The organism is Herbiconiux sp. FW305-C-125, assembly GCF_058783455.1.
On record NZ_JBYSYO010000006.1, the window covers coordinates 1 to 216,555 of the forward strand.

Here is a 216,555-nt window from a genome sequence, read left to right on the forward strand (position 1 = left end):
CGCGGGCCGAGTGGTCGGTGGTGAGCAGTTCGAGGGCGGAACTCAGGGACGCGTCGTTCTCGGCTGCCGAGGTCGACGCATCCGTTCCACCGGTCGCCCCGCCGGTGCTGCTGCCGCTGCCGAGCGACGAGCCGCCCGGAACGCTCGACAGGTCGGGCAGGCCCAGGTCGCTCTTCTGCTCGACGGTGCCGGAGAAGGACTGCACATCGGCCTGAGCGGCGAGCTCGAGCACGTCGTGCGGTGACTTCTCGGGGAGATCGGCCGAGGCGCCGGCGGCGAACGCGCCACCCGCCACGACGACGGCGACCACCGCGGGGGCCGCGATCGCGGGAACCCAGCGCTGCCACGTACGGGCCATGCTGATCAACTTCTTCCGGGCTGGCTGATGATGTGCATCGAGGCTACGCCGGTCAGCCGGGAGTTTGCTCCGATTGTCGCAACCCGGTCATCACCGATCTGTTCACCCGGCGGGATCCAAGGGGTCGACCGATCGCACTATGCTGTGGACACCGCAGGGGGCGGTGACGGACCGAGGGGACGGTGGAGCCGATGTCAGGCACCGGTGTCGGCACGAAGCGCTATTGGGTGCGCACCGCACTCGCGACCCTCGCCGTTCTCGGCGTCGTCGCGGTGGCGGCGGTGGCCGGAGCGTCGACGGGCGGGCCGGCCGCGGCGGCCGAGACCACCGGCTGCGCCGCCTTCAAGCAGCCGTACTCGGGCGACCCCGCCTACGCCAAGGGCGACAAGGTCACCTTCAACGGCAAGGCCTACGAGTCGACCTTCGCGCCGAACTGGTGGTCGCCCACCGCGGCGCCCCAGTACTGGAAAGAGACGACGTGCACCACGGCACCGGCCACGTCGGCGCCCGCGACGACGGCGCCGGCCTCGACGGCCCCCGCCACCACGCCGCCGGCCACGACGGCACCGCCCACCACCTGCCGACCGTTCGCGCAGCCCTACTCCGGCGACCCCGCCTACGCGAAGGGCGACAAGGTCACCTTCAACGGCAAGGCCTACGAATCCACCTTCGCGCCCAACTGGTGGTCGCCCGCCGCGGCGCCGCAGTACTGGAAGGAGACCAGCTGCGGCACCGACTCCACCACCCCGCCGACCTCACCACCCGCGACCACGCCACCCGCCACCACGCCACCCGCCACGACCGCGCCGCCGAGCACGACACCGCCCACCACCGGCACGCCCAGCGGCCTCGTGTTCACCCCCTATAAAGACATCGCGCAGGCCATGTTCTGGAGCACCGGCTACCGCATGGGCACCACCGCCGTCAACGGCTCCCCCGTACCGTTGGTGGGATCGGGTACCACTCTGAAGTCCACGCTGCCGCAGCTGAACGCGATCACCCTCGCCTTCGCGACCGGCACCTGCGGCACCGAGAACTGGGCCGGCGTGCCCGGAGCCGCGTTCGCCGCCGACAACATCGCCGCGCTGGATGCGGCCGGGTTCGACTACATCCTCGGCACCGGTGGCGCGGCGGGCAGCTTCAGCTGCTCGTCGGGCGCCGGACTGCGCACCTTCATCGACCGGTACGCGAGCGACAACCTCATCGGGGTCGACTTCGACATCGAGCGCGGGCAGTCGGGCGCCGACATCCGCGCCCTCGTCGGATCCGCGGCGGCGGTGCAGGACAGCTACCCGAACCTGCGCTTCTCGTTCACGATCGCGACGCTCGGAGCTTCGGACGGCAGCTGGGGCGGCGTGAACGCGACCGGCGACACCGTGATCGACGCAGTGCTCGCATCGGGCCTCCGCAACTACACGATCAACCTGATGGTGATGGACTACGGCCCCGCCTCCGCGTCGGTGTGCGTGCTCTCCGGCTCCACCTGCGACATGGGCAAGTCCGCCGTGCAGGCGGTGAAGAACCTGCGCCACAGCTACCCGGCCGTGCCGCTCGAGCGCATCGAGCTGACCCCGATGATCTCGGTGAACGACATCCGCGACGAGGTGTTCACGCTGCAGGACGTCGACGAGATGACGGCCTACGCCGTGCAGAACAAGCTCGCGGGCCTCCACTTCTGGTCGCTCGACCGCGACGTGCCATGCGGCTCGACCGCCCTCTCCGACATCTGCAACTCCGCCCCCAGCACGCCGGCCCTGGCGTACACGAAGCGCTTCCTCGCCGCCCTCGGCCGCCTCTGAGTCAGTCGGCCGACGCCGACGGGGTGTCGGTGGGGGCGGCTCGGTCGTCGACGGCGGCGAGCACGAGGTCGAGGCGGGCGAGGGCCGCGTCGAAGCGCTGCACATCCGCCCAGAGGGCGGGGTTCTGCCGGTGCACCTCCGGCAGCGACAGACCGGATGCGGTGAGCGAACCGAGATCGAAGCTCACGTTCGTGCGCGCCCCCGTGAGCGCCGCGCGCAACGCCCCGCCCGCCACCACGACGTCGGCGATGAGCGCGCGGTTGCCGTGCCGCGCCAGCCACTCGAGGTCGGCGACGGCAGCCACCGCACGGTCTCCCACCTCGGCCGACGTCGACGCCGCCTGCACCGACGCCGCGCGGATCGCCTCGTCGCGTCGCGGCCCGCGCTCCAGCCGGAACGCCGCCCCGAAGGCCGCCGACGCCGTCGAGTCGGCGTCGGCGAGGGCGAGCGCGTCCTCCCGGAGCGCCTGCGCACGGGCGGCGAGGGACTCGAGGGTCGGGCCCCGCGCATCCGTCGCATCGGTGTAGCCGGCCACCATCGACATGAGCGACGCCGCGATGGCGAGCATCACCCCCGCGCCGGCACCGCCGCCGGGCGAGCCCGTGGCCTCGGCGAGCGCCCGCGTCCACGCGTCGACGGTGGAGCCGTGAGTGTCTGTTTCGCGCGCATCCACCATCCGGTCAGTCTGCAACCCGGCGATGCCGGCGGCAAGCCGGCCGCGCCCGTCAGCCGCGGGGCGCCAGCACCGCGAGCAGCTGCAGCTTCTCGTACGAGGGCGAACCGGGCAGCGCGGTGTAGACCAGCAGGGCGTGCGACTGCACCGGATCGACGAGGGTCTGGCACGCGAGCTCGAGCTCGCCGAGTTCCGGATGCACGTAGTGCTTCGCCTCCCGCGGTCGCAGCCCGACCTCGTGCCGCTCCCAGAGCATCGCGAACTCCGCGCTGAGCTCGAGCAGCTCATCCCGCAGCCGCGCCGCCCGCGACTCGGGACCCCGGCGGGCCACGACCTCGCGCAGCCCGCTCGCCCACAACCGGGAGAGGTAGTCGTGGTCGTCGGCGGCATAGATCGCGCGGCTCGCCGGATCGGCGAACCAGCGGTAGCCGAGGCTGCGCCACGGCCCCGTGAACGCTGTGGTCTCACCCGTCAGCGCGACTCCCAGTGGGGTCTGCCGCAGCGTCTCCCCGAGTTCGGTGACGACCTCGGCGGGTGTGTCCTGCAACCGGTCGAGGATGCGCAGCATGCCGGGCGAAATGTGGTCGCTCGACGCCCCGCGTAGGGGCGGCTGATGCCCGGCGAGGCGGAACAGGTGGTCGCGCTCGTCGACCGACAGGTGCAGCCCCTGAGCGATCGACGCGAGCATCTGTTCGGAGGGCTGCGGCCCGGTTCCGCGCTCGAGTCGCGCGTAGTAGTCGGGCGACATGTGGCTGAGCACGGCCACCTCCTCGCGCCGCAATCCGCTGGTGCGGCGGCGCTGGCCGCGAGCGAGCCCCACGTCTTCGGGCTGCAACGACTCGCGGCGGCGCAGCAGGAACTCCCCGAGCCCCGTTCGGTCGATCTCCATGCGCATCCTTCCCGCCTCTTTCCTATCGTCACCCAGGGGCAGCGGAACAGTGACCTGACGAGTCCTGGTTCGCGGGGGGCGACCCGGCGAGAGTCGTAGGGCGCCACCCACCGCGGCGGGCGCCCAGCAGAGGAGTCATCGTGGCACACACCGACATCACCCTTCCCGACCTGAGCGGCCGGCGCGCCGTCGTCACCGGCGGCAGCGACGGCATCGGCCTGCAGATCGCCACGCGGCTCGCGGCGGCGGGCGCGGAGGTCGTGCTGCCGGTGCGCAACCCGCGGAAGGGGGCGGATGCGCTGGCGAGCATCCGCCGCGCGGCTCCCTCGGCCTCGGTGTCGGTGCGCGAGCTCGATCTCGCGTCGCTCGAATCGGTGGCACGACTCGGTGAGGTGCTGCAGGCGGAGGGCGACCCCATCCACCTGCTCGTGAACAACGCCGGCATGATGACACCGCCCGAGCGGCAGACCACCGTCGACGGGTTCGAGGCGCAGTTCGGGGTCAACCACCTCGGTCACGTCGCGCTCGTGTCGGCGCTGCTTCCGCTGCTGCGTGCCGGCGGCGGGCGGGTGACCTCGCAGCTGAGCGTGGCCGCGAACCAGGGCGCGATCAACTGGGACGACCTCAACTGGGAGCGCTCGTACAACGGCGGGCGCGCCTACAGCCAGTCGAAGATCGCGTTCGGGCTGTTCGCCCTCGAGCTCGACCGGCGCAGTCGCGCGCTCGGCTGGGGTGTCGAGAGCAACGTCTCGCACCCGGGGGTCGCGCCGACGAGCCTGCTCGCCGCGCGGCCGGAGCTCGGGCGGGCGACGGACACTCGGGCGGTGCGGATGATCCGGTGGTTGTCGGCGCGGGGAATCCTGCTCGGCACGCCGGAGACGGCCGCGCTGCCCGCGCTGTACGCGGCGGCCTCACCGGAGGCGCAGTCGGGGCGCTTCTACGGGCCGAGCGGGCCCGGCCACCTCGGCGGCGGCCCGGCGGAGCAGAAGCTGTACTCGCGGCTTCGGAACGAGACGGAGGGGCGGCGGGTCTGGGAGGTCTCGGAGGAGTTGACGCGGATCGCGTTCCCGGTGAGCTGAGGCGGCGCGCGCTCCCGGGGGGCATGCTCGAAGCATGAGCGACTCGAGCGACCGCAGCAGCACCAGCGCCACGACCCGCACCAGCGACAACACCCGCACCGGCGACGGCACCCGCACCGACGGCGGCGACCGCGAGAGGCCCGCGCCGGCGCACCGCCGCCCGGCGGGCGTCTCCGACGAGACGGTCGCCGCGCTGGGCAAGCTCTCCGAAGCCCTCGAGGTGGTGGAGCAGGCGCGCGGCATGCTCTACGGCTTCCACCGCTTGACGGGAAAGGCCGACCTGGCGCTCGGGGAGGCCGTCGAGGCGCTGCGCGATGCCGGGCACGCCCCGCTCGCCGACCGCATCGAGCGCGATCTGGTTGGCCGCAACGTGCTCGAGGGCCGGTGGACCTTCCAGCTCGTCGAGGAGTACGACGACGGCTACTACCGCGAGTTCCGCGAGACCGAGCGACAGGCCCGCGAGGAGCTGGCGGAGGGGCGGCGGCATCTCTTCGAAGCCGAACTGAAAGAGGAGCGGCGCAGCCACGGGCGCCGCCACCACGAGGCCACGCCCTGACCCGCGCGTTCTCGCGCCGGCAACCCCGTGCCGAAGTCGCCCGGTCGCAGTACGGTCGGTCGCATGACCGAGGACAACGACCCCATCAGCACTCTCGCCAAGCTCATCAAGGACTTCCGGTTCGCGATGCTCACCACCGTCGGCGACGACGGAAAACTCGTCGCGCATCCGCTCACCATTCAGGAGACGGAGTTCGACGGCGATCTCTGGTTCCTCGTCTCGAAGAGCGCCTCGTTCGTCGAGCACCTCGAGCGCAGCGACGTGGCAGGCGTGTCGCTCAGCTCGAACGACTCGTGGGTCTCGCTCGCCGGGACGGCCGGCCTCGTCGACGACCGCGCCAAGGTGCACGAGCTCTGGAACCCGATGGTGGAGGCCTGGTTCACGAACGGGCCCGACGACCCCGGGGTGGGTGTGCTGAAGTTCACGCCCGAATCGGCCGAGTACTGGGACAGCCCGGGTGGCATCGTCGCCTCCGCGGTGAGCGTCGTGAAGGCGAAGATCACGGGCGAGCCGTACGACGGGAAGAGCGCGAAGGTCGAGCTCTGACGCGTAACTACGCAAATGAAGAAGACCGACGCCGTATATGGGGTCGGTCCTCTTCATTTGCGTAGTTACGCGCCACGCCCCTCGGCGATGTACGCCAAGCGGCGCAGCGTCTCGACGTTGCGGATGTGCAGGGGCACGTCGAGCAGCGGCTTCGGCACGAGCGCGCCGGGGCCGGCGACAGCCTCCTCGTCGATGCGCACGACGCATCCGTCGCCGCGCGGCTTGACCTGCAGCGTCACCTTCGCCTCGCCGATCGGCCAGCCCGCGGGTTTGATCACCATGCGGCGCGGCGGGTCCCACTCGAGCACCGTGGTGGTGTCGTCGATGAGCGCGGGCCACACGCCGAAGGAGTGGTGCAGCTTGCTGCCCTCGGCGGGCCAGGATGCGTCGACGGCCCGCATGCGCGAGGCGCCGACCACCCAGGTCGGGAACACCCAGCCGTCGGCGAGCACGGCGAAGACCGCATCGGGCGAGCAGTGGAAGCGGCGGATGTTGGTGGACAGGTGAACTCCGATCGTGGCGGATGCGCGTGGTTGGGGAGTGCCGGGTCAGCCGATCTCGACGAGCACCCGCGGCAACTCGGCGAGGAGCTCCCGGGCGAGGAACCCGAGCGGACCGACGGAGACGGCGAGCCGATCCCCCGCCGCCGCGTGGGCGTGGGTCGCCCAGACGGCGGCCTGCTCGGGGCTGGTTCCGCGGGCGCACAGCCCCGCTATGGCTCCTGCGAGCACGTCGCCGGAGCCCGAGGTGCCGAGGCCGCCATGGCCGGTGCCGAGCAGCCAGAGCCGGCCGTCCGGATGCGCCACCCGGCCCTGGCACGAGACGACGGCACCGTAGGCGCTCGCCAGCCGGCGTGCCGCCTCGTCGAGTGCCGCGTCGTCATCGGGGTCGGTGCCGTCGTCGTCGCCGGCGCCGCTGTCGCCGTCACCGTCGAGGGCGGCGAGAAGCCGGTCCGCCTCGCCGATGTTCGGGGTGAGCACGAGGCGCCCCGCCAGCGCGTCACGGGCCGCCGACCGCGGCAGCACACCCAGGGCGTAGGCGTCGAGCACCACCACGGTGTCGTCGCCGACCAGCGACGGGAGCCGGTCGACGAGGCGCAGCGCCTGGTCGCCGTCATCGAGTCCGGGGCCCGCCAGCACCGCGTCGGCAGCACCGAGGTCGTCGGCCGCCGCCTCGATCGCGGCACCGTCGATCTGCTGCTCGTCGGTCTCACGCAGCGGCACCACTCCGCTCTCGGGCAACGCGACCGCGGCCGCGATGGCGACGCCTTCGGCCAGGGCGACCGTGAGCCGTCCGGCCCCCACGCGCAACGCCGCCTCCGCGGCAAGCAACGCAGCACCGGGCGAGCGGCGATCGCCGCCCACCACGACCACCTGCCCCCGGTCGTACTTCGAGGCGCCCGGCTCCGGCAGGGGCCACTCGCGCAGCAGCGCCGGGGTGATGGTCACGGCTTCGCCGGCGTCGGCGGGCACGGCCTGGTCAGTGGATTCGGTCATCGGTTCCTCCCGGAAGATCGCCGTCATGATGGCGCGGTGGCGTGCCGCCGGGGTGCTCGGCGGTGTCGCCGGAGTGCTCGGTGGGCGGAGCCCCGAGCCGGTCGAGGTGCTCGTGCTCGGCGAACGCCACGCGTTGCCAGCGCCCCACCCCGCTCGGCCGCACCAAGCGGGTCACCGAGGCGTTGGTGACGGTGTGGGTGTGCGTGAAGTCGAGCAACTCCTCCTCGCTCAGCTCGTTGCAGATGTAGAGGAAGAGCAGCACCACCGCGTCGTGCGCCACCACGAGCACGGTCCCGTTGTCGTCGTCGGCATCGACGTCCTGCAGGAACGAGCGGATGCGCAGCGCGACATCCGCCCACGACTCACCGCCCGGGGGCCGGTAGTAGAACTTGCCGAGCCAGCGGCGGCGCGCCGCTTCGCCGGGGAAGCGGTCCTCGACCCCGGCGGCGGTGAGCAGGTCGAGCACGCCGAGCTCGCGGTCACGCAGGCGTTCGTCGACGCGCGTCGGCATGTCGAGGCCGGCTTCGGCGAGCGCGATGGCGATGGTCTGGCGGGCGCGCAGGTACGACGAGCTCCAGACGGCGGCGGGCACCCCGTAGTGCGAGTGCTCGTCGATCCACCGGCCGAGCGCGGTGGCCTGCTGCTCGCCGACCGGGGAGAGCGGTACATCGGCGTCCCGGTGGTCCACGTCGATGGTGAGGGCGCCGGACTGCTGCGCGGCGGTCGCGATCACGTTCGCGACGCTCTCGCCGTGCCGCACCAACCAGATCTCAGTGGCTCCCATCTGCTCACCGTATGACGATCGGGCGGGCGCGCCACCCCCTCGCTCGCCCTAGCAGATCGTGACGCCGCTGACCAGTCTCTGGCCGAAATCCGTGCCGAGCGTAGCGTCGACGGCACCGGAACGCCGGCGTTCCGCACACGAAAGCGGCCTCATGCATCTCCCCACACCCCGCGGCGCAGTCAGCACCGCCCTCATCGACATCCTCCAGCACGGCGACGAGCCGGCCGAGCGCTTCGGCGCGCTGCGCGATCTGGTCGAGGCCAAGCTCGTCCTCATCGACGACCTCCTCACCGACGACGACGTGCAGATCACGTTGTTCACCCTGTACGAGCTGCACTACCTCGGCTTCGACGACGTCGACGACGCGCTCGAGTGGCATCCGGAGCTGCTCCGGGTGCGCGCGATGATCGAGCTGCGGCTCGAGGAGCAGTTGCGCGCGGCCGTGCCGGTCACCGAGCATCCGCTGCCCACGGTCGACGGTGTCGCGGGCGCCCTGTTCCGCATGACGGCACCGGGCGCCGGCCCGAGCCTGTCGCGCTACGTCGCCAAGAAGGCCACCGCCGAGCAAGTCGCCGAGTTGCTGATGCATCGCTCGTTGATGCAGCTGAAAGAGGCCGACCCGCACACCTGGGCGATCCCGCGGCTGCATGGTGTGCCCAAGTCGGCGCTCGTGGAGGTGCAGGCCGACGAGTACGGGAACGGGCGCCCCGCGCTCATGCACAGCGCCCTGTTCGCGCGCACCATGCGCGGCCTCGGCCTCGACGACTCCTACGGGTGCTACGTCGACCGGTTGCCGGCCGTCACGCTGGCCGGGCTCAACACGATGTCGATGTTCGGGCTGCACCGGCGGCTGCGGGGGGCGATCGTCGGCAACCTCGCCGCCATCGAGATGACGTCGTCCATCCCGAACCGGCTCTACGGCGACGGCTTCCGGCGGCTCGGGCACGACGCCGAGACCACGCTGTACTTCGACGAGCACGTCGAAGCGGATGCGGTGCACGAGCAGATCGCCGGACGCGACCTGTGCGGCGCCCTCGCCGAGGCGTCGCCCGAGTTGCTGGGTGACATCCTCTTCGGCGCGGCATCCTGTCTCTACCTCGACGATCTCGTCGCCGACCACCTGCTCGGTGCCTGGTCGCGCGGCGAGTCGTCGCTGCGCGAGGAGCGCGAGGCGGGTGCCGGCGAGGCGGTCAGAACGCGCGTGCCGGGGAACTTCTATGGCTGACGAGGCCGCCGGCTGGCCGGGCGAGCTCGTCGGCGTCGGGGAGACCGAGATCGTGCCCTGCCCCGACGGGCCCATCCTGGTGCGCGGGAGCTTCACCATCGTCGGGGCCACCGGACCGAGTGTCGACCGCGGTCGCCGCACCGTCGCCCTCTGCCGTTGCGGCCTGTCGCAACGCAAGCCCTTCTGCGACGGCACGCACCGCGCGACCGGCTTCCGCACCGACGACCCGCCCCCGCCCACCGCGGCCTGAGCCGGATGCGCAGCCACGTCGCCTGCGATCGTGGCGGGAGCGGCGGATGGCCGGGGTCAGCCCCCGAGCGTGCCCGATTCGTCGACCGTGGTCGGCACCGGGCTCGGTGTCGGAGTGTCCGACACCGAGGGTGAGGGCGTGGGGCTGGTCTGGTACGGCCCGTTCTGCGCGCCCCCGTTGCACGCGGCGAGACCGGTGGCGAGGGAGCCCGCGAGCAGCACTCCGCCGACGAGGGCGAGGATGCGGCGGGCCGGCTGACGATTGGTGAGAGTGTCCATCCCTCCATCCAGCCCCTCCTGCCGCCGATCGCGCCGGGCTGGACAGATCGGGCGGGGACGGGTAGTGCGGGCATCCGAATACCCTGTCAACCCCCGGCGACGGATGCGCGGCGGGCGTAGGCAGGGACGCATGAGAGCTCTCACCTGGCAGGGAACCATGAACGTGCGCGTCGACGAGGTCGCCGATCCGGTGATCGTCGACCCGACCGATGCGGTCATCCGCGTCACCTCGACCGCGATCTGCGGCTCCGACCTCCACCTCTACGACGTGCTCGGGCCGTTCCTGGACAAGGGCGACATCCTGGGGCACGAGCCGATGGGCATCGTCGAGCAGGTGGGCGCGGAGGTGACCGGGCTCGCGGTGGGCGACCGCGTGGTCATCCCGTTCGTGATCGCCTGCGGCCACTGCTTCATGTGCAGGCAGGGGTTGACCACCCAGTGCGAGACCACGCAGAACCGGGCCACCGACACCGGCGCCTCGCTCTACGGCTACACCGAGCTCTACGGTTCGGTGCCGGGCGGCCAGGCCGAGAAGCTGCGGGTTCCGTTCGCCGACTTCAACGCGATCAAGGTGGGCACCGAGCTGCCCGACGACCGCTACCTCTTCCTCAGCGACATCCTGCCCACCGCCTGGCAGGGCGTGCAGTACGCCGAGGTGCCGGAGGGTGGCACGCTCGGCGTGATCGGCCTGGGCCCGGTAGGGCAATTCGCCTCCCGCATCGGGCGGCACCTCGGCTACCGCGTGCTCGCCGTCGATCCGGTGCCGGAGCGCCGGGCGATGGCCGCGCGGCACGGGATCGAGGTGTTCGACCTCACCGACGACGTGCTTCAGGTGCTGCGCGACGCCACCGACGGGCGCGGACCCGATTCGGTGATCGACGCGGTCGGGATGGAGGCGCACGGCAACCCGGGCGTCGAGTTCGCACAGTACGCCGTGGGCAAGCTTCCCGAACCGCTGGCGAAGAAGGCCATGACCACCGTCGGCGTCGACCGCCTCGCCGCCCTGCACCTCTCGCTCGAACTCGTGCGCCGCGGCGGCACGGTGTCGCTCAGCGGGGTCTATGCGGGAGCGGCCGACCCCGTGCCCTTCATGAGCATGTTCGACAAGGGCATCACGCTCCGGATGGGCCAGTGCAACGTGCAACGGTGGATCGACACGCTCCTGCCGCTGGTCGAAGACCCCGCCGATCCGCTCGGCGTCGACGACCTCGTGACGCACCACGTGCCGCTCGAGGATGCACCGCGCATGTACGACGTGTTCAAGAAGAAGGAGGACGGCTGCATCAAGGTCGTCCTGAAGCCCTGACGGACGACAAGGAGCACACCATGGCACTCGAAGCCGACACCACGACCCTCTCGCACCGTGACTTCAGCTACCAGCTGTCCGGCAGCGCACCCGCGTGGGCGATCACCCGCGACGACACGCTCTTCGGCCACCTCGTGATCAAATCCCCCGCCGGCGAGGAAGGCGAGCCGGTGTACACCATCCGCACGCCCGACGGGGAAGAGGGGAATGTCGAGGGCACCGACTGGGAGCAGATCGTGAAGGCCTACCTCAACGACGTCGACCCCGGCATCGCCCCCGCCTCGAGCGGGTCGTCAGCGGCCACGCCGTGACCGTCGCGCAGGGTGGTGCACCCTGCGCACGGTAGATTGTCGAGCATGGGCAAGTTCATCTATGGCGTGAACGGGTACGAACTCGAACTCGACGACCGCGTGCTGGCCCACGTGAAGATCGCGATGTTCACGAAGCTCCGGCGCAACGAGTCCTTCTCGTTCTCCTGGCGCACCGAGTCCGAGAGCGGCGGACGGCACTCGGTCTGGGTCAGCCCCTCGTCGATGATCCACTTCGAGTTCGAGAGCAGCGACCGGCCCGCACTCAACCGGCACTGGGTGCGCGACATGATCAACTCCGCCAACAACGGCGACCTCATGCTGACGAGCGAGCCCCCCGAGGGCCGGACGCCCGACGATCCGACCCAGGGTCGGTGGTAGCCGGGGGCTCCCCCTCCACTTCCCAGGGCTCGATCGTGAACTCCCAGGAGGTCGCCCGGTCGATGGCCTGGATGGCGGCTTCGCGGCTCGCGAACACGCCCACGACATCACGCGCCCACTCGGTCTGATCCAGCACCACCCACACCCGCACACGTCACCGCCACATCGATCGCTGTTTCCGGTGCCCTCGAACCTACGCCCCCTGACCGAGATCCCGCACGCTGCCGGAGATTGCCGAATGGGCCCGATCGAGGGTGAATGGAATCATGGAACGGATTCACTACGCCGGTGATTCGGTGCTCACCGGCACAGCCATCGCCCGGGCACTCCTCGAGTATGCGAACGCCCTCGCGAGACACCAGCTGTCCGCCACGGTCGACATACCGGTGCTGCTGCCGGACGGGTCGGTCGGCCGCGCCAACTTCCTGGTCGGCCCGGCCAGCCAGCTGGTCTCCGAAGCGGAGGACTCCGGGTTCCCGGAACTGACCGATCCCGAGCTGATCGAGCAGCTGAGCGGTGAGGTACGCCGGCTGCAGCCGGCGCACCCGGTCGCCGAGGAGCGGTCGAACGGCGACGAAGACCTCCTCGACGATCTATGAGAACCGCTTGCTTCAGCCGCCCGGAAGCAGGACAGTGGGCCTACAACGAAAAGAGGACGTCGTGGGAAAGCTGACGTACGACTCCACGCTCACGGTCGATTTCGACGACCGCACTCTCGCGCACCTGCAACTCGTCATCGGCGCGAAGCTCCGCCGGGGAGAGGCGTTCTTCTTCGGTTGGAAGGACGACCCGGCCAGCGGCGACGGGCGCACGACGATCTGGATCCATCCTGAGATCCCGATCTCGTTCAAGTTCTACGGCGGCCGGCAGCCGGCCATCAACCGCGCCTGGGTCGACCAGCTGATGCTCACGGCGAACTCGCCGCAGGGGCTTCAGATGGTCCCCGAGCCCGAGGAGAGCGCGGAGCGGGCGCACGAGGTGGCCGAATGATCCGGGTGGACATCCTGTACGGCGGTCGACCGTATTCCATCGGTCATCGCTCGATGGCCGACGTTCAGGCCGAGATCGCGTCCGGCCTCGACGGCGACGGCCGCTGCTGGCTCACCGTGAACTACGGCGAGGGCAAGGCACAGGAGACGAAGCTCCTGATCACGCCGGGCGTCGACATCGCGCTGATGGAGGTGGACACCTCCGACGAGTGAGTTCTCACTCCGGCCTTTTCAGGGCATCATGATTATGGGTCCGGTACAGGAGTCGTACCGCCCGATGATGAGGAGGACACGGCGGTGGGCGTGCTGTATTACGACAACGAGGGCTTCCCGATGGATGACCGGTTGATGGCGCATGTTCAGATGATCGTGACGATGAAGCTCCGGCGGAGTGAGAACTTCTTCTTGAGCTGGAGCATCGATGCGGCTGCCGGCGGCGGGCGCGAATCGATCTGGATCGACAACGGCGTGCCGATCCGCTTCAAGTACAGCGGCAGCCGGCCGGCCCAGATCAACCGGGAGTGGGCCGAGAAACTCGCGCTCGCCGCGAACACCAGCATCGGTCTCGTCATCAACGAGGCGACCATCGAGCCTGACAACATTCCTGCCACGTAGCGCCACCGCCCTCACCCGCGCGATGTCGCGCGGGGTCAGAAGTCGAAATCGGTGAAACGCAGGTCGACGTTGAGGTCGTCGACGACCTCGCCGCCCTCACGCTCCTCGGCGAGCGGGAGTTCCTCGATGCGCATCGAGGTGGCCGCGGTGACCAAGACGCTCACCACGCGCCCGGTGACCGCACGGATGTCGACGAACGCCGCCACCGATCGCACCGCCTCCTCGGCGGCCGCACGAATCCGCTCGATCTGATCGTCGGCGACGACCATCGAGTGCCCGTCGATCAGCACAACGAATGGCATCTGGTCTCCACCTCACGTCTTCGAAGTCGACCGTACGCCTAGATGACAGTGAGGCAACCCCGTTGACACCAGGAATGTGCGGATTGTTATCCGCCATCGCATTGTCGACTTGTCGAACAATATGATGGGGGAAACGGAAGGACCGTCATGGCCGCAGCCAGCATCGCCGCTCGATTCCACCCCGAGGTCGCCGACCCGGCTCAGGTATCCACCCGAGCCATCGACCTCCACGCCAACGCGCACGACGCCTCGCACTTCCTGCTCATCCCGGAGGCGTTCGTGATCGCGAAGGATGCCGGCGAGGTCGGCCGACTGCTCGGCGCGGCCTCGCGCACGGGCACCCCGATCACCCTCCGCTCCGGTGGGACGAGCCTGAGCGGACAGGGCGTCACCGACGGCGTGCTGGTCGACGTGCGCCGCAACTTCCGCCGCATCGAGGTGCTCGACGACGGCTTGCGGGTGCGGGTGCAGCCCGGCGCCACCGTGCGCCAGGTGAACGCTCGGCTCGCGCGGCACGGCCGCAAGCTCGGCCCCGACCCGGCGAGCGAGTCGGCCTGCACCATCGGCGGGGTGGTGGCGAACAACTCCAGCGGTATGGCCTGCGGCATCACCGGCAACACCTACCGCACGCTCGAGTCGATGACCGTCGTGCTGCCGAGCGGCACCGTGGTCGACACCGGAGCCCCGGATGCGGATGCCCGGCTCGCGCACGACGAGCCCGCCCTGGTCGTGGGTCTGCTGCGGCTGCGCGACCGGGTTCGGGGCAATGCGGAGTCGGTGCGCATCCTGGAGCACCAGTTCTCGATGAAGAACACGATGGGCTACGGCCTCAACGCGTTCCTCGACCACGACACCCCCGCTGAGCTGCTCGCGCACCTCGTGATCGGCTCCGAGGGAACGCTCGGCTTCGTGGCCGAGGCCGTGTTCGGCACCCTGCCGTTGCTGTCGCAGGCGGCGACCGGGCTGCTCATCTTCGACGACCTGCTGGCCGCCAACGAGGCACTGCCGGGCATCGTCGCGACCGGCGCCTCCGCCGTGGAGCTGATGGATGCCCAGTCGCTGCGGGTCGGCAAGGCCGAGGCCGACGCGCATCCGCTCATCCGCGACCTCGTCGTCGAGGCGCAGGCCGCGCTGCTCGTGGAGTACCAGGCGGCCTCCGCCGCCGAGCTCGCCGACGCCGAGGCGCTCGGCCGGCGCACGCTCGACGGCTTGCGGCTGACCGCCCCGGCCGTGCTCTCGAGCGACGCCGCCACCCGTGCGTCGCTCTGGCACCTGCGCAAGGGTCTGTACGCGACGGTGGCGGGCGCTCGCCCGTCGGGAACGACGGCGTTGCTCGAGGACGTCGTGGTGCCGGTGGAGTCGCTGGCGCGCACCTGCGAGCAGCTGATCACGCTGTTCGCCCGCTACGAGTACGCCGACTCGGTGATCTTCGGGCACGCGAAGGACGGCAACATCCACTTCATGCTCACCGACCTGTTCGAGGGCGCGGGTCTCGACCGCTACGCCGCGTTCACCGAGGACATGGTCGACCTCGTGCTCGGCGAGGGCGGCTCGCTGAAGGCCGAGCACGGCACGGGCCGCGTGATGGCGCCGTACGTGCGCCGGCAGTACGGCGACGAGCTGTATGCGGTGATGCGCGAGCTGAAGGGGCTGGTCGACCCGAGCGGGATGCTCAACCCCGGCGTCATCATCACCGACGACCCGGCCGTGCACCTGAAGGACATCAAGCGCACCCCCACCATCGAGGTCGAGGCCGACCGGTGCGTCGAGTGCGGCTACTGCGAGCCGGTCTGCCCGAGCCGCGACCTCACCCTCACCCCGCGGCAGCGGATCGTGGTGAAGCGCGCCATCGCCTCCGCCGTCGAGGCGGGTGACGACGCACTTGCGGCGTCGCTCGAGCGCGACTACGACTACCAGGGCGTGCAGACCTGCGCGGTCGACGGCATGTGCCAGACCGCCTGCCCGGTGCTCATCAACACCGGTGACCTCGTGCGACGGTTGCGCAAGACCGAGCACACCGCGGTCGAGAAGAAGGTGTGGAAGACGGCCGCCCAGCACTGGGGCAGCACCACCCGCATCGCGAGCACGGCGCTCACCATCGCGGAGAAGGTGCCCGACCCGGTCGTCACCGTGCCGAACCGGCTGGGCCGGGCGGTCGTGGGCGACGACGTGCTGCCGCTCTGGTCGGGCGAGCTCCCCGCCGGCGGGGCGCCGCGATCCCGCCCGGCGTTGCCGCCCGCCGCAGCGGCAGCGGCCGAGGCGGTGTACGTGCCGGCCTGTGTGAACGCGATGTTCGGCCCGGCGTCCGACCCCTCGGGGGCGACCGGGCCGGGGGTGCAGCGGAGCTTCGAGGAGCTGTGCGAGCTGGCGGGGGTGCACGTTCTGATCCCGGCCGACATCGACTCGCTCTGCTGCGGCACCCCGTGGTCGTCGAAGGGGCTGCCCGACGGCGCGTCGATCATGCGGCAAAGGGTGCTGGCGTCGCTGCGCGCGGCGACGCGCGACGGCGAGCTGCCGATCGTCTGCGACGCCTCCTCCTGCACCGAAGGGCTCCTGCACACGATCGAGGCCGATCCGGCGGTCGCCGCGGGGGCGAAGCGGATGCGCGTGGTCGACGTGGTCGACTTCGTCGCGTCGCGCATCCTGCCCGCCCTGCCGGATCATGCGCGGATCGAGTCGCTGGCGTTGCACCCCACCTGCTCGTCGACGCGGCTCGGCATCAACCCGCAGCTCACGGCGGTGGCCGAGGCGGTCGCCGAGACGGTGATCGTGCCCGACGACTGGGACTGCTGCGCGTTCGCCGGCGACCGCGGCATGCTGCACCCCGAGCTCACCGCCTCGGCGACGCGGGGCCAGGCGGCGGAGGTTCGGGCATCCGGCGCCGCCGCCCACGCCAGCTGCAACCGCACCTGCGAGCTCGGCATGACCCGGGCGACGGGAGCGGAGTACCAGCACGTGCTCGAGCTGCTGGCGGCGGAAGTGCGGAGCGCCGCGGCGGGGTCAAGCCCTCGAACGGGGGCCGGGGCGGATCGGTAGCGGATCACTAGCATGGGTGGACGCATCGGTGCGTCTCGTTTGTGATCGTTGGGGGAATTCGTGTCATCTGCTTCGCCGTCTTCGTCGACCCTGTCGTCGGCCCGTCCGGCCACCGTCACCGCCGCCTTCTGGCTGTGGATCGTGGAGGCGGTGATCAGCATCGTGTTCGGCCTGATCGTGGTGACCGTCGCGGCCAACACCCCGGCCGTCACGTCGCTCTCCGGCGAGGACCGGGACCGCGCGGCGGCCGTGCTGGTGGGCGTCGGTGTGGTCTTCGTCGTCTTCGCGGTGGCGCGGGGACTCATCGCGTTCGCGATGCGGCGCGGCCACAACTGGGCGCGCATCGTGCTCACCGTGCTGGCGGTGCTCAGCATCGTCGCAACGATCCTGCAGGGCGGCGCATCGGGCTGGCTGGTGTGGGTGGCGAACGTCATCGCCGTACTGGCCGTCGTGCTCATGTTCGTGCCGGCGTCGAACCCGTGGTTCCGGCGCCGTTCGGCCGCCGGCGCCCCGGCCGTCGCGACCGCGCCGTGAGCGGCGCCGTCGAGGGCCTCGACCCCCGCGTCTCGGCGCCGGCCGCCGCCGGGGCCGGCGGGCCCGCGCCGTACCCGCGCTGGGGTCTGGGGGCGTTCTTCCTCGGGGTCGGGCTGTTCGTGGTGTCGGAGGTCGTCTCCGTCTTCATCGGGGGCGCGCTGAAAGACCTGCCGGAGGCAGCCGAACTGCTCGGGCTCGTGCTCGTCTGGGCGGCGTTCCTCGGGGCGATCGCGTTCGCGACGCTGCACGGCGGGCGACGGAGCGTCGTCGCCGACTTCGGGCTGCGCTTCCGCTGGTGGGACCTCTTGATCGGGATCGTGGCGGGCCTCGTGCTCACGGTGATCGCGGGTCAGCTCGAGCGACTCATCATCACCCTGGTGGGTGGTGCGGGATTCTCCAATCTCCCCAGCTCGAGCGAGCCGACCGCGTGGTTCGTCGTGAACGGCATCCTGGGTGCGGCCATCGTGGCGCCGTTCGTGGAGGAGCTGTTCTTCCGCGGACTGCTGCTGCGCGCGATCGGCAACCTCGTACGCGGCGGCCGGCACCGGCTGCGCGCCCGCGACTGGGATGCGTCGCTGCAGGAGGCGTCCCGCGGTCGCCGGGTCGCCGCAGCGGTGGTGTCGGTGGCGATCACCTCGATCGTGTTCACGATGTTCCACATGCTCGAGGCGAACAACGCCGCCGACCTGCTGCTGCTCGCGGCGGCCACGCTGCCGCTCGGCATCGTGAACGGCATCTTCGCCTACCGCACCGGGCGCCTCGGGCCGGGCATCGTCACCCACATCACCTTCAACGCGATGGCGCTGCTGCACTGAAGGGTGACCCTGCGCACGTCGACGACGCATCGATGGTCGCGCCTGCCCCGCCGAGAGAGCCCAACTGCCCGCGGTTCGCTGGGGCAGGCGCGAGTCGGAGCACCGGTCAGGCGCCGAGGTTGAGGTCGACGACCTTCGACGTGCCGCCGTTGTCGACGAGACCGGCGGTGCCGTTGCCGGTGAGCATGTTGCTCGTGATGATGTAGTCGTCCACCCCCGTGTCGATCAGCACGCCGACCCCCACGGGCTTCGCACTCGGGTACGCGCCGTTCTGCCGGATGGAGTTGCCGCTGATGACGCTCTGCGTCGCCTCGTCGGCCAGCACCACGCCGTACCCGCCGGCCGCACCCTGCCCGTTCAGGCTGATGTCGCACCCGGTGATCGTCCACGACCCCGACTCCGCGAACACGCCCGAGCCGTAGCCGTTGAACATCTTGCAGCCCGACATCGTGACGCTCGACGGATGCAGGATGGCACCAGGATGCACGCGTAGCAGACACCCGTCGGGGTGTCCGGTCTGGCCGTCGAACCCGGAGTTGCTGAACCAGGTGTTCTGGAAGGTGAGCACGTACACGGCGTTCGGCATGATCTCGACGTTGTGCCGGTACGAGCCGTCGAGCACGGCCTCGTTGAAGATGATCTCGCGGTTCGGCGACCCGCCGAGCGTGTCGTCGAGCAGCACGTTCGAGCCGTTGAGGTAGCAGAGGAACTCGTCGAAGTAGACCCCGCCGACCCCGCCGCCGATGTGCGCGCCGATCGGGGTGAACGAGCACAGGGTGCCGCCGGTGATCCAGATGTCGGCGCCGACCTCGTTGCCCCAGCACGTGATGCCCTTGTTCTGCGCCTGGATCTTGCAGCTCTCCATCACCACGATCGTGAAGTCGTGGAAGGTGAAGGAGTCCCAGAGGTTGTTGGGGTTCGAGTACACGCGCGAGACGGCGTGCACGTTCTCGATGCGCATGTCCTGCACGCCGTCCATGGCGAGCGCGGCCCCGCTCGTCTTCTGCACCGTGGACATGATGGCGAAGTCGCAGTAGAGCCCGTTGCTCACCAGCGCGGTGACGCCGGTGGCCCGGGCGACGCGGATGATGTCACCGGCCGCGAAGGAGCAGGCGATGATGGTCGACGCCCCTTCGCCCCGCACCGTGATGTTCGCGCCGGTGACCTGGAGGGTCGAGGTGGTCTTGTAGGTGCCCGCGCTGATGAGCACCGTGCCGCCGCCCGCTGCCTGGGCTGCGTCGATCGCATCCTGCAGTGCCGAGGTGTCGTCGTGCACACCGTCACCGACGGCCCCGTAACTCCCGGCGTCGAAGATGGCGAGGGCCTTGGGCTTCTTGCCGGGGGCGACCGGCACGCCCGGCGCTGCCTGGGCGGCCGAGCCGCCCGCCAAGGCCGGCACGGCGGCGGCCGCGGCGACGGCCGTCCCGACCGCAGCCCGCGCCAGGAAACCCCGCCGTCCGATCGGCCCCGCGGTGCGGTCGTGGTGCTCGAGGGTCTCGTTCTCGGTCGTGTTGCTCGGTCGTGCCATCGTTCCTCCTTGAATCGATCACTGACGTGCCCGGTGTCCGGCCCGGGGCCGGCCTACGCGGTGAGCACTCCGCGCAGGAAGTCGGTGCGGGCGGCGACCGCCCGCTGAGCGAGCCGCGTCGTCGCGAGCCCGTCGAAGCCGTGAAAGGCGCCCGGCCACAGGTGGGCCTCGACCGGCACGCCCGCCCGGCTCAGCCGCGCCACGAAGTCGAGCTCCTCGTCGCGGAACAGGTCGACCTGCCCGATCTCCACGAAGGTGGGCGGAAATCCGCTCAGGTCGGTCGCCCGCCCGGGCGCGGCATCGAACGGCACCTCGCCCTCGAGATCGCCGAGGTAGGCCGCCCAGCCCGTGGCGTTCGACTCGCGGTCCCAGAACCCCTCGTTCGAGAGCTCGAAGGTGGAGGGCAGTGCGTTGCGGTCGTCGAGCTGGGGCTGCACGAGCAGCAGGGCGCACGGCGTCGCACTCCCCCGGGCCACGATGCGCACCGTCAGTCCGGCGGCGAGCAGGCCGCCGGCGCTGCCCCCCATGACGACGAGCCGCGCCGGGTCGACGTCGAGCCCGAGTTCGGCGAGGCCGCCGCCCCGCATCCACTCCCAGACCGCGTCGACGTCGTCGAGCGGTGCGGGGTACGGATGCTCCGGTGCCAGCCGGTAATCCACGAGCACGATCACCGCGTCGAGCTCGAGGGCCAGCCGCACGTTGTACTCGAGGCCCGAGCGGTTGCCGCCCGCGACCATGCCGCCGCCGTGGATGGCGAGCAGCGCGCCGCGGCGGCCCGGCGCATCCGGTCGCGCGACGAGCACCGGCACACCCGCGACGTGCGTCTCCTCGATCACGGCGCCGGTGCGCTCGCGCACCACGTCGACGCTCTCGAACAGCGCGGCCATGGCCTCGCGCAACGCGGCGATGCCCTCGGCGCCCGCCATGAACGGATGCCCGGTCTCCTCCGCCGGCAGGAAGGCCAGCAACTCGGGGTCGATCGGCGGCCCCGACCTCACTTCAGCGCTCCCGCCACCATGCCCTGGGTGATCTGCCGGTTGAACAGCACGAACAGGAGGAACGGCAGCGCCGCCGACATCAAGAGGCCCGCCGCGATGATCGCATCCTGAACCAGGGTGGGGTTCTGCACGCTCTGCCGCAGCAGCGCGATCGCCACGGGGAGAGTGCGCTGCTCGGGCGAGGACATGATGAGCAGCGCGAACAGCAGCTCGTTCCAGAGGCCCAGGAAGGTGAAGGTACCGAGCGTGATGAAGGCGGGACGCGCGAGCGGCACCGCGATCTCGAAGAACACCCTGAACGGCCGGGCACCGTCGATGCGGGCCGACTCGATCAGCTCCTTCGGCACCGCCATGAAGAAGGTCGCCATCATGTACACACCCGCCGGGATGCTGATCGCGACGTACAAGAGGATGAGCCCCGGGTAGGTGTTCACCAGGCCGATGTCGAGGATGACCTTGAAGATGGGCGGGATCAGCACGGTGATCGGCAGCACCATGATGATCATGATGATTCGCAGCAGGGTGGCCCGGAACGGGAACCGGAGGAACGCGAAGGCGAACCCGGCCATGCAGCCGAGGATGACCGTGATGATGGTGCCGGCGCCGACGGTGATGACGCTGTTGACGAAGGAGACGCCGAGGGTGCCGGACAGGGCGGTCACGAAATTGTCGAGCGTGGGCGGGAGCGGCAGCCCGAGCTTGTTCGACGCGTAGTCGCCGGGTGTCTTCAGGGCCGTGAAGATCATGAAGACGAAGGGGTAGATCGTCGACGCGGCGATGGCCGCGCACACGATGATCACCACGAACTTCGCCGGGCTCATCCGCTTGTGTCCGCGGCGGCGGCGCGGGTTCGGGTTGTGCTCGATCTCGTCGGCGATGACGGGTTCGAGGGCGGAGAGGGTGGAGATGGTCATAGCGGAGTCCCGGAATCGTCGAACATCGACTCACCGCGCCGTCGCGAGAGCCGCAGGAAAACCAGCAGCAGGATGCCCAGCAGGAGGAACAGGGTGATGCCGACCGCGGTCGCGTACCCCGGAGCCCCGTACCGGAAGGCCTGGTTGTAGATGAAGAGGTCCACGGTGGTGGAGGCGTAGCCCGGGCCGCCCTGTGAGAACGCATAGCCCAGCACGATGGCCGACGAGAACGCCATGATCACCACCATGACCGTCCAGTACTCGGTGACCCCGCGCACCGACGGCAGGGTCACGTACCGGAATCGCTGACCCCAGTTGGCGCCGTCGATCCGCGCCGCCTCGTAGAGGCTCTCGTCGACCGAGGCGAGCGCCGCCGTGAACAACAGCACACCGAGGCCGAAGCTCGACCAGATGACCATGCCCGCCACGATCCACATCACGAGGTTCGTGTCGACCGTCCAGTTGTTGGCGAGGAACCCGAGACCGACACCCCGTAACGCGGTGTTCAGCGGACCCTCGGGGCCCAGGATGATGACGAACAGCACACCGATCACGACCGGCGACACGAGCACCGGCAGCACGTAGGCGATCTTGAAGAACGACGCCCCGGGAATCCGGTCCTGGATGACCGCGGCCAAGAGCAGCGGTCCCAGGATCCAGATCGGCGCGAGCACCAGGATCTTCGAGGTGTTGCCGAGTGCGGTGAGGAGCACGGGGTCGGAGAGCATCCGGGTGAAGTTGTCCAGCCCGTTGAAGACCGGGTCGCGGATGCCGTCCCAGCTCGTGAAGGCGATGAACACGCCCTGGAACACGGGCCACACCCGCAGCAGGACGATGACGAACAGCGCCGGGCCGAGGAACAACAGCAGTGTTCCGGGCGAGGAGTACTTCTTCGTGCGTCGCCTGTTCGTCATCGTCCCGCTCATTGCGTGGCTACTCCGTTCCCATCAGTACGGGGTACTGAGCTTTCCGGGAATCCTCGGCCTGCTGCAGCGCATCCTCGTATGTCGTCTGCCCCAGCATGGCGAGTTCGATCTGGCTCTGGAAGACGTCGTTCGTCTTGGAGTCCTGCATGTTGTGAGCGGGGAGGAAGGTAGGCTTCCCGGCCTTCAGCAGATCGACGAGCGAGGAGGCACCGGGGTTCTTCGCGAGGAAGGCGTCGAAGGACACGTCCTTGTTGTTCGGGAAGTAGCTGCCGGTGTCGAGGCGCTCCTGCTGGAACTGCGCCTGCTCCTGGAACAGGGCGAGTTCGGCGGCGAGCTTCTTGTGCTTGGAGAAGTCGGTGACGGCCCAGACGTTCATCGCGCCGGCCGGCAGGAACTCGGGCTCGACCGTGTTCTCGATCGACGGGATGAAGCGCACGTACTGCCCGATGGTCGGGTCCTGCATGTAGGCGAACTGGCTGTAGATCGTGAACTGCATCGCGGCTTCACCGGTCTGGAACTTCTCGAACCCGTCCGGGTACCAGGGCGTCGCGGGCATGTCGGGGTCGAAGCAGCCGGCGTCGACGAGCGACTGGATGCCCTCGACGGCCGTCGAGACCGGCGGCTCGTTCATCGGGCTGTCGTACGTGGCAAGCGCTGCGGCCTGGTCGGCCGTGGCCGAGCCGGCGAACAGGGTGGAGTAGGTCCAGCCGCTGAGGTAGCCCTCCTTGTTGCCGCCGCCGATCGGGGTGATACCGGCGTCGTTCAGCGCCTTGCACGCGCTGATCAGCTCGTCGACCGTCTGCGGCGGGTTGTCGGGGTCGAGCCCGGCCTTCTCGAACAGCTGCGAGTTGTACGAGATGCCGAGGCCCTGCAGACCGATCGGCACGCCGTAGGTCTGGTCGTCGAAGGTCACGCCTTCCCAGCCGCTCAGCTGGTTGCGCTGGTCGTCACTGATGTACTTGTCGATGGGTGCGAGGGAGGGCTTGAGCGACAGCACGTCACCCCACGCCCAGGTCATGATCAGGTCGGGGCCGCTCTTGGCCTGTGCCGCCGCCTGCATGAGCTGCTTGATGACGGCGGGGTCGGCGGGCTGCGCCACCCGCTCGATCGTGACGCCCGGATGATCGGCCTCGAACTGCTGGTCGACCTCATCCATCACGGCTTTCCAGTTCGGGTCGCTGCCCGAGAGCAGGTCCCAGACGACGAGGTTGCCGGTCTCGTCGCCGTCATCGGAACCCGAAGAGCTCGAGCTCGCACAGGAGGCGAGGCCGACTGCCAGTGCGGCGACGGATGCGACCCCGAGGAGTCGCTTGATGCTTCGTTGCATTTCCATCTTCTTTCTCTGTGCGCAGGCGCGCACGCTGCGGTGGGTGGTGCGGGGTCTAGTGCAGGGTGGAGGCCACGTCGAGGGCGGTGCCCTCCCGCTTCTCCCACCCCACGGCGAACAGGTTGAAGGTCGCGCCGTTGGAAGGATGCTCGGCCGCCCGCTCGCGGTCGAAACGGACGCCGAGACCGGGCCGCTCGGGCACCGGGAAGCCGCCGGTGCGAGGGTCGACCAGGTGGGGGTGGTCGACCAGGTCGAGCACCCAGGTGTCGGCGAAGTCGTTGAAGTGCTCGAGCACCTGGAAGTTCGGCGTCGCGACGCCCAGGTGCACGTTCGCGGCGGTGCTCACGGGGCCGCAGACGTTGTGCGGCGCGAGCGGCACGTTGTACGCCGCCGCCCAGCCGGCCAGCTTGTGCAGACCCGTGATGCCGCCGAAGTGCGTCACATCGACCTGCAGCGTGTCGACCAGGCCCTCCTCCAGGAGCGGCGCGGCGTCTTCGATGCCGTGGATGCGCTCGCCGGTGGCGATCGGCAGCCGGGTGCCGAGCCGCACGTTGCGGAGGCCGTGCACGTTCGCCGGGGGGACGGGCTCCTCGAGCCATTTGGGCGCCAGGTGCTCGAGCGCGCCGGCCACCCGCACGGCCGTCGCCGAGCGGAATCGGCCGTGCATCTCGATCATGATGTCGACGTCGGGCCCGACCGCGTCGCGCACCGCCTCGACGATCGAAACCGATCGGGTCAGTTCGGCCGTGGTGAGGTCGGCCGATGCCGCGCCGAACGGGTCGAGCTTCAGGCCGCGATAGCCCCGGGCGACGACGGTCTTCGCCAGCTCCCCGATCGCCTCGGGCTCCCGGTCGCCCTGGTACCAGCCGTTCGCGTAGGCCGGCACCACGGAGCGGAACCGGCCGCCGAGCAGCTTCCAGACGGGCTGACCGCAGGCCTGACCGATCAGGTCCCAGCAGGCGATGTCGATCGCGGCGAGCGCCGACTGCGCCACTTCGCCGGCCCGGCCGTATTCCGTCCAGAGCACGCCCCAGGCGATCCGCTCCACGTCGAAGGGGTCGGCACCGATCACGTAGCGGTTGCCGATCTCCTGGATGGCCGCGATCAGCGTCTCGGTCTTGTTGACCATCCGCACCTCGCCGACGCCGACCAGGCCCTCGTCGGTCTCGAGTTCGACGTAGGTCAGTTCCCGCCAGGGCGTGCCGACCACGGTCGTGACGATATTCGTAATCTTCATCGATTCACCTCGTGTCACCGAGCGCGGTGCCGTTATCGCCTCGGGTTCTCAGAAAGTATCAGATAGGTTCTCGCGAAGTCAACGATAGGTATTTGGCTCGGTGGCTCGAGGCGCGTCGCGTGGGCAGGGCTCCGCCCCCGGCCCGTGCAGGGCGCCGTCAGCGCAGTGCGGCCGCGAGGTCTTTCTCGGTGCTGCGGAGGTGCCGGCGCATCGCGGCGGCCGCTCCGGCCTCGTCGCGGCGCTCGACGCAGTCGAGGATGTCGGCGTGCTGCTCGAGCACCTCGTCGAAGCGCCGCCCCAGCCGCTCGTGCCCGGCGAAGCTCTGCGCGCGTGACGAGCGCTGCGAGTCGGACAACTCCTCGATCAGAATCGACAACATCTGGTTGCCGGTGGCGGCGGCGAGCAGTTCATGGAACTGGATGTCGGCCTCGTTGAAGTCCTCGGGAGCGGAGATGTTGCGACTCATGTTGTCGATCGCCGCCTGCATCGCCACGATGCTGGCCCGGCTGGCGTTGCGCGCCGCCAGCACGGCGATGTGCACCTCGAGCGCCTGGCGCACCTCGAGCAGATCGAGCAAGGACCGCGGGTCGCGCCGGATGGCGTTGCGGAAGAAGTCGCCGACCCCCTTGCCGTTCGGTGACGCCACCACCGGGCGCCGGCCGTTGTGCACCTCGATCAGGCCCCGCGCGCTCAGCTGCCGCATGCCTTCCCGCACCGTGAGACGACTCACCCCGAGATCCTGTGCCAGCTCGCCCTCCGACGGCAGTGCGTGCCCGGGCTCCAGCTCGTCGAAGACCAGCGCCTCGACCCGCTCGACGACGCGATGCATCGCGCTCTGTGGCGCGTCGTCCCGCGTCTCGGTGCTGTCCGTCATCTTGGCCCTCAATCGGTTTCCCCCACGGTACAGCGAGATGTCATCAAATGGACACACCGGTTTGCTGTTGACAGAGCAAACCTATCAGATAGAGTGCAATCGAATCCGTGAGCACCGCTGTGCCCACGACCACCGTTCTCGAGGAGGAGACCATGAGCGACCCACGACCCCTGACCGCTGCCGTGATCGGAGCCGGGGCGGGTGGCACACTCAGCATCGACGCGCTGCTCGCGTCAGACGACTTCACCCTGACGGCGGTGGCCGACATGAGCGAGGCCGCCCTCGAGCGGGTGCGCGAGAAGACCGGCGGCACGGTCGCCACGTACACCGATGCTCTGGAGATGTTCGCGCAGAGCCCCACCGAGGTCGTCTGCGTCTCGACCTACGCGCCCACCCATCTGCCGCTCACCCGGGCAGCGCTCGAGATCCCGGGCATCCGGGGCCTGCTGGTCGAGAAGCCCCTCGGCGACACCACGGCGGCCGGCCGGGAGATCCTCGACCTGATCAAGGCGCACGACCTCCCGGTCGTGGTGCCGCACGGCCTGATGGCGCAGGCCGGCGGGGCCGAGGTGGTGCGCCGCGTGCGTGCCGGCGAGATCGGCACCCTGCGCGTGGTGGAGATCGAGTGCACGAGCTGGGACATCATCAACGCGGGCATCCACTGGTTCCAGTTCTTCGTGGCGCTCACCGGCGGCGAGCCCGTCGACTTCGTGCTCGCCGCGGCCGACGTCTCGACCCGCACCTTCCGCGACGGCATGCAGGTGGAGACCGATGCGATCACGCTGGCACGCACCCGCTCCGGTGTCCGGGCGCTCATGCACACCGGTGACTTCGTGCCGCTGACCCGCAACGACATCGTCTGCCTCTTCCGCATCGTCGGCGACAACGGCTTCATCGAGTTCGGCGCCTACGAGGGCTACTTCACGATCGTGAATGCGGGCAACGACCGCGTGCGCGTCGACGTCGAGCCGTTCGAGGTGAGCGGTCACCAGCGCCACCTCGAGTTCCTCGCCTCGCAGATCCGCGACGGATCGCGCGACTACGCCATCCCGGACTCGTCGCTCCAGGCCCTCGAGATCGTGGAGGCCGCCTACGAGTCCGCCCGGGCGCACGGCACCGTCCTGCTGCCGATCGACGGCGAGCAGCCCGAGCGGCCCACCGACTGGAACGCCGGCGCGCCCTACTCGGGCACCGGCGGTGGCCGGAACGGTCGTGAGCTCTGATGGCGGCCCGCATCGGGATCGTCGGCGCGAGCTGGCGCGCGCAGTACTACCTGCGTGCCGCATCCGTACTCCCCGAGCACTTCGAGGTGGCCGCCGTGCACGTCGCCTCCGACGCCTCGGCCGAGCGGGTCACCCGCGACTGGCGGGTGCCCGCCACCACGTCGCGCGAGACCTTCCTCGCCGGCGACTACGACTACATCGTGGTCGCGACGCCGGCCGAGGTGGCGGCCGAACTCACGGTCGCCGCCGCGCGGGCCGGTCACGCCGTCCTCACCGAGACGCCGCCGGCACCGACGCGCGAGTTGCTGCTCGACTACTACGCGACGCTGCAGGGCCAGCGGGTGCAGGTGGCGGAGCAGTACCGCTTCCAGGCGCATCACGCGGCCCGGCTGGCGATCGCGGCATCCGGGCGCCTCGGCGCGGTGACCTGGGCGCGGCTCTCGGCTGCTCACGGCTACCACGGCGTCAGCCTCATCCGCGCGTTCCTCGGCAAGGGCTTCGACCCCGTCACCGTGACCGGGTGGTCGATCCCCGACCCCACCGTCGCCTCGCGCGGCCGCGACGACTGGCACGAGGAGCTGATCGAGTACACCTCCGCCAGGGCGTTCGCCCGGCTGGATTACGGCGCGCAGAACGGGCTGTACGAGTTCGACTTCGAGCAGTATTTCTCCCCCACCCGCCCCCGGCACGTCGAGGTCTATGGCCCCCGCGGCCAGATCAGCGACGACACCGTGTCGTACGTCGTGGGTGCACGGCACGCCACCACGGGCCGCCTCGCCCGCACGGCCACCGGCGCCGACGGCGACCTCGAGGGGTTCTTCGTCGACTCCATCGCGTGGGGCGACGACATCGTGTGGTCGAACCCCTACCGCGGCGCGCGGCTCAACGACGACGAACTCGCCGTGGCCGAGCTGATGGGGCGCATGGCGCGCTACGTCGACGGCGGCCCGGAGGCGTACTCGCTCGCCGACGGCTGCCACGACCAGTTGCTGAGCCTCGCCATCAACGAGGCCGTGGAGTCGGGTGCGCCCGTGCGCGTCGACGAGGTGCCGTGGGCCGGCGCCGCCAGCGTCTACGACGGCGAGGTTCACGGATGACCGTGCTCATCGACTGGGGCAACAGCACCGTGCGGCTCCGGCTCGCCGAACACGAGGGGCGGGCGGTCATCGTCGCGCTCGGCCCGGCCGACGCCGGTACCGACGACCTGCCGGCCGCCATCGCCCTGCCACCCGCAGAGGTGCTGGTCGCCGGCGGCCGGCTGCCCCAGGGGCAGCGCCATGTGGGCCTCGGCACCTCGGCCGAGTTGCGGTACCAGGAGCACCGGACGGAGAGCGACGGCGCCACATCGAGCCTCGTCGTCGTGCAGGCGACCGCCGCCGGCGTCGAGCTCACGAGCCGCTTCACCGTGTTCGGGGAGCTGCCGGTCATCCGGGTGCTGCAGACCGTCGCGAACCGCGGCGCGCAGCCGTTCGTGCTCGAGCACCTCTCGAGCCTCTCGCTGAACGGCTTCGCCCGCTTCCGCGACCCGGCCTGGCGCGACGACCTGCGCCTGCGCATCCCCCACAACACGCTGTTCGCCGAGTTCAACTGGACCGAGCACACCCTGCCCTCCCTCGGCATCGTCGACGTCGGCTTCACCGAGGAGGGGGTGCACTCCTCGAAGTCGCGCGTCTCGGTGTCGAGCATCGGCACGCAGTCGACCACGGAGTACCTGCCGATGGGGGCGCTCGAAGACCGCGGCCGCGACCTCGCCTGGGCCTGGCAGCTCGAGGCCAACGGCTCGTGGCAGTGGGAGGTGGCCGACCATCTGGCCGCCGTCTACCTCTCGGCGGGCGGCCCGAACGACCAGGAGCACCACTGGCACCGCCGGCTGGAGCCCGGCGAGTCGTTCACCGCCGTGCCGCTCGCGATCGCCACGACACGTGGCCGAGTCGAGGATGCGCTCGTTCCGCTCACCGAGTACCGCCGGCTCATCCGCCGGCCGAACGCCGACGACATCGACCTGCCGATCGTGTTCAACGACTTCATGAACGCGCTGATGGCCGACCCGACCGAGGAGAAGCTGCTGCCGGTCATCGCGTCGGCTGCCGCGGCGGGCAGCGAGTACTTCTGCGTCGACGCCGGCTGGTACTCGGACGAGCAGAGCTGGTGGAACACGGTCGGCGCCTGGACGGAGGCGTCCGACCGCTTCCCGAACGGCTTCGTGCGGGTGTTCGACGCCATTCGTGCCGCCGGCATGGTGCCGGGGCTCTGGCTCGAACCCGAGGTGGTCGGCGTGGAGAGTCCGCTCGCCGAGCAGTTGCCGGGCGACGCCTTCTTCCGGCGGCACGGTGCGCGCATCGACAGCCAGGGCCGGCATCAGCTCGACTTCCGCTCGGCGGCGGTGCGGGAGCGGATGGACGAAGTGGTCGACCGGCTGATCGCCGACTACGGCCTCGGCTATCTGAAGTTCGACTACAACATCAACGGCGGGATCGGCAGCGACGTCGACAGCGACAGCGCCGGCGACGCATTGCTCGAGCACCACCGCGCATTCCTCGACTGGATTCGCGGACTGTTCCGCCGGCACCCGGATCTCGTGATCGAGAACTGCTCGAGCGGTGGCGCACGGATCGACTACGCCTCGCTCGCCGAGTTCTCCATCCTCTCCACGAGCGACCAGGTCGATCACCTCAAGTACCCGCCGATCGCCGCGGGCGCGCCGAGCGGCGTCACGCCGGAGCAGGCGGCGGTCTGGGTGTACCCACAGCCCGAGTTCGGCACCGAGGAGCTGCGGCTGGCGATCGTGAACGGGCTGCTGGCACGGCCGCAGCTGAGCGGCGGGATGTGGAAGCTCGACGAGGCACAGCTCGGGACGGTTGCCACGGCGATGGAGGTGTACCGCGGGTACCGCCGGCGCATCCCCCACTCCTCACCGGTCTGGCCGATCGGGCTGCCCGGCTGGTACGACGACTGGATCGCCCAAGGGCTGGTCGATGACGAGGGGCTGCTCCTCGCGGTGTGGCGGCGCGGCGGCGCCGATTCGGTGCAGTTGCCGCTCGCGCCCTGGGCGGCGGGGTTCGGCCGGGCCGAGGTGCTCTTCCCGACGGATGTGCCGACCGGGCTCGAGTTCGAAGCCGAGTCGGCGCTGCTGACGGTGACGTTGGACGCCGCGCCGGCGGCGCGCCTGATCCGGGTGTTCTGAGTTCCGGTTCGGCTCCCGCTCGGTGGAACAGCATTCCGTTATGCTGAACGTCGAGCGGGAGCGAGGTCCCTCATGAGCGCGGACGGCGAAGCGGAGCGGCTCGTCGGCACCGATCGGGTGCTGGCGGTGCTGATCGAACTCGCCCAGCATCCGCTCGGCGTCAGCCTCGACGAGCTGGCGGGACGACTCGGCTACCCGAAGCCCACCATCCACCGAGCGCTCGCGGCGCTGCGGCGCGCCCGGCTGGCCGCGCAGACCGGTCGCGGGCGCTACGTGCTGGGGGACGAGTTCATCCGGCTCGCGCTCAAGAATCACCAGGCACGGCCGGAGGCGTTGCAGATCGGCCCGATCCTGCGCGCGCTGACCGAGCGCTTTGGCGAGACCGCCCACTACGCCGTGCTCGAGGGCGACGAGGTGGTCTACCGCGCCAAGGAAGACCCGGAGGGCGGCGCCATAAGGCTCACCTCGACCGTCGGCGGCCGCAACCCGGCGCACCGCACCGCCGTGGGCAAACTCCTGCTGGCCTACGCCGTCGACGACGAGTCGCAGTTGCAGGAGCGACTGGGCGGCTCTCGGATGCTCGCGGGCAGCACCCCGCACACGATCACGTCGATCGACGCCCTCTGGCGTGAGCTGCAGGAGACCCGTGCGCGCGGCTACGCCGTCGACGACCAGGAGAACGAGATGGGGGTCAACTGCGTGGCGGTGCCGGTGCGGCTCGGCGCCGACGCGACGATCTCGGGCGCCATCAGTGTGAGCGCACTCGCCTTCCGGCTGCCGCTGGCGGCACTGGAGGCACGTGTGCCCGAGATCGAACAGGTCGTCTCGGGCGGCCTCCCGCCTGCTCAGTAGGTGGCGCGCCCGCCACTGATGTCGTAGACGGCGCCGGTCGAGAAGCTCACGGCGTCGGAGCTCAGCCAGGCCACCAGCTCGGCCACCTCCTCGGCGCGGCCGACCCGCTTCATCGGGATGAGACTCGTGATGTGCGCCAGCACCTCGGGCGCGGTCGTGTCGTTCATCGGCGTTGCGATCACCGCGGGCGCGATGGCATTCACCAGCACGCCGGTAGTGGCGAGCTCCTTGCCGGCCGATTTCGTGAGCGCGATCACCGCCGCCTTCGACGCCGAGTAGATCGACAGGTTCGGGTTGCCGTCCTTGCCGGCCATGCTCGCGAAGTTGACCACGCGGCCCCAGCCCCGGTCCACCATCCCCGGCACGAAGGCCTGCATCATGCCGACCACGCCGAGCACGTTCACGTCGAGCACCGCGCGCCATTGCTCGGGCGGCGTGTCGATGAGCGGGGCGTTCGGGCCGACGATCCCGGCCGAGTTGATGAGGATGTCGATCGGCCCCACCTCGGCGGCGGCCGCGGCGATGGATGCCACATCCGACACGTCGAGCGTGACGTCGACGCCGGGAGCGATGTCGGCCGTCACCACCTCGACTCCGCCGGCGCGGAGGCGGGTGGCGGTGGCGGCGCCCAGGCCGCTCGCTGCGCCGGTGACCAGTGCTCGTCTCATGACCTGTCCTGTTCTTCGATGACGACATGGAATTTCGGGCCGGGGCCGGCGCCCTCGGGGCGTGTGCCGGCGAGAATGGCGGGCAGCTCGTCGAGTGCGACGGTGGCCGCCACGATCGGGCGCGGGTCGACCGCGCCGCTGCCGTAGGCCTGGATGGTGCCCTCGAGGCCGGGCGAACCGCCGAGGATGCCGACGGCCGTGACGTCGGCGAGCGCGATGTCTCGGGTGTCGACGAGGCTCGGGCTGCCGGCGAGGCCGACGAACACGACGCGTTTGCCGGGTTCGACGAGGCTCACCGCCTTGGCAGGCAGATCGGGTGCGTTCGAGGCCTCGATCACGGCGTCCCACGGGCGGTCGGGCAGGGCGGATTCGGTCCAGACGTTCTCGAAGCCGAGCGAGCGCGCGAAGGCGAGCGACCGCTCGCTGCGGCCCATCAGGTGCACCTCGGCGCCCTCGGCCCGGGCGAACATCGCCGCGAGCAGGCCGATGGTGCCGGCGCCCAGCACGAGCGCGCGGTTGCCAGGGCGCAGCCGCGCGGCCTCGACGGCGCGGAAGGCGTTGGCACCGGGCTCCACCAGGGCACCCGCAGCGTCGTCGACGGTGTCGGGAAGCCGGTGCAGCGCATCCGCCGGCACCGCGACCTGGCCGGCCAGCGCGCCCGGCCGGCCGCCGCGCACCCCGAGCTCGGTGCGGAAGGCGCACACCCGGTGGTAGCCGCTCCGGCAGCGCCGGCAGGTGCCGCAGCCGAGCATCGTGTCGCCGGTCACGCGTGCACCGAGCCACGCCGGGTCGACGCCCTCCCCCACCGCGGTGACGGTCCCCATCCATTCGTGACCGATGCGGATCGGGTAGCTCGCATTGCCGTCGTGCAGGTACTGCATCTCGCCGGTGAAGAACTCGACGTCGGTGCCGCAGATGCCGGCGCGCGCCACATCGACCACGACCTCGCCCGGGACGGCCTCGGGCGGCGCGATCTCCTGCACCTCGGCGGCGCCGGGGCCCGTGATGACGAGTGCCCTCATCGGGGACCGACCAGTGTCTGCGGCGAGTCGGGAACGGCATGGGCGCAGGAGAAGCTCATGGCGCCATGCTAGTGATGTTTCACTCCACGTGCTTGAGTTCCGTTATTCGGAATACCCCCAACCTGAGGGCCCGGTCACCGCCACGGATCGATGAGCACCTTCCCGTCGAGGCGACCCTGCGCCAGCCGCTCCAGCTGCGCGCCGAGCTCCTCGAGCGGCACGACGCTCTCCAGCAACTCGGGACCGACGACCCCTTCGGCGAGGATCTCGAGCGCGGGCCCGAGGTCGGCGTCGCAGACATGCGCGAGGCTGGAGTCGATGGTGATCTCCCGGAACACCACGGAGTGCACGTCGAGCTCGGGCTTCGCCTTCGGCAACCCGACCGCGAGCACCCGTCCGCCGTCGCGCACGAGGGAGACCGCGGTCGCGAGTTGCCCGGGAGCACCGCTGGCCTCGATCACGACGTCGGGCCGCGCTCCGCCGAAGGCGTCCGTCACCTCAGCCAGGAGCTCGGGCGACGGGCTCAGCACCGCGGATGCTCCGAACCGGAGCGCGCGCTCCTGCTTCGGGCCGGCGAACTCCACCACCACGATCTCCGCGTCGACGAGGTGCTTCAGTCCGGCCAGCACGAAGGACGCGATCGCCCCGGCTCCGATGATCACCACCCGGTCGCCGTCGACCGCGCCCGAGCGGCGGGCGGCATGGATGCCCACGGCGAGCGGCTGGGCGAGGGCGGCGTGGTCGTACGACAGCCCGTCCGGGATGCGCGCGAGCGTGCGCTCCGGAACCGACACGAAGCCGGCCATCCCGCCGTCCGTGGAGAGGCCGAAGGTGTAGTACCGGTCGCACATGTTCGTGCGGCCTTCCCGGCAGCGCGCGCACTCGCCGCACCACACGCCCGCACCGCTCGCGACCCGATCGCCGGGCCGGAAGGCGCTCGACGCATCCGCCTCCACCACCTCGCCCACGAACTCGTGACCGGGGACCATGGGGCCGATGTGCCCGGTCACCCGGTGTGCGGTGGTGACGGGAAAGATCTTCGGCCCCACGGCCCATTCCGTGGCGTCGGTGCCGCACAGACCCGAGCGCACCACCTTCAGCAGCACGTCGCCGGGGGCGCGGATCGGTTCCGGAACCGAGTCGATCCGGATGTCGTGGTCGGCGTGGTAGACGGCTGCGCGCATGCTCATACGAGGTCTCTCTGGTCAGTGCCGATCGATTCGTCAGCGAACAGATCGTTTAGTACAGCTTTACAGCAGGTCCCTGCTGTTCACAACTACTTGTTATCCTGAACAGGAAGAGAGAAAGGACGACGATGTCTGTGGACGAAGCACCGACGCGAGCCCTGGTCGTGGGATCGACGGGGATCGCGGGTCAAGCCCTCAGCCGGCAGCTCCTCGACGCCGGCTTCGAGACCTTCGGCCTCTCCCGCTCCCTCGCGACACCCGTCCCGGGAGTGCGTGCGATCGCCGCCGACCTGCTCGACGCCGGCGGGCTGATGGCCGCACTCGCGGAGGTGCGGCCGCATCTGGTGTTCATCACCGCTTGGATGCGGCAGCCGAGCGAGGCGCAGAACATCGAGGTCAACGGCGCCATCGTGCGTAACGCGATCGCGGCGGCCGCTGCGGGCGGTCGACTCCAGCACGTCGCGCTGCTCACCGGACTGAAGCACTACCTCGGCCCGTTCGACGACTACGCCACGGGCGTGATGGCCGACACGCCGTTCCGCGAAGACGAAGCGCGCCTGGACAGCCCGAACTTCTATTACGCGCAGGAGGACGAACTGTTCTCGGCCGCCGAGGAGTACGGCTTCACCTGGAGTGTGCACCGCGCCCACACGGTGTTCGGTTTCGCGGTGGGGAACGCGATGAACATGGCGCTCACGCTCTCGGTCTACGCCACCCTCTGCCGGCGCTCGGGCGAGCCGTTCCGCTTTCCGGGGTCGGAGACGCAGTGGAACGGCGTCACCGACGCGACCGACGCCGACCTCCTCGGCGAGCAGTTGCTCTGGGCGGCGACCCACGCCGAGGGGCGCAACCAGGCGTTCAACATCGCCAACGGCGACGTCTTCCGCTGGCGCTCGCTCTGGCCGCGCATCGCGGAGCACTTCGGCGTCGACTGGGTGGGCTTCGACGGCGCGCCCGCGCCGCTGGCCGAGCGGATGGGGAATGCGGCCGCCGACTGGGCCGCCCTGGCCGACGAGCACGGGTTGGTCGAGCGCGATGTGAACCGGCTCGCCAGCTGGTGGCACACCGACAGCGACCTGGGGCGCAACATCGAGTGCTTCACCAGCATGAACAAGAGCCGCGAGGCCGGATTCCTCGCCTTCCGCTCCACCCCCGAGAGCTTCTTCGACAAGGTCGCCCGCTACCGAGCCGCCCGCATCATCCCCTGAGCTCCCGGGATTCGAGGGCGCCTGCGGCGGCCGCTTCGGCGGCGCGTTGGCGGAGAACGTACTTCTGCACCTTGCCTGACACGGTGCGCGGCAGGTCCGACACGGTCCAGAGGAACTCGGGATACTTCTGGCGCGCGATCGCCTGCCGGTCGAGGTGCGCCGTGAGATCGGCCAGCCGAACGCGCTCACCGGAGCGGGCCACGACGACCTCGGCTATCGCGTCGAGGGTGATCAGGAGATCCTCCACCTCCTTCGCGCTGATGTTCTCGCCGCCGCGCACGATCAGGTCTTTGCGCCGGCCGGTGATGGTCACGGCACCGGATGCGGCGATCGCCGCCAGATCGCCGGTGCGGAACCAGCCGTCGGCGGTGAAGGCCGCCGTGTCGTCGCGCGGGTCGAGGTAGCCGAGGAACAGCTCCGGCCCTCGCACTTCGAGCTCGCCGTCGGCGGACAGCCGCGCCTCGGCCTCGCCGATCGGCCGGCCCTCCGAGTCGAGGTGGCCCTCCTCGGGGTCGTCGGGCCGCACGATGCACAACGTCGGCATCTCGGTCGAGCCGTAGGTGCGCGAGATGCGCAGCCCCATCGCGCGCTCGGCGTCCCGCACCAGCGCGGCCGGGATGTCCGCCCCGCCACAGACGAAACCACGCAGCGCCGACCGGATGCCCAGTTCGGCGTACCGGTCGGCGAGCCCGCGGAGGAACGGGGTCGCCGCGACCGTGAAGGCGCAGCCGTCCCGTTCGATCAGCTCGACCGCACGCTCCGGCTCCCATCGGTCCAGCAGCGACACGGCCCCGTTCGTGATGACCGGCGTCAGCACCCCGTAGAGCAGCCCGGTCACGTGCGCCAGCGGCGACGGCATGAACACCACGTCGCCGTCGAGCCCGAAGACCTCGGCGATCGACGCCGCCTCGTAGAGCAGCGTGCGGTGCGAGTGCAGCACTCCCTTCGGGGTGCCGGTGGTGCCCGAGGTGAACATGAGCAGCGCGATGTCGTCCGGGTCGGCCGGCTCGGCGGCGACCGGGGCGGGGGTGGCCGCCGGGCCGGCGCCCCGCGCATCCGCCAGCACCTCCTCGATGTCGAGCACGGCGGCGCCGAGTCCCGCGGCGGCGAGCGCCTGCCGGGCCTGCGCCGGGAAATCGGCACCGCGGCCGAGCGAGGAGACCACGACCGCCGCGGGGACGGCGCTGCGGAAGATGGTCTCGAGTTCCCGGCCGCGGTAGATCGTGGTGATCGGGTTGACGACGGCGCCCCGGGCCCATGCGCCGTGCAAGGCGGCGACGGTCGCCCAGGTGTTGCCGAGCTGCAGGCTCACGACGTCGCCGGGGCGCACACCGGCGGCGGCGAGTGAGCGCTGCACCGCTGCGGCGGCCCGGGCGAGCTCGTGCCGGGTCAGGCGCACCTCGCCATCGATCACGGCGATCCGCTGCGGGTCGGCGGCGGCCGCCTCCGCCACGACCGCACCGATCGGCCGGTCCCACGCATCGAGCGAGCGGTAGTGCCGGGCGGCGGACACCGCCCGGGTGAACTCACGCATCCGCACCCCGGCCGAGCAGGGCGCGCGAGCCCACCCCCGACAGGAAGATGGCGAAGAGCTGGTCGGAGACCTCCTCGTGCGTGAGCTTGCCGCCGGGCCGGTACCACTGGTAGGCCCAGTTGCACATGCCGAACAGCGCGAACGAGGCGGTACGGGGGTCCTGCCAGGCGATGACTCCGTCTTTCATGCCCTGCAGGATCGCGGCTTCCACGAGCCCTTCGTAGCGGTCACGCTTGACCTTCGCCGACTTCTGCAGCTCGGGCGGGAGCTCGCGGAAGTACTCGAAGAACACGCGCACGTGCCCCGGCTTCTCGTCGATCAGCGCCACGATGTCGTGGGCCACCGACCGCACGATCTGCACCGGGTCGTCGGTCGCCTCGGTGGTGGCGTCGAAGAGGGCGAGCAACCCGTCGATCCACTCGTCGTGGATGGCGTAGAGGATGTCGTGCTTGGCACGGAAGTAGTGGTACACCGTCGCCTTGGCCGTGCCCACGCGTTCCGCGATGGCCGCCGTGGTGGTGCGGTGGAACCCCAGCTCGTCGAACAGCGTGGCCGCCGCCTCGAGGATCTCGGCGCGCCGCATCTCCCCCGACGCGGTCAGCGGCGCCTGACGCGGGGCGGACGACGGGTCGGAGAGGGGTGCGGGAGCGGGAATGGTCACGAGAACGGCTCCAGGGTCGATCGGATGGCCCGCTCGATGTCGTCGTGCTGCGGCAGCCACGCGGCCTCGAGCGGTGGGGAATAGGGAGCGGGCGAGAAGGCTGCGCCCACTCGCCGGGGCGGGGCGTCGAGCACCCAGAACGCCTGGTCGACGACGGTGGAGACGATCTCGGCGCCGACCCCGAAGTCGGTCACGGCCTCGTGGGCCACGACGAGACGCGAGGTCTTCTGCACCGAGGCGAGCACGGTCTCCCGATCCCAGGGCGACACCGTGCGCAGGTCGATCACCTCGACGCTGATGCCCTCCGCCGCCAGACGCTCAGCGACCGCCAGGCAGTCCAGGAGCATCCGCGAGTAGCTCACCAACGTCACATCCGTTCCCGCTCGCGCGATTCGGGCACGGCCGATGGGCACGCGGTGCCCAGGCGGGGCCGCGGCGGACCGGGTGCCGTAGAGCGTGCGGTTCTCGATGTAGACGACCGGATTGGGATCGTCGATCGCCGAGCGCAGCAGTCCGTAGGCGTCGGCCGCGGTGCTCGGCATCACGACGGTGAGCCCGGGGATGTGGGCGAGCAGGGCTTCGAGACTCTGCGAGTGCTGACTGCCCGCCGACCGTCCCGCACCGAACTGCGTGCGCACGGTCATCGACATGGTCGCCCGTCCCGCCGTCATGAAGTGCAGCTTCGCCGCCTGGTTCAGCAGCTGGTCGAAGGCCACGCCGATGAAGTCGAGGTACATGATCTCGACCACCGGATGCAGCCCCGCCATGGCGCCGCCGACGCCGAGCCCCAGCACCGCGGCCTCCGAGATCGGGGTGTCGAGCACCCGGTCGGGATGCTTGGCGTACAGCCCTCGGCTGACGGCGAACACGCCACCGCCGGCGCCGACGTCGATGCCGGCGAGGAAGGCCTGCGGGTCGTCGTCGAGCGCGTCGGCAAGGGCGGAGCGGATGCCCTCGATGTACTTCACCGCGGGAGCGTCCGCAGCGATCGGGCCCTCCCCGAGGACAGGTCGAGGTGCCACGACGTAGCGGCCCGCGTCGGCGGCCAGTGGCTCGGGCGCCGCGGCGGCCCGCTCGGCCGCGGCGGCCACCGCGGCGAAGGCCTCCTGCCGGATCGAGGCGATCCGCTCGTCGGGGACTCCGAGCGATCGCAGCCGGTCCTCGGCCACCGCCAGGGGGTCGGTCGCCCGCGCCCGCCGCAGGTCGTCGGTGTCGCGGTACTGCTGCTGGTCGCCCTCGTAGTGGCCGTGCCAGCGGTCGGTCATCGCCTCGACGACGACGGAGCCGCCGCCGCGCCGCACGGCCTCGACGACCTGGCCCATCCGCTCGGCCACCTCCCACACGTCGGCACCGTCGACCTCGAGGTATCGCACCCCGTACCCGGCCGCCCGCTGCCGCAGCGTGGCCGGATGACCGTCGGCCGCAGCCGTGAACTCGGCGTACCCGTTGTTCTCGCAGAAGAACACGACGGGCAGGCCCCACAGCGCCGCGAGGTTCACCGACTCGTGGAAGAGCCCTTGCGCCACCGCGCCGTCGCCGAAGAACGCCACCACGACGTCGTCGCTGCGGGTTCGCGCGGCGTGCGCGGCCCCCACCGCGATCGGCAGGCCCGCGCCCACGATGCCATTGGCACCCAGGATGCCGAGTGCCGGATCGGCGATGTGCATCGAGCCGCCCCGCCCGGCCACGGCTCCGGCCGCCCGGCCGAACAGTTCGGCGAACATCGCCTCGGGTGCCATCCCCTTGGCGAGGCAGTGGCCGTGCCCGCGGTGGTTCGAGGTGATCATGTCGGTGACCCGCAACGGTCGGCAGGCACCCACCGCCGATCCCTCTTGACCGAGCGAGACGTGCACGAAGCCCGGGATCGCACCGTCGCGGTAGAGGTCGGAGGTGAGCAGCTCGAAGCTCCGCACCGTGCACACCCGGGCGTAGAGCTCCTCGAGCTCCGCCACCGTCGGAGGGGCCGGCGGGGGCAGCACGAGGTCACCGTCTCCGAGTGAGGTCACTGATCGCTCCCTTGCGTGATCACCAACCGGCCCGCTGGCCGGTCGTGTCGAGCATCAGCATAGCGATATCTCCCTGATTTGTGCATACTGGTTCTTGTTTCGACCGGCCCACCGGTCGGCTAAATGCGAAATGACGATCGAAGGAGATCCTGTGAGGCGCGACATCGAGTTCCTGAGCGAGGGCGACACCGTGCGCGGCTGGCTGTACACCCCCGACGAGGGCGAGGGTCCTTTCCCCACCGTCGTGATGGCGGGCGGCTGGTGCTACGTGAAGGAGATCGTGCAGCCGCACTACGCGGAGATGTTCGCACAGAACGGCATCGCGGCGGTGCTGTTCGACTACCGCAACTTCGGCGACAGCGACGGCGAGCGCCGCCAGCACATCGACCCCTGGATGCAGATCGCCGACTACCGGCACGCCATCGACTTCGCCGAGACGCTCCCGGAGGTCGACGCCGAGCGCATCGGCTCGTGGGGTCTGTCCTACAGCGGCGGACACTCGCTGATCCTCGCCGCCATCGATTCGCGCATCAAGACCGCGGTGTCGCAGATCCCCGTGGTCGAGGGCTACCTCAACATGCGGTTGGCCAACGGCACCGTCAACTTCCGCCGGCTCGAGAAGGCCATCCTCGAGGCTCGACGCAAGCGGTTCGCGGGCGGTGGCGACACCATGGTGCCGCACTTCACCCTCGACACCGGCGCCGAGATCTCGGCCTGGCCCTTCCCCGAGGGCTACGAGGTGTTCCACACCTTCCAGCAGAACGAGGCGCCGAACTACGACTTCGATGCGACGCTCGAGTCGGTCGACCTCCTCATGTCCTACGACATCCGACCCTTCCTGCACCGCATCGTCGACACGCCGACCCTCGTGATCGTGGCCGAGAACGACGACATCACGCTGTGGGACGAGGCGATCGGCGCCTACAACGCCATCCCCACCTCGAAGAAGCGGCTGAAGGTGATCGAGAAGTCCGATCACCTCGCGCTCTACAGCAACCAGTCCCTGCTCATCCAGGCCGCGACCGCCGCGACCGAGTGGTTCGTGGAGCGGCTGGTGCCGCTGGGCCAGGCGACGGACGCCGGATGAGCGGGCACGTCAGCGGCCCCTCGGGCGGACGTGCCGGCGGCCGCTTCGAGGGCCGGGTCGCCATCGTCACGGGTAGCAGCCGGGGCATCGGCCTCGCGGTCGCCGAGCGGCTCACCGCCGAGGGTGCACGGGTGTGCCTCACGGCGCGCCGGCAGGAAGCCCTCGACGAGGCGGTGGACGCGCTCCCCGAGGGCAGCGCGATCGCTGTCGCGGGCCGGGCCGAGGATGCGGAGCACCGCGCCGAGGTGCTCGCCCGCGCCGCCGAGGCCTTCGGCCGAGTGGATGCGCTGGTGAACGTCGTGGGCATGAACCCGGTCTTCGGCGACCTCGTCGGCGTCGACCTCGCTGCGGCGCGCAAGATCTTCGAGGTCAACGTCATCGCCCCGCTGGGCTGGGTGCAGGATCTGCTCGCCGATCCGTCCCTCGCCTTCGCGGAGCGCGGCGGGTCGATCGTCAACCTGTCCTCCGTGACCGGTACCACGCCCTCGCCCGGCATCGGGCTGTACGGCGTCTCGAAGGCGGCGGTCGCGCATCTCACCCGCACCCTGGCGGTGGAGCTGGGACCGTCGATCCGGGTGAACGCGGTCTCGCCGGCGGTGGTGCGCACCGAGTTCTCCCGGGCGCTCTACGAGGGCAAGGAAGAGGCGGTGACGGCCGGCTACCCACTCGGCCGGCTCGGCGAACCGGCGGATGTCGCATCCGCCGTCGCCTTCCTCCTCTCCGACGACGCGCAGTGGATCACCGGCGAGGTGCTGACGGTCGACGGCGGTCTGCTGGCCGCGGGGGGAGTGGCGTGAGCGCGACCGGAGACCCGCAGCAGGCCGACGACCTGCTGGAGCGCACCCGCGCATTCATCCGGGACACCGTCATCCCGGCCGAACCGGCACCGGGCACGACCCTGGCCCCTCAGGAGCTCGAACGACTGCGGGAACTGGCGCGGGCCGCCGGCGTCTACGCTCCGCACCTCCCGGTGGAGTACGGCGGAATCGGCCTGCCGATCACGGCGTGGTCGCCGATCTTCCAGGCCGCCGGGTACTCCCCCATCGGGCCGAGCGTGCTGGGCTGCATGGCGCCCGACGAGGGCAACGCGCACCTGCTCGAGAAGATCGGCACCCCCGGGCAGAAGCACGCCTACCTCGGGCCGCTCGCGCGCGGCGAGGTGCGCTCGGCCTTCGCCATGACCGAGCCGCATCCCGGCGCGGGCTCCGACCCGGAGGCACTCCGCACCACCGCCGCCGAGGTCGACGGGGGTTGGCGCATCGACGGCGAGAAACGCTACATCAGCGGCGCCGAAGGAGCCGGCTTCTTCATCGTCATGGCGCGCACCGAGCACGGGGCGACGATGTTCCTGGTCGACGCCGGCACTCCGGGGCTGCGGGTGGGCCGCGACATCCGCACCACCGAGCACGCCATCGCGGGCGGTCACTCGCACGTGCACTTCGACGACTGCCGCGTGGGTGCCGACGCGGTGCTGGGCGAACCGCACGAGGGCTTCCGCTACGCGCAGGTGCGACTGGGGCCGGCGCGGCTCACCCATTGCATGCGCTGGCTGGGGCTCGCCCGGCGGTCACTCGACATCGCGCTCGACCGCGCGGAGTCGCGGGAACTGTTCGGCTCACGGCTGCGCGACCTCGGCCTGGCCCAGGCCCTCATCGCCGACTCGGTCATCGACATCGAGGCGTCGGATGCGCTGATCGCGTCGTGCGCCACGGCTCTCGCCACCGACCCGCGCGAGGGCGCCCGGCTCTCCTCGATCGCCAAGGTGTTCTGCTCCGAGGCGATCGTGCGCGTGGTCGATCGGGCGATGCAGCTGTGCGGCGGCGACGGGGTGTCCGACGACCTGCCGCTGGCCTCCTACTGGGGTGAGGTGCGGCCGTTCCGCATCTACGACGGGGCGAACGAGACGCACCGCTGGGCCATCGCCCGGCGGGCGTCGTCGGCGCGCCGACGCGCGATGGCGGCGGATGCGGATGCGCCGGCGGCCGGGGGTGCCGCGTGACGCACCCGGCGAGCACCGAGGTGCCGGCGAACGCCGAGGCCGCGCCGGGCACCCCTCCACTGCCGCTGGACGTCGTGGCCGCCTTCCTCGACGCGCACGGCATCGGCGCCGGGCCGGTGACGGCCGAGCGCATCGGCGACGGGCAGTCGAATCTCACCTACGCCATCCGGCGGGGCGAGACCACGGCCGTGCTGCGCCGGGGTCCGCGCCCCCCGCTGCCCCGCTCCACGCACGACATGGTGCGGGAGGCGCGCGTGCAGCAGTTCGTGGCCGCGCACGGTGTACCGGTGCCGCGCATCCTCGCCGTCTGCGACGACGAATCGCTGCTCGGCGTGCCGTTCTACGTGATGGAACACCTCGACGGCCTCGTCATCACCGACACCGTGCCCGCGGCCCTGTCGGCCGCCGACGACCGGCGTCGCACCAGCGAAGAACTCGTCGACCTGCTCATCGCCCTGCACGCGGTGCCGGTCGACGGCGACGACGCGCGCGGCCTCGGCCGGCCGGACGGCTACCTCGAGCGCCAGGTGGCGCGGTTCGCGTCGCTCTGGGCCACCGTCTCCGACCGGGACCTCCCGCTCGTCGCGGAGCTGGCCGGCCGGCTCGGCGCGCGCATCCCGTCCCCCCAGCGGGCCTCGTTGCTGCACGGGGACTACCGGCTCGGCAACGTGATGTTCGTCGCCGACGCCCCGGCGCGGGTGCGGGCGCTGCTCGACTGGGAGATGTCGACGCTCGGCGATCCACTCGCCGACGTGGGCTACCTGATGGCGATGTACGCCGACCCGGATGCCCCGCCCTCGGTCATGCAGCTCACCCCGGTCACGCGCGAGCCCGGCTACCTCACCCGCCACGAGATCGCCGAGCGCTACGCCGCCGGATCGGGTGCCGACCTCGCGGAGCTCGGCTGGTACGAGGCGCTGGCCCTCTGGAAGTCGGCGGTGTTCTGCGAAGCCATCCACACCCGCTGGCGCCGCGGAGAGCGCCCGGGCGACCGCTTCGGTCCCCAGCTCACGGCGGGGGTGCCTGCACTGCTCGAGGCGGCGAGCGCCGCCCTCGGTCGATGACACGAGGGCCGCTCGCCCTCACGGAAGGAGACACCGATGTCTGAACACCCACGAGTCGCGGTCGTCACAGGGGCGGCCGGCGGCATCGGCCGCGCGATCGCGCACCGATTCGCGACAGCGGGCGTGCGCGTGGTGGTCGCCGACCTGCGGCAGGACGCCGCGGAGCGCACCGCCGAGGAGCTGACCGCCGCCACGGGCGGCGAGTCGCTCGGCGCCTCGGTCGACGTCACCGACTCCGCGAGCGTCGCCGCGCTGGCGCAATCGGCGGTGAGGCGGTTCGGCCGCGTCGACCACCTGGTGAACTGCGCCGGCATGTCGCTCGACTCGCCGTCGCTCGAGCATCCGGACGCCGACTGGCGTCGCGTGCTCGACCTGAACCTCAGCGGCACCTTCTACGCCTGCCGCGAGTTCGGCCCGCTTCTCATCGCCGCGCAGGGCACCGTCGTGAACATCTCGTCCATCGCCGCCTTCGCCGCGACCCGCCCCGAGGTGCACGTCGGCTACGACGCCACCAAGGCGGGCATCATCGGGCTCACCCGCACGCTCGGCGTCGAGTGGGCCGAGCACGGCGTGCGGGTGAACGCGGTGGCTCCCGGCTACACGAACACCGCGATGCTGAAGACCGTCGGTGCCGAGCAGCCCGAGACGATGGCGACGTGGCTCGCGCAGACGCCGCAGCACCGCCTGATGGAGCCGGAAGACATCGCCGAGGTGGTCTTCTTCCTCTCGTCACCGGCCTCCCGGGCCATCACGGCGCAGACCATCCTCGCCGACGGCGGGTACACCGCGGCGAAGTAGCGCTCCTCGCCTGTCCAGTAGAGATGGACGAATCATCGTAGAGTGTTAATCGGCAATGAACTCAATGGTGAGGAGACCCCGTGACGATCGACCTGCTCGCGACCTGCTGGACGTCGGCCGGAGATGCCGCACCGCAACGGGGTGACGAGCGCAGCCCGATCCCGCTGCGCACGCGCATCGAGGCCGTCGCCGCCGCGGGCTGGGCCGGCATCGGACTGGTGCACGCCGACGTCGTGGCGTTCCGGGAGCAGCATCCGCTCAGCGATCTGCGGCAGCTGCTGGCCGACAACGGCCTGAGGTACGTCGAACTCGAGTTCCTCGGCGATTGGTGGACGAGCGGACCCGAACGCGCCGCCTCCGACCGCATCCGCGCCGACCTGCTCGACGCCGCCGAGGAGCTGTCGGCCCTGACCGTGAAGGTCGCCGCCGGCATGGGCGACGTCGTGCCCGATCCCGAGGTCTTCCTGACCGAGCTCGACGCCCTGGCCACCCAGGCCGCCGAGCGGGGCACGCGGGTCGCCCTCGAACCCATGCCGTTCTCGAGCAACGTGCGCACGCTCGACGACGGCGTCGCGGTGCTGCAGGCGCTCGGCAACCCGGCCGCCGGACTCTGCGTCGACATCTGGCACGTGTTCCGCTCGGGCACGCCGTACGAGCGGGTCGCGGCCCTGCCGCGCGAACTCGTCTTCGTGGTCGAACTCGACGACGGCACGGCCCTGCCCGAAGGTTCGCTCTGGGACGACACCATCGACCGCCGGCTGTACCCGGGGCGGGGCGCTTTCGAGGTGCCGGCGTTCATCGACGCCGTCCGCGCCACGGGCTTCACCGGCCCCTGGGGCGTCGAGATCATCTCGGCCGAACACCGCGCCCTCCCCATCGCGGAGTCCCTGCCCCGGCTCGCCGCCGAGGTCAAGGCCTGCTTCCCGGCCGGCTGAGCAGCCGCATCCGTTCGTCTTCGCTGAAAGGAACCCCCGTGCACACCACCGCTCTCGGCTCGACCGGTGTCGAGCTCTCCGCCGTCTCGTTCGGCACCGCACCCCTCGGTCAGCTCTTCGGCCCGGTGCCGTACGAGACCGCCGCTGCAGCCGTCGACGAGGCCGTCGATCTCGGCATCACCTTCTTCGACACCTCGCCGTACTACGGCGACGCCGAGGAGCGCCTCGGACGGGCGCTCCGCGGCAAGCGCGACGACGTGCTCATCGGCACGAAGGCGGGCCGCAACCCCGGCGAGCGGTTCGACTTCACCCCGCGAGCCATCCGGGCGAGCGTCGAACGGAGTCTGCGCCTGCTGCAGACCGACCACGTCGACGTGCTGCAGCTGCACGACATCGAGTTCACCGATCTCGGGCCGGTGCTCACCGACGGCTACGAGACCCTGGTGCAGCTCCGTGACGAGGGCCTGTGCCGAGCCATCGGGATGACCGGATACTCGCTGCCCACCGCGCGTCGCGTGATCATCGAGACCGACTGCGACCTCGTGCTGAACTTCGCTCACGGAACGCTGCTCGACAACTCGCTCGCCGACGAGCTCGGCTCCGTGGCAGCCGCGAACGAGGTGGCGCTGGTGAACGCGGCGGCCGTCGCCCTGGGGCTCCTGACGCCGGCGGTGCGCCGGTACCGGGCGGAGGGCCACATGGCACCCGGCGCGGTCGTGACGGCGGCCGAACGGATGCTCGAGGTCTGCGAGGCGGCCGGCGCCTCCCTCTCGTTCCTGGCGAACCAGTACGCCATCCAGCGCAGCGGGTCGATCAGCACGGTGGTGGGCACCACGAACATCGGCCACCTGCGCGAGGCGGTCGCCGCCGCGGAGACGGCGATCGACGAGGAACTGCTGGCCGCCGTGCTGCAGCACCGCCCCGAGCCGTCGGCGAACCAGTGGGACATCGGGCTGCCCGAGAACGCCTGAGCGGCGGCGGCGCCGCCTCAGGGGCGACGCAGCACGAGCCAGATGCCGCGCGCCGGAGCGACGCCGTCGTTGCGGTACACATGCGGCCGCGAACCGTCCACGATGAGCGAGTCACCCGCCCGCAGACGATGCGACGCACCGTCGACCCGCACGGTGAGCTCCCCCGAGACGAGGTAGCCGTATTCCGCCCCGCCTTGGGCGAGCAGTCCGTCCTGAGCGGTGCTGAGCGCGCCCGGCTGGTAGGTGACGAGCAGCGGAGTGGCTGCGGCGCCACGGATGCTCGACAACCGCTCCACCCGCACACCGTTCCGGCTGCTGAGAACAGGATTGTGCCCCCGATGCTGCACCGCCGGTGTGCGCGGGGCCGGCCGCACGGGGCCGACGGGCTCGCCCAAGACGTCGTCGAAGGAGATGCCGAACAGGTTCACCAGGGCGGTGAGCGTGCCCATCGACGGCGTCGTGCGCCCGTTCTCGACCAGCGAGAGCAGACTCGCCGACACCCCGATGGCCGACGCCGCACCCCGGAGGCTCAGCCCTTGGGCGATCCGGGCCGTGCGGATGCGCGTGCCGATGTCGTCGTCGAAGGTCGGCTGCACGGTGTTCACGACCCGGTGTTCATGGTGTCGTGTAGCCGCCGTCGAGGACCAGTTCGCCTCCGGTCATGTAGCTCGACTCGTCGGAGGCCAGGAAGAGGGCCCCGTAGGCGATCTCGCGCGCGGTGCCGAGCCGGCCCATCGGCGTCTGGGCCACCACGCCCGCGGTGACCCCGGCATCCTGGGCCGCGATCAGCGGGGTGTCGATGATGCCAGGATGCAGCGAGTTCGCCCGGATGCCGTCGCCGACGTAGGAGAGCGCGAGATTCTTGGTGAGCAGCCGCACGGCGCCCTTCGACGCGGTGTAGGCGGCCACTCCGGCTGCCCCGGCGATGCCCCAGATCGACGACGTGTTGATGATCGATCCGCGGCCGGCGGCTTTCATCACCGGCACGACCGTGCGCGCACCGTAGAACACCCCGTTGAGATTGACGTCGATCACCCGATGCCAGTCCGCGAGCGGGATCGTGTCGACCGGTTCGTACGATCCCACCAGGCCGGCGTTGTTGAACAGCACATCGATGCGCCCCTCCGCCGCCACGATGCGATCGACCGTCTCCCGCCAGTCCGCCTCGTCGGTGACGTCCAGGCGAACGGCGGTGATCCCCGCGCTCTCGAACGGCGCACCCTCCGCCACGTCGGCCGCGTAGACGCGCGCGCCCTCCTCGGCGAACAGCTCCGCCGCAGCCCGCCCGATGCCACCCGCGGCGCCGGTGACGAGCGCGACCTTGCCCTCCAGTCTCGGCACCGCGATCAGCTCTCGGACTCGAGCTTGTCGGTGCCGTTCGGCACGAAGTGGGGCTCTCCGCCGGGCGGGTAGGCGGTGTATCCGGTCTTGTCCTTCGGCATGTAGCTGATGGCGAAGGCGAGCGCACGGAATCCCTCACCCTCCTGCGCCCGGATGCTGTGGATCTCGTTGCGCGGGATGCGGATGAGGTTGCCCGGCACCACCTCCTGCTCCTCGTCGCCGACGCGCATGACGGCGTTGCCCGACAGGAGGTAGTAGAACTCGTCGGTGTCGTGCGAGTGCGGCTCGAGCGCGGCGCCCGCCGCGAGCTCGAACTCGTCGATGAACTCGAGGTACCCGCCCTCGGTCTCGTCGCGCAGCTCCTCCTTGTGGAAGAAGAACCAGGAGCGGCAGGTGCCGCCGTGTTCGAGCATGGTGGGGACGTTGGTGTCTTTGACGATCATGATCGGCCTTTCGATGCCGGGCGAGTGGATGCGGGAGAGGAGACGGCTGCCGGTCAGAACGTCGCGCGGACGGTCCCGCCGTCGACGCCGAGCGTGCTGCCGGTGGTGAAGCCCGCCAGGTCGGAGGCCAGGAACAGGATCGCGTTGGCGACCTCTTCCGGCTCGCCCATCCGGCCGGCCGGGATGCCGCGATCCTCGATGAAGGCCTGCACGGCGGCCTCACCCTTGGCGCCGTAGGCGGCCTCGAGGTTCTTCAACCAGCCCGTGCTCTCATCGGTCCAGAACGGCGTCCAGATCGGCCCGGGGGCGACGTTGTTCACCCGCACCCGGGGCGCGTAGGCGCGGGCGAGCGACTTCGCCACGCTCGCCACCGCCGCCTTGGAGGCGGCGTAGTCGACGATGGTGTCCTCGGCCTGCCGGGAGAGATCGGAGGTCACGTTGATCACCGCGCCGCGGCCGGCCGCGTACATCTCGGGCACGATCGCGCGGCACATCCGCACCATCGAGAAGAAGTTGAGCTCGAAGGTGCGATGGAAATCGTCGTCGGTCAGCTCTTCGAAGGTCTTGAGCCGACCGGCGCCGACGTTGTTCACCAGCACATCGGGGGCGCCGCCGCTCAGCCGGATCGCCTCGGCGGCCGCTCCGGCGACTCCGTCGGCCGTCGAGAGGTCGGCGTGCACGGGCGTGATCAGGTGCTGCAGACCCGCCTCGGCGATGTGCTCGCTCAGCACGTCGAACTCGATGTCGACGGCAACCACCCGTGCGCCCTCGGCCGCGAACGCATCGATGGTCGCCCGACCGATGCCGGTCGCCGATCCGGTCACGACCACGGTCCGCTCCGACAGTCCGAAATCCGCCATTCGTCAGCCTCCTTGTTGACTCGGCGGGCGTTGCTTCGACCTCCATCGGTCGTTCACTGCAAATTAACGCCCCTGCCAACAATTACCATATCCGCTGGACATCGCCTAGGCCAGATTCGCGGGATTCCAGGGAATTATCACATTCTGGGTGTTGAACGGTTGTGAAGCGGCGCTAAATCTGTAAAGTGTGTCTCGACAAGCAGAGTGTCCTGTACGTCTCACGAAGGAGTGACATGAATCGCAGAGTGTGGAGCGCCGGGATCGCCGGCCTCGCCGTCATCAGTCTTCTCGGACTCGCCGGGTGTTCGTCGGGCGGGAGCGGAGGCGGAGGCAGCACGACCGCCGCGTCGGAGCTTCCCGACTCCGTCAACCTCAACGGCGAGACCGTGGTCTCGCTGTTCACCAGCATGAACAACGACTACTACGCCAGCTGGGCCCAGGGCGCGCAGCGCGCCGTCGAGGCCTTCAACGGCAAGTACGTCGGACTCACCAACGAGGGCGACCCGGCCACCGAGCTCGCCCAGTTCCAGCAGCAGGTCGACGCCGGCGCGAAGATCATCTTCATCACCGCCCCCGACCCCTCGAACGTGCCGGCGATGGCCGACATCGCCGAGCAGAACGGCGTCTGCTTCGTCAACACCTGGGAGCAGCCCACCTGGACCTCGCCCTTCGACAGCGGCGACCAGTACGTGTCGTACCTCACGCCGAACTCGGAGGAGGTCGCCTACACGGTCGCCAAGGCCCTGTTCGACGAGATCGGCGGCAAGGGCAACGTGGTGCACCTCACCGGCCACCCCGGCGCGACGCCCGACCAGCTCCGCAACGCCGGCTTCGACCGCGCCCTCAAGGAGTACCCCGACATCAAGGTCATCGCCGAGCAGCCCGGCGAGTGGGACCGCGACACCGCCCGCCAGGCGATGGCCGGCATCATCACCCAGTTCGGCGCCGACAAGATCGACGCCGTGTTCGGCCAGAACGACGACGTCGGAATCGGCGCGCTGAACGCCCTCACCGAGGCGGGTGTGGAGACGGCCGACCTGCCCCCCATCACCGGCATCGACGGCAACCTCAGCACCATGCAGCTGATCAAGGCCGGCCAGATGTTCGGCAGCTACTCGGGCATCCCCCAGTTCCAGGCGGGCTTCAGCTTCGTGCAGGCGCTGGACTACTGCAAGGGCGCCAAGGTCGACCCGCTGAACCGGATGCTCAACACGGGCGGCATCTTCGTCACCGCCGACAACGTCGACGACTACATCAACACCTACACGGGCGACAACGACCCGTACGACTGGGTGAAGATGAGCCGCGTCGCCTACCCGGACGACTGGGACCCGCAGAACGCGGTGAACACGATCGACATGGAGGCGATGTGGAGCATGCTCGAACCCAAGCCCGCGAACTTCACGCTGCCGCAGGCCTACGCCGACGCGCTGCCGAACCGGGCGACCGTCGACGCGGAGTGGGCCGACCACTGGAAGCTCCTGAAGAACTGACCCGCCACTGATCGACCCCACCCTGCCGGTCCGACTCCCGTCGGGCCGGCAGGGCCCCTCTTTCGTTCCGCACACAATGGAGTCCCAACGTGAATTCACTGGCCAGGCCGCTCAAGTGGGGTGGCGGAATCCTCCTCCCGATCGCGGCGATCATCGTGCTCGTGATCGTCTTCTCGATCCTCGCGCCGAGCTTCTTCCAATTCAGCACCCTGATCGGTGTGCTCCGTGAGTCGTCCGTGCTCCTGGTCGTCGCCATCGGCATGACCTTCGTGGTGTTGATGGGCAGCATCGACCTCTCCGTCGGCGCCACCGTGACCCTCTCCGCCCTGGTCGCCGCCACCATCGCCCAGAGCGGCAACTGGCCGCTGGCGATCCTCGGCGGGCTCGGCGTCGGCATCCTCGTCGGCCTCGTCAACGGCGTGCTGTTCGCCATCGTCAAGGTGCCGAGCTTCTTGACCACACTGGGTGTCAGTCTCGCCGTGACCGGCGTCGGCCTCTGGTTCGTCAACGGCCGGCCCGTGCAGATCTTCGAGCCGGGCTTCACCTGGATCTCCCAGGGCAAGCTGTTCGGCGAGTTCCCCTTCATCGCCGTCTGGGCGCTCATCCTCTGGGGCATCTTCTCGTTCATCGGTCAGAAGACCCGGTTCGGCCGCTACACCTTCGCCATCGGCGGCGCCGAGGCGGTGAGCGGCCTGGCGGGCATCCCCATCCGCCGCATGAAGCTCTGGGTGCTGGTGCTCTCGGGCGCCCTGGCCGCCGCCGCCGGCATCCTCCTCGCCTCCCGCGTGGGAGCCGCGACGCCCGGCATGGGCGACCGTCTCACCCTCGACTCGATCGCCGCCGTCGTCATGGGCGGTACCGCCCTGACCGGTGGTGTGGGCGGCGTCCACCGCACCATCCTCGGTGTGCTCGTGATCACCGTGCTCACCGTGGGGCTCAACACCCTGGGCGTGCAGCCGTACATGCAGCAGATCGTGCAGGGCGCGGTCGTGGTGCTCGCGGTGGCGCTCACCCTCGACCGCTCGAAGCTCAGCGTCATCAAGTAAGGGGCGGCAGTGACTGACACCACGACGCGCACCACACCTCTGTTCGAGGCGCGCAATCTCACGAAGAGCTTCGGGCCGGTGCACGCCGTCCGCTCCGTCTCGATCGAATCGCGGGTGGGTGAGGTGCTGGGCCTCGTCGGCGAGAACGGCGCCGGCAAGTCGACGCTGCTCAACATGATCAGCGGCACCCTCGAGCAAGACGAGGGTGAACTCCTGCTGGGGGGCGAGGAGGTGCACTTCCGCACCTACCAGGAGGCGACTCAGCGCGGCGTGTTCCGCATCTTCCAGCACCAGGCGCTGGTGCCGAACCTCTCGGTCGCTGCCAACGTGTTCCTCGCCCAGGAGGCGAAGTTCACCCGCTTCGGCTTCATCGACGCCAAGCGGATGGCCCGGCTCACCCAGGACATCTTCGACGAGCTCTCGATCGACCTGCGAACGGATGCGGAACTCGGCTCGCTGAAGTTCGCCGAGCGTCAGGTGGTGGAGATCGTGCGCTCGCTGGCACAGGCACGCCTGCTCGGCATCGAGCATCCGGTCATCCTCTACGACGAGCCGACCAGCGCCCTGTCGCGCGAGCAGATCGAGTTCTTCTTCGGCTTCGTGCGAAAGATCCAGCCGAACGCCGCCCAGGTCTTCGTCTCGCACCGCCTCGAGGAGATCATCGAGCTCTGCGACCGCATGGTGGTGCTGAAGGACGGCGAAGTGGTGAGCGTGCAGGACGACCCGCATGCGCTCTCGGAGACCCGCATCCACGAGCTGATGGTGGGCCGCAAGGCCGAGGCCTACAACCGGAGCCACCACGTCGACTACTCGCAGACCCCGCGGCTCGAGGTCGAGGGGTTCTCCGGCGAGGGCTTCGACGACGTCTCGCTCAGCGTGATGCCGGGCGAGGTGCTCGGCATCGCCGGGGTGGTCGGCTCGGGCAAGTCGGAGTTCGGCCGCGCCGTCTTCGAACTCGGCAAGGGCGCCGAAGGGCGCATCGCCGTCGACGGCAACGAGCCGGAGCGCAACGGCTCCCGCGCGGGCATCCGTGCACGTCTGGGCTACGTGCCGACGGAACGACACAAGGACGGCATCGTCCTCGGCATGTCGGTCGCGCACAACCTGTCGCTGCCCGAGGTGGGCGCCGCGATCGGCTCGCCGATTCTCAACGCCCGCCGCGAGGTCGCGAACACGAAGCAGGCCATCACCGATCTCGGCATCAAGACACCCGGTGTCGACGCCCCGATGAGCAGTCTGAGCGGCGGCAACCAGCAGAAGGTGCTGCTCGCCCGCTGGACGACCCTCGGCTCGCAACTGCTCGTGCTCGACAACCCCACCAACGGGGTCGACGTCGGCGCGAAGGCGGAGATCTACCGGCTGATCGAGAACCTGACCGAGCAGGGGGTGTCGGTGCTGCTGATCAGCGACGACCTGCCCGAGATCCTCGCGCTGGCCGACCGCATCGTGGTGATGAAGGACGGCCGGGTCCGCACGACCACCGACATCGACCCGGCGAACCCGCCCTCCGAGGTCGAGCTCGTCGCCGCCATGGTGTGACATGACGGAACCACTGCGGATCGGCGTGCTCGGCGCCGCACGCATCAACGAGATGACCCTGTTTCCGCCGGCTGCCGACATCGGTGCCCGCATCGTGGCGGTCGCCGCCCGGGACCGGGCGCGCGCCGAAGCCTACGCCGACGAACACGGCATCGAGCGGGTGGCCGACGACTACGCCGCGCTGATCGCCGACCCCGAGGTGGAGGCGGTGTACAACCCGCTGCCGAACAGCCTGCACACGGTCTGGAACCTCGCCGCGATCGACGCCGGCAAGCACGTGCTCGGCGAGAAGCCGTTCGTGAGCAACGCCCGTGAGGCGGTGCGGATGCACGAAGCCGCCCAGGCGCATCCGGAGCTCGTCGTGTTCGACGGTCTGCACTACCGCTACCACCCGGTGTTCCGCCGGCTGCAGGAGATCGTGCGCTCGGGCGAGATCGGCGAGGTGCAGCAGGTGCGCGCCGTCATGACCGTGCCGGTGCCCGACCTGTCGGACATCCGCTGGTCGTGGCCGCTCGCGGGCGGCTCGATGATGGACCTCGGCATCTACTGCATCGACGTCATCCACACCCTCGCCGCCGACCTCGGCGGAATGCCGACGTTGCGCACGGCGACGATGGGTCACCTCGACGGCACGCACGCCGACATCGATTCCTGGTCGGAGCTCACCTACGAGCTGCCGAACGGCGGCACCGCGATCGCCGAGATGAACCTGATCGGGCCGCAGCACTTCGTGATCACGGTCGTCGGCTCCCGGGGCACGGTGCACCAGGCGAACCTCAGCTACGTGCACACCGACGACCGCGTGCTCGTGTTCACCGAGGGCGCGAGCCGCGTGGAGGAGCTCGGCCGGACATCGAGCTTCATCTACCAGATGCGGGCGTTCGAGGACGCGATCCGGAACGGCACGCCCTACCCCACCGACACGGCGTCGGCGCTCGTGGACTTCCGCGCCGTCGACACCGCCTACGAGCTGGCCGGCCTGCCACCCCGCCCCTCGGCACCGTGAACCCCACCCCCTCTGAAGGAGAGACACCATGACAGAAACCACGACCCCTCGCACCGTGTTCATCACGGGCGCCGCGGGCGGCATCGGCAAGGTCGCCGCCGAACGCTTCGCCGCCGAAGGCGACCGCGTCGTGCTCGCCGACCTCGCCCTGGAGGCGGTCGAGAAGGTCGCCGACGACATCCGCTCCCGTCACCCCGAGGCGGAGCTGCTCCCGCTCGCGGTCGACCAGTCCTCCGAGGAGTCGTTGCGCGCCGCGCGCGCCGCGGTCGAGGAGTGGTCGGGCAGCCTCGACGTGCTCGCCCTGGTCGGCGGCACGGTGCAGGCCGTCGGCGCCTCGGTGCTCGAACTCACCACCGAGGAGTGGGACCGGGTGCACAACACGAACCTCCGCGGTGTCTTCCTCGCCAGCCGTGAACTCGTGCCGCTCTTGCCGAAGGACTCGGGAGCATCCGTCGTCGCCGTCGCCTCGTACTGGGGCCGGAGCGGTCACGCCTTCTACTCCTCGTACTGCACGTCGAAGGCGGGCGTGATCAGCTTCGTGCAGTGCCTCGCCGGCGAACTCGCCGACGCCGGCATCCGGGTGAACGCGGTCGCCCCCGGCAACATCAACACCGGCATGCACCAGGCCGCACTGGCGAGCGAGGCGGTGGAGCGCGGCATCAGCTTCGAGGAGATGCGCGACATCGAATGGGCCAAGATCCCGCTGAAGGTGGCCGGGCCGCCGAAGTCGATCTCCGACGCCATCTACTTCCTGGCCTCCGACAACGCCTCCTACATGACCGGCGCCACCGTCGACGTCAACGGGGGCGTGATCTTCGTATGAGGCTCGCCGGCAAGACCGCCATCGTCACCGGCGCCGGGAGCGGCATGGGCGAGGCCACGGCCAAGCTGTTCGCCCGGGAGGGCGCGGCCGTGGCGCTCGTCGACATGTCGGAGTCGGGCTCGCGGGTCGCCGAGGAGATCCGCGCGGCCGGCGGCGAGGCCGAGTTCTGGACGATGAACGTCACCGACGAGGAGCGCGTGCGCGAGGTCTTCGCCGCCGTGTTCGAGCGGTTCGGGGCGCTCAACATCCTGATCAACAACGCCGGCATCGCCGGCCCCGTCGAACCGACCGACGAGGTCGCGTGGGCCGACTGGGAGCGGGTGTACCGGGTGAACGCGGGCGGCCCGTTCCTCTGCACCAAGCACGCCATCCCCTACCTCCGGCAGACCCCGGGCCAGAAGAGCATCGTCAACATGTCGTCGATGTACGCCCTGATCGGCAACGCCGACGTGCCCGTGTACCACGCCACCAAGGCTGCGGTGCGCACGATGACGAAGGTCGATGCCATCACCTACGCCGCGGAGGGCATCCGCGTGAACGCCATCCTGCCGGGCACCATCATGACGCCGATGAACCTGGAGAAGGCTCGCCAGACGCCCGGGTACATCGAGCAGATGCAGGCCGAGCATCCGCTCGGCATCCTCGGCGAACCGGATGACGTCGCCTACGCCATGCTGTTCCTGGCCTCGGACGAGTCACGGTTCACGACCGGGAGCGAGCTCGTGATCGACGGCGGCTACACGGCGCAGTAACGCAGCGCAGGCGCCCGCCCGTCAGAACGGGTTGGCCACCACGAGGTCCTCGGCGGGGTACTTCGTGAGGATGACGGGTCCGTCGGCGGTGACGACGACCTCCTCCTCGATGCGCGCCGCCGAGTACCCGTCGGTGGCCGGGCAGTAGGTCTCCACGGCGAACACCATCCCCTCCTTCAACTCCACGGGCTCCCGGTAGCTGTTCAGGCGCGAGATGATCGGGCGCTCGTGGAGGCCGAGCCCCAGGCCGTGGCAGAACTGCAGGCCGAAGGCCGAGAGTTCGTTCTCGAAACCGAGCGACTCCGCGGTGGGGAACAGGCTCGCGATCTCGTCCGATCCGACGCCCGGCCGCACCCCGGCGATCGCCGTGTCCATCCACTCCCGCGCACGGCTGTAGGCCGCCTTCTGCGGGCCGGTGGCCCGGCCGACGCTGAACGTGCGGTAGTAGCAGGTGCGGTACCCGTTGAAGGAGTGGATGATGTCGAAAAACGCCTGGTCGCCGGGGCGGATGATGCGATCGGTGAAATTGTGCGGGTGCGGGTTGCAGCGCTCACCCGAGATGGCGTTCACGGCCTCGACCTGGTCGGAGCCGTACTCGTAGAGCTTCTTGGCGGCCAGCGCGACGATCTCGTTCTCCCGCACCCCGGGCTTCAGCGCCGCCACGATGTCCGTGTAGACCCCGTCGACCATCGCCGCCGCTTGGTTCAGCAGCATGATCTCGTCGGCGCTCTTGATCTCGCGGGCGTCGAGCATGTGCTGCTGGGCATCCACGACCCGGAGGCCCTGCCGTTCGAGCTCGAACAGGAACGGCGGCTCGACGATGTCGATGCCGATCGGTGCGTCGGCGAGGTTCAGGTCGCTCAGCAGTCCCTTGATCTCGGTGACGGCGTCGGCCATCAGTCCGGCGGTGGGGCTGACGGCCCCGCGGAAGCCGAGGAAGCCCGGATGGTTGTGGTCGTGGGCGAGCCACGGCGAGTAGAGCTGGTGGTGCTTGACCGCTGAACCGAAGTCCCAGAGGTGGGGTTCGCCGCCCCGCGTCAGCAGCGCGTAGCGGATCATCTTGTCGCCGAGCGCCCCGCCCACCCAGGTCTGCGTCGTGTACCGGATGTTGTAGAAGTCGAACAGCAGGAACGCGCCGCATTCGCTGGCTTCCAGCGCCGCCATGGCGCGGCTCAGCCGGTAGTCCCGCAGCCGGCCGAAGTCGACCCGCTGTTCGTAGTCGACGGCCATCTGGCCGGGCGTGAGCAGGGGGCGGGGTGGGGTGGGGGCATCCATAGTTCCGGCTCTCCATTGACGTAGGACTGAACACCATGACCGCAAATCGGCCGCGGAATCGAGTGTAATGGCAATTATGGTTGTCCCTGCTGAACAAATCTGTAAAGCTGGACTAAACGTGATCTCGATGGCGAATCGCGGGACAGGAGAATGCAGTGTCGACGGAGACGATCTCGGGCAATCGAGCGGTCATCATCACCGGTGCCAGCGGAGGGATGGGCCGCGAAGCCGCCCAGCGCTACCTCGGGCTCGGCGACCGGGTCGCTCTCCTCGACGTCGACGGAGGCGTGCTCGCCTCCGTCGCGGGCGACCTCAGGGCGCAGTTCCCGTCGGCGGACGTGCTCGAGGTGGCGTGCGACGTGTCCTCCCCGGAGTCGGTGGAGGCGGCGCGAGACGCCGTGGACGCGTGGTCGGGCCGGGTCGACGTGCTGCTCCTGATCGCCGGGGTGCTGCAGAAGGCCGGCCCCATCACCGAGCTCGCGATCGACGAGTGGGACCGCACGCAGAACATCAACCTGCGCGGCGTGTTCCTGATGGCCCGGTCGTTCATCCCCCTCATGCCGAGCCATGCCGGGGCGTCGATCGTCACCATCGGTTCGTGGTACGGCCGCTCCGGGCACGCCCTGTTCTCGGCCTACTGCGCCTCCAAGGCCGGCGTCATCAACCTCACGCAGTCCATCGCGGCCGAGCTGGCCGATCAGGGCATCCGCGCCAACGTGGTCTGCCCCGGCAACATCGACACCCAGATGCACCGCAAGGCCCTGGAGGAGGAGGCGGAGTCGCGCGGCATCACCTTCGAGCAGATGCGGGACATCGAGTGGGCGAAGATCCCGCTCGGCATCGCGGGGCCCGCGAGCACCATCATCGACGCGGTCGAGTTCCTCTCGTCGGCGAAGGCCTCCTACGTCACGGGCGCCTCGATCGACGTCAACGGCGGGGTGCTGTTCCACTGACGACCGCCGTCCGCATCCGTTCCCTCTCTGTTCCGCTTCCCGACGTAAGGAGTATCAGCACATGACCGCACGACTCACCGGCAAGACCATCATCGTCACGGGCGGAGGCTCGGGCATCGGCGCCGGCATCGGCCGGGGCCTGGCCGCGGAGGGGGCGAACGTCGTGCTCGCCGACCTCAACCTCGCAGCAGCCCAGTCGGTCGCCGACGAGATCGCGGGGGCGGGCGGCGTCGCCTCGGCCGTCGAGGTCGACATCACCGACCGGGCGGCCGTGGCCGCCGGCATCGCCCAGGCCGTCGAGGCCTACGGGCGACTGGACGCCTACTTCAACAACGCGGGCATGAACGCGCCGATGAAGTTCCTCGACATCACCGAGGACAACTTCCAGCTCGTGATGAAGGTGAACGCCCTCGGCGTGCTGATCGGCACGCAGGAGGCGGCGAAGCAGTTCATCGCGCAGGGCGGGGGCGGCAAGATCGTGAACACCGCCTCGATCGCCGGACGCACCGGGTTCGCCAGTTTCGCGCCTTACAGCGCCGCGAAGGCCGCCGTGATCTCGCTGACCCAGGCGGCCGCACGATCGCTGGCACCCGAGGGGATCACGGTGAACGCGTTCGCGCCGGGCGTCGTCGCGACGCCGCTGTGGAAGAAGCTCGACGCCGACCTCGAGAAGATGGGCGAGGGCGACGCCGGGTTCGACTCGATGGCCTCGGGCATCCTGCTCGGCCGTCCGGCTCAGCCGGAGGACATCGCGCCCACGGCGATCTTCCTCGCCGCGCCCGACTCCGACTACATCACCGGGCAGGTGCTCCCCATCGAGGGCGGCATGATCCTCGTCTGACCCACCCCGGACCACGAACGAGGCGGTGCCCCCAGGGGGCACCGCCTCGTTCGCGTTCGCGGGTACCGCTAGCCCAGCACGGGGGCGTCCAGCTCGATCTGGGCCTTGATGACGCCCTGCTGCGCGGCCGCGGTGGCCACCGCATCCGTCGCCTCCGCCACGCCGTACACGTGGGTGATCAGCGGGGAGAGGTCGATGCCGCTCGTCGCGAGGAAGCGCAGCGTCTGCGGCCACACCCCGGGCGACCCGATCGAGCCCGCGATGGTGAGCTCCTTCGACTGGATGAGGCCGAGCTGCGCGAGTGCCGAGCGCCCGACGTCGATGCCGATGTAGGCGATGCGCCCGCGGAACGCGGCCAGCTCGAGGGCCGTCGCCATCACCTCGGGGCGGCCGCTGCACTCCACCACCACGTCGGCACCACGACCGCCCGAGAGGCGCTCCAGCGCCTCCTGGACGGCGTCCGGATGCACGGCCTCCGCCGCGCCGAGCTGCACGGCCACCGCGCGCCGCTCCTCCGACGGCTCCACCACGATCGTCACCGCTCCGAGCGCGGCGGCCGCGGCCGTGACGGCCAGACCGATGGGACCGGCACCGAGAACCACGAGCACATCGCTGCCGTTGACGTTGCCCACCCGCATGAGCGCGTAGTAGGCCACGCTGAACGGCTCCACCAGGGCGCCGGCGGCCCAGTCGAGCTCGTCGGGGAGCCGGTGCAGCCACGCGGGCTTCGCCACGAAGTACTCGGCCGCGGCTCCCGAGATGGAAAAGCCGAAGTGGTCGTCACCGATGACGCACTCGCCCACCACCCGGTCGCCGACCGCGAATTCGGTCACGGCGGAACCGACGGCCGCGATCTCGCCCGACCACTCGTGGCCGGGAATGACGGGGTACTCGAAGGGGATGATGTACCTGCCCTCGAGCAGCTCGATGTCGGAGTGGCACACTCCGACCCGGCGCGAGGCGACCAGCACCTCGTCGGCCGCGATCTGCGGCACCTCGATGGTGCTGACCTCGGCGACGTCCTCGTCGACGAACTGCAATGCCTTCATGGGTCCTTCTTTCGTTCTGGAGTGGATCGGCGGATGCCTACTCGGCGTGGATGAGCACCTTGACCTGGTCGCCGCGCGGCGAGAGCAGCGTGTCGAAGCCGGCGACCACGTCGTTCATCGCGACCTGGGCGGTCACCACCTTCTCGACCGGATACCGTCCGCGGGCGACCAGGTCGATGATGCGCGGCCAGTCGGTCACGGGGTAGCACCAGGTGCCGGCGAGCGTGATGTCGTGCTCGGACAGCACCATCGGGTCGATCGACGCCGCCTTGGTGTGCAGGCCGGTCTGCGAGATCCGGCCGGCCGACCGCACCGAGGCGATCGCCGCCTGCAGGGCCCGCTCGTTGCCCGAACACTCGATCACCGCGTCCACACCGATGCCGCCCGTCGCGTCCTTGAGGAAGGCGGGAACGTCGATGCTGCTGGGGTCGAGCACCTCGCCCACGTCGAGGCCGCGAGCGAGCTCGGCGCGGAAGGGATTGACCTCGGAGAGGTAGACGTTCGCGCCGATGCTCGCCGAATAGAGTGCCGCCAGGGCACCGATCGGGCCGGCGCCCGTGATGAGCACCGTGTCTCCGGGCCGCACGTTCGCGGTGTCGACCCCGTAGGCGGCGACGGCGCCCGGCTCCACCAGGGCACCCTGGAGGTCGGAGACCGACTCGGGCAGCACGCTGACGTTCGTGGCCGGCACGATGGCGAGTTCGGCGATGCCGCCCCAGGCGAAGCTGAGACCGATGCAGCCCATCCGCTGGCAGAGGTGGTTCAGGGCGCGGCGGCAGTAGTAGCAGGTTCCGCACGACAGCAACGGCATCACCGAGACCCGGTCGCCGGCTTTCACGTCGGCGACGCCCGCGCCCACCTCGAGCACCTCGGCCGAGAACTCGTGGCCGAGGATCTGCGGTGCCTGCGCCCCGGTGAGCGCGTGCGGGGCATCGGGGATGACGATCGGCCCCATCGCGTACTCGTGCAGATCGGTGCCGCAGACGCCGCACCAGAACGGCTTCAGCAACACCTCACCGGGCCCGGGCGCCCCGGGGTCGGCGACCTGTTCGACTCGGATGTCGTGGGCCGCGTGGAAGACCGCTGCTCTCATCCTGTGCTCCTTCGCATGATCGATCGAGTGTTCATCGGTGACGTCTTCGGCTGACCCGGCGCTCAGCCTGCCCGCAGGGCCGCCCGGAGGCGGGGGAGGTTGTGCGGGCCAGGGGTCTCCGTGCCGAGCTCGATCTCCCGCGCGAGCGTGGCGACGGCCGCGTTCACCGGTGCCGCCAGGCCATGACGCTCGGCGATGCGCACGACGTGACCGTTCAGCTCCTGCACCTCGCTGCGGCGGCCCTTCCGCCAGTCCTGCAGCACGGTCGTGGTGGTGTGGGGGAGGATGAATCCGGCGTAGAGCGTGTCGAGCAGCGTGTCGACCACGCGCTCCGGGCGGCCCACGTCGGCGGCCGTGAGACCGAAGATCGGCACCACCGACGCCCCGTCGGCGAGCGCGGCGTCGAGCGCCTCCTGCCCTGAGGCCACCATGAGTTCCCGCATCCCGGGGGTCTGCTCGGCGTCGGCCATGGAGAGCCCGAGGCTCGCCGTGGTGACGAGCGTGGTGGCATTGCTGACGAGCTTCATCCACTTCGCCGAACGGATGTCGCCGACCACGTCGACCGAACCGCTGCGCCGCAGCACCTCGGCCACCTCATCGGCTCGCCCTGCCGTGCGCGGCGTCGTGCCGCCGACGGCGAACCAGCTGCGACTCGCATCCGAATGCCGCTCGACGATGCCCGGTTCGAACATCGTCGACGAGATCTCGATCACGCAGCCGACGGTGCGCTCCGGTCCGACGACGTCCGCGATCACGTCGAGGGTCATGCCGTTCTGCACTCCGACCAGCAGGCCGTCATCGGCCAACAGCGGTCGGATGAGGTGCGCCGCCCAGGTGGAGTCGTAGGCCTTCATGAGCATCAGCACGAGGTCGAACGGCCGGCGCAGTTCGGCGACCTGGCAGACGTTCACCACGTCGACCTCGGTGACCGTGCTGCCCGCCTCGGTGCGCACCTCCACGCCCCGCTCGCGCATGGCCGTCACGTGGTCGGGCCATTGCTCGATCAGCGTCACGTCGAGCCCGGCACGGGTGAGGTCGGCCCCGATGGCTGCGCCGTTGGCTCCGGCGCCGAGCACCGCGATCCTCACGGCAGCTCGTAGTCGACAATGGCGCGGTTCGCGACGTACTGACCGGCGACCGCGGCGGCGGCCCGGTGCTCCGGATGCGCCTGGTAGGCCTCCAGGTCGGCCCGCGTGCGGTGCTCCGAGACCAGCACGACGGGCCAATGCCCCGCGACGTCACCGAGGTCGGGGCGTACGGTGATCGACTCCACCACGTCGAGGGCGCGCAAGGCTTCGAGCACCTCGGTCATGTGGGCCACCTGCGGCGCCTGCTCCGCCGGGTCGGTGCTGATGAGGTCGAATGCGACGATGTGCCGGATCATGGCCGCTGCTCTCGCGGCGCGGCCGTGGCATCCGTCGATCCGGGCCGGACGCGCCGCCGTGTGACCTCGGCGATCGACGCCCAGTCGAGTTCGGCCTGCCCCTCGTCCAGCGCCGACTCGAACACGCCGCGGAGCGCACTCTCGGAGGGAAAGGACACCCCCGTCGCGCGGGCCGCGTCGAGGGCGAGCATGAGGTCTTTGAACCCGAGCTCGGTCGTGAACAGGGCGGGCTCGTAGCTGCGCCGTGCGATCGCGGCGCCGTAGCCCGAGTAGACGACCCCGGGGAAGAGGCTGTCGCCGAGCAGCTCGACGAACCGTTCGGTGTCGATGTCACGCTGCTCGAGCATGGTGATCGACTCGGTCAGACCTTGAAGGGCGTGGATGATGAGGAAGTTCACGCCGATCTTCACCGCGTTGGCGGCACTCGGATCGGAGCCGAAATCCCACACCCGCCGCCCGATCGTCTCCAGCACCGGCCGAACCCGGTCGACCACCTCGGGCGGTCCTGCGGCGAGCACGGTCAGCTGCCCGGCGGCGGCGACCGGGGGGCGGCCGAGCACCGGTGCCGCGACGTACGCCACGCCGTGCTCGGCGTGCAACCCCGTCAGGCGGGTCGCCGCTGCGGCGCCGATCGTGGCCATGTCGACGTGCACCGTTCCCTCGGGAGCGGCCGAGAGCGCATCCGCGTCGAAGAGGTCGAAGACGACGGATTCGTTCGAGAGCATCGAGAACACGGTGCCGGTGGCGAGGGTGTCGGCGATCGAGCCGGCGCGGGTGGCGCCGCGCGCGACCAGCTCCTCCACCGGGCCGGCGGAGCGGTTCCAGACGACGAGCTCGCGCCCCTCGTCGAGCAGATGCCCGGCGATCGCCGCCCCCATCGAGCCGAGCCCGACGAATCCGATCGGGCCGGTGGCCCCGCGGCCGGTCATGCGCCCGGTTCGCCGCGCCCGGCGGCGGTGTTGAGGTGCGACTGCGAGTCACGCAGCGTCGGGAGGCTGCCGCCGACCGTGAAGTACCGCTTGCCGGCCACCAGCAGGTCTTCGGCGGGGAACTTCGTGATCACCTGGCACCCGGTGGCGGTCACGATGACCTCCTCCTCGATGCGCGCGGCACCCCAGCCGTCGGCGGCCGGCCAGTACGTCTCGAGGGCGAAGACCATGCCCTCCTTCAGCTCCTCCGGGTGGTCGAGCGAGACCAGACGGGAGAAGATCGGCTTCTCCCAGATCGACAGGCCGACGCCGTGTCCGTACTGCAGGGCGAAGGCGGCCTCCTCGTCGGCGAAACCGAACTCCTGCGCCGTGGGCCAGACGCTTACGATGTCGGCCGTGGTGGCGCCGGGCCGCACCAGGGCGATCGCGCGGTCCATGTACTCGCGGGCGCGCTTGTAGGCATCCTGCTGCGCCGACGACGCCGACCCCACCGCGAAGGTCCGGTAGTAGCACGTGCGGTAGCCGTTGAATGAGTGCAGGATGTCGAAGAAGGCCGGGTCGCCCGGGCGGATCAACCGGTCGGAGAACACGTGCGGATGCGGTGAGCAGCGTTCGCCGGAGATGGCGTTCACGCCCTCCACGTACTCGGAGCCGAGGTCGTAGAGCTTCTTCGAGACGAGCCCCACGCACTCGTTCTCCTTCACACCCGGCCGGAGGAACTCGTAGAGGTCTTCGTAGGCGGCGTCCACCATCGAGGCCGCCTGGGTGAGCAGCGAGATCTCGTCGAGGGTCTTGATGCGGCGGGCCTCCATGAAGGTCTGCTGACCGTCGACCACCTCGATGCCGAGCTTCTGCAGCGCGAACAGCACGGGCAACTCGATCACGTCGACACCGAGCGGCTCGTTCGCGACCCCGAACTTCTCCAGTTCGCGCTTGATCTTCGCCGCCACCCGCTCCGCGATCTCCGCGTCGGGACTGAACGCTCCGCGCAAGGTCGAGATGCCGGCTCGTGAGCCGCCCTCGGTGCGCGGCCGCACCGCACCGTGGTGCGGGGCGTGCGGGTCGGCATCTGCCTCGGCCGTCGTGGTGTCGAGCCAGGGGTTGAAGAGTGCGTGGTGCTTGGCCGCCGAGCCGAAGTCCCACATGATCGGATCGCTGTTGCGGGTGAGCAGGCTGAAGCGGATCAGCTTGTCCATCGCCCAGGTGCCGATGTGGGTCGAGGTCATGTACCGGATGTTGGAGAAATCGAACGCCAGCACCGCGCCCAGCGACGAGCGGTTCAGCTCCGCTTTGAGCCGCTCGAGGCGTTCGCTGCGCAAACGGTCGAAGTCGACCCGCTGCTCCCAGTCGACCGCGTTGGTTCCGCGAGTCGCCGTCATCATGGTGGCGCTGCCACCCTGCTGCAGTGTCATCGGCCGACCACCTTCTGTTGCATACGATTCGCCATTGATTCGTCCCTTCCGGCGTGTTCAGTCTAGCTTGCCAGTGTGTTCAGCATAACAACACACTTTGCGTCAAATCGCGACAACAATCGACGTCCGTAGCCGACGCGGTCGTATACTCTTGCTGCACAAGTCGTTCGCTTCGGATCGTTCCTCTGAATGACCGCCCGCGGTGCGGACTCGACGCAAGGAGATGGATCATCACCGATGACATCGGACCCCGGCTGCGCGCGGCGCGGATAGCCAAGGGGATCAGCCTCAGAAGCGTGGCGACCGCACTCGGAGTGTCCGCCAGCCTCATCTCCCAGGTCGAGACGGGGAAGACCCAACCCTCCGTGAGCACGCTCTACGCCCTCGTCAACCACCTCGGCATCTCCTTCGACGACTTGATGGCCGGCAGCGCCCGCGGGTCGGTCGCGCCCGGAGCGTCGACCGCGCGCGGCGGCGGCGCCCCGGTCGCACGCGACGACAGCGCCTCCGGCCGGGCGACCCACGACGGCGGCGACGTCGCAGGCGGTGCCGTGCAGCGCGGTGCCGACAACCCGGTGCTCGAGATGGAGAACGGGGTGCGCTGGGAGCGACTGGCCGCGAGCCGGGACGGTTCCGTCGATCCGCTGCTCGTCACCTACGACCCGGGCGCATCCAGCTCCATCGAGGGCCGGATGATGCGGCACAGCGGCGTGGAGTACGCCTACCTGCTCTCAGGCGAGCTGACGGTGCGCCTGGACTTCGACACCTTCACCCTGCATCCGGGCGATTCGCTGAGCTTCGACTCGGTGCGCCCGCACCTCTACATCAACGAGGGCACCGAACCGGCCAAGGGGTTGTGGTTCGTGGTCGGCCGGCGGGAGTTCTCCAACGAGATGCCCGAGTCGGGTCACCCGGAGCGGGTGCCCAGCGGACTCTCCTCGGCGGTCGACGTGCTCCAGGCCATGGACCGCCTGGTCTGAAGCACACCACTCGTCAGAGCAGGATGCTCAGCGGGTTCTCGATGCGGCGCACGAACGCCGCGAGCCACTGCGCCGCGAGCGCACCGTCGACCGCGCGGTGGTCGACGGAGAGGGTGCACCGCATCACCGTGCCCACCGCGAGTTCGCCGTCCAAGACCACCGGCTGCTGTTTCGCAGCGCCCACGGCGAGGATGCCCGACTGCGGCGGGTTCAGGATGGCGGAGAACTCGACCGTGCCGTACATGCCGAGGTTCGACACCGAGAAGCTTCCGCCTTCGAGCTCGTCCTGCTTCAGGCGCTTGTCCTTCGCCTTGGCGACGAGCTCGGCGATGGTGGAGCTCACGGCCGTGAGGCTCTTCGCGTCGACACCACGCACCACCGGGGTCACCAGACCCCCGTCGGTGGCGACGGCGACCGCGATGTCGACGGCACGATGCTTGCGCATACCCTCGTCCGACCACGTGACGTTGGCCTCCGGCACGTCGGCGAACGCCGCCGCCACGGCCTTCACCACGAAGTCGTTCACCGAGACGCGCACCGAGGACTGGCTGTTCACCTCGGCGCGCAGGGCGAGCAGGGCGTCGACGCGCGGCTCCGCCGTGAGGTAGAAGTGCGGCACGGTCGACTTGCTCTCGGTGAGCCGGCGCGCGATCGCGCGGCGCATCCCGGTGTGCGGCACGAGCTCCCAGTCGCCCGCGGCGGCTGCGGCGTCGCCGGCCGCGGGGGTCGGCGTGCTCGACGCGGCTGCGGGCGTCGCTGCTGCGGCCGCACCGGCGGCCGCCACCGGGACGGTGCCGGCGGCCAGGGCGGCCTCGACGTCGCGACGCACGATGCGGCCGTCGGGCCCCGACCCGGCGATGGCCGAGGCGTCGAGGCCGTGCTCCCGCGCGAGCTTGCGCGCGATGGGGCTGACGAACAGCCGCTGCGGGGCACCCTCGCGCACGCCGGCTGATGGTTGCGCGGGCTCGGCGCCCGTGGTCGTCGCGGTGGCGGCGGACGGATCGGCCGGATCGACCGTGTCGGCGTCGCGGGCGGCGCGCTCGACGGAGTCGGCCTCCACCACCGGTGCGGCCGATTCCGGGTCCCGCGCCGGAGCGGCCTCCGCCGGGGCCGGGGCCGGTTCCGCGGCCGGTTCCGCAGCGGCGCCGCCGAGAGCGGCGTCGATGTCGGCGGCGGTCTCGCCCTCCGCGATGAGCACGGCGATCGGTGCGCCGATCTCGCCCGACTCACCCGCGGCGAGCACGACGCGGCCGACGATTCCGGCCTCCTCGGCGTTGTACTCCACGATCGCCTTCTCGGTCTCGATCTCCGCGAGCGGCTCCCCGACGGCGATGCTCTGCCCCTCGCTCACGAGCCAGTTGGCGATCGCGGCCTCTTCCGAGCCGGCGAGCACGCTGGGCATCCGGATGATGCTGGCCATCTCAGCTCTCCTTCCCGAACCCGGCGCGCACGCGCTCCAAGCCCGCCACGACTTCCTCGGACCGGGCGATCGCGGCCCGCTCCAGCACCTTCGAGATGCTCGGCGACGCCTCCGACCCGGTCACCCGCTGCACCGGCTGGTCGAGCCAGTCGAAGTAGCGGCGCTGGATCTCGTCGGCGAGCCAGGCCCCGTAGGACGTGCCCTGCGCGCCCTGCTCCACGATCAGCACGGCGTTGGTCTTCTGGATGCTCGCACCGATGGTCTCCCAGTCGATCGAGGCGCGGTCGAGGAAGCGCAGGTCGATGAGATCGGCGTCGATACCGGTCTCGTCGATCGCCTTCGCGCTCTCGCCCACCATGGACAGGTAGCTGATGACGGTCACCTCCGCACCCTCGCGACGCAGGGCGGCCTTGCCGAACGGGATCTGGTAGTCGAGGTCGGCCGGGATCTCGCCCGACTCGGCGTAGAGGTCGACGTGCTCGATCATCACCACGGGGTCGTCGATCGCGAGCGCCGCATTCATCAGCCCGATGTAGTCGTAGGGCGTGGAGGCGGCCATGATGCGCCAGCCCGGGCTGGTGGCGAAGATGCCCGCCGGGTCCATCAGGTGCTGCGAGCCGTAGCCCGAGCCCATGGCGACCTTGGTGCGCAGCACCAGCGGCACCGCGTTGTCGCCGCCGAACATGTGCCGGGCCTTGCCGATCTGGTTGAACACCTGGTCGGCCGCCACCCACAGGAAGTCGGGGTACATGAACTCCACCACCGGACGGAACCGGGTGTCGAGCGCGATGCCACCGCCGAGGCCGGCGAACGCGTTCTCGGAGATGGGAGTGCCGAGCACCCGCCCCGGGTACTTCTCGGCCAGCCCCTTGGTGGCACCATTGGTGCCGCCCTTCAGGCGGTGGATGTCCTCGCCCAGCACCACGATTCGCTCGTCCTCGCCCATGCGGCGGTCCATCACCGCCGCGACGGCGTCGACGAACTTGCCCGTGGCCGACTCGCCGGTGTAGTCGCTCTGCTCCTGCGTGCGCACATCCGTCAGCTCGCTGAGGTCGCCACGGATGCCGACGTCGACGAACCCGGGGTCTGGCCAGAGGTCGGGGCGGATGCGCCGCACGCCCGGCTTGCCCTCGGGGTCGGGTTCGGTGAGCTCCGCCGCCGCAGCGCGCACGGCGGCCTGCGCCTGGGCGCGCACGGAGGCGACACCCTCGTCGTCGATCAGGCCGAGCGCGGTCATCTCCGTCGCCATCCGCAGCAGCGGGTCGCGGGCGCGCCAGGCGGCCTCCTCCTCCTTGGAGCGGTAGCCGAACGCACTGCCCGGGTAGGGGCCGTTCTGGTGGAAGTAGCGGTAGACCTCGGCCTCGATGACGGCCGGGCCCTCGCCCGCGCGCATCCGCTCGGTCGCCTTCTCCATGGCCAGGTGCACGGCCAGCGGGTCCATGCCGTCGACACGCCAGGCCGGCATGTTGAAGCCGAGGGCGCGCGCCGACAGGCGCGGCTCGGCCGTGACCTCGTCGACCTTCGTCGAGACGGCGTAGAGGTTGTTCTCGATGAAGAAGCAGAACGGGAGCTTCCAGGCCGCTGCGAGGTTCATGCTCTCGAGCACCGAGCCGATGTTCGTGGCGCCGTCGCCGAAGTAGCTCACCGTGAGGTCGGTGGTGCCCGCGTGCTTCTGGGCCCAGGCGTTCCCCGCGCCGAGGGGCACGCCGCCGCCCACGATGGCATTGGTGCCGAGTGCTCCGGCCTCGAACCACTGCAGGTGCATCGACCCGCCGCGGCCCCGGCAGTAGCCCTGGGCGAGACCGAGGATCTCGGCGAGCGTGCGCTGCAGCACCGTCTGTACCGCCGGCGTCACGAGCGCCGTGAGGTCGAGACCGTCAGGGGCGACATGGGTGAGCGCCTTGGCGAGGAACTGGTGGTGGCCGCGGTGCGAGCCGTTCACACCGTCGCCCGAGCGCAACCCCACGATCGACCCGACGGCCCCGCCCTCCTGACCGATCGACGAGTGCGCGGGGCCGTGCACCAGTCCAGCGCCCGCGAGTTCGAGGACGGTCTCCTCGAAGGCGCGGATGAGGTGCAGCTGACCGAGCATGGTGGCGAGCAGCGCCGGGTCGGCGGCCTTCCAATCGGCGGGCGTCGTGCGCAGCTCGACCCAGGGCGATCCGGGCTGCAGGCGTTTCTCGCGGGGCATTCCACTTTCTCCTTTGCAAGTGAGAGATGCGCTCTCTGCGTCGAGGCTACGCGTTAAATGTATCCATTACAAGCGGCTTGATGCTCTTTTATTGGCTTCGCATCTGCTCTAACGTTATTCATGGATACATTTGACTGACCCGGAGGCCGACGATGACCCTTCCTGGACTGCGCGGAGCCGAGCACATCGGCTTCACCGTGCCCGACATCGAGGAGGCGCACCGCTTCTTCGTCGACGTGATCGGCTGCGACCACGTCTACTCGCTGCCGGCCATGCGGCGCGACGACGGCGACTGGATGCGCGAGCACCTGAACGTCGACCCGCGCGCGGTGGTGAACGAGATCCGCTTCTACCGCTGCGCATCGGGGCCGAACTTCGAGGTCTTCGAGTACGCCGCCACGCCGTCCCAGCGGTCCCAGCCGCTCAACAGCGACATCGGCGGCCACCACGTCGCGTTCTACGTCGACGACCTCGACGTGGCCGTGCAGCACCTCCGCGACGCCGGCATCGAGGTGCTCGGCGAGCCGACGGCGAGCCGCAACGCCTCGGCGGGTCAGCGCTGGGTGTACTTCCTCAGCCCGTGGGGCATGCAGTTCGAGCTGGTGAGCTACCCGCAGGGCAAGGCGTACGAGCAGGATGCGCCGATCCTGCTGTGGCACCCGGCCAGGCCCGGCGACTGACCGCCACGGGTAGGATTCGACGGATGACCGCCCCAGCCGACGCCCCGGAGACCCCCGGCACCGTGGCGAGCCACCGCATCGCCGACAGCCTGCGGCGCGAGATCCTCGGCGGCCGGCTGGCGCCGGGCACGCGCATCCGGCAGGAGGACCTGGCAGAGCGGTTCGGGGCGAGCCGCATCCCGGTGCGCGAGGCGATCCGCATGCTGCACGCCGACGGGCTCATCACCCTGGTGGCCAACTCCGGCGCCTGGGTCGCCCGGCTCACGCTCGAGGAGTGCGTCGAGCTGTACTCGATCCGCGAGCGCCTCGAGCCCCTCCTCCTTCGCCAGAGCATGCCGCAGCTCACCCCGGACACCATCGAGCGGCTCGACCAGCTCGCGTCGGGGATGGCCACGAACACCGACGTCGACTACTTCCTCGAGCACGACCGCGAGCTCCATCTGCTGAGCTACTCCGGCGCACCCCGCGGAACGCTGTGGGACTTCATCCACCGGCTCTGGAACACCACCCAGCACTACCGGCGCGCGTACGCCACCCTCGTCGGCGTCTCGGGCATCGGCGTGACGCACCAGGAGCACCATCTGCTGGTCGACTGCATCCGTCGGCAAGACCCCGACGACGCCGAGCGGATGCTCGTCACGCACATCCGCCGCACCCGCCTCGAATTGGAACGGCATCCGGAACTGTTCGCCTGAGCCGGCGCCTGCCCTGTCCGGCCCTCAGTCGAGCTGGCGGGTGCCGGCCAGCGCGATCGCCTCGCTGCGCCAGCGGTCGTAGAGCGCCCAGGGGTCGTCGACACCCGACGCGAGTGTGGCGATGTGCCGGGCCAGGTCGTCGTGCAGGGCGAACCACTCCCCACCCTGCCGATGGACGGCGAACTGGGCATGGCGGCGCTGCTCGAGCAGTCGCGTGCCCCGCTCGAGCGCGAGCAGCTCGTCCACGCGCAACTGGGCGAGCCGGGCACGCGGATTCGCCGACGTGCCGATCTTCACCCGGTCGCCGAAGCGGGCGTAGTACACGACGTCGACCCGCGCGGTGGCGGCATCGCGCGCGTCGAGGTCGTCGGCATCCGGCCACTCGCCGAGCCGCCACTCGCACACCGCGCAGAGCCACCCCGACGGGTAGCGCACACCCGACCTCGAGCCGCAGGCCAGGCACGGCGACGGCAGCACATCCGTCACCCCCACCTCCCCCACCATCCACTCGTGGGCCGCGAGGGCATGCTGCGTGCAGAGCGCGAGCGGGGCGGACGGCTCGACGGCGGCACCGCAGAGCGCGCAGAGTTCGCCGACCCGCGGCGGTTCGTGCACCATGCCGGAACCCTATCGGCGGCCGCCGACATCGGCCCGGTATCGCGCCGACGCCGGTGTCGGAGGTGCACGGTAGCGTCGCCGCAGGCGGCGACGGGAGAGAGGCTGGGCGGTGCCCGAGAACATCGAGGCGTGGTGGGAGCGGCGGCAGCGCTCGAAAGGGCGCGCCGTGCCGTACCCGGTGGGGTCGTACCGGGAGGAGTGGGCGATGTACCCGATGCTCGTGCGCCAGTACCATCCCGACCTCAACCGCATGATCACGTTGACGCAGATTCCGCCGGCGGCCGATGTCTACCTCACCTGGCAGTGCGACGCCGGGCACCTCTTCGTGGCGACACCCGAGGAGCAGCGGTCCCGCCCCGGGGGACGACGCCGGCGCTCGGCGTGGTGTCCCGTCTGCGCCGACCTCGCCGCCCCCCGGCGCATCCGCCCGGCCGAGCCACCGGCCTCGGCATCGGCCTCCGCAACGGGCCGACCGACCGCAGGCGGGCCCAGAGCAGCGACGCGATCGAGCGCGACCCTGCAGAGCGCGGCGCGGCCGAGCGCGACGCGGCCGAGCGCGGCGCACGCGCCGGGCGACGCGTTCCGGAGTGCGCACGCCCCGCCAGTCGCGTCGGCCGCCGAAGCACTCCTCCGTCAGAAGCTCAGCAGACGCCTCGAGTTCGACCCGTCGCCGAACGCGGTGGCCGTGGCCCGCCCGTTCCACGGCCGACTCGAGGTGTGGCCCGACATCGTGCTGACCGAACTCCGCGTCGCCCTCGAATACGACACGGTCGGCCGGTTCGGCCTCGAGCACGTCGGCCCGCGCGAGGCCTCCGACCGCAGCAAAGACCACGTGCTGCGGTCGGCGGGCTGGGAGGTGGTGCGCATCCGCTGCTCGCCGCTGCGCCCGCTCGGCCCGCACGACGTCCCGGCCGCCTCGACGGTCACCGACGCGGTGATCGACCGTGTGCTGGACGCCCTCGGGCGCATCCGGGGTGATCTCTTCGTCAGCGCCTACCTGCGCTGACCGCCGGCGGTCACACGCGGGCGGCGAGGATCAGATCGATGTTCTCCGGTGAGCGCTCGAGCTCGCCGGCCTCGATGCGTTGCGCCAGCTCCACCACGAGGCTGTTCGCCGGCGCTGAACCCCCGATCCGGTTCTGTTCGTCGACCACCAGGCCGTTGATCTCGTGCACCTCGTTGCGGCGCCCCTTGATCCAGTCCTGCAGCGAGGTGGTGCGGGTGTCCGGTGACGAGAAGCGGGTCAGCACCTGCTCGAACAGCTGCTCGGCGAACCGGTCGGGGTTCTCGAGGTCGGCCTCGGGCATTCCGAAGATGTGGCGCAGCGCGATGCCGGTGGCCACCGCGGTGCGCGCGGCCTCCTGCCCGCACCCGAGCATGAACTCGTACATGCCGGGCACCTCCACCGCCTTCGCGAGCTGCAGGTCGAGGATCGCGGAGGGCACGAGTTCGGCGGCGTTCACGATCAGCTTCATCCACTTCGACGAGCGGATGTCGTCGGAGATCTCCACGGTGCCGGCGTGCCGCAGCACGGCCGCCACCTCCTCCTCGCGCCCGATCACGGCAGGGTGGATGCCGCCGATGGCGAACCACGCCTCCTCCGGAGGGGTTTCCCGGTTCGTGACACCGGGCTCCCACATGTTCGACGCGACCTCGATGACCGCGCCGACCGTGCGTTCCGCGCCCATGATGTCGGCGATGTCGTCGAGCGACATGCCGTTCTGGAGGCCCACGACGAGCCCGTCGGCCTTCACGAGCGGCTTGATCAGCTCGCATGCCCAGCGCGTGTCGTAGGCCTTGACCACGATGAAGACGATGTCGAACTGCGCGCGGAGCGTCGCGACCTCGCACAGGTGGTAGGCGGTCACCGGCGTGTTCTCGGTGCGGTCGGGCATGACGACGGTGATGCCGTTCTCCCGCATCGCCTCGACGTGGGCGGGCCACTGCTCGATGAAGGTGACATCGAGTCCGGCGCGGGCGAGATCGGCCGCGATACCCGCTCCGTTTGCTCCGGTCCCGACGAAAGCGATCTTGGTGGAGGTCATCAGCGCTGACACCTGCTCTCTGCTCAAGTTCAGTAATGATGAACATACTAGCCAGCAGTTCATCGAAACTACACAACAGGGCTGCCCGAGGACCCTCCGGTCAGGCCGCGATGCGCAGCCGGGGCATCCGGAGCGCGAAGAGCGAGGCGGCAGCCATCAGAACCACGGCCGAGCCGAACGCGGCGGGAAAACCGAGGGCGTCGACGAGCAGCCCGGCGGCCAGCGGCCCGACGATCGCACCCACGTCGGCGACCGCCTGGAACACCGCCACCGGCTGGCCGCCCCGCGCCCCGGCCGCGTCGCCGACCGCAGCGGCGGGAGCCGTGCCCATGAAGGCGGCCGCGACGCCGTAGATGCAGAGCAGAACGATGAGGAGCCACAGTTCGGTGACGAACGGGATGGCGAGCATGACGGCCGCGCCGACGGCGAACGACCCGACGATGGCGGGCCGGCGCCCGACCGTGTCGACGAATCGCCCCGCGGGCAGCAGCGCCAGCGTCTGGGCGACGGCGGCGATGGCGAAGGCGATGCCCGTCCAGGCGGGCTGCCCGTGCAGCACCTCGACGACCAGCACGGGGATGAGCGCGCTCCGCACCCCCATCGCCGACCAGCCCTGGGCGAGGTTCGCGAGCAGCGCCGACTGGTAGCCCCGGTCGCGAAGCACCTCCCGGAACGGCCTCGCCGGTTCGGCGGCGGCCGTCGGGTCGCGGTGGTGGCGGCGCAGCAGCACGAGCCCGATCGTTCCCGCCATCGCGAGGGTGCCGGCGTAGAAGAAGAACGGGGCGTGCAAGGATATCCCGGAGAGCAGTCCCCCGACCGCCGGGCCCGCCATGCCGCCGATCAAGAAGCCCCCCTGGTAGAAGCCCACCGCTCGCCCGCGGAGCGCCGGATCGACCGCTGCGAGCAGCAGCGTCATGGCGGAGACCGAGAACATGGCCGACCCGATGCCGCCGGCCCCCCGCAGCACGAGCACCTGCCAGTACGTGTCCGCGAGCCCGACCAGGGCGCTGGAAAGCGCCACGATGCCGATGCCCGCGGCGAGGATGATCCGCTCGCCGCCGAGGTCGATCAGCTTTCCCACGAAGGGATTGGCCACGAGCCGCATCACGGCGAACGCCGACACCACGGCACCCACCTCGAAGTACCCCACGCCGAAACTCCGCACGTAGACGGGCAGCACGGGCACCACGACGCCGAAGCCGAGCATCACGAAGAACGCGACCACGCCGAGCACGACGACATCGCGCGGCAGCCCGGGCCCCCGCCCCCACCCCACCCGGCGAAGAACTCCGGATGCACGACTCACCGTTCCAGGGTACGTCGCCGCGCTCCCGCCGCCGACCGAATGGGCAGGTGGCGCCGTCAGACCCATCCCGTGCCGGGGCGTCACGCCTCGGCGCGCACCGGAGCGCGGGCCTCGAGTCCGGCCAGGAAGAGGTCGACGCCGACATCGAAGGTGAGCAGGGCCCGCGGGGCCGCCCCGTCGCCGGATGGCGAGCCGGGCCCGTCGACGGCTGCCGACGCCGCGTGCGGGGTGGCGACCACGCCCAGCGAGTCGGCCTGCAGGCGCTGCTGCTCGTGCCAGGTCTGGCCGATGACGAAGTGCAGCAGGGCCTCGGCGGAGGTCTCGGCGACGGCCGGATCGAATCCGCCTCGCCCGATCCCTGCCGCGAGCCGGCGGCCGGCTTCGGCGGCGCCGAGCCCCAGGGCCAGGGCGCTCGACACGACCTCTGCGCCGTCCTTGAAGGCGAGCAGGGCGTCCCGCAGGGCAGCGGCGTCGAACCGCACCTGCTCGCGCCAATCCAGGGCGGACCCGGGTGCGGTGCGCGTGCGGGCGACGATGTCGTCGGCGACGGCTGCGAGCAGCGTCTGCTTGTTCGGGAAATGCCAGTACAACGCGCTCGGCTGCAGCCCGAGACTCTCGGCGAGGTTGCGCATCGTGAGCTCGGAAAGCCCCTGACGGTCGAGGATGCCGAGCGCCGCCTCGATCACGTCGCGACCCGATCGGCGCGGAGCCCGGGATTCGGGTCTCCCTGATTTCGCCGTCACCGTGCCATCCTATAACCTGAACGCTGTTCAGGTGAACGCTGTTCAGGTGAGCGCCGAGCCACCGAGACCCAAGGAGCCCTTGTGAAATTCGACGTCCGTGACCTCGCACGCATCGCCGTCTTCGCCGCCATCATCGCCGTGCTGGGCATCCCCGGCGCCATCCCCATCTTCGGCAACGCGGTGCCCATCACGGCGCAGACGCTCGGCATCATGCTCGCCGGCGCCGTGCTCGGCGCCTGGCGGGGAGCGGCCGCGGTCGTCGTGTTCCTCCTCCTCGTGCTCGTCGGGCTGCCGCTGCTCTCGGGCGGGCACGGCGGAGCCGGGGTGTTCGTGGGGCCGACCGCCGGCTACCTCTTCGGCTGGATTCTCGGCGCCTTCGTCACCGGAGCCATCGTGCATGCCGGCCGCCGACTGACCTGGTGGCGCACCGCTCTCGGCTGCGTCGTCGGCGGCATCCTCGCCGTCTACGCCGTCGGTGTGCCGGTGCAAGCCCTCGTGACCCACCTCCCGCTCGGCGCGACCGCCCTGTCGAGCACGGTCTTCCTGCCGGGCGACGCGCTGAAGGCGGTCGTCGCCACCCTCGTCACCATGGCGCTGTGGCGTGCCTACCCCCGCGCCTTCGGCGACGCCCTGCGGGCACCGGCGAGGGCGTCGGCCGAACCGGCAGCGGCGACCGTCCCCGACGACAACCCGCTCCCCCTCCCGTGACGGAGCCCACCCCGGCAGCCGCTCACGACCTCGGTGGCGAGACCCCGGCCGACCGCACGCTCGCGTTCGACGGCGTGGGCGTCGAGCTCGCGGGCACGCGCATCCTCTCCGACGTCACCCTCAGCCTCGCCGAGCGGCGCATCGCCGTGATCGGCGAGAACGGATCGGGCAAGTCGACCTTCGCCCGCCTCCTCGGGGGACTCGTCGCCCCGACGCGAGGGCGGGTGAGCATCCACGGCCACGACCTGGTGGCCGGCCGCAAGCACGTGCGGCGGCTCGTCGGTTCGGTGTTCAGCAACCCCGACGCCCAGATCATCATGCCCACCGTGGCCGAAGACGTCGCGTTCTCGCTGCGCCGCCGCGGCCTCGGCAAGGCAGAGATCGCCGAACGCGTCGCCGCTACGCTCGAGCGGTACGGCCTGGCCGAGCGTGCCGACGCCCCCGCGCACAGCCTCTCCGGCGGCCAGAAGCAGTTGCTCGCCCTCTGCGCGGTGCTCATCGCCGAGCCGTCGGTCATCGTGGCCGACGAGCCGACGGCCCTGCTCGACGGCCGCAACAGCCGCCTGATCAGCGGGCTGCTGCTCGACGAACTCCCCCAGCAAGTGGTGCTCGTCACCCACGACCTCGAGCTCGCGGCCCGCTGCGACGTCGCCGTGCGCTTCGAGGGCGGCCGCCTGCTCGAGGTCGACGCGCCCGCCGGAGTGATCGCGCGCTATCGCCAGGACCTCGGATGATCGCCCTCTACCGCCCCGGCACCAGCATCGTGCACCGGCTGCCCGCCGGGCCCAAGCTCATCGCACTCATGCTGCTCGCCATCGCCATCACGGTGTTCGCCACCACGGCGTGGGCGATCGCGGGCATCGGCGCGCTGGTGGTGGCGGGATACCTCGCCGCGGGGCTCGGGCCGCTCGAGGTGCTGCGTCAGCTCGTCGCTCTGCGCTGGATCGTCGCCATCACGCTCGTGACACAGGTCATCTTCCTGCCTCTCCCCGTCGCCGCCACGAACACCGGCCGCGTGGTGACCGTCGTGCTGCTGGCCACCCTCGTCACCCTCACCACCCGCACGAGCGCACTGCTCGACGCCGTCGAACGCGGGCTGGGGCCGCTGCGCCGCATCGGTGTCGATCCGGCGCGGGTGGGACTGCTGCTCGCCATGACGATCACGGTGGTGCCGGTCATCGCGGGCTTCGCGGCGAACATCCGTGCGGCACAGCGCGCCCGCGGCGCCACGCCTCGACTACGCTTTCTCGCGATGCCCCTGCTCGTCATGTCGTTGAAGCACGCCGACGACCTCGCCGACGCCCTGATCGCGCGAGGTGCCGAGTGAGCGGCGGCCCCGGCGTGAGCGGTCCGGCGGTGCCCGGGCCGGTCGTGCACGGGCCTGTGGTCGACGACGAGACCCGGTGCATCCACTACCGCTCGGCGGTCGACGTGATCGCCATCAAGTTCGCCTGCTGCGGCGAGTACTACCCGTGTCACCTCTGCCACGCCGAGACGGCCGGGCATGCGGCGGCGCAGTGGCCGCGCGCCGAATGGGGCGAGCGGGCCATCCTCTGCGGCGTGTGCAAGCACGAACTCACCATCGCCGACTACCTCGAGGTGACCGCCTGCCCCGCCTGCGGCGCGGCCTTCAACGAGGGCTGCCGCCTGCACTCGCACCTCTACTTCGAGACCGCCGCCCCGCCCGACTGAGCCCACCGGCCGGGCGGCGGTGCGGGGGCAGGCCGCGGGGGCGCAGGCGGCCTCTTGAAGTGTCGCCGCGCGGCCGCTTGGCTGGGCGGATGCCCCACGCCGACGCCGCCCACTCCGCCCTGTCCACCGCCGCGCTCGCCGACGCGTCTCTCCGGGTCGGCGTCGCCGCGCGCACCGCGCCGCCGAACCTCCGGCCGCTCCTGCCCGGCCACTCGTTCTCGGGGCCGGCCGCGCCGGTGACGCACCTCGGGAGCGTCGACGTCATCCTCCAGACCATCGACGACGCCCCCACCGGCGCGGTCGTCGTGGTCGACAACGCGGCCCGCGACGACGAGGCCTGCGTCGGCGACCTCATGGTGCTCGAGGCCGAACGCGCCGGCATGGGCGGCATGGTCGTCTGGGGCCGGCACCGCGACACCGCTCAGCTGCGCGAGATCGGGCTGCCGCTGCACAGCCTCGGCGCCTTCCCCTTCGGCCCGCGCCGGGTGCCGCCGGCAGGCCCCGCGATGCCCTACGCCGTGCTCGGCGGAACCCCCGTCGCACCGGGCGACTACGTCTTCGGCGACGACGACGGCGTGCTCGTACTCGCGGCCGAGCACGTGGCTGCCGTGGTCGAGGCGGCCCGCGCCATCCAGGCCACCGAGTCGGCCCAGGCCGAGCGGATGCGCGGCGGCACCACCCTCCGCAGCCAACTCGACTTCGCCGCCTACCGCGCCGCGCAGGCCGCCGACCCGAGCCTGACCCTCCGCCGCCACCTCGCCACCCGCGGCGGCGCGATCGAGGTCTGACCGCAGGCGGCGCGACCACGGCCGGCACCACCGACGCCCGCACCACCGGCGCCCGGCTCAGCGGAACGCGAGCACCTCCGGGCCCCACGCCTCGCGGATCTCCGCATCCGGGTCGTCGACCACCGCGTCGTCGCGGTCGATGATGAGCGTGCTGCGCCGCTCGGCGTCGTAGGCCGGCCACGACACGGGTGTCAGCGCGGCATCCGCGTCGGGCGCCCGGCCGTTGGCGAACGCCAGCCAGCGGGCCTGCATCCGCTTCGACACCCGCAGCGCCTCGGGCCGGCCGCCGAGCCCGAACACGATGTCCTTGCCGCGCGGCGCGAACGAGCCGAACACGTAGGCGAGCTCCGCGGCGTGGGTAGCCCCGATGCCGGTGACCCGCAGCAGCGGTGTCGCGTGGTCGAAGCGGTACATCCAGGTGGGGGCGAAGCGGCTGTGTGCCTCCGCGAGCCAGATCGAGGGCATCCGGAACCCGGCGTCACGCGACACCTCGGCCGGCGTGCGTCGCCGCGGATAGGCGGGGTACGCCCCGGTGATGCGCGCCCCCACGCCCTCGAACTCCGGCCGGTCGACGGCGATCTCGGCGAACATCTGCTCCACCGCGTCCGTCGTGATGGGCAGGAGCGGCGAGCGCATCAGCTTGAAGAACGACGACTCGTCGTGGTTCGTGCCGATGATGAGCGGGATGCGCGCCGCCCGCCCCTCGGCGAACACCGTGAGCGGTGCATCCGGCAGCACGTCGTCGCCGTGCACCGGCGCCATCGCCAGCGTGCCCGGAACCCGCCCGGAGATCTCGTGGATGAGCTCCGCCCCCGCGTCGACGAGGTCGAGCGGGTCGAGTTGGCGCAGCCGCTGCGCGCGCTCGGGTTCGATGCCCACGATCTCGAGGAACCGCCGCGCCACGCTCGCCGCCCGCGCCTGCCCGTACACCGAGGTGACCGGCGCGCTCTGGGCGATGGCCCGGTGGAACAGCCCGGCCGCCGGCGGCGAGGCCATCAGAGCGATGACGGATGCCCCACCTGCCGACTCCCCGAACAGCGTCACGTCGCCCGGGTCGCCGCCGAAGCGCGCGATGTTCTCGCGCACCCACTCGAGCGCGAAGATCTGGTCGCGCAGGCCCACGTTCGAGTCGAAACCGTGCCCGAAGCTCGATTCGCCCGAGCTCGCCGACAGGCTCGAGAAGTCGACGAATCCGAGCACGCCGAGCCGGTAGTTCACGCTCACCACGACGACGTCGCCGTTCGCCGCGAGGTTCCGCCCGTCGTAGTAGCGCTGGCCGGTCGAGCCCTGGAAGTACCCGCCGCCGTGAATCCACACCATGACGGGCTTGCCGGCTCCGGCACCCGCCCCGGCCCCTCGCGGCGCCCACACGTTGAGGCTCAGGCAGTCCTCGCTGATCGGGATGGCCGGGTCGACCTCCATCGACCGCAGCACACGCTGGGGCGCCATCGGGCCGTACCGGGTGGCATCGCGCAGTTCGTGCCAGGGCTCCGGCGCGACCGGCCGCCGAAAGCGCCGCTCCCCCACGGGCGCCGCCGCGAACGGGATGCCCTTCCAGCTCAGCACGCCGCCCTCGCGCGCCCCGCGCACCGCCCCCGCACTCGTCTGCCGGATCAGCGACTCCTGCCCCACGAGCGTCATACGCCCGATGCTAGCGGGCCTTCCTGCGGGTTCGGCGCGGGAGGCGCTCGAGGTCGCTGAGTGCCGGACCCTCGAGGCGCGTGCCGTCGGCCGCGAACCGGGAGGCGTGCAACGGGCAGTCCCAGGAGCGCTCGGCGTCGTTCCAGTGCAGCACGCCGCCGAGGTGCGGGCACACGGCGCTGACGGCGCAGGTCGTTCCGCCGACCGTCGAGATGCCCACCGGGCGCCCCTTCGAGTTCGCCACCACACCCGTGCCCTCCGCGGGTCGCGGCACCGGGGTCGGCTCCTGCTCGGCGCCGAGCCAGCCGCTCACCGCGGCCACGCCCACCTCCGCGCCGGCGCGGGCGCCTCGGGCCAGATCGGCGGGTCTGGTCATCCGGGTGCCGAGCACCTGGTGCCAGTGCCGTCGGTCGCTCCAGCGGTCGCCGAAGATCTCCGACGAGATGCGGATGCCCGCCGCCACCGCGTTCGTCATGCCCCACTTCGCGTACCCGGTCGCCACGAAGACGCGCCCGCGCCCCCGCGGCAGCGCCCCCACGAACGGGATGAGGTTGTGCGACTCGTAGTCCTGTGCCGACCAGGCGTGGGTGAGCCGCGCGCCCGGGAAGTAGGTCTCGCCCCACTCCCGCAGGTCGTCGACCCGGCGGGCCTCCGACTCCTCCCCCGGCCGGCCGACCTCGTGGCCGTTGCCGCCGAGCACGAGCAGGTCGCGGCCGTTGCGCGGGGCGGTGCGCACCGAGCGGGAGTGCCCGCTGTCGCCGATGGAGAGGTACATGCCCTCCGGGAGGTCGCCGGGGCCGGCATCCGGCAGTTCCATCGCGATCGCGTAGGAGCGCTGGCCGTGCGTCTTGGCGAAGTACAGCCCCCGGTCGAGGATGGGCGTCGCGGTGGCCAGCACCACGTCGCCGCCCCGCACCTCGCCCGCCGTGGTCAGCACCCGCGCCGGCGCGCTCGCCCGCACCCCGGTGACGCGCACGTGGGTGTGGATGACGCCGCCGGCCGCCATGAACTGGTGCGCCAGCGCCTCGAGCAGGTCCATCGCGTCGAACTGGGCCTGGTCGGGCAGCGCCACGCCGAAGGCGAACGGGAACGGCACATCGGCCATCTCCACGAGACTCACCGGCAGGCCGGCCTCGCGGGCGGCGCGGTGCTCGGCCTCGACGTCGGCCGCAGCCGACGGATGCTGCGCGTAGCTGTAGGCGGTGCGGCGCTGCACCGGCACGCCGGCGCGCTCGCAGAAGTCGAGCAGCCACTCCTGACCCTCGCGGTTGGAGTCGACGTAGGCCTGCAGGATGCGCCGCGAATGGTGCGCGCGGATGGTCGACAGCCGGCTGCCCTGCAGCAGCGAGATCTTGCCGGTCGTGTTGCCGGTGGCGAGCGATCCGATCTCACGCGCCTCGAGCACCACCACCCGGCGGCCGGCCTCGGCGAGCATGAGCGCCGTGGCGAGCCCGGTGAGACCGGCACCCACCACGACGTCGTCGTACTCCTCGCCGGCGACGAACGGCTGCGTGAGGAGGGGCCGGCGGCCGGCGCGCCACAGGGACTGCATTGCTCCGAAGGACTGCATTGCTCCAGTAGACACCGGCGGCGCCCTCCACGCTCCGGCGCACGGCAAGCTCTGCGGTTTCGCGCACGGGTCGACAGCGGAGCCGTCTGGTGCCTACGGTGGGAATTGCGGATCGGCGCGACTCCGCACCACCCCATCCCGACGAGGAGCAGTGATGTCCGAGCTGAACGAACGGATCGACGAACCCGACGAGACGAAGGAGTTCTCCCTCTCCGACCAGGACCTCGAGGACGTCGATCTCGACGACACCGAAGAGCTCGATGACGTCGAAGACGCGGAGGCCGACGAGGTCGACCCGATCTTCGACGACGACGAGGAAGTGCTGAACGACAACCTCGGCTACGAGGAGTAGCGCGCAGTCGGCGAGCCGGTCGGTCACCGCAGCAGAAGCGCGCGACTGTCTGCGGCTGATCGACACGGATGCCCGGGCGCTCGCCCGGCTCTCCGCCGCCCTGCCCGTGGGGTACGACGGGCGGGCGCTGCTCCAGCAACGCTCCGACGGCGTGGTCGGCACGCCGGCGGAGCGTCGGCGCCTGCGCGCCCTGGAGCACGCCGTGTACCGCCCGGGTGCCGCCGCCGATGCGGCGACCGAGGCGGCGGAGGAGGAGTTGGCGCAGCTGCGCGAGCACCTGCGCGCGGAGCACGCGGCGCTCGACCGCGCGGTTGCGGCGTCGGGCCTGCTCACCGCGCAGCCCCTCACGGAACCCGCTGCCGCCACGGAGACGAGCAGATCCCCGGCACGGGCCCCGGCCCGCGCCCGCGCGCGGCGGCCGTGGTGGCGCGGCACGCGCATCCTGGTCGCCGTGGTCGCGGCGGTCGCGGCCGCCGCCATCGCCGGGAACGTGGTGCAGGCATCCGCACCCCGCTCCTCGCTCGAGGTGTTCACGGCGCCGGCCGACCCGCCCGACGAGGGGCGCTCCGACTTCGTGAACCAGGTGCTGCTGCAGGGCGTCATGAACGCGGGACCCGTGCGCTACCTCGGCGAGCAGCACGGCGTGCGGATGTTCGCCGCGCTCGTCGGGGACACGTACCACAACCCCATCGATCCGCAGGAAGGTGTGTGCCTCACCGGTTTCACCGGGAGCGACCGGCTCGACTCGTCGACCACGAACTGCGCCCTGCGCAGCGACTTCGAGCGCCTGGGCGTCGCCGTGTTCTTCACCGAGTCACCCTCGGGCGGCCTGCAGACGAGTCCTGCTGCCGACGCAACGGTCGCGTTGGTGTGGGGCCCGACCGGCGAGGGCGTGCGCGAGGTGCAGGGTGCGGAGCTGGGCTGGCTCGTCGCCTCGGGCTGCGGCGCCGACGCCCTGAGCTTCCGACTCGGCGAGGGCTGCGCGCGCTGAGCCTGGTCAGCTGAGGTCGAGGCGCATCAGCACGCGCGGAAAGCCGTTCAGCACCGAGGTGGTGTCGGCGGCCTTCGTGAAGCCGCCCTTCTCGAACAGGGCCCGGGTGCCCACGTAGGCCATCGTGAGGTCGACCTTCGCCCCGCCGTTGTCGACCGGGTACCCCTCAACCGCGGGTGCCCCGTTGGCGCGGGCGAACTCGACCGCTCCCGCCAGCAGGTCGTGCGAGATGCCCTTGCCACGGTGCCCTGGGCGCACCCGGATGCACCAGATCGACCAGACGTCGAGGTCGTCGACCTGCGGAATCCTCCGGTTGCGCGCGAAGCTCGTGTCGGCCCGCGGATGCACGGCCGCCCACCCCACCACCTCGTCGCCGTCGTAGGCGAGCACCCCCGGTGCCGGGTCCTGGCGCACCAGATCCTGCACGAGGGCGCCGCGCTCCGGCCCGTGCAGCTCGAGGTTCTGCTTCGACGGGATGCGGTAACTGAGGCACCAGCAGACGTTCGCGTCGGGCCGCTTCGGGCCGACCATCGTGCGCACGTCGTCGAACGACGTCGCCGCCCGCACCTCGATGCTCATGCGCGTCAGGATGCCAGACCCGCGGCCTCCCCGTCGAGCATCCGCTCGGAGAGCCGCCACAGCCGTGCCGCGTCGTCGGGGTCGACGGCGTGGGCCGCCACACCGCGCCGCAGCCCCTCGACGTACGGTTCGGCCTCCTGCGCGTCTTCGAAGTAGCGGCCGGTGACCCCCTCCACGAGCGGCGACGCGGCGAGCAGCACCGACGTCGCCGCGCCCTGCGGGATGTCCTTGACCGAGACGCCGTCGCTGTGTCCGGGCTCGAACGCGGCAGGGGGCGTCGACATGTGGCGCGACAAACCCGTGCTCCAGATGCGACCGGGGTTGAGTGCGTTCACGTCGATGCCGTCGCGCGCCCACCGCCGCGCCGCCTCCACCGCGAAGAGCACGTTGGCGGTCTTCGACTGACTGTAGGCCTGCCACGCGTCGTAGGGGTCGTGCTCGAAGTTGACGTCGTTCCACCGGATGCCGCCGTTCACGTGCCCGACCGAACTCACCACCACGACACGGGAGTGGGGTCGGCCGGCCGCACCCGCGGCGAGCGCGTCATGGAGGCCTCGGGTGAGGGCGAAATGCCCGAGGTGATTGGTGGCGAATTGGAGCTCCCAGCCCTCGGCGGTGCGGGTCTCGGGCGAGGCCATCCCGCCGGCGTTGTCGACGAGGATGTGCAGCGGCCCACGCCAGGAGTCGACGAATCCGGTGATCGATGCGCGATCGGCGAGGTCGAGCGGGGCGACACGAACGGCCCCGCCGGCCACGGCGGCGACGCGAGCGCCGGCCTCGACGTCGCGCACGGCGAGAGTGACCTCTGCTCCCGCGGCGGCGAGAGCCCGTGCCGTCTCCGCGCCGATGCCGGAGGAGGCGCCCGTCACGACGGCCCGGCGGCCGGCGAGGTCGATGCCGGCGATCACGTCCTCTGCGGTCGAGGTGGGCCCGAACGGGGTGGTGATGCGCGTTGCTGACATGGTGTCCTTCCCGAGAATGAGAGCGGGCTGGTAGATTGAATCGGAGCCGGCTCCGTTTAATGTAACCGGAGTCGGCTCCGTTTGCAATCGTCTCAGCGGGAGGTCAGCCATGGACGACGTTCCGGTCCGGTCGGGGCGCCGTGCCGACGCCGTGGCCAACCGGGAACGACTGCTCGAGGCTGCGGTGCGCGCCTTCGCCGCCGACGGACCAGCCGCGTCGTTGAAAGACATCGCGAAGTCCGCCGGGGTGGGCATCGGAACCCTCTACCGGCACTTCCCGACCCGCGAATCCCTGATCGAGGCCGCACACGAGAACGAGCTCAGCCGACTGTGCGCATCCGTCGAGCCCCTGCTGGCGTCCTCACCCTCGCCCGACGCGGCACTGCGTGCGTGGCTCGCCGAGTGGATCGAGTATCTGCGCGCCAAAGCCGGTCTCGCGCGGGCGCTGCGGGCGACCGAGCAGGCGGCTCCGGCCGAGGGCCGCAGCCCGCACGCCGGCGTGAGCTTTCCGGGCGCCCGCGCCCTCGCCCTCGACGCGGTCGGTCGCCTCCTTGCGGCGGGCGTCGACGCAGGAACGGTGCGCCCCGAGGTCGAGCCGCTCGACGTGCTGGTCGCCGGGAACGGCATCGCGCTGGCGGCGCTGTCGCCCGAGCAGGCCGACCGCTTGCTCTCTTACCTCCTCACCGCACTGCGGCCCTGAGGCCGCCCGCGCGGCCCTGGGCTCAGATGTAGATGGCGGGGTCGAGGTAGAAGGCGGGGTCGGTGAGCGGGGCGCGCGAGCCCGAACCCTCGGGGAGTCGGGTGAGGTCGCGCGCGGGGATGCCGACGAGAACCGCGCCGGCCGGGGCATCCTTCACCACCACCGCTCCCGCACCCACGCTGCTGTCGGCACCGATCGACACCGGTCCGAGGATGGTCGCGTTGGCGCCGACCACGACCCGGTCGCCGAGCGTCGGATGCCGCTTCTCCCGCCGCTCGCTCTTCCCACCCAGGGTGACGCCGTGGTACAGCATCACGTCGTCGCCGATCTCCGCGGTCTCACCGATCACCACGCCCATGCCGTGATCGATGAACAGCCGTCGACCGATGCGGGCCCCCGGGTGGATCTCCACCCCGGTCAGGAACCGCGCGAACTGCGACAGCAGTCGCGCCGGCAGCTTCAGCCCGGGGCTGCGCCACCACCGATGCGCGACCCGGTACACCCAGACCGCGTGCACCCCGGGGTACCCGAGCACCACCTCGAGGGCGCTGCGCGCCGCCGGGTCGTGCGTGCGCGCCGCCTCGACGTCTTCGCGCAGCCGCCCGACGAGCCCTGGGCGGCGCCTCCGACGCGATGCTGCCACGACCCGATCCGTCAGTCGACGAGGTCGGCGTAGAGGGGCGTCGAGATGTACCGCTCACCGAAGTCGCAGACCACCGCCACGACGGTCTTGCCCGCGTTCTCGGGCCGCTTCGCCACCTCGAGGGCCGCCCACATGATGGCGCCCGACGAGATTCCGGCGAGGATGCCCTCTTCGCTCGCGAGTTCGCGCGCCACGCGCAGCGCGTCGTCGAGCGCGACGTCGACGATCTCGTCGTAGACCGTGCGGTCGAGGATGTCGGGCACGATGTTCGCACCGATGCCCTGGATCTTGTGCGGCCCGGCTTTACCCTCGGTCAGCAGCGGCGAGTCGAGCGGCTCGACCCCGATCACCTGCACGCCGGGCTTCCGCTCCTTGAGCACCTGGCCGACACCCGTGATGGTGCCACCCGTGCCGATGCCCGCGACGAAGATGTCGACGGCGCCGTCGGTGTCGGCCCAGATCTCCTCGGCGGTGGTGGCGCGGTGGATGGCCGGGTTCGCCTCGTTCTCGAACTGCCGCGCGAGGATGGAGTTCGGCGTCGACGCCACGATCTCGTTCGCCTTCGCGAGCGCACCACGGATGCCCTCCGGCCCCGGCGTCAGCACGATCTCGGCCCCGTAGGCGCGCATCACGACGCGGCGCTCGGTCGACGCCGTCTCGGGCATGGTGAGGATGACCTTGTAGCCGCGCGCCGCACCCACGAGCGCGAGCGCGATGCCGGTGTTGCCGCTCGTGCCCTCGACGATGGTGCCCCCGGGCTTCAGCTCCCCCGACTTCTCGGCGGCGTCGACGATGGCGACGCCGATGCGGTCCTTCACGCTCGACGCGGGGTTGTAGAACTCGAGCTTGCCGAGCACGGTGGCGTCGATGCCCTCGGTGAGGCGGTTGATGCGAACGAGCGGGGTGTGTCCGACGAGCTCGGTGACGTCGTCGTAGATGCGAGCAGACATGGGTTCGGCTTTCTGGGAGCGGAGGGATTCGTCAGGGCAACTCTAGTTCGGCGGGGCCCCGGCCCGCCCGTGCGTTACGCGCCACCGGCCGCCGCCCGGCCGAGGCCGTCCACCACCTCGACGCCGGGCAGTGCGGCGAGCACCGCCCCGGGCATGAGGAGCTTCGACCGGCGGATTCCGCTGCCCACGATCACCGCCGGCTGGGTCACGACCCGCGCATCCACCAGCACCGGCCATTCGCCGGGCAAGCCGATCGGCGTGATGCCGCCGTACTCCATCCCCGTGAGACCCACCGCGCGGTCCATCGGCAGGAACGACGACTTGCGCACGTCGAGCCGGCGCCGCACCACGCCGTTCACGTCGGCGCGCGTGCTCGCGAGCACGACGCAGGCGGCGATGCGCTCCTCGCCCTCGCGTCTGCCGGCCACCACGACGCAGTTCGCGAGCGTGTCGACCTCGAGCCCGTAGGCGTCCTGGGTCGCGGCCGTGTCGGAGACCGCCGGGTCGATCTCGACCACGCCCACCGCATCCTGGAGCCCGGATGCGGCGAGCGCCGCCCAGACGGCGGGCGCGACGAGATCGGGTCGGCCGGCGACCGGGACGGTGGTCAGCGCACCGAGGGTGTAGACGCCCATGACGATATGATCGGCGGGTGGCTCAGGCGCCGGGCGAGCGAGCGTGCCGCTTCTGCAGCGGGGCGAGGGCGGAGCCGAGGGCCACGAGCTCGTCGGCCAGCGCCGCGAGGTTCTTCTCCTGCTGCTCGGTGGGCTGGAACCGGCCCTCGTCGTCGAGCTGGCGGGCGGCGAAGGTGATCTCCACGGCCGCCGCCGCGGGCACCAGGCCGAGGCCGGCCACCGCGGGCTTCAGCATGACCACGCCGCGGGTGCCCGACGAGACGCCGCCGTAGCTGACGAAGCCGACCGGCTTACGGAACCACTCGCTGCTGAGGTAGTCGAGCGCGTTCTTCAGCGCCGGCGAGAAGCTGTGGTTGTACTCGGGGGTGACGAACACGAATCCGTCGGCGGCGTCGACGCGCTCGCTCCAGTCTTTCGTGTGCTGGTGCAGGTAGTCGTGCAGGCGCGGGTGGTTCGGCTCGTCCATGAAGGGCAGCGCGAGCTCGGCCAGGTCGACGAAATCGACCTCGATGGCGCTGTCGGTGAGCAGCTCGTCGCGCACCCACTCGGCGATCGGCAGGCCGATCCGCCCCGGGCGCACACTCCCGACCACGACCATGATGCGTGTCATGCAAAAACTCCCGTCGTCTCCGGATGCCCGGCTCAAGTGATGTCGTTCGGTGTTGTGAACGATATCCGACGGGAAAAATTCCCGGAGCCGGTCGCCGGAGACGACGGGAGTTCAGTGGATGCGCGGGGCTCAGCTGCAGGTGTAGGTGACGCCGCCCACTTCGTGCACGCCGGGGCCAAGGTCGGCGCACTGCGAGATCAGAGCCGAGGCGCCGACGACGACCGCGATGATGACGATCGTGATCCAGATCACCGAGAGCACGATCCCGATGATCGAGATGATGACACCGGCCTTCGCGGGGCCGTTGGGCACGCCCGCGGCCTTCGACTGGCGGCCACCGATGACGCTGATGATGAGGCCCGCGATCGAACCGAGCAGCGGCAGGATGAAGAAGCCGGCGATCGAGACGATCAAGCCCACGATGCCGAGCGTCTTGCCGGGCACGGCGGCCGGAGCGGCACCGTAGCCGGGCTGGTAGCCGGGGGCACCCGCGGGCGGAGGCGGCGGCGCGGCCTGGTACTGCGGAGCGGCACCGGGTGCGGGCGGAACGGGCTGCTGCGGCGGAACCGAAGAGCCGGCGGGCGGCTGATTCTCGTCGGTCATGAGCGGAATTCCCTTCTGTTGACGGTCCTTCGATTCCTCGAAGGGTACCGCGACGCCGCTCGCGCGTCTCGGGTTTGTCGCGGTTCGGCGCGTTTCGCACGGGCGCGGCCGCGACGGCCGAGGCACTAGCGTTGAAGCACGTCCACCCCGAAGGAGAGTCACCCCGTGGCCGCAGTCCGCCCCCTGTCCGGCGCCCGCATCGACCTCGAAGCCGGTGAGTACCGGGCCTCGATCGCCTCGATCGGCGCCACGCTGCGCGTTCTGCAGCACCGCACCCGCAACCTCGTGGTGCCCTTCGGCGTCGACGAGCAGCGCCCCGCCTACCGTGGTGCCACGCTCGCGCCGTGGCCCAACCGGGTCGTCGACGGCCGGTACACCTTCGCGGGCGTCGAGCAGCAGCTGCCGCTCACCGAACCCTCCCGCTCACACGCGCTGCACGGCCTGGCGGCGTGGCTCGACTTCGCGGTGACCGAGCGCACCCCCGAGAGCGTCGTGCTCGAGGCGGTGATCGAGTCCCAGGCCGGCTACCCGCACCGCCTCGAGCTGCGGGTGGAGTACCGGCTCGACGAGGCGGGACTGCACCAGAGCGTCACCGCCCGCAACACGGGTGCCGACGCCGCGCCGTTCGGCACCGGACCGCATCCGTACCTGGTGGCGGGCCCCGGGCACGTCGACGACTGGACGCTGACGCTGCCGGCCGACGAGGTGCTGACGGTCACCCCGGAGCGGCTGATCCCGATCGGTCTCTCCCAGGTCGCCGTCGAAGACCAGGGCGCCTTCGACTTCCGTGAGCCACGCGGCATCGGCGACACCTTCATCGACCACGCCTTCACCTCGCTGCGGCGGGACGCGGCGGGCACCGCGACCGTGACGGTGACCGCGGCCGACGGCACGGGGGTCGCACTGAGCTTCGGCCGGGAGTGCGAGTGGGTGCAGGTGCACACCGCCGACCGGCCCGAGCCCGAGGTGAGCCGCATCGGCCTCGCGGTCGAGCCGATGACCTGCCCACCCGATGCCTTCAACTCCGGCCACGACCTGATCGTGCTCGAACCCGGCGAGAGCACGACTGCGGGCTGGCGGATCGCCGCGATCGGTTAGTCGTCCGCCGAGCTTGTCGGCGTTCTCAAATGGGCGCTCGATACCGTCGAGGGCATGACACGCACCGCCGACTCCGACGGCCATAGACCCAGCGCCCGGGTGACCCCGGGCGCGCCCCACATTCCGGCGAAGGCCGCCCGATGAGCGGCGATCTCGTCGTGACTATCGTGCTGGTCATCGTCTTCGTCCTCATCGGCGGCGTCTTCGCGGCGACCGAGATGGCACTCGTCACGCTGCGCGAGAGCCAGATCAACGCCCTCGCCCTCCGCGGCCGGCGCGGTGAGAAGGTCGCGAGCCTGGCCAGGAACCCCAACCGGTTCCTCTCGGCCGTGCAGATCGGCGTCACCGTCGCCGGATTCGCCTCCGCCGCCTACGGCGCATCCGCGATCTCGCCCTCGGTCGTACCCTTGCTCGTCAGCCTGGGCGTGCCGGTGGCTGCCGCCGGAACTCTGGCGACCGTCGTCCTCACCCTCATCATCGCGTACCTGTCACTGGTGCTCGGCGAGCTCGTGCCCAAGCGCCTGGCCATCCAGCGCAACGCGCAGTTCGCCTACGCGGTGGCTCCCGTCCTCGGCGGGTTCGCCACGCTGATGCGGCCCGTCATCTGGTTGCTGTCGGTCTCGACGAACGCGCTCGTCCGGCTGCTCGGCGGCGACCCTCACAAGACCGGTGAGGAGATGACCGAGGAGGAGTTGCGCGACATCGTGTCGAGCCACGAGGGCCTCCCGGAAGACGAACGCCGCATCCTGGACGACGTCCTCTCCCTCCGCGGCCGGCAGGTCACCGAGGTCATGCGTCCCCGGCCCGAGGTCGCCGCGCTCGACGCCCGGGACACGATCGGCGCTGCCGCGGCCGCGGTCGCCGACCGCCCCTACTCGCGCTATCCCGTGATCGACCGTTCCATCGACGACATCGTGGGCTTCGTGCACGTGCGCGACCTCTACGACGCGGCGAACGTCGACGGCGCCGCCGCGCTCGAGACCATCACCCGCCCGATCGCCTACCTGCCCTCGACGGCCAGGGTGCTGCCGACGCTGTCGGGCATGCGCGCTCGCGGCGAGCACATCGCCGTGGTCGTCGACGAGTACGGCGGCACCGACGGGATCGTGACGCTCGAGGACGTGATCGAGGAGGTCGTCGGCGAGATCTTCGACGAGTACGACACCGAGACCGCGACGGGCGAGGTGCCCGCCGCGGGCGGACTCGTCGACGGGCGACTCAACCGCCAGGACTTCGCCGAGGCCACCGGGCTCGCGCTGCCGCCGGGCGCGTCGGAGACCGTCGCCGGGTTCGTGACCGAGCGCCTCGGCCGACTCGCGACCGTGGGCGACGTCGTCACCGTGGAGGGCGGCGGCGTGCTGGAGGTCGCCGAGATCGAGCACCGGCGGATCACGCGTGTCCGCGTGGTGCCAGGGCGACCCGCTGGGCAGCCCGAGGGCGCGGTGGCGCACTCGGGCTGAGCGCCCTGCCCCGATCGCTCGGGCGCTGCTCGGTCAGGCCGCCTGCGCGGCCGGCCCCGCCTCGCCGGCGCGGTCGTCCGCATCCGGGATGCTGGCCTGGCGATAGGCCCGGTGGTGCCGCGGGATGAAGACGGTGAACAGCACGCCGACGCCCGCCGCGACCGCCGAGATGATGAAGGCGAGCTGGAATCCCGCGGCGCTCGGCGTCGTGACCTCCCCCACCGTCACGACGTTGCTCGAGAGCACCACGCCGAGCACGGCGCTCGCCACCGTCGACCCCAGCGTGCGCATCACCGAGTTCAGCCCGTTGGAGGCGGCGGTCTCGGTGGCGGGCACGGCACTCATGATGAGGTTCGGCATGGCGGCGTAGGCGAAGCCGACACCGAAGCCGACCGCGGTGGCGATGACGACGGTGTGCCACACCTCGCTCATCAGGAAGACGGCGAGCACGTAGCCCACCGCGATGATCGCGATGCCGAGCAGCAGGCTGGTGCGCGCACCGCGCGCCCGCGTGAGCCGCGCGGCGACCGGCGACATGGCCCACATGATGAGTCCGCTCGGCATGAGGCAGACACTCGCGATGAGCATGGTCTGACCGAGTCCGACGCCGGTCGCGGTCGGCGCTTCGAGCAGTTGCGGCAGCGCGACCGTGCTGGCGAAGAAGGCGAAGCCCACCGTCACGGAGGCGAGGTTGGTGAGGAGAACGGTGCGCCGCGCCGCCACCCGCAGGTCGATCAGCGGGCTCGGCGTGCGCAGCTCGAACAGCCCCCAGAGCACCAGCACCACGGCACCGCCGACGATGGTGCCGAGCGTGGCCGGGCTGCCCCACCCCCAGCTGCCGCCCTTCGAGACACCGAGCAGGATGCCCACGAGGCCGATCCCGAGACCGATGGCGCCGACGACGTCGAAGGTGCCTTCACTCCGCAGTGTGCTGACGGGGATGAACTTCCACACCAGCACGAAGCCGAGCGCGGCGAGCACTCCCGAGACGAGGAAGAGGAAGTGCCAATCGAGGTACTGCGAGATGACCGCCGAGATCGGCAGGCCGACGGCACCGCCCACACCGAGGGTCGCACTCACCAGGGCGACGGCGCCGCCGAGCCGGTCGCGGTGCAGCACGTCACGCAGGATGCTCACCCCGAGCGGGATCACACCGATGCCGGCGCCCTGCAGAGCACGCCCGACGATGAGCGGCACGAGGTTCGATGAGAGCCCGGCGATGACCGAACCGACGATCACGAGCACGAGCAGCACGAGCACCACGCGCCGCTTGCCGTAGAGGTCGCCGAGCCGCCCCGCGATCGGCGTCGACACCGCGGCCGCGAGCAGGGTCACGGTGACGGCCCACAGCGAGTCCTCGACCGAGACGTTCAGCAGTTCGGTCAGCTCGGGCACGAGGGGTGTGAGCAGCGTCATCATGAACGCGGTGACGAGACCGGTGAAGGCGAGGGTGAAGACCACCGCCCGCTGGTTGGTCGGTTGGCGCAGTCGCGCCCGCTCGGCTTCGCTCAGCCACTGGCCCTGGTCGTCGTCAGTCACGTAGTTATTTGTCCTCGATCAAGTAGTTCTCTCCACAACCCGAGCGGCGCCGGCAGTATTCCACAGCGCAGCCGGATGCCACCCGCGCATCCGGCCGATCAGCATAATGAAGGCATGCACACCGAACGCGGCTTCGACCGGCTGGTCAACTTCAGCGACGCGGTGGTCGCCATCGCGATCACGCTGCTCATTCTCCCGCTCGTCGACACCGCGACAGAACTGGGCGACAAGACGGTGACGCAATTGCTCGTCGACAACTGGCTGAAGCTGCTGGTGTTCGTGATCAGCTTCGCGGTGATCGGGCGGTTCTGGTACGCCCATCACCGCATCTACGAGAACATCGCCGGGTACAACAGAACCCTGATCTGGATCAACATGTTCTGGCTGCTCACCATCGTGTTCCTGCCCTTCCCCACCGAGCTCATCGCCTCGGGCGACGTCGAGAACTCGCCGGCCACCTCGGCGCTCTACGTGGGCACGATGGTGCTCTCGAGCTTCGCGGGCACGGCTCAGATGGTGCTCATCGTGCGCCACCCCGAACTCCAGGCGCCGGAGGCGCGCGGCACTCTCAGCCTGGTGCCGTCGCTGGTGGCGTCGACGTTGATGCTGCTCGTGTTCGTGGTGGTGGTGGTGGTGCCCCAGCTCGGGCTGTTCGCCCTGCTGGGCCTCCTCCTCACCGGCCCGGTGCAGGCGGTCATCGATCGGCTGCGGCGACGCCGCGTGACGCCGGCCGCCTGAGCTGCCGCGGCTGCGCCCGCGCCCGCTTCGCGGTCATCTCACACCGCGGCGGTGCGGCGGATGCCCGTGAGGGCCGTCGAGGGGAGCGGGCCGGCCTTGGCCTCGCCGAGCATCCGGTCGCCCTCCACGCGCACCGTGAAAGCGAGGTTCAGGCGGATCGGATGCCGGATCGACTGCTCCCAGCGCACCGCGTCGCCCTCGCGACGCAGGTCGCGCAGCTCCACGGTCTCGCGCGGACTGCTCGCGGTGCCGGTGATCGGCTCGCCTTGATCACCGCCCGCGGCGCGCGTGAACTCCAGCACGATCTGCTGCCGGCCGATCGGGGTCGCCAGCTCGACGTCCCAGGTACCGACGATCTCGTCCATGCGTTCCTGCCGTTCTCAGCTCGGCCTCGGGATCGGTGCCGACGGGCCGGCGGCCCGCCAGACCGTGCCGCGGCGTTCGGTCTCGAAGTAGTGCTCGGTGGCGGCCGCGACCTGCGGGCCGATCAGGCGCTCGATCACGTACAGCGCGCCGTCGAGCGACGAGGTCACGCCGCCCGTGGTGATGAGGTCGCCGTCGTCGACGACGCGAGCGCGCACCACCTCGACGCCGGTGGCCTCGAGCATCCCGTTGCCGAGCATGTGGGTGACGGCGTGCCGGCCCTCGAGCAGGCCGCCCATGGCGAGCGCCAACGAGCCGCCGCAGACCGCGAGCACCGTGACCTGCGGATGCGCCAGCGCCTGCGCCATGAGCGGTGTCACCTCGGTCTGCGCGACGGCGGCGAGCAGGATCGGGATGCCGGGCCGCTCGTCGTTCTCGCCCTCGTCGCCGACGGGGCCCGCGACGCCCGGCACCACGATCACGCCGGGCCGTGCCGGATCGAGGGCCGCGGTCGCCCGGAGCGAGACACCGGGCACGCCGCTCGACACCTCGCGGGGGCCCTCCGCGCTGACGAGCTCGGTGGTCACGACCCCGCCGGCGAACTCGCCCGCCGCGACGAAGGCCTCGAGCGGGCCGAGCGCATCCATCGGGTCGAACGCGTCGATGAGCAGGATCTGCACGTGCAGGGCGGCCGCATCCGATGGCGGTGGGAGGTGCGCCGGGTCGTGGGTGGTCACGAGGTCACTCCGTTCGAGGGATCGGGAGTCGGGGTCGGGCGGCTCGCGAGGGCGTCGTCGTCATCGGGCGTGGAGGCGACGACCGGGGCCGAGGCGGGGCGGTGGCGCAGGCGCCAGACGGCGAGCGCGCCGCCCACGACCGGCACGAAGCCGAGCGCGCGGTCGCGGCGGCGCAGGCCCGGCGCGAAGACGGCGATGGCGACCACCGCGAGGTACACCGCGCCGTGCACCGGCCCGATGGCCTGGGCGATCGGGCGGACGTGCAGCAGCGCGAGATTCACGAGCAGCAGGCCGAGCGTCGCGATCTCGGCGACCGAGAGCACGAGCAGCACCACGAACAGCGCGCGGCCTGCCGGCGGTGCGGGTGACGAGACCCCGGCCGGCGCGTCATGCCCCGGCTCGTCGTGGCTGCGCGCGGTCACGAGGTGTACGCCGATCCCGGTCGCACGATCATGAGCACCACCACGACGACCCACAGCAGGTTGAACACTCCGGCCAGCATGGCGAGACCCGCGAGGCGCCGCCGGGCGGGCGGATGCGCGATCGCCGCCGCCTGCGCGGGCACGATCCGGAAGGCCAGCAGCGCCCCCGCGACCGCCGTCAGCACCATGGCGATCGTGATCCAGATCTCACCGAACCGCTGCTGCACGAGGGCGAGCGCGATGCCGATCACGGGCACCGCGACCCCGAGCACTCCGTAGACGCGGGTGATCCGGTGCAGCGCGAGCGCCACCCGAGACGACCGTCCGTCGTCGCGGTCGTCGCCCGGCACCGGGTCGGCCACCGGCACGTAGCGCGGGAACACCGAGCACACCACGGCCACCGGGCCGACGAAGAGGATGCCCGCGAGAACGTGGGCGGCGAGCAGAAGTGCCTCCACGACCAACCTTCAGCTTGACTGATAGTGGTATCAGGCTAACTGAAGGTTGGTGCTCCGGCAAATCGTCGCGAGCGGGGGCGCCCTCATCGGGGCGGCGGCACGCCCATCCGTTCGTGCAGCACCGCTTCGAGCGCGGCGGCGAGGGAGTGGGTGCCGGGGGTGGCGAACAGGCGTCCGTCGAGGGCGACCACTTCCCGTTCGATGGCGACGAGCATCCGCTCCCCCCGGGTCGCGATCGTGAGCCGGGCGGCGAGGCCGGTGGCGTCGACCGCGGAATCGACGAGTTCCGCCTCGACGAGCGAGGCGATGAGGGCGTGCACGCTCTGCACGGTGATGCCCGACCGCCGCGCCAATTCGCTGTACGAGATGCCCGGCGTGCCCTTGATGTGGCCCAGCACGCCGTACTTGCGCACCGTCAGGCCGTGCGGCTTCAGCACCGCCGTCAGCTCCGCCTCGACCGAGCGGCTGAGCGTGAGCAACGCGATCGTCGGACTGAACTGCGGCCTGCCGCCACCCGCCACCTCGGACATTGCACCACCCTACCGAGCCCGCCTCCCCCCTCCCGGCCCGCAGCATCCGTCGTTCTGGTGTGCACCACCCGGCGCGCCGCCGTCAGAGGCGGTCGTGCTCGGCCGCGGCGCGCGGGATGAGGGGCAACGCCACCGCCGGGAAGAGCGCCACCGCCACGAACGCCAGCGGGAAGCCGACCAGGCCGATCAGCGCCCCGATGCCCGGCCCGACCGCCGACGCCCCGAGGAACTGGGCGGTGTTCTGCGCACCGAGCGCTCGGCCCGCCCACGCCGACCCGGCGACCTCGGCCACCGACGTGAACGCGAGGCCGTTGTCGGCCACGGTGATCGTGGTGGCCAGCACGAACATCACCGCCACCACCGCCCACGGCGCGGCGATCAGGTCGAGGCCGGCCAGCAGCAGCATCGCGATCGCCGCCGCCAGGGCCACGTAGGCGAGCGGGCGCACGCGGCTGCCCATCCGGTCGCTGAGCACCCCCACCCCGATGCGACCGATCGCACCCACGAATTGGGCGACACCCACCAGCACGCCGGCCGTGAGCGCGTCGACGCCGATCTCGGTGATGAGCCACACCAGTCCGAAGGTCGAGAGGGTGAACTGCGGCACCACGAGCAGCACCGAGACGGCATGGATGCGCCACAAGAACCCGCTCGCCCGGTAGGGGTTCGCGGCGCGGGGCGCGGGCGCATCCGTCGCTCGTGGGGCAGCGGGAGCGGCTGCGCGGGGCGGGTTCACCACGCCGATCGCGCAGGCGACCGCGAACACCGCGGTCAGCGCGAACGGCAACGCCAGCGCGGCCCCCACCCCGTCCGCGCTCGCGAGGCCGGGCACGAAGACGGCGGCGATGGTGACGCCGAGCGGCTGGGCCATCTGGCGCACGCCCATTGCGAGACCCCGGCGGTCTTTCGGGAACCAGCCGACGACCACTCGTCCGCTCGCCGCGTTCGTGCTGGCCGAGGCGGCACCGCCGAGAAAGAGGAAGAGGCCGAGCGCGACGTAGCCCTGCGCCTGCACCGCACCGAGCGCCGCGAGCGCGGTGAGGGCGAGGCCACCGGCGATCACCCACTTCTCGCCGATGCGGTCGGCGAGGGCGCCCCAGGCGATGAGGGTGAGCACCATGCCGATCGTGGGAGTGACGGCCAGGAAGCCGGCTTCGGCGAGGGTGAGCCCCCGCTCGGTGTGCAGCAGCGGGATGAGGAAGGCCGGAGCGCTGACGAAGACCGTGCCGGAGATCTGGGCGCCGAGGCCGAGGGCGAGGACGGTCCAGGCACGGGCGGCCTGCGGGAACGGCGTGCGGGATTGAGGTTGCGTTCTGGAGTGCACTATCCTGACGGTACACCATCTTGGTATCCCAAACTGGTCGACCACATTGGAGCCCCCGTGACACCGTCGATTCCGCAGGCCGCCGATACCTCGTCGCAGACGCAGGTGCTGTTCGAACGGCTGCGGTCGGCCGTGCTGAACCTCGACCTGATGCCCGGCCAGCGCCTCACCGAGCGCGGACTGGAGGCGAGCTACCACGCCTCCCGCACCCCGGTACGCGCGGCTTTGATGCGACTGGAGAGCGAGGGTCTCGCCCAGCGCGACGGGCGCGGCTGGATCGTGGCGCCGATCGACCTCGACGAGATCGGGGCGCTCGCGGAGTTGCGGGAGGCCGTCGAGACGGCGGCGGTGCGGTTGGCGGTGGTGCGGGCATCCGATGCCGACATCGAGGCGCTGGCCGAGTTGCTCGAGAGCACGCGACCGGTGGGCGACGAGGAGGAGGGGGTGCGGGCCGGCGGCGACTTCCACGGCGAGCTCGCCTCGCTCTCGGGCAACGCGCCGATGACCGACGCGGTACGCGGTGCCATGACCCGGCTCGCCCGCACCCGCTGGCTCGAGGTGCGCACGCCCGAGTCGCGCGAGCACGCCTGGGCCGAGCACCGCGCCGTGCTGGCGGCGCTGCGGGCGCGGGATGCCGATGAAGCGGCGCGGCTGCTCGGGGCGCACATCCGCTCCACGAACGAGCGACTCGTCGCGCACCTCGCCGCCGACCGCCGGCGCCTCCGCGCGCGCGGCCTCGCGGTGCTCCCGGCGGCGGCGCCCTGAGTCCACCGCGGCCCCGCGCCCCGGCCCTGAGCCCCGAGCCCGAGCCCCGAGCCGGGTCAGCGGTGGGCCGCGAAGAAGTCGACCGTGGCCGACTTGAACACCCGGGAGGTGATGGCATCGAGGTGGTTGCGCCCCGGCAGTTCGAGGTAGCTCGCGTTCGGCAGGGCCGCCGCCAACGCCGCCGACTCGGCCGCGATGTCGTCGTCCGCGCCGGCCACGACGAGCAGGTCCTGCCGAGGCACCCGGGTGCGCGGGCGGAAGCTCGACCGCCGCACCGCCTCCGCCAACCGCAGCAGTGCGTGCGGGTCGTTCGACGGGCTCGAGCGCATCATCGCGAGGTACCGGGCGGTGACAGCGTCGGTGGCGACGCCACCGCGTTCGACCGCGGCGCGGGCCTCGGCGACGTCGAAGCCGGCGAAGGAGCCGGCGACGGGCAGCCCGCCCAGCACGAGCGATCGCACGCGCTCCGGATGCCGCACCGCCAGCTCCCACGACAACCGCGCTCCGAGCGAGTACCCCAGCACCTGAACGCTCTCGATCCGGAGCTCGTCGAGCACGGCCACTAGATCGGCTCGGAGAGTGGCCGGCGGGTAAGCGCTGATGGCACGCGGACGGTCGCTCCGGCCGTGCCCGCGCAGGTCGACCGCCACCCCCGAGAACCCGGCCTCGCCGAGCGGACGCGCCCAGCCCGCGCGCAGCCAGTTGCCCGCCGCGCTCGATGCGAAGCCGTGCACGAGCAGCACGGGCGGATGCGCGGCCTCCCCGAACCGCTCGAACGCGACCCGCACGCCGCCCACGCGCACCTCGCCCATCTCACCCACCCGCACCTCGCCCACCATTCGAGCCTAGGCGTGCGGGCGAGGCGGGTCACCGATAATGAAGACGTGCCCACCGCATCCGCCGCAGCGTCGCCTCTCGACGAGTCGATGCGCTGCCCGTGCCTCAGCGGTGCGGTCTACGGCGAGTGCTGCGCGCCGTACCATCTCGGCGTCGCGCAGCCTCCGACGGCCGAGCGGCTCATGCGCTCGCGGTACGCGGCCTTCGCGGTCGGCGATGCGGAGTACCTGCTGGCGACGTGGCATCCGCAGACCCGGCCCGCCGCCCTCGAGCTCGACCCGGCGCTGCGCTGGTTCCGTCTCGACATCCTGGCGCGCACGGGCGGCGGCGTGCTCGACACGACCGGCACCGTCGAGTTCGAGGCCCGGTACCGGGTGCGGCCGGGTGCCGAGGCCACGGCCGCGCCGAGCGCCGGCGTGCAGCACGAGAACAGCCGCTTCGCCCGCGTCGACGGGCGGTGGGTCTATGTCGACGCCGCCTGAGCTCCCGCCGCCGGGCCGAGCTGACGACGCACGCGGACGCGGGCGGGGGCGCATCGTGGGGCGCGTATTCGCCGGCGTCGGCCTCGTGCTGGCGATCGCCGTCGGGCTCGGCATCGCGACCGGGTATTGGACCGCCGACCGCCGCCTCGCCGAACTGGCGCTCGACCAGCACGATCTGGCCCAGTTCTACCGCGTGCCCACCCCGGCGCCCGCTGCCCCGCCCGGCACCATCCTCCGTTCGGAACCCATTCCGGGCGGCCCGAACGGCGCGAAGGCCTGGCGCATCCTCTACCACTCGACCGATCTCAACGGCGGCGACATCGCGGTGTCGGGTGTCGTCGTCGCCCCTGACTCCCCGCCCCCGCCGGGCGGCCGCCCCGTCGTGTCGTGGGGGCACCCCACGACCGGTGCCGCCCAGAAGTGCGCGCCCTCGCTCGCCCTCGACCCGTTCGAACTGATCGAGGGTCTGCAGCAGTTGCTCGACGCCGGGTACGTGGTGGTCGCGTCCGACTACTCCGGCATGGGCGTGAGAGGTCCGGATTCCTACCTCATCGGCGCGACCGAGGGCAACAACGTGCTCGACGCCGCGCGCGCGGCGCACGCGCTCGAGGGCGCCGGCGCCGGCACCGACCTCGTGCTCTGGGGTCACTCGCAGGGCGGTCAGGCCGTGCTCTTCGCCGCGCAGGAGGCCCCGCACTACGCCCCCGACCTGCGGCTGCGGGCGGTCGCGGTCGCGGCTCCGGCCACCGACCTGGCCGAGTTGCTCAAGGCCGACGTGGGCGACGTCTCGGGGGTCACCATCGGCTCCTATGCCTTCGCGGCCTACGCCGGCGTCTACGGCCCCACGGTTCCGGGTGCGACCCTCGACAGCATCCTCACGCCGGAGGGCGCCGCGGTCACCGACCAGATGGCGGCCCTGTGCCTGTTCACCGAGAACAAGCAGCTGCACGAGATCGCCACACCCTTGATCGGCCACTACCTGACAGCAGACCCCGCCACCACCGAGCCCTGGGCCACCCTGCTCGCCGAGAACACGCCGGGCGGGGTGCGGCTCGCCGCCCCGCTCTTCGTGGCGCAAGGCGACACGGATGCGCTCGTGCGCCCCGAGATCACCGCCCAGTTCGTGCAGGCCCAGCACGACCTCGGCACCGACGTCACCTTCGAGACAATCGCCGACACCGGCCACGGCCTCGTCGCCCTGCGCGCCATGCCGAAGCTGCTCGAGTGGCTGAAGGCGACCTCGGGCTGAGCGGGCCGACCGCGGTCACCCGCGCCGGCCACGGCGCACTGCACGACCCCGCCCGCGCAGCGCGTTGAGGATGCAGACGAGGTCGACGACCTCCTGGATGCCCGCGCCGACCGCGGCCGGGATGACGCCGAACGCGGCGACCAGCATCAGCCCGACGCTCAAGACCACGCCGATCCAGATGCTCTGCAGCGCGATCCGCACGCTGTCCTGACCGATCTCGACGGCTCTTGCCGCGGCCGACAGGTCGTCCAGCAGGATGACCACGTCGGCGCTGTCGCTGGCCGCCGTCGCGCCGCGGGCCCCCATCGCCACGCCGATGTCGGCCGTCGCGAGCACCGGAGCGTCGTTCACGCCGTCCCCCACCATGACGACGGGGCGGTCGGGCAGGGCGGCCACCTCGGCCACCTTGTCGGCGGGCAGGCACCCGGAGCGCACCCGATCGATCCCGGCCTGGGCGGCGATCGAGTCGGCCGTGGCCGCGGCGTCACCGGTCAGCATGACGACGTCCCGGATGCCCAGACGTCCCAGCTCGGCGATGGTGGCCCGCGCCTCGGGCCGAAGCGGGTCCTCGGCGACGATGGCGCCGGCGAAGACGTCGTCGACCGCGACGTAGACGGCCAGCTCGCCGCCGCCCACGGGCACCTCCGCCGCCGACGGTGCCCGCGCGGCGACGAAGGCGAGCTTGCCCACGCGCACGTCGGCGCCGTCGATACGCGCTTCGACGCCCGCGGTCGCGACCTCGCGCGCCGAGTCCGCGTGCTCCAGCTCCACCCCGTCACCGCGCGCGCGATCGACGATGGATGCCGCCAGCACGTGGCTCGAGTACTGCTCGGCCGACGCCGCCAGCCGGAACAGGTCCTCGGCCGAGAATCCGTTGCGGGTCTCGATCCGGGTGATCGCCGGGCGGCCCTCGGTGAGGGTTCCGGTCTTGTCGAACACGACGCTGCGCGCTCGCGCCAGGCGCTCGAGCACCGCGGCGCCTTTGACGATGATCCCGCTCGCGGCGGCCCGGCTCATGCCCGCGAGGAATGCGATCGGCGCCGCGATGATGAGCGGGCAGGGCGTGGCGAGCACGAGCACCTCGGCGAAACGCACCGGGTCGCCCGACACCACCCAGGACGTCACCCCGATCAGCACCGCGGCAGCGGTGAACGGCAGCGCGAAGCGATCCGCGAGTCGCACCACGGGGGCCGGATGCGCGGCGGCCTCCTCCACCAGGGCGACGATGCTCTGGTACTGGCTGTGCCGCGCATCCGCCGTCGCGGTGATGGTGACCGCGGTCGCACCGTTGACCGACCCGCTCAGCACCGGGTCCCCCACGGAGTGCTCCACCGGGAGGCTCTCGCCGGTGATCGACGACTCGTCGAACTCCGCCGGGCCGCCGTCGACCACCACCCCGTCGACCGGCACGATCTCGGCCGGGCGCACCAGCAACCGGTCACCCACCGCCACCTCGCCGACGGGGATCTCCCCGATCTCGCCCGACCCGGCGGCGATGCGATGCGCGGTGCGAGGTGAGCGGTCGACCAGCCGGGCGAGTTCGCGTTCGGCGCGAGCGCTCGCCCAGTCTTCGAGCGCCTCGCCGCCGGTCAGCATCAGCACGATGATGAGCGCCGCGAGGAACTCCCCCACCAGCACGGTGGAGCAGATCGCCAGCACGGCGAGCACGTCGACGCCGACGACGCCCTGCCGGAGGCGGCGCACCATCCGCACGGTCTCCACCACGGCGATGGCCAGGGCGTAGCCGCCCACCAGCACGTCGCCCGCCACCGTCCACCCCGCGAACCACACGGCGATCGCGACGAGCCCGACCCCGACGGTCGCCGCCACCAGCGGGTAGCGGATGCGCCTCATCCCGGCTCCCTCCTCTGCGCCGGGCATGGCGTCGCCGGCGCCCGGGAGTGTGTCCCCCACCCTGCCGCCGGGAGCGTCCGTGCGGAAGGGCCGGAGGTCCCGCGGCGTGCTGGTCGGTGCTGCCATCTCGGTGGCCCGGGTTGCGGATGCGCGAAACGGGCGCACGATGGAGAGCAGCGAAGCGAGATCGGAGCCCCCATGACCACGGACGACCACGACACCTTCGGCGGCGTCACCGACCCCGATCCAGAGGGCTCGGCCGCGCCCGGCGGCACCGCCTCCGGGAGCGCGCCCGACGGAACCCCCTCGCCGGCCGCCGGTGCCGACGAGCACGCCGACAACCCGCATCCGGATGCCGACGGGGAGCAAGTCGGCACCGAGCAACCCAGCACCGAGCAGACCGGCAACGACCCCACCGGCACCATCACGGACCCCGACCGCCCCGACCCGGCGGCCCCCGACGACCCCACCGGGGTCATCGACCCCAAGGCCGATTGACCGCCACCACCACTATCGCCATCACCGCGTCCGACAGGAGAACGCCGATGACCGTCAAGCTGAACCGCGCCGCCGTGACGCACGCACGCGAGCTGATCGAAGCGGGAAAGGTCGTGCGCGACGAACGCGACGACTGGAGCGAGGCCGCGCCGAGCGCCGCCGACGAGAACGACTTCATCGAGAAGCACGGCTACGGGGAGTACGCGAAGTGGTTCCTGGGGGTCGACTCCGAGAAGTCGGAGGAGACGAAGGGGCGTTACAGCTTCCCGTACGGCGACTTCGCGAAGGTGCGGCGAGGTGGCGTGATCTCGCTGGAGAGCCGTGCCGCGCAGAACGACCACGACGACATCGCGAAAGCCGCGAAGCGCCTGCTGAACGAGATCGACGGCGTGTAACTCCGCGGGAAGTTTCGGCGGGGCGTCGCGGTTGCCTTGAGCACCCCCGCGACGAAGAGGTGCCGACCGCATGACCATCACGCCCGTCTCGATGACCCCCACCCCGACCGTGCGCGAGCAGGTCGACCGCCTGATCGACGCCGGCCTCGCGGCCGCCGCGGGCGTGAGCGCCGAGGAGTTGCGCAGCCTCGCGTCCGGCCTGCGGGGCGGCCCGGCGTCGATCCTCGCCGTCCATCCGCGGCTCGCGCCGGCGAGCGCGCTCGTGCCGTTGCTCAGCCGCAACGGCAAGCCGGGCTTCGTCGTGGGCGACCTGACCGACCTCGACGAGTTCACCGCGATCGACGGCGTCGGCCTCCCCGATCGGCCGCTCTACCTTCTCCATGACATCGACCGCGGCGACGACCTCGCGAATTGGAGCCCCGCGGAGGCGCTGCCCGAGCTCGCGGCGCGTGGCCGGCGCCCGCTGACCGTGCACGAGGGCATCAGCTGGCTGCTGCAGCAGCCCGAGCAGCTCCAGCCCGGCAAGTGCTTCATGACGATCGGTTCGCGCCTCGTCCGCGACGGCCGGTTGGATGCGCGCACTCCCGCCATCTGGATCTCGAGCGGCACGGGCCGAGACGGCCGCGCCCGCCGGGGCGCCCCGAAGCTCGGCTGGTGCTGGGCGCGAAACCGCCACACCTGGCTCGGCTTCGCCTCCACCCCGCGCATGTCGGAGCTGTCGGATACAATGCTCTGAGCAGGATGCTTTCGGGCCTCCCGCACCTAGCCAGGCCCCTCGAGCGCATGCCGCCGAGGGGTTCTGTGTTCTACGCGATCTTCCCGTCTGATTGATGAAGCGACCGCCGTCACGGCCGCCATATGTAGAAGAAGCGAGTGGCTTTCATGACGTCGAGCCAGATGTGCTCGACTGCCCGGGCAGACCGCGGGTCGCTCTCGACGACGGTCTCGTGTCGATTGACGAAGTAGGTCGCCACGTCGGATATCTGTAGGAGCCTGCTGGAGTGTGACGGGCCGAAGTAGATCGTGTCAGCGATGCGCTCGACGGGATTGCGGGTGTAACCAGAGGCACTGGCTGCTTTGAACTTGCGCAGGTTCCGCCGGCTGTCGGGAGCCGAATGACGCTCGTCAGCGACAACGAGCGCCATGACATCGGCGCCTCCGTCCTTGCGAACGACCTCATCGATCGATTCGAATGACTGAGCCGTGCACAACGCGTGAGGCGGATGCGCACGCGCACGGTAACGTCTTTCCAGCGCCCGGACGTCCACACCCCGGAGGACGAAGCGCGCGCCGGACCGGGCAAGCGTCCTCGCCACCAGCTTGCAGGCCTTCACACGCCAACCGAGCGGCACGTCGGCCCACGCGTTCTCGCCATGAAACATCTCGTAGCCGTGAAACTCGATCTCAGGATCGAACCCCGGGACATCGCCGCGATCATTCGTCCGATGTGGTCGAGACCAGCCTCGATCCTGACGATGGCAACTCCGTCGACGATCACCGAGCCCATGAAATAGAAGGCGGCATTGCGAGCCGACTCATCCAGGTATGCGACCAGCACCCAGCCTCCTCATTACATGAGGAATACTAGTCTTCCGCGACAGGGGAACGAGAAAGGCGGCCCGCTTTCGCGAGCCGCCTCGTACTGTCTCAACACAGTGTGCGCCCTAAGGGATTCGAACCCCTGGCCTTCTGATCCGTAGTCAGACGAAATAGTGCATTTCTGGCTTGCATTCGTTCATATCTGAGCACTAGAGTGTCATATGTGCCCGCACACGCCCGCCTGGGATTGTGACGGAGAATACACGGCGAGAATGCACCAAAAGAGGGCCGCAGCGCGGTAACGCTACGACCCTCGGATCGCCCCTGACAGAGACAGGAACGACCAGTGAAGAGTACCAAGCTCGACGGCAGAAGAACCCAGCACATCGGCGTCCTCAGTGACGCATTGGCGGCGCGCGACAGAAGAGTCGATGGGGACAACGGCGTCCCCGCCCCCGCTGAGCCCAGCTTCGATGAGCTCGTCACCGAGTACGAGCGCTCCAAGGCCGCATTCAAGGCGGCGCGAGCGTCTATGGAGGCAGCAGCGGCAGCCATGATCGCCGCCCAGTGCCGCACCCATTTCGCCACCACCGAGACGGAGTCCGGGTACGAGGCGTTGCAGCTCTGCACTCTCGAACGCGGACACGAGGGCGGACACGCGAACTCGACCATCCGTGGAGGAGAAGCAGCATGAACAAGAACGAACTGATCGAGGAAGCGCGAGCACACGCGGACTCTGAGCAGGTCATCTATGAGAGCGCCATGGTTGGCGAGAAGCCCGAGGAACGTGCCGGGTCGAATATGGAACTCTTCGGCGAACTCGCTGATGCTCTGGAAGATGCCAACTCGCCGCTGGCTACTATCGCGAACCCCGGTGAACTCGCGGATTTGATGGAGGACTGCTACGAGATGGTGGTCCGCACGAAGGATGGCGAGTTGCTGCTGATCGCTTCGGGCGAGGACTCGTATTTCTACCAAGGCGTGCCCACCGAGGCTGACGAAGACGGGGTGGAAATCGACCAGCGCAACAGCGACATCGAACTCCTCGACTCACGGCATTGGCCGCTTGAGTATGTGGGGTCTGCGCTTCCCGACGATCATGTGCGAGTGCGTGCAGCGCTGATTCGCAAGGCCTGCACTGAGGGGGTGTCTTCATGACCGAACAGACCGAGTACCGCGAGGGCGACGTCGTCGACTACGACACCCTGACCCGCCCCAACCGCTGGTGTCGCGAAGGAGTTGCCATCGCCGAGACACGCAGCGGCCGGCTGGTGTCTCTTGAAGCGGAAGGAAAGAAGCCGTGGTGACCGAACAGTCCGACGAGGAACGCATCACCGCCGCCCTACTCGCTGAACTGAACGACGCCGAAGCGGGCTGGGACCGCGAGGACTCCGACTGGACGGAAGACCTTTTCCACCGGTCACGCATTTACATCGAGTCGCTGATCGAGCGCCTACGCGCAACCGAAGCCGAACGAGACCACATCTCCGAACGGTACGACCAAGCGATCATCGACCTAGCGAATGCTTCTCTGGATGCGTACAAAGCCCGGCAAGAGGTGGCGGCACGAGACGCCGTGATATCCGAGGTTGAGCGCTGGCATCGTGGCGCGCAGGACACCTCGCTCGGCACCATCCTGTCTGCTGCTCCTGCTTCGGTTCTGCGGGAACACGACGCCGAGGTCCGAGAGCGAGCGTTGAAGAATGCCCTGGCCGAGATCGTCAAGGATGCACCGCCGGTCAACGCCGAACTGACACTAACCCCGGCGGGCGTGGTCGAAGACAAGGGCATGGCCGCGTACGTAGAGGGCATGCACGACGCCTGGGCTGCGGTGAACAGCATGATCATCACCGAATCCGCATACCGGGCAGGAGCCGACCAGTGAGCGCCGAGTACGCAGGAATGATGTTCGACGCCATGTCGCCGAGCCGAGACGAAAGGAATGAGCCCGTGATCGCACGACTGACCGTTCAACGCGGTGACCTGACCGAATACCCGCTGGCCGAGCGCACGAAGGGTGGATGGCAGAACGGAGTGACCTTCTACCCGGATGAGGAGGTGGTGAAGGTCATCGAAGGATGGGGGTACACCAAGGCGCTCAGCGCTTTACTCGACTGGCTTCCGTCTCACATCACCCACGTCGCTGTAGACGACGTTCGAGCGGCTCTCGCGGGTGAACAGCGCTGGATCAACCTGCTCGCAGCACAGGGTAAGGCGGCACAGCACGATGAGTGACACCGAGCGCGACGAACTGGCGCACCTGATCGACCCGAACGCGCTCGAACTCGACGCGTACCCGTGGCCGCGTGACGCCGCAGACCGGGTGCTCGGTTCTCGGTGGCTGCGGGAACACGATGCCGAGGTAGCGGCGAAAGCGTTGGAGTCTCACGCCAACACGTTCCGGGGTGAGTCGTACACGGGCGTGGAGGTCCAGAACCGGGGCCGTGCTCGTGCTGCCGAGTACCGGGCGAAGTACGCGCCCAATTGTTACCAAAACAATGGGACTCCACACGCCGACTTGGATCGAGAGCAGGCGAAGTGATGGCGGCCAAACGACGCGGCGCCGGCGAGGGTTCCATCTTCAAAGACGGCCGCGGTCTCTGGACCGCCGTCATCGAACTTCCCCGCTACGAGGACGGCAAACGCCGGAAGAAGATCGTCCGCTCGAAGGACAAGCGGGTCGTGCTGGCGAAACTTCGTGAGATGCAGGCCGAGAAGGCGAAGAGCGGCGACCTGCCCACGCGTGACATCACCGTTGCGGAGTGGATGGACTACTGGTTCACCAACGTGTGCATCCTCGAGACGGTGCCCAAGACGTCGAACAACTACAAGTCGCTGATCAAGAACTACATCATCCCCCAGTTGGGTGGCATCAAGCTAGGGAAGCTCACCACCGCCGACATCCGCGCGATGACGAACTCCATCACCGCCGCGGGCAAGTCGTCGACGACCGCGCTGCAGGTGTACCGCATCCTGTCCGGCGCCCTCACCGTGGCGATGCAGGACGGCAAGATTCCCCGCAACGTCGCGAAGGCGATGAAGCCACCGAGGAAGAACACGCCCGCGCTCGAAGCGCTCACCGTCGAGCAGTCGATCCAGGTCCTGCGCACGGCGGTGAATGACCCGTATGAGGCGCTGTGGTTCGCGATCTTCTTGACCGCCGCCCGGCAAGGCGAACTCTGCGGTCTCGAGATCGACCGTGTCACCGACAGCATCGAGGTGTCGTGGCAGCTACAACGCCTCACCTGGCAGCACGGGTGCGACCCACGCTGCGGATTCAAGTACGGGGCGCGGTGCCCGAACCGCAAGATCGACGCGCCCGCCGACTACGAACTCCGCCACGTCACCGGCGGACTATGGCTGACCCGTCCGAAGTCGAAAGCCGGATACCGGGTCATCCCCATGGCGGACATCCTCGCCGCCGCGATGCAGCGCCAACTCGAACGCGACGCCGACACCCCCAACCCTCACGGTCTCGTGTGGCGTAACCCTGACGGCAGCCCCCTCGAACCCCGCCTCGTGCAGGACATGTGGCACGCGTTGCTCAAGCGTGCTGGTGTGCCCGACATCCGTTTCCACGACGGCCGCCACACTGCCATCGATCTCCTCTACGAAGCGAACGTGTCCGAGGATCTCATCATCGAGATCGCGGGGCACTCCGCGAAAGGGCAGTCGCGAGGTTACAAGTCGAAGGGCAACAAGGCGCGTCTCTCCGGCGGCGTCGGGCAGGTCTCCGAACTGGTCAGCCGGCCAGCCGATGAACGTTCAGGAACGTCCTCATCACGCGCGTCGTGACCCCGAGCTCGAACGCGAGCCGGTGACAGTCGGGCGTCCACTTCATCAGTTCGATACACTCGTCCAGGTCGATCAGGTTGTCAGCTGCAACCCGGTCGGCCTGGATTTCGTATTTGGGGCGATCGTCGGGGTGACCGAGGAGAGCGTGCGCAAGACCGTGGGCCGCGGCGACTCGGCGCGACACGCCGCGCATGGTCGAGCGGATCACCAGGGTGTGGTGCTCGGGTAACCACTTCTCATTCTCGGTGCGAATGGGTGCGAAGAGGATCTGGATGCCGAGTTCTTCAGCGTGCTGGTACGGGTCGTAACCGCGACCGATCTCAGGGTAGGTCTGGTTCGTCGGAATCCAACTCTGCATCCCGGGTAGCTGCTCCGCGTACACCTTCAAGCTCCTCGACGCTCATGCGCGCCGCTTCCTCCTGCTTGCGACGCCGCTCTGCTAGGTCATCAGTTGTACTCGGTACCTCCGACACTGGCGCAGCGGCGATGGGTGTGATGCCGAACTCTTTCACGATAGCTTCCATGCCGCCGGCACGCTCGACAGCGGCCGCGGTCACATCGGAGACGGTGATCGGGGTGCGGCGGTACTTGGAGATGACACCGACGACAGCCGTGAGGTCAGCGATGTTGACGTCGAGCTGTCCGCGCAGGATTCGCCGGAGGGTGCCGTAAGAGATGCCCGATTCTTCGGCCAGTTTCTCGACGCTGAGCTTCCGGCCGTCGATCCGAATGCCGTTGCGTTCCATCTCCAGAACCTCCGCCATGGCGAGGTTGATGCTGCTCGTCTTGGTGTCCACGAGAGATCACTCTATGCCCTGATGTGAGCAGAAACGAAGCAGAAATCACCCGTACGGGCTTGTGTGCGCAGTTCTGCACTGCTAGTGTGCAGATGTGAGCAGAAGAACCAGCACCCCAACGGCGTCGATCGTGAGTCGCGCCATCACCGATGCAGGTGTCACTCCTGCCATCGTCGCATCAGCCACCGACATGGACGTGTCGGACCTCGAAGCACGCCTCTGCGGAGGCGTCGACTTCAAGGTCTCCGAGATCGTCCGTGTCGGTGGCTTTCTGCGTTTGTCCCCCGCATCTCTCCTGGAAGGAGCCGGCGCATGAAGGCCGATCAGGCAGTACCCCTCGACGACAAGTTCGTCATCACGTTCGACCGGGCAGCGTACTCCGTGCCCGAGTGGGCCAAGGCATGCGGGCGCGGCGAGACCGTCGTCTACAAGCACATCGAGGCCGGCAACCTCGTCCCGCAGTACCCCGACTCGAAAGCGATGATCACGCTCGAAGAGGGCCTGCGCTGGCTCAGATCCTTGCCTGACGAGCCCCCCGCGCCTCGGAGAGCAGCGTGACCATCGTCGTGGACGCATCCGCGATGACGCGCGAGGAAGCGGAGCGGATCTCCTCGCGGATCGGCCTGCGACTCGACACCATGGCTGACACGTGGGCAGGAGCCCTGCCGCTGATCCGTGAGGCCATCGAGCGCAACGCCTACGCGGCGCTCGGGTACGCATCCCACGGTGCCTACGTCAGCGACCGGTTCGGCGACTCTCTCTCCAAGCTGGGCGTCGAGCTGCGACGCGAGATCGTTCGTGAGCTCAGCGAAGCGGGTCTCAGCACTCGCGCTATTGCTCCTGTGGTTGGAGTGAGTCAGCGCACCGTCGTCAACGACGTGAGCAGCATTGCTCACCTGACCTCGGACGAAGAGTCGGAGTTCAACCCGACCCCAACTCTCCCGCCAAGGGATGACGACTGGTCGCCCATGGATGTTCCAGGCCTCGATCCGGTCACGGGCGAGGTCCACGAGGCCGGTGACAAAGTGACTGCCACCCCCGCGGCGCGGACGGTCACCGGCCTCGACGGCAAGAACTACACGCAAGCCCCGCGGGAGCCCCGCAGGGCGCCGCTCGTGGACGAGGCGCGAAATGCCGGCTGGCAATTGCGCAAGGCGCTCGAACGAGTGCAACGCATCAGCCAGGACGACCGCTTCGGAAAGAACAAAGCCGAGGTGATGGCTGCCCTACAGCCGCACCTCGACTTCGCCAACAAGGTCATCACGGACCTCTGAACACCGCCCCCACCTATTCGAAAGAGAGACGACGTATGTCCAGCAACAACGCTACCGCACTCAAGGCGATTCCCCTCGATCACCCGATCAACTCGAAGATTACCGAGGAATGGGTGAACGTAACACCCGATCTCGCAGAGAAGTTCCTCGGCCAGAACCTCGGCAACCGCAACCTCAGACCGCAGAAGGTCAAGCAGTACGCCCGTGACATGCGGAACGGCAGGTGGCTCACCTCCGGCGACGCGATCCGGTTCGACTGGAACGGTCGCCTCATCGACGGACAGCACCGATGCGAAGCTGTCATCGAGTCTGGCAGCACGGTGCGGATGCTCATCATCAAAGGGCTCGATCCGCACGCCCGCGAGGTCATCGACACCGGGGCCAAGCGCACGGGCGCAGACGCCCTCCGGTTCGCCGGCGTGGAACACAGCCCAGCTCTCCTCGCAGCGATCGCGCGCCTCTCCATCGCTCGCGAGAACGGCTATCTGCGGAACGCGCTCGCCTCTAACCCGCCCACCCTGACGAACTCGGAGGTCATCGACTGGGTGGAGTCACACCCGGAGGTGGCTCACGCTGCCGCGCTCGCGCAGCGCACGTTCAAGTCGATCCAGGTGCAGCCGTCCGTCTGGGCGTACTGCCTCTGGGAACTCATGCAGGTCGATGGACCCGCCGCAGTGGAGTTCGCGACCTCTACCGCGGAGATGCGGACCAACGGCAAGGGTGATCCCCGGTACGCCCTTCTGGATGTGTTCCGCCGTGCCGCTGCGGGAAGCCGTCGTAAGCCCGGCGCCGCCGAGACGATCTACATCACGTTCCGCGCATGGAACGCGTGGGGTCAGGATGCGCAGCTTTCCCAACTGATCCCGATGCGGGCCGATGGGCGCGGTTCGGAGATCCCGAAGCTGAAGGCTCCTGTTCGATCGGCGGTCGGCGCATGAACCAGCACCAGCGCGAAGCCCTCCGCACCGCACGCGGACTGCTCATCGCCGTCGCCGCCTGCATCCCCGTGTGGGCCGTGATCGTCGCCGCAGTGGTGAGTGTCCGATGATGCTCCGCCGCTCCACCTTCATCAGCTCGTCGAGCATCGTCTGCTTCTGCGGGCGCCTGCTCAACTTCGACGCCGCCGAACTCGCGCTCTTCTGCGACGCCGGCTGCCAACTGGAGGCATCAGCATGACCGACCACAAGGAGCAGGCGCTGAACCTGCTTGAATCCATCCACCTCGAGACCGCCGACGTCTACAGCCAAGGCAGCGTCGAGAGGGATCTGCGCATCCGCCTCGCCGCCGTGCACGCCACGCTCGAACTCGCCGAGCAGCAGCGCATCGCGAATCTCATCGAGGTCGCCAAGTGGAACGACAGCGCGCTCCGAAACGGCGGCGGACGGCGGGCGGGCGATCTTGAGATCGACTTTGCCGCTGAGCGCGCCAAGGTCGACGCGGTCTTCGATCTGGTGCGGAAAGGGCTGGGCCTCTCATGACCACATTCACCGACGGGCTACTCGCGATCGCCGACGGCCCCAACCCGTTCCGCGGCGACGACTTCATGTTGGCCTCGCTGAACAGGCTCGACATGGAGAACCCGGAGCGCCCGTTCAAGGTGCTGAAGGTCACGAAGGACCGCGACGGGCTGGAGACCGACGAGATCGTCGACTCGTTCGACGAAGAGGACGCCGCCCTGTGCGAGGCGGAGATCCTGAACGACTCCGACGCGTCCATGTCCCTCCTCGGTCACGGCGACTCCCTTCGGTACGTCGTCGTCGAAAGCCCGGCGGTCGAGTCGTGATCGACCGGCTGCTCGTGGGCGCCGTGATTCTGTTCGGCGCCCTCGCGGCCGCAACCTCGCCCCTGCCGCGAACTGGGCTCCCTGCAATCTTCCTCATCCTCACGCTCGGCGCAGCCATCACGCTCGCCGGCCACCGTCTCGAAAGGAGACACCCGTGACCACCGTCACAGCACCGGCCTTCGAGCCGCTGCCGACCTACCCGCAGGACTCGCCCGCCTGGCACGAGCAGAGAGCACGGTTCATCGGCGCATCCGACATCGCAGCGATCCTCGGCCTCTCCCGCCACCGCACCGCCCGCGAGGTGTACCGGTCGAAGATGGGCGTCCCGAACGAGATCGACGAGAACCTGGCGTTCTTCGGACACGAACTCGAAGAACCCCTCGCCCGCTGGATCGGCTGGAAGCACCCCGAGGTTGGCCGCATCCACGCTGGCTTCTCCGCCGCGTCCGTCACCCACTCGATCTTCGCCGCCGCCCCCGACCGCACTGTCTTCGTCGGCGACACCATCATCCCCATCGAACTCAAGACGTCCTCCGCGTGGATGAAGGACGAGTGGGAAGACGGCGTGCCCGACTACTACTACGTGCAGTCCATCCAGCAGCAGGGCATCCTCGGCGCACCGTACGGGTGGGTGGCCGTGCTGCACGGCGGCAACCAGCCCGAGATTTTCAAGATTCCCTTCGATCAGGCCGTGTGGGAGCAGATCGTCGAGATCGGTGAGGCGTGGTGGGAACGCCACGTCGTCGCGCAGGTCGAACCCGAAGCGCACTCCATCGACGAGTTCACCGCCGACAAGGTCAACACCGGCGTTGCGGTCGACGGCGACGAACGCCTGCTCATGGCCTGGTACCTCGACGGCCTCGCTCGCGCCGCGTACAAGACCGAGTCGGAGCGCATCGACGCGGTGAAGGACGCCTACCGGGAACTGCTCGGCAAGGCCGGCGCCGACGAGATCCGCTACCAGGGCCGCCCGCTCTACACATGGAAGCGCTCCAAGGACGTCCTGTCCTTCGACAAAGCCGCGTTCGAACGCGACCACCCGGAACTGGTGCTGCAGTACACCCGCCTGGTGCCCGGCTCGGTCCGGTTCCTCCGCAAGACCGTGAAGGACCTCGAGGCGAACCCGCCCGCTGGGTGGGAACCCGGCATCACCGTCAGCGAGGTACTCGAAACCTACGAGGAACTCCACGCCTGGAAAGAGAGCGCAGCAGCATGACCGACGTCGCATCGAAGATCGCCCAGAAGCAGGTCGAACGCTCCGAGCAACCGACCATCCGCGACATGATCCGCGCCCAACAGCCGGCCATCGAGGCGCAGCTCGCTGGCACCCTGAGTTCGGGCGCATTCGTCCGAGCGGCCATCTCGGAGATCATGAAGTCCGAGTCGCTGCAGCTCGCCACCCCAGCATCCGTTCTCGGGTCCATCATGCTGGCCGCGCAGCTGAAGCTCGAGATCGGGCCCGCGCTCGGGCACTTCTGGCTCACCCCACGCCGCGACAAGGGTCAGTGGGTGTGCCTCCCGATCATCGGCTACCAGGGCTTCATCGAGCTCGCCTACCGCTCCGGTCGTGTCGGCCGCGTGGAGACGTTCCTCGTCCGTGAGGGTGACCTTTTCGAGTACGGCGGCAACTCCGAGCGGGGCCGGTTCTTCGACTGGAAGCCCGCGGACCGTGAAGCGAAACGCGAATGGACTGACGCTGTCGTGGTGGCGAAGCTCGCGGGTGGCGGAGTCGTGTGGGAGACGTTGCCGAAGGAGAAGATCCTCGCCCGCCGCCCGCCGAACTGGGAGCGCGGCCCGTGGAAGACCAACGAGGAGGAGATGGCGCGGAAGACGCTCGTGCGCGAGGTCGCCCCGTACCTCCCGAAGTCGACCGAGTTCGGGCTCGCCGTGCAGGTCACCAGACAGGTCGAAGAGGAGGGGTCTGTCGTCACCTCACTCGCAGGGGTGAAGGACCTCGTCGTCACGAACGGACCCGACCAGGACCCGCAGGGTGAAGGCGACCCCGACTTCCCGCCGCGGGAGGAGTCATGAGCGCCGCATCGCAGAAGGGCCAGAAGTTCGAGCGTTCCATCGCTGACCACCTAGCTTCCGCGTTCAACGCGGACACCATCGACATCCGGGTGAAGCGGGGTGTGAAGGACCGCGGCGACATCGGCGGCGTCTTCATGCCCCGCGGCGGCCGGGTGGTCATCGAGTGCAAGAACCACAACCGGGTCGAGTTGGCCGAATGGCTGAAGGAAGCTGAGGTCGAGCGCAGCAACGACGACGCCGAGATCGGGGTCGTCGTGCACAAGAAACGCGGCACCGCGAAACCGGGTGAGCAGTACGTGACCATGACGGTCGACTCCCTCGTGCGGCTGCTGGGGGGTGCAGTGTGATCACCGTCACCGATCTCTTCGCCGGTGCGGGCGGATCGTCCACCGGCATGGTGCAGATCCCCGGTGTGGAGGTGCGGATCGCCGCGAACCACTGGCAACTCGTCACCGACATCCACAACCTCAACCACCCGAACACCGATCACGCCGTGGTCGACCTGCACCAGGAGCGGCCCTCGTTCTTCCCGAAGACGGATGTTCTGTGGGCGTCGCCGGAGTGCACGAAGTGGTCGCAGGCGAACGGCGCGAAGCTCCCCGCGATCGAAGAGGGCCTGTTCGAGGACCCACTCTCCGACGACGCGAAGACGGCGGTGGTGTTCGCATGACCCGCTCAAGTGGCCCCACTCAGACGACCCGCAACGGTGTCCTGTCGCGTGACGGGTTCCGCTGCCAGCGGTGCGGCCGCCGGGTCAGCATCGGCGACTACAACATGCAGCATCGCCGTGCGCGGGCCGCTGGCGGCCGTGGTGCGGGGTCGCCGATAAACCACCCGGAGAACCTGCTGTCGCTGTGCGGAACCGGCACCACGGGCTGCCACGGGTACGTCACGGATCACCCGGTGGAGGCTCGTGCGTGCGGCTGGGAGGTGTCGGCGAACGCGACGGTCTACGGACCCGAGGACGTGCCCGTGCTCGGTCGTGACGCGTTCGGGCGGGAGCAGTGGTACGTGCTCGAAGGCTTCGACCGCATCCCCATCGACGCGCCCGTCGCGCTGCGGATGCTCGTGCGCCTCGGGATCAGAGAGGACGCCGCCTGATGGATATCGGATACACCTACGCGTCACAGGCGGGTGAACGAATCGCGGTGTACGCGCCGCCGAGCTTCGCGCCACCAGAAGCGCTCACCTTCGCCACAGAGCGAGGACCCGTCGAGTTCGCGCGCGTCTCCGACCGGGAACTCACCTGCGGCGTTGTCCCCGGCGTCTCAGGGCGGTGCGACAGCTACGAGTGCCACCGCGCACGGCTGGGCGAATGCATGTGCGGCCGGCACCGCGGCCTACACGCCGCGCCCGACGACGAGCGGCCCGGCATTCGCATCCGAAAGGCGGTGTCCGATGCCTCGTGACACGCGTCTCTACATGACGTTCCCGATCGACTTCTGGCAGCACCCGAAGATCACCATCCTCTCCGATGCCGCGTTCCGCACGTTCGTCGAGTTGAACGGGTACTCGCGGATGCAGGACCTCGACGGCCGCATTCCGGTGCCGACCGCGAAGCGCATGTGGAAGGCGAAGGCGATCGCAGAGCTCTTGGGTAACCACCCTGAGCGGCCGTCGCTGACCGTTGAAGGCGATGACTACGTGATCTGGAACTACTCGGAGCACCAACTCACCCGCGCCGACCGCGAGGCTTTGTCGGCGAAGAACACGGAGAACGGGAGGAAGGGTGGCCGACCGAGAAAGAACCCAACCGAAACCCAGTCGGTTTCCGATTCGAACCCACCGAGAACCGAAGTGAAAGCAGAGTCAGAGTCAGAGTCAGAGTCAGGGTCAGAGATAACTAGAGACACACATATTCGTCTAGTCACAGAGACTGGCGGCCAGGCGCTGACTGACGATCGAAAGCCTGTGGATAACTCCGAGCACTGGGCCCAGTTCGGCATCACCGATTTCGGTAAGGTCCGCAACGCGATACTCACTGCGCTGGGCCACCCGATCAGCGACGCGGAGGCCGGGCGCATCGTCGGCTGGATCATGGCGAAAGCCGAGATGTCCGGCACGAATCCTCGCTCGATGCAGGCCTACGTGCTCGGTTCGATCCGGCAGTCGTGGGCCGAGGTGCAGCAGTACTGGCACGAGGAGCTCGCATCATGACTGTCCAGATCCAGGTTAACCTCACCACCGCCCAGTACCGGCAGATCACCGCGGTCGCAGACCACCGGGGCGTGCAGGTGCACCACCTCATCGAACACCTCGTGAAGCGGGCCCTGACGCCCGAGGCAAGCCGCAAGGGCATGAAGGGCGGCCGGAAGCCGCTCCCGGTCACGGACGGGGAACTCGCACAGATCCGCGACGGGAACGCGCTGGGCCGCTCCGACGCCGTCATCGCCCGCGAGCTCGGCTGGTCCGAGACCCGGGTGCGGCGGGTCCGCATCGACGTCCTCGGCCTCCCCGGTGTCCGAGAACGACTCGCAGGGAAGGCGTGACCGATGAGCGACATGGACGACGCCCTGCGCCGAGCGAACGACCAACGGGCGGACCTGCGCCGCTGGGACCACACCAAAACCACGCCGGCGACACCGGCCAACCAGGAAGAGAGCAACGAATCATGACCGAACACGACCCGCACATCGGCGAAGTGTACGAGAGCCTCGACACTCGAGACCCCGGCCGCCGAATCCGCGTGCTCGAACTCCACCCCAGCCAGCGCAACCCGCGCCCGTACGACCGACACGAAGAGAAGCGCACCTACTTCCGAGCAATCCGGGTCGACGAGTTCGGCAACGTCCCTCCAGGTGAGCAGCTAATCAAGATCAGCGACACGACCCTCGACACGCGATACCGGAAGGTTTCCCGATGAGCCACGCACCCGCACCCGACCTGACCCCGGAGGAGGCCGTGAAGGTCGCCGCGTTCGGCCTCGACCGCCCCGAGGTCGCCGAAGTACGCGAGGTGCGCGCCCAAGAGGCAGCCCTGAACGCACAGCGCGCCACCTTCGACGAGGACGCCTTCCTGTCCGCCCACGCAGGCCTGGGCGACGCCGACTACCAGGACTGGTACGACGCCTTCATCGAGGAGTCGCCGCGCGTCGATCCGCTGTTCCTCGTCCACCATGCCGGACCCGACGACATCTACCCGGCACGCTCGTGGCGTGAAGCGGTCGGATTCGCTCACGAACTCAACGCGGGCACCGTCACCTACACGCGCCGCACCAAACACGACGGGCTGGTGCGCAGCTGGGCGACGCCGTACCTGCTCGCCGACGCGATCGCAGCTGGTGTCGTGGCGCCGACCCAGAACCTTCGAAAGGACGGCCAGTCATGACGATCGAGTTCGAGGCGTGCGGTCGCGGAATCTGCGCGGCGGAACGCGGCCACGAGGGTACGTGCCAGGAAGCGAGCGGGTGGTCCGACTTCGACCTACGGCCCGTGCGCCGAGCCCCAGACAAGTGCACCGAAGAGGTCACGCGGGCGGGCACTGCCCAGCCGTGCGACAAGCCAGCAGTGGCCGCGCGGGTCGATCCGTCGAACGAGTGGTACGCATACCCGGTCTGCGGATTCCATGCCCGCGGACAGATGGTGCCGCTGAGGGAGCTGCTCGAAGACCGCGAGCCCCTGAACCACGAGAAGGAGGGCTGAAATGGCGAAGTCAAAGGGTCCGACCGTGCAGCAGATGATCGACGCACCCGAGGCCGTCGAGCGCCGCGAATACACCGGTCGCCCAGGGCGCTCGACATTCGGCCGCTCCACCGCGATCCTCGATTGCCCATTCTGCGGACGCGAAGTCGAGGCCTACTTGTGGAGCTTGGCCGGCGGCGGCAAGCGTTGCGAGTGCGGCGCGTTCTTCGGGAGCACCGGCACGGCGACGCACTGGGCATCCCAGAACCGCCAGAACGAAGGTCCCGAGTCGTGATCACGAACATCGCCAAAGACCCCGACTGTGTCGCCGGGAAGCACTCCAACTGTGACGGCACCGGCTGGGACATCGTCAACGACCGCCCCGCCGCCTGCCCGTGCCCCTGCCACCACGGGGGTGACCCCGAATGATCTTCACCCCCACGATCAGCGCCCGACCCGACATCGCCCCGCACTGCTGCCGCCGCGGCTGCTGGACACCATTCGGATGCGCGAACCCCGACTGCACCTGCCACAAGGAGGACACCAGATGAGCGACGACCACGAACTCTGCATCACGTTCGACATGGACGACATCCGCTCCTGCACCATCCGCGACCAACACCGCATTACCTGCGACGGGTGGCGGTACCGGTGGCTCGAGCGCGAAGTCCGCTGGGAGCTGGTCGGTGAGTGCAACGGCTGCCTCCCGAAGGAGGCCCGGTTCGGGTACCTGTGCGGCGCCTGCTATCGCCGCGCCGAACTCGCCCTCACCGAATGGACCGTTGACCGCGCTGCGGCCCTCGCATCGATCGACCGGGCCGTCGCACACGACAACGGGGGCATCCGGTCAGCGTCCGCCGGCCACATCCCCATCCCCGCCACACGCCTGGCCGTCGACGAGATCGAACGGCTCCTGAAGCGCTACCCCGGTCGCCTCGACCACTGGGTATCCACCCCGGCCGGCGCGAAGGCTGCCGTGCGGTTCGCCCGCGCCGTCCCGACCGCACTCCGCACCCACCAGCTCGAGGAGCGCACACACCAGGTGACGCACGTGCGGTGCCCCGAGTGCAGCAACATCAACCTCATCTGGACACCGCCCGGGGCTGCCCGCGCGGCCGTGAAGATCGTCTGCCGCACCTGCGCCCACGCCTTCACCCAGGACGAACTCGAGGCCGAATACGAGTGGCAGCAGAACCGCAACCCGGCACCGGTCATGGACGCTGGCGCACCCGTCACCCTCGACCGCAACCAGGCCGAACCCTTCGACCCCACCTCGGTCGAGCATGAGGGATTCGACCGGCTCTCCACCCACCCGATGAAAGACCTCCGGGCCATCGCCGAGGACCTCGAGGTGCCCCGATTCAAACAGCTGCGGAAGAGCGAACTGATCCGCGCCATCCGCGCCGCACAGGCGCCCGAACCGGAGGAGGCTGCATGAAGGAGTGGCTCACTGTGCCCGAGGCTGCGATGCTTGTCGGCCGCGACAAGTCCAGCATCTGGAAGTGGATCAGATCCGGGAAGCTTCACGCCAGAACGAACCCCCTCGGCGTCCGCGAAGTGCGCTCCGCCGACGTCCAGCGCGTCGAAGCCAACACGCGCCGCGGCCGTCCCGCCGGCACGGCCCGGACGCGATGACACGCCGAGGCCAATGCGATGGAATTAATTCGCCATTGTCGCCACACTGAAAGTAGTTGGATGGCTACCGCCGTCCCGGAAGCCCCGCAAGCAGAGATGCCGCGGGGCTTCTCTCATTCACTTCGCGTTCCCATCCACACGCACGACAAGCGCCGAGAACCCACGAGGGCGGCCCAATCCGACAACCGGGTGCGAGAACGCGAACACACTTCCCAGAGCCTTGCGCCGCAGACGTGCGGAATGCCGGCCCTGGGAGGTTCCGACGTAGCTCAGTGGGCAGAGCCTTGGGTCGCGGGTTCAAGTCCCGCCGTCGGAGCGAGGGGCAGGGCGGGTAGTCGCGCAACGCGCACGCCCTGCACCCGACACTCTTCGGGCGCTGAGATCACTCACATTCGCAGGCTGGTACCCCGCCTAGACGCGACAGGCAGCCCGCCCGAACTCCCGGCCGTGTACCTCGCCCAGCCCGCCTGACCCGCGGCACGGCGACCGGAGCGGCACCCACGTCTGGTGGGCGAGTGAACGTGGTCGTGTGGTGCCACGAAGGACGCCCAGCATCCCGCCGCTATCTCCGGGTAGGCGCACCTGCTCGGCCTACCAGTCACCCCCTCCAAGGGAGCGTCCATGGCCCGCACGAACACCCGCCAGAAGCGCGAGTTCCGCGAGCAGATGAAAGCGATCTGGCGCGCCCAGAACCGACCCTGCGCCCGCGACGGGCAACCCATCGACTGGGACGCCCCAGCGAACACCCGCGACGCCTTCGAGCTCGGCCACATCCTCCCCGTGAAGACCCACCCCCACCTGGAGATGGACCCCAACAACGTGCAACCCGAGCACCACCGCTGCAACCGCCACGCCGGCGCAGCCGCCAGCACCGCCCCCAGCGTGGGCATCACCAGCGAGGTGTGGTGATGGGCGCCAACGACAAGCTCGCCGCCACCTTCCACGGAGGAGACACCATGAAGCGCATCACCATCGAAGAGGGCCCCCTCGCCGGCAACGAGTACGACGTCCCCGACGACACCACCGTCCTCGACATCCCCGTCGACGGCGGCCGGTACACGGTCGGCCCGAAGCACGCACCCTGGCACCCCGACGAGGAACCCGCACCGAAGCCGCGCGCGTCGCGGAAGCCGAAGGCGAAGACTGCCGAGGTCGATTCGATCGAACAGCACAACTCCTCCGCCGTCTTGGCCGAACCCCAGATGGGCTACCCGGGGTTCGGGCCGGAGACCGCACCCACCGCCGACACCCCCGAATAGCGAGAGCAGGTTCCCACCATGGCCCTCGGCCAGCAGCAGAAGACAGCGATCGACGTCACCGGAGCAGACCTCGGCGCGGTCATCATCATCGACATCGACGCCAACACCCAAGTCACTGGGTGCCTCACCGGACTGACGCTCAGCAGGTGGTCCGACGTCGAGATCATCACCTACGACCGCCAGGTGGTAAAGCGCAGCGCCCCGACGGCGACGCTCGTCATCGACAAGGTCGGCACCATCACAATGCCCGGCGACACCCCCGTCTCGGTGTTGCACTGATGCGCGCCGCGATCATCCTCGAAGACGACGACGGCTCGCGCATGGTCTACGAGGTCGCCCCCGAACAGATGCACCTCACCCCCGAATACGACGAGCCCATCCGCTCATGGATGCCAGCCCACCTCATCCGTGAGTCTCTGGCCCTCCACATCGTGTTCGAGGGACGCCTCCTCAACGGCCGCATCTGGGACGCGCCCATGCCCACCCCGGCCGCCGAGATCGAGGCCACACCGAAGGCGCTCACCTCATGAGCGACCAGTCAGTAGCACGCGCCCTCCTCGCCCTCGCCGAGCAGCAGCGCATCGCGAACCGCATCGCCCTCCACGCTCTCATGCAGGACTACTCCCATGAAGAGCGGAAACGCCTCGTCGAAGATGTCTTCCGACCTGCACCCCCAGCACCCGACGAGGACGACGAAGACCCAGACCCATGGGCGAAGGACTGGCCGAGCGCAAGAAGGGATGCCGATCGTGGACGCGCGACTCCGTGAACGCATCACGACCCGAGTGCAGGTAGATGACCGCGGCTGCTGGACATGGTCACTCGCGAAGGATCGCCACGGCTACGCGATGATGGCGCTGGCAGGCAGAAGCCGACTCGGCCACCGAGTCTCGTACGAAGAGTACGTCGGCCCCATACCGGACGGCTTGCAACTCGATCACCTCTGCCGCAACCGTGCGTGCCTCAACCCCGAGCACCTCGAGCCGGTGACGCCAGGCGAGAACACCCGGCGGTCACCCTGGAACTCGGCCACGCAGTGCCGCAACGGGCACCCCAGGACCGAAGGCAACACCTACATCACCCCCGCAGGCGGGCGAGCGTGTCGCGACTGCCACCGAGCAGCGTGTGAGCGCTACCGGGATGCTGCATAGGGGTATAGGGGTTCGAATCTCTACAACCACCGGGCCCGGACATTCCACCGGCAGTGATCTATCTCCCCCCGAGGTGTTGACCGGGGGTCGCGCGCGCACGCGAGGGAGGGCGACCGATGGATGCTGACCCGCTCGTCTCGGTCGAGTCGTCGACCCTCGCCGCGCTGAAGGCCGCCGCGCACCTCACCGAGACGGATGCCGGCGCTGTGCAGGCGCTGCTGGCGCTGGCTCGGAAGATCGACGCCTGGGACGTGATCGTCGACTGGGCCCTCGATGATGTCGCTGACTCCGATGGGAAGGCTCGGCCGGCGGTGCCGCAGAACGACAACGTGTCTCTGTCGGCGTACCTGAAGTACTGCGACCAGCTCGGCCTGTCGCCTGCGGGTCGGAAGGCGCTGGAGCTGAAGCAGGAGGCCGTGAGTGGCAAGAAAGCTAAGCTCACCGCCCTCCGCGGCGGCAAGTCGGCGTAAAGCAGCGAAGGGCCCGGGGGCCGCGTACCGTGCCGCAGTCGCTGAACCGGCCGGCGCGGCGTTCACCCGGAAGCGGATGGGCTCGACCGAGCCGCGCATCTGCACGGAGCCGCTGCGCGAACTCACCCCGGAGACTTCTAAGGGCTTCGCGTGCATCGAGTTCGCGACCGAGATCCTCGAGATCGAGCTGCTCCCCTGGCAACGAGCTCTCCTCATCCGAGCCCTGGAACTGAACCCGGACGGGTCGTACCGGTTCAAGACGGTGCTGCTGCTCGTGGCCCGCCAGAACGGCAAGTCGACCCTGATGCAGGTGCTCGCGCTGTGGCGGATGTACGCCGAGGGCGCACCGCTCGTGATCGGCACCGCCCAGTCCCTCGACATCGCTGAGGAGCAGTGGGCCGGCGCGGTCGAGATCGCCGAGGGCATCCCCGAGCTCGCCGAACTCATCGACCACGTCGACCGCACGAACGGCAAGAAGGCCCTCCGCCTCGACACCGGCGAACGCTACAAAGTCGCTGCAGCGTCGCGCCGTGGTGGCCGCGGCCTGTCCGGTGACCTGGTTCTACTCGACGAGCTGCGGGAGCACCAGAACTGGCAAGCGTGGGGCGCGGTCACGAAGACGACCATGGCCCGCCGCCTCGCGCAGGTGTGGGCGGCGTCCAACGCCGGCGACGTGGCGTCGATCGTGCTGCGCCACCTCCGCACGCTCGCGCACCGCGCTCTCGGCTGGCCGGACGGCAAAGACGGCATGGCCGAACTCGCCGACATCGACGAAGCCGAGGGTGCCGACGACTCGCTCGGGATCTTCGAGTGGTCCGCCGCCCCAACCCGGGGCATCTGGGACCGCGCCGGATGGCAGGAAGCGAACCCGTCGCTCGGGTACACCATCGACGAACGCTCGATCGCCGCCGCGGCGGCAACGGACCCGGAGTGGGTGTTCCGCACCGAGGTGATGTGCCAGTTCGTGAACCTGATCGGCACGGGCCCGTTCCCGACCGGGTCGTGGCTCGCGACCAGCGTCAAGCAGGTCGAGCGGGACACGACGAAACCGGCCGTGTACGGCATCGACTTGTCCCACGACCGCACCATGGCGCACATCGTCATCGCATTCTGGGACACCGACGGGCGGGTGCGCGCTGAGCTGGCGATCGAACGCCCCGGCACCGACTGGATCATCCCCTGGCTGCAAGCGCCGGAGCGGCGCGTGAAGCCCGACCACGTCGCCTTCCAGACCCGCGGCGCCCCGATCTCGTCCATGGCCGAGGAGTTCGCGGCCGCCGGCATCACCGTCACGAAGTGGGAGGGCTCGACCCTCTCCGGCTGGCACGGTGTCGCCTACGACCTGATCCGTGAGGCTGTCGCCGACGACCGTTCCGAGGCCGCCCCGTTGCAGATCACGCACGGTGAGTGGCCGTCGCTGGATATCGCGGCGACCTCCGCATCCATCAAGCCGGTGGGTGACGGGTGGGTGATCGACCGGAAGGCGTCACCGCACAACGCGGCCCCGCTGCTGGCGTGGATCGCCGCCGTCGGTCTCCTGAAATCCAACCCGGTTCCCGCCGAAAGCGTCTACGAGACGCAGGAACTCATGTTCCTCGACTGAAAGAACCACGGAGGTCACAGTGGGCGTTCGTGATGCACTGGCCTCCCTTCTCGGCCGCTCGGACCCGCTGAATGTCGAGTACCTGGGCCCTACGTTCCGCAGCATGATCCTCGGGCTCACCCCGGAGGAGCTGTACCGCACGCAGCCGCACCTGCGGATCGTGCTCTCCTTCGTCTCCCGGAACGTGGCGCACCTCGGCCTGCAGGCGTTCGAGCGGGTCGACGACAACGACCGCCGCCGGCTCCGCACCGGGCCGCTCGCGCTGCTCCTGAAGCGCCCGAACGCGACCATGACCGGGTACGAACTGCTCGAGGCGCTGGTGTCCGACCTGGGCCTCTACGACATCGCTTACTGGTTCTTCTACGAGGACGCTAAGTCCCCGGCGGGATGGTCGGTGCAGCCGATCCCTTCGTCGTGGGTGGTCGAGCAGCGCGGCGGCAACTTCTTCGCCCCGGCAAGCTACACGGTGCAGAACCCGGATGGAACCCGCACCTCGATTCCTGCCGAGAGCATGCTCGTGTTCCATGGCTGGAACCCTGGCCGTCCGAAGCACGGCGCGTCCCCGGTGGAGACGCTGAAGCAGATCCTCGCCGAGCAGGTGCAGGCCTGGTCGTACCGGGAGCAGGTGTGGCAGCGCGGCGGCCGCGTCGGCGCGTACCTCACCCGCCCGGCCGGGCAGCCCTGGTCGGATGCGGCGCGGCAGAACTTCGCTGAGGAGTGGAAGAAGCGCTGGACCGGGATGGGCGGCGCGAAGGCCGGCGGCACCCCGATCCTCGAAGAGGGCATGGAGCTCAAGCGGCTCGGCTTCTCCGCGCGCGAGGAGGAGTGGGTCGAGGTCTCGAAGCTGTCGCTGTCGACGATCGCCGGCGTCTTCCATGTGAACCCGGTGATGGTCGGCATCCTCGACAACGCGAACTTCTCGAACACCAAAGAGTTCCGGAAGATGCTCTACTCCGAGACTCTGGGACCGACGCTCGCGATGATCGAGGACCGGGTGAACACCTTCCTGGTGCCCCGCATCGTCGGCGACGCCCCGGTGTACGTCGAGTTCAACATCGAGGAGAAGCTGCAGGGCGACTTCGAGGAGCAGGCCGCGATCCTGTCGACGTCCGCGGGCGCCCCGTGGATGACCCGCAACGAGGTCCGCGCGCTCCGTAACCTTCCCGCGATCGAGGGCGGCGACACCCTCGTGGTGCCGTTGAACGTGCTGATCGGCGGCCAGGCGTCGCCGCGGGACTCCGGCACACAGAACGAAGGCCCGAAGGACATCGGAGAGCTGCGGCAGGTGAAGGGCCGCCAGGTGGCCGTGAAGGCGGCCCGGAACCCGAACCACGTCGACAAGGCCGAAGAGGTGCTGCGGGCGTTCTTCAAGCGGCAGCGCGCCGCCGTGCTCGCCCGCCTCGGCGCCAAGGCGCCGGAGTGGTGGGACGAGGACCGCTGGAACAGCGAACTCGGTGACGACCTCTACGCGCTGTCGACGGTCGTATCGCTTGACGTGGCCCGTTCGGTGCTGACGTCCGCCGGGATGGACCCGGACGACTACAACGCCGAGCAGACCTACGCGTTCCTCCGCGCGATCGCTGACAGCCGCGCCGACGCCATCAACGCGACCACCCGCGACCAGATCGCCGCGATCCTCGCCGGCGACGGCCCGGACGACGCCGACGGTCCCGCGCACGTCTTCGACCTCGCCGAGGGCGACCGTGCAGCGACCGCTGCACTGACGCTCACGACCACGCTCACCGCGTTCTCGACGGTCGAGGCGGGCAAGCAGCACGGCGGAGCCACCAAGGAATGGGTCGTCACCTCGACGAACCCGCGGGCGTCGCACGCCCGCATGGCCGGGGAGACCGTCGGCATCGACGACCTGTTCTCGAACGGCGCGAAATGGCCCGGTGACACCTCGGCCCTTCCCGTTGACGAGGTCGCCGGGTGCTCGTGCGACGTCATCATCACCATCGGCTGATCGAAAGGATCGGTTCATGAAGACCAAGCAGATGCGGGTCAGCATCAAGGCGGGCCCCGACGACGGGCTCGCCGAGGGCGAGTTCATCGTCTACCCGTCGACGTTCATCAAGGAGCCCGACTCATACGGTGACATCGTCGCCCCGGGCGCGTTCGCCGACACCATCGCCGAGTGGACCGCGTCGGGCCTGACCATGCCGGGCCTGTACGGGCATCGCATGGACGACCCCGACTTCTTCGTCGCCGGCGCCAAGGGCGAGGACATGCTCGAGGACGAGATCGGGTGGCGGGTTAAGGGCGCGTTCGACATGGACTCCCCGAAGGGCCCGCAGACGTACCGGCTCGCGAAGTCGGGGCGGCTCGCGCAGTTGTCGTTCGCCTACGACACCCTCGACGAGGGCGTGGTCGAGCTCGACGACGGCCGGAAGGCCAACGAGCTCCGGAAGCTGAAGGTCTACGAGTTCTCGTTCGTGCCGATCGGCGCGAACCAGGACACGTCGATCGTCGCGATCAAGGCAATCGCCGACGAGCTCCTGACCGGTGTGAAGGCCGGCCGGGTGCTGTCGGCGAAGAACGAGGAGACCCTGCGGGGCGCGGTCGAAGCGCTCGGCGGCACGGTCTCCGATCTGAAAAGCGTCCTGTCTCAGATCGAGGCAGGCGAAGACCTGGGGAAGGCCAGCGGTCAAACCGCGACCAACGACGAGGAGCCCGGTCGGGCCAAGTCGGAGGAGTCCGGTGTCAGCCCGTCCGCCCGAGCCGGTTGGCAAACCATCATCCGACAGCGCGAGCTCGCCTGAGCCGCGCAGAAAGGAGTTCCAGAGATGGGACCCAAGGAAAAGCTTGCCGCGCTGCTCAAGGCGATGCAGGCGATCGTGGATGGCGCGAAGGCGTCCAATCGCGATCTCAACGACGAGGAGATCGCTGACCTCGAGGCGAAGGACGCCGAGTGCGTCGAGCTGAAGGCCACGATCGAGCGTGCCGAGAAGTCGGCGAAGCTCATGGAGTCGATCTCGGGCATGAAGTCCGACGTCGACGACGAGCCCGCGGACGGCGGCGTCAAGGCGAAGACCATCGGCGAGCACGTCGTGAAGTCGATCGGCGAGCAGATGCAGGGCAAGAAGGGCAGCAAGTTCACCTTCTCCGCACCCGAGTTCAAGGCCGCCACCGACCCGCAGGGCACTCCGGCGTCGATCGCGCCGGCGCTCACCACCGTGGACACGAACATCGTCACCGGTGTCCGCCGCCGCCTCACCGTCGCCGACCTCCTCGGCTCGGAGACGATCTCCGGCAACGCCATCACGTACTTCGTGGAGGGCGCGCTCGAGGGCGACTTCACCACGGTCGCGGAGCTCGGCCAGAAGCCGCAGCTGCACTACGCGAACCCGACCGCGGTCACCGAGGCCCTGAAGAAGATCGCGGCCTTCATCAAGGAGTCCGACGAGATCATCGAGGACGCGCCCTGGCTCGTCTCGGCGATCAACGGACGCCTGCTGTACAACCTCGGCCTGTTCGAGGAAGCGCAGCTGCTCAACGGCAACGGCTCCGGCACGAACCTCACCGGTCTCTTGCAGCGCTCCGGCATCCAGACCGAGGCCGCCGCGAACAACACCGACAACGCCGACGCGGTCTTCCGCGCCATGACGAAGACGGTGCTGAACTCGGGCCTCGACGCGGACGGTCTGGTGATCAACCCGACCGACTACCAGAACCTGCGCCTCGCGAAGGACGACAACGGCCAGTACTTCGGCGGCGGCTTCTTCGCCGGCGAGTACGGCAACGGCGGCATCACCATCCAGCCGCCCGTGTGGGGCCTCCGCACCGTCGTCACCCCCGCGATCGCCGCGGGCACCGCACTGGTCGGCGCCTACGCGCAGGCCGGCTCGGTCATCCGCAAGGGCGGCGTCCGCGTCGAGTCGACCAACTCCGACGAGGACGACTTCACCAACAACCGGGTGACCATCCGCGCGGAGGAGCGCCTCGCGCTCGCCGTGCGCCGCCCGTCCGCGTTCACGAAGGTGACGTTCTCCTCGACGCCGCCGGCGTGATCCGCCAGGGGCCGGGGGTGATCCTCCCGGCCCCTCCCACCCAGAGGAGGTGACTCGTGGCTCTGAAGGAGTACGAGCTCAACGGCTCCACCTGGCAGTTCGACGACCGAGACGTGCCCGACGGCGCGGTCGAGGTCAAGGCTGCCCCGGCGCCGAAGAACAAGGCCCGCACCGCGCAGGCCGACAAGAAGTGAGTGGAGGCGGGGATGAAGGCGTTCGCGACACCTGAGCAGATGGCTGAGCGCTCGCAGGGCCTCATCCCCGCCGACACCCCGTTCCTCCCGCTCGCGCTGCGGGCCGCGTCGAACGAGATCCGCAAGCACTGCCGCTGGCACATCGCCCCGGTGCTTCCCACCACGTTCCGGAACCGGCCCCGCACCGACGGGCTCCTGTTCCTCCCGTCCCGACACATCGCCACCATCGACTCGCTCGAAGTCGACGGCACCACCATCGACCTCGATGCGCACCCGGTCGACTTCGACCCCGACACCGGCTGGTCGAACATCGACGGCTGCCGCGTGGTCGTCACATTCACCCACGGCTACAAGATCGAGCAGCCCACCGACGAAGACGACATCGACCCCGACCTGATCCCCGACGACCTCGTCGACCTCACCCTGATGATCGCGTCCCGCGCGTTGGGAGCCCCCCTGGGGTACACGCGCGAGCAATCCGGGCAGCGGTCCGTGTCGCACTCGCTGACCGCTCAGGGGGTCGCTGGCGGCACCGTGCTGCTCGAGCACGAGAAGACCTCGCTGGCACCGTACACGCTCGGGTGGCTGCCGTGATCGACAACGAGACCGTCACCCGGAAGCGGTGGCCGCTCGTCGCCGACGGCCACGGCGGCCAAGAGCCCGACACCGCCGCGGACCCCGCGGTGCTCACGATCCGCGGATGCGACGTGCAGCCCGGCGCGACCCAGGAAGACCTGCAGAACCGCGACGGTGCGCTCATCCAATGGACCGTGTACGCGCCCGGTCACCCCGACGTGACCGCCACCGACCAGATCATCTACCAGGGCGTCCCGTACGCCGTCGACGGGGCACCGGCCCGCTGGCCGGGGTCGCCCGCGGTGAAGCACACCGTGATCCTGCTCAAACGCTGGGAGGGCTGACCATGCCGAAGGGTCTCCGCATCAAGCACAGCACGAAGGGCATGCAGGAGCTCCTGTCGTCGCCCGAGTTCGTCGCCGACCTCGAGACGCGCACTCACGCGGTCGCGGCCGCCGCTGGCAGCGTCGACGAGTTCGACGCCGAAGTCCGAGTCGTGGGCGGGTCGTCGAAGCTCGGCCGCGCCATGGGGTACGTGCGCACCGCCAACTACGAGGGCCGCCGGAAGGCCGCCGAAGACCAGGCCCTCATCCGAGCATTGGACGCCGGCCGATGACCGAACTGCTCATCGCCGAAGACGTCGAAGCCGCCGCGATCCTCGAACTCGAGCAGCGCGTCCCGACTACAGGGTGGGGCACCGCCAACGCGGCCACGAAGATCCTCACCGCGGACGAGTTCTTCCGGGTGATCGTCGTCGGCGGCACCGAACGCGACCTCGTCATCGACGAACCCACCCTCGTGGTCGAGTCGTACGCGAAGAAGGAAATCCGCGCGTCCCGCCGCGCCGCGACCGCCGCCGCGATCCTCACCTCCTGCGGGCGCACCGGGGAGATGGGCGGCGTCACCTGCTACGGAGTCCGCATCGTCGGCCGCCCCCAGAACTACCCCAACCCGGCCGTGCCCGGCTGGTTCCGGTACCAGTTCACGATCTCCGCTGACCTCCGAATGGCAGCGGCCTAGGTTCCCGCCTCCTCGCTCCCTCCCGACCGGGTGGGCGCTTTCGCACGCCTTCGAAAGGGGCAACGCACATGGGTGCACCCAGCAGCAAGAACGTCTTCGTCGGCGGCCCTGACCAGGCGACCACCGGCGCGATCCTGACCGGCCCCGAGACCGACACCATCCCCGGGCAGCTCTCCGACTTCGTGTTCACCGGGCTCACGTCTTCCGGGTATGTGAACGAGGACGGCGTCACCCTCACTCCGAGCGATTCGAACGAGTCCATCAAGGACTGGTCGGGCGCGGAGGTGCGGCGAGTCATCACCGAGTTCACCAACGAGATCGGGTGGACCCACCTCGAGCTCAACGAGGAGTCGGCGATCACGTACGCCGGCTCGGAGAACGTCGACGTCGTCGCCGCCACGGACGAGCACGGCAACCAGATGCGCATGGCGATCGGCCGCCTCGAGGGCGAGACCCGCGCGTACTACTTCAAGATGAAGGACGGCAAGCGCCGGGCCCTGGTCTTCGTCCCGCACGGCGTCGTCTCCGAGCGTGGCGAGATCCCGCTGGTGAACAACAATGCGATCACCCTCCCGGTGACCCTCGCTTGCCTCGCCGACGCCGCAGGGAAGCACGTCTACATCTACACCGACGACGGCCAGGTCGTTTCCGCCTGACCCCACGAGCCGCTGGCCGGGGAGTCGGGAACCCTCCCCGGCCAGCGATCATCCACGGTTCCCGCAGAAAGGTTCCCATCATGGTGTTCCAGGTTCCGGCGTCGAAGGCGTCGATCAAGCAGAACGTGTTCGAGTTCCAGCTGCCCGGGTCGAAGAAGACGTGGTCGATCCCGAAGGCGCAGTACATCAGCGCCGAGCTGATGCTCTCGATGCAGACCGAGATCATCGCGCTGAAGGCGATCACCGACCAGAAGCGCAACCCCACCCTCGACGAGTCCGCGCGGCTCACCGACATCCAGATGTCGATCCTGAAGAAGTACTGCCCGGGCCTCACCGAGCTGGTGTCCTTCGATCAGGTGATGTCGATCCTCGAGGGCTGGCAGCAGGCCTCCAACGGTGTGGGCGGGGTGGGCCTGGGGGAATCGTAAGCCTCTGCCTGCTCATCTTCGAGCACGGAGAGGCGATCGAGTTCGACCTTCTCAACGCCGGCCGCCGCCTCGCCGAGCTCGGCACCCCCGCCCTGTCGTGGCGTGACCTGCTGGTGCTCGTCCGCGGCTGGCAGCGCACCGCCGGCACGGCGCTGCAGGAAGCGATGTACGGCACGATCTGGCCGGTCCACACGCAGCTGCTCGCCGAGATGGTCGACGCCCTGAACATCGCGAACTGGCAGCGCGCCGGCAGGAAGAACGCACCGAAGCCGAAGCGCATCCCGCGCCCGTGGGAGAAGAAGCGCGCCCAGACCCTCGGGTCTGACCCGATCCCGATCTCCCAGTTCAACGACTGGTGGGACGCGCAGGAGCCGCACGCGGCCTGATGGAGGTTCGTCATGGCCGCAACCGGTGTGGAGCTCGCCACCGCGTGGGTGCGCCTGACGTTCTCCGCGGAGGGCTCGCAGCAGCAGATCACCGACGAGACCGCGAAGGCGTCGGGAGCGGCCGGCGAGGAGTCCGGGAAGCGGTTCTCGTCGGGGTTCGGGAAGAACCTCGCCACCCTCGGCGCGGCCATCGGCGGCGTGTTCGCGGTCAAGCAGATCGCCGAGTGGGGCAAGGCGCAGGTCGAGTCCCTGGCCCGCATCGAGACCATCAACACGCAGACCGCCACCGTCATCAACTCGACCGGTGGGGCAGCGCAGGTCACCGCGAAGCACGTCGAAGACCTCGCGGGCGCTCTGGAGAACACGACCGCCACCGAGGCGGAGTCCATCCAGATGGGCGCCAACATGCTGCTCACGTTCAAGAACATCCAGAACGGGGTCGGCGACGGGAACGACATCTTCGACCAGGCGACGAAGTCGCTGGTGGACATGTCGCGGGCGATGGGCTCGGACCCGCAGACCGCGGCCATCCAGCTCGGTAAGGCGCTGAACGACCCGGTCGCGGGTATCTCAGCGCTGTCGCGGGTGGGCATCCAGTTCACCGACGACCAGAAGGCGATGATCCAGTCGCTCGTCGACTCCGGTCAGACGATGGAAGCCCAGAAGATCATCCTGGGCGAGCTGAACTCCCAGTTCGGTGGGTCCGGTGCCGCGTACGCGGAGACCTACGCAGGCAAGATCGCCCTGCTCGGGCACGCGTGGGGCACGTTCGGGGAGCAGATCTTCTCCGTCGCCACGCCCGCCCTCGGCGCTATCGCCGGCGCGCTCACTGGGCTGCTGAACAACGTCCTGACACCGTTCGTCGCGGCCGTGCAGGGCGGCTTCCAGATCGTCTCCGCGGCGTTCCGCGGCGTGCAGACCGACGGCGACATCCTCGAGCCCTCCATCGCGGGCCCGCTGATGGCGATCGGTGAAGGACTCCGCTCGGTCTTCGACGGCGTCATCCAGCCCATCTTCGCCGCGATCGGCCCGCTGTTCGCCCAGCTGTGGGCGGCGGTGCAGCCGCTGATCCCGCAGTTCGTGCAGTTGTGGACGCAGATCTCGCCGCTGTCGATCATCCTCGGCGCGATCCTCCCGTTCCTGCCGCAACTGTCGGCCGTGTTCGGGCAGCTCGCGCAGACCATCGGCGGCGCGCTGATGCAGGCGATGACCACGCTCGTCCCGCTTCTCACCAGCCTCGCCGGCACCCTCGTCGGTGTGCTCGGTCAGGCCATCAGCTCCCTGCTGCCCGTGATCGTGCAACTCGTCGGGGTCATCGGCCCGATCCTCGAGCAGGCCATCAGCATGGCCCTGCCGATCATCACCGCCCTCGCGCAGATGCTCGGGCCGCTGCTCACCGGTGTGATGCAGGCAATCCTGCCGCTCATCACGATGCTCGGCCCGATCATCGGGACCGTCGCGAAGGCGATCACTCCGCTCATCGGGGTGCTGCTGCCGCTCCTCACCCCGCTCATCCAGCTGGTGGGTACGATCCTGCAGCCCCTCATCGGGCTGTTCACGTCGCTGCTCACCCCGCTGCTGGCGCTCCTGGACCCCATCCTCGCGCTCGTCGCCCCGCTGCTCGATCTCGTCATGGTGATCCTGCAGCCGCTGATCAGCCTGTTCTCGTCCCTCATCGGTCTGATCGGCCCGGTCCTCACTCCGATCATCAAAGCGCTCACCCCGATCCTCACCGGGGTGGCCGACGCGATCGGCGCGGTCCTGACCCCGGCCATCGGGATCATTACCGACGTCCTCGGCGGCCTGATCGACTTCCTGACCGGCGTGTTCACCGGCAACTGGGAGCAGGCGTGGGACGGGATCGTGCAGATCTTCTCCGGCATCTGGGACGGTATCGGCGAGATGGCGAAGGGCGTCCTGAACGGCCTGATCGACATCATCAACGGCCTCATCGGCGGGGTGAACGCGGTCACCTCCGCGGTCGGCATCCCCGCGATACCGGAGATCCCCGGGCTCGCGAACGGCGGCACCGTCACCCGCGGTGGCGCGGTGCTCGTCGGCGAGCGGGGCCCGGAGATCCTGCGGCTCCCCCGCGGCGCTGAGGTCGACCCCGACCTCTCCAGCGCGGGCGGCCGCGGCGGCGTGAACCTCAACGTCTACGCCTCCGACGGCATGGACGAGGGGGTGCTGATCGACCTCGCCCTGAACCGGCTGAGCTTCGAATCGAACGTGGCAGGAGTGATCGGCTGATGGACTTCCGCAGAATCCGCGCCGGCAAGGTCACGTTCAAGCGCACCGGCACCACCGGGTTCATCATCGGCCCCGACGGGGTGGATGGCCTCGACGGTGTCGACATGCGCCTCGACCAGGTCGTGATCCCCGGCCGGCGCGGCTCGTTCGCGCTGCCCGGGGATCTCGCGTCCCGCGGAGTCACCATCACCGGTGTCTGCTTCGCGGAGTCGCCGCAGCACCTCCGGTCGCTCCGCGACGACTTCACCGGCCTGTTCGCGGACGGGCTGCCCGGGAAGTTGGTGGTGGACTACGACGAACCGTACACCCTCATGGTGCAGCGGTCCGGGAAGCCGCAGTTCCGCCCGTTCGGTCTCGAGAGCACCGCGGCCAAGTTCCAGCTGAACGTGTGGGCACCCGACCCGCTCATGCTCGGGCCCACCAGGTCGTTCGGGCCGGTCGCCCCACTCGTCAACGTGCCGGTGTATCACCGCGGCAACGCGGCGTCGCCGGCCACGTTCACGATCACCCGCACCGCTGGCACGGTCACCGCGTACGCCATCTACAAGGGCTCCGTCGGAGACACCGGCCTGCCCAGCTACAAGGTCACCGTCCCCGTCACCGCGGGCCACCCGCACACCATCGACATGGACACCGGCGACCTCATCATCGACGGCACCGTCGTTATCGGCGGCCGCGAGAACGCCACCACTTGGGACATCGACCCCGGCGCGCCGCAGAATCACTTCATCGACGTTGTCGGCGGGGGAACGGCGACGCTCGCGGGAACCGTGAGGGACGCCATCGCATGAACGAGTACTCGACGTGGGTGGTGGACACCCAGACGGGCGTGAAGCAGCGTCTCACGCGCCCGATCTCGGGTACGTGGGAGAGGTCGCTGAACGGGGTGTCGCAAGGCACGCACGTCTTCAAGCTGGACTCGTCACTGACCTGGCAGCAGTGGAACGACCTCTTCGACGGCTGGCGGCGCATGATCGTCGTCTGCTGGAACGACATCCCGGTGTACGCCGGCTTCATCGTGAAGACCGACTACGACTATCCGAAGGATCAGCTCACCGTCTCCCACGCCTCCTTCCGGGCGGTGCTCGCCCGCCGGTTCCCGTTCGGGATTGGCCAGTACGTCACCGGCACGGTCGCGCTCACCGACCGCACCCTCCGAGGGATCGCGTACCAGCTGATCTTCCTCGGCACGCAGGGCACACCGTCCGCGGTGTGGCCGCTGCGGTTGCGGTTCACGATGTTCGACGAGGCCGGCGGCGACGCCCGCACCTACTTCAACTACGCGTACCAGTCGATCGAGCAGGCCCTCACCGAGCTCACGAACACTGGTAGCGGGCCCGACGTCGACTTCGCGCCCGAGTGGGACAGCAACGGTGCCCTGCAGCACCTGGTGCGCGTCGGCGGCCCGTACCTGACCGGGCCTGCGTACGAGTTCAACGCGTCGTCCTCGAAACCGTCGATGCTGCTGCAGACGGTCACGACCGACTTCTCGCAGCTCGTCACTGGCGTGTTCGCGCTCGGCAAGGGCTCGGGCGAGATCAAGCGGCGCGGCGAGGCCGCGACGGTGGCGACACCGGGCGGGTACATCTCGCTGGACGTCACCCGCTCGTTCACTCAAGTGGAGGACCCCGACGAGGTGCCATTGCCGAACGGCACCTACCCGTCGCTGAACGACCACGCCACCGCAGAGGTGACAGCTTTCAGCGCGCCCATTCGGCAGTACGCCGGCCAGGTGCTCGCTTCGAAGTGGCTGCCCGGCGCGTTTCCCGGCGCGAGCGTGTCCGTGTTCCAGAAGGCGACGAACTGGCGACCGGGCGGCTACGTCAACCTCCGCGCGATCGGCTACTCCGGTGACGTCGCGTCCAAATTCATCACCCTGAAGGTGGCCTGATGCCTCGCATTCCGCAGATCAACGAGAACCCGCTCCTGGGCATGCAGCGCCTTCAGGACGAAGACCAGAAGGGTTCCCCGCTCGACTCCACGTCGGTGTCGCAGGGGCTGACGCAGTGGATCGGCGGGAAGCTCCAGGGCCTCGCCGGCGCCGTGTTCGAGTGGGTCGGTTCGATGGTCACGAAAGGTCCATGGACGAACGAGGGCTCCTTCACCAACACCGGGCCTTTCTCCAACACCGGACCCTTCAACAACTCCGGCGCGTTCACCAACTCGGGCGCGTTCACCAACAACGGCACGCTCGACCAGAACGGCGACGCCGACTTCAGCGCCAACACCCACATCGGCGGCAACGCGACCATCGACGGGCTCGCCACGCTCCTCGCGAATCTGCTCGTCACCGGCGGCGGCAAGATCACGATCGACGGCGGCGTTCCGATGGTTCTGCAGAACGGGGTCGTGCAGTTCGCCAGCGGCGGCGAGGTTCAGGGCTCCGGCTCCGGTGTTCGGCTCGCAGCATCGAACGCATCCGTCACCGCATCCTCGAGCGCGGCAGGCATCCAAGCAGGGTCGGTGGTCCTCGCGGTCACCCCTTCTGGTGCCGCGATCAACTCAGACTTGAATGTCGTTGGCGAGGTTGTCGCTCAGGACGACGTCTATCTGCTCGACCTGCCGCCGGCACCGCCCGGGTCCACGGCCAACGTGTGGCTCGACCCCTCGACTGGTCGACTGCACCAGATCTAGTTGAAGTACTCCACGCAGTAGGCCTGAATGGCGTAGGTAACGACCTTCTTGTTGTTCCAGGTCGCGTCCTCACCGTCTCCTTCTACCACGCTCACTCCATCCTCGGGCGTGCCAGCGGCCAGCTGCTGACACGCCAGTTGCCCGGCGGCGATCAGCTGATCGTCCGAGGGAATGTCGCCGTGCCACGCCTCTGTTACGCCGCGCAGGTAGGTCGCCTCATCGATCTGGTACTTCGACGCTTCATCTGTTGGCGTCGCGGCTGGTTCCTCCGGTGCCATGGTGATAGGCGCGGCGCTCGGCGCGGGCTCCCCCGCCGGCTTATCGGTTGCCCCACCTGATGCGGAGCACCCCGCGGCGCTGAGCGCGATCACGGCGGCGATGACGGCCGCTGCGAGCTTCTTCATTTCTGGTCCCCCTGGTCGATGTACTCCCGCAGCTTATCGAGCACCACGTCGGTGAGTGTCCGGCCCTCGCCCGCGGCCTTCGCGACGACCTGCTCTTTGAGGTCGAGCGGGATGCGCATCGTCGTGTTCGGCGTCTTCGGGGCGTTCGGGGCCATCTCCACAACGTAGTGGGTGCGAATGCACCCGTCAAGAGAACACACGGAGCTACCGATGCCGACCACTCCGAACGGGACGGTCTACACCACCCGCACGTTCACGAACTCGCTCGGCGAGCAGTCGGTCTACGCGGTGGCCGACGAGTTCGCCGCCGCGGTGGGCCTAACGCTCATGGTGTACATGCACGGTGCCGATGGGCCCTACAACCAGTTCACGACCGCCACCGAGTGGGCGGCGACACGGAACTGGCTCATCGACAACGGGTTCGCGTACGTCGAAGGCGCGGGCGGAGGGCTCCAGCCCTGGGGCAACCCGCTTTCGGAGGCGTCCTACCTCGCGACGATCGCCTACGTCGACACCAAGCTTTCGGTCGCCCGCATCGCGATCCTCGCCCGGTCCATGGGTGGCATCGTCGGGGCGCGGATCTTCACGACCCCGAACGTCTTCCAGTCGCGTCTGGTGGGGCTGCTGGTCAACTCCGGTGTCCAGGATCTGGTGTGGGCGTACGACTCCGGGTCGTGGACCGCGGCGATGAACTCAGCCTGGGCAGTGTCCAACCGCGCGGCGTTCGTCGCGGCGGTGGCAGGATTCAACCCGATCGACGGGCCAGCCGCACTCTGGGATGGCAAGCGGGTGCTGCAGCTCGTCGGCGACGCGGACACCCTCGTCCCGGCGGCCAGCAACGGGCTCGCGATGGCCGCGATGTACGCCGGGCACCCCGCGCTCGAACTCGTCGACATCAAACCGGGTGGGGACCACTCGGCCTCTGGCGGCTCGTACACCCGGGTGTCGCAGATGACGTCGTTCCTCAGCACGCTCGCCCAAGCCCCGATCGACTCTGGAGGAGCCGCCGTGTCCACGTTCTACGCGAACCTCTCCGATCTCGGGTTGGACCCCCGGGCCGGCATGGTGCCCGAGCTGACGTTCACGATCACCCGGGCCGGTGTGAGCCCGGACGGCCACATCGTGGCCGGGTCCACGAAGGTCCGACCCAACGAATCGGGCAACTTCGTGGTTGACCTCGCGTCGACCATCAACCTCAGCCCTGCCGGTATCCGAGTGAAGATCACCGGCGGATGGCTAGGCGAAGACAGCTACTTCGAACTACCCGAATTCGAAGTCCCCGACGAGGGCATGAATCTGGGCGAGTTGATGCGCGCCGCGGTCGGCAGCGACGACGTGCACGTATCGACGACCGCCCTCGACCCCGGCGTTTATTCCGGGTTCCAACTCAACACGGTCACGGGTGACCTCTACCAGAGACGGGGCTGAGCATGGCGACCTACGAGAAGATCACCAATATCAAGGGTCCCGCCGGCGAGAAGGGCGAACCGGGTCCCGGAACCCAGCTGGTTGTCGGGACCGTCACCACCCTCCCGGAGGGCGCAGCGGCGACCGTCGAGCTGGTTGGAGAAGCCCCGTACCAGGTGGTGAATCTTGGCCTTCCTCGCGGCCTCTCCGGGGCCGGCGCAGGCGCAACCGACGCAGCAATCGCCGGGTACTTCAACACCTCTGGCACGCAGACGCTGGCCGCTGCTAAGTCTGGGCTGGCGGCCACCTTCGCCCGCTCGAGCTACGTCCGCCGCATCGAGGAATTTCTGCTCCCTGGGGAAACCCTCGACACCACAGGCACGGAGTCGATCCACGTGGTGCGGCAGCGCGCCATCAATGCCCTGAACGCCCAGTACCTCGCCGACGCGTCGTCGCCCTTGGGTCAGCGCGGATACCAGATCGAGTACCCGGCCGGGCACTTCCGTGTCGCGGTCGAGGCGGTCGCCAAGTCGGGTGTTGGGGAGCGCGGCCAAGGCCCGACGCAGACGATCTTCCATGTCGAGGGCACGCAGCGTTTCATGGCTGGCGGCACCGACACGGTCGACATCAACAACGTCTACGCCGACCTCCAGTTCACCGGGTTCACGATCGACTGCGCGAACGTGCAGAAGGCAGGCGCGACCTACGACGGGTCGATCAAGGGCATCTTCATCCGCAACCTGCTGCGGCCCCGGTTCGAGCGGGTGCACATCGTCAACACGTGGGCGACCGCGTTCGGGCTGGACTACATCCGGGGTGGGGAGTTCGTCGACTGCTTCGCGAAGAACACTGGCCGCGGCCACCGCGCGAACAGCATCGGCAAGCCCACGGACGATGACCACATTGGTTCGGGTGCCGGGTTCGGGCTCGGCACCGGCTTGTACCAGGACGAGCCGGTCCGCTTCGTGAACTGCGCCGCGGAGGACTGCTACACCTCCGCGTTCTTCACCGAGACCGTCGAGACAGTGGGCGCGACGTACCGTTCGCGCGGGCACCAGTTCATCGGCTGCTCCGGCAAGCGCTCCTGGTACGGGTTCCTCGACGCCGGCTCCGAGGGCGCGATCGTCACGGGCTGCAACTTCTCCTACAACTACCTGTGCGGAGTCGGCCTGGACGGCACCCACGCTGCCCCGGGTGCAGGTGTGAACGGGAAGATCACCGACACCGTCATCGCGTACAACGGTGAGGGCAACTCGGCCGCGGCCGGGATCACGATCGCCCGGACCCTGTTCGGCGGCTACACCCTCGACGGCAACCAGATCATCGGGAACTTCGGACCTGGTATCCGGTTCGCGAAGGAAGACACCGACGTCTACGGCCCGGATGTCGACCTCGCGATCGTGAACAACATGTTCATCGCCAACCAGGGCGCGGCGATCCGCGCCGCCCGGCCGATGCCGCCTCGGACAAAGATCGAGGGCAACACCAGCCGCCGCAACACCGCGGCGCTGGAGATCGTCAACGGCCCGTCCACCTCGTACACGTCGGCGGACGTGCGTGTCCGGTTCAACGACTTCGCGGAGACGTCCACGATTAGCCAGTCGCTGCCGAACGTGATCGTCACCAACAACATCGGGATCAGCTCCACCGTCCCGGCCGCGTTGCAGGTCACCCCCGACCCGGCGAACCCGGGCAAGGTGACACTCCAGTGGACGCCCCCGATCGAACCGCCGGACGACTATCGGATCGAGTGGCAGAACGCGATCACGGGGGCGTGGACGGTCGTCGCGCACGGTAACACCACCCCCGTGCACGTGATCACCGGGCTGCCGCTGTTCATGAAGATCCAGATCCGCGTCGCCGGAATCGTCGGCGGGGTCGTCGGCTCATACGCGCCCACGCAGTCGGTGAAGATGATCCCCGCACCCTACGCGGCGGACTTCTTCAACGGCGCGGACGGGCTGCTCGTGGCTGCAGCGGACGGGGCAACCACCCTGGCCTGGAACGACCGCGACGCCGGCGCGTGGTCCCGCCTGTCGGGCTCGGCCCGGCCGACCGTGAACTACGCGAACAGTGTCCGCAAGGCGCTCACCCTCGACGCGGGAGCGGCCGACGGTGCAGTGCAGGTGACCTACGCGAAAGCACCGCCGGTCGCCACTGACATCTCCACGTCCGGTCTGATCATCCGCTACGTCGACGCCAACAACTACGTGGTGCTCGACATGGGCTCCGCGGGCACCTGGCAACTCCGCAAGCGGGTCGCCGGCGGGTACTCGTCGATCTCGGGCGGCACGATCGCGCCCGCCGCGGTCGGTGACGTGGTGCTGGTGCAGTTCTCCGGCAACACCTACATCGTCACCATCGGCGATCGCACCCCGGTCCAGTTCACCGACGGAGGAGGGTCCCTGGTCACGGCTACCAACCGGGGCCTGCTCCAAGCGGGCGCGAACGTCTCGGGCGGCGGATCACCGATGAAGTGGGACGACTTCAAGACCTGGAACGTCTTCCAGTGAGCGACGCGCCCCCAGTCCACTTCGGACGGGGGCGCGTCGCAACCCCGATCCGCGAGCCCACACCCCAGACCCGACGAGGAGACCCCGATGCGCGACTACCGCGTGCTGTTCCAGTACTTCAACCCCGACGCCGCCGGCCCGCACTTCGGCTTCACAACCGTGCACGCCGAGTCGGCGGATGCTGCGGCGGACGCGCTCACCGGCGCTCGGTCGAAGGATCGCAACTTCGCTGTCGTGCAGGTCGTCGAGGCCAACGACTTCGAGACCGGCTACACCTACGACGACGTGAAGAACCAGCGCACCGACGCCGAGATAGCCGCCGAGCAGCGACGGGCAGGCGTGGAGCAAATCGTCTCGCTCGCGAACGCGGAAGCCGCCGGCACCCTTCGCGGCCTGTTCGGGTCGGGCTGGACCGAGCTCGTCGACGGCTGGCTCAGCGAGGCCGCGCTCGCGCTGCGCGCCGCCGGGCTGCTGCCGGAGGAGAACGACCGATGAAGTCCAACCTCCGCCAGCCCGGCAACACCACGAACATCAGCGACAACTACGCCACCCACCTGCTCCGCGGCTCGCTCGGCGGCACCGACCTCACCGACAGCTACGGCACGTTCGTGCACGCGCAGCTGGATGGCTGCTACGTCTCGATCGTCGACAACTCCCCGGACGGGTCCGGCGGCCGGTACTCCCGCGTCACCGGCCCGGACGGCGACTCCATCGAGTCGCTGCACCAGTCGTCGGTCACCGCTGCGCGTGGCTCGTGGTACGACGCCGACGGCGTCATCGGCCGCTCCGGCGCGTCCGCGTACGGGTCCGACTACGGCACCGGCGGCCCGCACATCCACAACCACGGCGTGCACGCCAACGGCGTCCGCTTCAACCTCGAGCCCTACTACTGGTGGCTCAACGGCGGCACCACCACCGCCGGCAGCAACTCCACCCCGATCCCGGAGGACGACATGTACGACGACGCAGCACGCAAGGAACTGATCGGTGAGCGCATCGACCAGACCATGATCCCGCTCCTGAAGACCATCGTGGCGATGCTCGGCAACGACGACGCCCAGGTCGAACGCATCCTCGACGCCGTGCGCCGCGAGAACCGGCCCCGGGTGTACCAGATCAACCAGCCCGGGTCGAAGCGTCACTCGCTCGCCGCCGCGATCGACGTCGACGAAGGCTACTTCCGCTCCTACGGGTCGGCGGCCGAGTTCGACAACGACAAGCGCCTCAGCCTCGTCGCCCCCGAGCTCCTGCAGGTCACCGAGGCGCAGTTCGACGACCTGCAGCGCCGCGCCACCGAGCGCCTGGCCGCGATCACCGCCAAGTAGCCACCCCTCGACCCTGAGAGGGGATGCAGATGACAGCCGTCGTCATGTACGCGCTCGTCGCCAACGGGGCCGACCCGGTCACCGCGATCCTCACGCGGGACTGGGCTGCCCTCGGCGGCTGGGGCCTGTTCATCAGCCTCGTCGTCACCATCGTGCTCGGCGCGTTCCGCGGCTGGTGGGTGGCCGGCTGGCTGTACCGGCAGCAAGCCAAGGTCCTCGAGGACGCCATGGCCCAGAACCGGGCGCTGCTGGCCGCCGCGGACATCACCAAGCACTTCTTCGAGTCGACCGCGCCGAAGCGAGGTGGTGCCGAGTGATCTGGAAGCGGAACCGCAAGCCGCGGCCGAAGGACATCCGCCACTCCACCGAGGCGGCCGCCGAGCAGCTGCGCGCCCAGCAGCCACACGTCAACGCCATCACCGCCTACCTCGAGCGGCGCAAGAACCAGAACGGGTTCGGAGACGACTTCGAGTACACGCTGCGCCCGAAGGAGGCCCGATGACCGACGTCATCACCATCATCAACACGTTCGCCTGGGTCGGCGGTAACGTCCTCGTCGCCTACATTGCGGTCGCGCTCGTCGTCTTCGTCGTCGCCTACCGCCTGCTGTTCGACCCCGGAGCGACTACCGCCGGGAAGTTCATCTTCCGGTTCATGCTATCCCTCGTGGGCGTCGTGGGGCTCGTGTTCATCGGCCTGTTCATCGACCCCTCGTCCGGCCGCGAGTGGTTCACCTACCCGGGGGACGTGGCGATTTGGCGGCCCGCGGTGCGCTTCGCCATCTGGGGCTACGTCGCCTGGACGATCACCGCACTCGCGGTCCTGCTCGCCCTCCGCAAGTGGAAACCCCACCTCCTCCAATCCGCCCCCGACCGTGACCTCGTGAAGGTCCGCAACCCCAAGGAGAACATCGTGACGCACGTCGACCCCACCGTCCCCACCATCTGGTTCAAGACCCAGCGAGTGCTGCGCACAATCGTGCAGGCCCTCGTCGTCCTCGTGCCCCTCGTGAACGCGGTCGCCGCGGTCACGTTCGGCTACCTCAACGAGCAGACCGACGTCGTCGTGCCCGGCTGGGCGTTCGTGATCCTCAACGCGGTCATCGCCGCCACCGCCGTGATCATGGGCCTCATCGCCCGCATCATGGCGATCCCGGGCGTGAACGACTGGCTGACGAAGATCGGCCTCGGCAGCGTCCCGAAGTCCGCGATCAAGCAGCTGCCGCCCGCCTGACTGGCACTGCCGCCAATGCCCCCTCACCTCGCTCACCAGAGCAGGGTGAGGGGGCATTTTGTCGTTTCCGCCGGTGTTAGCTGCGGTCCACGCCGACGTTGAGCATCTGCCACCCCTCCGGTACCCGCTCCCGGAGTTCGGCGTACCCGCGGTCGTAGACGTCGGTCTCGACCTCGATGGTGTCGAGCTCGCGCGTCTCGGTGTTGCGGATCGTGGACGTGATCTTCATGCCCTGATCGTACGACCGGCCACCGACAACTCAGTCGTGCGACGGAGGCGTCTCATTCAACTCCGGGCGCACGCTCTCGTGCAGCGCCGACCGGTACACGCGCGCTGCAGCGTCCTCCAACGTCGGGAACGGCCCCAACCTCTCACCGGTCACGGTGACCGCCCAGAACGCCCAGCCGTCATCACCGCGCAGGTGGGAGATCACCGCGAACCGTTCACGCGTCCCCGGCTTGGGCATCGCCCACTCCGTGGCGCGCAGCGTCTGCACCGGATGCCAGGAGGACTTCTCGTTCGGGCGAGGCATGGTCACAGGGTACGAGCGGCCCCCGACACCCGGCCACCCGTTGTCGGTGGGTGCTGCGACCATCGACCCATGCTCACGGATCAGGACCTCGCCATCCTCGCGTTCGAGGAACGCTGGATAGACCAGCCACGCGGCCGCGAGATGGCGATCCGCGTTGAGTTCGGGTGGACGGCCGCGCGGTATCAGCAGCGACTCACGCACCTGCTCGACGAGCCAGCCGCCGTCGCCGCGCACCCGCATCTCGTGTACCGGCTGCGCGCGCGCCTCGAGCGGCGCCTGAATCACCGCGACCGGGCGCTGCTCCGCCGCGACGAGTAGGCACTCAGTCCACGATCGTGAGCCGCGGTATGCCCGCGTCGCAGGCTACGACCTTCTTCGAGTTCACCGCGCAGGTCTCGCATAGCCAGAGACCGTTCGGGTTGTCCTCGGTTTCGTCGAACAGAGGGATGATTTTCCCGTCGCAGAACGGGCACTGAATCGAAAGCACACCAGCCATGCCCTGACGGTAGCCACGGCCACCGACATCGGGGCTCGTGCGCCGGGGCAAAAAATAATCGGAAGGTACTCGACCAGACGGTCTGAATACACTTCCGACTACACTTGCTTCGTACTTCTGGTGCGCCCTAAGGGATTCGAACCCCTGGCCTTCTGATCCGTAGTCAGACGCTCTATCCAGCTGAGCTAAGGGCGCAAGTGCGGAAGTATTTCCCGCACGAACAACAGAGCCTAGCACGCGCCCAATCGTGCTCCAAGTCGGGCGCGGCGACCAGGGCAACGGGTGTCGGCGGGTGATGCGACGATAGAGCGGTGAACGCCGCCACGCCCACCCCGCACGGGCGCAGCTGGCAGTCGATCGTCGGCGCTCTCGCGAGCGACCTCGACACCGAGCGCAGCCCCGACAGCGCCGCCACACCGCCCACCCCGATGGGCCTCCAGTTCGAGGTGCGCGAAGTCACCCCGCGCACCCACGACCGCTGGCGCGGCCCCACCGCCACGACCGCCACCGACGCCGAGGCCGACCCCGCCACCCGCGCGCCCCGGCGGCTCGGCGTGCGGCCGGTCATCCGCTCGGCATCCGGCGCGTACGTGAAGGCGAACGTCACCTGGGGCAGCTTCGCCCATCAGCTCAACCGGCTGAACCTCGACCCCGACCACGCCCGCTGGTTCGCCCAGTTCGCCGCCCTGCACCGCGCCACCCGTGAGGGGCTCGCCCCGCCCGAGAGCGACTGGCTCACCCTCGACGACTTCGCGAGCCCCCTGCTCTGGCAGCTGCTCGACGAGGGGCAGCGACGCGGCATCGAACTGCTCACCTCGGCGAAGGGCGGCTCGGTGCGGGTGCTGCAGCGCGCATCCGTGCTGCTGGATGCGCGTCAGCGACCGGGGGGATCGCTCCACCTCACTCCTGCGGTCGCGTTCCACAGCACGGCCGACCAGCCGGCACTGGACTGGCCCGCCACCGACACCGGCGCCGTCGGCGACCACGGCGTCTACGGCTACGCCCTCGGCAAGCGACCCGAGATCGTGCTCGCGCCGACGGCGACACCGCTCACGCCCGGCGAGCGGCGGCTGCTCGGCCAGCCGACGCTGCGCATCCCGGCCGCCGAGACGGCACAGTTCTTCGACGAGTACTACCCCGCGCTGCGGCGCGGCGTCACGATGGAGAGCCCCGACGGCTCGCTCGAGCTGCCCGAGGTGCCGCCGCCGGTGCTCGTGCTCACGGCGCGCTTCCGCCCGGGCGACGTGCTGCAGCTCGACTGGGACTGGGCCGGCCACCGCGACCCTGAGGCCGAGCAGCGCATCCTCGCCGAGACCGCCATCGAGCTCGACGCCGTGCTCGTGCGCTTCCCGCCCACGATCGATCCGCTGACCCCCTCGCTCGTGCTGCGGGGCGTGGCGGCCGCCGCCTTCGCCGAGCGGGCCATTCCGATGCTCGAAGCGCGCGACGGCGTGCGGGTCGACGTCATCGGGCCGCGGCCGGCCTACCGGGAGCTCGACGGGCATCCGGAGGTCACCGTCACCGCCGTCGAGACGCTGAAGCGCGACTGGTTCGACCTCGGTTTCGTGGTGAACCTGAACGGCTACCGCATCCCGTTCGGTCCCCTGTTCAAGGCGCTCGCCAAGGGCCAGAAGACGCTGCTCATGGTCGACAAGACCTACCTGCGCCTCGACCACCCCGCCTTCGACCGGCTGCGCGAGCTCCTCGACGAGACGGATGCGCTCGACGAGTGGGAGACCGGCCCGCGCGTCAGCAAGCACCAGCTGCCCGTGCTGGCCGCCTTCGAAGATCTCGCCGACGAGTCACCCGAGGCCGAACGCTGGCGGCAAGCGGCCGCCGAGCTCCGCGATCTCGAGGCGGTCGAGCCCACGCCGGTTCCCGACACCGTCGTGGCCGAACTCCGCCCCTACCAGAAGAGCGGATTCGACTGGCTCGCCCTGCTCTGGCGGCACCGCCTCGGCGGCGTGCTCGCCGACGACATGGGCCTCGGCAAGACCCTGCAGACCCTCGCGCTCATCGCGCACGCGCGGGGGACGGATGCCCGTTCCCCCTTCCTCGTCGTGGCCCCCACCTCGGTGGTCGCGAATTGGGCCGAGGAGGCCGCGCGTTTCGCCCCCGGACTCGTGGTGCGCACCGTCACCGCCACCGAGGCGAAGAGTGCGACCGCCCTGGCCGAGCGCGCCGCCGGCGCCGACGTGGTGGTCACGAGCTACACCCTCTTCCGCCTCGACTTCCCCGCCTACCAGTCGCAGACCTGGGCGGGCCTCGTGCTCGACGAAGCCCAGTTCGTCAAGAACCACGCCTCGAAGCTGCACGCCCGCGCGCGTGAGCTCGACGTCGACTTCACCCTCGCCATCACCGGCACCCCGCTCGAGAACGACCTGATGGAGCTGTGGGCGCTGTTCGATCTGGTGGCGCCCGGGCTCTTCCCGAGCGCGACGCGCTTCGCCGAGAAGTTCCAGCGACCCATCGAGCGCGGCATCGACCCGCGGATGCTCGCACTGCTGCGCCGGCGCATCCGCCCGTTCCTGCTGCGGCGCACGAAGGAGGCGGTGGCGCCGGAGCTGCCCGAGAAGCAGGAGCAGGTACTGCACGTCGAGCTCGCCCCCGCCCACCGGCACCTCTACGACACGGTGCTGCAGCGGGAGCGCAAGAAGCTCTTCGGCCTCATCGACGACCTCGACCGCAACCGTTTCATCGTGTTCCGCTCGCTCACCCTGCTGCGGCTCTTGAGCCTCGACGCCACACTGATCGACGAGGCGCACGCATCCGTTCCCTCGTCGAAGCTCGACGTGCTGATCGAGCACCTCGGCGAGGTGGTAGCCGAGGGGCACCGCACACTGGTCTTCAGCCAGTTCACCTCCTACCTCGCGAAGGTGGCGGCGCGGCTGGCTGAGGAGGGCATCGCCCACGAGTACCTCGACGGTTCCACGCGCAACCGCCCCGACGTCATCGCGCGCTTCCGCGCGGGCGATGCCCCCGTGTTCCTCATCAGCCTCAAGGCCGGCGGCTTCGGGCTGACGCTCACCGAGGCCGACTACGTGTACCTCCTCGACCCGTGGTGGAACCCGGCGAGCGAGTCGCAGGCGATCGACCGCACCCACCGCATCGGGCAGACGCATCCGGTGAACGTCTACCGGCTGGTGGCCACGGACACCATCGAAGAGAAGGTGATGGCGCTCAAGGAGCACAAGGCGCGGCTGTTCGACGCGGTGCTCGACGACGACGCCCTCTTCTCGCAGGCGCTCACCGCCGACGACATCCGCGCCCTCCTCGACTGACCTCCTCGCGACCCGTCATTTTTGGCCCTAAAACCGCGCGGGAAGGGCCAAAAATGACGGGTCGCGAGGAGGGGGGTCAGGCGTCGCGGAGGTGCCGGTAACGGCCCTTGAAGTAGAGCAGCGGCTCGTGCTTGTGCCATTCGGGCGGGCTCATCTCCACCACGCGCCCGATCACGATGAGGTGGTCGCCCGCCTCGTGCTCGTCCCAGATCTCGCAGTCGAGCCACATCAGCGTGTCGGCGATCACGGGGTCGCCGGCGGCGGTCGGCTGCCACGAGATGCCCGCCCACTTGTCGGTGCCCTTGCGCGCGAACTGGTTCGAGACGGCGTGCTGGTGGTGCGAGAGCACGTTCACCGAGAACCGTCCGGTGTCCCGGATGCGCGGATAGGTCGTCGAATTCGTCATCACGCTGAACGACACCAGCGGCGGCTCGGTCGAGACCGAGTAGAACGACTGGCAGGTGAAGCCGACCGGCTCGCCGCCCTCGATGCCGCCGATGATGGTGATGCCGGAGGCATAGTGCCCGAGCGCATCCCGGAAGGCCCGCGGGTCGATGGCGGGCGCGGTCTCGTGCGCGATGGTCATCGGGTCACCCCCGCCACCACAGCGAGGCGAGCGAGGTTCGCGGCGTATTCCGCGGCTGCGGCCGACACGATCTCGTCGAGGTGGTCCATCTGCCCGGCCACGAAGTAGAACCCGCGCCCCGGCACCACCGCGCCGAGCTCGACGAGCAGCGGCGCGAGGTTCACGGTCGGGCCCATCGCGTGGGTGAGGTCGCCTCCGGTGTGCACCGGGATCGCGGTCACGCCGCTGAGGCCGTTGGCGGGGTAGCGGTCGAGGAACGCCTTGAGCAGTCCCGTGTAGCTCGCCTTGTAGGTCGGCGACGCGAACACCGCGAGGTCGCTCGCGGCGACCCGCGCGTTCAGCGCCGCCATCTCCTCCGAGGGCCAGGCGAAGATCTCGGCGGTGTGATCGGCGAGGTCGATCACCTCGAGCTCGTACGACCCGGGCTGCAGCAGCTTCTCGACGAGCGTCTCCGCCACCTGACGGGTGCGGGATTTGGGCTTCGGGTTTCCGACGACGACCGTGACGGCGATAGTCATGTGTTCTCACTTCAGACCGATTGACAGGACCGAGGATGCGCAGACGCGACATCACTCACACTCCACCGAGATCTTGTGGCCCGGTGGGCCTGCAACGGCTTACGTTGCCCATCCAGTATCGCCCGGCCGCGTTACGGCCGTATTTCGCCGGTAACTTTCGGTCACACGGGCACGGGCACGGGCACGGGCACGTGCATCCGACGCGACGTCAGGCGGGCAGCTCCACCAGCTCGGCCAGCGGCGTGTAGCCGAAGTGCGGGAAAGCGTCGGCGGTCGGGGCGTGGGTGAGGTGCCCGTCCACCGCCGACACCGCGGGCGCCAGCGCGGCGTTGCGGAGCACCGCGTCGCGCCAGCCGCGGTCGGCGAGCTGGACCACGTAGGGCAGCGTCGCGTTGGTGAGCGCGGCGGTGGAGGTGGCCGCGACGGCACCGGGCATGTTCGCGACGCAGTAGAAGATGGAGTTCTCGACGCGGTAGGTCGGGTCGTCGTGGGTGGTGGCGTGGGAGTCCTCGAAGCAGCCGCCCTGGTCGATCGCGATGTCGACGAGCACCGAGCCCGGCTTCATCCGGCTCACCAGGTCGTGCGAGACGAGCTTGGGCGCCTTCGCCCCGGGCACCAGTACGGCCCCGATCACGAGGTCGGCCTCGAGCACGCTGCGCTCGACCTCGTAGGCGTTCGAGACGACGGTCTTCACCCGCCCCGCGTACACCTCGTCGAGATGCCGCAGCCGCGGGATGCTGAGGTCGAGCACCGTCACGTCCGCCCCCGCGGCGACGGCCTGCTGGACGGCGTTCTCGCCCGCCATGCCACCGCCGATCACGGTCACCTTGGCCGGCCGCACCCCGGGCACGCCGCCGAGCAGCACGCCACGGCCGCCCTGGGAACCCATCAGGTGGTAGCTGCCGACCATGACCGAGAGCCGGCCCGCCACCTCGCTCATCGGGGCGAGCAGCGGCAGGCTGCCATCGGCCAGCTGCACCGTCTCGTAGGCGAGCGCGGTGGCCTTCGATTCGAGCAGCGCGGCCACGAGGGGTTCGGCGGCGGCGAGGTGCAGGTAGGTGAAGATGAGCTGCCCCTCGCGCATCCGCCCGTATTCGGGGGCGATCGGCTCCTTCACCTTCACGATCATCTCGGCGCCCCACACGGTGTCGAGGTCGACGACGGATGCGCCTGCCGCCTCGTACTCCGCGTCGCTGATCGCCGCGCCGAGGCCGGCGCCCTGCTGCACCAGCACCTCATGGCCGTGCTTCACCAGTTCGAACACACCCGAGGGCGTCATCGCCACGCGGAACTCGTTGTTCTTGGTCTCTTTCGGAACACCGATGATCACGGCAGTCTCCTTCGTCGTCTGCCGAAAATTATCAACGTGATTCCCTTGTCTGTCACCAAAGCCGAATAGAATTCGGTGAAGTGCGCCTCATGACTGCTTTGATTCGGAGGAGAAATCGCGTGACGAGCATCGACGAAATCGACGAGCGCATCGTGTGGGAGCTCTGCCGCGAGGCGAGGCTGCCGAACAAGGAGCTGGCCGAGCGGGTCGGCATCGCACCCTCGACGTGTCTCGTGCGAGTGCGGGCCCTCGTGCAGAACGGGGTGCTGCGCTCGTTCCACGCCCAGCCCGACTGGGCATCGCTCGGCCTGCCGATCGAAGCGATCGTGGCCGTGCGGCTCAAGGCGCAGGCGCGAGCTGAGATCAAGACCTATGCGCAGCGAGTCATCACGCTGCCGAACGTGCTCGACGTGTTCTTCTTGGGTGGCGCCGACGACTTCCTGATCCACGTGGCCTGCACCTCCACCGGCCAGCTGCGCGACTTCGTGGCCACCGAACTCAGCATGGACAACGCTGTGGCGTCGACCCAGACGAACATCGTCTTCGACCACCTGATCGGCGTCGAGCACATGGATGCCGGGTCGAGCTGGAAGCAGGTGCGCGACGCGGTGGCCGCCCCGTCGGCACGGGTGCCCTCCCCTAAGCTCGAACGGTGACTTCAGGACCGGCGCGGATCGTGGTGATGGGGGTCTCGGGCTCCGGCAAGTCCTCAGTGGGCTCGGCGCTGGCCGCGGAGCACGGGTGGGCGTTCGTGGATGCCGACGACCTGCATCCGGAGGCCAATGTCGCCAAGATGGCTGCCGGCACGCCGCTCACCGACGCCGACCGCTGGCCCTGGCTCGATGCCGTCGCCGCCACCCTCGCGTCGGCGCCGGGCGGCATCGTGGTCGCCTGCTCCGCGTTGAAGCGCAGCTACCGCGACCGCATCCGCGCCACCGCGCCGGGCGCCGTGTTCCTCGAGCTGACCGGGCCGCGCGAGCTGCTCTGGGAGCGCATGACCGCGCGCCCCGGCCACTTCATGCCCGCGTCGCTGCTCGACTCGCAGCTCGCCACGCTCGAGAGCCTGGCGCCCGACGAGTCGGGTGCCCTCGTGAGCATCGAGGGCACCCGTGCCGAGGTGCTCGCCCGCGCGGGCGCGGCGCTCCTCGGCGCCTGAGCGCTACCGCGCGACCGGAGCGGCGGCTGCCGCCTCGTGGGTCGCGTCGTCGACGGTGCGCGCGGGCAGCGACTCCGCGAGCGCCGTCGCCGCGCGCCAGGCCAGCGCAACCGTGGTGAGCGTCGGATTCGCGGCGGTGGCCGTGGGAATGACCCCGTTGCCCCCGACGAAGAGGTTCTCGACGCCCCACACCCGCAGCCGCTCGTCGCAGACGGAGTCGCCGTCGTCGACGGCGCCCATCCGCACGGTGCCCTGGTAGTGCAGCGACGAGCCGCCCGCTGCGAGGGTCGGCTCCTCGGTCAGCGTGCCGATCCGTTCGGCCGCGCGGACGGAGTTCTGCTGCATCGCCGCGATCGTCTCGAGGTCGCGCTCGGTGCGGGAGTAGCGGATCGACATCCGCGGCAGGCCGTAGAAGTCGGTCTCGGTCTCGCTGAACTCCACCGCGTCCTCGTACCGCACGTCCTTCGCCGCGTACCAGGCCAGGATGCCGAGGCGCGAGGTGCTGGGGTCGTCGCCGAGCGCGAGCGCGTACGGTGAGCCCGCCAGGGCGATGACGCCGCCCTGCATCGGCCGCGCATCCGAGAACGGGATCAGCACGTAGCCGAGCGCTTTCGGGTCGCGGTCGAACGCCGCCGGGTCGAAGTCGTCGGAGAGGTAGACGAACGACGCCATCTGGAAGTGCTCGTTGAGGTGGTGGCCGAGGGCAGCCGGCCGGATGCCGCTCGCGAACAGCAGCTGCGGGGTGCGCAGCCCGTCGGCGCAGACCACGACGCGCGCGGCACGGACGATGTAGCACTCGCCGGTGCGGCGGTCTTCGAGTTCGACACCGGTGGCGACGCCGTCCTCCACCAGCACGCGCCGGGCGAGCGTCTCGGGCCGCAGCTCGAACCCGGGCACCGTCTGCTCGATCTCGCCGAGGATGGTGCCGGTGCCGGTGAAGAGGAGCCGGTCGCCCTCCCAGTGGGTCGCGCTCGGCATGAAACCGACCGGGGTGAGTCCAGGCCCGTCGAACTCGTCGGCCATTGCCGCGTAGAACCGGGCGGCGAGGCCGGTGCCGGGCGGCGTCTGCTTCGTCACCCCCAGCACCTGCTCGGCGTGGTCGAGCGCAGCATCCAGCTCGGCCGCGGGGATGAACGGGATGCGCTCGGACTGGTGGGGCCGGGGCGTCGATGTGCCCCAGTGGACGCCCATGCCCCCGACGCCCGTCGCCATGCTCGCGGCGGGCAGCCCCACCTCACCCTCGCGCAGCGCCGGCCGCGGGTCGACGAAGTGCAGCCCGGGCAGGATGGTCTGCCGGAACTCCAGGCTCGGGTCGAGCCCTTCGGCGATGTCGAGCAGCGCGGCAGCGCGCTCCACCCCGGCCTCCGGCCCTTGGGTGAGCAGCTGCACGGCGGCACGCTGCTCCTCGGTCATGTTCTGGGTGTGGTCGCCACGCACGCCGGGAAGCAGGGGGCCGGCCTCGACCATGAGGATGCGCGCATCCGGTCGCTGCTCGCCGATGGTGCGGGCGTACATCGAGCCGGCAGGGCCGCTGCCGACGATCAGCACGTCGACCTCGCGCTCCCGGTCGAAGCCGTTCTCAGACGAGTGGCGGGGCGCGCTCATGCCCGCACCTCCGAGGCCTGGCGGGCCACCTCGAGCACGCGAGCACTCTTGGCCCACGGGTCTCCGCCGGTGCCCTCGTACTCCACGGTGAGCGGGCCGTCGTAGCCATGGGCGCGCAGGATGCCGATGGCCCGGTCGAGGTCGATGGCGCGTACCACCCCGGCGTCGTCGACGTCGTGCGCCTTCACGTGCACGAGCTCGGCGCGGGGTGCGAGCGCCTCGATGCCGGCGTACACCGACGCGAGGTCGACGTTCTCGAGCAGCGCGACGGGGTCGATCGGTTCACCCCCCGGGGCCTGGAACACCAGGGCCATCACCGGTTGCATGAGGGCGTCGAAATTGCCGAGGTCGAGCAGCAGGCCGAGGTGCTCGGAGCCGACGGCGTCGAGGAGACCGAGCATCCAGGCCGGGTCGCTGCTCGGACCGCCGTGGTTCTCGACCAGCAGGCGGCTGCCCTGGGAGGCGGCGTAGTCGCCGAGCTCCACCAGCGCCGCGACGAGGTGCGCCGGCGGTTCGCCGCCCTGGTGCGGGCTGAACGGGGAGCCGGGGTTCACGCGCACGAATTGCGCGCCCATCGCGCTGAACCGCTCGATCCAGCGCTTCAGCTCGGCGATGTCGGCGGCGCGCTTGGTGTCGTCGGCCTCGAGCAGGTCGCCGGTGTCGATCGCGACGTTGAGCAGACGCACGCCGGATGTGCGGAGGCCGTCGGCGAAGGCGTCCAGTTCCGGGTCGGTCAGGCCGCCGCGGAACTGGAACGCCACCGTCTCGATGGCCGTCACCCCGAACTCGGCCTTCGCCCGCGCCGGGAACTCGGCGAGGCTGGTGAGGCTCTCGTACGGGAACGAGAAGGTGTGGGTCTCGCCCGCGGGGTCGGTGAAGCTGAACTCGACGGGGCCGAGGTGTTCCCGCACGCTGTACGAGGACATGGAGAGGATGGTCATGGTTGCTTTCTCCTGAGGGGTTGGGGATCAGACGGTGGCGGGAGCGGGCACCGGGGCCTCGCGGGTGATCTGGGCCCAGCGCGGGTCGCCCTCGCGCCCGAGCTCGGGCAGCCGGAGCACGAGGAACGCACCGACGATGCCGAGCACGGCGAGCGTGACGTAGAGAGCGCTGAAGCCACCGATGCCGAGCAGCAGCGGCGCGATGAACGGCACGAACGACTGCGGCAGGGTGTTGGCCATGTTGATGATGGCGAAGTCCTTGCCGGCGTTCTCGGCGCTCGGCAGCATGCGAACGCAGAGGGCGCTGTCGATGGAGAAGAAGAGACCCGTGCCGATGCCGAGCACGGCGACCGCGAGGTACACGACCTCCACGGTGGGCGCGAAGCCCTGCAGCACGAGCGCGCCGGCGCCGAGGATGCCGGCGACGATGACGAAGGGCTTCTGGCGGCGGATGCGGTCGGAGATCGGGCCGGCGACGATGCTGGTCACCGCGAGCAGCCCCACCGAGATGAGCGAGAGCAGCAGCACCGTGGCGCCTACGTCTTCGGGCGCGATGCCGAAGCGGTCCATCAGGAAGAAGGCGTTGTAGGTGCCGCTCGCGTACGCGCAGGTGAGGAGGAAGCGCACGAGCCAGGCCCAGCCGAATGCGGGGTGCTTGCGCGGGTTCAACCAGAACGACAGGGCCAGCTGCTTGAGGTTGAGGCTTTCCTGGCCCGGCGCCGGTCGATGCTGAGGGTCGCGGAGGAGGATGACGGCGAGAACACCGAGCACCGCCGCGATGACGGCGACGGTCGCCCACTGCGCCAGCGGGTCTTTCAGGGCGCTGACCGCGGCGATTCCCGCGAGCGGGCCGACGGCGGCGGCCAGCCCGACGAAGCCGGAGACCGTGCCTCGGCGGAACTTCGGCACCTGGTCGGCGAGCAGCGCGCTGGTCGCGGCCTGCTGGAAGTTGAAGAGGGTCTGGGTGAGGCACCAGATGAGGGCGACCTGCCAGATCTCGGTGGTGAACGCGAAGGCGAACACCGCCAGCGAGCCGCCGAGTGCGCCGGTCAGGATCCAGGTGCGCCGGCGGCCGAATCGCGCCGCTGTGCGGTCGCTGATGCGGCCGGCGAGCGGATTCGCCACCAGGGCGAACAGGGCGCCCACACCGGTGATGAAGCCGAAGGCGGCTGCGGCGTCGGCACCCGCGATGCGGGTGGTCTGCAGGGTGAGCAGCAGCTGCAGCGGGGTGAGCAGGGCGATGAGGGCGCCGACGTTCGATGAGAACATCGCCGCGATGAGGCGGGGTAGCGGCGTGGCGGGCTTGTCGCTCAGATCCTCGACGGCGATGTCGGGCTGGGTCATGGCACTCCTTCGTGCGGGTGAAAGTGACTCCAAAGTGGAAGTGACTTTCATTTTGGGATCGCTGCCATAAGGATGTCAAGACCGTCTTCTGTCGATACACTGACGGCATGGGACTGCGGGAGATGAAAGCGGAGCGCACGCGGCGCCAGATCGCCGAGGTGGCCGTCACCGCATTCATCGAGCGCGGCTACGACGAGACGACGATGGAGCAGATCGCCGAGGCCGCCGAGATCGGCACGTCCACGCTCTACCGGTACTTCCCGAGCAAGGAGCTCCTCATCCTCGAGCCCCTCGCTCAGGTGCTCGATTACGGCCGTTACCTCCGCGCGCGCCCGGCCGACGAACCCCTCCCCGTCGCGCTCGGGGCGGCACTGCTGGCCATGGCGGACGACTTCGCCGACCCGGCCAGGCGCATCACGGAGATCCGGCGCATCATCGACGTGTCGGCGGTGCCGCGGGCGCGATTGTGGGACTACTTCCTCAGCAGCCGCGCCGACTTCGAGGCCGCGCTCGCCGAGCGGATGGGTCTCGCGCCCACCGACCACAGCGTGCAGATCACGGTCGGCATCGCGCTCGACATCTTCTACCGGGTCGACGACCAGTGGAAGGGCGATCACACGAAGGACTACCGAATCCTCTTCCGGGATGCCTTGGCATCGCTCGCCACCACGCCGATCATCGTGCCGAAACTGCCCGAGACCACGCCGCCGCGCTGACTCGCGGCGACGCCCGGCTCAGCGCCAGAAGCCGCGCTGCACCTCAGTGGCCGCAGGAAGGTCGACGGGGCCGACGACCTCGACCGCGCGGCCGCCGCGGGCGAGCACTTCCCGAGAGGGCAGGGCGAGCGTCGGCACCCCGTCCTGAGCACCGACGATCTCGCGGAGGCCGCCCTCCGAGAGCGCGAAGACGATGCGCGGGATGCCCGCCCAGTAGATCGCGCCGGTGCACATCGCGCACGGCTCGGTGCTGGTGTAGAGCGTGCTGCCGGCCAGCTCGTCGAGCTGCAGCTGCTGCCCGGCGTCGCGCACGAGATTAGTCTCGGCGTGCCCGATGGGGTCGTGCCCCGTGTTCACGGTGTTCATCGCCTCGACGACGACGCCCGCCGCGGTGACGAGCACGGCACCGAACGGGTGGTCCCCGCGATCCCGTGCGGCCCGCGCCAGCGCGACCGCCCGTTCGAGGTGTTCCCGGTCGGTGGGCGCGAGAGCTCCGGGGTCGAGTGCAGAATGCGCGGGATCGGATGCGACCATCCATCCAGCATGTCACGAATACCTCGGGTGGAGTCAACATGGGTTGCTCAAAATCTCTATAGGCCGCATATTACGGTCAACGTGAGATGCAACCCGGGTAGACAAATCCTTGCGCTCAAGTCGTGCCCGCCGCTACTCTCCATGGCAGAGCACACCAACGGAGGATGCCATGGCTCACACTCGCGACCACGCCACGACCGATCAGCACGGCCATCTGCGGGCCCGCATCCGCCGGCTCGTCGGCCTGACCCTCAGCGCCGCTGTCGTTGCGAGCGGCCTTGTCGTCGGCACGGCCGTGGCCGCTTCGGCGAGCCCGGAACCGACCGTCGACCTCAGCCTGCTGAAGAACCCCGGGTTCGAGACGCTGAGTGGCGGCTCCCCGGCGTCGTGGTCGTTCACGACTCTCGCCGGGAGCTCGACGGGGGCGTCGGATGCGACGACGAGCGCCGAGGGGTCGCGCTCGGTCACCATCACCAACGGCACCGGCACCTCGTCCGGCGAGTGGACGGCGGCCGCCCTCCCGGTCGACGCCACCGGCGTGCTGCAGATCTCGGCCGTGGGCCGCACTACCGACGTCGACGGCTCGGCGGTGCTCCGAGTGGTCTACCGCGACGCATCCGGGGTGGTGGGCGAGCAGGAGTCCGACGACGTGCTGCTCGGCACCGCCGACTGGACCCCGATCTCGATGGTCTCCTCGGTGCCGGCCGAGGCGCTCACCGCGGCCGTCTCGGTGCGACTCACCGGGAGCGGTTCGGCAGGCTTCGACTGGGTGACCGTGGAGGAGCCCGGGCAGTACAACCGACTGAGCAACCCCAGCGCCGAGGTCGCCGATTCGGCGGGTGGGCCGGCGAACTGGGCGATCGCCGGCGAGACGGCGACGGCGCAGTCGTTGCTCAACCCCGGCTTCGAGTCGAGCCCGGCGGCCTCCGGCTGGTGGGCAGCGAAGTGGGCGGGCACCAGCACGCTCACCGCCGGCGCCGTCACCCACTACGCCGGCTCGAACGGCGCGAAGATCAGCTCGGCCGACCCTGCGACCGAGGCGGGCTGGGTGAACATGAACAACGGCACCTATTACGACGTCACGCCCGGTCAGACCTACACGATGAGCGTCTTCGTGAACGTGGCATCGCTCGGCTCCGCCACGAGCGGCGGCGCACGTGTGCAGGTGTCGGCCCTCCTCCGCGACAGCGCGCTGACCACCTCGAAGGAGGTCGCCGCACCTGTGATCGATCAGGCCACGAGCGGCTGGACGATGGTGCGTCTGAGTTTCACGCCGGCGACCGGCTCGACGAAGGTGCGCTTCACCGTGAAGCTCTACGGCGTCGGCGAGGTCTACGTCGATCAGCTCAGCTGGGCGCAGGCCTCGTGGGCCCGCGACCCCGCGTTCGCGAACAAGGACGGCGGCAAGGCGGTGGTCTCCTGGGACACGGCGCAGCACAGTGAGGGCTCCCGGTCGCTCAAGGTGGCGGTGACGGACGATGGGTACACGGCGGGCTGGGCGAGCGGTGCCATCCCGGTGCGGGTCGGAGACTTCTATCGGGCAGGCGCACTCGTGAAGACCAGTTCGGCGGTGTACGGCGGTTACCTGCTGGTGGAGTTCTTCGACGCCGGCGGGGCAACTCTGGTGCAGTATCCCTCCGAACCCGTGGTCGGCACGAGCGACTGGACGGCCGTCTCCGTCGATGCCTGGGCGCCCGGCGATGCGGTGAGCATGCGGGTCGATCTCGTGCTGACAGCCTCCGGCACAGCCTGGGCCGATTCGCTCTGGATCTCACAGCCATCCGAGAACCGGGCCGTCAACGCGAGCAACGAGTACACGGTGGGTCTCGCCTACGGCGTGCAGGGACGGGCCGCCTACACCTGGGCCGGCAACGGCACCAGCGCGGTGGATGCCACGGTGTCGCACTCGGGTTGGAGATCGGCGCGGTCGCAGGGCGACTCCAGCGACGACCAGACGGGCTGGATCGGGCAGGACGTACCGGTCGAGCCGGGTCGACTCTACGACTACGCCACCTGGGTGAAGACGAACGCGGTGGCGAACAAGGCCGCCCTCGTCGCCATCTTCAAGCGCCCCGACGGAACGGTGCTCTCCCAGGTCGACCTCGCCACCATCGCCGGCACCAACGGCTGGACGCGCATCAGCAGCCTCCGTTCCGCCGCGCCGGCCGGTGCCGCGACGGTACGCCTCGATGTGCGTCTGACGGGCAGCGGCACGGCGTGGTTCGACGACCTCGACCTCGTGGGGCCGATCGCTGAACATCCGTCGACCCTCTTCACGAGCGCCGACGTACCGGCGCTCCAGGCGAAAGCCGCCGACGGCGGTGAGGGCGAGGCCTTCCTCACGGTGCTGAAGAATCAGTCCGACGCCTGGAGCGAGAGCCAACTCGACGACCTCGCCTGGTCGGTCGACCCGTGGTCGACGGTGCTCCGGGGCGTCGGGGACGGCACGAACCCGACCACGACACCGGCCGCGACCGCCACCATCGGAGTCGGCATCCAGGTCAGCGGCCACGGCACGGCCTACGTCGACGACGTGCGCATCGACCGCATCCTCGATCAGGGCCGCACCATGCCGGTCGCGCTGACCAACGCGGGGTTCGAGAACGGCACCGGCACTCCCGACTCCTGGACTCTCGTCACCACGTCCGGGTCGGGCGCCGTCGCGCTCTCGCCCGTCGTGCGTGCCGGGAACGGAGCGGCCTCGGCGCGGATCGACACCGACTCGCTCGGCACGGTCACGTCCCTGGCCATGCAGAGCGGCGCCCGGATCGCCGCGACCGCCGGCCAGCAGTACCTCTATCAAGCCGAGGTGCGTGTCGACGACCCCGGCGTCACCGTGCAGCTCGCGGTGACGTACTACGACGCGGCGGGCACGGCGATCCGCACCGACACGTCGAGCCCGGGCGAGAGCATCAGCTTCCCCACGCGCACCAACTTCGGGATGGGCACCGCCACGACCGGCGAGTCCGCGCTGTGGACCGGGCTCGGCGACCCGCAGTACGCACGCAAGGCGTCGCTGCGGCTGCTCTACCAACTCCGCGAGATCCACCTGTGGACCGTGCGGCAGATGCAGGGGAACGACCCACGCTCGCTGGCCGCGTTCTACTCGGTCACCCGCACCACCGACTACCTCGCCCAGGTTTACGACGCCATCGCAACCGCGACCGACGGCGGCACCCCGGTGATCTCGGCCGCCGAAGACGCCGAGCTCCGCTACCTGTTCGGCTGGATCGGTTCGCAGTTCCAGAACACGCGCTACTACGACACCCTCGAGGCCGCGCAGGTGAAGAACAACATCACCCTCGACGCCCACGGCGCGCTCGCGATGCTCGCCATGGTCTTTCCCGAGAACACCGACGCTCCGGCGTGGTACGAGTCCGGGATGGGAGGGATCGAGTGGATGCTCGCCAACGTCGTCACCGACGACGGCGCGTGGCCCGAGTCGTCGCGCTACCAGGGCGGGATCATGCGCACCCTGCTGCCCGTGCTCGTGGCCGCGAAGAACTCGCATCCGGGTGATCCGGCAGCCGACTTCTTCGACTACGACGCGAGCGACCCGCTGGTGGCCGAGAAGGACAAGCTGAAGAAGCTCTTCTCCTGGTTCGTCACGGTGCAGACCCCGCTCGACCCGGTGGGCTACTACCCCGACCCGGTCGACCCCGACCGTCGCGTGCACGATGTCGCGCTCACGCCGGGGGTCGACGACGCGAACTGGGAGCCCACCTGGTTCGCCGACCTCGCCTGGGCCGCGTCGCAGTACCAGGAGTCCGATCCCGCTCTGGCCGGCGAGCTGGCCTGGACCTGGGATCGTGGCGGCCGACTCTGGACCCCGGAGGCGACCCCCGGCAACGCGCTCGCCTCGTTCGCCCTGGTCGATCCCGCCGTCACTGCGGTGCAGCCCACGCTGAGCTCCACCAGCACCGACTTCTTCTACCAGATCATCCGCAACGACGTCGGCCAGCCCGACGAGGACTACCTCCTCTTCACGGCCGGCGATTACCACATCCACGGTCACTACGGCGCGACGGGCTTCTCGCTCTGGGCCGACGGGGTCCCGCTGCTCCTGGACAGCGGGGTGGTCGATTACGGCCAGTCGCTCGTGCAGTGGTACCGCCGCACCTCGGCCCAGAACCGCATCTCGCTGTACACCGACACCGGGTTGCAGAGCATCAAGTACAAGGGTCCGTGGAATTCGAGCGTGCTCCCGTCGTTCTTCTCGGCCGGCCTCGACTACGTCGGCGGCGACACAGCGGTGCCGAGCTACGCCGACCCGGATGCGACGACAGCGGCGCGCCGCCACATCTTCATGGTGAAGGAGCCGTTCGAGGCGTACGTGGTGTGGGACGACCTGCGCGGTGTGCTCCCCCAGTACGTGGGCGCGGCGTCGTGGCTGAACGCCCTCACCCCCGAGCCGATCGACTACAGCGGACCACTCGCCACCGTGCACGGCTACGAGGGAGTCGATCTCGACATCCGCTACCTCGACCCCGGTGTCTCGCTCAGCGCCGCCGACTTCGGCACCTCGGGCCTCGGCGGCACGCGGTACACGGATGCGACGGGGTCGACCCTCATCAACACCCAGCAGTCGATCAAGCTGCCGCTCACCGTCGACTCGGGTTCGGTGCGGTCGCTCATGGTGCTGTTCCCGCGCGGTGCCGCGGATCCGGGGCTCAGCTACGACGACGTCGTCGTGGCAGGCGCACCGGCGGGGGTGCGCGTGATCACGGTCACCGACTCCACCGGCGCCTACTTCGTGATCGCCGTGAACGCCGGCGGCACCGCCCAGAACGCGAGCTTCGCGAGCACCGACGAGTTGCAGGATGCGAAGGCGAACGCGAGCTACGCACCCTCCGCTGGCACGGTGACGGTGCCGCTCGAGGCGAACTCGATCGCGGTGCTGCAGGTGGGCTCGTGACCGAGCGGCCACCGGCAGGGCCCGGCAGCAGCCCTCAGGGCGCGCTGCCGGGCCGGCGAGCGGCTCCTAGTGGCGTGCTGCCGGACCGGCGAGCGACTCCTAGTCGCGCGATACCGCGCCGGCGAGCGGCCCGTTGAGCTGCTCGGCGAGGCGCATCGAATGCAGGTAGGTCGCGAGCGGCACCGGGCTCGGTGCGCCGCTACGCACGGCGGCGAGGAAGGCCGCGGTCTCGGCGAGGGTTCCCTCACGCTCCCAGGCCGCGAGGCCCGCCGTGGACGTCTCGCTCACCACCTGCCCGTGCTCCCACGCCGTGTACCCGGCGTCGCCCGTCGCGCCGAAGCGGATGTGCACCGAACGCTCGGCCGCCAGCAGTCGCAGCTCCTCGACCTGCGCACCGGCGGTCGGGGCGAACGCGAGCGAGCCCGAGCATCCGCTCTCCGCGGTCACGAGTGCGTCCGCCCAGAGCGCCCCCGCGACGTCGCGGGAACGACGCGCGGCGAGCGTCAGCGGCGAACCCGCCGCGGCGCCGAAGGCGTCGACGAGGTGCACGCCCGTGTTGTAGACGAAGTCGGGCTCCGAACGAGCGCTGCGCGCCATCACGCCGATGGCGGCCGTCGGCACGATGCCGCCGAGCCAGTCGAGACCGCCGGTGAAGGCGGGATCGAAGCGGCGGTTGGCGCTCACCATCACCAGGGGTGCCGCTGCCGACAACTCGGCCACGAGCGACTCGCCCTCGGCGCTCGACGCCGCGAACGGCTTCTCCACCAAGCAGGGCACTCCGTGCCCGACCACCAGCCGCGCCAGCTCGGGAACGGTCGGCGTGGGCGTGAGCACCAGGCAGGCATCCAGCCGCTCCGCGAGCAGGGACTCGGCCGACGCGTACCCGCGCTCGAAGCCGAACTCCCGCGCCGCGTCGTCGGCCGCCGGATGTCGCGGGTCGGCCACTCCCACGAGTTCCAGAGCGAACTCGTCCCGCAGCTCGGCGAGCGCCGGCAGATGGGCCGCGCGGCTGTGGCCGCCGGCGCCGATCACGCCCACCCTCACTTGAGACTGCCCGCCGTGAGACCGGCCCGCCAGAACCGCTGCGTGAGGATGAACACGATGATGAGCGGCACGATCGCCACGAAGGCGCCCACCATCACGAGCGTGTAGAACTGCGGCTCCAGCGCCACCTGGCTGTTCCAGTTGTAGAGACCGAGGCTCACGGGGAACAGGTCCTGGTTCGAGAGCATGACGAGGGGCAGGAAGAAGTTGTTCCAGATACCGATGAACTGGAACAGGAAGATGGTGGCGAAGCCCGGCAGCATCAGGCGCCAGGAGATGCCGAAGAAGGTCGTGAGCTCGCCTGCGCCGTCGACCCGGGCGGCCTCGAGCACCTCGTCGGGGATGTATCCCCGCGCGAAGATGCGGGCCAGGTACACGCCGAACGGGTTGCAGATCGACGGGATGAGCACGGCCCAGAAGGTGTTGACCACTCCGGTCGCCGAGGCCAGCAGATACAAGGGGAGCGCCAGCGCGGAGGTGGGGATGAGCACGCCGAGCAGCACGACGCCGAACAGCCGCTCCTTGCCGGCGAAGCTGTACTTCTCGAACGCGTAACCCGCGCAGACACTGAGGAACGCGCCGATCAGGGCACCGAACCCGGCGTAGAGCACGCTGTTGAGGTACCAGTGCAGGTAGATGCCGTTCGACTCGGAGAACAGGGCGCCGAGGTTGTCGAACAGCCGGAACCCGTTCCACTCGAACATGCTCGTGGTGTAGAGATCGCCGGTGGTCTTCGTGACCGCGGTGAACAGCCACACCAGGGGGAACAGCGTGTACACGGCGGCGGCGATCAGCACGGCGTGCGCGAGCACCCGCGAGGGGCCGACCCGGGTGGGGCGGCTGCGGGCGGTGCGGGTGGCGGCGCTCACGCGAATCCCTTCTTCCGGCCGAAAGCATTCAGGCTGTAGGAGATGACCGCCGCGAGCACCGCGATGAGGATGGATGCGGCCACCCCGGCGCCGTAGTCGTTACGGGTGAAGGTCACCAGATAGGCGTACATCGCGGGTGTCAGGGTGCTGGAGATGGTGGGGTCGTTCGAGCGCAGCAGGGTCGGCTCGGTGAACAACTGCAGTGCACCGATCACGGCGAACAAGGCGACGACGAAGGTGGTGGAGGTGACCTGCGGGATCTTGACCGACCACGCGATGCGCACCTGACCGGCGCCGTCGACCCGGGCGGCCTCGAGGGTGGACTGGTCGAGGGCCTGCAGGGCAGTGAAGTAGATGATGAGGTTGTAGCCGATCCACTCCCACGCGGCGATGTTGACCAGCGACGGCACGAGCACCGAGGAGTTCGTGAACGGGCTGAGGATGTCACCGGCATCGCCGAGCGCTTTCAGCACCGGGCTGATGGCCGGCGTGTAGAGGTAGGCCCAGATGATGGCCGCCACGAGACCGGGCACCGCGTGCGGGATGAACACCAGCAGCGGGATGGTCTTGCGCGCCCACTTGTACGCCCCGTCGACGAACAGGGCCAGGGCGAGCGGCACCAGGATGATGATCGGGATGTAGATCGCGCAGTACAGCAGCAGGGTGCCGAAGCTCTGCAGGAACACCGGGTCCGAGAGCACCTTCGCGTAGTTGGCGAACCAGACGAAGATCGTCTCGGGTGTGCCGACGCCCAGGCCGCTGCGCTTCTCGGTGAAGAAGCTCATCGTGAGGCCGTAGCCCAGTGGGAGCAGGATGCCCACCACGAAGAGGATTCCGAACGGAACGATGAGGATGGCTGCGGCCCGGCCCTCGCCGAGCCGCAGCCTGTTCTTTCTTCTCACTCGAGCAGTCCGGCGTCTTTCATCTGGGTGATCGTCTGCTTCTGGGCGTTCTCGAAGACCTCGCCGAGGGTGCCCCCGTTGGTGATGGTCGAGTACCCCTCGATGATCGCGGCGGTGGTGCCGGGCATGGTCGGACCCCAGACGAACGGCGCCTGCTCGGCCGCCCCGGCGTCGAACACCTCGTAGATGTCCTGGCCGCCGAAGTACGCGAGGTTGTCCGGGGTGAGGAACGTCTTGGCCGAGACGGCGCTCTGCGCCGGGAATGCCGGGTAGGAGCTGCCGGTCGAGGCCCGGGCTTCGGTGGCCGCGGGATCGGTCGTGAGCCAGGTCGCGAACTCGGCCGTCGCCTCGGGCTGGTCGCAGTCCTTCGTGATCGCGATGCCGGTGCCGCCGAAGCCGCCCGTCACGCCGTCACCCCAGCCCGGCATGACGGCCACGCGCCAGTCGCCGGCCTGGTCGGGGGCGAGAGCCGGCATCCCGGCCGCGTTGAACGGTCCGCCGAGGAAGCCCACCAGCTTGCCGGAGGTGACGTCGTTGTTCCAGTCGGCGGAGCCGGCTGCCACCACGTTCACCAGGTCGTCGTCGATGAGGCCCTGCCAGTAATCGGCGACCTTCATGCTGGCCGGGTCGGTCATGTCGACCGACCACTCGCCGCCCTCGGTCGAGAACCACTCGGCACCCGCCTGTGCCACCAGACCGGTGATGAAACGCACGTCCTGGTTGACGAAGCTGCCGATGTAGGTGCCGGGGCTGGCGGCCTGGACCTTCTGTGCCACGTCGCGGAACTCCTCCCACGTCTTCGGAACGCTGACGCCTGCCGCGTCGAACACATCCTGGCGGTAGAAGTAGGTCATCGCGCCGACCGACTGCGGGAAGGCCCAGCGCGTGTCGCCGACGCGCACCGTGTCCTGTGCCGTCTCGGGGAAGCTGTCGAGCACGTCGCCCGCGATGTCATCGAGCTGGAGGAAGGCGCCCTGGGTGGCCAGGCTGGTCAGGTCGCTCGTCGCCACGGTCGCCGCGCACGGCGCGTTGCCGGCCTTGAGGGCGTTGGTGAGCTTCTCCAGGCCGCCCGCCTCGGGGGCGGGGACCTGCTCGAAGTTCACGATGATGTCGGACTGCGATTTGTTGTAGGCATCGGCGACGAGGTCCATGCCGCCGAGGTTCGACCACCAGGTGATCTCCACCGGGCCCGATGGGGTCGGCGTCGCGGAGTCGGCGGATGACGTGCTGCAGCCGGCGAGCAGCAGGCCCGCCGTCGCAGCGACGGCGGTCACGGCCAGCGCGGTTCGGGTGTTCTTCATGTGCGTACAAGCTCCCTTGCTCGTGTGGGACTCGGTTCCGGGTCGCGGTCCGAGTGGTCGGGAGCCGCAAGAACCGTTATGCCATCCCACGATCGGTCTTGTCAACTCGTATCTACCCGAGTTGCTAAATTTTTGATGCCGTCGGAATGCTTATTTCTTGCCATCTCTCGCATCCATTGCGATTTAAGCAACGCGGGTTGCGTCGACCGTCACGCATCTATACGATCGAGGTCAATCGGGCCGGCGGAGTAGCCGGCCCCCGTCACAGTGGAGAGCCCCGTGTCCTTTTCAATCGGATTCGTCGGTGCCGGCCAGTTCGCCGGTCATTTCGCGAGCCTGTTCCGCCTGCATCCCGGGGTGTCGGCCGTGTACGCTACCGATCTCATCCCCGAGCGGGCAGAACGACTTGTCGCCGACCTCGGTCTCGACGGGACCTTCAAGGACTTCGACGCGATGATCCAGTCCGAGGAGGTCGATGCCGTGGCGATCTTCACGCAGCGATGGACCCACGGGGAGATCGCCGTCAAAGCCCTCCGCGCCGGCAAGGACGTCTACTCGGCCGTGCCGATGGCGATCACCCGCGACGAGATCGCGGCCATCATCCAGGCCGTCCGGGAGACCGGGCGGGTCTACATGATGGGCGAGACGAGCTATTACAACCCGGCCGTGGTGTATGCACGCAAGCAGGCCGCGGCGGGCTCGTTCGGCGACATCTTCTACGCCGAGGGCGACTACGTGCACGACATGGATCTCGGCTTCTACGACGCCTACAAGTTCAGCGGGGGCGCGGCCTGGAAGGAGACGGCGAGCTACCCGCCGATGCTGTACCCCACGCACTCCATCGGCGGAGTGCTCGGCGTGCTTCCGGCGCACGCCGTGAGTGTGAGCTGCCTCGGTGTCGTCGATCAGCGCGGCGACGGTGTGTTCGATCGGGCGGTCAGTCGATTCGGCAATGACTTCTCGAACGCGTCGGCGCTGTTCGAGTTGTCCGACGGCGGGGTCATGCGCATCAACGAGATGCGTCGCGTCGGCTACCCGTCGCCCATCCGCGAGTCGCGCTTCCGCTTCTTCGGTACCGAGGGCAGCTTCGAGCAGATCGCCACGGTGAGCGTCTGGCAGGACAAGACCGAGGTGCACGACGTGAGCGCACTGCTCGCGACCCCGGAGACGCTCGCGGCCGATCATCCGAGCCTCGCCGACCTCTCCCCCGCACTGCGGGCGGCGTTCTCCTCCGGGCACGCGCAGGTACACGACGTGCAGCGGCTCCCGTCGTCGTTCGACGGTGCTCCGAACGGACACGAGGGCAGTCACCAATTCCTCGTCGACGACTTCGTTGCGGCGGTGCTGCAGCGCAGCGTCCCGACGGTCAATGCCTGGGTCGCCGCCCGATTCACCCTGCCGGGTATTGTTGCTCATGAATCGGCGGTGAACGGCGGAGTTCGTCTGGTGATCGACGACTTCGGCGAAGCACCCGAGACCGTGGGGGCATCGGTCGACGCACTCCACGAAGGGTGAACGGGAGCCACGAGAGCACGGTGAGATGACAACGCCAATCAACCCGCGCGCGACCCGCAAAGACGTCGCGCGATTCGCGGGGGTGAGCCCTGCCGTCGTCAGCTACGTGCTGAACGGCGGCCCGCGGAGCGTCGCACCGGCCACCCGGCAGCGCGTGCTGCAGGCCATCGAGGTGCTGGGGTACCGCCCGAACCCGATCGCCCGCGCCCTCACCACCCAGAGCACGGGTACCATCGGGTTGCTCATCCCCGACATCGCGAATCCGCTCTTCGCCGAGCTGGCGAACCGCATCGAGGAAGCCGCGAACGCGCAGAGCCTCGGCGTGCTGCTCGCCACCTCGCGTGGCAGTGCTGCGGTCGAGCGTGAGCAGATCCGCAGCCTCGCCGACCGCCGGGTCGACGGGCTGGTCGTGCTCAGCGCGACCTCCGACCCCGACGTGTCGGGCGTCGGCCACACGCCCGTCGTCGTGCTCGACCGCGCTGAGCCCCTTCCCGGACTGAACACCATCGGAGTGGACTACGAAGACGCCGCCGTGCAGGCGGTCGAACATCTCATCGGGCACGGGCACGAGAAGATCGCGTTCATCGGCGGCTCCGACGGCTCGGCCACCACCCGCGCCCGCGAGCGCGGCTGGCTGAAGACGTTGTCCGCCCATGGCCTGCCCGAGGGAGCCAGTGTGCGCAGTGACTACACCCGGCGGGGCGGCTACGAGGCCGCGCAGCGCCTGATGGCGCTCGAAGACCCGCCCACCGCGGTCTTCATCGCGTCCGACCTGCATGCTGTGGGCGCCATGCACGCCCTCAACGAACTGGGGGTGTCGGTGCCGAGCCAGTTGGCCGTGGTGAACTTCGACGGTTCCATCGAGTCGGAGTACACCTGGCCGGCACTCACCGTGATGCGACAGCCGCTAGAAGAGATCGCCGACTCGGCCCTCGCTGCCCTCTCCTCCTCCGACGACGCGGGCACCGCTGGACACCGTGTGCTCCGGGCCCGTCTGGAACTGCGCCGATCCTGCGGCCCCCACCCGACCCGCTGACTGCCCGCCGCCCAGGCCGGCGCGGCCCAGCGCTGCGCCGTCCTGCCCGGCGCGCCTCGGCGGGGTCAGCCCTCGACGGGTACGTGCACGCCCTCGTCGGGCGGCAGGCGCAGACCGCCGAGGGCACGGCGGCGGCGGGAGAGGGCGATGAGGGGGAACAGGAGCACCGAGAGCATCCCGGCTCCCACGAGGGCGGCCGCCGTGCCGGGCTGCAGGATGCCTTCGTCGAGCCCGATGTTGGTGACCGCGACGATGATGGGCAGTCCGGTGGCGCTGAACAGGGCGAGGGCCGCGCGGTCGTTGCCGGAGGCGCCCGGCGGTGCGGTGAGCATCCCGGGCAGACCGCGCACGACGAGGAAGAGCAGGAGGAAGACCGGGAGCAGCAGCAGCGCGTTCGGTGACTGCAGCAGCGCCGTCAGGTCGAAGGTGACGCCCGTGTAGACGAAGAAGATCGGCACCAGGAAACCGAAGGCCACCGCTTCGAGCTTCGACTCGATCGCCTCCTTGTCCTCCGCCGGGGCGCCGGCGAGAAGTACACGGTAGAGCACCCCGGCGGCGAAGGCACCGAGCAGCATGTCGAGGCCGAGCGCGATGCTGAGGCAGACCAGCGCGGCCACGAACAGCAGCACCAGCCGCACGGCGAACTGCCCGCTCGAGTGCCGCGTCGCGGTGATGATGGCGTGCAGCCGCGTGTGCGGGCCGCGCGAGGCGAGCCAGATCGCGAGCCCCGTCAGCACCACGAAGACCACCAGCACGAGCGCCGCCAGCAGCGGCTGACGCCCGCTGAGAAACAGCGAGATCGCGATCAGCGGGCCGAACTCACCGGCCGCTCCCACCGCCGTCACGGCCCGGCCGAACGGGGTCGACAGCTCCCCCGCATCCCGCAGCATCGGCATGATCGTGCCGAGCGCGGTCGAGGTGAGCGCCACCCCGATGAACACGCCCGCTTCGATGGACGGTGCGAGCAGCAACCCCACGATGAGCCCCAGCACGAGCGAGATCACCCAGCCGAGGCTCGCGCGCCCGAGCGGCCGGCCCTTGATGGCGGCGAAGTCGATCTCGTTCCCCGCCATGAAGAACAGCATCGCGAGCCCGAGGTTCGCGAGCACCCCGATGAACTCGTCGGCCGGCACCCAGCCCAGGATGCTCGGCCCCACCACGAGGCCGAGCACGATCTCGAACACCACGAGCGGCACCTTCGCCACCCGCCCCACCGCCGCCGCCACGAGCGGCGCCAGCACCGCGAGCAACGGCACCAGCACCAGCGCGACCGGATTGACCTCCATCCCGTCAGTCTGGCGTACCGGCACCGATTCGGTCGAGCGCGCCCGCACGTGACCGGCGGGCACTCAGCACCAGCACGCAGACCGCGATCGCCACCGCGAGCGCGAGGCTGACCGGCCCGGTTCCGAGCCCCACCCGCCGCGCTCGGGCGGAACTCCCAGCCAATCGGCGAAGGAGGCGCCGAGGGGCCGGGTGAGCACATACGCGGTCCAGAACGCGACCACGCCGTCCAGCCGCAGGAACCGGTACGCCAGCGCCGGCACGCAGATCGCGACGAGGAAGAACAGCCCGGAAGCGAAGTAGCCGAGGCCGAGAACGGTCGCGGTCCAGTCACCCGCGGCGGTACTGAGCGCGAACGTCGTGAGAACGGCGGCCCAGTAGAACGCCTCCCGCCGCGCGGAGTCGATGGCGTGGATGGAAGGGTGCGTTCGCTGACGAACCAGACCGTGAACACCACGGCCAGGGCGAGCGCGAACCCGACGGTCGAGACCTCGTAGGGCACGCCGAACTCGACGTGCACGACATCGGCGGCCATCGTGCCGAAGACGCTGACCAGCACGACCGCGAGCCAGTAGATCCATGGAATGTACCGCCGCGCCCGGAACTGCAGCGCCAGGGCACCCACGAGCAGGAAGAACGCGATCGAGACGCCCACGACGGGATCGATCGTGGTGACGACGAAATCGGAGGTGGTCTCCCCCATCCCCGTCGTCAGGATCTTCGTCACCCAGAACAGCGCGGTGATCTCCGGAACCCGGACAGCGCCACCCGCCCGATCGCGCACTCGCGACATCCGCTCTCCCGTCTACGCGCCGCCCGACGCCCTCACTCGGACTTTAAGCGGCACGACGACACACCGGCTGAGACGGCCCTGGGAGACCGAGCCGTTACGACAGGTGGCGCTCCTCGGGGCCGTTGTAGGCCGACAGGGGGCGGATGAGCGCGTTCGACGCGAGCTGCTCCATGATGTGCGCCGTCCAGCCCGTGATGCGCGCGGCTACGAACAGGGGCGTGAACATCTCGGTGTCGAAGCCCATCAGGTGGTAGGCCGGGCCCGACGGGTAGTCGAGGTTCGGCTTGATGTTCTTGCGCGCCTGCATCGCGTCGTCGAGCGCCGTGTAGAGGTCGAGGAGGTCCTGCCGGTCGTACTCGGCGATGAGGGTGTCGAGCGCCGCCTTCATGGTGGGCACCCGCGAGTCGCCGTTCTTGTAGACGCGGTGGCCGAAGCCCATGATCTTGCGCTTGTTGGCCAGCGCATCCTCGAGCCACGCCTCGGCGGCATCGGCGGAGCCGATCTCGTCGAAGATGTGCATCACGGCCTCGTTGGCCCCGCCGTGCAACGGCCCCTTGAGGGCACCGATCGCCGCGACGACCGCGGAATAGAGGTCAGAGAGCGTCGAGGTCACCACGCGCGCCGTGAAGGTCGACGCGTTGAACGAGTGCTCGGCGTAGAGGATCATCGACACGTCGAACGCGTCGACCACCACGTCCGACGGCACGTCTCCGAACGTCATCCGAAGGAAGTTCGCCGAGAAGCCGAGCGAGGCATCCGGCTCCACCAGCTCCAGCCCACGCCGGCGCCGCTGGTCGTAGGCCACCATCGCCGGGATCTTCGCCAGCAGCGTCACCGACTTCGCCAGGTTTCCCGCGGGCGAGGCGTCCTCCCACCCGGGGTCGAGGGCGCCCACGACGCTCACGGCCGTGCGCAGCACGTCCATCGGATGCGCGCTGAGCGGCAGCTCGTCGATCACCCGCTTCACGGCAGGGTCGAGCGCCCGCTGCGAGCGCTCCGACTCCTCGAACGCGGCCAGCTCGGCGTCGGTCGGCAGCTCGCCGTGCCAGAGCAGGTAGGCCACCTGCTCGAACGAGCAGTTCGCCGCGAGCTCCTGCACCGGGTAACCGCGGTAGAGCAGCGAGTTCGTCTCGGGGTTCACCTTCGAGATCGCGGTGTAGTCCACGACCACCCCGGCGAGGCCCTTCTTGATGTCGGATGAATCGGTCATGTCGTCACTCCTCAGCGAGCGGTCGGTCAGCGGTCGGACTGCGGTCGGTCAGCGTGCCGTCGGCACGTCGAAATTGAAAACGGATGCGTCGAACGAGTTGTACGCCTCATAGTCCAGCAATTCGTACAGTCGCGCACGCGTCTGCATCGTGCTCACCTCGCTCTTCAGCGAACCCTCGGCCACGAGGGTGTCGAGACCGCGCTCGGCCGCGCCCATCGCGATGCGCAGCAGCGACACCGGGAAGATGACGAGGTTCACCCCGACATCCTTCAGCTGCTGCACCGAGAACAACTCGCTCTTGCCGAACTCGGTCATGTTCGCCAGGATCGGCACGTCGACGGCGGCGCGCATCGCCTCGAATTCGGCGAGGTCGGCCATCGCCTCGGGGAAGATGGCGTCGGCCCCGGCATCCACCAGCTGCTTCGCGCGGTCGAGCGCGGCACCCAGCCCCTCGACCCCGCGCACGTCGGTGCGGGCCATGATGAGCAGGTTCGGGTCGCGGCGCGCGTCGGCGGCGGCACGGATGCGCTTCACCGCCGTGTCGGCATCCACCACCGCCTTGCCGTCGAGATGCCCGCAGCGCTTCGGGTTCACCTGGTCTTCGATGTGCAGGCCCGCGATGCCGGCGTCTTCGAGGGTCTGCACGGTGCGGGCCACGTTCATCGGTTCGCCGAACCCGGTGTCGGCATCGATGAGGGTCGGCAGGTTCGTCATGCGCGCGATCTGGCCGCCGCGCCCGGCGACCTCACTGAGGGTGGTGAGGCCGATGTCGGGGAAACCGAGGTCGGCCGCGATGACCGCGCCCGAGATGTAGACGCCCTCGAACCCCTTCTCCTCGATCAGGCGGGCGCTCAGCGGGTTGAAGGCCCCGGGCATCCGGAGCAGCTCACCCGACGACAGGGCCGCGCGGAACGCGGCGCGCTTCTCGGCGGCGGGAATGGCGGAGTACAGCATCAGAACAGCCCCTTCGGCAGCGGGATCGACTCGAGCAGGCCCGGCCGTGCGGTCACGGTGAGGCCCGCGAGCTCGGCGGCGCCGAGCTCGGGCAGCCGCTGCACCAGGGCGAGGAAGCGGGCGATCTCGGCCTCCTCCACCACCCCCTCGGCGAGCGTCTCGAACTTGCGGATGTAGTCGGCGCGGGCGAAGGGCCGAGCACCGAGCGGATGCGCGTCGGCCACCGCGATCTCGTCGACGACGGTCGTTCCGTCGGTGAGCACGATCTCCACCCGGCCGCCGAACGCCTTCTCGGCGGGGTCGGTGGAGTGGTAGCGCCGGGTCCACTCCGGGTCTTCGAGGGTGCGCACCTTGTGCCACAGCTCGACGGTGTCGGGTCGCGCCGCCCGCGCCGGAGCGTAGGAGTCGACGTGGTGCCACGCGCCGTCCTGCAGGGCGACGGTGAAGATGTACGGGATCGAGTGGTCGAGCGTCTCGCGGCTGGCCGTGGGGTCGTACTTCTGCGGGTCGTTGGCACCCGAGCCGATCACGTAGTGCGTGTGGTGGCTGGTGTGGATCGTCACGCTCGCGACGTTCGCCGGGTCGGTGACTTCCGGATGCTCGCGGTTGAGCTTCCTGGCCAGGTCGATCCAGGCCTGCGCCTGGTACTCGGCCGAGTGCTCCTTGGTGTAGGTGTCGAGGATGCCGCGCTTGGCCTCGCCGGCGGCGGGCAGGGGAACGCTGTAACGGGCATCCTTGCCGTCGAGGAGCCAGGCGATCACGCCGTCCTCGCCCTCGTAGATCGGTGTCGGCGAGGTCTGGCCGCGCATCGCCCGGTCGACCGCCTCGACGGCCATCTTGCCGGCGAACGCGGGTGCGTGCGCCTTCCAGGTGGAGATCTCGCCCTTGCGCGACTGGCGCGTGGCGGTGGTGGTGTGCAGCGCTTGGCCGATGGCCTGGAAGATGGTCTCGGTGTCGAGGCCCAACAGCGTGCCGATGCCGGCCGCGGCGCTCGGGCCCAGGTGGGCGACGTGGTCGATCTTGTGCTTGTGCAGGCTGATGGCCTTCACGAGGTCGACCTGGATCTCGTAGCCGGTCGCGATTCCGCGCACGAGCTCGGCACCGGTGCGCCCGGTGTGCTGGGCCACGGCGAGGATGGGCGGGATGTTGTCGCCCGGGTGCGAGTACTCGGCCGCGAGGAAGGTGTCGTGGTAGTCGAGTTCGCGCACGGCGACCCCGTTGGCCCAGGCCGCCCACTCGGGGCTGAACCGGCCCTCCACGCCGAACACGGTGGCGCCGGGGGTGTACGGGTGGTCGAGCGCCTGCGCTCGGGCCGCGATGCCGGGCCCGCGGGTGATCGAGGCGGTGGCCACGGCGGCGTTGTCGATCACGCGGTTGATCACCATCTCGGTGACCTCGTCGCTCACCTCGACCGGGTCGGTGGCGACCTCGGCGATCTTCCAGGCCAGCTGCTCCTCGCGGGGGAGGTTCTCGTCACTCGGGTGCACTCGTACGTCGTGGAGGTTCATCCTGCTGCTTTCTCTGTCGCTGTCGTGCGGTCTGTCAGGGCCGGGTCGCCGTCGAGCGAACCCAGGGTGGATCGGAGGCTGCGGTGCAGATGCACCCGGGTGGCGTCGGCGGCGAGCCGGGCGTCGCCGTCGACGATCGCGTCGACGATGAGCAGGTGCTCGCGCGCCGCCTCGAGCAGCCGCGCCGGGTTGTCGCGGGAGAGGCGGCGGATGCGCACCAGGTGCGTGCGCACCGCCTGCAATGCCGCGACGAGGAACGGGTTGCGCACCGCCTCGTCGACCGCCGCGTCGAAGCGGGCCACGAGGTCGTAGTAGGCGTGCCGACCGGGGTCGGGATCGGCAAGGAGGGCCGGCACCTCGCGGAACTCGTCCTGCAACGCGCGGAACGGGACTGGGTCGCGGCGTCGGGCGGCGAGTTCCGCGGCCTGCGCCTCCAGGGCCTGCCGCAGTTCGAACAGTTCGGTGACGTTGCCGGCCTCGACGGGCGTGACGATGAGACCGCGGCCGCCGAGCGGCTCGACGAGACCGTCGGCGACGAGCCGGGCGAGGGCCTCGCGCACGGGGGTGCGGGAGATGCCGAGCCGGCCCGAGAGCTCGACCTCGGCGAGCACGGCCCCGGGCGGCAGCTCCCACGAGAGGATCTCCTCGCGCAGCACGGCGTACGCCGTGTCGCTCGCCCGCGCCATCATCGGGGCCCCCGCACTGTATACATTACGGTCACTCTACGCCCCATCAGCGCAACCTTCAAGGCGCTGTGTATACACAAGCGTTCGACCGCGAGGGGGTTCAGCGAGTCTCGCGTCAGCGGAGGGGGACGCCGACGTCGACGCCGCCCTCCTCGGTGAGGCGGCCGCGCATCCGCAGCACCGAGGGCGCAGGGACGAAGCCGCCGGCGAACAGCGCCTCGCCCTGGCGGAACCCTGACGAGCGCTCGAGGAGCGCGGCGGGCGCGAAACCGAAGACGCGCGCCAGTTCGGCGAGGTCGACGGGCGAGCTCATCTTCATCAGCGCCAGGTTGTCGCACTGCAACAGGATGCCCGGATGCACCTTTGAGGGGCGCTGCGTCGAGAGCAGCAGCCACAACCCGAACTTGCGCCCCTCGGCGGCGATCTGCACGAGGCGGTCGCGCACGGCTCGGGCGAGCGGGCTGTCGGCGTCAGGCGAGCCGAGGTTGTGCGCCTCGTCGATCACGATGAGCAGCGGCCGGCGCTGCTCGCGCTTGGCCCAGAGGTCGTCGAGCACGGCGAGCGCCACCACGAGGTGCTCGTCGGGGTAGGTGAAACCGCCGATGTCGAGCACGGTGGCATCGGGGCGTTCGTCGAGCGCATCCGTCACCGCCTCGGTGTCGCCCGACCACAGGTTCCAGTCGAGCAGGCGGAGGTTCTCGATGCGGAGCGCGAGAGCGACGGATGCGGGGTCGCCGGCCGCGCGCAACCGCGGCACGATCTGCTCCTGCTGCTCGATGTCGTAGCTCCCCTCGACGTGCATCAGCGCGTTGTACTCGCCGCGGTCGATGAGCGGGTCGATGCCGAGCACCGCCGCCTGCGCGCGCATGTCGAGATCGGTGAAGCGCACGCGGAGCGGGTCGCCGCCGGTGCCCTCCGGGCGGAGGATGCGGATGCGTCGGCTCGCCAACTGCTCGGCCCCGGCTCGGTCGTCGGTGGCGGCCGAGGCCCGCAGCTCGTTCAGCCGCACGAAGTCGGCGTTCGGGTCGAAGATCACCATCGGCAGCCGCGTGGCGACGAGCAGCTGCTCGAGCACGACACCGAGGGCGTAGGTCTTGCCCGATCCGCTCTGGCCGCACCAGAAGGTGTGCCGGTTGAAGCGGCCCGGGATGAGCCGCGCGGCGACCGCCGGCGAATCGTTCAGCCGCCCGATCGGCAGAGTGGCGCCCGCGCCGCTGAAGATGGCGTCGACCACCGGGTCGGCCGCGGCAGTGAGCTCAGCGCTCGCGAACGGCACCGTGGCGCCGTGCCGCACCTGGGCCGCGCCGTCGCCGTCGCCGTCGCCCTCGCTCGCGCGGTCGCTGGGGCCGTCGAGGACGCCGAGCAGCCGCCCGCCACCTTCGATGCGCCCCTCCCGGCTGACCTCGAGCGACTCGATCTGGCCGATGGCGACGGGACCGCCGGGCACGGCGAGCGCGACGAAGCCGCCGGCTGCGAGCGGGCTGCCGCCGGCGCCGGGGCCATCGGCGGCGAGCGCTGCGGCGGTGAAGCGGAAGGTTCGCCCGTCGAGCGACGATGCCTGGGTCATTTGGTCCTCCTCCACACGCTCTGCGCGGCACCAGACTACGGGAGGCACCGCGCCGGCCGCCCGGTCCGGACGCCATCCGCGCCTTCGTAGAATGGGGGCCCATGCAGTGCTCCTACTTCGATGCCGGGCTGTGCCGCTCATGCACCCGCATGGGGGAGCCCTACGGCGCGCAGCTCGCCGCGAAGGATGCGCGCTGCCGCGAGCTGCTGCACGAGTTCGGGCCGGCCGAATGGCTGCCGCCCGTCGCGAGCGCCGAGGCGGGCTACCGCAACAAGGCGAAGATGGTCGTCGGCGGCACCGTCGACCGGCCGACCCTGGGAATCCTGGACGGGCGGGGGCAGGGCGTCGACCTGCGGCACTGCGGCATCGTGGCGCCGGGCATCCGGGCGGTGCTTCCGGCACTGGCCGAGTTCCTCTCCCGCGCCGGGCTCGAGCCCTACGACGTGCCGAACCGCCGCGGCGAGGCGAAGCACGTGCTCGTGACGGAGTCACCCGACGGCGAGTTGATGGTGCGCTTCGTGGTGCGCACCGATGCGTCGGTCGAGCGCATCCGCTCGCACCTGCCGGGGCTGCTGCACGCGGTGCCGCGGGCCGCGGTGGTGTCGGTGAACCTGCTGCCGGAGCACAAGGCGGTGCTGGAGGGCGCGCGCGAGGTGGTGCTCACCGAGCGCCAGACGCTCACCATGCGGCTCGGCGACGTGGCGCTGCACCTGCGGCCGCAGAGCTTCTTCCAGACCAACACGGCTGTGGCCGCTGCCCTCTACGACCAGGCGCGGGAGTGGGTGACGGCGGCGGCGCCGAGTTCGGTCTGGGACCTGTACTGCGGCGTCGGCGGATTCGCACTGCACGTCGCCGCGCCCGGTCGCCGGGTACTGGGCGTGGAGACGAGCGCCGACGCGGTGGTCAGTGCGCGGTTGAGCGCGGCGGAGGCGGGCCTGGCCGGCGTGACGTTCGAGGTCGGCGACGCCACCGCCGCCCTCGGCGACTCGGCGGTGCCCGACCCGGAACTCGTCATCGTGAACCCGCCGCGGCGGGGCATCGGCGCCGAGCTCGCGGCCCGGCTCGACGCATCCGCCACCCGCACGCTGATCTACTCGAGCTGCAACCCCGTCTCCCTCGCACGAGACCTCGCGGCGCTCCCCTCCTTCCGCGTGCGCCGCGCCCGGGTGCTCGACATGTTCCCGCAGACCGATCACCTCGAAGTCATCACCTTGCTCGAGCGCCGCTGACCTGTGCGGCGCAGCGCCTTCGCAGTAGCGTCAGGCGCATGACCTTCAACGACAATTCGAGGATCGACTCGGGCAAGGTCTCCAAGCGCGGCCGCAACATCGCCATCGGTGGCGGTGGTGGGGCCATCGTGGTGGTGGGCTTGTTCATCCTCTCCCAGGTGCTCGGGGTCGACCTCACGGGTCTGGCCGGCGGCGCGAGTCAGGGCACGCAGAACGAGCAGACGCTCGACTGCAAGACCGGTGCCGACGCCAACGCCAGCACAGACTGTCTCATGGTCGGAGCCGCCACCTCGCTCGACGACTACTGGACCGACACTGCACCCTCGCTCGGCATCCAGTACCGGTCGCCGAGCGACTTCGTGCTGTTCGAGCAGTCGACGAGCACCGGCTGCGGCCAGGCCTCGAGCGCGACCGGACCGTTCTACTGCCCGCCCGACGAGACGCTCTACGTCGACACCTCGTTCTTCGACGAACTGCGCACCCGGTTCGGCGCCTCGGGCGGCACGCTCTCGCAGATGTACGTGGTGGCGCACGAGTGGGGGCACCACATCCAGCAGCTGGCGGGCATCCTGGGCAGCACCGACCACACCGACACCGGGCCGGCCTCCGACTCGGTGCGCACCGAGCTGCAGGCCGACTGCTTCGCCGGCTCCTGGGTGGGCGCGGCGTCGACCATCAAGGACGAGAACGGCGTCACCTTCCTCGAACCCGTCACGAGCAGTCAGATCGCGGATGCGCTCAACGCGGCATCGGTGATCGGCGACGACCGCATCCAGCAGCAGAGCTCGGGCCAGATCGATCCCGAGAGCTGGACGCACGGTTCGAGCGCCTCGCGGCAGCACTGGTTCGAGGCGGGCCTCTCCGGCGGACCAGGGGCGTGCGACACGTTCTCCGTGCCCGCCTCAGGGCTCTGAGCCGACGCCCCCGGCTCGCACCGGATGCCGGCGGATGCTGAGCCGGACTCGATTGGCCCGCGCCCGGCGACGTGCCTAGGCTCGAATGGTGAGCACGAACGAGCACCTGCCGCGGGGGCGAGCCAGCCTCGAGGTGCTGCGCGCCGAGGCGGCCGACGAGCTGGCCACCATCGTGCACGAGCGGCTGCTCGCCGGCGAAGACCCGTGGGAGTTCATGGAGGAGCTGCCGACCGTCGACGAACTCGTCGTCTACCTGCTGCGGGCCGACAACATCAACGAGAACGGTGGGCGGCTGCCGGGGTCGGCGCGCGACTACCGGGTCCTGCGCCAGATCGCGCTCGAGCATCCGGGACTGACCCGCGCGGTGTGGCGGCTGATCGGCGTGGAGGGCGCGCATCCGGCCAGTTCCGTGTGACGTGTGAAGAACCGCAAAGGCACCTGAATCGGGGTTGATCGGTGCCGCGAGAGCGAGCAGGGTGGGGAACTCCAACGAAAGGAGAGCCCATGCTCACCCTCACCGAGAACGCCGGCGTCGTTGTGAAGAACCTCGCCGACCGCACCCTCGCAGCCTCAGGCGACGCCGGGACGGTCGCCGCAGGCGGCCTGCGCATCGCGACCGCCGAGAGCAACAATTTCGAGGTGTCGGTCGCGCCGCAGCCGCAGCCGGCCGATCAGGTCGTGGAGAGTTCAGGCGCGCGCGTCTACCTCGAGCCGGGTGCCGCCGACGCGCTGAGCGACAAGGTGCTCGACGCGCAGGTCGACGAGAACGGCTCAGTGCACTTCAGTCTCGGGGTGCAGTAGTCGGTTCGCACCCGTCGGCACGCGATGTGCCCGCCCCGTCGAACCCTCCGCGTGTGGGGGGCGGCGGGGCTTTCGCGTGTCAGCGGCGTCTCGGCGGGCGCATCGGCCTGCGTCTCAGCGGCGGAAGGCGCCGATGAGCCGCTGCCAGGGCGAGGGCTTCGTGATGGCGGCGCCGAACAGGCCGCTCGTGAGCTCCGGCAGCGGCGCGCCGCCGAGGGCGGCCGCCGGCGCGAGTTCTTGCACCTGCACGTGCTCGGTGAGCAGCACGGTCGTGGCCTCGGGGCGGGTAATCGCGGCACCGCCGTCACTCGAGGCGGGACGGCCGCTTTCGATCCAGCCGAGATACGCGGCGTAGGGATCGCTCGAATTCAGATCGGCGACTGCGGCAGGCTGGATGGCCACGCTACGGCGGTAGTGTCGGCCCATCCCAATCCTCCTCTGAGAATCGTCCCGCGTTCGGGGGGTTTGCGCACCCCCTTGCGCAATTCGTTACCTCTTCGTTTCATGTGGACACCGCGGCACGGGCGGGGTCAGGCGGACAGGAGCAGCAACTCCTCGTGCTCGATGATGTCGATGCGCACCACCACGCCGTCGCCCCGGCACTCGATGCACAGCCCCACCACGTCGTCGAAGAAGGCCTGCATCGGGTCGGCGCCCGAGCCCTCACACCGCTCGCAGATCTCTGTGTTCTCCATGTGGCCCATTGTGCGCCGCACCACCGACATTGGAAGCGCCCACGCCGCGCAGGCCCGTATCGTCAGCCGTTTGCGACCCCCGGATGGGGAGTGGTCCCCATCGCAGAAAGCCATCCGTTCGCCTACCCTCGACGAACGACACAGGACAGGCACCACACAGCAGACGACGTGAACGAGGATACGATGCGACAGCCGACCGACGCCGAGACCGATGAACCCACACTCGACGACCTGTTGTGGGAGCTCGATGTCACGACCGCCCGCTCCGAGCCCGCGGCGGCCGTTTCGGCGGGCGCGGCACGCGACGGCTCGCGACCGCGCCGCGAGCCCAAGGCGCCGAAGGCACCCGAGCCGGGCCGAGCCCCCCGTCCGGCGAAGCGCGTCGCGGCGGCGAAGGCGTCCAAGCGCGGACGCTTCCACCGGCCAGAACTCCAGTCGCCGTGGGAGCGGATCGCGGGCAACCGGGTGGTGCAGATCGTGAGCGGGGCCGTGCTCGTGGGGGGAACGGCGACCCTCGTCGTGGTGGCGCTCGGCCGCTGAGCGGCCTGCTCGCGCCGACCGAGCGGGGCGTCACAGGTGCGGGACGGCCGTCACGATCGCGGCCGTCATCGCCTCGAACCCCATGTCACGCACCACGAAGAGGTTCGTGAACGACATGACATCGACCGGACCGGCCCCCTCTCGCCAGGTCGCGACCAGTCGATGGACCGCCTCGGCGGTGGCCACGCGAACCTGCCACGAGCGGCCGTCGTCGAGCACGATCACCGCGCTGACGTCGACGATCTGCTCGACATCGACGAGATCCGGGCCGAGCAAGTACTCGATGTAGCCCCCCTCGATGTCGACCCGCATCCAATAAGCACCGCTCGGAGTCGTCATGAAGCTGACTATACCTCAGGTATGATTGTGGGTGGGAGGACAGCCGATGGATGACGAGGCCGGCACGGCATTCGAGCGCGCGGTGTCTGTTGCGCGTCACTTTCACGAGGATCAACGGGACAAGGCGGGCCGACCCTACATCGAGCATCCGCTCGCGGTCGCCGCGTTCCTCGACGACGACGGCGATCGGATCGTGGCCGTTCTGCACGACGTCCTCGAAGACACGGACTGCCCACCGGGTCTCATCGCCGAGGCGTTCGGGGCCGGCGTGCTCGACGACGTCGTGGCGCTGACACATCGGGCAGGCGAGCCGCGGCGGGATTACCTCGACCGGATCGCCGCCCGCGGCGGGCGGGCCGTTCGGGTGAAGTGCGCCGACATCCGGCACAACACGCAGCCGGCGCGCCTGGCTGCGCTTGATCGACCGACTCGCCACCGGCTCCTCGCGAAGTACCGCGAAAGCGCGGCCGCGCTGGGCACCACGCTCGAGGAGATCCACGCCGGGCCCGGGCACTGACGGCATCCGGCGACACACGTCGGGTGCGGCATCCACAGCAAACACTCAGCCGGTAGTGTTGGGTGGTCGCGCCGCCGTCTGCCGCGCCGGATGGCCGAGGCCATCCCTCTTCTCCCCGTCGACGATCGGATGGAACCATGTCGTATCCCGCTGCCCCCGAACCCGCTGAGCCGTCGCTCGCCGCGAAACTCATCGCCGAACTGGCGGGCACCTTCCTGCTCGTGTTCGCGCTCGTCGGCGCGGCGACCTTCTCGGCCGTGTTCGGCGGCGAGACCAACCCGCTCGGCATCGGCTTCCTCGGAGTGGCGCTCACCCTCGGGCTCACCGTCATGATCGGCGCCTACGCCTTCGGCCCGCTCTCCGGCGGTCACTTCAACCCGGCCGTCACGCTCGGCCTGGCCGCCGCTGGCCGCTTCGCCTGGAAGGACACGCTCGGGTACATCGTGGCGCAGCTCGTGGGCGGTTTCCTCGGCGCGACGGCGGTGTTCGCGCTCGCCTCGGGCGGCCCCGACGGCTTCCTCGACAAGGCGGTGGCCGGCGGATTCGTCTCGAACGGCTTCGGTGAACTCTCCCCCGGCGGTTTCGGCATCGGCTCGGCCATCGCCGCCGAGATCATCGCGACCTTCCTGTTCCTGCTGGTCATCCTCAGCGTCACCCACACCCGCGCGGTCCACGGGTTCGCGCCGATCGCCATCGGCTTCACGCTCACGATCATGCTGCTCGTCACCATCCCGATCGACAACGCCTCGCTCAACCCGGCGCGCTCGCTCGCGACGGCCATCTACGGCGGCGGCGACTGGCTGGCCCAGCTCTGGGTGTTCATCGTCTTCCCCATCGTGGGCGCGCTGATCGCGGGCTTCAGCTACAAGTTCCTCTTCGACTCGGTGAAGAAGCTCCCCGCCCAGAGCTGAGCCACCGGGCTACAGTCGAGAGATGACCGACGACGCGGACGAGGGCGAGGGCATCGCCTCGAGGCTCGGCCTCGGCCTCGCCGCCGTCGGCCGGCCCGCCTACATCACCTCGGGGCGTGAGCGCGATCTCGGCGCAGGTTCCGAGCGCAGCGTCGACGCGTTGCGGGAGCGTGCGCACGCGCTGCTCGAGGCGGCATGGTGGCTGGGCATCCGGTACGTCGATGCGGCACGCTCGTACGGCCTGGCCGAGGAGTTCCTCGGGTCGTGGCTCGCCGAGCATCCGGGTCGGCGCGACGAGCTGACCATCGGGTCGAAGTGGGGCTACGACTACGTCGGCGACTGGCGGCTGGATGCGCCGACGCACGAACGCAAAGAGCACAGCCTCGCGATGTTCGAGCGTCAATGGCCCGAGTCGCTCGCCGCACTCGGCACCGCCCCGGACGTATACCTCGTGCACTCGCTGACGCCCGAGAACCCGGTGTTCGGTGACCGCGCGCTGCTCGACCGCCTCCGTGAGCTCGCGGCGAGCGGGGTGCGCGTGGGCTTCTCGACCAGCGGACCGCAGCAGGCCACGGTGATCGAACGGATGCTCGACCTCCCTGATTCGCCCTTCTCGGCCGTGCAGTGCACCTGGAACCTGCTCGAACCCTCCGCCGCAGCCGCGCTCGAACGCGCCAACGACGCGCGGTGGCTTGTGGTGGTGAAGGAGGTGCTCGCCAACGGCCGGCTCACCGGGGAGGCAGCGGCCATCGCCGGAGCAGTCGCGCCCGAAGCCGCCGCCGCGGCCCTCGCCGCGCAGGACGGCCAGCCGCTGGAGGGCCTCGCCATCGGCGCGGCGGTGGCGCATCCGTGGGCCGACATCGTGCTCTCGGGCGCGGTCACGCGCAAGCAGTTGCGCCAGAACGCCACCGCGAAAGCACCCCGGGTGAGCGATGAACGCCTCGCGAGCCTGGCGCTCCCGCCCCAGCAGTACTGGGCGGAGCGCGCCGCGCGCGACTGGGCCTGACGCGCCCTGCCGGGCAGCCTACGCCAGCGTGGCGATGTCGATCACGAAGCGGTACCGCACATCCGACCGGAGCACGCGCTCGTAGGCCTCGTTGATGTCAGCGGCGGCGATCAGCTCGATGTCGGGCACGATGCCGTGCTCGGCGCAGAAGTCGAGCATCTCCTGGGTCTCGCGGATGCCCCCGATGGTCGATCCGGCGAACGAACGACGGTTGGCGAACAGCGTGAACACCTGGATCGGCAACGCCTCGGGCGGTGCGCCGACGTTCACCATCGTGCCGTCGAGGGCGAGCAACCGGAGGTAGGCCTCGAGGTCGAGTTCGGCGCTCACGGTGTTGACGATGAGGTCGAAGGAGTTCGCCAGGGTCTCGAAGGTGGCCGGATCGCCGGTGGCGAAGTAGTAGTCGGCGCCGAGGCGCAGGCCGTCGTCCCGCTTGGCGAGGGTCTGCGAGAGCACCGTCACTTCGGCACCCATGGCGTGCGCGATCTTCACCGCCATGTGGCCGAGACCGCCGAGGCCGACGACGGCGACCTTGGTGCCGGGGCCCGCCTTCCAGTGCGCCAGCGGCGAGTAGGTCGTGATGCCGGCGCACAGCAGCGGCGCGACCGACTCGTACGGCAGACTCTCGGGCACGCGCAGCACGAAGTCCTCGTCGACGACGATGTGGGTGGAGTAGCCGCCCTGGGTGATGGTGCCGTCGCGGTCGACCGACGCGTAGGTGCCGGTGTTGCCCTTCAGGCAGTACTGCTCCACCCCGGCGAGGCAGTTCGCGCACTCTCGGCAGGAGTTCACCATGCAGCCCACGCCCACGCGGTCGCCCACGCGGTGCCGGGTGACTTCGGAGCCCACCTCGGCGACCACACCGACGATCTCGTGACCCACGGTGAGCGGGTACTGCTGGGCACCCCACTCCCCTCGAACGGTGTGGATGTCGGAGTGGCAGATGCCCGCGTACGCGATCTCGATCAGCACGTCCTTCGGGCCGGGCTCGCGGCGCTCGATGGTGGTGCGGACCAGAGGCTCGGTGGCGGAGGGGGCGGCGTAGGCGGCGACAGTTCTCATCCCTCCCATTCAACCCTGTCGCGGGACGTGCTGGGTGTCGCCTGGGACGGGGCGCGGCGCAGGATGCCGAGCACGCAGTATTCGACAACTCCCTTGCGGAGTTGCGCTCCGACATCCGTTACCCTGCAATGCAGCATATGCTGCCATGCACGATACAGCGACCTAACGCTCGCCCGAGCCGCCGCGTGCCAGACTTGGCGCGGAGGAACAACGATGGCCACACCCACGATGAACGACGTCGCTCGTGAGGCGGGAGTCGCGCTCAAGACCGTGTCGCGCTTCGTCAACGGCGAGACGAACATCAACCCCGCCATGGCCGCCCGCATCGCCGACGCCATCACGACACTCGGCTACCGCCGCAACCTCGCCGCCGCGAGCATCCGGCCCGGCTGGACCAGCAAGACCCTCGGGCTGATCATCAGCGACCTCGCCAACCCCTACTACTCCGTGCTGACGCGAGCGATCGAGAGCTACGCCCGCGAGCGCGGCTACCTGGTCATCAGTGCGAGCTCCGACGAGAACGGCGAACAGCACGACCGGCTCGTCGACCGGTTGATGGAGCAGCGCATCGACGCCCTCATCGTGGTGCCGCCTCGCGACGCCGGGCGGGACTGGAGCAGCGTGCGGCCGCCGATTCCGCCGCTGGTGTTCCTCGACCGGCCGGTCGACTTCGCGGCCGCCGACGTCATCCTGGCAGACAACACGGGCGGGGCGCGGAGCGCGGTGGCCGAACTCCTCCGCAACGGCGCCCGGCGGGTGGCGTTCGTCGGCGACGACCTCTCCATCTACACGATGCACGAGCGCCACCGGGGCTACCTCGAGGCCCTCGCGGAGGCCGGGATCGCAGTGGACGAGACCATCGTTGCGACCACGGCCCATTCGAGCGAGCAGGCCGCCGCGCTGGTGACCGAACTGCTCCGGGACGGGCGCGCCGACGCCGTCTTCGCGGCCAACAACCGATCCTCGGTCGGCGCGCTGCTCGCTTTCGGCACCGAGGGCAGGGTCCCCCTCATCGGGTTCGACGATTTCGAGGCCGCCCAGCTGGGCGTGCCCGCGGTGTCGGTGGTGAGCCAGGACATCCCCGAGATGGGCCGCCTCGCCGCCCAGATCGTCTTCGAGCGTCTGGCCGGCGAGGGCGGGGAACCCCGCACGCGCATCCTGCCCACCCGCCTCGAGCTGCGCGGTTCCGAGCGCCCGTAACCCCGATCTGGTTGACATTTCGCGGCTGATGCGTTTGATTAGGTGAAACAACGTTGTTTGACCGAGGCGAAGGAGCCGCAGGATGCGCAGAAGGACGTTTCTCGGAGGGGCGGTCGCAGCGGCGTCACTCGCGGCGATCGGCCGGGGCGCATTCGGGCAGCCGCTCGCCGCTCAGGCCGCGACCCGCACGGTGGACTTCGACGCCTTCCCCCTCCGGTTCGATCACCTGAACTGGCAGCTGCAGTCGGTGCACACACTGAGCGGGTCGACCGTCTCCGGCTTCACCTACGGCTCGGGCACCGGGGCGGGTCAGCGCACCGATCAGCACGGCGTCACCTGGCCGTCGACCAGCTACTACGACGCCGTCCTCGGCGCGGGCGGCTTCGCCGCGGTGAACAGCTGGCCGATGAAGACCATCGTGCTCTACGCCACCGAGAGGTCCGGCGGCTGGCAGGCGAACGGCTGGAACCCGTATCAGGATCTCGCGGAGGGCGCGACCTGCGTCGACGACTCGGCACGTACGGCCGTCGCACTCGCCACCGACTACCTGCTGAACGGCACCGCCGCGTCGTACACGACCGCGGGGGCCATCCTGACCTTCCTCTGCTACATGACGACGATGGAAGGTAAGGTCTACAACTTCGCCTGGCTGGATGCGCCGGCACTGTACGCCTGGGACCCGATGCAGTCGCAGAACAAGCACTACATGTACCGCTGCGAGTTCGTGCGCCGAACGCAGTATCCACCGCTCGGCGCGGGCGGCTCCAAGGCGACATGGTCGGATTTCGCGGCCGACCCCACCCACATCATCACGAGCGGCGGGGCTCCCGTGAGGGCGGATCCGTTCATGGCCCACCAGCCGTACACGGTGGCGATGGACGACCTCCAATCGACCTCGGGCGCCGACATCGCCCCCGTCTACACCGGCCCGCTGTACAGCGGCGCGACCGGTGGGCCCACCGGGAGCCTGGCCGGCATCAAGAAGGACTGGACGACGAGCACGCACAACCTGGGCGGCGACGACGCCCGCCTGCTCTGGGCACTCGCGCTCGGTCTGCAGATGATGCAGAAGCGCGCATCCGTCACCCCGCTGACCGCGGACGAGAACGTCTTCGTCGCCTTCCTCCGCAACCACCTCGACCGGGTGCTCGGGAACGTGACGCAGTACGACCTCGGCACGCTCGACAACCGGCTCGCGAGCATCTTCGTGATCGGCTACGTCGAGACCTATCGTGTGCTGAGCGACCCTGCGATGAAGGCGACCGTCTACGCGAAGATCGACCAAGGGATCAATCGCGTCGTCGCCAAGCAGTTCCGCTCGAGCGACTGGCGTGACGGCATCTTCATCGACGACGCGGTCGCCGGTGAGTGGCAGGCTTGGGGCCAGCACCAGATCTACGCGCTCAGCAAGGCGTACCGCCTGAAGCGGGACCTCGGTCAGTCGGCGGCGGCCCTTGACGGCTTCCTCGACATCATCACCTACTCGGCGGACAGCTATTACGGTGAGCAGGCCTATCACTACAAGGACACGACCGCGGGCTACAGCCGCACCCGCGAACGCATCACGGCGATCAGCGGATGGGCGGCCTCCTTCCACACGAACAGCTCGCAGTCGATCTACCAGGACTCGCCGATCGTCGGCGGCCTGCTCGAACTGGCCGCGGCCTGGGAGCAGTCCACCCGGACGGACAAGGCGACCCGGGCGGCCGATTACCGTCGATACGCGAAGATCGTGGCCACCTGGTTCATCGGCAACAACTCCGCGTTGCAGCCGCTGTACACCGGCAACGCGGGCTCGGGCGCCTACGAGGGGCGCGGTGCCATGCTCGACGGCATCGACGTGGTCGGGGGCGTTCCCACCCGCAAGGGCGATGCCGGCGGGGAATCGACCGCGGAGGGGCTCTGGGCGATGATCCTGATCAAGAACGCCATCGCGAGCTACTCGCTCGGCAGCACCTTCAGCTTCGACGCCTGAGCGGCCTTACCGCACGCTCGACGGCGCAGGGGCCGGCGGCGTCGCCGTCGTGACGGTCAGCCGGCGCCACCCGCCCGCGGGCACGGTGATCTCGATCGACCCGCCGGCCGGCTGCCCCGGGCGCCCGTCGAGCTGCAGCCCGACCACGTCGACCATGAACTCGATGCTCGCCGTGCGCTCGACGCCGGTGCCGTTGTACAGGAAGAAGCCGAGCTCAGCGCCGGCAGCCGACTCGCGGTAGGAGTCGGTGTTGACCACCATGATCTCCCGGTCGCTGCTGCGCGCATACCCTTCCCAGAGCAGCCAGGCCCGGAACGTCCAGCCCGAGCCGTAGATCTCCTGGCCCAGGAATCCGGCGTCGATGGTGCCGTCCGCCAGCGGCAACTCCTCGTAGGGCACGAAGGCGAGCGGCATCGGCCCGAACACATCGGGCTCGACGACCGGGTAGAACGACAGGTTGTTCCGCCGGCCGTGGTCGAGCACCTGCAACGTCATGGCCGGGTCGTCGTCGTAGGGCAGGGCGGCGGCGAGCCGGGCCGCCATCTCGAGGTTCTCGAACAGCGCCGGATAGTTGATGCCGAGGCAGGCCTCGAACATCCCGAGGTGATCGACTCCCGCCGTGCGTGCGGAGGTGCGGTCGTCGTACCAGTACATCATCCGCAGACCCTGGGCCCGGAAGTAGCTCCGCAGCCCGCGCCACCGTTCGTCTCCGGTCAGCTCGTGCAGGGCATCCGCGGCGTCGAGCGCGTGTGCGCTGAACAACACCTCCTGCAGGGCGTCGTCGATCGGAACGTTCGCGAGGGCCAGCAGGGCGCGCTCCGCTTCCGTCTGGAAACGCTGCTCGCCGGTACGCCGGGCCAGATCGATCATGAACAGCGCGTAGGTGCCGGCCGTGCCCACGTTCGACCCGGGCCCGTACTTCTGCAGTGTCGACTTGTCGTAGGACAGCGGGAAGACGTATTGCACGGCGTGCGCGAACGGCACCAGCACGGCGTCGACCTCGGCCAGGATGCGGTCGGTGATCGCGGTGTCACCGCGCGCCGAATAGACGAACCAGGCGTCGGCGAGCAGATACACGTACTGCCAGGTGCCCATCTCCTGCGGTGCCGGGCTGCGGCCGCCGAGCAGGACGGATCCGCCGTCGAGCAGTTCCCGTCGCGCGAAAGCGTCGACGCGATCCCGGAGTACCCGCCAGGGCGAGTCGGGGAAGCGGCCGAGCACCGCATCCAGTGGTCGCAGGATCCACAGGGCCGAGTCCAGGCACGGCCCCTGCCCCGAGAACTGCTGCCCGCGCGCCGCGAGCGCGGCCGTCCAGGCTTCCGAGCGGCCATCGACATAGGCGAGCAGGTGCTCTTGGCCGTTCTCGCTCCGCCAGACGTGCTCATCGCTCATCAGGTCGAGCGCGAGCCCGTCGGCCAGCTCGCTCCAGCTCGGAGCGCGTTCCGGCCAGTGGTCGCCGGATGCGCGCACGAGCGGGGCGCAGCGCTCCACCAGTGCGACGAGAGCCTCCTGCTCCGTCGGCGGCATGGGCGTATCGGGCCGGTGAGCGGCGGAGAGGTACCAGGCGAACCGCACCACTCCGGCCGGCAGGGCCGAACCCGCGCGGCCGCTCGTGATCAGGCCGAGCTCGAGGGCAGGGCCGTCCGCGTCGACGCGTCGACGGACGCCGCAGTGGTAGTCGAGGAAGCGGAGTCCCGCCTCGCGGCTCATCCACGACATGGCGGTGAGGTCGAAGAACATCGAGTACTCGGCCGCAGCCGCCGGGTCGTAATAGGACAGCGCCGGGAATCCGTTGCCCCGCCCCTCGTGATTCCACTGCGGCGGGTTCTCGACCACGGTCTTGAACCAGAAATGGTTGCCCCGCTCGTAAGGGGGCAGGGTGCCGAGGTCGAGACGGATCTCGGGTTCAACCCCGTCCAACGGTGTGCCGGCCGACTCCAGCCGCAGATCGACGTGCAGCCAATCGGTGCCGGGGACGGCGGACAAGGTGCCCGACCAGGGGCCCGCGGCACTGACGCCGGAGACCTGCACGGTCGCGCATCCGTCGTCGAACCGTTCCGCCGCCGACGACGGCACGAGAGCGACGTGACTGCCGTCCACGAACGGGCCCGGGCGCGTCACCGCGCGCCAGCCGCCGCCCTCGGCGACCTCCAGGTGGTAGCCGATGCCGGGCGTCACCACGGCGCGCACCGATCCGGTCGCGGACTCGATCACCGCGCTCATCCCTTCACCGCCCCGCCGAGCACGCCGCCCACGAGGTACTTCTGCAGGAACACGTACGCGATGACGAGGGGCGCAGCCACGATCATCGTCGCTGCGCCGAGCAGCCCCCACTGGCTCGTGTAGGTGCCCTGGAAGGCGTACAGACCCAGCGTGATCGGGGACTTGGCCGCATCCGGCAACAGGATGGTGGCCAGGATGATGTCGTTCCACACCCCGATCGCCTGCAGGATGAAGATGGTCACGAGCGCCGGGCGCGCCAGCGGCACGACGAAGGTGAACAGGTAGCGGAAGTAGCCCACGCCATCCAGTGCTGCGGCCTCGTCGAGCTCCAACGGGATCGAGCGCGCGTACCCCCGCATGAGCAGCGGGCCGATGCCGATCGCGGCCGCCATGATGAGGATGTAGCCGATGCCGGTGTTGTACAGGTTCAGTCGCAGGAGCAGCTGGAACTGGGTGATGATGGCGTTCGGCAGGAACAGCAGCACCACGAAGAAGACGTTCCAGAGCCGGGGGTGCCGCACGTATCCCCGCGCGACGGGGAACCCGATGACGAGCGATATGAAGGTGCCGATGAGCGCCGCCGAGCCGGTGTACACGATGCTGTTGAGCAGGTAGGCGGCGAAGTTTCCCTCCACCCACGCGTCCAGGAAATTCCCCCATTGCGGATCGGTGACCACACCGATCGGATCGGCGAAGAAGCCGGCGTTGCTCTTCAGCGCGGTGTTCAGCAGGAAGGCCAGCGGGAAGAGATAGAACAGCATCACGAGGGCGGCCAGGATGTAGTTCACGATCCTGCCCGGAGTGAGGTATCGGCGGAACCGGGAGGGCCGGCCGGCGACGACGACGGCGGCGGGAGCGGTGCTCACAGGCGGTCCTCTCTCTTGCGGAGGTAGGCGAGCACGGCGAGGGACACCGCACCCACGATGACGAATTGCACCATCGAGATCGCGGCCGCATACCCTTGCGACTGCGCGGCGCCGGAGGCGGAGCTGCCCCCGAAGCCCTGCGAGAAGATGGCGAGCGACAGCAGTTGCGTCGCGGCGTTGTTCGGCCCGGTCAGCACGTAGGCCAGCTGATAGCTCTGCAGCGAGCCCACGATCGCCAGGAGCACGTTCGCCGTGATCGAGGGAGCGAGCATCGGCACCGTGACGTAGCGGAACTTCTGGAACGCGGTGGCACCGTCGATCGACGCCACCTCGTACAGGTCTTCGGGGATGGCCTGCAATCCGGCCAGGTAGATGACCACGGCGACGCCGAGCCCCGACCACACCTGCACGAAGATGACGAGCCCGAGGGCGAGGTTCTGATCGCCGAAGAACGCCGAGTCGGCGCCGAACAGCCCCCAGAGGCTCGCCGCGGGGCCGGCCGAGGGGTTGAAGATGAGGCTCCAGATCAGGCCGATGACCGTGACCCCGAGCACCGTGGGCATGAACACCACAGCGCGATAGAAAGTGGTGCCCCGCAATCGCTGGTTGAGCAGCATGGCGATGAGCAACGAGAGCACGGTGGAGATGAGCGTCGTGGCGAAGGCGTAGACCAGGGTGTTGCGCAGCGCGTTGAGGTTGTAGTCGAGCCGGGCGCCGGAGAAGAAGTTGAAGTAGTTCTCGAGCCCGATCCACGACACCGGCAAGTAGGGGAGACCGCGGATGTCGGTGAAGGAGATCACCAGCACACCGACGGCGGGCACGATCGCGAACGCGACGAGCACTGCGATTCCTGCACTGAACGTGGCGCGGAGCGTGGTTCTTCGCCCGAACGGGAAGTAGTTGCTCATCCTCAATCCTTCGTGTCGATGAACCGCGGGGATGGTCCGGCGCGCCACCACGCACGCCGGACCATCCTCGGGGGATCAGAAGCCCGCGGCCCAGTCCTTCTGGGATGCCTGGGCGGCCCCTTCCGCGTCGGCCGTGCCGAGCGGTGCGATGCCCGGGTAGTTGAACGGGAAGAGCGCGGCGGGGCCGGCCTTCGTGTTCGGTGTCCACAGGATGTCCCACGCGGGAGTGAAGGTCGACGTGTACGGGGCGATCGACTCGAGGAACGGGCTGCTCGGGATGTCCGGCTGGGCGGGCGCGAATCCTGCCTGCTCGACGAACGCGGCGTAGTTGGTGGGATCGGAGAAGAAGTCGAGGTAGGCCAGAGCCGCCGTCTTGTTCTTGGTGGAGCTGGCGACGGCGATGCGGATCTCGACCTTGCCCCCGAGCGTGGCATTGTCGGCCGGATCGTCGCTGGTGGGCAGCGGGAAGTAGCCGTAGTCGAAGGAGTCACCCACGGCGGCGGCGATGGTGGGCTGGTTCCAGGTGCCGTCGGGGGTCATCCCGACCGTGCCGGCGGCGAACTCTCCCGGGATCTGCGAATACGAGACGCCCGAGAAGTTCGGCTCCGCGTAGCCGTACATCGTCTGCACCTTGGTGAGGATGTCGGTCATCGCCGGGTCGTCGAGCTTGGTCGTGCCATCCCAGAGCGACGCGGCGAGGTCGAGCTTCTCGTCGGCGGTCGGGTAGCCGCCCTGCACGGCGGCGAGCATCGTGAGACCGGCGGGCCAGCTGTCCTTGCCGCCGATGCCGAGCGGCGAGACGCCGGCCGCCTTCAGCGCGTCGCACACCGCCAGGAACTCATCCCAGGTGGTGGGGATCGCCAGCCCGAGCCGGTCGAACAGATCCTTGTTGTAGTAGACGCCGGTGTAGTAGCTGAGCCCGGTCGGAACGACGTAGTTCTTGCCGTCGTACAGCAACGACTCCACCACGCTCGGGGTGTACTCGGCCATGAACGGCTCGTCGGTGAGATCGAGGAAGGTGCCCGCCTCCGCAGCCAGTGCGTCGTTGCCCTTCGAATCCGCCGCGTAGTCCGGCACCTCCACCGGAGCGGCGACGAGGACGTCGACGTTGCCGGCGGTGAGCCGGGACGACATCGCCGAACTGTAGTTGTTCGTCGGCACGGTCGTGTACTCGATCTTGACGTCAGGGTATTTCGCCTCGAACGCGGTGTTCAGCGCTTCGAACGCCTTGTCGGACGAATCGGCGCTCGGCGTGAGCACCTGGAGGGTACCGGACACCGTGCCGTCGCCGGAACCGCCGGATGCGCTGGAGCAGGCACTGAGACCTGCCATGGTCGCGATGACCGAAACGGCGAGGATTCCGCGGACCGCGGCCTTCCGCGCTCGCAACTTCGTTGTTGCCAATTCACACTCTCCTGATGTCGTGGTCGGGTACGGCGAGAAACAACGTTGTTCGCCTCATACCGCCTAGCATTTCGTCTCCGGCTGGGAATGTCAAGCAGCGCCGGCGATCGGCTAGACAACGTTATCTTGCCACCGTACTATCGGGGAGGCAGTGGCGCCCCGCCGGGGAGACCGCCCGCAACAGAACAGGCCACGATGATCCCCCTCAGCCGAGACGCTCTTCTCGCGTCGTACCAGGATGCTCTCACGTTCAGCGACCCCCTCACGTCCGTCATCTCGACCGATCAGTTCTCGGCCGAGTATCCCGAACGACCGGATTGGGCGATCGGACCCTTCACGAAGGACGAGTCTCTCACCTTCCGGCCCGAGGGGCAGTGGAACGATCCCACCGGCATCGGCTGGACGTCGAGTTCCATCTTCAACCCGTCCTTCATCGTCAAGGACGACGCGCTGCATCTGTTCTACCGGGCGTCGCCGCGCAAGGAATCCACCGGCAGCCGCATCGGCCTGGCCGTGCACGACGGCGACGGGTGGCTCGATCACGCCGGCAATCCGGTCATCCACCCGACCGAGGACGACGAGCTGCTCAGTTGCGAAGACCCGAAGGTCTACTCGGCCGAGGGGCGCTATTTCCTGTTCTACAACGGCATCTGGGACGTGCGGGGCACGGAGGAGAAGCTTCGGCATCCCTCCCCCGGCTACCCTGTCGACACGCTCGGCTGCGACATCAAGCTGGCGGTCAGCGACGACCTGGTGACCTGGACCAAGCGCGGCCTGGTCGTGCCGTACGAGATCTCCCAGCTCTGGGCCAAGGGCGCGGTGATCGTACGGAACCCCGACGGAGAAGCCGTGCGGATCGGCGGTCAGTACCTGATGTACCTCTCCGAGGGCTGCAACGGGGTGCGCTACGTCGGGCGTTCGGACGACATGCTGTCCTGGTCCTTCACGCCCCAGCCCTACCTCGACCTGACACCCCTCGACGGCAGCCTGTACGAGGTGGCCTGCGCCGTGACGGGCCACGACGACTCGGGCGACATCGTGCTCGACTTCTTCTACAGCGACCGGAACGGTGACTTCGCTGCTGCTCAGGCGCTGCTCAGTGTCGACGCTCCGTTCGAGCAGCGGGCGCTGCATCGCGGCGGCTCGCTGGCCTGGGGCGGACTGACCCGCGTCGACGGCCGACTCGCGTTCGCCCAGGGCTGGGACGCCCCGGCCGGGCAGCGCGAGATGTACTTCTACCGGGCTGAGTCGTGACCACCTGGGATCTGGCCGGCTCGTGGGAACTCCGCGGCTGGCGTCAGAACGACTGGCTGCTCGGGCTGACCCCGGAACGCGCGAAGGTCAGCACCCCCGAGGTGGGTCCGGTGCCGGCCGTCGTGCCGGGGTCGGTGCGTGGTGCCCTGCTCGCCGCCGGCCTCGTCGCCGATCCGATGGTCGGGCAGCAGTCGCGGCTGACGGAGTGGCTCGAGCACCGGCACTGGGCGTACACGCGCCCGCTGCCCGACGGTCTCGCCGACTCGATCGACGGGGGCCGGCTCATCCTTCGCTGCGATTCCCTGGACTACGCCGGAACAGTGCTGGTGGACGAATCGATCGTCGGCGAGTTCGCGGGCACGTTCACCCCGCACGAGTTCGACATCACGGATGCGGTGCTCCAGGGTGGCGGCCGCGTCACCATCGTCTTCACCACGGTTCCGGACGGGCTCGGCCAGAACGGCTGGACGTCGCGCATCCGCGAGTTCAAGCCGCGATTCTCCTACGGCTGGGACTGGACGCCGCGGATCGTGCAGACCGGCATCGCCGCGGGCCTCACGATCGAGCGCCGCACGACCGCCTCGGTGCACGACGCGGTGGTCGAGGCGGTCGACGGCGTGATCTCGGTGTCGCTGCCCGACGGTGTCGAGGCGGAGGTGACCGTGGCGACTCCTGCCGGCGAACATCGCCGCCAGGGGCATGGTGTTCTCGAGATCCGGATCGATGACCCCCGGCCGTGGCGCGTGCGCCCGCTCGGGGAGCAGGGTCTCTACTCGGTCACGGTGGTGGGCCTCGCCGACGGCCAGACCATCACCCGCCGGGTCGGCTTCCGCTCGATCGAGTGGCATGCGACACGCGACGCGCCGTCGGATGCGGAGCGGTGGCTCTGCGTCGTCAACGGCACACCGGTCTTCCTGGCCGGCGTGAACTGGGTTCCGATCCGGCCCGATTACGCCGATGTCACCGATGAGGAGTACCGCGAGCGCCTCGAGCGCTACCACGAGCTCGGTTTCACCCTACTGCGCGTCTGGGGCGGAGCGGGGCGCGAACGGGAGGTGTTCTACGACATCTGCGACGAGCTGGGACTCCTGGTCTGGCAGGAACTACCGCTGTCGTCATCCGGTCTCGACAACGAGCCGCCGAGCGACCCGGAGTTCGCCGGAGAGCTTGCCGAGATCGCCCGTTCCTACGCGCGCGCACTCGCCCACCACCCCTGCCTGGTGCTCTGGGGCGGGGGCAACGAGCTGACCGCGGTCACCGCGCCGGCCGTGACCGGACCACCGCTCGACCGCAGCCATCCGACGCTCGAAGCGGCCGCCGACGCCTTCGCGGCCGCGGACCCGTCGCGCCGATTCGTCGCGACCTCGCCCCTCGGCCCGCGCTTCGGGGCCGATGAGTCCGAGTTCGGACTCGGTCTCCACCACGACGTGCACGGGCCGTGGGAGTTTCCCGGCACGTTCGAGCAGTGGCGCACCTACTGGGCCTCCGACGACGCCGTCATGCGCTCCGAGGTCGGCGTCTCCGGAGCCAGCTCGATGGACCTGCTGCGGCGCTACGATCTCGCCGATGCCCGGACGAAGAGTGAGCTGCGCCAGCTCTGGACGCACTCGTCCGGATGGTGGCTGACCGAGTTCGACCGGGACGACACGACCGACCTGGCGGCCTGGGTCGACCGTAGCCAGACGCGGCAGGCGCGGATGCTCGCCGTGGCCGCTCAAGCGTCGCTGGACCGGTTCCCCGCCTGTGCCGGCTTCGTGGTGTGGCTCGGTCACGACACGTTCCCGTGCGCGGTGAGCCTCGCGCTCCTGGACTATGACGGCGGCGCGAAGCCGGCGGCGACGACTCTCGGAGAGGTCTTCGCCGCCAGCCCGCACCTGCGCTCGGCCTAGCCGTGCGGCGTCGGGCCCGTCAACTCCGGGCCCGGCGCCGGCGCAGCCCGATGAGGACCGCACCGGCGACCAGGACCAGGGCGCCGATGAGCAGCAGCGCGCCCGGCGCCGAACCGGTCGCCGCCAGCGCCTCCGGCCGGGTCGGCCCCTCTGCTCCGGGAGCCGAATCGCCCGGCTGTGCCGGCGGCGTGGTCACCACCGGGGAACCGGCCCGATTCCGCACCTCCTCCGGCGTGCCGGCGTAGAGCTCACGCGCATCCGCGTCGCGGAGCACCATCACCTGCCGGCCGTCGGCCAGTTGGTAGATGGCATATGTCTCCACCGGGTAGAGGATCAACGCGTCCAGGTCGGCAGCAGCATCCGCTGCGCCGATCTCCAGCGGCATCGAGCCGGCCTGGAGGGACGCCCGGCCGATGTTCCGGATGGTGACCGTTCCGGGAGCGCCCTCGAGCGCCACGGTCGAATCGACGGCGTCTCCGGAGCGGAAGGACACCGATGCCGCATTCGCGGCATCCTGGTCGACCGCACTGAGGAACAGGTTGTACTCGCCCGAGTACGGCACCTCGACATCGAATGCTCGGGAGCCGCCCGGCTCGGCGTGCGCATATGCGCGGTTGGAGAAGGCGGTCGAGCCGTACCGCACCTCCGGCACACCCAAGCGGTAGAGCGATGCGATGGTGACGGTCGCGTACCCCTCGTGCGGGTTCGGATTGGTGGATGCGTTGCTGAACCGCACGGTGATGCGGTCGGCGTCGTCGGGCACGGTGGCGGCCAGGGTGGTGCGCACCGAACCCGCCCCGGAGTACCAGGTGCGCGGGTCGTAGTGGAATCCGCTGTCGTCGGCCAGCACCGTCTCCGTGCCGGTCGGTCCGACGGCGAGCACCTCGGCGTCCAGATCGGTGCCGAACTGCAGCAGCGCGGAGAAGTCCAGCATCAGCGCGTCGCCGGGCTGCGGCTGATCCGCCCCTCCGACACCGATGTCAGTGCTGATGAACCCGCCGTCGAACAGCCGCACGTTGTTGTAGCCGGCACCGGTCACGAAGAGGGCGTTGCGCCCGCTCCAGTCCTCGTAGATCGGCTGGACGGCCGTCACGTCGAGCGAGTCCTGGTAGATCGCGAGCTCGTCGGTGCCCGAGGCCGGCGCCTGACTGCGGACCGCCTTGGCCGGATCGTTCAGGCCGCCGTTCGGGAGCGCCAGCACGGTGTCGCCGGGCCGGCCCTCCGCGAAGAGGTCTTCGATCTCGACCGTGGAGGTCGTGCGCTCGTCGATCTTCTTCGCGGTCATCACGGCGAGCGCCTCGGGCACGCGCTGGATGCGCAGGATCGCCCGCAGCGCCTCGTCCACCGATTCGGCGCCGCTGTTGCTGTTGAGGCCGCCGATGGTGATGCCGTCGAAGGCGAGGCCGAGGGTCTGGTCGAACATCGGTTCGCCGATGGGGTTGTTGCCCATCCACCAGGTCGCCGCGATGCCGGCCATGTCGGCGTACTTCTGCTCCCCGGTGACGGCGTAGAGGGTGAGGTAGTTGTCGACGTAACTGGCGGTGCCGTAGTTGATCTGCGGCAGGCCGGTCTTGTTCGGGCTGACCTCCATGGACCGGCCCGAGATGAGCAGGTCGGAGAGGAAGCTGTCCGCGGCCAGCGTGGCGTCGTCGATGAACGACGTCTCCCCGGTCAATCGCCCGGCCAGGGCGAGCGCCTTGGTCTGGATGCTGCCCCACTCGTACCAGTTGCCGTTGCTGTGCTTGGGGGCGCCCAGCGGATACTGGTCGAAGTCACCCGCCTGGTAGTAGGCGATGCCTTCGGCGAGTTCCCGCACCAGCGTGACCGCCTGCGCTCGCGGTGCGCCCGAGAGCTGTTCTGCGTGGCGCACCAGCCCGGAGACGGCGGTGGCGGAGAGCCAGCTGTCGTCGAGGAGCAGCCACGACGGGGCACCGGCGTCGTCGTGCTGGCCGTACTCGGGAGTCACCATTTCGTCGATCCGGTCCAGGCACAGCTGCATCCTCGCCTGCACACGGCCGGCGAGGTCGGCATCGGCGGCGGTGAGCTGTGGGAGGGCCGTGCCCATCGCCTCGTACGCACGGGCGGCCCAGTAGCTGAAAGTAGTCTGCGACGACGCGCTGTCCTTCTTGAAGAGTCCGCCGTTCGCGTCGCGGGCGACGAAGTTGTCGAAGTCGCCGTTGTCCGCCTGCATCCACATCGCGAACTCCAGTCCGCGCTTCATCTGGTCGTAGCTGTGGGCGTCGCCGTAGCTGGCGTAGTGCTCGGCGTAGACGATCGTCGCGCGGGCCACGTCGTCGAGCGCCGAGACACCCTCCTGCGGGTCGCCGACCCAGGTGTAACCCTTGGCGAGGTCGCTCCGGTCGACCGGCTCGGAGTAGAGGTGGACGATCATCGCCTGGCGGCCGTCGAGTTCGACGTGTTCGCTGAGGAAGTCCAGGTGCGCGAGGTTCGCGTAGACCTCGGTGGTGTCCGCGAGCACGAAGCGCGTGAAGTAGGAGACGTCCTTGGCGGTGACCTGGCCGTCGTGGTCGTAGTCGAGGGCGGGGTCGGTGGCACCCGCGGCCACCTGCGCACCGAACCACTCGGCATCCGCCGCGTTCACCGCGCCGTCGCCGTTCAGGTCGTCGCTGCCGTCCTCCCGCATGCCGGAGAGGCGGAGGTCGCGCAGGCGCAGCGGGAAGGCGGTGCTGTTGTGCACCTCGAGGCTCAGGGCCGACGCTCCGTCCGGCACGGCCGCGCCGTCGGGTTCACCCACGACGTCCTGCCACCGCCCGCGCGGGAGCTCGGCCGAATCGCGGGATCGGATGATCGCCCCGGCGCCCGAGGACACCAGTGCGATCGGGTCGTCGCCGTTCGCCGCCCGAGGGTCGACGAAGGCACCCACGGCGAGCGCGAGCCGGTCGCCGGCCCGCGGGAGCGTCGGGTCGGACCCCACCTCGATGCTCCGGCTGAGCGCCGCGCCCGGCTGCAGCACCAGCGAGCTCGCGATGCTCGCCTTCGCTGCCGACCAGTTGGCCGGAGCGAGATCCGCGGCGAAGTCCCCGTTGGGAACCGTGTACGACACGGCCGACGAACCGCGCTGGGCGGTGACCCGCACATCGTGGACCTCGATCGTTCTGTCGGTGTCGTTGTGCAGCTCGACCCAGACCGCGCCCGCCGCGGCCCCGACCGCGCCCGCTCCGCCGGCGGGCTGGCTGGTCACGGTGACCCGCTGCCCGCGCGGGAGCCCGGAGAGGTCCGTCCATTCGCCCAGGATGCTCGCGCCGTCCGTCACGCGCACGAGCACGGTCGACGTCGTGGTCACGTCGGCGTGCACCGTCACGTCGACCTGCGCTGTCACGACGTCGCCCACAGCCGGCCCGCTGCCGTCACCGGTCACCGGGATCCCCTGGTAGGCCACTCCACCGGGCTCGAGCTGCAGCGAGCGCTGCTGCTCCGCATCGCCCGTCACGGTCCAGCCGCCGGGCAGCGGGCCGGAGAGGTCGCCGCCCGCGATCGCGTAGTCGATGGTGCTGGTGGCCGCCGACGCGGACTCCGCGGCTGTGACGGCACCGAGCGACGTCCAGCCGAGAGCGAGGGCGAGCGTCGCGGCCACGACGAGGCGACCGTCGGGGCGTGCCGATCGATGGCGCACCGGTCGATGGCGCATCGCGGGGGCATGGTGGTCGTGCATGGGCTTCGTTCTCCTTTGAACTAAGGGGTGGCTGAGGTGGCTCAGGGGGCCGTGGCGGCGCCGGTCGTGGCGGAGGCCATGGCTGCGCGGTAGATGGCATGGGTCGCCGCCGCCTCGTGCGGCGTGACGCAGCCGAAGCGGTCGCCGAGAGCGCCCGCCCGCTCCGCGAGGAACGCCGCCCACATCTGCAGGATCGAGTCTGAGAACCCGAACTCGAAGTTGGGTCCGGTGACCGTCGGCCACACCGACTGGCTTCCCACGTCGATCTGCTGCCAGACCTGCTCGCGGCCGGCACCCGGAACGTCCGTGACGGTGAATATCTCCACCGACTTGGGGTTCTTCGTGCTGAACCGCACGCCGCCGTTCAACCCCGTCGCCTCGAAGACCCAGGTGTTCTTCTGTCCCGGATCGATGCGCTTGGTCTCGGTGGTGAGCGGGAACCGCACACCGTCGTGCCACGCCCAGCTGTGCAGCACGGCGTTGTCCCAGGTGTCGCACGGAACCGGCTCGCCGTCCGGCCCGGGCCGCTCGGTGACGATGTTCTGCAGCACGCCGTAGACCGACTCCGGCGCCCAGCCCAGGCGGAGCGGCACGTGCCAGGTGTGCAGTCCGAGGTCGTTCAGTACGCCGGCCTCTCCGCAGAAGCGGTTCTGCCGCTTCCAGCCGATGGGCTTCGTGACGTCGACGTCGCTGGCGTGCAGGAAGCTGTTGCGCGACTCGACGATGGTGCCGAGGGCGCCGCTGCGCACGTAGTCGATCGCCAGCTGCGCGCCGGGGAAGAACGGCATCTCGCTCGAGCAGCGCACGAAGCTCTCCGGATGCGCGTCCACGGCCGCGAGGATCGCCTGCGCGGCCTGCTCGTCGATTCCGAACGGCTTCTCGGCGAGCAGGCTCTTGCCCGCGGCGATGACGTCTGCGTAGATGCGCTCGTGCAGATCGTGGCGCACGGCCACGTAGACGACGTCGATCGCCGGGTCGGACAGCAGCTCGTGATAATCGGTGACCTTGGTGGTGACGGTGTCGATCTCGTCGAACCAGGCCAGGGCCGCCTCGTTGATGTCGCACACCGCGGTGAGCCGCGGCCGCACGGGGTGGTCGATCAGGGCGGGCCAGCGCTGGATCGCCGCGGCGATCTCCCGACCCATCAGACCGGCCCCGATGATCGCGACGTTGACGGTGGGGGCGCTCATGCCGCACTCCCCTCGACGATCGCGAGTGCCGTCGCCACGTCGGCGCCCTCGTGCAGGATGGCCATCAGCGCCGCCGTGATGCCGGCCGGCTTCGGGTGCTGGATGACGTTGCGGCCGTAGACGATACCGCTCGCGCCGTGCTCGAGCACGGCGATCGTGCGTTCGAACAGGACGCGGTCCTCGACGCGGCCACCACCGCGCACGAGCACCGGTACCTCACCCGCGACCGCGATGACCCGCCCGTAGTCGGCGATGTCGTCGGTCGGGTCGGCCTTGATCAGGTCGGCCCCGAGCTCGGCCGCCTGGCGCACCAGGGCGACGACCTTGTCGGTGTCGCCGTCGACCATGTAGCCCCCGCCGGCTTTCGCGTTGTCCTGCATGACGAGCGGCTCGATCATGAGCGGCATGCCGAATCGGGTGGCCTGCTCCCGCAGCGCCATGATCGACCGGATGTTCGCCTCGCGGATCTCGGGGCGCCCGGGAAGGTGCATGAGATTCGCGCAGACGGCGACCGCATCCAGCCGCACCGCCTCCTCGATCGCGTTCGGGACGTGATGGCTGAAGATGTGGCTGTCGAGCGGGTTGCCATAGACGTTCGCGACATCGGTGCGCAGCACCAGCGCGGGCTTCTGCTTGCCCGGGATGCGCTGCAGCAGGCGCGCCTGGCCCAGGGTGAGCTGCACCGCATCCGGGTTCGCGTTCACGAGCGTACTCACGACGGAGGCCATGTCCTCGATGCCCGTGATGAACGAGGGCTCGCCGAAGAACCCGTGATCGACGGCGACATCGAGGGCTTTGCCCGAGCTCGGATTGAAGAGCCTGTTGAGCCGGAATGGGGACATGTCGTGTGGTTCTCCTCGTGATCGATCGTCGCCGCGGTTTCTTTCGGGCCGGGTCTGTGTCAGAGTAGCTGCGCTGAGATAACGTTGTCTAGCTCCATTCCCGGAGATGCTCGATCTCGGCGTGAGCGAAAGGAAAGCCGTGCACACGATCGCCGTCGCAGGACACCTCTGCCTCGACATCGCTCCCCGACTGCACGAGAGAGCACGCTGGGAAGCCGGCCAGCTCGTGGAGATCGGGCCGCTGACGGTCTCACTCGGCGGCTGCGTGGCGAACACCGGAGGCGCTCTGGCAGACCTGGGTGCCGCCGTCACACCATTCGCGAACGTCGGCGCCGACGAGCTCGGCGACCTGCTGCTCGCGAAGCTCGCGGACGAGGGATTCGCGGCGCCCCGGCTCACCGAGTCGGCGGGGCGATCGACCTCGTACAGCCTCGTGTTCGAGCAGCCCGGCGTCGACCGGACGTTCTGGCACCACACCGGTGCGAACGACGACTTCGACGGCTCGGGCGTCGATGTCGCCGGTCACGGGCTGCTCCACGTGGGGTATCCGCCCCTCCTCCCGCGCCTGCTGGCCGGGGACGGCGGGCCGCTCCGCGATCTACTCGCCCGTGCCCGCACTGCCGGCCTCACTACGTCGCTGGACCTCGCCGTCGTCGATCCCGGTTCAAGCGCCGGACGCCTCGACTGGGACGCCATCCTCACCGCCGCCTTCGCCCACTGCGACATCGCGAGCCCGAGCTTCGACGATCTGGCGTCGGCCCTCCGCATCGACGAGCCGTACTCGCCGCAGCTGGTCGATCGGCTCGCCGACCGGATGCTCGAGGACGGAGTCGGCGTGGTCGCGATCTCGGCCGGGCGGCACGGGCTCCGCCTGCGCACCGCGTCGGCCGAGCGTCTGGCTCGTGGCGGTGCGGTGCTCGCGCCGCTCGCGGAGTCCTGGGCCGACCGTTCGCTGACCGTGCCCCCGCTCTGGGTGGAGCATCCGGTCACCACCAATGGAGCCGGTGACGCCAGCACGGCCGGCCTGCTCTTCGCGCTCGCCCGCGGGGCCGGGCCCGAACAGGCGGCAGCCCTCGCTGCGGCGTGCTCCGCCACCGTCATCGCCGGCGAGCGCACCACTCCGCCGATCGTCCGTGCCCTCGCGCCCACCTCGGCCGGCCTGTTCGAAGCCTGACCCACCCCACAGCACCTTGAGAGGATCCGTGTTGGAACCGATTCTGCTTCCCGCCAACCAGCCGCCCGCGCGCTTCTACCGCGGCGGCGAGCGCATCGCGCGTTTCCGCGGAATGCGGGAATCGCCGCCGAACACTCCCGAGGACTGGGTGGGTTCGACCACGAGCGTGCGGGGCAACGCGCCCGTCGGCATGACCCGGCTCGCCGACGGCACTCTGCTCGCCGACGCCGTCGCGGCCGCCCCGCTCGCATGGCTCGGCGCCGCGCACGTCGAACGGTTCGGCTCCGATACGATGCTGCTCGTGAAGCTCCTCGACGCCGGGCAGCGATTGCCCGTGCATGCGCATCCGGACGGCGTGTTCGCCGGGGAGCACGTCTCCACAGCGCACGGCAAGGCGGAGGCCTGGTACATCCTGAGCCCCGGGGTCGTGCACCTCGGGCTCACGCGCCCGATCGAACTCGACGAGCTGCAGGAGCTGGTCGCGACGCAGGACTCGGCCGGCATGCTCGCGCTCATGCACGAGGTCGCCGTGCAGCCCGGGGACAGCGTCTTCGTGCCGCACGGGATGCTGCACGCCATCGGCGCGGGCATCCTCCTGGCGGAGGTGCAGGAGCCCGAGGACCTCTCGATCCTGCTCGAGTGGAGCGGCTTCGACCTCGACGGCGAGAACGACGGACATCTCGGACTGGGATTCGGGCTGGCTCTCACCGCGGTCGAGCGGCAGGGCCGTTCGGCCCCCGAGATCGAGGCGCTCGTGCGGCGCGACGTGCGAAGCGGTGCGGCGCTGGCCGCCGAGGCGGAGGAGTTCTTCCGGCTCGACCGCGTCGACGGCGTGCGCGACTTCGCGCCCGGCTTCGCCATCGTGATCGCGCTGGACGAACCGGCGGAGCTCACCATCGGGTCGGGCCTCTGCCGCACGCTGCCCGCCGGCTCGACGACCCTCGTCCCGTTCTCCGCCGGCACCTACCGGCTCGCGGGCAGCGCCCTCGTCGCCCGGCCGCCGCGCGCATGACGGACGTGAGCGGCGAGTCCCTGCTGCGCGACGGGCTCTTCGCGGCGGCGAGACCGGTCGCCTCGGTCAAGGAGTCCTACGGTGCGCCGGGAACCTCAGCCGCCGAGCGGCTCCTCACCGCACGCCTGTTCGACTCGCTCGAGTTCGAGGTGCTGCCCGGGCGAGGTTTCGACGTCGGGGACACCTGGTATCGCGGCATCCCGATGTCCTGGTTCTCGCCGGTGCGCGATGCGCGGGCGCTGCCCTCCGCGTCGGGCAGCGAGTGGCTCACCCGTTTCACAGGCGGACTGCTCACCACCTGCGGGTTCGGCACCATCGGAGCGCCGGCGAACGGGGAGGGGATGCACGGGCGGGCGAGCCATCTGCCGGCCGAGGAGGTGGCCTGGCGGACTCTGGCCGGCCACGAGGATTTCGCAGAGGACGTGGACGGCGACCCCGACGAGGGCGTCGTGCTCACCGGAGTCGTCGAGAGCGTCGCGGTGTTCGGCCCGTCGTTCCGGTTGCGGCGCACCATCCACGCTGCCACAGGCGACGACGGGATGGCGCGGCTCACCGTCTCCGACGACCTCCGCAACGTCGGGCCCGAGCCGGCCACGCTCAGCATGCTCTACCACCTGAACTTCGGCGCCCCGCTCGTGGCGCCCGGGAGCCGGGTCGTCATCGCGCCGGCGGAGACGACCGCGTCGGCGCCGCATCCGGAGGTGCCGGACTGGACGGTCCTGCCCGAGCCTGCCGACCGATTCGCGGAGGCCGTCTTCGCACATGACGGCGTGCCCGCCGGCCCTGACGGCTTCGCGCGGGCGACGGTGCTGAGCTCCGCCCGCGACCTCGGCGTCGTCGTCGAGTGGACCGCGGCGACCCTGCCGCACCTGCACCAGTGGGTGTTCCCGACGCGCGGACGCTGGGCGCTCGGCATCGAGCCCGCGACGGCGCCGCTGTTCGGCCCGCGACGCGAGCTTCCGGGTGCGGGAGCTCCCGTGCTCGCTCCCGGCGAGCGTCGCTCGCAGGTCGTGCGCATTCACGTGGGGTCGCGGGAGGCGGCGGAGCGGCACTGAGCCCCTCCCCGCCTCCTCGCCTCAGCCGTCGTGGGCGGTGCGGGCGATCCCGGCGATCTGCGGGTTGAAGGGGAGGAACGGAGTGTGCAGGCGGTAGTGCTCGAGGTCGACCGACGCGAAGCCGGCGGAGCGGAGGGCGCCCTCGAGGTCGCGCTCGCAGGAGCACCCTTCGAAGGTCCAGGCCCAGGGGCGGCGGAGCATCCGCTGCACCCGCCGCGTGGCGGTGCCCGGCTCGGCGGCCACGTGCTCGACGAAGCGGAACGTGCCGCCCGGGCGGAGGATGCGGCGGATCTCGCTGAGCACCGCAGCCGGGTCGCCGACGGAGCAGAGCACCAATGAGGAGATGACGGCGTCGACACTGCGGTCGGGCAGGCCGGTGTGCTCGGCCACCCGCTCGCGGAGATCGAGGGTGACGCCGTGGCGGCCGGCGGCTGACCGCAGAGCGGCGTGCATGTGCCGATTCGGCTCGAGGGCGAGCAGGGTCGCGCCGAGCGGCAGGTACCGCAGGTTCGGCCCGACGCCGGGGCCGATCTCCACCACCTGGCGCGGCAGGCCCGAGAAGACACGCTGCTTGTGGGGGCGCAGGGATCGTTCGAGCACGGGGGCGATCGCTCCGAAGAACGCGGCATTGAAGCGCCCACGGCCGCCGTGCAGTTCGAACGGTCTCGCGGTCGGACGGGCGGTGGTGTCATTCACGGTGGCTCCCTGGGGTCGGTCAGCCCAGAGTGCCGGATGCCGATGCACCCGACAGGCGGGAAACTACCTCAATCGGGGTGGGCGGCCGCGTACCAGGCGGCGATCTGCGCGCGCGAGCGGAGGCCGAGGCGGAGCCGGATGCGTTCCACGTGGCCCTCCGCCGATCGCTCCTCGATGCCCAGTCGCGCCGCGATCGCACGGTTCGTGAGGCCGGCACCGACGAGGGCGGCCACCTCGTTCTGCCGGGCGGTCAGTCCGGTCGCCGTGGAGCGTGCCACGCGGAGACCGAGGAAGCGGCGGATCTCCGCCACGAGTCCCACCGAATCGCCCACCGAGGGCAGGTGCGAGCGGCCCGGCAGCACGACCAGGCGGGCGCCGGCGATTCCCGCGGCGAGCGCCTGGGCCTGTTCGAGGGGTGCTGCGCGATCCTGTTCGCGATGCACCACCAGCATGGGCGACCGCACCCGCCCGAGCACGTCGGCGATGTCGATGCGGTAGCTCAGCGCGAGCAGGGCACGCGCTGTCTGGGCGCTGGACGAGGCGCGCTGGTACCGGGCGAACCCCTGCCGGGTGGGCGTGTCGGCGTCGGGGGCGAAGATGTCGGTGAGCACCTCGGAGCCGATGCCCCAGTGCTGCTCGACGAGACCGAGGATGTGCTCCTGCGCGCTCGCCGGCGAGACGGCTGCACCGGAGACCCAGGCGCCGTAGAGCACGAGCCGTCGCACCCGCTCAGGATGCTCGGCCGCCCACGCCGCTGCCACCAGCGCCCCCAGAGAACTCCCGACGAGGTCGAACGGCGCCGCGCCCAGCGTCTCGGCGACCGCGGAGAGCTGCTCGAGCTCCCCCGCCAGCGACGGCTCCGCCTGCCGCCGCGCGCTCGACGCCGGACCCAGCTCGACCTCCCCCGCCAGTGACGACTCCGCCCGCCCTTCTGCGTGCGGCGCCGAATTCTGCTCGGCGACCGCCGACAGACCACAGCCCTCGCGGTCGTAGCGCACGAGTCGACGGCCGCGCGCGAGGGCCTCGTGGAACGCCCGCTCGGCTCCCGGTTCCCAGCTGAGTCCGAGGTGCCCGATCCACCCGGCCGCGTACAGCAGGCCCGGCCCTTCGCCCGCCTCGGCGGTGGCGATCCGCGCCCCGCTCGCCGTCGTCACCCACCTGACCCGCTGCTCCATCCCTCCATTGTCCTCGCGGCAGGCTTGCCTGGCGCGTGTGGCTCGTAGATCACGACCGGATGCGTCCGAGCCAGTATCCGAACGCGCGACGGGTGTGGGCATAGGCGATGATGACGACCTCGTCGCCTCGGACGACGTAGGTCAGTCGGTAGGGAAATGTGCCGACCTTCCGGCTCCGCACGGTCAGGCCCGGACTCACCTCTGCGAGCACCGGCCATGATTCGGGCGCGTCGACCACATCGTGGATTGCTTTTCGCACGTCCGCGGCGAGTTCGTCACCGAGCCCAGGTTGCATTTCGTGGTAAAACCGGATGGCGTGCAGCAACTCCTCGACCGCCTCCGGGAGTTGGAAGTAGCCGCCGGTCACCGCGACAGGCGCGCAAGGAGCTCGCTGATGCGGGCCTCCGACTCCTCCGCACTGACGAGCGCGACGTCACCGCGCTCGACCGCCTCGACGCGGCGGCGGATCTCTTCGCGCCAACTCGCGTCGATCTCGTCGTCGGTCTCATCGTCGAGGCTCACCAGGGCGCGGCGAACGACGGCGGCGCGGTCGTCGGGAGCGAGCGCGAGCAGCGCCCGCTCGACTGCGGCGGCCTCCGGTGTCATGGCCTCAGTTTACGGCGCGGGGCACGGGCAGGCCATGGAGCAATCGGTACTCACGCGGCGGGCACGAGGTCACGCGGCGGGCGCGGGTCACTCGACGGCGAGGTCGCGGGCGAGCTGCTCGGCGGTGAGGGAGTCACCGGCGACCGGGCGGTGGAACGGCGTGCCCTCCGCATGCTCGCGGGCGTGCTCGGCCGCCCGATCCGCGTCGGCATCGGCGACCTCGGGCTCGACGAAGACGTCGGGATCGAGCGCGATGTCGCGATCGGTCGCCGGCGGTTCGGGGAGCGGTTCGTGGGCCGGCATCAGCGGCTCGGACATGGCCATACCCGCATCCTAGCCACCGACCGCGACACGGTGAACCGCGGTCGCCGCATCCACGACGCGCGCAAGCGCCGCCGCACGGTCAGCCGCCGACGTCGCGGTGGGATGGCCGCCTCGCCGTTCCATGGTCACCGCGCCCCCGGCGCAGCCGCAGCCGCAGGCTCAAGCTCAGGCCGCGAACGCGGCCGCACCGGCCGAGAGCATCGAGAGGTCCGAGCCCGCGACGACGTAGCGGTAGCCCCGCGCCCGCGCGGCCTCGGCGGCCGCGGCCGAACCCGCGAACACCCCCATCGGCACACCGGCACGCCGCGCTGCAGCCTCGATCACACCGCGGGCCTCCTCCATCGGCGCCGACTCGAGCTCCCCCGGCGTCCCGAGATCGACCGACAGGTCGACGGGCCCGATGAAGGCGACGTCGAGCACGTCGAGCGCCGCAGCCAGCCCCGCCGCATAGTCGGCGGTCTCGAACTGACCGACGGCGAGCACCTCCCGGTTCGACCGCTCCAGGTGCGACGTCAGCCCGACGCCCACACCGTAGTCGGCGGCGGGCTGCGACAGCGACACCGAGCGGGAGCCGAGCGGCGGATAGGACACCAGCTCCCGCAATCCGGTCGCGGCCGCCCCGTGCCCGCGCGCGAGCTGGATGCCCGCCGCCCCCGCCTCCAGCAGCCGGTTGATCTCCCCACGGTCGAGCGCCGGCACGCGCACCACCACCGGCAGCCCGCGCCCGGCCCCGGCGCGCACCAGGTCGCACGCGTCGTGCACCGACATCTGCGCGTGCTCGTAGTCGCACACCACGAAGTCGAATCCGGCGAGGGCCAGCAGGTCCACCACCTCGAAGCGCGGGATCTTGAGGAAGGTGCCGGTGACCGGGCGCTCGGCGAGGAGGGCCCGGAGCGAACGGATGCCCGGCATCACAGCCCCAGCAATCCGGCCGGGTTGTCGTTGACGAGCTTCCGCACCGACTCGGCCGGGAGCCCCGCATCCAGAAGCCCGCGGACGATCCGCGCGTACGCGTCGACGGGAAGCGGATTGTTCGCCTGCCCGAGGTCGCTGCCGAGCAGCGTGTTGTCGATGCCGGCGGCCTCGATATACCGGATCAGCACGTCGAGCCCCCACTGGTAGAACGAGGTCCGATCGTCGTACTGACAGATCGAGTGCTCGATCCGCGCCCCGAGCGCCACCCAGCGCCGCACCCGGCCGGGGTCGGCCTCGATCACGAAGTTGGGGTGGTTCACCAGGATGCGCTCGATGCCCATCGAGTGCGCCTGCGCGATCAGCACGTCGATCTGCTCCGGACCGAGGTGCCCGCACGACATGATCGCGTCGTGCGCCTTGATCACCTCGAGGATGTCGAACACCTCGGGCTTCAGCGCCCCGTTCTCGTCGACCACGTCGATCTCGGTGGTGTGCCGGAGGCCCAGGTTGTTCGTCGGGAACTTGAGGTTCTCACCCTCGGCCTCGTGCACGCAGATGTGGGCGTGGCTGGAGATGGTGGGGAACCACACCATCCGCCCACCCTGCGCGAGCGCCAGCTCGGCCGCGTAAGGGTTGAGACCGCCGACGTAGTTGTTGAGCGCTACCCCCGACACGACCGGGATCGGCAGCCCGCCGAGCGCCTCGGACGCCGATCGGATGTCGGTGACCATCGAGTGGTGATGGCTCTTGGTGAGGATGGCCCGAAACCCCGCCTCGTGCGCCTGCCAGGCCGCCTCGGCGATCGGCAGCCGCCGCGGGAACGGGGACGGACTCGCGTGGACGTGGAGGTCGACCGCTCCCACGAGGAGGTCGGCGACCTCGGGATCCTCGATCGGCACGGACTGGTGATCGGCGGGCTGCAGCATCGTCGCCGCTCCTTCCTACCCGGCTACTCACCGGGGCTTGACGGGTGGGGTGCGGGCCATGCTACGCTCCATACCGCATGACGCACAAGCTGTTCCGCATATCGGAACACACGTCGAACAGCGTCGCCGGATCGAAGGAGATCTCATGCCCCACAACGAGCAGCTCTACTCCCGAGTCGTCAACTTCGACGACGTGCCCGAGGAGGAGGCCCGCCGCGGCATCACCCGCAAGGCCTACGCCACCGACGAGGTGATGATCGTCTGGAACACCGTCGAGCAAGGTCTCGAGGTGCGCCCGCACTCGCACGACGACTTCGACCAGCTGGTGTTCATCCTCGAAGGCGAAGCCGACTACTTCGTCGACGGCGTCGCGCACGCCATGCGCCCGCGCGACCTGATGCTGGTGCCGCGCGGCGCCGAGCACTACATCGAGGTGACCAGCGGACCGTGCGTCAACATCGACATCTTCGTGCCGCCGCGTGAGGACTACGCTCACTTGACGAGATGGGTCGAACAGCTCGCCGCCGGTCAGCCGCTCACGATCGGAGTCGACGCGTGAGCCGCTCGGCGGCGTCGCCGCAGGAGCGCCGCTCCGTGCTGGGCGCGAGCTTCGGCTTCTTCGTCGACATGTTCGACATCTACCTGCCGGTGATCGCGCTCGCCCCCGCGCTGGCCTTCTTCATGCCGGACTCGATGGATGCGGGCGTCAAGGCGATCCTGGTGGGCCTCATCTTCGCCTCCACCCTGATCGCCCGGCCCATCGGCTCGATCGTCTTCGGCTGGATCGGCGACCGGATCGGGCGCAAGAAGGCCACCGTCATCGCGGTGGCGGGCGCCGGCGTCGGCACCGGCCTGATCGCGCTGCTCCCTGGCTACGAGCAGTTCGGCGTGCTCGCCGTGGTGCTGCTCATCGTGCTGCGCTTCGTCGACGGCGTCTTCCTCGGCGGCGAGTACACGGGCGCGGTGCCCCTCGCCATGGAGCACTCGGCGCGCCAGAACCGGGGGCGGAACGCCGGCCTGATCGCCTTCGGCTTCCCCGCTTCCTACGTGGTCATCTCCCTGCTGACGCTGGTGGTGCTGCAATTCGCTCCCGCGGGCGATCCGGGCTCGGCGTACTCGCAATGGGGCTGGCGCATCGCGTTCGGCATCGGCGCCCTCATCTCCTTCGCGTTCGCCTTCTACTACGCCCGCTCCGTGCACGAGTCGCCGGAGTGGCAGAAGACCGCGGCGCTCGCGCTCGCGTCCGGCGCCGCGAAGAAGCCGAATCCGCTGAAGGAACTGCTGACCGGCAAGCACCGGGTCGCGTTGCTGCAGGCCTTCATCCTGATGACCGGCGTCTGGTTCTCCTCGAACGCGGCGATCGTCATCCTGCCGCCCACGATCGCCGCCACGTCGGGGCTCACCGCGGTCGAGACCTCGCTCGCGCTGGTGCTCGCGTTCCTCGTGGTGTGCGTGGCGTATCCGCTGTTCGGGATGCTGTCGCAGCGGATCGGCCGCCGCGCCTTCTTCGCGTGGTGCGGCATCGCGTCGTTCCTCGCCATCCCGCTGTTCGTGCTGTTCGCGTCCGGCACGGTCACCGGGTTCTGGGCGGTCGCGGGTGTGGTCACGGCCATCGCCCTGCTCGGCATCCCGGCTTTCGGCGCGATCGGCGCCTACATGTCCGAGCGCTTCCCGATCTCCATTCGGGCGACGGGATACGGGGTGGGTTACTCGCTCGCTCTCATCATCCCGTCGTTCTACGCCTTCTACACCACGGGCCTGTCGGCGATCATGCCGCTGCAGTACACCCCGACGGTGCTGCTGGCGATCGGCGGCGCGCTGCTTCTCGTCGGTGGCCTGTGGAGTCCCGAGACCAAGGACATCGACCTCGGGGCGAGCGCCGATGACGTCATCGGTGGGGCTGCGGATGTCGCGGCGCCGAGCCCGGCGGAACGCAGCCGCATCCGTGCCGGCCGTTAGGCTGAACCGCGTGACGGACTCGGAGCAGCGGGAGAACCCCGGCAATCTGCAGGTCGTCGCGCGCACCGCCCAGGTGCTGCGGATGTTCGACGCGCAGCGGGCGGAGCTGCGCATCAACGATGTCGCCGAGGAGCTGCAGATCGGGCGCACCTCGGCGCACCGCTACCTCCAGTCCATGGCCGTCGAGGGTCTGCTGCAGCGGGTCGGCGACGGCTCCTACCGCCTCGGCCAGCTGCTCGCCGGGCTGGGAGCGACGATGCTCTCGAACACCCGCGTGGTCGAGATCGCCGAGCCGTTCCTCCGCCAGCTGGCCGAGGCCGGCGGCGAGACGGCCGTCCTCGGCATCTGGACCGGCGCGAACGCTGTGGCCGTGCTGTGCAAGGAGCCGCCCGGCAAGACGGTCAACATGACGGTGCGGATCGGCGCCGCACTCCGCGCCGACTCCGCTCAGGGCATCTGCTTCCTCAGTCATCTCGACGACGAAGCGACTCTGCCCCGGGCACTCCGGGGCACCGGGCTGGACCGCGCCGCCCTGCTCGAGCGGATCGCGGAGACCCGCAGCCGCGGCTACGCGCAGAGTGGCGCGGTGCTCCCCGGGGTCGGCGCGATCGCCGCCCCGGTGTTCGACGGCTCCGGCACGGTCACGGCCACCGTCGCCATCGTGTCGTCGCTCGAGACCCTGCAGGGCGAACGACTGAACGCACTCGCGACGGCGATGATCGCCACGGCGAACGCGGTCTCCCGGCAGCTCGGACACGAACCGGCCTAGGCGCGACCGCTCCCCGGAATCGATCAGCGTGGCGTCATCGAGGAACGCGATGCAGCAGGGTGCGGTTCTCAGGTCGGACTCGCGGATCCCGTCGACCAGCGCGCGGTACCCATCCTGCCCACGCAGCAGCTGCAGCGCAGCGCGACCTGACGCAGGGGTGGCCGATTCTGCGGATCGGAGCACACTGGAAAAGGTGCCGTGAACCGCACGGCGACGAAATAGGAGGTGCCCCGATGGGTGCAGACGACAAGATCCGCAACGCCGCGGAAGACCTGGGCGGCAAGGCCAAGGAAGCCTTCGGCAAGGCGACGGGCGACGACTCCAAGGTCGCCGAGGGCAAGGCCGACCAGACCAAGGCCGATGTGAAGCAGGCCGGCGAGAACGTCAAGGACGCCTTCAAGCACTGACGCGCATCCGCCGTCGAGGGAGCGCACGGCGCTGCGCCCCTCGACGCCGTCGGCGGCGGTGTCGGTGGCGGTGGCAGGATGGCGGCATGGCCACCCGGATGCTGCTGATGGCAGACACGCACGTGCCGAAGCGGGCGCGGCGGCTGCCTGACGCGGTGTGGGCCGCGGTCGACGCGGTCGACGTGGTCGTGCACGCGGGCGATTGGGTCGACGTCGCGACGCTCGATGCGCTCGAGTCCCGCGCCAAGCGCCTTGTGGGAGTGGTCGGCAACAACGACGGCCCGGATCTGCGCAAGCGGCTGCCGGAGGTGGCCCGGCTGAGCGTTGAGGCGCTGCGGTTCGCGGTGGTTCACGAGACCGGTTCGGCGACCGGGCGCGAGCGCCGCGCCGACGCAGCCTTCCCCGACACCGACGTGCTCGTGTTCGGGCACAGCCACATCCCCTGGGATTCGGTCACGCCCAACGGGATGAGGCTGCTCAACCCGGGCTCGCCGACCGATCGGCGCCGACAGCCCCACTGCACCTTCCTCACTCTCGTCGCCGACTCCGGCGAGCTGCGCGACGTCGAGTTCGTCGCGCTCTGAACGCTCCGCGGGGGCGCCCCCGACGCGGCGCCCGCACTCTGAGAGGGGCAGGCTGGAAGCATGGGTAGTGTCGGTCGCGGTCGATTCACGGCGCTGTGCGCGGTGCTCGCCATCGACCTGGCGGGGGTCGCCACGCTCGGCACCCTCGCTGCGGTCGCCGCGAACGACGCGGGCCGGGCACCGGTCGCGGCGGCATCCGAACTGTCGGCCGACGGCCGCGCCATCAGCGCCTGCACCGCAGTCGCCCTGCTCTCCTGGTTGCTCGCGGTGGTCGCCGTCATCGACGCCGCGCGCGGCCGCGCACCACACCTCGCCCGACGGTGGCTCTGGTTCGGTCTCGCCCTCAACACCGTCGGCGCCCTCGGGGTGGCGATCGCCTCCGCCGTCACCGCCGACGCCGAGGTACCGGCGGGCTTCGTCGCCGGCCTGGCGCTCGCGGTCGGCGGGGCTGCGGTCAGCCTCGCCTACCTGCTCCTCCTCCGCGGCGGAGGCGACCGCCCCTGAGCCCGCGTGATACCTGAACCCTGGCGAGCATGCCGGCCGAGGCGGATGCTGGAACGGTGAGCAGATCGGATGCCGGCGGGGTCGTGGTGCACACCTCCCCCGGGCCGGACAGCGGCGGGCTGCCGATCGTCATCGTGCCGGGCATCGGCATGTCGCACCGCTACAGCGAGCCCCTGCGCATGGCACTCGCCGGGTCGACGACGGTGTTCTCGCTCGACCTCCCCGGGTTCGCCGGCCGGCCCCGACCCGAGCGGCCGATGTCCGTCGGCGACCAGGCCACGGCGATCGCTGCAGCACTCGACGCACACGAGATCGGCCGGTGCGTCGTCGTCGGCCACTCGATGGGCACCCAGTTCGCGGTTGAGCTGGCACGGCGACGGCCCGAACTCGTCGATCGCCTCGTTCTTGCGGCGCCCGTCGTCGACCCGGGGCGGCGCACCGCCTGGCAGCAGGGCCTCGACCTGCTCCGTGACATGGTCGTCGAGTCGCCTCCCGCTGCAGCGATGGTGGTGAGCGACTTCCTCCGCACCGGTCCGCGCTGGTTCTTCAGCGCCCTCGGCGCCATGCTCGAGTACCGCACCGACGTCGCCGTCGAGGCGGTGACCTGCCCGGTGCTCGTGGTGCGCGGCGAGCGCGACCCGATCGCCCGGCGGCCGTGGTGCGCCGCCCTGGCACGACGCGCCGCCGGCCAACTGCGCGAATTCGCCGGCGCCGGGCACGTGCTGCAGCACACGGCGCCGGATGCGCTGGCCGCCACGATCACCGACTTCGCTTCGCACGGCGCGCGAAACGGCAACCGATGAGCGCGCACCTCGACCGGGCACGCTGGTGGGCGGAGGACTACGCCACCGCCGGCGGGTTGCTGCTCGGGGGCCTCACCTCGCGGATCGATCCGAGCAGCTACCGGTCGGGCAATCGCCGCCCGTGCGTCGTGATCCCGGGGGTGTATGAGAGCTGGCACTTCATGTTGCCGATCATCCGCGCCCTGCACGAGCACGGGCATCCGGTGCACGTCGTCACCGAGTTGCGCCACAACCGCGCACCCGTGAGCGACGGCGCCGAGCTCGTGGCACGGTTCGTGACCGACGAAGGACTCGACGACGTGTTCATCGCCGCCCACAGCAAGGGCGGCCTGATCGGCAAGTTCGCGATGCTGCGGCTCGACCCCGAACGGCGGTTCGTGCGGATGGTCGCCATCGCCACGCCGTTCTCGGGGAGCCGGTATGCGAACTGGGCACCGAACCGCACTCTGCGCGCCTTTCGCGCGACCGATCCCGTCACCACGGCGCTCGCGGCCGAGGACGTCGTGAACGACCGCATCACCTCGGTGTACCCGGCGTTCGACCCGATCATCCCGGAATCGAGCGTGCTACCCGGCGCGCGCAACGTGGAGGTGGCGGGCGGCGGGCACTTCCGCGTGTTACGTGAACGGCGCACGCTGGAGATCGTGCTGGCGGAAGCCGACGCCTAGTCGCGTGCGCCCCACCGCGAGCGGAGGAACGAGCCGACGAAGATGTTGACGAGCAGCGGCACGATCAGGAAGATGGCGAGCCCGACCATCCAGGCGTTCGTGCCCCGGAAGATGAGGAGGCCCGCCAACGCCACGACCCCGGCGGCGATGGAGCTGAGGATGGCGCGGCGCTTCACCCGAGCCGACCAGGCGGAGCCGACTCCGATCATCACGAGACCGCCGATCCAGCCGAGCACCGGTGCGAGGTACCAGCCCGCGGTGAGCACGACGGCCGTGATCGTGGGATAGACGAGCGAGCGGGGCGGCTCAGGGTTCAGCGCCTGGGCCTCCGCGGTGGCGTCGGCGGCGATCGCTCGCGCGTCGCCCAGTTCGGCGATGCGCGCCCGGGCGTCGTCGTCGCTCAGCCCGTCGAGTTCGCCCGAGATGTCGGCGAGCAGGTCGGCGCGCACCGCGGCCGGAGCGGCCGCGAGGGCGGTGCCGAGCTCGTCCAGGTACCGCTGGGCGGGGAGGCTTCGGGTGGGGCGGGTGGTCATGTCGTCTTCTTTCGTCTCAGTCTGTGGGGGGCGCGGTGATGCGGTCGACGGCCGCCGCGAACGGCTCCCATTGGGTGCGGAACTGCTCGAGCTGCAGCCGCCCCTCCTCGGTGAGCGTGTAGTACTTGCGCGGCCGGGCGGAGTCGTCCGCGGCCGGATCGACGTGCGCCACGATCAGGCGTTGGTCGCGCAGCCGCCCGAGCAAGGGGTAGAGCGTGCCGATGCTGCCGATCAGTCCGAGCTCGACGAGCTCTTCGGAGATCTTCCAGCCGTAGGCCGGCGCTCGCCGCAGGATGCCGAGCACGCAGTACTCGACGACCCCCTTGCGCAACTGGGCTCCGACATCACTTACCATGCAATGCAGCATATGCTGCCATGCACGCTATCGCAACAGGCCCGGCCCCTCCGGGCGCGGTCGGCAGCACTCGCCATACTCCGGCCGGGCGGGAGTATTCAGGCCAGGAGGGCGTGCAAGGCGGTGGCGACCGCGTAGATGCCGACGCCCGCGATCGCGCCCACCACGGTGCCGTTGATACGGATGAACTGCAGGTCGCGACCCACCTGCAGCTCGATCTTCTGCGTGGTCTCCCGCGCATCCCACCGCTGCACGGTGTCGCTGATCACCGATGCGAGGTCGTGGCGGTACTTCTGCACCGCGTAGCCCGCCGCGTCGGCGATCCACGCGTCGATCTTCGCCGCCAGCGCCCGGTCGGCCGACAGCCGCACTCCCACATCCACCAGCGCAGAGGTCGCGGCCGACCGCAGTTCGCTCGCCGGGTCGGCGAGTGCGTCGCCCAGCGCCGCCTTGATCGCGCCCCAGAGCTGCCCGGCGAACGACCGCAGCCGGGGGCTCGCCAGGAACTCGGCCTTGATCTCCTC

General features: G+C 69.9%; 250 protein-coding genes, 2 tRNA genes and 2 pseudogenes (1 of these 254 only partly in view). 149 read left to right on the forward strand and 105 right to left on the reverse strand.

Annotated elements, in window-relative coordinates:
- Positions 1-358: pseudogene (locus AC3WLB_RS15045) on the reverse strand (hypothetical protein); the annotation flags it as partial.
- Between the two features lie 191 nt (positions 359-549).
- Between AC3WLB_RS15045 and AC3WLB_RS15050 the strand changes: the two are divergent.
- On the forward strand, positions 550-2,157 hold the full coding sequence (locus tag AC3WLB_RS15050; protein WP_492507297.1) for a carbohydrate-binding protein: 1,608 nt from the start codon (positions 550-552) through the stop codon (positions 2,155-2,157).
- Position 2,158: 1 nt separating this feature from the next.
- Here AC3WLB_RS15050 and AC3WLB_RS15055 read toward each other — a convergent pair whose 3' ends face one another.
- Together AC3WLB_RS15055 and AC3WLB_RS15060 are read right to left on the reverse strand one after the other, a co-directional pair.
- On the reverse strand, positions 2,159-2,833 hold the full coding sequence (locus AC3WLB_RS15055) for a cyclodeaminase/cyclohydrolase family protein (RefSeq protein WP_492507299.1): 675 nt from the start codon (positions 2,831-2,833) through the stop codon (positions 2,159-2,161).
- Positions 2,834-2,882: 49 nt separating this feature from the next.
- On the reverse strand, positions 2,883-3,719 hold the full coding sequence (locus AC3WLB_RS15060; RefSeq protein ID WP_492507301.1) for a helix-turn-helix transcriptional regulator: 837 nt from the start codon (positions 3,717-3,719) through the stop codon (positions 2,883-2,885).
- Positions 3,720-3,859: 140 nt separating this feature from the next.
- Between AC3WLB_RS15060 and AC3WLB_RS15065 the strand changes: the two genes are divergently transcribed.
- The 3 genes from AC3WLB_RS15065 (at position 3,860) to AC3WLB_RS15075 (ending at position 5,900) form a co-directional block, all read left to right on the forward strand.
- On the forward strand, positions 3,860-4,798 hold the full coding sequence (locus tag AC3WLB_RS15065) for an SDR family oxidoreductase (RefSeq protein ID WP_492507303.1): 939 nt from the start codon (positions 3,860-3,862) through the stop codon (positions 4,796-4,798).
- 34 nt (positions 4,799-4,832) lie between these two features.
- Complete coding sequence (locus AC3WLB_RS15070) at positions 4,833-5,354, forward strand: hypothetical protein (RefSeq protein ID WP_492507305.1); 522 nt, start codon at positions 4,833-4,835, stop codon at positions 5,352-5,354.
- Positions 5,355-5,417: 63 nt separating this feature from the next.
- Positions 5,418-5,900 carry a pyridoxamine 5'-phosphate oxidase family protein gene (locus tag AC3WLB_RS15075; protein ID WP_492507307.1) on the forward strand — a complete coding sequence of 161 codons (483 nt, stop codon included), beginning with the start codon at positions 5,418-5,420 and terminating at the stop codon, positions 5,898-5,900.
- 65 nt (positions 5,901-5,965) lie between these two features.
- On the opposite strand, the gene AC3WLB_RS15080 is transcribed toward AC3WLB_RS15075, so the two are convergent.
- The 3 genes from AC3WLB_RS15080 to AC3WLB_RS15090 are packed head-to-tail and all read right to left on the reverse strand — an operon-like array spanning position 5,966 to position 8,180.
- Positions 5,966-6,403, reverse strand: a complete 438-nt coding sequence (locus tag AC3WLB_RS15080; RefSeq protein ID WP_022896363.1) for an SRPBCC family protein — start codon at positions 6,401-6,403, stop codon at positions 5,966-5,968.
- A gap of 45 nt (positions 6,404-6,448) precedes the next feature.
- Positions 6,449-7,396 carry an NAD(P)H-hydrate dehydratase gene (locus AC3WLB_RS15085; RefSeq protein ID WP_492507309.1) on the reverse strand — a complete coding sequence of 316 codons (948 nt, stop codon included), beginning with the start codon at positions 7,394-7,396 and terminating at the stop codon, positions 6,449-6,451.
- Entirely contained in the window at positions 7,380-8,180 is an 801-nt protein-coding gene (locus tag AC3WLB_RS15090; protein WP_492507311.1) for a histidine phosphatase family protein, read from the reverse strand. The genes AC3WLB_RS15085 and AC3WLB_RS15090 overlap by 17 nt, the downstream gene beginning before the upstream one ends.
- Positions 8,181-8,331: 151 nt before the next feature.
- On the opposite strand from AC3WLB_RS15090, the gene AC3WLB_RS15095 reads away from it, so the two are divergent.
- Entirely contained in the window at positions 8,332-9,405 is a 1,074-nt protein-coding gene (locus tag AC3WLB_RS15095) for an iron-containing redox enzyme family protein (RefSeq protein ID WP_022896366.1), read from the forward strand.
- Positions 9,398-9,655, forward strand: coding sequence for a CDGSH iron-sulfur domain-containing protein (locus tag AC3WLB_RS15100; protein WP_492507314.1), 258 nt, complete (start codon positions 9,398-9,400; stop codon positions 9,653-9,655). The genes AC3WLB_RS15095 and AC3WLB_RS15100 overlap by 8 nt, the downstream gene beginning before the upstream one ends.
- A gap of 56 nt (positions 9,656-9,711) precedes the next feature.
- Here the strand turns inward: AC3WLB_RS15100 and AC3WLB_RS15105 are convergent, their stop codons facing one another.
- Positions 9,712-9,933: a hypothetical protein gene (locus tag AC3WLB_RS15105; RefSeq protein ID WP_492507316.1), complete on the reverse strand. Its 222-nt coding sequence runs from the start codon at positions 9,931-9,933 to the stop codon at positions 9,712-9,714.
- 130 nt (positions 9,934-10,063) lie between these two features.
- On the opposite strand from AC3WLB_RS15105, the gene AC3WLB_RS15110 reads away from it, so the two are divergent.
- From AC3WLB_RS15110 to AC3WLB_RS15140, 7 genes are all read left to right on the forward strand, one after another.
- The gene (locus AC3WLB_RS15110) at positions 10,064-11,239 is read left to right on the forward strand and encodes a zinc-dependent alcohol dehydrogenase (protein ID WP_022896369.1); all 1,176 of its coding nucleotides are present in this window, start codon (positions 10,064-10,066) and stop codon (positions 11,237-11,239) included.
- A gap of 20 nt (positions 11,240-11,259) precedes the next feature.
- Positions 11,260-11,550 (forward strand): hypothetical protein, encoded by a 291-nt coding sequence (locus AC3WLB_RS15115; protein ID WP_492507318.1) that lies wholly within the window; start codon positions 11,260-11,262, stop codon positions 11,548-11,550.
- 45 nt (positions 11,551-11,595) lie between these two features.
- A complete protein-coding gene (locus AC3WLB_RS15120) occupies positions 11,596-11,928 on the forward strand; it encodes a DUF7882 family protein (RefSeq protein ID WP_022896371.1) in 333 nt (110 codons plus the stop codon).
- A 266-nt stretch (positions 11,929-12,194) separates the two neighbouring features.
- Positions 12,195-12,527, forward strand: a complete 333-nt coding sequence (locus tag AC3WLB_RS15125; protein WP_492507320.1) for a hypothetical protein — start codon at positions 12,195-12,197, stop codon at positions 12,525-12,527.
- A 61-nt stretch (positions 12,528-12,588) separates the two neighbouring features.
- On the forward strand, positions 12,589-12,918 hold the full coding sequence (locus tag AC3WLB_RS15130) for a DUF7882 family protein (RefSeq protein ID WP_022896373.1): 330 nt from the start codon (positions 12,589-12,591) through the stop codon (positions 12,916-12,918).
- Positions 12,915-13,130, forward strand: coding sequence for a hypothetical protein (locus AC3WLB_RS15135; protein ID WP_492507323.1), 216 nt, complete (start codon positions 12,915-12,917; stop codon positions 13,128-13,130). The genes AC3WLB_RS15130 and AC3WLB_RS15135 overlap by 4 nt, the downstream gene beginning before the upstream one ends.
- Positions 13,131-13,214: 84 nt before the next feature.
- Positions 13,215-13,532: a DUF7882 family protein gene (locus tag AC3WLB_RS15140; RefSeq protein WP_492507325.1), complete on the forward strand. Its 318-nt coding sequence runs from the start codon at positions 13,215-13,217 to the stop codon at positions 13,530-13,532.
- Positions 13,533-13,567: 35 nt separating this feature from the next.
- On the opposite strand, the gene AC3WLB_RS15145 is transcribed toward AC3WLB_RS15140, so the two are convergent.
- The gene (locus AC3WLB_RS15145) at positions 13,568-13,834 is read right to left on the reverse strand and encodes a hypothetical protein (protein WP_492507327.1); all 267 of its coding nucleotides are present in this window, start codon (positions 13,832-13,834) and stop codon (positions 13,568-13,570) included.
- A 147-nt stretch (positions 13,835-13,981) separates the two neighbouring features.
- Here AC3WLB_RS15145 and AC3WLB_RS15150 point away from each other — a divergent pair, with 147 nt between their 5' ends.
- From AC3WLB_RS15150 to AC3WLB_RS15160, 3 genes are read left to right on the forward strand one after another with little or no spacing between them, the layout of a single operon-like run.
- A complete protein-coding gene (locus AC3WLB_RS15150) occupies positions 13,982-16,870 on the forward strand; it encodes an FAD-binding and (Fe-S)-binding domain-containing protein (RefSeq protein WP_492507329.1) in 2,889 nt (962 codons plus the stop codon).
- Between the two features lie 60 nt (positions 16,871-16,930).
- The gene (locus AC3WLB_RS15155) at positions 16,931-17,404 is read left to right on the forward strand and encodes a hypothetical protein (protein ID WP_148287561.1); all 474 of its coding nucleotides are present in this window, start codon (positions 16,931-16,933) and stop codon (positions 17,402-17,404) included.
- Positions 17,401-18,219 carry a CPBP family intramembrane glutamic endopeptidase gene (locus AC3WLB_RS15160; protein ID WP_492507331.1) on the forward strand — a complete coding sequence of 273 codons (819 nt, stop codon included), beginning with the start codon at positions 17,401-17,403 and terminating at the stop codon, positions 18,217-18,219. Before AC3WLB_RS15155 ends, AC3WLB_RS15160 begins: the two co-directional genes overlap by 4 nt.
- A gap of 106 nt (positions 18,220-18,325) precedes the next feature.
- Here AC3WLB_RS15160 and AC3WLB_RS15165 read toward each other — a convergent pair whose 3' ends face one another.
- The 7 genes from AC3WLB_RS15165 to AC3WLB_RS15195 form a co-directional block, all read right to left on the reverse strand.
- Positions 18,326-19,747 (reverse strand): glycosyl hydrolase family 28-related protein, encoded by a 1,422-nt coding sequence (locus AC3WLB_RS15165; protein WP_492507333.1) that lies wholly within the window; start codon positions 19,745-19,747, stop codon positions 18,326-18,328.
- A 53-nt stretch (positions 19,748-19,800) separates the two neighbouring features.
- Positions 19,801-20,745 (reverse strand): alpha/beta hydrolase, encoded by a 945-nt coding sequence (locus tag AC3WLB_RS15170; RefSeq protein ID WP_492507335.1) that lies wholly within the window; start codon positions 20,743-20,745, stop codon positions 19,801-19,803.
- Positions 20,742-21,659, reverse strand: coding sequence for a carbohydrate ABC transporter permease (locus tag AC3WLB_RS15175; protein ID WP_492507337.1), 918 nt, complete (start codon positions 21,657-21,659; stop codon positions 20,742-20,744). The genes AC3WLB_RS15170 and AC3WLB_RS15175 overlap by 4 nt, the downstream gene beginning before the upstream one ends.
- Entirely contained in the window at positions 21,656-22,573 is a 918-nt protein-coding gene (locus tag AC3WLB_RS15180; RefSeq protein WP_022896383.1) for a carbohydrate ABC transporter permease, read from the reverse strand. The genes AC3WLB_RS15175 and AC3WLB_RS15180 overlap by 4 nt, the downstream gene beginning before the upstream one ends.
- A 19-nt stretch (positions 22,574-22,592) precedes the next feature.
- The gene (locus tag AC3WLB_RS15185; protein WP_022896384.1) at positions 22,593-23,912 is read right to left on the reverse strand and encodes an extracellular solute-binding protein; all 1,320 of its coding nucleotides are present in this window, start codon (positions 23,910-23,912) and stop codon (positions 22,593-22,595) included.
- 55 nt (positions 23,913-23,967) lie between these two features.
- Positions 23,968-25,149, reverse strand: a complete 1,182-nt coding sequence (locus AC3WLB_RS15190) for a mandelate racemase/muconate lactonizing enzyme family protein (protein WP_022896385.1) — start codon at positions 25,147-25,149, stop codon at positions 23,968-23,970.
- 157 nt (positions 25,150-25,306) lie between these two features.
- Complete coding sequence (locus AC3WLB_RS15195) at positions 25,307-26,023, reverse strand: FCD domain-containing protein (RefSeq protein WP_022896386.1); 717 nt, start codon at positions 26,021-26,023, stop codon at positions 25,307-25,309.
- Positions 26,024-26,130: 107 nt separating this feature from the next.
- Here AC3WLB_RS15195 and AC3WLB_RS15200 point away from each other — a divergent pair, with 107 nt between their 5' ends.
- The 4 genes from AC3WLB_RS15200 (at position 26,131) to AC3WLB_RS15215 (ending at position 31,282) form a co-directional block, all read left to right on the forward strand.
- The gene (locus AC3WLB_RS15200) at positions 26,131-27,246 is read left to right on the forward strand and encodes a Gfo/Idh/MocA family protein (RefSeq protein ID WP_022896387.1); all 1,116 of its coding nucleotides are present in this window, start codon (positions 26,131-26,133) and stop codon (positions 27,244-27,246) included.
- Entirely contained in the window at positions 27,246-28,343 is a 1,098-nt protein-coding gene (locus AC3WLB_RS15205; protein WP_492507341.1) for a Gfo/Idh/MocA family protein, read from the forward strand. Before AC3WLB_RS15200 ends, AC3WLB_RS15205 begins: the two co-directional genes overlap by 1 nt.
- The gene (locus AC3WLB_RS15210; protein WP_492507343.1) at positions 28,340-30,430 is read left to right on the forward strand and encodes an alpha-galactosidase; all 2,091 of its coding nucleotides are present in this window, start codon (positions 28,340-28,342) and stop codon (positions 30,428-30,430) included. Before AC3WLB_RS15205 ends, AC3WLB_RS15210 begins: the two co-directional genes overlap by 4 nt.
- 72 nt (positions 30,431-30,502) lie before the next feature.
- Positions 30,503-31,282 (forward strand): IclR family transcriptional regulator, encoded by a 780-nt coding sequence (locus AC3WLB_RS15215; RefSeq protein ID WP_492507345.1) that lies wholly within the window; start codon positions 30,503-30,505, stop codon positions 31,280-31,282.
- On the opposite strand, the gene AC3WLB_RS15220 is transcribed toward AC3WLB_RS15215, so the two are convergent.
- The 3 genes from AC3WLB_RS15220 to AC3WLB_RS15230 all read right to left on the reverse strand — a co-directional run bounded on the left by AC3WLB_RS15220 (position 31,276) and on the right by AC3WLB_RS15230 (position 34,162).
- Positions 31,276-31,950 carry an SDR family NAD(P)-dependent oxidoreductase gene (locus tag AC3WLB_RS15220; protein ID WP_492507347.1) on the reverse strand — a complete coding sequence of 225 codons (675 nt, stop codon included), beginning with the start codon at positions 31,948-31,950 and terminating at the stop codon, positions 31,276-31,278. The genes AC3WLB_RS15215 and AC3WLB_RS15220 overlap by 7 nt on opposite strands.
- Positions 31,947-32,972 (reverse strand): zinc-dependent alcohol dehydrogenase, encoded by a 1,026-nt coding sequence (locus AC3WLB_RS15225; protein ID WP_492507349.1) that lies wholly within the window; start codon positions 32,970-32,972, stop codon positions 31,947-31,949. The genes AC3WLB_RS15220 and AC3WLB_RS15225 overlap by 4 nt, the downstream gene beginning before the upstream one ends.
- 134 nt (positions 32,973-33,106) lie before the next feature.
- Positions 33,107-34,162: a zinc-dependent alcohol dehydrogenase gene (locus AC3WLB_RS15230; RefSeq protein WP_492507351.1), complete on the reverse strand. Its 1,056-nt coding sequence runs from the start codon at positions 34,160-34,162 to the stop codon at positions 33,107-33,109.
- Positions 34,163-34,287: 125 nt separating this feature from the next.
- On the opposite strand from AC3WLB_RS15230, the gene AC3WLB_RS15235 reads away from it, so the two are divergent.
- The gene (locus AC3WLB_RS15235) at positions 34,288-35,367 is read left to right on the forward strand and encodes an SDR family oxidoreductase (protein WP_492507353.1); all 1,080 of its coding nucleotides are present in this window, start codon (positions 34,288-34,290) and stop codon (positions 35,365-35,367) included.
- Here AC3WLB_RS15235 and AC3WLB_RS15240 read toward each other — a convergent pair.
- Genes AC3WLB_RS15240 through AC3WLB_RS15250 form a run of 3 tightly spaced genes read right to left on the reverse strand, consistent with a single transcriptional unit; the run spans position 35,357 to position 39,568 of the window.
- The gene (locus tag AC3WLB_RS15240) at positions 35,357-36,901 is read right to left on the reverse strand and encodes an AMP-binding protein (RefSeq protein WP_492507355.1); all 1,545 of its coding nucleotides are present in this window, start codon (positions 36,899-36,901) and stop codon (positions 35,357-35,359) included. The two genes, AC3WLB_RS15235 and AC3WLB_RS15240, sit on opposite strands and share 11 nt — an antisense overlap.
- Positions 36,894-37,562 (reverse strand): TetR/AcrR family transcriptional regulator, encoded by a 669-nt coding sequence (locus AC3WLB_RS15245; RefSeq protein WP_492507357.1) that lies wholly within the window; start codon positions 37,560-37,562, stop codon positions 36,894-36,896. The genes AC3WLB_RS15240 and AC3WLB_RS15245 overlap by 8 nt, the downstream gene beginning before the upstream one ends.
- Positions 37,559-39,568 (reverse strand): alpha-ketoacid dehydrogenase subunit alpha/beta, encoded by a 2,010-nt coding sequence (locus tag AC3WLB_RS15250; protein ID WP_492507359.1) that lies wholly within the window; start codon positions 39,566-39,568, stop codon positions 37,559-37,561. The genes AC3WLB_RS15245 and AC3WLB_RS15250 overlap by 4 nt, the downstream gene beginning before the upstream one ends.
- 151 nt (positions 39,569-39,719) lie before the next feature.
- On the opposite strand from AC3WLB_RS15250, the gene AC3WLB_RS15255 reads away from it, so the two are divergent.
- The 7 genes from AC3WLB_RS15255 to AC3WLB_RS15285 all read left to right on the forward strand — a co-directional run bounded on the left by AC3WLB_RS15255 (position 39,720) and on the right by AC3WLB_RS15285 (position 46,422).
- Positions 39,720-40,655, forward strand: a complete 936-nt coding sequence (locus AC3WLB_RS15255; RefSeq protein WP_022895385.1) for an alpha/beta hydrolase — start codon at positions 39,720-39,722, stop codon at positions 40,653-40,655.
- Positions 40,652-41,452, forward strand: a complete 801-nt coding sequence (locus AC3WLB_RS15260) for an SDR family oxidoreductase (RefSeq protein WP_492507361.1) — start codon at positions 40,652-40,654, stop codon at positions 41,450-41,452. Before AC3WLB_RS15255 ends, AC3WLB_RS15260 begins: the two co-directional genes overlap by 4 nt.
- Positions 41,449-42,654: an acyl-CoA dehydrogenase family protein gene (locus AC3WLB_RS15265; RefSeq protein WP_492507363.1), complete on the forward strand. Its 1,206-nt coding sequence runs from the start codon at positions 41,449-41,451 to the stop codon at positions 42,652-42,654. The genes AC3WLB_RS15260 and AC3WLB_RS15265 overlap by 4 nt, the downstream gene beginning before the upstream one ends.
- A complete protein-coding gene (locus AC3WLB_RS15270) occupies positions 42,651-43,718 on the forward strand; it encodes a phosphotransferase family protein (protein WP_492507364.1) in 1,068 nt (355 codons plus the stop codon). Before AC3WLB_RS15265 ends, AC3WLB_RS15270 begins: the two co-directional genes overlap by 4 nt.
- Before the next feature lie 36 nt (positions 43,719-43,754).
- The gene (locus AC3WLB_RS15275; protein WP_492507366.1) at positions 43,755-44,516 is read left to right on the forward strand and encodes an SDR family NAD(P)-dependent oxidoreductase; all 762 of its coding nucleotides are present in this window, start codon (positions 43,755-43,757) and stop codon (positions 44,514-44,516) included.
- A gap of 80 nt (positions 44,517-44,596) precedes the next feature.
- The gene (locus AC3WLB_RS15280; protein WP_492507368.1) at positions 44,597-45,451 is read left to right on the forward strand and encodes a sugar phosphate isomerase/epimerase family protein; all 855 of its coding nucleotides are present in this window, start codon (positions 44,597-44,599) and stop codon (positions 45,449-45,451) included.
- A gap of 38 nt (positions 45,452-45,489) precedes the next feature.
- On the forward strand, positions 45,490-46,422 hold the full coding sequence (locus tag AC3WLB_RS15285) for an aldo/keto reductase (protein ID WP_492507370.1): 933 nt from the start codon (positions 45,490-45,492) through the stop codon (positions 46,420-46,422).
- Positions 46,423-46,439: 17 nt separating this feature from the next.
- On the opposite strand, the gene AC3WLB_RS15290 is transcribed toward AC3WLB_RS15285, so the two are convergent.
- The 4 genes from AC3WLB_RS15290 to AC3WLB_RS15305 are packed head-to-tail and all read right to left on the reverse strand — an operon-like array spanning position 46,440 to position 49,066.
- Entirely contained in the window at positions 46,440-47,027 is a 588-nt protein-coding gene (locus tag AC3WLB_RS15290; RefSeq protein WP_492507372.1) for a cupin domain-containing protein, read from the reverse strand.
- 10 nt (positions 47,028-47,037) lie between these two features.
- Positions 47,038-47,763 (reverse strand): SDR family NAD(P)-dependent oxidoreductase, encoded by a 726-nt coding sequence (locus AC3WLB_RS15295; protein WP_492507374.1) that lies wholly within the window; start codon positions 47,761-47,763, stop codon positions 47,038-47,040.
- A gap of 5 nt (positions 47,764-47,768) precedes the next feature.
- Positions 47,769-48,206, reverse strand: a complete 438-nt coding sequence (locus AC3WLB_RS15300) for a cupin domain-containing protein (protein ID WP_022895376.1) — start codon at positions 48,204-48,206, stop codon at positions 47,769-47,771.
- A 53-nt stretch (positions 48,207-48,259) separates the two neighbouring features.
- Complete coding sequence (locus AC3WLB_RS15305; RefSeq protein WP_492507376.1) at positions 48,260-49,066, reverse strand: SDR family NAD(P)-dependent oxidoreductase; 807 nt, start codon at positions 49,064-49,066, stop codon at positions 48,260-48,262.
- Between the two features lie 233 nt (positions 49,067-49,299).
- Between AC3WLB_RS15305 and AC3WLB_RS15310 the strand changes: the two genes are divergently transcribed.
- The 6 genes from AC3WLB_RS15310 to AC3WLB_RS15335 all read left to right on the forward strand — a co-directional run bounded on the left by AC3WLB_RS15310 (position 49,300) and on the right by AC3WLB_RS15335 (position 55,725).
- On the forward strand, positions 49,300-50,559 hold the full coding sequence (locus tag AC3WLB_RS15310; protein ID WP_492507378.1) for a sugar ABC transporter substrate-binding protein: 1,260 nt from the start codon (positions 49,300-49,302) through the stop codon (positions 50,557-50,559).
- A gap of 89 nt (positions 50,560-50,648) precedes the next feature.
- Positions 50,649-51,605 carry an ABC transporter permease gene (locus AC3WLB_RS15315; RefSeq protein WP_022897917.1) on the forward strand — a complete coding sequence of 319 codons (957 nt, stop codon included), beginning with the start codon at positions 50,649-50,651 and terminating at the stop codon, positions 51,603-51,605.
- A gap of 9 nt (positions 51,606-51,614) precedes the next feature.
- A complete protein-coding gene (locus tag AC3WLB_RS15320) occupies positions 51,615-53,144 on the forward strand; it encodes a sugar ABC transporter ATP-binding protein (protein ID WP_022897916.1) in 1,530 nt (509 codons plus the stop codon).
- 1 nt (position 53,145) lies between these two features.
- On the forward strand, positions 53,146-54,150 hold the full coding sequence (locus AC3WLB_RS15325; RefSeq protein WP_492507381.1) for a Gfo/Idh/MocA family protein: 1,005 nt from the start codon (positions 53,146-53,148) through the stop codon (positions 54,148-54,150).
- A 28-nt stretch (positions 54,151-54,178) separates the two neighbouring features.
- A complete protein-coding gene (locus AC3WLB_RS15330) occupies positions 54,179-54,973 on the forward strand; it encodes an SDR family NAD(P)-dependent oxidoreductase (RefSeq protein ID WP_492507383.1) in 795 nt (264 codons plus the stop codon).
- Positions 54,970-55,725 (forward strand): SDR family NAD(P)-dependent oxidoreductase, encoded by a 756-nt coding sequence (locus AC3WLB_RS15335; protein WP_492507385.1) that lies wholly within the window; start codon positions 54,970-54,972, stop codon positions 55,723-55,725. The genes AC3WLB_RS15330 and AC3WLB_RS15335 overlap by 4 nt, the downstream gene beginning before the upstream one ends.
- Before the next feature lie 21 nt (positions 55,726-55,746).
- Here the strand turns inward: AC3WLB_RS15335 and AC3WLB_RS15340 are convergent, their stop codons facing one another.
- Entirely contained in the window at positions 55,747-57,000 is a 1,254-nt protein-coding gene (locus tag AC3WLB_RS15340) for a M24 family metallopeptidase (RefSeq protein WP_492507387.1), read from the reverse strand.
- Between the two features lie 155 nt (positions 57,001-57,155).
- Between AC3WLB_RS15340 and AC3WLB_RS15345 the strand changes: the two genes are divergently transcribed.
- Together AC3WLB_RS15345 and AC3WLB_RS15350 are read left to right on the forward strand one after the other, a co-directional pair.
- Positions 57,156-57,953: an SDR family NAD(P)-dependent oxidoreductase gene (locus AC3WLB_RS15345; RefSeq protein ID WP_492507389.1), complete on the forward strand. Its 798-nt coding sequence runs from the start codon at positions 57,156-57,158 to the stop codon at positions 57,951-57,953.
- 61 nt (positions 57,954-58,014) lie between these two features.
- Positions 58,015-58,794, forward strand: coding sequence for a glucose 1-dehydrogenase (locus AC3WLB_RS15350; protein WP_022898013.1), 780 nt, complete (start codon positions 58,015-58,017; stop codon positions 58,792-58,794).
- Positions 58,795-58,862: 68 nt separating this feature from the next.
- Here the strand turns inward: AC3WLB_RS15350 and AC3WLB_RS15355 are convergent, their stop codons facing one another.
- The 6 genes from AC3WLB_RS15355 to AC3WLB_RS15380 all read right to left on the reverse strand — a co-directional run bounded on the left by AC3WLB_RS15355 (position 58,863) and on the right by AC3WLB_RS15380 (position 64,661).
- Positions 58,863-59,843 (reverse strand): zinc-dependent alcohol dehydrogenase, encoded by a 981-nt coding sequence (locus AC3WLB_RS15355; protein ID WP_492507391.1) that lies wholly within the window; start codon positions 59,841-59,843, stop codon positions 58,863-58,865.
- A 37-nt stretch (positions 59,844-59,880) separates the two neighbouring features.
- Positions 59,881-60,936, reverse strand: a complete 1,056-nt coding sequence (locus AC3WLB_RS15360; protein ID WP_022898015.1) for a 2,3-butanediol dehydrogenase — start codon at positions 60,934-60,936, stop codon at positions 59,881-59,883.
- Positions 60,937-60,998: 62 nt separating this feature from the next.
- Positions 60,999-62,024, reverse strand: coding sequence for a ketopantoate reductase family protein (locus tag AC3WLB_RS15365; RefSeq protein WP_492507393.1), 1,026 nt, complete (start codon positions 62,022-62,024; stop codon positions 60,999-61,001).
- On the reverse strand, positions 62,021-62,320 hold the full coding sequence (locus AC3WLB_RS15370; protein ID WP_022898017.1) for a Dabb family protein: 300 nt from the start codon (positions 62,318-62,320) through the stop codon (positions 62,021-62,023). The genes AC3WLB_RS15365 and AC3WLB_RS15370 overlap by 4 nt, the downstream gene beginning before the upstream one ends.
- Complete coding sequence (locus tag AC3WLB_RS15375; protein WP_492507396.1) at positions 62,317-63,249, reverse strand: NAD(P)-dependent oxidoreductase; 933 nt, start codon at positions 63,247-63,249, stop codon at positions 62,317-62,319. The genes AC3WLB_RS15370 and AC3WLB_RS15375 overlap by 4 nt, the downstream gene beginning before the upstream one ends.
- Entirely contained in the window at positions 63,246-64,661 is a 1,416-nt protein-coding gene (locus AC3WLB_RS15380) for a M24 family metallopeptidase (RefSeq protein WP_492507398.1), read from the reverse strand. Before AC3WLB_RS15380 ends, AC3WLB_RS15375 begins: the two co-directional genes overlap by 4 nt.
- Before the next feature lie 53 nt (positions 64,662-64,714).
- Between AC3WLB_RS15380 and AC3WLB_RS15385 the strand changes: the two genes are divergently transcribed.
- Positions 64,715-65,641: a helix-turn-helix domain-containing protein gene (locus tag AC3WLB_RS15385; protein ID WP_492507400.1), complete on the forward strand. Its 927-nt coding sequence runs from the start codon at positions 64,715-64,717 to the stop codon at positions 65,639-65,641.
- Positions 65,642-65,654: 13 nt separating this feature from the next.
- Here AC3WLB_RS15385 and AC3WLB_RS15390 read toward each other — a convergent pair whose 3' ends face one another.
- Both AC3WLB_RS15390 and AC3WLB_RS15395 read right to left on the reverse strand, forming a co-directional pair.
- Positions 65,655-67,061 (reverse strand): dihydrolipoamide acetyltransferase family protein, encoded by a 1,407-nt coding sequence (locus AC3WLB_RS15390; protein WP_492507402.1) that lies wholly within the window; start codon positions 67,059-67,061, stop codon positions 65,655-65,657.
- A 1-nt stretch (position 67,062) separates the two neighbouring features.
- A complete protein-coding gene (locus AC3WLB_RS15395) occupies positions 67,063-69,252 on the reverse strand; it encodes an alpha-ketoacid dehydrogenase subunit alpha/beta (protein WP_492507404.1) in 2,190 nt (729 codons plus the stop codon).
- A gap of 152 nt (positions 69,253-69,404) precedes the next feature.
- On the opposite strand from AC3WLB_RS15395, the gene AC3WLB_RS15400 reads away from it, so the two are divergent.
- Both AC3WLB_RS15400 and AC3WLB_RS15405 read left to right on the forward strand, forming a co-directional pair.
- Positions 69,405-69,932, forward strand: coding sequence for a VOC family protein (locus AC3WLB_RS15400; protein WP_492507406.1), 528 nt, complete (start codon positions 69,405-69,407; stop codon positions 69,930-69,932).
- A 23-nt stretch (positions 69,933-69,955) separates the two neighbouring features.
- Complete coding sequence (locus AC3WLB_RS15405) at positions 69,956-70,627, forward strand: GntR family transcriptional regulator (protein WP_492507408.1); 672 nt, start codon at positions 69,956-69,958, stop codon at positions 70,625-70,627.
- A 24-nt stretch (positions 70,628-70,651) separates the two neighbouring features.
- Here the strand turns inward: AC3WLB_RS15405 and AC3WLB_RS15410 are convergent, their stop codons facing one another.
- The gene (locus AC3WLB_RS15410) at positions 70,652-71,245 is read right to left on the reverse strand and encodes a GIY-YIG nuclease family protein (protein ID WP_492507410.1); all 594 of its coding nucleotides are present in this window, start codon (positions 71,243-71,245) and stop codon (positions 70,652-70,654) included.
- Between the two features lie 109 nt (positions 71,246-71,354).
- Between AC3WLB_RS15410 and AC3WLB_RS15415 the strand changes: the two genes are divergently transcribed.
- Positions 71,355-72,251, forward strand: a complete 897-nt coding sequence (locus AC3WLB_RS15415; protein WP_492507412.1) for a zinc-ribbon domain-containing protein — start codon at positions 71,355-71,357, stop codon at positions 72,249-72,251.
- Positions 72,252-72,261: 10 nt separating this feature from the next.
- On the opposite strand, the gene AC3WLB_RS15420 is transcribed toward AC3WLB_RS15415, so the two are convergent.
- From AC3WLB_RS15420 to AC3WLB_RS15430, 3 genes are all read right to left on the reverse strand, one after another.
- Complete coding sequence (locus AC3WLB_RS15420) at positions 72,262-73,290, reverse strand: ketopantoate reductase family protein (protein WP_492507414.1); 1,029 nt, start codon at positions 73,288-73,290, stop codon at positions 72,262-72,264.
- Between the two features lie 100 nt (positions 73,291-73,390).
- On the reverse strand, positions 73,391-74,596 hold the full coding sequence (locus tag AC3WLB_RS15425) for an MFS transporter (protein ID WP_492507416.1): 1,206 nt from the start codon (positions 74,594-74,596) through the stop codon (positions 73,391-73,393).
- Between the two features lie 80 nt (positions 74,597-74,676).
- Positions 74,677-75,339, reverse strand: coding sequence for a TetR family transcriptional regulator (locus AC3WLB_RS15430; protein ID WP_492507418.1), 663 nt, complete (start codon positions 75,337-75,339; stop codon positions 74,677-74,679).
- Positions 75,340-75,420: 81 nt separating this feature from the next.
- Here AC3WLB_RS15430 and AC3WLB_RS15435 point away from each other — a divergent pair, with 81 nt between their 5' ends.
- The 5 genes from AC3WLB_RS15435 (at position 75,421) to AC3WLB_RS15455 (ending at position 78,527) form a co-directional block, all read left to right on the forward strand.
- Positions 75,421-76,047 carry a biotin transporter BioY gene (locus AC3WLB_RS15435; RefSeq protein ID WP_492507420.1) on the forward strand — a complete coding sequence of 209 codons (627 nt, stop codon included), beginning with the start codon at positions 75,421-75,423 and terminating at the stop codon, positions 76,045-76,047.
- Entirely contained in the window at positions 76,044-76,781 is a 738-nt protein-coding gene (locus tag AC3WLB_RS15440; protein WP_492507422.1) for an energy-coupling factor ABC transporter ATP-binding protein, read from the forward strand. Before AC3WLB_RS15435 ends, AC3WLB_RS15440 begins: the two co-directional genes overlap by 4 nt.
- Positions 76,778-77,374, forward strand: coding sequence for an energy-coupling factor transporter transmembrane component T family protein (locus AC3WLB_RS15445; protein WP_492507424.1), 597 nt, complete (start codon positions 76,778-76,780; stop codon positions 77,372-77,374). Before AC3WLB_RS15440 ends, AC3WLB_RS15445 begins: the two co-directional genes overlap by 4 nt.
- Complete coding sequence (locus AC3WLB_RS15450; RefSeq protein WP_492507426.1) at positions 77,371-77,739, forward strand: CHY zinc finger protein; 369 nt, start codon at positions 77,371-77,373, stop codon at positions 77,737-77,739. The genes AC3WLB_RS15445 and AC3WLB_RS15450 overlap by 4 nt, the downstream gene beginning before the upstream one ends.
- Positions 77,740-77,828: 89 nt before the next feature.
- Positions 77,829-78,527 carry an RraA family protein gene (locus tag AC3WLB_RS15455; RefSeq protein WP_492507428.1) on the forward strand — a complete coding sequence of 233 codons (699 nt, stop codon included), beginning with the start codon at positions 77,829-77,831 and terminating at the stop codon, positions 78,525-78,527.
- Between the two features lie 57 nt (positions 78,528-78,584).
- On the opposite strand, the gene AC3WLB_RS15460 is transcribed toward AC3WLB_RS15455, so the two are convergent.
- Positions 78,585-80,168 carry a carboxylesterase/lipase family protein gene (locus AC3WLB_RS15460; protein ID WP_492507430.1) on the reverse strand — a complete coding sequence of 528 codons (1,584 nt, stop codon included), beginning with the start codon at positions 80,166-80,168 and terminating at the stop codon, positions 78,585-78,587.
- Positions 80,169-80,178: 10 nt separating this feature from the next.
- Positions 80,179-81,738, reverse strand: coding sequence for an FAD-dependent oxidoreductase (locus tag AC3WLB_RS15465; RefSeq protein ID WP_492507432.1), 1,560 nt, complete (start codon positions 81,736-81,738; stop codon positions 80,179-80,181).
- A gap of 154 nt (positions 81,739-81,892) precedes the next feature.
- Here AC3WLB_RS15465 and AC3WLB_RS15470 point away from each other — a divergent pair, with 154 nt between their 5' ends.
- Complete coding sequence (locus tag AC3WLB_RS15470) at positions 81,893-82,090, forward strand: hypothetical protein (protein WP_492507434.1); 198 nt, start codon at positions 81,893-81,895, stop codon at positions 82,088-82,090.
- A 106-nt stretch (positions 82,091-82,196) separates the two neighbouring features.
- The gene (locus AC3WLB_RS15475) at positions 82,197-83,081 is read left to right on the forward strand and encodes a hypothetical protein (protein WP_492507436.1); all 885 of its coding nucleotides are present in this window, start codon (positions 82,197-82,199) and stop codon (positions 83,079-83,081) included.
- A gap of 6 nt (positions 83,082-83,087) precedes the next feature.
- Here AC3WLB_RS15475 and AC3WLB_RS15480 read toward each other — a convergent pair whose 3' ends face one another.
- Together AC3WLB_RS15480 and AC3WLB_RS15485 are read right to left on the reverse strand one after the other, a co-directional pair.
- Positions 83,088-83,660, reverse strand: coding sequence for a GNAT family N-acetyltransferase (locus AC3WLB_RS15480; protein WP_492507438.1), 573 nt, complete (start codon positions 83,658-83,660; stop codon positions 83,088-83,090).
- 5 nt (positions 83,661-83,665) lie between these two features.
- Positions 83,666-84,622 (reverse strand): SDR family NAD(P)-dependent oxidoreductase, encoded by a 957-nt coding sequence (locus AC3WLB_RS15485; RefSeq protein WP_492507440.1) that lies wholly within the window; start codon positions 84,620-84,622, stop codon positions 83,666-83,668.
- 109 nt (positions 84,623-84,731) lie between these two features.
- Between AC3WLB_RS15485 and AC3WLB_RS15490 the strand changes: the two genes are divergently transcribed.
- Entirely contained in the window at positions 84,732-85,322 is a 591-nt protein-coding gene (locus AC3WLB_RS15490; RefSeq protein ID WP_492507442.1) for a TetR/AcrR family transcriptional regulator, read from the forward strand.
- Between the two features lie 22 nt (positions 85,323-85,344).
- Here the strand turns inward: AC3WLB_RS15490 and epsC are convergent, their stop codons facing one another.
- From epsC to AC3WLB_RS15515, 5 genes are all read right to left on the reverse strand, one after another.
- Positions 85,345-85,965: a serine O-acetyltransferase EpsC gene (gene epsC / locus AC3WLB_RS15495; RefSeq protein ID WP_492507444.1), complete on the reverse strand. Its 621-nt coding sequence runs from the start codon at positions 85,963-85,965 to the stop codon at positions 85,345-85,347.
- 11 nt (positions 85,966-85,976) lie between these two features.
- Positions 85,977-86,915: a cysteine synthase A gene (cysK, locus tag AC3WLB_RS15500; RefSeq protein ID WP_492507446.1), complete on the reverse strand. Its 939-nt coding sequence runs from the start codon at positions 86,913-86,915 to the stop codon at positions 85,977-85,979.
- A gap of 74 nt (positions 86,916-86,989) precedes the next feature.
- Positions 86,990-87,550 carry a YbaK/EbsC family protein gene (locus tag AC3WLB_RS15505; protein WP_492507448.1) on the reverse strand — a complete coding sequence of 187 codons (561 nt, stop codon included), beginning with the start codon at positions 87,548-87,550 and terminating at the stop codon, positions 86,990-86,992.
- Positions 87,551-87,572: 22 nt separating this feature from the next.
- Positions 87,573-88,160 (reverse strand): NADPH-dependent FMN reductase, encoded by a 588-nt coding sequence (locus AC3WLB_RS15510; protein WP_492507450.1) that lies wholly within the window; start codon positions 88,158-88,160, stop codon positions 87,573-87,575.
- 129 nt (positions 88,161-88,289) lie between these two features.
- Complete coding sequence (locus AC3WLB_RS15515; RefSeq protein WP_492507452.1) at positions 88,290-88,763, reverse strand: hypothetical protein; 474 nt, start codon at positions 88,761-88,763, stop codon at positions 88,290-88,292.
- A 165-nt stretch (positions 88,764-88,928) separates the two neighbouring features.
- Between AC3WLB_RS15515 and AC3WLB_RS15520 the strand changes: the two genes are divergently transcribed.
- Together AC3WLB_RS15520 and AC3WLB_RS15525 are read left to right on the forward strand one after the other, a co-directional pair.
- Positions 88,929-89,861: an aldose 1-epimerase family protein gene (locus tag AC3WLB_RS15520; protein WP_022898211.1), complete on the forward strand. Its 933-nt coding sequence runs from the start codon at positions 88,929-88,931 to the stop codon at positions 89,859-89,861.
- A gap of 140 nt (positions 89,862-90,001) precedes the next feature.
- A complete protein-coding gene (locus tag AC3WLB_RS15525; protein WP_492507454.1) occupies positions 90,002-91,321 on the forward strand; it encodes a hemolysin family protein in 1,320 nt (439 codons plus the stop codon).
- Between the two features lie 33 nt (positions 91,322-91,354).
- Here the strand turns inward: AC3WLB_RS15525 and AC3WLB_RS15530 are convergent, their stop codons facing one another.
- Entirely contained in the window at positions 91,355-92,860 is a 1,506-nt protein-coding gene (locus AC3WLB_RS15530) for an MFS transporter (protein WP_492507456.1), read from the reverse strand.
- Positions 92,861-92,974: 114 nt separating this feature from the next.
- On the opposite strand from AC3WLB_RS15530, the gene AC3WLB_RS15535 reads away from it, so the two are divergent.
- On the forward strand, positions 92,975-93,598 hold the full coding sequence (locus AC3WLB_RS15535; RefSeq protein ID WP_492507458.1) for a TMEM175 family protein: 624 nt from the start codon (positions 92,975-92,977) through the stop codon (positions 93,596-93,598).
- A 38-nt stretch (positions 93,599-93,636) separates the two neighbouring features.
- Here the strand turns inward: AC3WLB_RS15535 and AC3WLB_RS15540 are convergent, their stop codons facing one another.
- The 6 genes from AC3WLB_RS15540 to AC3WLB_RS15565 all read right to left on the reverse strand — a co-directional run bounded on the left by AC3WLB_RS15540 (position 93,637) and on the right by AC3WLB_RS15565 (position 97,432).
- Positions 93,637-93,963 (reverse strand): hypothetical protein, encoded by a 327-nt coding sequence (locus AC3WLB_RS15540; protein WP_492507460.1) that lies wholly within the window; start codon positions 93,961-93,963, stop codon positions 93,637-93,639.
- 15 nt (positions 93,964-93,978) lie between these two features.
- A complete protein-coding gene (locus AC3WLB_RS15545; RefSeq protein ID WP_492507462.1) occupies positions 93,979-94,698 on the reverse strand; it encodes a DJ-1/PfpI family protein in 720 nt (239 codons plus the stop codon).
- Complete coding sequence (locus AC3WLB_RS15550; RefSeq protein ID WP_492507464.1) at positions 94,695-95,120, reverse strand: hypothetical protein; 426 nt, start codon at positions 95,118-95,120, stop codon at positions 94,695-94,697. The genes AC3WLB_RS15545 and AC3WLB_RS15550 overlap by 4 nt, the downstream gene beginning before the upstream one ends.
- The gene (locus AC3WLB_RS15555) at positions 95,117-95,578 is read right to left on the reverse strand and encodes a hypothetical protein (protein ID WP_492507466.1); all 462 of its coding nucleotides are present in this window, start codon (positions 95,576-95,578) and stop codon (positions 95,117-95,119) included. Before AC3WLB_RS15555 ends, AC3WLB_RS15550 begins: the two co-directional genes overlap by 4 nt.
- An 83-nt stretch (positions 95,579-95,661) precedes the next feature.
- Complete coding sequence (locus AC3WLB_RS15560; RefSeq protein ID WP_492507468.1) at positions 95,662-96,108, reverse strand: MarR family winged helix-turn-helix transcriptional regulator; 447 nt, start codon at positions 96,106-96,108, stop codon at positions 95,662-95,664.
- Positions 96,109-96,190: 82 nt separating this feature from the next.
- Positions 96,191-97,432 (reverse strand): MFS transporter, encoded by a 1,242-nt coding sequence (locus AC3WLB_RS15565; RefSeq protein WP_022894897.1) that lies wholly within the window; start codon positions 97,430-97,432, stop codon positions 96,191-96,193.
- 57 nt (positions 97,433-97,489) lie between these two features.
- Between AC3WLB_RS15565 and AC3WLB_RS15570 the strand changes: the two genes are divergently transcribed.
- On the forward strand, positions 97,490-98,197 hold the full coding sequence (locus tag AC3WLB_RS15570) for a GntR family transcriptional regulator (RefSeq protein ID WP_492507470.1): 708 nt from the start codon (positions 97,490-97,492) through the stop codon (positions 98,195-98,197).
- Positions 98,198-98,253: 56 nt separating this feature from the next.
- Here the strand turns inward: AC3WLB_RS15570 and AC3WLB_RS15575 are convergent, their stop codons facing one another.
- Positions 98,254-99,033, reverse strand: coding sequence for an alpha/beta fold hydrolase (locus AC3WLB_RS15575; RefSeq protein ID WP_492507472.1), 780 nt, complete (start codon positions 99,031-99,033; stop codon positions 98,254-98,256).
- 48 nt (positions 99,034-99,081) lie between these two features.
- Here AC3WLB_RS15575 and AC3WLB_RS15580 point away from each other — a divergent pair, with 48 nt between their 5' ends.
- On the forward strand, positions 99,082-99,516 hold the full coding sequence (locus AC3WLB_RS15580) for a YchJ family protein (protein WP_492507474.1): 435 nt from the start codon (positions 99,082-99,084) through the stop codon (positions 99,514-99,516).
- A 55-nt stretch (positions 99,517-99,571) separates the two neighbouring features.
- A complete protein-coding gene (locus AC3WLB_RS15585; RefSeq protein ID WP_492507476.1) occupies positions 99,572-100,765 on the forward strand; it encodes an alpha/beta fold hydrolase in 1,194 nt (397 codons plus the stop codon).
- A gap of 15 nt (positions 100,766-100,780) precedes the next feature.
- On the opposite strand, the gene AC3WLB_RS15590 is transcribed toward AC3WLB_RS15585, so the two are convergent.
- Positions 100,781-102,619 (reverse strand): heavy metal translocating P-type ATPase, encoded by a 1,839-nt coding sequence (locus tag AC3WLB_RS15590; RefSeq protein WP_492507478.1) that lies wholly within the window; start codon positions 102,617-102,619, stop codon positions 100,781-100,783.
- Between the two features lie 198 nt (positions 102,620-102,817).
- Here AC3WLB_RS15590 and AC3WLB_RS15595 point away from each other — a divergent pair, with 198 nt between their 5' ends.
- The 3 genes from AC3WLB_RS15595 (at position 102,818) to AC3WLB_RS15605 (ending at position 104,248) form a co-directional block, all read left to right on the forward strand.
- Positions 102,818-103,117, forward strand: coding sequence for a hypothetical protein (locus AC3WLB_RS15595; protein ID WP_492507480.1), 300 nt, complete (start codon positions 102,818-102,820; stop codon positions 103,115-103,117).
- Between the two features lie 47 nt (positions 103,118-103,164).
- On the forward strand, positions 103,165-103,512 hold the full coding sequence (locus tag AC3WLB_RS15600) for a hypothetical protein (protein WP_022897224.1): 348 nt from the start codon (positions 103,165-103,167) through the stop codon (positions 103,510-103,512).
- Positions 103,513-103,582: 70 nt separating this feature from the next.
- Positions 103,583-104,248, forward strand: a complete 666-nt coding sequence (locus AC3WLB_RS15605; protein ID WP_492507482.1) for a DUF5701 family protein — start codon at positions 103,583-103,585, stop codon at positions 104,246-104,248.
- 109 nt (positions 104,249-104,357) lie between these two features.
- On the opposite strand, the gene AC3WLB_RS15610 is transcribed toward AC3WLB_RS15605, so the two are convergent.
- A complete protein-coding gene (locus AC3WLB_RS15610) occupies positions 104,358-104,894 on the reverse strand; it encodes a DUF3800 domain-containing protein (RefSeq protein WP_492507484.1) in 537 nt (178 codons plus the stop codon).
- Positions 104,895-105,397: 503 nt separating this feature from the next.
- Between AC3WLB_RS15610 and AC3WLB_RS15615 the strand changes: the two genes are divergently transcribed.
- Genes AC3WLB_RS15615 through AC3WLB_RS15645 form a run of 7 tightly spaced genes read left to right on the forward strand, consistent with a single transcriptional unit; the run spans position 105,398 to position 108,846 of the window.
- Positions 105,398-105,745 carry a hypothetical protein gene (locus AC3WLB_RS15615; protein WP_492507486.1) on the forward strand — a complete coding sequence of 116 codons (348 nt, stop codon included), beginning with the start codon at positions 105,398-105,400 and terminating at the stop codon, positions 105,743-105,745.
- Complete coding sequence (locus AC3WLB_RS15620; protein ID WP_492507488.1) at positions 105,742-106,209, forward strand: hypothetical protein; 468 nt, start codon at positions 105,742-105,744, stop codon at positions 106,207-106,209. The genes AC3WLB_RS15615 and AC3WLB_RS15620 overlap by 4 nt, the downstream gene beginning before the upstream one ends.
- Positions 106,206-106,358 carry a hypothetical protein gene (locus AC3WLB_RS15625; protein ID WP_492507490.1) on the forward strand — a complete coding sequence of 51 codons (153 nt, stop codon included), beginning with the start codon at positions 106,206-106,208 and terminating at the stop codon, positions 106,356-106,358. The genes AC3WLB_RS15620 and AC3WLB_RS15625 overlap by 4 nt, the downstream gene beginning before the upstream one ends.
- Positions 106,355-106,936 carry a hypothetical protein gene (locus tag AC3WLB_RS15630; protein ID WP_492507492.1) on the forward strand — a complete coding sequence of 194 codons (582 nt, stop codon included), beginning with the start codon at positions 106,355-106,357 and terminating at the stop codon, positions 106,934-106,936. Before AC3WLB_RS15625 ends, AC3WLB_RS15630 begins: the two co-directional genes overlap by 4 nt.
- A complete protein-coding gene (locus AC3WLB_RS15635; protein ID WP_492503534.1) occupies positions 106,933-107,286 on the forward strand; it encodes a hypothetical protein in 354 nt (117 codons plus the stop codon). The genes AC3WLB_RS15630 and AC3WLB_RS15635 overlap by 4 nt, the downstream gene beginning before the upstream one ends.
- Complete coding sequence (locus AC3WLB_RS15640; RefSeq protein WP_492507494.1) at positions 107,279-107,593, forward strand: hypothetical protein; 315 nt, start codon at positions 107,279-107,281, stop codon at positions 107,591-107,593. The genes AC3WLB_RS15635 and AC3WLB_RS15640 overlap by 8 nt, the downstream gene beginning before the upstream one ends.
- Entirely contained in the window at positions 107,593-108,846 is a 1,254-nt protein-coding gene (locus AC3WLB_RS15645; RefSeq protein ID WP_492507496.1) for a site-specific integrase, read from the forward strand. The genes AC3WLB_RS15640 and AC3WLB_RS15645 overlap by 1 nt, the downstream gene beginning before the upstream one ends.
- On the opposite strand, the gene AC3WLB_RS15650 is transcribed toward AC3WLB_RS15645, so the two are convergent.
- Positions 108,794-109,228, reverse strand: coding sequence for an ImmA/IrrE family metallo-endopeptidase (locus tag AC3WLB_RS15650; protein WP_492507498.1), 435 nt, complete (start codon positions 109,226-109,228; stop codon positions 108,794-108,796). The genes AC3WLB_RS15645 and AC3WLB_RS15650 overlap by 53 nt on opposite strands.
- Entirely contained in the window at positions 109,167-109,643 is a 477-nt protein-coding gene (locus AC3WLB_RS15655; protein WP_492507500.1) for a helix-turn-helix domain-containing protein, read from the reverse strand. Before AC3WLB_RS15655 ends, AC3WLB_RS15650 begins: the two co-directional genes overlap by 62 nt.
- Before the next feature lie 130 nt (positions 109,644-109,773).
- On the opposite strand from AC3WLB_RS15655, the gene AC3WLB_RS15660 reads away from it, so the two are divergent.
- From AC3WLB_RS15660 to AC3WLB_RS15890, 47 genes are all read left to right on the forward strand, one after another.
- Complete coding sequence (locus AC3WLB_RS15660) at positions 109,774-109,959, forward strand: hypothetical protein (protein WP_492507502.1); 186 nt, start codon at positions 109,774-109,776, stop codon at positions 109,957-109,959.
- Entirely contained in the window at positions 109,956-110,201 is a 246-nt protein-coding gene (locus AC3WLB_RS15665; protein WP_492507504.1) for a hypothetical protein, read from the forward strand. The genes AC3WLB_RS15660 and AC3WLB_RS15665 overlap by 4 nt, the downstream gene beginning before the upstream one ends.
- Positions 110,198-110,917, forward strand: coding sequence for a hypothetical protein (locus AC3WLB_RS15670; protein ID WP_492507506.1), 720 nt, complete (start codon positions 110,198-110,200; stop codon positions 110,915-110,917). Before AC3WLB_RS15665 ends, AC3WLB_RS15670 begins: the two co-directional genes overlap by 4 nt.
- A 35-nt stretch (positions 110,918-110,952) precedes the next feature.
- Entirely contained in the window at positions 110,953-111,855 is a 903-nt protein-coding gene (locus AC3WLB_RS15675; RefSeq protein ID WP_492507508.1) for a hypothetical protein, read from the forward strand.
- 109 nt (positions 111,856-111,964) lie between these two features.
- The gene (locus AC3WLB_RS15680) at positions 111,965-112,093 is read left to right on the forward strand and encodes a hypothetical protein (RefSeq protein ID WP_492507510.1); all 129 of its coding nucleotides are present in this window, start codon (positions 111,965-111,967) and stop codon (positions 112,091-112,093) included.
- Positions 112,090-112,395 (forward strand): hypothetical protein, encoded by a 306-nt coding sequence (locus AC3WLB_RS15685; RefSeq protein WP_492507512.1) that lies wholly within the window; start codon positions 112,090-112,092, stop codon positions 112,393-112,395. Before AC3WLB_RS15680 ends, AC3WLB_RS15685 begins: the two co-directional genes overlap by 4 nt.
- Positions 112,392-112,700: a hypothetical protein gene (locus AC3WLB_RS15690; protein WP_492507514.1), complete on the forward strand. Its 309-nt coding sequence runs from the start codon at positions 112,392-112,394 to the stop codon at positions 112,698-112,700. The genes AC3WLB_RS15685 and AC3WLB_RS15690 overlap by 4 nt, the downstream gene beginning before the upstream one ends.
- Before the next feature lie 154 nt (positions 112,701-112,854).
- Positions 112,855-113,916: a YqaJ viral recombinase family nuclease gene (locus AC3WLB_RS15695; RefSeq protein WP_492507516.1), complete on the forward strand. Its 1,062-nt coding sequence runs from the start codon at positions 112,855-112,857 to the stop codon at positions 113,914-113,916.
- Positions 113,913-114,731 carry a recombinase RecT gene (locus tag AC3WLB_RS15700; RefSeq protein WP_492507518.1) on the forward strand — a complete coding sequence of 273 codons (819 nt, stop codon included), beginning with the start codon at positions 113,913-113,915 and terminating at the stop codon, positions 114,729-114,731. Before AC3WLB_RS15695 ends, AC3WLB_RS15700 begins: the two co-directional genes overlap by 4 nt.
- A complete protein-coding gene (locus tag AC3WLB_RS15705; protein WP_492507520.1) occupies positions 114,728-115,078 on the forward strand; it encodes a putative PDDEXK endonuclease in 351 nt (116 codons plus the stop codon). The genes AC3WLB_RS15700 and AC3WLB_RS15705 overlap by 4 nt, the downstream gene beginning before the upstream one ends.
- Entirely contained in the window at positions 115,075-115,401 is a 327-nt protein-coding gene (locus tag AC3WLB_RS15710; RefSeq protein WP_492507522.1) for a DNA cytosine methyltransferase, read from the forward strand. Before AC3WLB_RS15705 ends, AC3WLB_RS15710 begins: the two co-directional genes overlap by 4 nt.
- Entirely contained in the window at positions 115,398-115,832 is a 435-nt protein-coding gene (locus AC3WLB_RS15715; RefSeq protein ID WP_492507524.1) for a hypothetical protein, read from the forward strand. Before AC3WLB_RS15710 ends, AC3WLB_RS15715 begins: the two co-directional genes overlap by 4 nt.
- Positions 115,832-116,140, forward strand: a complete 309-nt coding sequence (locus AC3WLB_RS15720; protein WP_492507526.1) for a hypothetical protein — start codon at positions 115,832-115,834, stop codon at positions 116,138-116,140. Before AC3WLB_RS15715 ends, AC3WLB_RS15720 begins: the two co-directional genes overlap by 1 nt.
- A 13-nt stretch (positions 116,141-116,153) precedes the next feature.
- Positions 116,154-116,888 carry a hypothetical protein gene (locus AC3WLB_RS15725; RefSeq protein WP_492507528.1) on the forward strand — a complete coding sequence of 245 codons (735 nt, stop codon included), beginning with the start codon at positions 116,154-116,156 and terminating at the stop codon, positions 116,886-116,888.
- The gene (locus AC3WLB_RS15730; protein ID WP_492507530.1) at positions 116,885-117,220 is read left to right on the forward strand and encodes a hypothetical protein; all 336 of its coding nucleotides are present in this window, start codon (positions 116,885-116,887) and stop codon (positions 117,218-117,220) included. Before AC3WLB_RS15725 ends, AC3WLB_RS15730 begins: the two co-directional genes overlap by 4 nt.
- A 3-nt stretch (positions 117,221-117,223) precedes the next feature.
- The gene (locus AC3WLB_RS15735) at positions 117,224-117,346 is read left to right on the forward strand and encodes a hypothetical protein (protein WP_492507532.1); all 123 of its coding nucleotides are present in this window, start codon (positions 117,224-117,226) and stop codon (positions 117,344-117,346) included.
- The gene (locus AC3WLB_RS15740) at positions 117,343-117,594 is read left to right on the forward strand and encodes a hypothetical protein (protein ID WP_492507534.1); all 252 of its coding nucleotides are present in this window, start codon (positions 117,343-117,345) and stop codon (positions 117,592-117,594) included. The genes AC3WLB_RS15735 and AC3WLB_RS15740 overlap by 4 nt, the downstream gene beginning before the upstream one ends.
- Positions 117,591-118,058, forward strand: coding sequence for a hypothetical protein (locus AC3WLB_RS15745; protein WP_492507536.1), 468 nt, complete (start codon positions 117,591-117,593; stop codon positions 118,056-118,058). The genes AC3WLB_RS15740 and AC3WLB_RS15745 overlap by 4 nt, the downstream gene beginning before the upstream one ends.
- Entirely contained in the window at positions 118,055-118,372 is a 318-nt protein-coding gene (locus AC3WLB_RS15750) for a hypothetical protein (protein WP_492507538.1), read from the forward strand. The genes AC3WLB_RS15745 and AC3WLB_RS15750 overlap by 4 nt, the downstream gene beginning before the upstream one ends.
- Before the next feature lie 25 nt (positions 118,373-118,397).
- On the forward strand, positions 118,398-118,646 hold the full coding sequence (locus AC3WLB_RS15755) for a hypothetical protein (protein WP_492507540.1): 249 nt from the start codon (positions 118,398-118,400) through the stop codon (positions 118,644-118,646).
- The gene (locus AC3WLB_RS15760) at positions 118,643-118,780 is read left to right on the forward strand and encodes a hypothetical protein (RefSeq protein WP_492507542.1); all 138 of its coding nucleotides are present in this window, start codon (positions 118,643-118,645) and stop codon (positions 118,778-118,780) included. Before AC3WLB_RS15755 ends, AC3WLB_RS15760 begins: the two co-directional genes overlap by 4 nt.
- Before the next feature lie 118 nt (positions 118,781-118,898).
- Positions 118,899-119,789 carry a Rho termination factor N-terminal domain-containing protein gene (locus AC3WLB_RS15765; protein ID WP_492507544.1) on the forward strand — a complete coding sequence of 297 codons (891 nt, stop codon included), beginning with the start codon at positions 118,899-118,901 and terminating at the stop codon, positions 119,787-119,789.
- A complete protein-coding gene (locus tag AC3WLB_RS15770; RefSeq protein ID WP_492507546.1) occupies positions 119,786-119,986 on the forward strand; it encodes a helix-turn-helix domain-containing protein in 201 nt (66 codons plus the stop codon). Before AC3WLB_RS15765 ends, AC3WLB_RS15770 begins: the two co-directional genes overlap by 4 nt.
- 258 nt (positions 119,987-120,244) lie before the next feature.
- A tRNA-OTHER gene (locus AC3WLB_RS15775) sits at positions 120,245-120,302 on the forward strand.
- 305 nt (positions 120,303-120,607) lie between these two features.
- Positions 120,608-120,895, forward strand: coding sequence for a hypothetical protein (locus AC3WLB_RS15780; RefSeq protein WP_492507548.1), 288 nt, complete (start codon positions 120,608-120,610; stop codon positions 120,893-120,895).
- Positions 120,895-121,245, forward strand: a complete 351-nt coding sequence (locus tag AC3WLB_RS15785) for a hypothetical protein (protein ID WP_492507550.1) — start codon at positions 120,895-120,897, stop codon at positions 121,243-121,245. The genes AC3WLB_RS15780 and AC3WLB_RS15785 overlap by 1 nt, the downstream gene beginning before the upstream one ends.
- An 18-nt stretch (positions 121,246-121,263) precedes the next feature.
- On the forward strand, positions 121,264-121,524 hold the full coding sequence (locus AC3WLB_RS15790; RefSeq protein ID WP_492507552.1) for a hypothetical protein: 261 nt from the start codon (positions 121,264-121,266) through the stop codon (positions 121,522-121,524).
- Entirely contained in the window at positions 121,524-121,775 is a 252-nt protein-coding gene (locus tag AC3WLB_RS15795; protein ID WP_492507554.1) for a hypothetical protein, read from the forward strand. The genes AC3WLB_RS15790 and AC3WLB_RS15795 overlap by 1 nt, the downstream gene beginning before the upstream one ends.
- On the forward strand, positions 121,772-122,014 hold the full coding sequence (locus AC3WLB_RS15800; RefSeq protein WP_492507556.1) for a hypothetical protein: 243 nt from the start codon (positions 121,772-121,774) through the stop codon (positions 122,012-122,014). Before AC3WLB_RS15795 ends, AC3WLB_RS15800 begins: the two co-directional genes overlap by 4 nt.
- Positions 122,015-122,096: 82 nt before the next feature.
- A complete protein-coding gene (locus AC3WLB_RS15805) occupies positions 122,097-122,396 on the forward strand; it encodes an HNH endonuclease signature motif containing protein (protein WP_492507876.1) in 300 nt (99 codons plus the stop codon).
- 116 nt (positions 122,397-122,512) lie between these two features.
- A complete protein-coding gene (locus AC3WLB_RS15810) occupies positions 122,513-122,866 on the forward strand; it encodes a terminase small subunit (protein ID WP_492507558.1) in 354 nt (117 codons plus the stop codon).
- Between the two features lie 76 nt (positions 122,867-122,942).
- Complete coding sequence (locus tag AC3WLB_RS15815; RefSeq protein ID WP_492507560.1) at positions 122,943-124,469, forward strand: terminase large subunit domain-containing protein; 1,527 nt, start codon at positions 122,943-122,945, stop codon at positions 124,467-124,469.
- Positions 124,470-124,488: 19 nt separating this feature from the next.
- A complete protein-coding gene (locus AC3WLB_RS15820) occupies positions 124,489-126,435 on the forward strand; it encodes a phage portal protein (RefSeq protein WP_492507562.1) in 1,947 nt (648 codons plus the stop codon).
- Between the two features lie 16 nt (positions 126,436-126,451).
- Positions 126,452-127,231 carry an HK97 family phage prohead protease gene (locus AC3WLB_RS15825; RefSeq protein ID WP_492507564.1) on the forward strand — a complete coding sequence of 260 codons (780 nt, stop codon included), beginning with the start codon at positions 126,452-126,454 and terminating at the stop codon, positions 127,229-127,231.
- Between the two features lie 24 nt (positions 127,232-127,255).
- Complete coding sequence (locus tag AC3WLB_RS15830; protein WP_492507566.1) at positions 127,256-128,479, forward strand: phage major capsid protein; 1,224 nt, start codon at positions 127,256-127,258, stop codon at positions 128,477-128,479.
- A 56-nt stretch (positions 128,480-128,535) separates the two neighbouring features.
- Complete coding sequence (locus AC3WLB_RS15835; RefSeq protein WP_492507568.1) at positions 128,536-128,673, forward strand: hypothetical protein; 138 nt, start codon at positions 128,536-128,538, stop codon at positions 128,671-128,673.
- A 12-nt stretch (positions 128,674-128,685) separates the two neighbouring features.
- Entirely contained in the window at positions 128,686-129,267 is a 582-nt protein-coding gene (locus AC3WLB_RS15840; RefSeq protein ID WP_492507570.1) for a hypothetical protein, read from the forward strand.
- A complete protein-coding gene (locus tag AC3WLB_RS15845; protein ID WP_492507572.1) occupies positions 129,255-129,593 on the forward strand; it encodes a hypothetical protein in 339 nt (112 codons plus the stop codon). The genes AC3WLB_RS15840 and AC3WLB_RS15845 overlap by 13 nt, the downstream gene beginning before the upstream one ends.
- Positions 129,594-129,595: 2 nt before the next feature.
- A complete protein-coding gene (locus tag AC3WLB_RS15850; RefSeq protein ID WP_492507574.1) occupies positions 129,596-129,865 on the forward strand; it encodes a hypothetical protein in 270 nt (89 codons plus the stop codon).
- Positions 129,862-130,269 (forward strand): hypothetical protein, encoded by a 408-nt coding sequence (locus tag AC3WLB_RS15855; RefSeq protein WP_492507576.1) that lies wholly within the window; start codon positions 129,862-129,864, stop codon positions 130,267-130,269. Before AC3WLB_RS15850 ends, AC3WLB_RS15855 begins: the two co-directional genes overlap by 4 nt.
- 68 nt (positions 130,270-130,337) lie before the next feature.
- Positions 130,338-130,925: a phage tail tube protein gene (locus tag AC3WLB_RS15860; RefSeq protein ID WP_492507578.1), complete on the forward strand. Its 588-nt coding sequence runs from the start codon at positions 130,338-130,340 to the stop codon at positions 130,923-130,925.
- A gap of 80 nt (positions 130,926-131,005) precedes the next feature.
- Positions 131,006-131,353 (forward strand): hypothetical protein, encoded by a 348-nt coding sequence (locus AC3WLB_RS15865; protein WP_492507580.1) that lies wholly within the window; start codon positions 131,006-131,008, stop codon positions 131,351-131,353.
- 113 nt (positions 131,354-131,466) lie between these two features.
- On the forward strand, positions 131,467-131,739 hold the full coding sequence (locus AC3WLB_RS15870; RefSeq protein WP_492507582.1) for a DUF5361 domain-containing protein: 273 nt from the start codon (positions 131,467-131,469) through the stop codon (positions 131,737-131,739).
- Positions 131,740-131,751: 12 nt separating this feature from the next.
- Positions 131,752-133,989 (forward strand): phage tail protein, encoded by a 2,238-nt coding sequence (locus AC3WLB_RS15875; protein ID WP_492507584.1) that lies wholly within the window; start codon positions 131,752-131,754, stop codon positions 133,987-133,989.
- Positions 133,989-134,780, forward strand: coding sequence for a phage tail family protein (locus AC3WLB_RS15880; protein WP_492507586.1), 792 nt, complete (start codon positions 133,989-133,991; stop codon positions 134,778-134,780). The genes AC3WLB_RS15875 and AC3WLB_RS15880 overlap by 1 nt, the downstream gene beginning before the upstream one ends.
- A complete protein-coding gene (locus AC3WLB_RS15885; protein WP_492507588.1) occupies positions 134,777-135,880 on the forward strand; it encodes a hypothetical protein in 1,104 nt (367 codons plus the stop codon). Before AC3WLB_RS15880 ends, AC3WLB_RS15885 begins: the two co-directional genes overlap by 4 nt.
- Positions 135,880-136,623: a hypothetical protein gene (locus AC3WLB_RS15890; RefSeq protein WP_492507590.1), complete on the forward strand. Its 744-nt coding sequence runs from the start codon at positions 135,880-135,882 to the stop codon at positions 136,621-136,623. The genes AC3WLB_RS15885 and AC3WLB_RS15890 overlap by 1 nt, the downstream gene beginning before the upstream one ends.
- On the opposite strand, the gene AC3WLB_RS15895 is transcribed toward AC3WLB_RS15890, so the two are convergent.
- Together AC3WLB_RS15895 and AC3WLB_RS15900 are read right to left on the reverse strand one after the other, a co-directional pair.
- Positions 136,620-137,027, reverse strand: a complete 408-nt coding sequence (locus AC3WLB_RS15895) for a DUF732 domain-containing protein (RefSeq protein ID WP_492507592.1) — start codon at positions 137,025-137,027, stop codon at positions 136,620-136,622. The genes AC3WLB_RS15890 and AC3WLB_RS15895 overlap by 4 nt on opposite strands.
- Positions 137,024-137,182, reverse strand: a complete 159-nt coding sequence (locus AC3WLB_RS15900; protein WP_492507594.1) for a hypothetical protein — start codon at positions 137,180-137,182, stop codon at positions 137,024-137,026. The genes AC3WLB_RS15895 and AC3WLB_RS15900 overlap by 4 nt, the downstream gene beginning before the upstream one ends.
- 55 nt (positions 137,183-137,237) lie before the next feature.
- Between AC3WLB_RS15900 and AC3WLB_RS15905 the strand changes: the two genes are divergently transcribed.
- The 7 genes from AC3WLB_RS15905 (at position 137,238) to AC3WLB_RS15935 (ending at position 143,505) form a co-directional block, all read left to right on the forward strand.
- Positions 137,238-138,455, forward strand: coding sequence for an alpha/beta hydrolase family protein (locus AC3WLB_RS15905; protein WP_492507596.1), 1,218 nt, complete (start codon positions 137,238-137,240; stop codon positions 138,453-138,455).
- 2 nt (positions 138,456-138,457) lie between these two features.
- The gene (locus tag AC3WLB_RS15910) at positions 138,458-140,947 is read left to right on the forward strand and encodes a right-handed parallel beta-helix repeat-containing protein (protein ID WP_492507598.1); all 2,490 of its coding nucleotides are present in this window, start codon (positions 138,458-138,460) and stop codon (positions 140,945-140,947) included.
- An 87-nt stretch (positions 140,948-141,034) separates the two neighbouring features.
- Positions 141,035-141,442 carry a hypothetical protein gene (locus tag AC3WLB_RS15915; RefSeq protein ID WP_492507600.1) on the forward strand — a complete coding sequence of 136 codons (408 nt, stop codon included), beginning with the start codon at positions 141,035-141,037 and terminating at the stop codon, positions 141,440-141,442.
- The gene (locus AC3WLB_RS15920; RefSeq protein ID WP_492507602.1) at positions 141,439-142,272 is read left to right on the forward strand and encodes a M23 family metallopeptidase; all 834 of its coding nucleotides are present in this window, start codon (positions 141,439-141,441) and stop codon (positions 142,270-142,272) included. The genes AC3WLB_RS15915 and AC3WLB_RS15920 overlap by 4 nt, the downstream gene beginning before the upstream one ends.
- Positions 142,273-142,301: 29 nt before the next feature.
- The gene (locus tag AC3WLB_RS15925; protein WP_492507604.1) at positions 142,302-142,589 is read left to right on the forward strand and encodes a hypothetical protein; all 288 of its coding nucleotides are present in this window, start codon (positions 142,302-142,304) and stop codon (positions 142,587-142,589) included.
- The gene (locus tag AC3WLB_RS15930) at positions 142,586-142,774 is read left to right on the forward strand and encodes a DUF7620 family protein (protein ID WP_492507606.1); all 189 of its coding nucleotides are present in this window, start codon (positions 142,586-142,588) and stop codon (positions 142,772-142,774) included. Before AC3WLB_RS15925 ends, AC3WLB_RS15930 begins: the two co-directional genes overlap by 4 nt.
- Positions 142,771-143,505 (forward strand): hypothetical protein, encoded by a 735-nt coding sequence (locus AC3WLB_RS15935; RefSeq protein WP_492507608.1) that lies wholly within the window; start codon positions 142,771-142,773, stop codon positions 143,503-143,505. The genes AC3WLB_RS15930 and AC3WLB_RS15935 overlap by 4 nt, the downstream gene beginning before the upstream one ends.
- Before the next feature lie 76 nt (positions 143,506-143,581).
- Here AC3WLB_RS15935 and AC3WLB_RS15940 read toward each other — a convergent pair whose 3' ends face one another.
- Both AC3WLB_RS15940 and AC3WLB_RS15945 read right to left on the reverse strand, forming a co-directional pair.
- The gene (locus tag AC3WLB_RS15940) at positions 143,582-143,734 is read right to left on the reverse strand and encodes a hypothetical protein (RefSeq protein ID WP_492507610.1); all 153 of its coding nucleotides are present in this window, start codon (positions 143,732-143,734) and stop codon (positions 143,582-143,584) included.
- A gap of 30 nt (positions 143,735-143,764) precedes the next feature.
- A complete protein-coding gene (locus AC3WLB_RS15945; RefSeq protein WP_492507612.1) occupies positions 143,765-144,037 on the reverse strand; it encodes a hypothetical protein in 273 nt (90 codons plus the stop codon).
- 69 nt (positions 144,038-144,106) lie between these two features.
- Here AC3WLB_RS15945 and AC3WLB_RS15950 point away from each other — a divergent pair, with 69 nt between their 5' ends.
- Positions 144,107-144,355, forward strand: coding sequence for a DUF3263 domain-containing protein (locus tag AC3WLB_RS15950; RefSeq protein WP_492507614.1), 249 nt, complete (start codon positions 144,107-144,109; stop codon positions 144,353-144,355).
- A gap of 4 nt (positions 144,356-144,359) precedes the next feature.
- Here the strand turns inward: AC3WLB_RS15950 and AC3WLB_RS15955 are convergent, their stop codons facing one another.
- Together AC3WLB_RS15955 and AC3WLB_RS15960 are read right to left on the reverse strand one after the other, a co-directional pair.
- On the reverse strand, positions 144,360-144,533 hold the full coding sequence (locus AC3WLB_RS15955) for a hypothetical protein (RefSeq protein ID WP_492507616.1): 174 nt from the start codon (positions 144,531-144,533) through the stop codon (positions 144,360-144,362).
- A 118-nt stretch (positions 144,534-144,651) separates the two neighbouring features.
- Positions 144,652-144,728: transfer RNA gene (locus tag AC3WLB_RS15960), tRNA-Arg, on the reverse strand.
- Positions 144,729-144,844: 116 nt separating this feature from the next.
- On the opposite strand from AC3WLB_RS15960, the gene AC3WLB_RS15965 reads away from it, so the two are divergent.
- The gene (locus tag AC3WLB_RS15965) at positions 144,845-147,814 is read left to right on the forward strand and encodes a DEAD/DEAH box helicase (protein ID WP_492507618.1); all 2,970 of its coding nucleotides are present in this window, start codon (positions 144,845-144,847) and stop codon (positions 147,812-147,814) included.
- Between the two features lie 76 nt (positions 147,815-147,890).
- Here AC3WLB_RS15965 and AC3WLB_RS15970 read toward each other — a convergent pair whose 3' ends face one another.
- The 3 genes from AC3WLB_RS15970 to ald all read right to left on the reverse strand — a co-directional run bounded on the left by AC3WLB_RS15970 (position 147,891) and on the right by ald (position 150,248).
- Complete coding sequence (locus AC3WLB_RS15970; protein ID WP_492507620.1) at positions 147,891-148,400, reverse strand: flavin reductase family protein; 510 nt, start codon at positions 148,398-148,400, stop codon at positions 147,891-147,893.
- Positions 148,397-148,918, reverse strand: coding sequence for an NAD(P)H-dependent oxidoreductase (locus tag AC3WLB_RS15975; protein WP_022897228.1), 522 nt, complete (start codon positions 148,916-148,918; stop codon positions 148,397-148,399). The genes AC3WLB_RS15970 and AC3WLB_RS15975 overlap by 4 nt, the downstream gene beginning before the upstream one ends.
- A gap of 208 nt (positions 148,919-149,126) precedes the next feature.
- On the reverse strand, positions 149,127-150,248 hold the full coding sequence (gene ald / locus AC3WLB_RS15980; RefSeq protein WP_492507622.1) for an alanine dehydrogenase: 1,122 nt from the start codon (positions 150,246-150,248) through the stop codon (positions 149,127-149,129).
- Positions 150,249-150,367: 119 nt separating this feature from the next.
- Here ald and AC3WLB_RS15985 point away from each other — a divergent pair, with 119 nt between their 5' ends.
- Positions 150,368-150,904 carry a winged helix-turn-helix transcriptional regulator gene (locus tag AC3WLB_RS15985; RefSeq protein ID WP_022897230.1) on the forward strand — a complete coding sequence of 179 codons (537 nt, stop codon included), beginning with the start codon at positions 150,368-150,370 and terminating at the stop codon, positions 150,902-150,904.
- The gene (locus AC3WLB_RS15990; RefSeq protein ID WP_492507625.1) at positions 150,901-151,404 is read left to right on the forward strand and encodes a gluconokinase; all 504 of its coding nucleotides are present in this window, start codon (positions 150,901-150,903) and stop codon (positions 151,402-151,404) included. The genes AC3WLB_RS15985 and AC3WLB_RS15990 overlap by 4 nt, the downstream gene beginning before the upstream one ends.
- 3 nt (positions 151,405-151,407) lie before the next feature.
- On the opposite strand, the gene AC3WLB_RS15995 is transcribed toward AC3WLB_RS15990, so the two are convergent.
- From AC3WLB_RS15995 to AC3WLB_RS16005, 3 genes are read right to left on the reverse strand one after another with little or no spacing between them, the layout of a single operon-like run.
- Positions 151,408-153,009, reverse strand: coding sequence for a GMC oxidoreductase (locus AC3WLB_RS15995; protein ID WP_492507627.1), 1,602 nt, complete (start codon positions 153,007-153,009; stop codon positions 151,408-151,410).
- Positions 153,006-153,950, reverse strand: a complete 945-nt coding sequence (locus AC3WLB_RS16000) for a sugar phosphate isomerase/epimerase family protein (protein ID WP_492507629.1) — start codon at positions 153,948-153,950, stop codon at positions 153,006-153,008. The genes AC3WLB_RS15995 and AC3WLB_RS16000 overlap by 4 nt, the downstream gene beginning before the upstream one ends.
- 27 nt (positions 153,951-153,977) lie before the next feature.
- A complete protein-coding gene (locus tag AC3WLB_RS16005) occupies positions 153,978-155,294 on the reverse strand; it encodes an MFS transporter (RefSeq protein WP_492507631.1) in 1,317 nt (438 codons plus the stop codon).
- A 107-nt stretch (positions 155,295-155,401) separates the two neighbouring features.
- Between AC3WLB_RS16005 and AC3WLB_RS16010 the strand changes: the two genes are divergently transcribed.
- Entirely contained in the window at positions 155,402-156,010 is a 609-nt protein-coding gene (locus AC3WLB_RS16010; RefSeq protein ID WP_492507633.1) for a TetR/AcrR family transcriptional regulator, read from the forward strand.
- A gap of 18 nt (positions 156,011-156,028) precedes the next feature.
- Here the strand turns inward: AC3WLB_RS16010 and AC3WLB_RS16015 are convergent, their stop codons facing one another.
- Positions 156,029-156,544 carry a nucleoside deaminase gene (locus tag AC3WLB_RS16015; protein WP_492507635.1) on the reverse strand — a complete coding sequence of 172 codons (516 nt, stop codon included), beginning with the start codon at positions 156,542-156,544 and terminating at the stop codon, positions 156,029-156,031.
- 169 nt (positions 156,545-156,713) lie between these two features.
- On the opposite strand from AC3WLB_RS16015, the gene AC3WLB_RS16020 reads away from it, so the two are divergent.
- Positions 156,714-161,459 (forward strand): heparinase II/III domain-containing protein, encoded by a 4,746-nt coding sequence (locus tag AC3WLB_RS16020; RefSeq protein WP_492507637.1) that lies wholly within the window; start codon positions 156,714-156,716, stop codon positions 161,457-161,459.
- Positions 161,460-161,558: 99 nt separating this feature from the next.
- On the opposite strand, the gene AC3WLB_RS16025 is transcribed toward AC3WLB_RS16020, so the two are convergent.
- Genes AC3WLB_RS16025 through AC3WLB_RS16040 form a run of 4 tightly spaced genes read right to left on the reverse strand, consistent with a single transcriptional unit; the run spans position 161,559 to position 165,575 of the window.
- Positions 161,559-162,491, reverse strand: a complete 933-nt coding sequence (locus tag AC3WLB_RS16025; protein WP_492507639.1) for a Gfo/Idh/MocA family protein — start codon at positions 162,489-162,491, stop codon at positions 161,559-161,561.
- A gap of 8 nt (positions 162,492-162,499) precedes the next feature.
- The gene (locus tag AC3WLB_RS16030) at positions 162,500-163,372 is read right to left on the reverse strand and encodes a carbohydrate ABC transporter permease (RefSeq protein ID WP_492507641.1); all 873 of its coding nucleotides are present in this window, start codon (positions 163,370-163,372) and stop codon (positions 162,500-162,502) included.
- Positions 163,369-164,274, reverse strand: coding sequence for an ABC transporter permease subunit (locus AC3WLB_RS16035; RefSeq protein WP_022898726.1), 906 nt, complete (start codon positions 164,272-164,274; stop codon positions 163,369-163,371). Before AC3WLB_RS16035 ends, AC3WLB_RS16030 begins: the two co-directional genes overlap by 4 nt.
- Positions 164,271-165,575, reverse strand: coding sequence for an ABC transporter substrate-binding protein (locus AC3WLB_RS16040; RefSeq protein WP_492507644.1), 1,305 nt, complete (start codon positions 165,573-165,575; stop codon positions 164,271-164,273). Before AC3WLB_RS16040 ends, AC3WLB_RS16035 begins: the two co-directional genes overlap by 4 nt.
- A gap of 279 nt (positions 165,576-165,854) precedes the next feature.
- Here AC3WLB_RS16040 and AC3WLB_RS16045 point away from each other — a divergent pair, with 279 nt between their 5' ends.
- The gene (locus AC3WLB_RS16045; protein ID WP_492507646.1) at positions 165,855-167,090 is read left to right on the forward strand and encodes a Gfo/Idh/MocA family protein; all 1,236 of its coding nucleotides are present in this window, start codon (positions 165,855-165,857) and stop codon (positions 167,088-167,090) included.
- A gap of 25 nt (positions 167,091-167,115) precedes the next feature.
- Positions 167,116-168,126, forward strand: coding sequence for a LacI family DNA-binding transcriptional regulator (locus tag AC3WLB_RS16050; RefSeq protein ID WP_492507648.1), 1,011 nt, complete (start codon positions 167,116-167,118; stop codon positions 168,124-168,126).
- Positions 168,127-168,191: 65 nt separating this feature from the next.
- Here the strand turns inward: AC3WLB_RS16050 and AC3WLB_RS16055 are convergent, their stop codons facing one another.
- The 8 genes and pseudogenes from AC3WLB_RS16055 to AC3WLB_RS16090 form a co-directional block, all read right to left on the reverse strand.
- The gene (locus tag AC3WLB_RS16055; RefSeq protein WP_492507650.1) at positions 168,192-169,412 is read right to left on the reverse strand and encodes a cation:proton antiporter; all 1,221 of its coding nucleotides are present in this window, start codon (positions 169,410-169,412) and stop codon (positions 168,192-168,194) included.
- Positions 169,413-169,475: 63 nt separating this feature from the next.
- A complete protein-coding gene (locus tag AC3WLB_RS16060) occupies positions 169,476-169,991 on the reverse strand; it encodes a COG4705 family protein (RefSeq protein WP_492507652.1) in 516 nt (171 codons plus the stop codon).
- Positions 169,892-170,203: pseudogene (locus AC3WLB_RS16065) on the reverse strand (COG4705 family protein); the annotation flags it as partial. The gene AC3WLB_RS16060 and the pseudogene AC3WLB_RS16065, both read right to left, overlap by 100 nt.
- 94 nt (positions 170,204-170,297) lie before the next feature.
- Positions 170,298-171,413: a bifunctional 2-methylcitrate synthase/citrate synthase gene (locus tag AC3WLB_RS16070; RefSeq protein ID WP_492507654.1), complete on the reverse strand. Its 1,116-nt coding sequence runs from the start codon at positions 171,411-171,413 to the stop codon at positions 170,298-170,300.
- A gap of 48 nt (positions 171,414-171,461) precedes the next feature.
- Complete coding sequence (gene prpB / locus AC3WLB_RS16075) at positions 171,462-172,367, reverse strand: methylisocitrate lyase (protein WP_492507656.1); 906 nt, start codon at positions 172,365-172,367, stop codon at positions 171,462-171,464.
- Positions 172,367-173,875 carry an MmgE/PrpD family protein gene (locus AC3WLB_RS16080; RefSeq protein ID WP_492507658.1) on the reverse strand — a complete coding sequence of 503 codons (1,509 nt, stop codon included), beginning with the start codon at positions 173,873-173,875 and terminating at the stop codon, positions 172,367-172,369. The genes prpB and AC3WLB_RS16080 overlap by 1 nt, the downstream gene beginning before the upstream one ends.
- Positions 173,872-174,564, reverse strand: coding sequence for a GntR family transcriptional regulator (locus tag AC3WLB_RS16085; RefSeq protein ID WP_492507660.1), 693 nt, complete (start codon positions 174,562-174,564; stop codon positions 173,872-173,874). The genes AC3WLB_RS16080 and AC3WLB_RS16085 overlap by 4 nt, the downstream gene beginning before the upstream one ends.
- A gap of 112 nt (positions 174,565-174,676) precedes the next feature.
- Entirely contained in the window at positions 174,677-176,128 is a 1,452-nt protein-coding gene (locus AC3WLB_RS16090; protein WP_492507662.1) for an ATP-binding protein, read from the reverse strand.
- Between the two features lie 101 nt (positions 176,129-176,229).
- On the opposite strand from AC3WLB_RS16090, the gene rlmC reads away from it, so the two are divergent.
- The 4 genes from rlmC to AC3WLB_RS16110 all read left to right on the forward strand — a co-directional run bounded on the left by rlmC (position 176,230) and on the right by AC3WLB_RS16110 (position 179,072).
- A complete protein-coding gene (rlmC, locus tag AC3WLB_RS16095; protein WP_492507664.1) occupies positions 176,230-177,357 on the forward strand; it encodes a 23S rRNA (uracil(747)-C(5))-methyltransferase RlmC in 1,128 nt (375 codons plus the stop codon).
- Between the two features lie 38 nt (positions 177,358-177,395).
- Positions 177,396-178,271 carry a KPN_02809 family neutral zinc metallopeptidase gene (gene ypfJ / locus AC3WLB_RS16100; protein ID WP_492507666.1) on the forward strand — a complete coding sequence of 292 codons (876 nt, stop codon included), beginning with the start codon at positions 177,396-177,398 and terminating at the stop codon, positions 178,269-178,271.
- A gap of 85 nt (positions 178,272-178,356) precedes the next feature.
- Positions 178,357-178,686, forward strand: coding sequence for a hypothetical protein (locus AC3WLB_RS16105; protein ID WP_022896209.1), 330 nt, complete (start codon positions 178,357-178,359; stop codon positions 178,684-178,686).
- Positions 178,687-178,775: 89 nt separating this feature from the next.
- On the forward strand, positions 178,776-179,072 hold the full coding sequence (locus AC3WLB_RS16110) for a Fe-S cluster assembly protein HesB (protein WP_492507668.1): 297 nt from the start codon (positions 178,776-178,778) through the stop codon (positions 179,070-179,072).
- A gap of 114 nt (positions 179,073-179,186) precedes the next feature.
- Here AC3WLB_RS16110 and AC3WLB_RS16115 read toward each other — a convergent pair whose 3' ends face one another.
- The gene (locus AC3WLB_RS16115; RefSeq protein ID WP_492507670.1) at positions 179,187-179,474 is read right to left on the reverse strand and encodes a hypothetical protein; all 288 of its coding nucleotides are present in this window, start codon (positions 179,472-179,474) and stop codon (positions 179,187-179,189) included.
- Between the two features lie 128 nt (positions 179,475-179,602).
- The gene (locus tag AC3WLB_RS16120) at positions 179,603-179,767 is read right to left on the reverse strand and encodes a hypothetical protein (protein WP_492507672.1); all 165 of its coding nucleotides are present in this window, start codon (positions 179,765-179,767) and stop codon (positions 179,603-179,605) included.
- A 183-nt stretch (positions 179,768-179,950) separates the two neighbouring features.
- Between AC3WLB_RS16120 and AC3WLB_RS16125 the strand changes: the two genes are divergently transcribed.
- Positions 179,951-180,307 (forward strand): hypothetical protein, encoded by a 357-nt coding sequence (locus AC3WLB_RS16125; RefSeq protein ID WP_492507674.1) that lies wholly within the window; start codon positions 179,951-179,953, stop codon positions 180,305-180,307.
- Positions 180,308-180,337: 30 nt separating this feature from the next.
- On the opposite strand, the gene AC3WLB_RS16130 is transcribed toward AC3WLB_RS16125, so the two are convergent.
- Positions 180,338-180,646 (reverse strand): hypothetical protein, encoded by a 309-nt coding sequence (locus AC3WLB_RS16130; protein WP_492507676.1) that lies wholly within the window; start codon positions 180,644-180,646, stop codon positions 180,338-180,340.
- A gap of 46 nt (positions 180,647-180,692) precedes the next feature.
- Here AC3WLB_RS16130 and AC3WLB_RS16135 point away from each other — a divergent pair, with 46 nt between their 5' ends.
- The 3 genes from AC3WLB_RS16135 (at position 180,693) to AC3WLB_RS16145 (ending at position 183,080) form a co-directional block, all read left to right on the forward strand.
- Positions 180,693-181,163: an HD domain-containing protein gene (locus tag AC3WLB_RS16135; RefSeq protein ID WP_492507678.1), complete on the forward strand. Its 471-nt coding sequence runs from the start codon at positions 180,693-180,695 to the stop codon at positions 181,161-181,163.
- Between the two features lie 137 nt (positions 181,164-181,300).
- Positions 181,301-182,074, forward strand: a complete 774-nt coding sequence (locus tag AC3WLB_RS16140; protein WP_022896216.1) for an aquaporin — start codon at positions 181,301-181,303, stop codon at positions 182,072-182,074.
- A gap of 22 nt (positions 182,075-182,096) precedes the next feature.
- Positions 182,097-183,080 (forward strand): aldo/keto reductase, encoded by a 984-nt coding sequence (locus tag AC3WLB_RS16145; protein WP_492507680.1) that lies wholly within the window; start codon positions 182,097-182,099, stop codon positions 183,078-183,080.
- Positions 183,081-183,098: 18 nt separating this feature from the next.
- On the opposite strand, the gene AC3WLB_RS16150 is transcribed toward AC3WLB_RS16145, so the two are convergent.
- Positions 183,099-184,142, reverse strand: a complete 1,044-nt coding sequence (locus tag AC3WLB_RS16150; RefSeq protein ID WP_492507682.1) for an NAD(P)-dependent alcohol dehydrogenase — start codon at positions 184,140-184,142, stop codon at positions 183,099-183,101.
- A 213-nt stretch (positions 184,143-184,355) separates the two neighbouring features.
- Here AC3WLB_RS16150 and AC3WLB_RS16155 point away from each other — a divergent pair, with 213 nt between their 5' ends.
- Together AC3WLB_RS16155 and AC3WLB_RS16160 are read left to right on the forward strand one after the other, a co-directional pair.
- A complete protein-coding gene (locus AC3WLB_RS16155; protein ID WP_492507684.1) occupies positions 184,356-185,342 on the forward strand; it encodes a LacI family DNA-binding transcriptional regulator in 987 nt (328 codons plus the stop codon).
- An 82-nt stretch (positions 185,343-185,424) separates the two neighbouring features.
- Entirely contained in the window at positions 185,425-187,317 is a 1,893-nt protein-coding gene (locus AC3WLB_RS16160; RefSeq protein WP_492507686.1) for a hypothetical protein, read from the forward strand.
- 6 nt (positions 187,318-187,323) lie between these two features.
- Here AC3WLB_RS16160 and AC3WLB_RS16165 read toward each other — a convergent pair whose 3' ends face one another.
- The 4 genes from AC3WLB_RS16165 to AC3WLB_RS16180 all read right to left on the reverse strand — a co-directional run bounded on the left by AC3WLB_RS16165 (position 187,324) and on the right by AC3WLB_RS16180 (position 192,646).
- Positions 187,324-189,531 (reverse strand): hypothetical protein, encoded by a 2,208-nt coding sequence (locus tag AC3WLB_RS16165; protein WP_492507688.1) that lies wholly within the window; start codon positions 189,529-189,531, stop codon positions 187,324-187,326.
- A gap of 5 nt (positions 189,532-189,536) precedes the next feature.
- Positions 189,537-190,406 (reverse strand): carbohydrate ABC transporter permease, encoded by an 870-nt coding sequence (locus AC3WLB_RS16170; protein ID WP_492507690.1) that lies wholly within the window; start codon positions 190,404-190,406, stop codon positions 189,537-189,539.
- Positions 190,403-191,314: a carbohydrate ABC transporter permease gene (locus AC3WLB_RS16175; protein ID WP_492507692.1), complete on the reverse strand. Its 912-nt coding sequence runs from the start codon at positions 191,312-191,314 to the stop codon at positions 190,403-190,405. The genes AC3WLB_RS16170 and AC3WLB_RS16175 overlap by 4 nt, the downstream gene beginning before the upstream one ends.
- Before the next feature lie 75 nt (positions 191,315-191,389).
- Positions 191,390-192,646, reverse strand: coding sequence for an ABC transporter substrate-binding protein (locus AC3WLB_RS16180; protein ID WP_492507694.1), 1,257 nt, complete (start codon positions 192,644-192,646; stop codon positions 191,390-191,392).
- Between the two features lie 267 nt (positions 192,647-192,913).
- Here AC3WLB_RS16180 and AC3WLB_RS16185 point away from each other — a divergent pair, with 267 nt between their 5' ends.
- Both AC3WLB_RS16185 and AC3WLB_RS16190 read left to right on the forward strand, forming a co-directional pair.
- A complete protein-coding gene (locus AC3WLB_RS16185) occupies positions 192,914-193,972 on the forward strand; it encodes a glycoside hydrolase family 130 protein (protein ID WP_492507696.1) in 1,059 nt (352 codons plus the stop codon).
- Positions 193,969-195,861 carry a glycosyl hydrolase 2 galactose-binding domain-containing protein gene (locus AC3WLB_RS16190; protein ID WP_492507698.1) on the forward strand — a complete coding sequence of 631 codons (1,893 nt, stop codon included), beginning with the start codon at positions 193,969-193,971 and terminating at the stop codon, positions 195,859-195,861. Before AC3WLB_RS16185 ends, AC3WLB_RS16190 begins: the two co-directional genes overlap by 4 nt.
- Positions 195,862-195,880: 19 nt before the next feature.
- Here AC3WLB_RS16190 and AC3WLB_RS16195 read toward each other — a convergent pair whose 3' ends face one another.
- The 3 genes from AC3WLB_RS16195 to AC3WLB_RS16205 are packed head-to-tail and all read right to left on the reverse strand — an operon-like array spanning position 195,881 to position 201,566.
- Positions 195,881-199,534, reverse strand: coding sequence for an LPXTG cell wall anchor domain-containing protein (locus AC3WLB_RS16195; RefSeq protein ID WP_492507700.1), 3,654 nt, complete (start codon positions 199,532-199,534; stop codon positions 195,881-195,883).
- A 41-nt stretch (positions 199,535-199,575) separates the two neighbouring features.
- Positions 199,576-200,724, reverse strand: a complete 1,149-nt coding sequence (locus tag AC3WLB_RS16200; protein ID WP_492507702.1) for a Gfo/Idh/MocA family protein — start codon at positions 200,722-200,724, stop codon at positions 199,576-199,578.
- The gene (locus AC3WLB_RS16205) at positions 200,721-201,566 is read right to left on the reverse strand and encodes a class I fructose-bisphosphate aldolase (protein WP_492507704.1); all 846 of its coding nucleotides are present in this window, start codon (positions 201,564-201,566) and stop codon (positions 200,721-200,723) included. The genes AC3WLB_RS16200 and AC3WLB_RS16205 overlap by 4 nt, the downstream gene beginning before the upstream one ends.
- Positions 201,567-201,687: 121 nt before the next feature.
- Between AC3WLB_RS16205 and AC3WLB_RS16210 the strand changes: the two genes are divergently transcribed.
- Genes AC3WLB_RS16210 through AC3WLB_RS16220 form a run of 3 tightly spaced genes read left to right on the forward strand, consistent with a single transcriptional unit; the run spans position 201,688 to position 204,807 of the window.
- The gene (locus AC3WLB_RS16210) at positions 201,688-202,740 is read left to right on the forward strand and encodes a carbohydrate kinase family protein (RefSeq protein ID WP_492507706.1); all 1,053 of its coding nucleotides are present in this window, start codon (positions 201,688-201,690) and stop codon (positions 202,738-202,740) included.
- Positions 202,741-202,768: 28 nt separating this feature from the next.
- Positions 202,769-203,752 carry a class I mannose-6-phosphate isomerase gene (locus AC3WLB_RS16215; RefSeq protein WP_492507708.1) on the forward strand — a complete coding sequence of 328 codons (984 nt, stop codon included), beginning with the start codon at positions 202,769-202,771 and terminating at the stop codon, positions 203,750-203,752.
- Between the two features lie 5 nt (positions 203,753-203,757).
- Entirely contained in the window at positions 203,758-204,807 is a 1,050-nt protein-coding gene (locus AC3WLB_RS16220; protein WP_492507710.1) for an aldose 1-epimerase family protein, read from the forward strand.
- A gap of 21 nt (positions 204,808-204,828) precedes the next feature.
- On the opposite strand, the gene AC3WLB_RS16225 is transcribed toward AC3WLB_RS16220, so the two are convergent.
- The 7 genes from AC3WLB_RS16225 to AC3WLB_RS16255 form a co-directional block, all read right to left on the reverse strand.
- Entirely contained in the window at positions 204,829-205,503 is a 675-nt protein-coding gene (locus tag AC3WLB_RS16225) for a class I SAM-dependent methyltransferase (protein ID WP_492507712.1), read from the reverse strand.
- 68 nt (positions 205,504-205,571) lie between these two features.
- A complete protein-coding gene (locus AC3WLB_RS16230; protein ID WP_492507714.1) occupies positions 205,572-206,678 on the reverse strand; it encodes an alpha/beta fold hydrolase in 1,107 nt (368 codons plus the stop codon).
- A 49-nt stretch (positions 206,679-206,727) separates the two neighbouring features.
- Complete coding sequence (locus AC3WLB_RS16235) at positions 206,728-207,045, reverse strand: type II toxin-antitoxin system RelE/ParE family toxin (protein ID WP_492507716.1); 318 nt, start codon at positions 207,043-207,045, stop codon at positions 206,728-206,730.
- The gene (locus tag AC3WLB_RS16240) at positions 207,042-207,284 is read right to left on the reverse strand and encodes an addiction module protein (RefSeq protein ID WP_492507718.1); all 243 of its coding nucleotides are present in this window, start codon (positions 207,282-207,284) and stop codon (positions 207,042-207,044) included. Before AC3WLB_RS16240 ends, AC3WLB_RS16235 begins: the two co-directional genes overlap by 4 nt.
- Positions 207,285-207,371: 87 nt before the next feature.
- A complete protein-coding gene (locus tag AC3WLB_RS16245; RefSeq protein ID WP_492507720.1) occupies positions 207,372-207,608 on the reverse strand; it encodes a hypothetical protein in 237 nt (78 codons plus the stop codon).
- Between the two features lie 165 nt (positions 207,609-207,773).
- A complete protein-coding gene (locus AC3WLB_RS16250; RefSeq protein WP_492507722.1) occupies positions 207,774-208,520 on the reverse strand; it encodes an HpcH/HpaI aldolase family protein in 747 nt (248 codons plus the stop codon).
- On the reverse strand, positions 208,520-209,449 hold the full coding sequence (locus AC3WLB_RS16255) for a DUF6282 family protein (RefSeq protein WP_492507724.1): 930 nt from the start codon (positions 209,447-209,449) through the stop codon (positions 208,520-208,522). Before AC3WLB_RS16255 ends, AC3WLB_RS16250 begins: the two co-directional genes overlap by 1 nt.
- 145 nt (positions 209,450-209,594) lie before the next feature.
- Here AC3WLB_RS16255 and AC3WLB_RS16260 point away from each other — a divergent pair, with 145 nt between their 5' ends.
- The 8 genes from AC3WLB_RS16260 (at position 209,595) to AC3WLB_RS16295 (ending at position 215,143) form a co-directional block, all read left to right on the forward strand.
- Positions 209,595-210,008, forward strand: coding sequence for a cupin domain-containing protein (locus AC3WLB_RS16260; RefSeq protein ID WP_492507726.1), 414 nt, complete (start codon positions 209,595-209,597; stop codon positions 210,006-210,008).
- Entirely contained in the window at positions 210,005-211,408 is a 1,404-nt protein-coding gene (locus tag AC3WLB_RS16265) for an MFS transporter (protein WP_492507728.1), read from the forward strand. Before AC3WLB_RS16260 ends, AC3WLB_RS16265 begins: the two co-directional genes overlap by 4 nt.
- Before the next feature lie 10 nt (positions 211,409-211,418).
- Entirely contained in the window at positions 211,419-212,177 is a 759-nt protein-coding gene (locus AC3WLB_RS16270) for an IclR family transcriptional regulator (RefSeq protein WP_492507730.1), read from the forward strand.
- Positions 212,178-212,410: 233 nt separating this feature from the next.
- On the forward strand, positions 212,411-212,584 hold the full coding sequence (locus AC3WLB_RS16275) for a CsbD family protein (RefSeq protein WP_022896219.1): 174 nt from the start codon (positions 212,411-212,413) through the stop codon (positions 212,582-212,584).
- An 86-nt stretch (positions 212,585-212,670) separates the two neighbouring features.
- The gene (locus AC3WLB_RS16280; protein WP_492507732.1) at positions 212,671-213,168 is read left to right on the forward strand and encodes a metallophosphoesterase family protein; all 498 of its coding nucleotides are present in this window, start codon (positions 212,671-212,673) and stop codon (positions 213,166-213,168) included.
- Positions 213,169-213,228: 60 nt separating this feature from the next.
- Positions 213,229-213,672, forward strand: coding sequence for a hypothetical protein (locus tag AC3WLB_RS16285; RefSeq protein WP_492507734.1), 444 nt, complete (start codon positions 213,229-213,231; stop codon positions 213,670-213,672).
- Positions 213,673-213,728: 56 nt separating this feature from the next.
- Entirely contained in the window at positions 213,729-214,475 is a 747-nt protein-coding gene (locus AC3WLB_RS16290) for an alpha/beta fold hydrolase (RefSeq protein ID WP_492507736.1), read from the forward strand.
- Complete coding sequence (locus AC3WLB_RS16295) at positions 214,472-215,143, forward strand: esterase/lipase family protein (protein ID WP_492507738.1); 672 nt, start codon at positions 214,472-214,474, stop codon at positions 215,141-215,143. The genes AC3WLB_RS16290 and AC3WLB_RS16295 overlap by 4 nt, the downstream gene beginning before the upstream one ends.
- On the opposite strand, the gene AC3WLB_RS16300 is transcribed toward AC3WLB_RS16295, so the two are convergent.
- The 3 genes from AC3WLB_RS16300 to AC3WLB_RS16310 all read right to left on the reverse strand — a co-directional run.
- Positions 215,140-215,676 (reverse strand): hypothetical protein, encoded by a 537-nt coding sequence (locus AC3WLB_RS16300; protein ID WP_492507740.1) that lies wholly within the window; start codon positions 215,674-215,676, stop codon positions 215,140-215,142. The genes AC3WLB_RS16295 and AC3WLB_RS16300 overlap by 4 nt on opposite strands.
- Positions 215,677-215,692: 16 nt before the next feature.
- The gene (locus AC3WLB_RS16305) at positions 215,693-216,031 is read right to left on the reverse strand and encodes a PadR family transcriptional regulator (protein ID WP_492507742.1); all 339 of its coding nucleotides are present in this window, start codon (positions 216,029-216,031) and stop codon (positions 215,693-215,695) included.
- A 98-nt stretch (positions 216,032-216,129) separates the two neighbouring features.
- On the reverse strand, positions 216,130-216,555 hold the end of the coding sequence (locus tag AC3WLB_RS16310) for a DUF445 domain-containing protein (protein WP_492507744.1). Its footprint extends 858 nt past the window's final position; 426 of the gene's 1,284 nt are visible here — the last part of the coding sequence; its start codon lies beyond the right edge, outside the window; it ends in the stop codon at positions 216,130-216,132.

Coding starts and splice junctions, on each gene's coding strand:
- AC3WLB_RS16185 (WP_492507696.1), top strand. CDS start 192,914: ATGATCCCCCTCAGCCGAGACGCTCTTCTCGCGTCGTACCAGGATGCT.
- AC3WLB_RS15865 (WP_492507580.1), top strand. CDS start 131,006: ATGGTGTTCCAGGTTCCGGCGTCGAAGGCGTCGATCAAGCAGAACGTG.
- AC3WLB_RS15600 (WP_022897224.1), top strand. CDS start 103,165: ATGACCGTCAAGCTGAACCGCGCCGCCGTGACGCACGCACGCGAGCTG.
- AC3WLB_RS16050 (WP_492507648.1), top strand. CDS start 167,116: ATGACAACGCCAATCAACCCGCGCGCGACCCGCAAAGACGTCGCGCGA.
- AC3WLB_RS15360 (WP_022898015.1), bottom strand. CDS start 60,936: ATGAGAGCAGCGGTCTTCCACGCGGCCCACGACATCCGAGTCGAACAG.
- AC3WLB_RS15740 (WP_492507534.1), top strand. CDS start 117,343: ATGACCGAACACGACCCGCACATCGGCGAAGTGTACGAGAGCCTCGAC.
- AC3WLB_RS15055 (WP_492507299.1), bottom strand. CDS start 2,833: ATGGTGGATGCGCGCGAAACAGACACTCACGGCTCCACCGTCGACGCG.
- AC3WLB_RS15880 (WP_492507586.1), top strand. CDS start 133,989: ATGGACTTCCGCAGAATCCGCGCCGGCAAGGTCACGTTCAAGCGCACC.
- AC3WLB_RS15340 (WP_492507387.1), bottom strand. CDS start 57,000: ATGGATGCCCCCACCCCACCCCGCCCCCTGCTCACGCCCGGCCAGATG.
- AC3WLB_RS15125 (WP_492507320.1), top strand. CDS start 12,195: ATGGAACGGATTCACTACGCCGGTGATTCGGTGCTCACCGGCACAGCC.
- AC3WLB_RS16125 (WP_492507674.1), top strand. CDS start 179,951: ATGCGACAGCCGACCGACGCCGAGACCGATGAACCCACACTCGACGAC.
- AC3WLB_RS15825 (WP_492507564.1), top strand. CDS start 126,452: ATGAAGACCAAGCAGATGCGGGTCAGCATCAAGGCGGGCCCCGACGAC.
- AC3WLB_RS15830 (WP_492507566.1), top strand. CDS start 127,256: ATGGGACCCAAGGAAAAGCTTGCCGCGCTGCTCAAGGCGATGCAGGCG.
- AC3WLB_RS16015 (WP_492507635.1), bottom strand. CDS start 156,544: ATGGTCGCATCCGATCCCGCGCATTCTGCACTCGACCCCGGAGCTCTC.
- AC3WLB_RS15395 (WP_492507404.1), bottom strand. CDS start 69,252: ATGCCCCGCGAGAAACGCCTGCAGCCCGGATCGCCCTGGGTCGAGCTG.
- AC3WLB_RS15150 (WP_492507329.1), top strand. CDS start 13,982: ATGGCCGCAGCCAGCATCGCCGCTCGATTCCACCCCGAGGTCGCCGAC.
- AC3WLB_RS16040 (WP_492507644.1), bottom strand. CDS start 165,575: ATGAAGAACACCCGAACCGCGCTGGCCGTGACCGCCGTCGCTGCGACG.
- AC3WLB_RS15325 (WP_492507381.1), top strand. CDS start 53,146: ATGACGGAACCACTGCGGATCGGCGTGCTCGGCGCCGCACGCATCAAC.
- AC3WLB_RS16155 (WP_492507684.1), top strand. CDS start 184,356: ATGGCCACACCCACGATGAACGACGTCGCTCGTGAGGCGGGAGTCGCG.
- AC3WLB_RS15390 (WP_492507402.1), bottom strand. CDS start 67,061: ATGGCCAGCATCATCCGGATGCCCAGCGTGCTCGCCGGCTCGGAAGAG.
- AC3WLB_RS16275 (WP_022896219.1), top strand. CDS start 212,411: ATGGGTGCAGACGACAAGATCCGCAACGCCGCGGAAGACCTGGGCGGC.
- AC3WLB_RS15215 (WP_492507345.1), top strand. CDS start 30,503: ATGAGCGCGGACGGCGAAGCGGAGCGGCTCGTCGGCACCGATCGGGTG.
- AC3WLB_RS16070 (WP_492507654.1), bottom strand. CDS start 171,413: ATGACCGATTCATCCGACATCAAGAAGGGCCTCGCCGGGGTGGTCGTG.
- AC3WLB_RS15465 (WP_492507432.1), bottom strand. CDS start 81,738: ATGCAGTCCTTCGGAGCAATGCAGTCCCTGTGGCGCGCCGGCCGCCGG.
- AC3WLB_RS15700 (WP_492507518.1), top strand. CDS start 113,913: ATGACCGACGTCGCATCGAAGATCGCCCAGAAGCAGGTCGAACGCTCC.
- AC3WLB_RS16205 (WP_492507704.1), bottom strand. CDS start 201,566: ATGTCCCCATTCCGGCTCAACAGGCTCTTCAATCCGAGCTCGGGCAAA.
- AC3WLB_RS15120 (WP_022896371.1), top strand. CDS start 11,596: ATGGGCAAGTTCATCTATGGCGTGAACGGGTACGAACTCGAACTCGAC.
- AC3WLB_RS15685 (WP_492507512.1), top strand. CDS start 112,090: ATGACCGACCACAAGGAGCAGGCGCTGAACCTGCTTGAATCCATCCAC.
- prpB (WP_492507656.1), bottom strand. CDS start 172,367: ATGCTGTACTCCGCCATTCCCGCCGCCGAGAAGCGCGCCGCGTTCCGC.
- AC3WLB_RS15860 (WP_492507578.1), top strand. CDS start 130,338: ATGGGTGCACCCAGCAGCAAGAACGTCTTCGTCGGCGGCCCTGACCAG.
- AC3WLB_RS15195 (WP_022896386.1), bottom strand. CDS start 26,023: ATGACGGACAGCACCGAGACGCGGGACGACGCGCCACAGAGCGCGATG.
- AC3WLB_RS15895 (WP_492507592.1), bottom strand. CDS start 137,027: ATGAAGAAGCTCGCAGCGGCCGTCATCGCCGCCGTGATCGCGCTCAGC.
- AC3WLB_RS15645 (WP_492507496.1), top strand. CDS start 107,593: ATGGCGGCCAAACGACGCGGCGCCGGCGAGGGTTCCATCTTCAAAGAC.
- AC3WLB_RS16140 (WP_022896216.1), top strand. CDS start 181,301: ATGTCGTATCCCGCTGCCCCCGAACCCGCTGAGCCGTCGCTCGCCGCG.
- AC3WLB_RS16180 (WP_492507694.1), bottom strand. CDS start 192,646: ATGGCAGGTCTCAGTGCCTGCTCCAGCGCATCCGGCGGTTCCGGCGAC.
- AC3WLB_RS15810 (WP_492507558.1), top strand. CDS start 122,513: ATGGATGCTGACCCGCTCGTCTCGGTCGAGTCGTCGACCCTCGCCGCG.
- AC3WLB_RS15350 (WP_022898013.1), top strand. CDS start 58,015: ATGACCGCACGACTCACCGGCAAGACCATCATCGTCACGGGCGGAGGC.
- AC3WLB_RS15770 (WP_492507546.1), top strand. CDS start 119,786: ATGAAGGAGTGGCTCACTGTGCCCGAGGCTGCGATGCTTGTCGGCCGC.
- AC3WLB_RS15180 (WP_022896383.1), bottom strand. CDS start 22,573: ATGACGAACAGGCGACGCACGAAGAAGTACTCCTCGCCCGGAACACTG.
- AC3WLB_RS15840 (WP_492507570.1), top strand. CDS start 128,686: ATGAAGGCGTTCGCGACACCTGAGCAGATGGCTGAGCGCTCGCAGGGC.
- AC3WLB_RS15455 (WP_492507428.1), top strand. CDS start 77,829: ATGCCCCACGCCGACGCCGCCCACTCCGCCCTGTCCACCGCCGCGCTC.
- AC3WLB_RS15085 (WP_492507309.1), bottom strand. CDS start 7,396: ATGACCGAATCCACTGACCAGGCCGTGCCCGCCGACGCCGGCGAAGCC.
- AC3WLB_RS15885 (WP_492507588.1), top strand. CDS start 134,777: ATGAACGAGTACTCGACGTGGGTGGTGGACACCCAGACGGGCGTGAAG.
- AC3WLB_RS15610 (WP_492507484.1), bottom strand. CDS start 104,894: ATGTTTCATGGCGAGAACGCGTGGGCCGACGTGCCGCTCGGTTGGCGT.
- AC3WLB_RS15330 (WP_492507383.1), top strand. CDS start 54,179: ATGACAGAAACCACGACCCCTCGCACCGTGTTCATCACGGGCGCCGCG.
- AC3WLB_RS15375 (WP_492507396.1), bottom strand. CDS start 63,249: ATGACCGGCCGCGGGGCCACCGGCCCGATCGGATTCGTCGGGCTCGGC.
- AC3WLB_RS16305 (WP_492507742.1), bottom strand. CDS start 216,031: ATGGTAAGTGATGTCGGAGCCCAGTTGCGCAAGGGGGTCGTCGAGTAC.
- AC3WLB_RS15115 (WP_492507318.1), top strand. CDS start 11,260: ATGGCACTCGAAGCCGACACCACGACCCTCTCGCACCGTGACTTCAGC.
- AC3WLB_RS15370 (WP_022898017.1), bottom strand. CDS start 62,320: ATGATCCGGCACATCGTCGCATTCGACCTCATCAGCACCGACCCGGCG.
- AC3WLB_RS15705 (WP_492507520.1), top strand. CDS start 114,728: ATGAGCGCCGCATCGCAGAAGGGCCAGAAGTTCGAGCGTTCCATCGCT.
- AC3WLB_RS15795 (WP_492507554.1), top strand. CDS start 121,524: ATGCGCGCCGCGATCATCCTCGAAGACGACGACGGCTCGCGCATGGTC.
- AC3WLB_RS15620 (WP_492507488.1), top strand. CDS start 105,742: ATGAACAAGAACGAACTGATCGAGGAAGCGCGAGCACACGCGGACTCT.
- AC3WLB_RS15220 (WP_492507347.1), bottom strand. CDS start 31,950: ATGAGACGAGCACTGGTCACCGGCGCAGCGAGCGGCCTGGGCGCCGCC.
- AC3WLB_RS16005 (WP_492507631.1), bottom strand. CDS start 155,294: ATGACCCAGCCCGACATCGCCGTCGAGGATCTGAGCGACAAGCCCGCC.
- AC3WLB_RS15420 (WP_492507414.1), bottom strand. CDS start 73,290: ATGACCTCCACCAAGATCGCTTTCGTCGGGACCGGAGCAAACGGAGCG.
- AC3WLB_RS15165 (WP_492507333.1), bottom strand. CDS start 19,747: ATGGCACGACCGAGCAACACGACCGAGAACGAGACCCTCGAGCACCAC.
- AC3WLB_RS15535 (WP_492507458.1), top strand. CDS start 92,975: ATGCACACCGAACGCGGCTTCGACCGGCTGGTCAACTTCAGCGACGCG.
- AC3WLB_RS15210 (WP_492507343.1), top strand. CDS start 28,340: ATGACCGTGCTCATCGACTGGGGCAACAGCACCGTGCGGCTCCGGCTC.
- AC3WLB_RS15135 (WP_492507323.1), top strand. CDS start 12,915: ATGATCCGGGTGGACATCCTGTACGGCGGTCGACCGTATTCCATCGGT.
- AC3WLB_RS15875 (WP_492507584.1), top strand. CDS start 131,752: ATGGCCGCAACCGGTGTGGAGCTCGCCACCGCGTGGGTGCGCCTGACG.
- AC3WLB_RS16245 (WP_492507720.1), bottom strand. CDS start 207,608: ATGGCCATGTCCGAGCCGCTGATGCCGGCCCACGAACCGCTCCCCGAA.
- AC3WLB_RS16260 (WP_492507726.1), top strand. CDS start 209,595: ATGCCCCACAACGAGCAGCTCTACTCCCGAGTCGTCAACTTCGACGAC.
- AC3WLB_RS15890 (WP_492507590.1), top strand. CDS start 135,880: ATGCCTCGCATTCCGCAGATCAACGAGAACCCGCTCCTGGGCATGCAG.
- AC3WLB_RS15920 (WP_492507602.1), top strand. CDS start 141,439: ATGAAGTCCAACCTCCGCCAGCCCGGCAACACCACGAACATCAGCGAC.
- AC3WLB_RS16175 (WP_492507692.1), bottom strand. CDS start 191,314: ATGAGCAACTACTTCCCGTTCGGGCGAAGAACCACGCTCCGCGCCACG.
- AC3WLB_RS15595 (WP_492507480.1), top strand. CDS start 102,818: ATGACCACGGACGACCACGACACCTTCGGCGGCGTCACCGACCCCGAT.
- AC3WLB_RS15260 (WP_492507361.1), top strand. CDS start 40,652: ATGAGCGGGCACGTCAGCGGCCCCTCGGGCGGACGTGCCGGCGGCCGC.
- AC3WLB_RS15720 (WP_492507526.1), top strand. CDS start 115,832: ATGGATATCGGATACACCTACGCGTCACAGGCGGGTGAACGAATCGCG.
- AC3WLB_RS15750 (WP_492507538.1), top strand. CDS start 118,055: ATGACGATCGAGTTCGAGGCGTGCGGTCGCGGAATCTGCGCGGCGGAA.
- AC3WLB_RS16080 (WP_492507658.1), bottom strand. CDS start 173,875: ATGAACCTCCACGACGTACGAGTGCACCCGAGTGACGAGAACCTCCCC.
- AC3WLB_RS15850 (WP_492507574.1), top strand. CDS start 129,596: ATGCCGAAGGGTCTCCGCATCAAGCACAGCACGAAGGGCATGCAGGAG.
- AC3WLB_RS15605 (WP_492507482.1), top strand. CDS start 103,583: ATGACCATCACGCCCGTCTCGATGACCCCCACCCCGACCGTGCGCGAG.
- AC3WLB_RS15540 (WP_492507460.1), bottom strand. CDS start 93,963: ATGGACGAGATCGTCGGTACCTGGGACGTCGAGCTGGCGACCCCGATC.
- AC3WLB_RS15735 (WP_492507532.1), top strand. CDS start 117,224: ATGAGCGACATGGACGACGCCCTGCGCCGAGCGAACGACCAACGGGCG.
- AC3WLB_RS15855 (WP_492507576.1), top strand. CDS start 129,862: ATGACCGAACTGCTCATCGCCGAAGACGTCGAAGCCGCCGCGATCCTC.
- AC3WLB_RS15185 (WP_022896384.1), bottom strand. CDS start 23,912: ATGCAACGAAGCATCAAGCGACTCCTCGGGGTCGCATCCGTCGCCGCA.
- AC3WLB_RS15940 (WP_492507610.1), bottom strand. CDS start 143,734: ATGAAGATCACGTCCACGATCCGCAACACCGAGACGCGCGAGCTCGAC.
- AC3WLB_RS15525 (WP_492507454.1), top strand. CDS start 90,002: ATGAGCGGCGATCTCGTCGTGACTATCGTGCTGGTCATCGTCTTCGTC.
- AC3WLB_RS15590 (WP_492507478.1), bottom strand. CDS start 102,619: ATGAGGCGCATCCGCTACCCGCTGGTGGCGGCGACCGTCGGGGTCGGG.
- AC3WLB_RS15050 (WP_492507297.1), top strand. CDS start 550: ATGTCAGGCACCGGTGTCGGCACGAAGCGCTATTGGGTGCGCACCGCA.
- AC3WLB_RS16110 (WP_492507668.1), top strand. CDS start 178,776: ATGCTCACCCTCACCGAGAACGCCGGCGTCGTTGTGAAGAACCTCGCC.
- AC3WLB_RS15205 (WP_492507341.1), top strand. CDS start 27,246: ATGGCGGCCCGCATCGGGATCGTCGGCGCGAGCTGGCGCGCGCAGTAC.
- AC3WLB_RS15225 (WP_492507349.1), bottom strand. CDS start 32,972: ATGAGGGCACTCGTCATCACGGGCCCCGGCGCCGCCGAGGTGCAGGAG.
- AC3WLB_RS15935 (WP_492507608.1), top strand. CDS start 142,771: ATGACCGACGTCATCACCATCATCAACACGTTCGCCTGGGTCGGCGGT.
- AC3WLB_RS16280 (WP_492507732.1), top strand. CDS start 212,671: ATGGCCACCCGGATGCTGCTGATGGCAGACACGCACGTGCCGAAGCGG.
- AC3WLB_RS15480 (WP_492507438.1), bottom strand. CDS start 83,660: ATGAGCATCGAGGTGCGGGCGGCGACGTCGTTCGACGACGTGCGCACG.
- AC3WLB_RS16060 (WP_492507652.1), bottom strand. CDS start 169,991: ATGGATCTACTGGCTCGCGGTCGTGCTGGTCAGCGTCTTCGGCACGAT.
- AC3WLB_RS15310 (WP_492507378.1), top strand. CDS start 49,300: ATGAATCGCAGAGTGTGGAGCGCCGGGATCGCCGGCCTCGCCGTCATC.
- AC3WLB_RS15060 (WP_492507301.1), bottom strand. CDS start 3,719: ATGGAGATCGACCGAACGGGGCTCGGGGAGTTCCTGCTGCGCCGCCGC.
- AC3WLB_RS15925 (WP_492507604.1), top strand. CDS start 142,302: ATGACAGCCGTCGTCATGTACGCGCTCGTCGCCAACGGGGCCGACCCG.
- AC3WLB_RS15725 (WP_492507528.1), top strand. CDS start 116,154: ATGACGTTCCCGATCGACTTCTGGCAGCACCCGAAGATCACCATCCTC.
- AC3WLB_RS15380 (WP_492507398.1), bottom strand. CDS start 64,661: ATGACACTGCAGCAGGGTGGCAGCGCCACCATGATGACGGCGACTCGC.
- AC3WLB_RS16295 (WP_492507738.1), top strand. CDS start 214,472: ATGAGCGCGCACCTCGACCGGGCACGCTGGTGGGCGGAGGACTACGCC.
- AC3WLB_RS15780 (WP_492507548.1), top strand. CDS start 120,608: ATGGCCCGCACGAACACCCGCCAGAAGCGCGAGTTCCGCGAGCAGATG.
- AC3WLB_RS16300 (WP_492507740.1), bottom strand. CDS start 215,676: ATGACCACCCGCCCCACCCGAAGCCTCCCCGCCCAGCGGTACCTGGAC.
- AC3WLB_RS15805 (WP_492507876.1), top strand. CDS start 122,097: ATGGCGCTGGCAGGCAGAAGCCGACTCGGCCACCGAGTCTCGTACGAA.
- AC3WLB_RS15515 (WP_492507452.1), bottom strand. CDS start 88,763: ATGACCGACGAGAATCAGCCGCCCGCCGGCTCTTCGGTTCCGCCGCAG.
- AC3WLB_RS15355 (WP_492507391.1), bottom strand. CDS start 59,843: ATGAAGGCATTGCAGTTCGTCGACGAGGACGTCGCCGAGGTCAGCACC.
- AC3WLB_RS16250 (WP_492507722.1), bottom strand. CDS start 208,520: ATGCCGGGCATCCGTTCGCTCCGGGCCCTCCTCGCCGAGCGCCCGGTC.
- AC3WLB_RS15970 (WP_492507620.1), bottom strand. CDS start 148,400: ATGACCATCGCGCACGAGACCGCGCCCGCCATCGACCCGCGGGCCTTC.
- AC3WLB_RS15510 (WP_492507450.1), bottom strand. CDS start 88,160: ATGACACGCATCATGGTCGTGGTCGGGAGTGTGCGCCCGGGGCGGATC.
- AC3WLB_RS15090 (WP_492507311.1), bottom strand. CDS start 8,180: ATGGGAGCCACTGAGATCTGGTTGGTGCGGCACGGCGAGAGCGTCGCG.
- rlmC (WP_492507664.1), top strand. CDS start 176,230: ATGCAGTGCTCCTACTTCGATGCCGGGCTGTGCCGCTCATGCACCCGC.
- AC3WLB_RS15910 (WP_492507598.1), top strand. CDS start 138,458: ATGGCGACCTACGAGAAGATCACCAATATCAAGGGTCCCGCCGGCGAG.
- AC3WLB_RS16230 (WP_492507714.1), bottom strand. CDS start 206,678: ATGGAGCAGCGGGTCAGGTGGGTGACGACGGCGAGCGGGGCGCGGATC.
- AC3WLB_RS16200 (WP_492507702.1), bottom strand. CDS start 200,724: ATGAGCGCCCCCACCGTCAACGTCGCGATCATCGGGGCCGGTCTGATG.
- AC3WLB_RS16195 (WP_492507700.1), bottom strand. CDS start 199,534: ATGCACGACCACCATGCCCCCGCGATGCGCCATCGACCGGTGCGCCAT.
- AC3WLB_RS15800 (WP_492507556.1), top strand. CDS start 121,772: ATGAGCGACCAGTCAGTAGCACGCGCCCTCCTCGCCCTCGCCGAGCAG.
- AC3WLB_RS16020 (WP_492507637.1), top strand. CDS start 156,714: ATGGCTCACACTCGCGACCACGCCACGACCGATCAGCACGGCCATCTG.
- AC3WLB_RS15410 (WP_492507410.1), bottom strand. CDS start 71,245: ATGGTGCACGAACCGCCGCGGGTCGGCGAACTCTGCGCGCTCTGCGGT.
- AC3WLB_RS15675 (WP_492507508.1), top strand. CDS start 110,953: ATGTCCAGCAACAACGCTACCGCACTCAAGGCGATTCCCCTCGATCAC.
- AC3WLB_RS15400 (WP_492507406.1), top strand. CDS start 69,405: ATGACCCTTCCTGGACTGCGCGGAGCCGAGCACATCGGCTTCACCGTG.
- AC3WLB_RS15945 (WP_492507612.1), bottom strand. CDS start 144,037: ATGCCTCGCCCGAACGAGAAGTCCTCCTGGCATCCGGTGCAGACGCTG.
- AC3WLB_RS15100 (WP_492507314.1), top strand. CDS start 9,398: ATGGCTGACGAGGCCGCCGGCTGGCCGGGCGAGCTCGTCGGCGTCGGG.
- AC3WLB_RS16130 (WP_492507676.1), bottom strand. CDS start 180,646: ATGACGACTCCGAGCGGTGCTTATTGGATGCGGGTCGACATCGAGGGG.
- AC3WLB_RS15305 (WP_492507376.1), bottom strand. CDS start 49,066: ATGGCGGATTTCGGACTGTCGGAGCGGACCGTGGTCGTGACCGGATCG.
- AC3WLB_RS16285 (WP_492507734.1), top strand. CDS start 213,229: ATGGGTAGTGTCGGTCGCGGTCGATTCACGGCGCTGTGCGCGGTGCTC.
- AC3WLB_RS15110 (WP_022896369.1), top strand. CDS start 10,064: ATGAGAGCTCTCACCTGGCAGGGAACCATGAACGTGCGCGTCGACGAG.
- AC3WLB_RS16240 (WP_492507718.1), bottom strand. CDS start 207,284: ATGACACCGGAGGCCGCCGCAGTCGAGCGGGCGCTGCTCGCGCTCGCT.
- AC3WLB_RS15300 (WP_022895376.1), bottom strand. CDS start 48,206: ATGATCGTCAAAGACACCAACGTCCCCACCATGCTCGAACACGGCGGC.
- AC3WLB_RS16085 (WP_492507660.1), bottom strand. CDS start 174,564: ATGATGGCGCGGGCGAGCGACACGGCGTACGCCGTGCTGCGCGAGGAG.
- AC3WLB_RS15275 (WP_492507366.1), top strand. CDS start 43,755: ATGTCTGAACACCCACGAGTCGCGGTCGTCACAGGGGCGGCCGGCGGC.
- AC3WLB_RS15975 (WP_022897228.1), bottom strand. CDS start 148,918: ATGACTATCGCCGTCACGGTCGTCGTCGGAAACCCGAAGCCCAAATCC.
- AC3WLB_RS15405 (WP_492507408.1), top strand. CDS start 69,956: ATGACCGCCCCAGCCGACGCCCCGGAGACCCCCGGCACCGTGGCGAGC.
- AC3WLB_RS15145 (WP_492507327.1), bottom strand. CDS start 13,834: ATGCCATTCGTTGTGCTGATCGACGGGCACTCGATGGTCGTCGCCGAC.
- AC3WLB_RS15690 (WP_492507514.1), top strand. CDS start 112,392: ATGACCACATTCACCGACGGGCTACTCGCGATCGCCGACGGCCCCAAC.
- AC3WLB_RS16090 (WP_492507662.1), bottom strand. CDS start 176,128: ATGACCCAGGCATCGTCGCTCGACGGGCGAACCTTCCGCTTCACCGCC.
- AC3WLB_RS16255 (WP_492507724.1), bottom strand. CDS start 209,449: ATGCTGCAGCCCGCCGATCACCAGTCCGTGCCGATCGAGGATCCCGAG.
- AC3WLB_RS15640 (WP_492507494.1), top strand. CDS start 107,279: ATGAGTGACACCGAGCGCGACGAACTGGCGCACCTGATCGACCCGAAC.
- AC3WLB_RS15815 (WP_492507560.1), top strand. CDS start 122,943: ATGGGCTCGACCGAGCCGCGCATCTGCACGGAGCCGCTGCGCGAACTC.
- AC3WLB_RS15955 (WP_492507616.1), bottom strand. CDS start 144,533: ATGGCTGGTGTGCTTTCGATTCAGTGCCCGTTCTGCGACGGGAAAATC.
- AC3WLB_RS15505 (WP_492507448.1), bottom strand. CDS start 87,550: ATGGGCGTCTACACCCTCGGTGCGCTGACCACCGTCCCGGTCGCCGGC.
- AC3WLB_RS15190 (WP_022896385.1), bottom strand. CDS start 25,149: ATGAAGATTACGAATATCGTCACGACCGTGGTCGGCACGCCCTGGCGG.
- AC3WLB_RS16105 (WP_022896209.1), top strand. CDS start 178,357: ATGGTGAGCACGAACGAGCACCTGCCGCGGGGGCGAGCCAGCCTCGAG.
- AC3WLB_RS16055 (WP_492507650.1), bottom strand. CDS start 169,412: ATGGAGGTCAATCCGGTCGCGCTGGTGCTGGTGCCGTTGCTCGCGGTG.
- AC3WLB_RS16010 (WP_492507633.1), top strand. CDS start 155,402: ATGGGACTGCGGGAGATGAAAGCGGAGCGCACGCGGCGCCAGATCGCC.
- AC3WLB_RS15915 (WP_492507600.1), top strand. CDS start 141,035: ATGCGCGACTACCGCGTGCTGTTCCAGTACTTCAACCCCGACGCCGCC.
- AC3WLB_RS15095 (WP_022896366.1), top strand. CDS start 8,332: ATGCATCTCCCCACACCCCGCGGCGCAGTCAGCACCGCCCTCATCGAC.
- AC3WLB_RS15240 (WP_492507355.1), bottom strand. CDS start 36,901: ATGCGTGAGTTCACCCGGGCGGTGTCCGCCGCCCGGCACTACCGCTCG.
- AC3WLB_RS15075 (WP_492507307.1), top strand. CDS start 5,418: ATGACCGAGGACAACGACCCCATCAGCACTCTCGCCAAGCTCATCAAG.
- AC3WLB_RS15070 (WP_492507305.1), top strand. CDS start 4,833: ATGAGCGACTCGAGCGACCGCAGCAGCACCAGCGCCACGACCCGCACC.
- AC3WLB_RS16135 (WP_492507678.1), top strand. CDS start 180,693: ATGGATGACGAGGCCGGCACGGCATTCGAGCGCGCGGTGTCTGTTGCG.
- AC3WLB_RS16000 (WP_492507629.1), bottom strand. CDS start 153,950: ATGACCATCCTCTCCATGTCCTCGTACAGCGTGCGGGAACACCTCGGC.
- AC3WLB_RS16120 (WP_492507672.1), bottom strand. CDS start 179,767: ATGGAGAACACAGAGATCTGCGAGCGGTGTGAGGGCTCGGGCGCCGAC.
- AC3WLB_RS15905 (WP_492507596.1), top strand. CDS start 137,238: ATGCCGACCACTCCGAACGGGACGGTCTACACCACCCGCACGTTCACG.
- cysK (WP_492507446.1), bottom strand. CDS start 86,915: ATGTCTGCTCGCATCTACGACGACGTCACCGAGCTCGTCGGACACACC.
- AC3WLB_RS15765 (WP_492507544.1), top strand. CDS start 118,899: ATGAGCGACGACCACGAACTCTGCATCACGTTCGACATGGACGACATC.
- AC3WLB_RS15560 (WP_492507468.1), bottom strand. CDS start 96,108: ATGTCCGAGGTGGCGGGTGGCGGCAGGCCGCAGTTCAGTCCGACGATC.
- ypfJ (WP_492507666.1), top strand. CDS start 177,396: ATGACCTTCAACGACAATTCGAGGATCGACTCGGGCAAGGTCTCCAAG.
- AC3WLB_RS15715 (WP_492507524.1), top strand. CDS start 115,398: ATGACCCGCTCAAGTGGCCCCACTCAGACGACCCGCAACGGTGTCCTG.
- AC3WLB_RS15335 (WP_492507385.1), top strand. CDS start 54,970: ATGAGGCTCGCCGGCAAGACCGCCATCGTCACCGGCGCCGGGAGCGGC.
- AC3WLB_RS15490 (WP_492507442.1), top strand. CDS start 84,732: ATGGACGACGTTCCGGTCCGGTCGGGGCGCCGTGCCGACGCCGTGGCC.
- AC3WLB_RS16145 (WP_492507680.1), top strand. CDS start 182,097: ATGACCGACGACGCGGACGAGGGCGAGGGCATCGCCTCGAGGCTCGGC.
- AC3WLB_RS16160 (WP_492507686.1), top strand. CDS start 185,425: ATGCGCAGAAGGACGTTTCTCGGAGGGGCGGTCGCAGCGGCGTCACTC.
- AC3WLB_RS15230 (WP_492507351.1), bottom strand. CDS start 34,162: ATGAGCATGCGCGCAGCCGTCTACCACGCCGACCACGACATCCGGATC.
- AC3WLB_RS15460 (WP_492507430.1), bottom strand. CDS start 80,168: ATGACGCTCGTGGGGCAGGAGTCGCTGATCCGGCAGACGAGTGCGGGG.
- AC3WLB_RS15790 (WP_492507552.1), top strand. CDS start 121,264: ATGGCCCTCGGCCAGCAGCAGAAGACAGCGATCGACGTCACCGGAGCA.
- AC3WLB_RS15485 (WP_492507440.1), bottom strand. CDS start 84,622: ATGTCAGCAACGCGCATCACCACCCCGTTCGGGCCCACCTCGACCGCA.
- AC3WLB_RS16150 (WP_492507682.1), bottom strand. CDS start 184,142: ATGAGAACTGTCGCCGCCTACGCCGCCCCCTCCGCCACCGAGCCTCTG.
- AC3WLB_RS15680 (WP_492507510.1), top strand. CDS start 111,965: ATGCTCCGCCGCTCCACCTTCATCAGCTCGTCGAGCATCGTCTGCTTC.
- AC3WLB_RS15745 (WP_492507536.1), top strand. CDS start 117,591: ATGAGCCACGCACCCGCACCCGACCTGACCCCGGAGGAGGCCGTGAAG.
- AC3WLB_RS15235 (WP_492507353.1), top strand. CDS start 34,288: ATGTCTGTGGACGAAGCACCGACGCGAGCCCTGGTCGTGGGATCGACG.
- AC3WLB_RS15730 (WP_492507530.1), top strand. CDS start 116,885: ATGACTGTCCAGATCCAGGTTAACCTCACCACCGCCCAGTACCGGCAG.
- AC3WLB_RS15445 (WP_492507424.1), top strand. CDS start 76,778: ATGATCGCCCTCTACCGCCCCGGCACCAGCATCGTGCACCGGCTGCCC.
- AC3WLB_RS15785 (WP_492507550.1), top strand. CDS start 120,895: ATGGGCGCCAACGACAAGCTCGCCGCCACCTTCCACGGAGGAGACACC.
- AC3WLB_RS15625 (WP_492507490.1), top strand. CDS start 106,206: ATGACCGAACAGACCGAGTACCGCGAGGGCGACGTCGTCGACTACGAC.
- AC3WLB_RS15665 (WP_492507504.1), top strand. CDS start 109,956: ATGAAGGCCGATCAGGCAGTACCCCTCGACGACAAGTTCGTCATCACG.
- AC3WLB_RS15105 (WP_492507316.1), bottom strand. CDS start 9,933: ATGGACACTCTCACCAATCGTCAGCCGGCCCGCCGCATCCTCGCCCTC.
- AC3WLB_RS15470 (WP_492507434.1), top strand. CDS start 81,893: ATGTCCGAGCTGAACGAACGGATCGACGAACCCGACGAGACGAAGGAG.
- AC3WLB_RS15950 (WP_492507614.1), top strand. CDS start 144,107: ATGCTCACGGATCAGGACCTCGCCATCCTCGCGTTCGAGGAACGCTGG.
- AC3WLB_RS15175 (WP_492507337.1), bottom strand. CDS start 21,659: ATGACCATCTCCACCCTCTCCGCCCTCGAACCCGTCATCGCCGACGAG.
- AC3WLB_RS15995 (WP_492507627.1), bottom strand. CDS start 153,009: ATGAGCGCGCCCCGCCACTCGTCTGAGAACGGCTTCGACCGGGAGCGC.
- AC3WLB_RS15900 (WP_492507594.1), bottom strand. CDS start 137,182: ATGGCCCCGAACGCCCCGAAGACGCCGAACACGACGATGCGCATCCCG.